At 73.8% G+C, this 228,801-nt stretch carries 191 protein-coding genes, 1 tRNA gene and 5 pseudogenes (2 of these 197 only partly in view); 89 read left to right on the plus strand and 108 right to left on the minus strand.

All coding sequences use genetic code 11. From position 1 onward, the window contains the following. On the minus strand, positions 1-980 hold the 5' portion of the coding sequence (locus tag ACH4EB_RS12660) for a site-2 protease family protein (RefSeq protein ID WP_398347414.1). The gene continues 331 nt to the left of window position 1, outside the view; the window shows 980 of its 1,311 coding nt (coding positions 1-980); the start codon lies at positions 978-980; its stop codon lies beyond the left edge, outside the window. A 565-nt stretch (positions 981-1,545) separates the two neighbouring features. On the opposite strand from ACH4EB_RS12660, the gene ACH4EB_RS12665 reads away from it, so the two are divergent. Together ACH4EB_RS12665 and ACH4EB_RS12670 are read left to right on the plus strand one after the other, a co-directional pair. Beyond that, on the plus strand, positions 1,546-2,466 hold the full coding sequence (locus ACH4EB_RS12665) for a RecB family exonuclease (RefSeq protein ID WP_398347619.1): 921 nt from the start codon (positions 1,546-1,548) through the stop codon (positions 2,464-2,466). Positions 2,467-2,479: 13 nt separating this feature from the next. After that, positions 2,480-3,151, plus strand: coding sequence for a response regulator (locus tag ACH4EB_RS12670; protein WP_398347415.1), 672 nt, complete (start codon positions 2,480-2,482; stop codon positions 3,149-3,151). 142 nt (positions 3,152-3,293) lie between these two features. Here ACH4EB_RS12670 and ACH4EB_RS12675 read toward each other — a convergent pair whose 3' ends face one another. From ACH4EB_RS12675 to metH, 4 genes are all read right to left on the minus strand, one after another. Then, positions 3,294-4,883 carry an ABC transporter substrate-binding protein gene (locus ACH4EB_RS12675; RefSeq protein WP_398347416.1) on the minus strand — a complete coding sequence of 530 codons (1,590 nt, stop codon included), beginning with the start codon at positions 4,881-4,883 and terminating at the stop codon, positions 3,294-3,296. A 166-nt stretch (positions 4,884-5,049) separates the two neighbouring features. Beyond that, the gene (locus tag ACH4EB_RS12680; RefSeq protein ID WP_398347418.1) at positions 5,050-6,660 is read right to left on the minus strand and encodes an ABC transporter substrate-binding protein; all 1,611 of its coding nucleotides are present in this window, start codon (positions 6,658-6,660) and stop codon (positions 5,050-5,052) included. Positions 6,661-7,034: 374 nt separating this feature from the next. Beyond that, positions 7,035-7,736: an HAD family hydrolase gene (locus ACH4EB_RS12685; RefSeq protein ID WP_398347419.1), complete on the minus strand. Its 702-nt coding sequence runs from the start codon at positions 7,734-7,736 to the stop codon at positions 7,035-7,037. A 161-nt stretch (positions 7,737-7,897) separates the two neighbouring features. Then, entirely contained in the window at positions 7,898-11,407 is a 3,510-nt protein-coding gene (metH, locus tag ACH4EB_RS12690) for a methionine synthase (protein WP_398347420.1), read from the minus strand. A 337-nt stretch (positions 11,408-11,744) separates the two neighbouring features. On the opposite strand from metH, the gene ACH4EB_RS12695 reads away from it, so the two are divergent. The 4 genes from ACH4EB_RS12695 to ACH4EB_RS12710 all read left to right on the plus strand — a co-directional run bounded on the left by ACH4EB_RS12695 (position 11,745) and on the right by ACH4EB_RS12710 (position 16,728). Then, positions 11,745-12,518 carry an IclR family transcriptional regulator gene (locus tag ACH4EB_RS12695; protein WP_365842931.1) on the plus strand — a complete coding sequence of 258 codons (774 nt, stop codon included), beginning with the start codon at positions 11,745-11,747 and terminating at the stop codon, positions 12,516-12,518. A 226-nt stretch (positions 12,519-12,744) separates the two neighbouring features. After that, positions 12,745-13,533 (plus strand): MIP/aquaporin family protein, encoded by a 789-nt coding sequence (locus tag ACH4EB_RS12700; RefSeq protein ID WP_398347421.1) that lies wholly within the window; start codon positions 12,745-12,747, stop codon positions 13,531-13,533. A 40-nt stretch (positions 13,534-13,573) separates the two neighbouring features. Then, positions 13,574-15,115: a glycerol kinase GlpK gene (gene glpK, locus ACH4EB_RS12705; protein ID WP_398347422.1), complete on the plus strand. Its 1,542-nt coding sequence runs from the start codon at positions 13,574-13,576 to the stop codon at positions 15,113-15,115. A gap of 2 nt (positions 15,116-15,117) precedes the next feature. Next, a complete protein-coding gene (locus ACH4EB_RS12710; RefSeq protein ID WP_398347423.1) occupies positions 15,118-16,728 on the plus strand; it encodes an FAD-dependent oxidoreductase in 1,611 nt (536 codons plus the stop codon). A gap of 126 nt (positions 16,729-16,854) precedes the next feature. On the opposite strand, the gene ACH4EB_RS12715 is transcribed toward ACH4EB_RS12710, so the two are convergent. Further along, positions 16,855-18,348, minus strand: a complete 1,494-nt coding sequence (locus tag ACH4EB_RS12715) for a GMC family oxidoreductase (protein WP_398347424.1) — start codon at positions 18,346-18,348, stop codon at positions 16,855-16,857. Positions 18,349-18,729: 381 nt separating this feature from the next. Between ACH4EB_RS12715 and ACH4EB_RS12720 the strand changes: the two genes are divergently transcribed. The 5 genes from ACH4EB_RS12720 to ACH4EB_RS12740 all read left to right on the plus strand — a co-directional run bounded on the left by ACH4EB_RS12720 (position 18,730) and on the right by ACH4EB_RS12740 (position 23,932). Further along, positions 18,730-19,317 carry a 1,2-dihydroxy-3-keto-5-methylthiopentene dioxygenase gene (locus ACH4EB_RS12720; RefSeq protein WP_398347426.1) on the plus strand — a complete coding sequence of 196 codons (588 nt, stop codon included), beginning with the start codon at positions 18,730-18,732 and terminating at the stop codon, positions 19,315-19,317. 26 nt (positions 19,318-19,343) lie between these two features. After that, positions 19,344-20,720, plus strand: a complete 1,377-nt coding sequence (mtnC, locus tag ACH4EB_RS12725; RefSeq protein ID WP_398347620.1) for an acireductone synthase — start codon at positions 19,344-19,346, stop codon at positions 20,718-20,720. 267 nt (positions 20,721-20,987) lie between these two features. Further along, on the plus strand, positions 20,988-21,743 hold the full coding sequence (locus ACH4EB_RS12730; RefSeq protein ID WP_398347427.1) for a nucleoside phosphorylase: 756 nt from the start codon (positions 20,988-20,990) through the stop codon (positions 21,741-21,743). Continuing rightward, positions 21,740-23,089: an amidohydrolase gene (locus tag ACH4EB_RS12735; RefSeq protein ID WP_398347428.1), complete on the plus strand. Its 1,350-nt coding sequence runs from the start codon at positions 21,740-21,742 to the stop codon at positions 23,087-23,089. The genes ACH4EB_RS12730 and ACH4EB_RS12735 overlap by 4 nt, the downstream gene beginning before the upstream one ends. A 171-nt stretch (positions 23,090-23,260) precedes the next feature. Next, positions 23,261-23,932, plus strand: coding sequence for a FadR/GntR family transcriptional regulator (locus ACH4EB_RS12740; RefSeq protein ID WP_398347429.1), 672 nt, complete (start codon positions 23,261-23,263; stop codon positions 23,930-23,932). A gap of 78 nt (positions 23,933-24,010) precedes the next feature. Here the strand turns inward: ACH4EB_RS12740 and ACH4EB_RS12745 are convergent, their stop codons facing one another. From ACH4EB_RS12745 to ACH4EB_RS12775, 7 genes are all read right to left on the minus strand, one after another. After that, positions 24,011-24,877 carry an amidohydrolase family protein gene (locus tag ACH4EB_RS12745; protein ID WP_398347430.1) on the minus strand — a complete coding sequence of 289 codons (867 nt, stop codon included), beginning with the start codon at positions 24,875-24,877 and terminating at the stop codon, positions 24,011-24,013. Next, the gene (locus ACH4EB_RS12750) at positions 24,874-25,890 is read right to left on the minus strand and encodes an aldo/keto reductase (RefSeq protein WP_398347431.1); all 1,017 of its coding nucleotides are present in this window, start codon (positions 25,888-25,890) and stop codon (positions 24,874-24,876) included. Before ACH4EB_RS12750 ends, ACH4EB_RS12745 begins: the two co-directional genes overlap by 4 nt. Before the next feature lie 10 nt (positions 25,891-25,900). Then, complete coding sequence (locus tag ACH4EB_RS12755; protein ID WP_398347432.1) at positions 25,901-26,935, minus strand: ABC transporter permease; 1,035 nt, start codon at positions 26,933-26,935, stop codon at positions 25,901-25,903. Beyond that, a complete protein-coding gene (locus tag ACH4EB_RS12760; RefSeq protein WP_398347433.1) occupies positions 26,932-28,605 on the minus strand; it encodes a sugar ABC transporter ATP-binding protein in 1,674 nt (557 codons plus the stop codon). The genes ACH4EB_RS12755 and ACH4EB_RS12760 overlap by 4 nt, the downstream gene beginning before the upstream one ends. Then, positions 28,602-29,630, minus strand: coding sequence for a sugar ABC transporter substrate-binding protein (locus ACH4EB_RS12765; protein ID WP_398347434.1), 1,029 nt, complete (start codon positions 29,628-29,630; stop codon positions 28,602-28,604). The genes ACH4EB_RS12760 and ACH4EB_RS12765 overlap by 4 nt, the downstream gene beginning before the upstream one ends. A gap of 101 nt (positions 29,631-29,731) precedes the next feature. Continuing rightward, positions 29,732-30,484, minus strand: a complete 753-nt coding sequence (locus tag ACH4EB_RS12770; protein ID WP_398347435.1) for an SDR family NAD(P)-dependent oxidoreductase — start codon at positions 30,482-30,484, stop codon at positions 29,732-29,734. Positions 30,485-30,606: 122 nt separating this feature from the next. Then, a complete protein-coding gene (locus ACH4EB_RS12775; protein ID WP_398347436.1) occupies positions 30,607-32,058 on the minus strand; it encodes an enolase C-terminal domain-like protein in 1,452 nt (483 codons plus the stop codon). A 328-nt stretch (positions 32,059-32,386) separates the two neighbouring features. On the opposite strand from ACH4EB_RS12775, the gene ACH4EB_RS12780 reads away from it, so the two are divergent. Continuing rightward, positions 32,387-33,607, plus strand: coding sequence for a PAC2 family protein (locus ACH4EB_RS12780; RefSeq protein ID WP_398347437.1), 1,221 nt, complete (start codon positions 32,387-32,389; stop codon positions 33,605-33,607). Positions 33,608-33,887: 280 nt separating this feature from the next. Here ACH4EB_RS12780 and mshC read toward each other — a convergent pair whose 3' ends face one another. The 4 genes from mshC to ACH4EB_RS12800 form a co-directional block, all read right to left on the minus strand. Continuing rightward, on the minus strand, positions 33,888-35,117 hold the full coding sequence (gene mshC, locus ACH4EB_RS12785; RefSeq protein ID WP_398347438.1) for a cysteine--1-D-myo-inosityl 2-amino-2-deoxy-alpha-D-glucopyranoside ligase: 1,230 nt from the start codon (positions 35,115-35,117) through the stop codon (positions 33,888-33,890). Between the two features lie 177 nt (positions 35,118-35,294). After that, the gene (locus tag ACH4EB_RS12790) at positions 35,295-36,104 is read right to left on the minus strand and encodes an SCO1664 family protein (protein WP_398347621.1); all 810 of its coding nucleotides are present in this window, start codon (positions 36,102-36,104) and stop codon (positions 35,295-35,297) included. 131 nt (positions 36,105-36,235) lie between these two features. Further along, positions 36,236-36,826, minus strand: a complete 591-nt coding sequence (locus ACH4EB_RS12795; RefSeq protein WP_398347439.1) for a DUF3090 domain-containing protein — start codon at positions 36,824-36,826, stop codon at positions 36,236-36,238. A 129-nt stretch (positions 36,827-36,955) separates the two neighbouring features. Beyond that, positions 36,956-37,654, minus strand: coding sequence for a histidine phosphatase family protein (locus ACH4EB_RS12800; RefSeq protein ID WP_398347440.1), 699 nt, complete (start codon positions 37,652-37,654; stop codon positions 36,956-36,958). A gap of 238 nt (positions 37,655-37,892) precedes the next feature. Here ACH4EB_RS12800 and corA point away from each other — a divergent pair, with 238 nt between their 5' ends. After that, positions 37,893-38,885 carry a magnesium/cobalt transporter CorA gene (gene corA / locus ACH4EB_RS12805; protein WP_398347622.1) on the plus strand — a complete coding sequence of 331 codons (993 nt, stop codon included), beginning with the start codon at positions 37,893-37,895 and terminating at the stop codon, positions 38,883-38,885. A 75-nt stretch (positions 38,886-38,960) separates the two neighbouring features. Here corA and ACH4EB_RS12810 read toward each other — a convergent pair. Both ACH4EB_RS12810 and ACH4EB_RS12815 read right to left on the minus strand, forming a co-directional pair. Then, positions 38,961-39,406 (minus strand): annotated as a pseudogene (locus ACH4EB_RS12810) (hypothetical protein). A 343-nt stretch (positions 39,407-39,749) separates the two neighbouring features. Next, complete coding sequence (locus tag ACH4EB_RS12815) at positions 39,750-40,805, minus strand: LLM class F420-dependent oxidoreductase (RefSeq protein WP_398347441.1); 1,056 nt, start codon at positions 40,803-40,805, stop codon at positions 39,750-39,752. Between the two features lie 197 nt (positions 40,806-41,002). On the opposite strand from ACH4EB_RS12815, the gene ACH4EB_RS12820 reads away from it, so the two are divergent. Both ACH4EB_RS12820 and ACH4EB_RS12825 read left to right on the plus strand, forming a co-directional pair. Further along, positions 41,003-41,986 carry an aldo/keto reductase gene (locus ACH4EB_RS12820; RefSeq protein ID WP_398347442.1) on the plus strand — a complete coding sequence of 328 codons (984 nt, stop codon included), beginning with the start codon at positions 41,003-41,005 and terminating at the stop codon, positions 41,984-41,986. Next, the gene (locus ACH4EB_RS12825) at positions 41,983-44,763 is read left to right on the plus strand and encodes a helix-hairpin-helix domain-containing protein (RefSeq protein ID WP_398347443.1); all 2,781 of its coding nucleotides are present in this window, start codon (positions 41,983-41,985) and stop codon (positions 44,761-44,763) included. The genes ACH4EB_RS12820 and ACH4EB_RS12825 overlap by 4 nt, the downstream gene beginning before the upstream one ends. Positions 44,764-44,853: 90 nt before the next feature. Here the strand turns inward: ACH4EB_RS12825 and ACH4EB_RS12830 are convergent, their stop codons facing one another. Continuing rightward, positions 44,854-45,561 carry a hypothetical protein gene (locus tag ACH4EB_RS12830; protein ID WP_398347444.1) on the minus strand — a complete coding sequence of 236 codons (708 nt, stop codon included), beginning with the start codon at positions 45,559-45,561 and terminating at the stop codon, positions 44,854-44,856. A 47-nt stretch (positions 45,562-45,608) separates the two neighbouring features. Here ACH4EB_RS12830 and ACH4EB_RS12835 point away from each other — a divergent pair, with 47 nt between their 5' ends. After that, positions 45,609-45,797, plus strand: a complete 189-nt coding sequence (locus ACH4EB_RS12835) for a DUF5703 family protein (protein WP_398347445.1) — start codon at positions 45,609-45,611, stop codon at positions 45,795-45,797. 299 nt (positions 45,798-46,096) lie between these two features. Here the strand turns inward: ACH4EB_RS12835 and ACH4EB_RS12840 are convergent, their stop codons facing one another. From ACH4EB_RS12840 to ACH4EB_RS12850, 3 genes are all read right to left on the minus strand, one after another. Then, on the minus strand, positions 46,097-46,948 hold the full coding sequence (locus ACH4EB_RS12840; protein ID WP_398347446.1) for a chaplin family protein: 852 nt from the start codon (positions 46,946-46,948) through the stop codon (positions 46,097-46,099). Positions 46,949-47,093: 145 nt separating this feature from the next. Next, positions 47,094-47,327, minus strand: coding sequence for a chaplin (locus ACH4EB_RS12845; protein ID WP_361154179.1), 234 nt, complete (start codon positions 47,325-47,327; stop codon positions 47,094-47,096). 189 nt (positions 47,328-47,516) lie between these two features. Further along, positions 47,517-48,842 carry a M20/M25/M40 family metallo-hydrolase gene (locus ACH4EB_RS12850; RefSeq protein ID WP_398347447.1) on the minus strand — a complete coding sequence of 442 codons (1,326 nt, stop codon included), beginning with the start codon at positions 48,840-48,842 and terminating at the stop codon, positions 47,517-47,519. Between the two features lie 236 nt (positions 48,843-49,078). Here ACH4EB_RS12850 and ACH4EB_RS12855 point away from each other — a divergent pair. The 4 genes from ACH4EB_RS12855 to ACH4EB_RS12870 all read left to right on the plus strand — a co-directional run bounded on the left by ACH4EB_RS12855 (position 49,079) and on the right by ACH4EB_RS12870 (position 51,945). Next, positions 49,079-49,166, plus strand: a tRNA-Leu gene (locus ACH4EB_RS12855). Positions 49,167-49,685: 519 nt separating this feature from the next. After that, the gene (locus tag ACH4EB_RS12860) at positions 49,686-50,126 is read left to right on the plus strand and encodes an XRE family transcriptional regulator (RefSeq protein WP_398347448.1); all 441 of its coding nucleotides are present in this window, start codon (positions 49,686-49,688) and stop codon (positions 50,124-50,126) included. An 8-nt stretch (positions 50,127-50,134) separates the two neighbouring features. Then, on the plus strand, positions 50,135-50,698 hold the full coding sequence (locus ACH4EB_RS12865; RefSeq protein WP_398347449.1) for a toxin: 564 nt from the start codon (positions 50,135-50,137) through the stop codon (positions 50,696-50,698). Next, the gene (locus ACH4EB_RS12870; RefSeq protein WP_398347450.1) at positions 50,695-51,945 is read left to right on the plus strand and encodes an MAB_1171c family putative transporter; all 1,251 of its coding nucleotides are present in this window, start codon (positions 50,695-50,697) and stop codon (positions 51,943-51,945) included. Before ACH4EB_RS12865 ends, ACH4EB_RS12870 begins: the two co-directional genes overlap by 4 nt. Before the next feature lie 16 nt (positions 51,946-51,961). On the opposite strand, the gene ACH4EB_RS12875 is transcribed toward ACH4EB_RS12870, so the two are convergent. The 5 genes from ACH4EB_RS12875 to ACH4EB_RS12895 all read right to left on the minus strand — a co-directional run bounded on the left by ACH4EB_RS12875 (position 51,962) and on the right by ACH4EB_RS12895 (position 57,676). After that, a complete protein-coding gene (locus ACH4EB_RS12875; RefSeq protein WP_398347451.1) occupies positions 51,962-52,813 on the minus strand; it encodes an SMP-30/gluconolactonase/LRE family protein in 852 nt (283 codons plus the stop codon). 74 nt (positions 52,814-52,887) lie between these two features. Continuing rightward, entirely contained in the window at positions 52,888-53,922 is a 1,035-nt protein-coding gene (locus ACH4EB_RS12880) for a DUF1611 domain-containing protein (protein WP_398347452.1), read from the minus strand. 49 nt (positions 53,923-53,971) lie between these two features. Beyond that, the gene (locus tag ACH4EB_RS12885; protein WP_398347453.1) at positions 53,972-55,453 is read right to left on the minus strand and encodes an aldehyde dehydrogenase family protein; all 1,482 of its coding nucleotides are present in this window, start codon (positions 55,451-55,453) and stop codon (positions 53,972-53,974) included. 1 nt (position 55,454) lies between these two features. Next, positions 55,455-56,555 (minus strand): phenazine biosynthesis protein, encoded by a 1,101-nt coding sequence (locus ACH4EB_RS12890; protein ID WP_398347454.1) that lies wholly within the window; start codon positions 56,553-56,555, stop codon positions 55,455-55,457. 296 nt (positions 56,556-56,851) lie between these two features. After that, the gene (locus tag ACH4EB_RS12895) at positions 56,852-57,676 is read right to left on the minus strand and encodes a class I SAM-dependent methyltransferase (protein ID WP_398347623.1); all 825 of its coding nucleotides are present in this window, start codon (positions 57,674-57,676) and stop codon (positions 56,852-56,854) included. A 231-nt stretch (positions 57,677-57,907) separates the two neighbouring features. On the opposite strand from ACH4EB_RS12895, the gene ACH4EB_RS12900 reads away from it, so the two are divergent. Beyond that, positions 57,908-59,185, plus strand: coding sequence for a DegT/DnrJ/EryC1/StrS family aminotransferase (locus ACH4EB_RS12900; protein WP_398347455.1), 1,278 nt, complete (start codon positions 57,908-57,910; stop codon positions 59,183-59,185). A 115-nt stretch (positions 59,186-59,300) separates the two neighbouring features. On the opposite strand, the gene ACH4EB_RS12905 is transcribed toward ACH4EB_RS12900, so the two are convergent. Then, complete coding sequence (locus ACH4EB_RS12905) at positions 59,301-59,804, minus strand: DUF6314 family protein (protein ID WP_398347456.1); 504 nt, start codon at positions 59,802-59,804, stop codon at positions 59,301-59,303. Positions 59,805-59,952: 148 nt separating this feature from the next. Between ACH4EB_RS12905 and ACH4EB_RS12910 the strand changes: the two genes are divergently transcribed. Beyond that, a complete protein-coding gene (locus tag ACH4EB_RS12910) occupies positions 59,953-60,672 on the plus strand; it encodes an HAD family hydrolase (RefSeq protein WP_398347457.1) in 720 nt (239 codons plus the stop codon). Positions 60,673-60,752: 80 nt separating this feature from the next. Here the strand turns inward: ACH4EB_RS12910 and ACH4EB_RS12915 are convergent, their stop codons facing one another. Both ACH4EB_RS12915 and ACH4EB_RS12920 read right to left on the minus strand, forming a co-directional pair. After that, a complete protein-coding gene (locus ACH4EB_RS12915; protein ID WP_398347458.1) occupies positions 60,753-62,372 on the minus strand; it encodes an ABC-F family ATP-binding cassette domain-containing protein in 1,620 nt (539 codons plus the stop codon). Between the two features lie 508 nt (positions 62,373-62,880). After that, positions 62,881-64,260, minus strand: coding sequence for a cytochrome P450 (locus tag ACH4EB_RS12920; protein WP_398347459.1), 1,380 nt, complete (start codon positions 64,258-64,260; stop codon positions 62,881-62,883). Positions 64,261-64,294: 34 nt separating this feature from the next. Between ACH4EB_RS12920 and ACH4EB_RS12925 the strand changes: the two genes are divergently transcribed. Both ACH4EB_RS12925 and ACH4EB_RS12930 read left to right on the plus strand, forming a co-directional pair. After that, positions 64,295-64,696, plus strand: coding sequence for a (2Fe-2S) ferredoxin domain-containing protein (locus ACH4EB_RS12925; protein WP_398347460.1), 402 nt, complete (start codon positions 64,295-64,297; stop codon positions 64,694-64,696). 413 nt (positions 64,697-65,109) lie between these two features. Then, positions 65,110-66,006, plus strand: a complete 897-nt coding sequence (locus ACH4EB_RS12930; protein ID WP_398347461.1) for a phosphotransferase family protein — start codon at positions 65,110-65,112, stop codon at positions 66,004-66,006. A gap of 5 nt (positions 66,007-66,011) precedes the next feature. Here the strand turns inward: ACH4EB_RS12930 and ACH4EB_RS12935 are convergent, their stop codons facing one another. The 4 genes from ACH4EB_RS12935 to ACH4EB_RS12950 form a co-directional block, all read right to left on the minus strand. Then, positions 66,012-67,967 (minus strand): primary-amine oxidase, encoded by a 1,956-nt coding sequence (locus ACH4EB_RS12935; RefSeq protein WP_398347462.1) that lies wholly within the window; start codon positions 67,965-67,967, stop codon positions 66,012-66,014. Positions 67,968-67,969: 2 nt separating this feature from the next. After that, on the minus strand, positions 67,970-69,562 hold the full coding sequence (locus ACH4EB_RS12940; RefSeq protein ID WP_398347463.1) for an APC family permease: 1,593 nt from the start codon (positions 69,560-69,562) through the stop codon (positions 67,970-67,972). Positions 69,563-69,771: 209 nt separating this feature from the next. Then, positions 69,772-70,722, minus strand: a complete 951-nt coding sequence (locus tag ACH4EB_RS12945) for a hypothetical protein (protein WP_398347464.1) — start codon at positions 70,720-70,722, stop codon at positions 69,772-69,774. 255 nt (positions 70,723-70,977) lie between these two features. Further along, positions 70,978-72,642, minus strand: a complete 1,665-nt coding sequence (locus ACH4EB_RS12950; RefSeq protein WP_398347465.1) for an FAD-binding dehydrogenase — start codon at positions 72,640-72,642, stop codon at positions 70,978-70,980. A gap of 287 nt (positions 72,643-72,929) precedes the next feature. Here ACH4EB_RS12950 and ACH4EB_RS12955 point away from each other — a divergent pair, with 287 nt between their 5' ends. The 7 genes from ACH4EB_RS12955 to ACH4EB_RS12985 all read left to right on the plus strand — a co-directional run bounded on the left by ACH4EB_RS12955 (position 72,930) and on the right by ACH4EB_RS12985 (position 78,789). After that, positions 72,930-73,862 carry an MBL fold metallo-hydrolase gene (locus tag ACH4EB_RS12955; RefSeq protein ID WP_398347466.1) on the plus strand — a complete coding sequence of 311 codons (933 nt, stop codon included), beginning with the start codon at positions 72,930-72,932 and terminating at the stop codon, positions 73,860-73,862. Between the two features lie 104 nt (positions 73,863-73,966). After that, positions 73,967-74,185: a hypothetical protein gene (locus ACH4EB_RS12960; RefSeq protein WP_398347467.1), complete on the plus strand. Its 219-nt coding sequence runs from the start codon at positions 73,967-73,969 to the stop codon at positions 74,183-74,185. A 303-nt stretch (positions 74,186-74,488) separates the two neighbouring features. Then, positions 74,489-75,253, plus strand: a complete 765-nt coding sequence (locus tag ACH4EB_RS12965) for a glucose 1-dehydrogenase (protein ID WP_398347468.1) — start codon at positions 74,489-74,491, stop codon at positions 75,251-75,253. A gap of 201 nt (positions 75,254-75,454) precedes the next feature. After that, a complete protein-coding gene (locus ACH4EB_RS12970; RefSeq protein WP_398347469.1) occupies positions 75,455-75,865 on the plus strand; it encodes a YidH family protein in 411 nt (136 codons plus the stop codon). Between the two features lie 3 nt (positions 75,866-75,868). Continuing rightward, on the plus strand, positions 75,869-76,255 hold the full coding sequence (locus tag ACH4EB_RS12975; RefSeq protein ID WP_398347470.1) for a DUF202 domain-containing protein: 387 nt from the start codon (positions 75,869-75,871) through the stop codon (positions 76,253-76,255). Positions 76,256-76,494: 239 nt separating this feature from the next. Then, entirely contained in the window at positions 76,495-77,565 is a 1,071-nt protein-coding gene (locus ACH4EB_RS12980; RefSeq protein WP_398347471.1) for a phosphotransferase family protein, read from the plus strand. Positions 77,566-77,574: 9 nt separating this feature from the next. After that, positions 77,575-78,789: an acyl-CoA dehydrogenase family protein gene (locus ACH4EB_RS12985; RefSeq protein ID WP_398347472.1), complete on the plus strand. Its 1,215-nt coding sequence runs from the start codon at positions 77,575-77,577 to the stop codon at positions 78,787-78,789. A gap of 58 nt (positions 78,790-78,847) precedes the next feature. On the opposite strand, the gene ACH4EB_RS12990 is transcribed toward ACH4EB_RS12985, so the two are convergent. The 3 genes from ACH4EB_RS12990 to ACH4EB_RS13000 form a co-directional block, all read right to left on the minus strand. Continuing rightward, entirely contained in the window at positions 78,848-79,444 is a 597-nt protein-coding gene (locus ACH4EB_RS12990) for a TetR/AcrR family transcriptional regulator (RefSeq protein ID WP_398347473.1), read from the minus strand. Between the two features lie 136 nt (positions 79,445-79,580). After that, positions 79,581-81,236 (minus strand): class I adenylate-forming enzyme family protein, encoded by a 1,656-nt coding sequence (locus tag ACH4EB_RS12995; protein ID WP_398347474.1) that lies wholly within the window; start codon positions 81,234-81,236, stop codon positions 79,581-79,583. Further along, positions 81,233-82,027 (minus strand): SDR family oxidoreductase, encoded by a 795-nt coding sequence (locus tag ACH4EB_RS13000; protein ID WP_398347475.1) that lies wholly within the window; start codon positions 82,025-82,027, stop codon positions 81,233-81,235. Before ACH4EB_RS13000 ends, ACH4EB_RS12995 begins: the two co-directional genes overlap by 4 nt. 195 nt (positions 82,028-82,222) lie before the next feature. Between ACH4EB_RS13000 and ACH4EB_RS13005 the strand changes: the two genes are divergently transcribed. From ACH4EB_RS13005 to ACH4EB_RS13040, 8 genes and pseudogenes are all read left to right on the plus strand, one after another. Further along, a complete protein-coding gene (locus ACH4EB_RS13005) occupies positions 82,223-83,530 on the plus strand; it encodes an exo-beta-N-acetylmuramidase NamZ domain-containing protein (RefSeq protein ID WP_398347476.1) in 1,308 nt (435 codons plus the stop codon). A gap of 132 nt (positions 83,531-83,662) precedes the next feature. Then, on the plus strand, positions 83,663-84,682 hold the full coding sequence (locus ACH4EB_RS13010) for a methyltransferase (RefSeq protein ID WP_398347477.1): 1,020 nt from the start codon (positions 83,663-83,665) through the stop codon (positions 84,680-84,682). 190 nt (positions 84,683-84,872) lie between these two features. Then, the gene (locus tag ACH4EB_RS13015) at positions 84,873-86,183 is read left to right on the plus strand and encodes an MFS transporter (protein ID WP_398347625.1); all 1,311 of its coding nucleotides are present in this window, start codon (positions 84,873-84,875) and stop codon (positions 86,181-86,183) included. A 181-nt stretch (positions 86,184-86,364) separates the two neighbouring features. Next, a complete protein-coding gene (locus tag ACH4EB_RS13020) occupies positions 86,365-87,684 on the plus strand; it encodes a serine-threonine protein kinase (protein ID WP_398347626.1) in 1,320 nt (439 codons plus the stop codon). A gap of 445 nt (positions 87,685-88,129) precedes the next feature. Continuing rightward, complete coding sequence (locus ACH4EB_RS13025; RefSeq protein WP_398347478.1) at positions 88,130-88,747, plus strand: hypothetical protein; 618 nt, start codon at positions 88,130-88,132, stop codon at positions 88,745-88,747. Between the two features lie 93 nt (positions 88,748-88,840). Then, positions 88,841-89,617: pseudogene (locus ACH4EB_RS13030) on the plus strand (3-keto-5-aminohexanoate cleavage protein); the annotation flags it as partial. 223 nt (positions 89,618-89,840) lie between these two features. Next, positions 89,841-91,233: pseudogene (locus tag ACH4EB_RS13035) on the plus strand (OFA family MFS transporter). Between the two features lie 199 nt (positions 91,234-91,432). Then, positions 91,433-92,875 carry an amidase gene (locus tag ACH4EB_RS13040; RefSeq protein WP_398347479.1) on the plus strand — a complete coding sequence of 481 codons (1,443 nt, stop codon included), beginning with the start codon at positions 91,433-91,435 and terminating at the stop codon, positions 92,873-92,875. Between the two features lie 204 nt (positions 92,876-93,079). Here ACH4EB_RS13040 and soxR read toward each other — a convergent pair whose 3' ends face one another. From soxR to ACH4EB_RS13060, 4 genes are all read right to left on the minus strand, one after another. Next, positions 93,080-93,721 (minus strand): redox-sensitive transcriptional activator SoxR, encoded by a 642-nt coding sequence (soxR, locus tag ACH4EB_RS13045; protein WP_398347480.1) that lies wholly within the window; start codon positions 93,719-93,721, stop codon positions 93,080-93,082. A gap of 300 nt (positions 93,722-94,021) precedes the next feature. Further along, positions 94,022-94,483: a MaoC family dehydratase gene (locus ACH4EB_RS13050; RefSeq protein WP_398347481.1), complete on the minus strand. Its 462-nt coding sequence runs from the start codon at positions 94,481-94,483 to the stop codon at positions 94,022-94,024. Positions 94,484-94,667: 184 nt separating this feature from the next. Continuing rightward, the gene (locus ACH4EB_RS13055; RefSeq protein ID WP_398347482.1) at positions 94,668-95,294 is read right to left on the minus strand and encodes a TetR/AcrR family transcriptional regulator; all 627 of its coding nucleotides are present in this window, start codon (positions 95,292-95,294) and stop codon (positions 94,668-94,670) included. A 104-nt stretch (positions 95,295-95,398) separates the two neighbouring features. Further along, entirely contained in the window at positions 95,399-96,550 is a 1,152-nt protein-coding gene (locus tag ACH4EB_RS13060) for an acyl-CoA dehydrogenase family protein (RefSeq protein ID WP_398347483.1), read from the minus strand. A gap of 106 nt (positions 96,551-96,656) precedes the next feature. Between ACH4EB_RS13060 and ACH4EB_RS13065 the strand changes: the two genes are divergently transcribed. Together ACH4EB_RS13065 and ACH4EB_RS13070 are read left to right on the plus strand one after the other, a co-directional pair. Continuing rightward, positions 96,657-97,304, plus strand: a complete 648-nt coding sequence (locus ACH4EB_RS13065; RefSeq protein ID WP_398347484.1) for a TetR/AcrR family transcriptional regulator — start codon at positions 96,657-96,659, stop codon at positions 97,302-97,304. Between the two features lie 84 nt (positions 97,305-97,388). Further along, positions 97,389-98,438: an urea transporter gene (locus ACH4EB_RS13070; RefSeq protein WP_398347485.1), complete on the plus strand. Its 1,050-nt coding sequence runs from the start codon at positions 97,389-97,391 to the stop codon at positions 98,436-98,438. Between the two features lie 152 nt (positions 98,439-98,590). Here ACH4EB_RS13070 and ACH4EB_RS13075 read toward each other — a convergent pair whose 3' ends face one another. The 6 genes from ACH4EB_RS13075 to ACH4EB_RS13100 all read right to left on the minus strand — a co-directional run bounded on the left by ACH4EB_RS13075 (position 98,591) and on the right by ACH4EB_RS13100 (position 105,591). Then, a complete protein-coding gene (locus ACH4EB_RS13075) occupies positions 98,591-99,103 on the minus strand; it encodes a hypothetical protein (protein ID WP_398347486.1) in 513 nt (170 codons plus the stop codon). Between the two features lie 57 nt (positions 99,104-99,160). After that, entirely contained in the window at positions 99,161-100,246 is a 1,086-nt protein-coding gene (locus ACH4EB_RS13080; RefSeq protein ID WP_398347487.1) for a Zn-dependent alcohol dehydrogenase, read from the minus strand. Between the two features lie 105 nt (positions 100,247-100,351). After that, positions 100,352-101,770 carry an aldehyde dehydrogenase family protein gene (locus ACH4EB_RS13085; protein WP_398347488.1) on the minus strand — a complete coding sequence of 473 codons (1,419 nt, stop codon included), beginning with the start codon at positions 101,768-101,770 and terminating at the stop codon, positions 100,352-100,354. Between the two features lie 193 nt (positions 101,771-101,963). Continuing rightward, positions 101,964-102,734: a class I SAM-dependent methyltransferase gene (locus ACH4EB_RS13090; RefSeq protein WP_398347489.1), complete on the minus strand. Its 771-nt coding sequence runs from the start codon at positions 102,732-102,734 to the stop codon at positions 101,964-101,966. A 31-nt stretch (positions 102,735-102,765) separates the two neighbouring features. Then, positions 102,766-104,094, minus strand: a complete 1,329-nt coding sequence (locus ACH4EB_RS13095; RefSeq protein ID WP_398347490.1) for an MFS transporter — start codon at positions 104,092-104,094, stop codon at positions 102,766-102,768. A 3-nt stretch (positions 104,095-104,097) separates the two neighbouring features. After that, on the minus strand, positions 104,098-105,591 hold the full coding sequence (locus ACH4EB_RS13100) for a CitMHS family transporter (RefSeq protein ID WP_398347491.1): 1,494 nt from the start codon (positions 105,589-105,591) through the stop codon (positions 104,098-104,100). Between the two features lie 286 nt (positions 105,592-105,877). Here ACH4EB_RS13100 and hmgA point away from each other — a divergent pair, with 286 nt between their 5' ends. Next, a complete protein-coding gene (gene hmgA, locus ACH4EB_RS13105; protein ID WP_398347492.1) occupies positions 105,878-107,203 on the plus strand; it encodes a homogentisate 1,2-dioxygenase in 1,326 nt (441 codons plus the stop codon). 77 nt (positions 107,204-107,280) lie between these two features. Then, a complete protein-coding gene (locus ACH4EB_RS13110; protein WP_398347493.1) occupies positions 107,281-108,030 on the plus strand; it encodes a GntR family transcriptional regulator in 750 nt (249 codons plus the stop codon). A 76-nt stretch (positions 108,031-108,106) separates the two neighbouring features. Here ACH4EB_RS13110 and ACH4EB_RS13115 read toward each other — a convergent pair whose 3' ends face one another. Then, entirely contained in the window at positions 108,107-108,418 is a 312-nt protein-coding gene (locus tag ACH4EB_RS13115) for a hypothetical protein (RefSeq protein WP_398347494.1), read from the minus strand. A gap of 144 nt (positions 108,419-108,562) precedes the next feature. Further along, complete coding sequence (locus tag ACH4EB_RS13120; protein WP_398347495.1) at positions 108,563-109,924, minus strand: MFS transporter; 1,362 nt, start codon at positions 109,922-109,924, stop codon at positions 108,563-108,565. A gap of 167 nt (positions 109,925-110,091) precedes the next feature. Between ACH4EB_RS13120 and ACH4EB_RS13125 the strand changes: the two genes are divergently transcribed. After that, entirely contained in the window at positions 110,092-111,366 is a 1,275-nt protein-coding gene (locus ACH4EB_RS13125; RefSeq protein ID WP_398347496.1) for a type ISP restriction/modification enzyme, read from the plus strand. A 58-nt stretch (positions 111,367-111,424) separates the two neighbouring features. Further along, complete coding sequence (locus tag ACH4EB_RS13130) at positions 111,425-112,627, plus strand: CaiB/BaiF CoA transferase family protein (RefSeq protein WP_398347497.1); 1,203 nt, start codon at positions 111,425-111,427, stop codon at positions 112,625-112,627. A gap of 32 nt (positions 112,628-112,659) precedes the next feature. On the opposite strand, the gene ACH4EB_RS13135 is transcribed toward ACH4EB_RS13130, so the two are convergent. Continuing rightward, positions 112,660-112,923 (minus strand): hypothetical protein, encoded by a 264-nt coding sequence (locus ACH4EB_RS13135; RefSeq protein ID WP_365843115.1) that lies wholly within the window; start codon positions 112,921-112,923, stop codon positions 112,660-112,662. A gap of 481 nt (positions 112,924-113,404) precedes the next feature. On the opposite strand from ACH4EB_RS13135, the gene ACH4EB_RS13140 reads away from it, so the two are divergent. Beyond that, entirely contained in the window at positions 113,405-114,868 is a 1,464-nt protein-coding gene (locus ACH4EB_RS13140; protein WP_398347498.1) for a serine/threonine-protein kinase, read from the plus strand. A gap of 92 nt (positions 114,869-114,960) precedes the next feature. On the opposite strand, the gene ACH4EB_RS13145 is transcribed toward ACH4EB_RS13140, so the two are convergent. Then, positions 114,961-115,767, minus strand: a complete 807-nt coding sequence (locus ACH4EB_RS13145) for an SGNH/GDSL hydrolase family protein (protein WP_398347499.1) — start codon at positions 115,765-115,767, stop codon at positions 114,961-114,963. Positions 115,768-116,224: 457 nt separating this feature from the next. Between ACH4EB_RS13145 and ACH4EB_RS13150 the strand changes: the two genes are divergently transcribed. From ACH4EB_RS13150 to ACH4EB_RS13175, 6 genes are all read left to right on the plus strand, one after another. Beyond that, a complete protein-coding gene (locus ACH4EB_RS13150) occupies positions 116,225-116,731 on the plus strand; it encodes a hypothetical protein (RefSeq protein ID WP_398347500.1) in 507 nt (168 codons plus the stop codon). 1 nt (position 116,732) lies between these two features. Further along, positions 116,733-117,827, plus strand: a complete 1,095-nt coding sequence (locus ACH4EB_RS13155; RefSeq protein ID WP_398347501.1) for a GNAT family N-acetyltransferase — start codon at positions 116,733-116,735, stop codon at positions 117,825-117,827. A 387-nt stretch (positions 117,828-118,214) separates the two neighbouring features. Then, complete coding sequence (locus tag ACH4EB_RS13160) at positions 118,215-119,030, plus strand: glycosyltransferase family 2 protein (RefSeq protein WP_398347502.1); 816 nt, start codon at positions 118,215-118,217, stop codon at positions 119,028-119,030. Further along, positions 119,027-120,205 (plus strand): glycosyltransferase family 2 protein, encoded by a 1,179-nt coding sequence (locus ACH4EB_RS13165; RefSeq protein WP_398347503.1) that lies wholly within the window; start codon positions 119,027-119,029, stop codon positions 120,203-120,205. Before ACH4EB_RS13160 ends, ACH4EB_RS13165 begins: the two co-directional genes overlap by 4 nt. Further along, entirely contained in the window at positions 120,202-121,014 is an 813-nt protein-coding gene (locus ACH4EB_RS13170; RefSeq protein ID WP_398347504.1) for a polysaccharide deacetylase family protein, read from the plus strand. The genes ACH4EB_RS13165 and ACH4EB_RS13170 overlap by 4 nt, the downstream gene beginning before the upstream one ends. Beyond that, positions 121,007-124,873 carry a lipopolysaccharide biosynthesis protein gene (locus tag ACH4EB_RS13175; protein ID WP_398347505.1) on the plus strand — a complete coding sequence of 1,289 codons (3,867 nt, stop codon included), beginning with the start codon at positions 121,007-121,009 and terminating at the stop codon, positions 124,871-124,873. Before ACH4EB_RS13170 ends, ACH4EB_RS13175 begins: the two co-directional genes overlap by 8 nt. A gap of 19 nt (positions 124,874-124,892) precedes the next feature. Here ACH4EB_RS13175 and ACH4EB_RS13180 read toward each other — a convergent pair whose 3' ends face one another. Continuing rightward, the gene (locus ACH4EB_RS13180; RefSeq protein ID WP_398347506.1) at positions 124,893-126,251 is read right to left on the minus strand and encodes a xylan 1,4-beta-xylosidase; all 1,359 of its coding nucleotides are present in this window, start codon (positions 126,249-126,251) and stop codon (positions 124,893-124,895) included. A gap of 262 nt (positions 126,252-126,513) precedes the next feature. On the opposite strand from ACH4EB_RS13180, the gene ACH4EB_RS13185 reads away from it, so the two are divergent. After that, positions 126,514-127,626: a DUF5925 domain-containing protein gene (locus ACH4EB_RS13185; protein ID WP_398347507.1), complete on the plus strand. Its 1,113-nt coding sequence runs from the start codon at positions 126,514-126,516 to the stop codon at positions 127,624-127,626. Positions 127,627-127,789: 163 nt separating this feature from the next. Here the strand turns inward: ACH4EB_RS13185 and ddaH are convergent, their stop codons facing one another. The 3 genes from ddaH to ACH4EB_RS13200 are packed head-to-tail and all read right to left on the minus strand — an operon-like array spanning position 127,790 to position 129,386. After that, on the minus strand, positions 127,790-128,566 hold the full coding sequence (gene ddaH / locus ACH4EB_RS13190; RefSeq protein WP_398347508.1) for a dimethylargininase: 777 nt from the start codon (positions 128,564-128,566) through the stop codon (positions 127,790-127,792). Further along, entirely contained in the window at positions 128,563-128,991 is a 429-nt protein-coding gene (locus ACH4EB_RS13195) for a VOC family protein (protein WP_398347510.1), read from the minus strand. Before ACH4EB_RS13195 ends, ddaH begins: the two co-directional genes overlap by 4 nt. Beyond that, positions 128,988-129,386, minus strand: a complete 399-nt coding sequence (locus tag ACH4EB_RS13200) for a GntR family transcriptional regulator (RefSeq protein ID WP_398347511.1) — start codon at positions 129,384-129,386, stop codon at positions 128,988-128,990. The genes ACH4EB_RS13195 and ACH4EB_RS13200 overlap by 4 nt, the downstream gene beginning before the upstream one ends. 313 nt (positions 129,387-129,699) lie before the next feature. Here ACH4EB_RS13200 and ACH4EB_RS13205 point away from each other — a divergent pair, with 313 nt between their 5' ends. Then, entirely contained in the window at positions 129,700-130,629 is a 930-nt protein-coding gene (locus ACH4EB_RS13205; RefSeq protein WP_398347512.1) for a GNAT family N-acetyltransferase, read from the plus strand. 25 nt (positions 130,630-130,654) lie between these two features. Here the strand turns inward: ACH4EB_RS13205 and ACH4EB_RS13210 are convergent, their stop codons facing one another. The 5 genes from ACH4EB_RS13210 to ACH4EB_RS13230 all read right to left on the minus strand — a co-directional run bounded on the left by ACH4EB_RS13210 (position 130,655) and on the right by ACH4EB_RS13230 (position 137,274). Beyond that, a complete protein-coding gene (locus ACH4EB_RS13210; protein ID WP_398347513.1) occupies positions 130,655-130,816 on the minus strand; it encodes a hypothetical protein in 162 nt (53 codons plus the stop codon). Between the two features lie 83 nt (positions 130,817-130,899). Further along, positions 130,900-132,177 carry a type III PLP-dependent enzyme gene (locus ACH4EB_RS13215; protein WP_398347514.1) on the minus strand — a complete coding sequence of 426 codons (1,278 nt, stop codon included), beginning with the start codon at positions 132,175-132,177 and terminating at the stop codon, positions 130,900-130,902. Further along, positions 132,174-133,949 (minus strand): IucA/IucC family protein, encoded by a 1,776-nt coding sequence (locus ACH4EB_RS13220; protein ID WP_398347515.1) that lies wholly within the window; start codon positions 133,947-133,949, stop codon positions 132,174-132,176. Before ACH4EB_RS13220 ends, ACH4EB_RS13215 begins: the two co-directional genes overlap by 4 nt. Before the next feature lie 77 nt (positions 133,950-134,026). Beyond that, positions 134,027-135,922: an IucA/IucC family protein gene (locus ACH4EB_RS13225; protein ID WP_398347627.1), complete on the minus strand. Its 1,896-nt coding sequence runs from the start codon at positions 135,920-135,922 to the stop codon at positions 134,027-134,029. Between the two features lie 74 nt (positions 135,923-135,996). Next, a complete protein-coding gene (locus tag ACH4EB_RS13230; protein ID WP_398347516.1) occupies positions 135,997-137,274 on the minus strand; it encodes an acetyl-CoA carboxylase biotin carboxylase subunit family protein in 1,278 nt (425 codons plus the stop codon). A gap of 313 nt (positions 137,275-137,587) precedes the next feature. On the opposite strand from ACH4EB_RS13230, the gene ACH4EB_RS13235 reads away from it, so the two are divergent. Continuing rightward, positions 137,588-138,616 carry a lytic polysaccharide monooxygenase gene (locus ACH4EB_RS13235; protein WP_398347517.1) on the plus strand — a complete coding sequence of 343 codons (1,029 nt, stop codon included), beginning with the start codon at positions 137,588-137,590 and terminating at the stop codon, positions 138,614-138,616. A 404-nt stretch (positions 138,617-139,020) separates the two neighbouring features. Beyond that, positions 139,021-139,677 carry a pyridoxamine 5'-phosphate oxidase family protein gene (locus tag ACH4EB_RS13240; protein ID WP_398347518.1) on the plus strand — a complete coding sequence of 219 codons (657 nt, stop codon included), beginning with the start codon at positions 139,021-139,023 and terminating at the stop codon, positions 139,675-139,677. Here ACH4EB_RS13240 and ACH4EB_RS13245 read toward each other — a convergent pair. Both ACH4EB_RS13245 and ACH4EB_RS13250 read right to left on the minus strand, forming a co-directional pair. After that, positions 139,641-140,750 (minus strand): DNA polymerase thumb domain-containing protein, encoded by a 1,110-nt coding sequence (locus tag ACH4EB_RS13245; RefSeq protein WP_398347519.1) that lies wholly within the window; start codon positions 140,748-140,750, stop codon positions 139,641-139,643. The two genes, ACH4EB_RS13240 and ACH4EB_RS13245, sit on opposite strands and share 37 nt — an antisense overlap. Beyond that, positions 140,747-144,511, minus strand: coding sequence for a DNA polymerase III subunit alpha (locus ACH4EB_RS13250; protein ID WP_398347520.1), 3,765 nt, complete (start codon positions 144,509-144,511; stop codon positions 140,747-140,749). Before ACH4EB_RS13250 ends, ACH4EB_RS13245 begins: the two co-directional genes overlap by 4 nt. Before the next feature lie 234 nt (positions 144,512-144,745). Here ACH4EB_RS13250 and ACH4EB_RS13255 point away from each other — a divergent pair, with 234 nt between their 5' ends. After that, complete coding sequence (locus ACH4EB_RS13255; RefSeq protein ID WP_398347521.1) at positions 144,746-145,834, plus strand: ABC transporter permease; 1,089 nt, start codon at positions 144,746-144,748, stop codon at positions 145,832-145,834. A 66-nt stretch (positions 145,835-145,900) separates the two neighbouring features. On the opposite strand, the gene ACH4EB_RS13260 is transcribed toward ACH4EB_RS13255, so the two are convergent. Further along, positions 145,901-146,665, minus strand: a complete 765-nt coding sequence (locus ACH4EB_RS13260) for an SDR family NAD(P)-dependent oxidoreductase (RefSeq protein WP_398347522.1) — start codon at positions 146,663-146,665, stop codon at positions 145,901-145,903. Positions 146,666-146,793: 128 nt separating this feature from the next. Here ACH4EB_RS13260 and ACH4EB_RS13265 point away from each other — a divergent pair, with 128 nt between their 5' ends. Then, a complete protein-coding gene (locus ACH4EB_RS13265; protein WP_398347523.1) occupies positions 146,794-147,468 on the plus strand; it encodes a TetR family transcriptional regulator in 675 nt (224 codons plus the stop codon). Positions 147,469-147,599: 131 nt separating this feature from the next. Here ACH4EB_RS13265 and htpG read toward each other — a convergent pair whose 3' ends face one another. Further along, on the minus strand, positions 147,600-149,528 hold the full coding sequence (gene htpG / locus ACH4EB_RS13270; protein WP_398347524.1) for a molecular chaperone HtpG: 1,929 nt from the start codon (positions 149,526-149,528) through the stop codon (positions 147,600-147,602). Positions 149,529-150,022: 494 nt separating this feature from the next. On the opposite strand from htpG, the gene ACH4EB_RS13275 reads away from it, so the two are divergent. Continuing rightward, positions 150,023-150,448 (plus strand): subtilase-type protease inhibitor, encoded by a 426-nt coding sequence (locus ACH4EB_RS13275; protein WP_398347525.1) that lies wholly within the window; start codon positions 150,023-150,025, stop codon positions 150,446-150,448. A gap of 813 nt (positions 150,449-151,261) precedes the next feature. Here ACH4EB_RS13275 and ACH4EB_RS13280 read toward each other — a convergent pair. From ACH4EB_RS13280 to ACH4EB_RS13295, 4 genes are all read right to left on the minus strand, one after another. Next, positions 151,262-152,326, minus strand: a complete 1,065-nt coding sequence (locus tag ACH4EB_RS13280; RefSeq protein ID WP_398347526.1) for a S1 family peptidase — start codon at positions 152,324-152,326, stop codon at positions 151,262-151,264. 447 nt (positions 152,327-152,773) lie between these two features. Then, positions 152,774-153,778 (minus strand): slipin family protein, encoded by a 1,005-nt coding sequence (locus ACH4EB_RS13285; RefSeq protein ID WP_398347527.1) that lies wholly within the window; start codon positions 153,776-153,778, stop codon positions 152,774-152,776. Between the two features lie 219 nt (positions 153,779-153,997). After that, entirely contained in the window at positions 153,998-154,924 is a 927-nt protein-coding gene (locus tag ACH4EB_RS13290) for a S1 family peptidase (protein ID WP_398347528.1), read from the minus strand. Between the two features lie 254 nt (positions 154,925-155,178). Next, a complete protein-coding gene (locus ACH4EB_RS13295; RefSeq protein ID WP_398347530.1) occupies positions 155,179-155,979 on the minus strand; it encodes a DUF1684 domain-containing protein in 801 nt (266 codons plus the stop codon). A 546-nt stretch (positions 155,980-156,525) separates the two neighbouring features. Here ACH4EB_RS13295 and ACH4EB_RS13300 point away from each other — a divergent pair. Then, a complete protein-coding gene (locus ACH4EB_RS13300; RefSeq protein ID WP_398347531.1) occupies positions 156,526-156,981 on the plus strand; it encodes a cell division protein SepF in 456 nt (151 codons plus the stop codon). A gap of 69 nt (positions 156,982-157,050) precedes the next feature. Here the strand turns inward: ACH4EB_RS13300 and ACH4EB_RS13305 are convergent, their stop codons facing one another. Together ACH4EB_RS13305 and ACH4EB_RS13310 are read right to left on the minus strand one after the other, a co-directional pair. After that, entirely contained in the window at positions 157,051-158,247 is a 1,197-nt protein-coding gene (locus ACH4EB_RS13305) for an acyl-CoA dehydrogenase family protein (RefSeq protein ID WP_398347533.1), read from the minus strand. A gap of 225 nt (positions 158,248-158,472) precedes the next feature. Then, entirely contained in the window at positions 158,473-160,092 is a 1,620-nt protein-coding gene (locus tag ACH4EB_RS13310) for an MFS transporter (protein WP_398347534.1), read from the minus strand. Between the two features lie 212 nt (positions 160,093-160,304). Between ACH4EB_RS13310 and ACH4EB_RS13315 the strand changes: the two genes are divergently transcribed. Then, positions 160,305-161,483, plus strand: a complete 1,179-nt coding sequence (locus ACH4EB_RS13315; protein WP_398347535.1) for a hypothetical protein — start codon at positions 160,305-160,307, stop codon at positions 161,481-161,483. 265 nt (positions 161,484-161,748) lie between these two features. Beyond that, complete coding sequence (locus ACH4EB_RS13320) at positions 161,749-162,771, plus strand: phosphatase PAP2 family protein (RefSeq protein ID WP_398347536.1); 1,023 nt, start codon at positions 161,749-161,751, stop codon at positions 162,769-162,771. Between the two features lie 112 nt (positions 162,772-162,883). Here the strand turns inward: ACH4EB_RS13320 and ACH4EB_RS13325 are convergent, their stop codons facing one another. Further along, the gene (locus tag ACH4EB_RS13325; RefSeq protein ID WP_398347537.1) at positions 162,884-163,099 is read right to left on the minus strand and encodes an I78 family peptidase inhibitor; all 216 of its coding nucleotides are present in this window, start codon (positions 163,097-163,099) and stop codon (positions 162,884-162,886) included. Between the two features lie 400 nt (positions 163,100-163,499). On the opposite strand from ACH4EB_RS13325, the gene ACH4EB_RS13330 reads away from it, so the two are divergent. From ACH4EB_RS13330 to ctaD, 11 genes are all read left to right on the plus strand, one after another. Next, on the plus strand, positions 163,500-163,820 hold the full coding sequence (locus tag ACH4EB_RS13330) for a gas vesicle protein (RefSeq protein WP_398347538.1): 321 nt from the start codon (positions 163,500-163,502) through the stop codon (positions 163,818-163,820). Beyond that, on the plus strand, positions 163,817-164,248 hold the full coding sequence (locus ACH4EB_RS13335) for a gas vesicle structural protein GvpA (RefSeq protein ID WP_398347539.1): 432 nt from the start codon (positions 163,817-163,819) through the stop codon (positions 164,246-164,248). The genes ACH4EB_RS13330 and ACH4EB_RS13335 overlap by 4 nt, the downstream gene beginning before the upstream one ends. After that, positions 164,245-164,985, plus strand: coding sequence for a GvpL/GvpF family gas vesicle protein (locus tag ACH4EB_RS13340; protein WP_398347540.1), 741 nt, complete (start codon positions 164,245-164,247; stop codon positions 164,983-164,985). The genes ACH4EB_RS13335 and ACH4EB_RS13340 overlap by 4 nt, the downstream gene beginning before the upstream one ends. 3 nt (positions 164,986-164,988) lie before the next feature. Further along, positions 164,989-165,234, plus strand: coding sequence for a gas vesicle protein GvpG (locus tag ACH4EB_RS13345; RefSeq protein ID WP_398347542.1), 246 nt, complete (start codon positions 164,989-164,991; stop codon positions 165,232-165,234). A 170-nt stretch (positions 165,235-165,404) separates the two neighbouring features. Beyond that, a complete protein-coding gene (locus ACH4EB_RS13350) occupies positions 165,405-166,073 on the plus strand; it encodes a DNA primase (protein WP_398347543.1) in 669 nt (222 codons plus the stop codon). Then, positions 166,066-167,259 carry an SRPBCC family protein gene (locus ACH4EB_RS13355; protein WP_398347545.1) on the plus strand — a complete coding sequence of 398 codons (1,194 nt, stop codon included), beginning with the start codon at positions 166,066-166,068 and terminating at the stop codon, positions 167,257-167,259. Before ACH4EB_RS13350 ends, ACH4EB_RS13355 begins: the two co-directional genes overlap by 8 nt. Beyond that, positions 167,256-167,576, plus strand: a complete 321-nt coding sequence (locus ACH4EB_RS13360) for a gas vesicle protein (RefSeq protein ID WP_398347546.1) — start codon at positions 167,256-167,258, stop codon at positions 167,574-167,576. The genes ACH4EB_RS13355 and ACH4EB_RS13360 overlap by 4 nt, the downstream gene beginning before the upstream one ends. Then, positions 167,573-168,400 carry a GvpL/GvpF family gas vesicle protein gene (locus tag ACH4EB_RS13365; protein ID WP_398347547.1) on the plus strand — a complete coding sequence of 276 codons (828 nt, stop codon included), beginning with the start codon at positions 167,573-167,575 and terminating at the stop codon, positions 168,398-168,400. The genes ACH4EB_RS13360 and ACH4EB_RS13365 overlap by 4 nt, the downstream gene beginning before the upstream one ends. Then, positions 168,397-168,618 carry a gas vesicle protein gene (locus ACH4EB_RS13370; protein ID WP_398347548.1) on the plus strand — a complete coding sequence of 74 codons (222 nt, stop codon included), beginning with the start codon at positions 168,397-168,399 and terminating at the stop codon, positions 168,616-168,618. Before ACH4EB_RS13365 ends, ACH4EB_RS13370 begins: the two co-directional genes overlap by 4 nt. Positions 168,619-168,649: 31 nt before the next feature. Then, positions 168,650-168,925: a gas vesicle protein K gene (locus ACH4EB_RS13375; protein ID WP_031008978.1), complete on the plus strand. Its 276-nt coding sequence runs from the start codon at positions 168,650-168,652 to the stop codon at positions 168,923-168,925. A 178-nt stretch (positions 168,926-169,103) separates the two neighbouring features. Then, positions 169,104-170,840 (plus strand): cytochrome c oxidase subunit I, encoded by a 1,737-nt coding sequence (gene ctaD, locus ACH4EB_RS13380; protein ID WP_398347549.1) that lies wholly within the window; start codon positions 169,104-169,106, stop codon positions 170,838-170,840. Here ctaD and ACH4EB_RS13385 read toward each other — a convergent pair. From ACH4EB_RS13385 to ACH4EB_RS13405, 5 genes are all read right to left on the minus strand, one after another. Continuing rightward, a complete protein-coding gene (locus ACH4EB_RS13385; protein WP_398347550.1) occupies positions 170,743-171,765 on the minus strand; it encodes a helix-turn-helix transcriptional regulator in 1,023 nt (340 codons plus the stop codon). The genes ctaD and ACH4EB_RS13385 overlap by 98 nt on opposite strands. A gap of 51 nt (positions 171,766-171,816) precedes the next feature. Beyond that, complete coding sequence (locus tag ACH4EB_RS13390) at positions 171,817-171,987, minus strand: hydrophobic protein (protein WP_398347551.1); 171 nt, start codon at positions 171,985-171,987, stop codon at positions 171,817-171,819. 71 nt (positions 171,988-172,058) lie between these two features. Further along, positions 172,059-173,066, minus strand: coding sequence for a hypothetical protein (locus ACH4EB_RS13395; protein WP_398347552.1), 1,008 nt, complete (start codon positions 173,064-173,066; stop codon positions 172,059-172,061). Between the two features lie 501 nt (positions 173,067-173,567). Next, entirely contained in the window at positions 173,568-174,899 is a 1,332-nt protein-coding gene (locus tag ACH4EB_RS13400; protein WP_398347553.1) for an ABC transporter substrate-binding protein, read from the minus strand. Next, the gene (locus ACH4EB_RS13405) at positions 174,877-175,431 is read right to left on the minus strand and encodes a hypothetical protein (protein WP_398347554.1); all 555 of its coding nucleotides are present in this window, start codon (positions 175,429-175,431) and stop codon (positions 174,877-174,879) included. Before ACH4EB_RS13405 ends, ACH4EB_RS13400 begins: the two co-directional genes overlap by 23 nt. Positions 175,432-175,544: 113 nt before the next feature. Between ACH4EB_RS13405 and ACH4EB_RS13410 the strand changes: the two genes are divergently transcribed. From ACH4EB_RS13410 to ACH4EB_RS13420, 3 genes are all read left to right on the plus strand, one after another. After that, positions 175,545-176,054, plus strand: coding sequence for a hypothetical protein (locus ACH4EB_RS13410; RefSeq protein ID WP_398347555.1), 510 nt, complete (start codon positions 175,545-175,547; stop codon positions 176,052-176,054). After that, positions 176,051-178,762 carry an ATP-binding cassette domain-containing protein gene (locus ACH4EB_RS13415; RefSeq protein ID WP_398347556.1) on the plus strand — a complete coding sequence of 904 codons (2,712 nt, stop codon included), beginning with the start codon at positions 176,051-176,053 and terminating at the stop codon, positions 178,760-178,762. The genes ACH4EB_RS13410 and ACH4EB_RS13415 overlap by 4 nt, the downstream gene beginning before the upstream one ends. A 73-nt stretch (positions 178,763-178,835) precedes the next feature. Beyond that, the gene (locus tag ACH4EB_RS13420) at positions 178,836-179,543 is read left to right on the plus strand and encodes an ATP-binding cassette domain-containing protein (RefSeq protein ID WP_398347557.1); all 708 of its coding nucleotides are present in this window, start codon (positions 178,836-178,838) and stop codon (positions 179,541-179,543) included. On the opposite strand, the gene ACH4EB_RS13425 is transcribed toward ACH4EB_RS13420, so the two are convergent. Together ACH4EB_RS13425 and ACH4EB_RS13430 are read right to left on the minus strand one after the other, a co-directional pair. Then, positions 179,512-179,982 carry a transglycosylase family protein gene (locus ACH4EB_RS13425; protein ID WP_398347558.1) on the minus strand — a complete coding sequence of 157 codons (471 nt, stop codon included), beginning with the start codon at positions 179,980-179,982 and terminating at the stop codon, positions 179,512-179,514. The two genes, ACH4EB_RS13420 and ACH4EB_RS13425, sit on opposite strands and share 32 nt — an antisense overlap. A 160-nt stretch (positions 179,983-180,142) precedes the next feature. Then, entirely contained in the window at positions 180,143-180,796 is a 654-nt protein-coding gene (locus ACH4EB_RS13430; protein ID WP_398347559.1) for a transglycosylase family protein, read from the minus strand. A 606-nt stretch (positions 180,797-181,402) separates the two neighbouring features. On the opposite strand from ACH4EB_RS13430, the gene ACH4EB_RS13435 reads away from it, so the two are divergent. Then, positions 181,403-182,212, plus strand: coding sequence for a hypothetical protein (locus ACH4EB_RS13435; RefSeq protein WP_398347628.1), 810 nt, complete (start codon positions 181,403-181,405; stop codon positions 182,210-182,212). A gap of 247 nt (positions 182,213-182,459) precedes the next feature. After that, positions 182,460-182,858, plus strand: coding sequence for a hypothetical protein (locus ACH4EB_RS13440; RefSeq protein ID WP_398347560.1), 399 nt, complete (start codon positions 182,460-182,462; stop codon positions 182,856-182,858). A gap of 89 nt (positions 182,859-182,947) precedes the next feature. Here ACH4EB_RS13440 and der read toward each other — a convergent pair whose 3' ends face one another. The 6 genes from der to ACH4EB_RS13470 form a co-directional block, all read right to left on the minus strand. Beyond that, entirely contained in the window at positions 182,948-184,408 is a 1,461-nt protein-coding gene (gene der / locus ACH4EB_RS13445; protein WP_398347561.1) for a ribosome biogenesis GTPase Der, read from the minus strand. A 65-nt stretch (positions 184,409-184,473) separates the two neighbouring features. Then, positions 184,474-185,061, minus strand: a complete 588-nt coding sequence (locus ACH4EB_RS13450) for a lysophospholipid acyltransferase family protein (protein ID WP_398347629.1) — start codon at positions 185,059-185,061, stop codon at positions 184,474-184,476. Between the two features lie 83 nt (positions 185,062-185,144). Beyond that, on the minus strand, positions 185,145-185,858 hold the full coding sequence (gene cmk / locus ACH4EB_RS13455; RefSeq protein WP_398347562.1) for a (d)CMP kinase: 714 nt from the start codon (positions 185,856-185,858) through the stop codon (positions 185,145-185,147). Positions 185,859-186,004: 146 nt separating this feature from the next. Next, a complete protein-coding gene (locus ACH4EB_RS13460; protein ID WP_398347563.1) occupies positions 186,005-187,090 on the minus strand; it encodes a prephenate dehydrogenase in 1,086 nt (361 codons plus the stop codon). Then, complete coding sequence (gene aroH / locus ACH4EB_RS13465) at positions 187,087-187,449, minus strand: chorismate mutase (protein WP_398347564.1); 363 nt, start codon at positions 187,447-187,449, stop codon at positions 187,087-187,089. The genes ACH4EB_RS13460 and aroH overlap by 4 nt, the downstream gene beginning before the upstream one ends. A 181-nt stretch (positions 187,450-187,630) precedes the next feature. Next, positions 187,631-188,083 carry a YidB family protein gene (locus ACH4EB_RS13470; protein WP_398347565.1) on the minus strand — a complete coding sequence of 151 codons (453 nt, stop codon included), beginning with the start codon at positions 188,081-188,083 and terminating at the stop codon, positions 187,631-187,633. 141 nt (positions 188,084-188,224) lie between these two features. Between ACH4EB_RS13470 and ACH4EB_RS13475 the strand changes: the two genes are divergently transcribed. After that, positions 188,225-188,953, plus strand: coding sequence for a DNA polymerase beta superfamily protein (locus ACH4EB_RS13475; RefSeq protein WP_398347566.1), 729 nt, complete (start codon positions 188,225-188,227; stop codon positions 188,951-188,953). On the opposite strand, the pseudogene ACH4EB_RS13480 reads toward ACH4EB_RS13475, so the two are convergent. The 11 genes and pseudogenes from ACH4EB_RS13480 to ACH4EB_RS13530 all read right to left on the minus strand — a co-directional run bounded on the left by ACH4EB_RS13480 (position 188,906) and on the right by ACH4EB_RS13530 (position 201,732). Further along, positions 188,906-189,543, minus strand: a pseudogene (locus ACH4EB_RS13480) (DNA polymerase beta superfamily protein). The gene ACH4EB_RS13475 and the pseudogene ACH4EB_RS13480 overlap by 48 nt on opposite strands. A 4-nt stretch (positions 189,544-189,547) precedes the next feature. Continuing rightward, positions 189,548-190,386, minus strand: a pseudogene (locus tag ACH4EB_RS13485) (ADP-ribosylglycohydrolase family protein); the annotation flags it as partial. A gap of 109 nt (positions 190,387-190,495) precedes the next feature. Next, positions 190,496-191,668 (minus strand): pseudouridine synthase, encoded by a 1,173-nt coding sequence (locus ACH4EB_RS13490; RefSeq protein WP_398347567.1) that lies wholly within the window; start codon positions 191,666-191,668, stop codon positions 190,496-190,498. Beyond that, the gene (scpB, locus tag ACH4EB_RS13495; RefSeq protein ID WP_398347568.1) at positions 191,668-192,327 is read right to left on the minus strand and encodes an SMC-Scp complex subunit ScpB; all 660 of its coding nucleotides are present in this window, start codon (positions 192,325-192,327) and stop codon (positions 191,668-191,670) included. Before scpB ends, ACH4EB_RS13490 begins: the two co-directional genes overlap by 1 nt. Continuing rightward, complete coding sequence (locus ACH4EB_RS13500) at positions 192,324-193,196, minus strand: segregation and condensation protein A (protein WP_398347569.1); 873 nt, start codon at positions 193,194-193,196, stop codon at positions 192,324-192,326. The genes scpB and ACH4EB_RS13500 overlap by 4 nt, the downstream gene beginning before the upstream one ends. A gap of 325 nt (positions 193,197-193,521) precedes the next feature. Then, positions 193,522-194,103, minus strand: a complete 582-nt coding sequence (locus ACH4EB_RS13505; protein WP_398347570.1) for a hypothetical protein — start codon at positions 194,101-194,103, stop codon at positions 193,522-193,524. Beyond that, the gene (locus ACH4EB_RS13510; protein ID WP_398347571.1) at positions 194,100-195,116 is read right to left on the minus strand and encodes a ParA family protein; all 1,017 of its coding nucleotides are present in this window, start codon (positions 195,114-195,116) and stop codon (positions 194,100-194,102) included. Before ACH4EB_RS13510 ends, ACH4EB_RS13505 begins: the two co-directional genes overlap by 4 nt. A 489-nt stretch (positions 195,117-195,605) precedes the next feature. Continuing rightward, positions 195,606-196,721 carry an alanine dehydrogenase gene (gene ald / locus ACH4EB_RS13515; protein WP_398347630.1) on the minus strand — a complete coding sequence of 372 codons (1,116 nt, stop codon included), beginning with the start codon at positions 196,719-196,721 and terminating at the stop codon, positions 195,606-195,608. A 167-nt stretch (positions 196,722-196,888) separates the two neighbouring features. Then, entirely contained in the window at positions 196,889-199,117 is a 2,229-nt protein-coding gene (locus tag ACH4EB_RS13520; protein ID WP_398347572.1) for a tetratricopeptide repeat protein, read from the minus strand. A 183-nt stretch (positions 199,118-199,300) separates the two neighbouring features. Next, positions 199,301-199,927, minus strand: a complete 627-nt coding sequence (locus tag ACH4EB_RS13525; protein ID WP_398347573.1) for an NUDIX domain-containing protein — start codon at positions 199,925-199,927, stop codon at positions 199,301-199,303. A gap of 125 nt (positions 199,928-200,052) precedes the next feature. Then, the gene (locus ACH4EB_RS13530) at positions 200,053-201,732 is read right to left on the minus strand and encodes a CTP synthase (RefSeq protein ID WP_398347574.1); all 1,680 of its coding nucleotides are present in this window, start codon (positions 201,730-201,732) and stop codon (positions 200,053-200,055) included. Positions 201,733-202,168: 436 nt separating this feature from the next. Between ACH4EB_RS13530 and ACH4EB_RS13535 the strand changes: the two genes are divergently transcribed. Then, a complete protein-coding gene (locus ACH4EB_RS13535) occupies positions 202,169-203,980 on the plus strand; it encodes a glycoside hydrolase family 15 protein (protein WP_398347575.1) in 1,812 nt (603 codons plus the stop codon). 67 nt (positions 203,981-204,047) lie between these two features. Here the strand turns inward: ACH4EB_RS13535 and ACH4EB_RS13540 are convergent, their stop codons facing one another. Both ACH4EB_RS13540 and ACH4EB_RS13545 read right to left on the minus strand, forming a co-directional pair. Beyond that, a complete protein-coding gene (locus ACH4EB_RS13540; protein WP_398347576.1) occupies positions 204,048-205,214 on the minus strand; it encodes a beta-1,3-glucanase family protein in 1,167 nt (388 codons plus the stop codon). After that, complete coding sequence (locus ACH4EB_RS13545; protein WP_398347577.1) at positions 205,211-206,176, minus strand: glycoside hydrolase family 16 protein; 966 nt, start codon at positions 206,174-206,176, stop codon at positions 205,211-205,213. Before ACH4EB_RS13545 ends, ACH4EB_RS13540 begins: the two co-directional genes overlap by 4 nt. A 175-nt stretch (positions 206,177-206,351) precedes the next feature. Between ACH4EB_RS13545 and ACH4EB_RS13550 the strand changes: the two genes are divergently transcribed. Together ACH4EB_RS13550 and ACH4EB_RS13555 are read left to right on the plus strand one after the other, a co-directional pair. Beyond that, the gene (locus ACH4EB_RS13550; protein WP_398347578.1) at positions 206,352-207,398 is read left to right on the plus strand and encodes a LacI family DNA-binding transcriptional regulator; all 1,047 of its coding nucleotides are present in this window, start codon (positions 206,352-206,354) and stop codon (positions 207,396-207,398) included. Between the two features lie 90 nt (positions 207,399-207,488). Then, positions 207,489-209,114, plus strand: coding sequence for a PucR family transcriptional regulator (locus ACH4EB_RS13555; RefSeq protein ID WP_398347579.1), 1,626 nt, complete (start codon positions 207,489-207,491; stop codon positions 209,112-209,114). A 266-nt stretch (positions 209,115-209,380) separates the two neighbouring features. Here ACH4EB_RS13555 and ACH4EB_RS13560 read toward each other — a convergent pair whose 3' ends face one another. From ACH4EB_RS13560 to recN, 3 genes are all read right to left on the minus strand, one after another. Then, entirely contained in the window at positions 209,381-210,523 is a 1,143-nt protein-coding gene (locus tag ACH4EB_RS13560) for a glycosyltransferase family 4 protein (protein ID WP_398347580.1), read from the minus strand. Positions 210,524-210,789: 266 nt separating this feature from the next. After that, complete coding sequence (locus ACH4EB_RS13565) at positions 210,790-211,572, minus strand: hypothetical protein (RefSeq protein ID WP_398347581.1); 783 nt, start codon at positions 211,570-211,572, stop codon at positions 210,790-210,792. Positions 211,573-211,890: 318 nt separating this feature from the next. Then, positions 211,891-213,618 (minus strand): DNA repair protein RecN, encoded by a 1,728-nt coding sequence (gene recN / locus ACH4EB_RS13570; RefSeq protein ID WP_398347631.1) that lies wholly within the window; start codon positions 213,616-213,618, stop codon positions 211,891-211,893. A gap of 561 nt (positions 213,619-214,179) precedes the next feature. Between recN and ACH4EB_RS13575 the strand changes: the two genes are divergently transcribed. Further along, positions 214,180-215,595 carry an ABC transporter permease gene (locus ACH4EB_RS13575; RefSeq protein ID WP_398347582.1) on the plus strand — a complete coding sequence of 472 codons (1,416 nt, stop codon included), beginning with the start codon at positions 214,180-214,182 and terminating at the stop codon, positions 215,593-215,595. 122 nt (positions 215,596-215,717) lie between these two features. Further along, positions 215,718-217,367 (plus strand): S41 family peptidase, encoded by a 1,650-nt coding sequence (locus ACH4EB_RS13580; protein WP_398347583.1) that lies wholly within the window; start codon positions 215,718-215,720, stop codon positions 217,365-217,367. 490 nt (positions 217,368-217,857) lie between these two features. Here the strand turns inward: ACH4EB_RS13580 and ACH4EB_RS13585 are convergent, their stop codons facing one another. From ACH4EB_RS13585 to ACH4EB_RS13595, 3 genes are read right to left on the minus strand one after another with little or no spacing between them, the layout of a single operon-like run. Further along, the gene (locus ACH4EB_RS13585) at positions 217,858-218,838 is read right to left on the minus strand and encodes an NAD kinase (protein ID WP_398347584.1); all 981 of its coding nucleotides are present in this window, start codon (positions 218,836-218,838) and stop codon (positions 217,858-217,860) included. Next, positions 218,835-219,650 carry a TlyA family RNA methyltransferase gene (locus ACH4EB_RS13590; protein WP_398347585.1) on the minus strand — a complete coding sequence of 272 codons (816 nt, stop codon included), beginning with the start codon at positions 219,648-219,650 and terminating at the stop codon, positions 218,835-218,837. The genes ACH4EB_RS13585 and ACH4EB_RS13590 overlap by 4 nt, the downstream gene beginning before the upstream one ends. 7 nt (positions 219,651-219,657) lie before the next feature. Continuing rightward, complete coding sequence (locus ACH4EB_RS13595; RefSeq protein WP_398347586.1) at positions 219,658-220,047, minus strand: hypothetical protein; 390 nt, start codon at positions 220,045-220,047, stop codon at positions 219,658-219,660. 76 nt (positions 220,048-220,123) lie between these two features. Between ACH4EB_RS13595 and ACH4EB_RS13600 the strand changes: the two genes are divergently transcribed. Beyond that, complete coding sequence (locus tag ACH4EB_RS13600; protein ID WP_398347587.1) at positions 220,124-220,471, plus strand: sterol-binding protein; 348 nt, start codon at positions 220,124-220,126, stop codon at positions 220,469-220,471. A gap of 36 nt (positions 220,472-220,507) precedes the next feature. On the opposite strand, the gene ACH4EB_RS13605 is transcribed toward ACH4EB_RS13600, so the two are convergent. From ACH4EB_RS13605 to ACH4EB_RS13615, 3 genes are all read right to left on the minus strand, one after another. Then, on the minus strand, positions 220,508-221,341 hold the full coding sequence (locus ACH4EB_RS13605) for an ABC transporter ATP-binding protein (RefSeq protein ID WP_398347588.1): 834 nt from the start codon (positions 221,339-221,341) through the stop codon (positions 220,508-220,510). Between the two features lie 104 nt (positions 221,342-221,445). Beyond that, the gene (locus ACH4EB_RS13610) at positions 221,446-222,534 is read right to left on the minus strand and encodes a FecCD family ABC transporter permease (protein ID WP_398347589.1); all 1,089 of its coding nucleotides are present in this window, start codon (positions 222,532-222,534) and stop codon (positions 221,446-221,448) included. Further along, complete coding sequence (locus ACH4EB_RS13615; RefSeq protein ID WP_398347590.1) at positions 222,531-223,574, minus strand: FecCD family ABC transporter permease; 1,044 nt, start codon at positions 223,572-223,574, stop codon at positions 222,531-222,533. The genes ACH4EB_RS13610 and ACH4EB_RS13615 overlap by 4 nt, the downstream gene beginning before the upstream one ends. 184 nt (positions 223,575-223,758) lie before the next feature. Between ACH4EB_RS13615 and ACH4EB_RS13620 the strand changes: the two genes are divergently transcribed. Beyond that, complete coding sequence (locus tag ACH4EB_RS13620; protein ID WP_398347591.1) at positions 223,759-224,784, plus strand: ABC transporter substrate-binding protein; 1,026 nt, start codon at positions 223,759-223,761, stop codon at positions 224,782-224,784. Positions 224,785-224,895: 111 nt separating this feature from the next. Continuing rightward, positions 224,896-225,786, plus strand: a complete 891-nt coding sequence (locus tag ACH4EB_RS13625) for a siderophore-interacting protein (protein WP_398347592.1) — start codon at positions 224,896-224,898, stop codon at positions 225,784-225,786. Positions 225,787-225,941: 155 nt separating this feature from the next. Here the strand turns inward: ACH4EB_RS13625 and ACH4EB_RS13630 are convergent, their stop codons facing one another. Continuing rightward, positions 225,942-226,970 carry an HAD-IIA family hydrolase gene (locus tag ACH4EB_RS13630; RefSeq protein WP_398347593.1) on the minus strand — a complete coding sequence of 343 codons (1,029 nt, stop codon included), beginning with the start codon at positions 226,968-226,970 and terminating at the stop codon, positions 225,942-225,944. A gap of 142 nt (positions 226,971-227,112) precedes the next feature. Here ACH4EB_RS13630 and ACH4EB_RS13635 point away from each other — a divergent pair, with 142 nt between their 5' ends. Together ACH4EB_RS13635 and ACH4EB_RS13640 are read left to right on the plus strand one after the other, a co-directional pair. Further along, the gene (locus tag ACH4EB_RS13635) at positions 227,113-228,372 is read left to right on the plus strand and encodes a DUF1015 family protein (protein WP_398347595.1); all 1,260 of its coding nucleotides are present in this window, start codon (positions 227,113-227,115) and stop codon (positions 228,370-228,372) included. 270 nt (positions 228,373-228,642) lie between these two features. After that, a protein-coding gene (locus tag ACH4EB_RS13640) for a pyridoxal phosphate-dependent decarboxylase family protein (protein ID WP_398347596.1) crosses the window boundary here: on the plus strand, positions 228,643-228,801 show its 5' portion. It continues 1,428 nt past the right edge of the window; only the first 159 of its 1,587 coding nucleotides appear in the window; the start codon lies at positions 228,643-228,645; the stop codon falls past the right edge of the window.

Here is a 228,801-nt window from a genome sequence, read left to right on the forward strand (position 1 = left end):
GACAGCGGCGTGTCGGCCTCCACCGGGACGGCGCGCCGGGTCAGGGTGCGGGCCTGGAGATCCGGCAGGCGTTCGCGCAGGCGCGCCATCCGCAGGCTGTTGCCCGCGCCGGTCCAGATGATCGCGGCGAGGATCGCGGCGAGCAGCGCGTCGGTGATCGAGTCGGCACCGCCGAGGTCGGTGGGGGCGTTGCCCAGGGCGCCGGTGTGGGTGAGCAGCGGCAGGCCGATCAGGACGGCCATGGCGAGCGCGCGGCCGACCCAGGCGGCGGCGACGGTGCCGGTCATCGGCCTGCCGGTGATCTTCCACACGACGGCGCGGAGCATCCGGCCGCCGTCGAGCGGGAGGCCGGGCAGCAGGTTGAAGACGGCGACGATGAGGTTGGAGATCATCAGTCCGGCGAGCAGGACGCCGGGTACGGTGCCGGGCTCGACCACCTTCATCCCGCCGTAGAAGACGCCCGCGAGGACGAGGGAGAGCAGCGGGCCCACGAAGGCGAGGACGAACTCGCGGCCGGGCGTCTCGGACTCCTTCTCGATCTCGGAGACGCCTCCGAAGAACTGGAGCTGGATGCGGCGCACCGGAAGCTTGAAGCGCAGCGCGGCGATGGTGTGCGCCAGCTCGTGGACGAGCACCGACGCGTAGAAGGCGACGGCGAAGAAGAGCGAGACGAGGTAGCGGGCGGCGCCCAGCTCCGGCAGGACCCGTTCGAGCTGGCCGCCGAAGACCCAGGTGATCAGGGCGGCGACGAGGAACCAGCTCGGCGCCACGTAGACCGGTACGCCGAAGGGGCGGCCCATGAGGATGCCGCCGCCGGTGCGCCTGCCCCGGCCGTCCTTGGCCGGGCGCTGCTGGGAGGGGCGGCCCCCGGACGGCCTCGTGCGGCCGGCGGCGCGGGCCGGGTCGGACGGTCCGGGCGGGTTGGGCGGTTGGGGGTGCGCGGACTCCTCAGGGTCCTGCGGCTTCCCGCTCTCGTCCACGGCGTCCCCTCGTCGGTTGCGGCCTTCGCTCCGGTCCGTTTCGGATTCTGTCCGGTACGGCATGTCGATCATGCCGGGCGAAGGGGTCTGGCGTCGATGGTATGCGGAGCGCTTCGCGCCACCCCGCCTCGGTCTCCCATTGTGATCCCTCGGTTGCGGGAGCTGTCAGTGGCGGGCCGTAGGGTCGGGTGTCATGGGAACGAGCACCGAAGAGGCCGGGCCGGACGCCGCGGACGGCGGTCACGGCGGACAGGGCGGGGCGACCGGCGAGCCCCGGGCCGCCGGGGCGCCCGGTGAGGCCCCGGCGGCCGGACCGGCGGGCGTGGCCGGGGAGGCGGGCGTGGCCCGGGAGGCCGGTGGAGCTGTGACGTCCGCCGCAGTTTTGCTGCCCGCGACGGCGACTGCCGAGGGTCCCGGAGCCCCGGCGGACACCGGGACGGCCCCGGCGACGACGGCGACAGGGACGACGGCGACAGCGACGGTTTCGGCAACGACAGCAACGCCAGCAACGCCAGCGACGACAGCAACGCCAGACACTGCCGCCGAAGCCCGCACCGCTGTCACCATCCCCACCGAGCCCGACGCCCCCGCTCCCCTGCCCGCTTCCCCCCTCCCCGCCGCTCGCCCCGTGGCGCTCTCCCCGTCGCGGGCGAGCGACTTCATGCAGTGCCCCCTGCTGTACCGCTTCCGTGTGATCGACAAGCTGCCGGAGAAGCCGAGCCCCGCGGCGACCCGCGGCACGGTGGTGCACGCGGTGCTGGAGCGCCTCTTCGACGCCCCGGCGGCGCAGCGTACGGCGGGCGGCGCGCGCTCGATGGTGCCGGGCGAGTGGGAGAAGCTGCTGGCGAAGCGGCCGGAGCTGGCCGGGCTGTTCGAGGACGACCCGTCGGGTGAGCGGCTGGCGGCGTGGCTGGCGGACGCCGAGGCGCTGGTGGAGCGGTGGTTCTCGCTGGAGGACCCGACGCGCCTGGAGCCCGCCGACCGCGAGCTGTATGTGGAGACGGTGCTGGACTCCGGGCTGCGGCTGCGCGGCTTCATCGACCGGGTGGACGTGGCGCCGACGGGTGAGGTGCGGCTCGTCGACTACAAGACCGGCAAGGCTCCCCGCCCGGAGTACGCGGACGGTCCGCTGTTCCAGATGAAGTTCTACGCGCTGGTGATGTGGCGGCTGCGCGGCCGGGTGCCGCGGCGGCTGCAGCTCGTGTACCTGGGCAGTGGTGACGTGCTGACGTACGACCCGACCGAGGCGGACCTGCGGGGTGTGGAGCGCAAGCTGCTGGCCCTGTGGGACGCCATCCAGCGGGCGACGGAGACCGGTGACTGGCGGCCGCGCCGTACGAAGCTGTGCGGGTGGTGCGACCACCAGGCGGTGTGCCCGGAGTTCGGCGGTACTCCCCCACCGTATCCGCTGCCGGTCCCGGAGCCCGGCCGGGCTCTCCCCATGGCGGCGTCCGGGGAGGGGCAGGGCAGAATGGGCCTGGTCTAACGAAGGAGTTCCTGTGGCAATCCGCGTCCTGCTGGTCGACGACCAGCCGCTGCTGCGTACCGGTTTCCGGATGATTCTGGAGGCCGAGCAGGATCTCGCGGTCGTCGGCGAGGCCGGGGACGGTCTGCAGGCGCTGGAGCAGGTGCGGGCGTTGCAGCCCGACGTGGTGCTGATGGACATCCGGATGCCGCGGATGGACGGGGTCGAGGCGACCCGGCAGATCACCGGCCCGGCGAAGGACGGCCCGGCGAAGGTGCTGGTGCTGACCACCTTCGACCTGGACGAGTACGTGGTCGAGGCGCTGCGCGCGGGGGCCAGCGGCTTCCTGTTGAAGGACGCGCCGGCCCAGGAGCTGGTGCAGGCGATCCGGGTGGTGGCGGCGGGCGAGGCGATGCTGGCGCCGAGCATCACGCGCCGGCTGCTGGACAAGTACGCCGGTCATCTGCCGACGGGTGAGGAGCCGGTGCCGGACACGCTGCACACTCTCACCGAGCGTGAGGTGGAGGTGCTGAAGCTGGTGGCGCGGGGCCTGTCGAACGCGGAGATCGCCGCGGACCTGTTCGTGAGCGAGACGACGGTCAAGACGCACGTCGGGCATGTGCTGACGAAGCTGGGGCTGCGGGACCGGGTGCAGGCCGCGGTGTACGCGTACGAGAGCGGCCTGGTGCGGCCCGGCGCGCAGTAGGCGTCGGCGCCGAAGCCCCGGCCGGAGGCCTGCCACCGGCCAAGCGCACGGCGGCGGGGTGTCCGACGGGACGGTACGGGGGCGGCCCGCCCCGCTCCCACGAGGGGCGGTGGCGGGCCGTCGCCGTACGGGTGCGGGCGGGTCAGCCCTTCTTGAGTTCCCAGAAGCGGAAGACCGTGGAGGCGTCCAGGGTCCACTGGAGGCCGTCGATGTTGTCGCGGGCGACGGCGTACTGCTTGCCCTGCCACACCGGGATGACCGGCAGGTCCTCGGCGACGATGTCCTGCACCTCGCGGAAGGCGGTCTTGGTCGCCTGCCGGTCGGGCTGGCCGGCGGTGCCGGGCAGCAGCTTCCCGGTGATCCGCTTGGCGTCGTAGTTGTTGCGCAGGACGTTGTCCTTGCCGAAGAACGGCTGGGTGAAGTTGTCGGGGTCCGGGTAGTCGGGCACCCAGCCCTTGACGTAGGCGCCGTACTTCCCGGCTTCCACGCCCTTCTCGAACTCCTCGATGGGCACGCTCTGGACCCGGGCGTCGAAGAGGCCGCTGGCGTTGAGCTGCTGGGCGATCTCCTGGAAGGCCGGGACGGTGCCGGGGCCGTAGCGGTCGGGGGTGGCCCAGAGGGTGAGCGGCACCTTCTTGTTGTTGTAGCCGGCCTCGCGCAGGGCGGCGGCGGCCTTGTCGGCCTGCGGCCGGTCGCCGTAGTTGGCGAAGAAGGCCGAGTTGTGGCCGGTGATGCCCGCGGGGACGATCGAGTACAGCGGTTCGGCGGTGCGCTTGTAGACGTCCCGGACGAGCGTGGAACGGTCCAGCAGGTACGCGACGGCCTTGCGGACGCCGAGCTTGCCGGCCACCGGGTCGCGCATGTTGAAGACCAGGTGCATGACCTCGGCGCTGTTGCCCTCGACGACCTGGACGCCGCGCTTGTGGCGGTCGGACGCCTGGTCCAGCGAGGCGATGTCCTTCATGGCCAGGCCGCGGTAGGCGACGTCGATGGAGCCGTCCTGCACGGCCTTCTTCAGCTTGTCCTGGCTGGTGAAGAACTTCATGGTCATGCCGGAGTTCTTGACCTTGGCGGGGCCCTTGTAGGAGCCGTTGACGCCGAAGACGGCTTCGGAGGAGGCGTCGTACTCGTTCAGGGTGTAGACCCCGGAGCCGACGGCCTTGTCGTCGGTGCGCAGCTTGTCGGGCGCGTACTCGCGGTGGTCGACGATGGAGCCGGCACCGGAGGCGATCTTCATGGGGAAGGTCGCGTCGGGGGCCTTGAGGCGGAAGACGACGGTCCGGTCGTCGGGGGCCTCGACCTTGTCCAGGCCGGCGAACATCACGGCCGGGCCGCGCTTGTCGTCGATACGCTTGATCCGGTCGAAGGAGAACTTGACGTCCTCGGAGGTCAGGCTGTTGCCGTTGCTGAACTTCAGCCCGTCCTTGAGGGTGCACTTGTAGACGGTGCTGCCGCCCTCGACGAAGCCGCAGGAGTCGGCGGCCTCGGGCTGGGGCGTGGTGCTGCCCCTGGGGAAGCTCAGCAACGACTGGAAGACGTTGCTGAACAGCAGCCAGGAGACCGGGTCGTAACCGGCGGCGGGGTCGGTGGAGACGATCTTGTCGGTCATGCCCATCGCCACGGGTTCCCCGGCCCCGGCGTCCCCGCCCTCGCCGGTTCCGCAGCCGCTGAGCAGGGCGGCGACGAGCCCGGCCCCCAGCGGTGCGGCGAGCCACTGGTCGCGTTTCCTCACGTGCGTGTTCCTCACAGTCGTCCAGGCGGTTCAGCGGTGTGTTCCGCGCCGGCGGGTGCCGGTGTCGGTGTGCCGGCGGAGTGCCGTCATCGGTTGTGGGTGGTGCGCGCCGTCCAGAGGGTGCGGCAGCCGGCCGGCGCGCGGTGGCGCCGGCCGGAGGTCGTCGTCAGTTGCTGCTCACGCCGCGGGCCAGTTCCCAGATCTGCAGAGCGGAGGAGGAGTTCAGGGCCCACTCGGCGCCGGTGATGTCGTCGCGGGCGGCGACGTACTGCTTGCCCTGCCACAGCGGCAGTACGGGGACCTCGTCCGCGATGATGTCCTGGGCCTGCTTGAAGCCCTCGGCGGCGGAGTTGCGGTCGGTCTGCTGCCGGGTGGTGGGGATGAGCTGGGATTCGATCTTGTTGTTGCGGTACGGGGAGTTGAGGAAGTTCCCCTTGCCGATGAACGGCGCGATGTAGTTGTCCGCGTCGGGGAGGTCGGCGAACCAGCCCATGCCGTAGACGGCGTACTTGCCCTCGGACTGCTCCTTGCGGAACTGCTGCCAGTTCTCGATGCCCTTGATCTGGACGTCGAACAGGCCGCTCTTGTTGAGCTGGCTCTGCAGTTCCTTGAATTCCTTGGCGGTGCTGGAGCCGTAGTGGTTGGCGGTGTAGGTGAGGGTGAGCTTGACCGGGGTGTTGATGTGCGCCTGCTGGAGGATCTTGCGGGCGGCGGGGACGCTCGGGTTGCCGTACTTGGTGAAGAACGAGTTGATGTGGCCGGTGAGGCCCTTGGGCACCAGGGAGTACAGCGGATCGCCGGCGTAGGAGTACACGTCGCGTACCAGCGCGGAGCGGTTGACGAGCTGGGCCATGGCCTGCCGGACGGCCTTGTCGGAGACCGACGGGTCGTCGGTGTTGAAGGCCAGGTAGCGGATCTCGGAGCCGGGTACGGCCGTCAGGGTGACGTGTTCGTCCCGGGCGTTCTCCAGGCCCTTGATCTGGTCGGGGGCCAGGCTGCGGTTCATCAGGTCGAGGTCGCCCTTGCGCAGGGCCTTCTCCATGCCGTCGGAGTCCTGGAAGAACTTCATCTCGACGGCGGAGTTCTTCACCTCGATCCCGCCCTTGTAGTCGGGGTTCTTGGTGAAGACGGCCTTGCTGATGCGCTGTCCGCTGTGCTCGACCTTGACGGTGTACGGGCCGGAGCCGGAGACCTCGAAGCCCTTGTAGAGGCTCTTGGCCGGGTACACCTCGCTGTCGACGATGGCCGCGGCGGGGGTGGCGAGTTTCTGCGGGAAGGTGGCGTCCGGCTTCTTGAGGTGGAAGACCACCTCGGAATCGCTGGGGGTCTCCACCTTGTCGACGTTGTCCACCAGGGAGATGGGGCCGCGGTCGTACTTGATGCCCAGCATCCGGTCGATGGAGAACTTCACGTCCTTGGACGTGAGGGCGTGCCCGTTGGAGAACTTCAGACCGTCGCGGAGCGTGCAGCGGTACTGCTCGTTCTGGGTGTCCCGGAATCCGCAGGACTCGGCGGCCTCGGGCACCGGCGCGGTGCCGGTCCGGGGCAGGCGCATGAGGGTCTGCAGGGTTCCGCGCAGCACGTTCCACGCGTCGACGTCGTACGCCTGCGCGGGGTCGAGCGGGGCGGGCGCGTCCTTGGTGGCCTCCAGTTGGGCGGTGGTGCCGACCTTGATCGGGTTGCCGCCTTCGCCGGAGCCGTCCGAACTGCCGCAGGCGGCGAGTGTGGGGACGAGCAGACCGGCCAGAGCCGGCAGCACCAAGGTCTTGCGATTCATCGTCGGCAGGTTTCCTTATCAGCGCAGAGGTGTTGCTCGCGTTGACATTAGTAGGGACTGCCAGGGCCTCCGGGACACAACAGAGTTGAACGGATATCACGCCCGGATAACGGCCACCTGATGATCGATATCCGGACGGTGGAACGAACCGTACGTGCCTCCACCAATCCGGACACTTGCCCCCAGGGAAACCCGGCGAAAGCCCCCCCGGGACGACCTCGACCCGCACTGTCGACGGGTCCACGCGTGAGAAACGTCACTTCCCCTTCGGGGCGATCATCCGGATGAATTCGGCCGCCGCATTCGTCACGGAAAATGAGCGGACCACTCCTTACAGTTTCTTTCGATTTCGGGCGACACGCTCAGTGCACGGTTCACCGGCCGTCCGTGATGAGGGACCGGAGAAATGGGAGATCCACTTCTTCCAGCGATCCGACCACGGTACGGCCCTGACCGGGGCCGATCGGAGTCACCGACGGCACGGCGACGACCTGGCAGCCGGCCGCCTCCCCCGCCGTCACGCCGGTGACCGTGTCCTCCACCACGGCGCAGCGCCGGGGGTCCACGCCGAGCCGGGCGGCGGCGGTCAGATAGGGGTCCGGGTGCGGCTTCGTACGGGGCAGGTCGTCGCCGGCCAGCGTCAGGCGGAAGTGCTCCGGGCCCAGGGAGTGCAGCATCCGGTCGATGACGGTGCGGTGCGAGGCGGAGACCAGGGCGGTGGGCACGCCGTGCGCGGACAGTTCCGCGAGCAGCCGGCGGGCGCCGGGCATCAGCGGCACGCCGCGGGCGATGCGCTCGGCGAACCGGGCGTTGAGCAGCACGGTCAGATCGTCCAGCCCGATGTCGGCGCCGGTCACGTCGATCAGGTACGCGGCGCTGCGGGTCATCGGCCCCCCGACGACGACCTGGCGGTGGTGGTCGTCCAGTACGTGGCCCAGTTCGGCGAAGACCTGGGCCTCCGCCTCCCACCAGAAGCCCTCGGTGTCGACGAGGGTGCCGTCCAGGTCGAGGAAGACGGCCTGCAGGGTGGCGCCGTCGGCCGTACGGGTACCTACCGCGGGGATGCTGCTCGTCATCCGTGCACCTCCGTAGTCGCGCGTCCCCGAAGGGACGAAAGGGCCGGTCGCCTTCCCCGCGCGGGGAAGGCGACCGGCCACTACCGGACCGACCAGTGTACGACTGTGCGGGGAGACGCGCGGTGCCCGCGGAAACTTCCGTGGCCTTCCCGGTCCCGGTGCTACCGGGCGTTGAAGTACTTCGCCTCCGGGTGGTGGATGACGATCGCGTCGGTGGACTGCTCGGGGTGGAGCTGGAACTCCTCGGAGAGCTGGACGCCGATCCGCTCCGGCCGCAGCAGGTCGGCGATCTTGGCGCGGTCCTCCAGGTCGGGGCAGGCCCCGTAGCCCAGCGAGAAGCGGGCGCCGCGGTACTTCAGCGCGAACATGTCCTCGACGTCCGCGGGGTCCTCACCGCCGAAGCCCAGCTCGGCGCGGACCCGGGCGTGCCAGTACTCGGCGAGCGCCTCGGCGAGCTGGACGGACAGGCCGTGCAGCTCCAGATAGTCGCGGTAGGAGTCGGAGGCGAACAGCTCCGCGGTGGCCTCGCCGATCTTCGAGCCGACGGTGACGACCTGGAGGCCGACCACGTCCCGCTCGCCGGACTCCTCCGGGCGGAAGAAGTCGGCGAGGCACAGGCGCCGGCCGCGGCGCTGGCGCGGGAAGGTGAAGCGGGTGCGCTCGGTGCCGTCCTCGTTGAGCAGGATCAGGTCGTCGCCCTTGGAGTAGCAGGGGAAGTACCCGTGGACGACGGCGGCTTCCAGGAGGTTCTCGGTCTGGAGCTTGTCCAGCCAGCCGCGCAGCCGGGGCCGCCCCTCGGTCTCGGCCAGTTCCTCGTACGACGGGCCGTCACCCGTACGGGTCTGCTTGAGGCCCCACTGCCCCTTGAACAGCGCGCCCTCGTCCAGCCAGGACGCGTAGTCGGCGAGCTGGATGCCCTTGACGACGCGGGAGCCCCAGAAGGGCGGGGTGGGTACGGGGTTGTCGGTGGCCACGTCGGAGCGGACGGTGCCCTCCTCCGGCTCCGGCTCCTTGGTCTCGATGTCGCGCTTGGGGACCCGGCGCTGCTTGAGTTCGGGCAGGGTGGCGCCGGGCACGCCGCGTTTGACGGCGATCAGGGCGTCCATCAGGCGCAGGCCCTCGAAGGCGTCGCGGGCGTAGCGGACCTCGCCCTCGTAGATCTCGTGCAGGTCCTGTTCGACGTAGGCGCGGGTCAGGGCGGCGCCGCCGAGGATGACGGGGAAGTCGGCCGCCATCTTGCGCTGGTTGAGCTCCTCCAGGTTCTCCTTCATGATCACCGTGGACTTGACCAGCAGTCCCGACATGCCGATGACGTCGGCGCGGTGTTCCTCGGCGGCTTCCAGGATGGCCGACACCGGCTGCTTGATGCCGAGGTTGACGACGTTGTAGCCGTTGTTGGACAGGATGATGTCGACGAGGTTCTTGCCGATGTCGTGCACGTCGCCGCGGACGGTCGCCAGGACGATGGTGCCCTTGCCCTCGGAGTCGGACTTCTCCATGTGCGGCTCCAGGTAGGCCACCGCGGTCTTCATGACCTCGGCGGACTGGAGCACGAACGGGAGCTGCATCTGGCCGGAGCCGAACAGTTCGCCGACCACCTTCATGCCTTCGAGCAGGGTGTCGTTGACGATGTCCAGGGCCGGGCGCTCGGCGAGCGCCGCGTCCAGGTCGGCCGCCAGGCCGTTCTTCTCCCCGTCGATGATGCGGCGCCGCAGGCGCTCCTCCAGGGGCAGCGCGAGCAGTTCCTCGGCCTTGCCGGCCTTGAGGGACTTGGCGGTGGCGCCCTCGAACAGTTCCAGGAGCTTCTGGAGCGGGTCGTAGCCCTCTTCGCGCCGGTCGTAGATCAGGTCGAGGGCGACCTTGACCTGCTCCTCCTCCAGGCGCGCGATGGGCAGGATCTTGGAGGCGTGCACGATCGCCGAGTCCAGACCGGCCTTGACGCACTCGTCGAGGAAGACGGAGTTGAGCACGATGCGGGCGGCCGGGTTGAGGCCGAAGGAGATGTTGGACAGGCCCAGCGTGGTCTGTACGTCGGGGTGGCGCCGCTTCAGCTCGCGGATCGCCTCGATGGTGTTGACGCCGTCCTTGCGGGACTCCTCCTGACCGGTGCAGATGGTGAAGGTCAGGGTGTCGATGAGGATGTCCGACTCGCGGATGCCCCAGTTGGACGTCAGATCGTCGATGATCCGCTCGGCGATGGCGACCTTGTGCTCGACGGTACGGGCCTGGCCCTCCTCGTCGATGGTCAGCGCCATCAGGGCGGCGCCGTGCTCCCGGGCCAGCGCGGCGACCTTGGCGAACCGCGACTCGGGGCCGTCGCCGTCCTCGTAGTTGACGGAGTTGATGACCGCGCGGCCGCCGAGCTTCTCCAGGCCCGCCTGAATCACCGGTACCTCGGTGGAGTCCAGCACGATGGGCAGGGTGGAGGCGGTGGCGAAGCGGCCGGCCAGCTCCCGCATGTCGGCGACGCCGTCCCGGCCGACGTAGTCCACGCACAGGTCGAGCAGGTGGGCGCCCTCGCGGATCTGGTCGCGGGCCATCTCCACGCAGTCGTCCCAGCGGCCGTCGAGCATGGCCTCGCGGAACTTCTTGGAACCGTTGGCGTTGGTGCGCTCGCCGATGGCCAGGTACGAGGTGTCCTGGCGGAACGGGACGGTCTGGTAGAGGGAGGCGGCGCCGGGCTCGGGGCGCGGGCTGCGCTCGGTGGGGGCCAGGCCCCGTACCCGCTCGACGACCTGGCGCAGGTGCTCGGGGGTGGTGCCGCAGCAGCCGCCGACGAGCGAGAGCCCGTACTCGCCGACGAAGGTCTCCTGGGCGTCGGCCAGTTCGGCCGGGCTCAGCGGGTAGTGGGCGCCGTCCTTGCCGAGGACGGGCAGGCCGGCGTTGGGCATGCACGACAGCGGGACGCGGGCGTTGCGGGCGAGGTAGCGCAGGTGCTCGCTCATCTCGGCGGGGCCGGTGGCGCAGTTCAGGCCGATCATGTCGATGCCGAGCGGCTCCAGCGCGGTCAGCGCGGCGCCGATCTCGGAGCCGAGCAGCATGGTGCCGGTGGTCTCGACGGTCACCGAGCAGATCACCGGCAGGTCGGTGCCGGTGGCTTCCAGGGCGCGGCGGGCGCCGAGGACGGCGGCCTTGGTCTGGAGCAGGTCCTGGGTGGTCTCCACCAGGAGCGCGTCGGCGCCGCCGGCGATCATGCCTTCGGCGTTGCGCTGGTAGGCGTCGCGCAGGGTGGCGTAGTCGACGTGGCCGAGGGTGGGCAGCTTGGTGCCGGGGCCCATGGAGCCGAGTACCCAGCGCTGCTGTCCGGTCGAGGCGGTGAACGCGTCGGCGGCCTCGCGGGCGATGCGGGCGCCCGACTCGGACAGTTCGTAGACCCGCTCGGGGATGTCGTATTCGGCGAGTGCGGCGTGGTTGGCGCCGAAGGTGTTGGTCTCGACGCAGTCGACACCGACCGCGAAGTACTCCTCGTGGACCGAACGGACGATGTCCGGACGGGTGATGTTCAGGATCTCGTTGCAGCCTTCGAGCTGCTGGAAGTCCTCCATCGACGGGTCCTGGGCCTGGAGCATCGTGCCCATCGCCCCGTCGGCCACCACCACGCGGGAGGCGAGTGCCTCGCGCAGTGCCGTGGTGCGGGAGGTGCTGGTGGACGATGGCGTGTACGAGGCCATGGAGGTGCTCCCCTGGTTGCGACGGCTGTCGGCTTTGCGTCTTCCGGTAGAAGGCGCACCCGGTCAGGGTAGCGGGCGTGGCTGCCGGTGGCCCGGGTGTCCCAGGGCGTGGACGTTCCCGGGCCGCTCCGGGAGGCGCGGCGGGCCGGGGCCGGGCGGGTGCCGGGCGGGCGGCGGTGCCGGATCACGTCAAGATCATTGACGGGGTCGGCCGACTGCCACAGGGTCGGCATTCACCGATATCGTTCAGCATTGCCGAACCGCTCTTCCGGGCCGACCGGCACTGCCGTACACCGCACCATGTCACCCGCTTCACCGCTTCACCGGAGGTTGCCCGATGGCACGGAACATCCAGTCGCTGGAACGTGCCGCCGCGATGCTGCGGCTGCTGGCCGGCGGTGAGCGGCGGCTGGGCCTCTCCGACATCTCCTCGGCGCTGGGCCTGGCCAAGGGCACCGCGCACGGCATTCTGCGCACCCTCCAGCAGGAGGGCTTCGTCGAGCAGGACCCGGCGTCGGGCCGCTACCAGCTCGGCGCGGAGCTGCTGCGCCTGGGCAACAGCTATCTGGACGTGCACGAGCTGCGCGCCCGCGCGCTCGTGTGGACGGACGACCTGGCGCGGTCCAGCGGCGAGAGCGTCTACCTGGGGGTGCTGCACCAGCAGGGCGTGCTGATCGTGCACCACGTCTTCCGGCCCGACGACAGCCGCCAGGTGCTGGAGGTCGGCGCGATGCACCCGCTGCACAGCACGGCGCTGGGCAAGGTGCTGACGGCGTACGACCCGGTGGCGCACAGTGAGGCGGCGGAGGCCGAGCGGCAGGCGTTCACACCGCGCACGGTGACCGCGCTGGAGGAGCTGGAGGGTGTGCTGGACCTCACCCGGGCGCGGGGCTGGGCGGCCGACGTGGAGGAGACCTGGGAGGGCGTGGCGTCGGTGGCCGCGCCCATCCACGACCGGCGGCGGATGCCGGTCGGAGCGGTGGGGGTGACCGGTGCGGTGGAGCGGGTCTGCCGGGACGGCGAGCCGGGTGAGCTGCGGCCGGAAATCGTCGCCGCTGTGAGGGATTGCGCACGCGCGGTCTCCCGAGATCTCGGCGCCGGGCGATTCTGACCGCTTATGCCCCATATATCCACCTAAGTTTTCAGTCACGGACCCCTTGACGGGGTGCTGGGTGTGAAGAAAACTGCCGTTCGTCGGTCGGCATTGTCGAACACCAAACGACAATATTGGTTATGGTGGACAGCGCCGGAGGCCGACCAACGCCCTCTCGGAGGGCGCGGACCTCGGAGGGACCCGGGGTCCGCCTTCCCCTGGACGAAGGACAAAGGAGTCGCGGGTGTCCAGCTCCGACATCTTCATCAGCGAGACCATCGGTACCGCTGTTCTGATCCTGCTGGGCGGTGGCGTCTGTGCCGCCGTCACGCTCAAGCGCTCTAAGGCGTACAACGCGGGATGGGTGGCCATCGCCTTCGGGTGGGGCTTCGCCGTACTGACCGGCGCGTACATCGCGTCGAAGTCCGGCGCGCACCTCAACCCGGCGGTCACCGTGGGACTGGCCGTCAAGGGCGGCACGCCGTGGGGCGACGTACCGGTGTACTTCGCCGCCCAACTGCTCGGCGCCATGATCGGCGCGGTGCTCGTGTGGCTGGCGTACTACGGCCACTTCCGGGCCCACCTGACCGACCCGGAGATCGTGGGCGAGCGGAGCGGGCAGGAAGGCATGGTCGACAAGGCGGCGGCCCCCAAGGCCGGCCCGGTTCTCGGTGTCTTCTCCACCGGACCCGAGATCCGCAACGCGGTGCAGAACCTGACCACGGAGGTCATCGCCACCATCGTGCTCGTGCTGGCGATCCTCACGCAGGGCCTCAGCGACGACGGCAAGGGTGTCGGCGTCATCGGCGCGCTGCTGACCGCGTTCGTGGTCGTCGGCATCGGTCTGTCGCTGGGCGGCCCGACCGGCTACGCGATCAACCCGGTTCGCGACCTCGGTCCGCGTATCGTCCATGCGCTGCTTCCGCTGCCGAACAAGGGCGGATCGGACTGGGGCTACGCCTGGATCCCGGTCGCCGGTCCGCTGATCGGTGGCGCGATCGCCGGTGGTATCTACAACCTCGCGTTCGCCTGAGCCGCGCCGCCCGACAGAAGATTCTTGGAGCACACACACCATGAGCGACAACCACAGCACCGCCTCGCACGGCCACGGCCCATTCATCGCGGCCATCGACCAGGGCACCACGTCCAGCCGCTGCATCGTGTTCGACAAGGACGGCCGGATCGTTTCGGTCGACCAGAAGGAGCACGAACAGATTTTCCCCAAGCCGGGGTGGGTCGAGCACGACGCCAAGGAGATCTGGGCGAACGTCCAGCAGGTCGTGGCCGGTGCCGTCGACAAGGCCGGGATCACCGCCAAGGACGTCAAGGCGATCGGCATCACCAATCAGCGCGAGACCACGCTGATGTGGGACAAGAACACCGGTGAGCCGGTGCACAACGCCATCGTCTGGCAGGACACCCGCACCGACGGGCTCTGCCGCGAGCTGGGCCGCAACGTCGGCAAGGACCGCTTCCGCCGCGAGACCGGGCTGCCGCTGGCCTCCTACTTCGCCGCCCCGAAGATCCGCTGGCTGCTGGACAACGTCGAGGGCCTGCGCGAGCGCGCGGAAGCCGGCGACATCCTCTTCGGCACCATGGACTCCTGGGTCATCTGGAACCTGACCGGCGGCGCCGAGGGCGGTGTGCACGTCACCGACGTCACCAACGCCTCGCGCACCCTGCTGATGAACCTGCGCAAGCTGGAGTGGGACCAGAAGATCCTGCACTCCATCGACATCCCGGCGGCGGTGCTGCCGGAGATCCGCTCGTCGGCCGAGGTGTACGGCACCGCCGCCGGGGGCGCGCTGGCCGGCGTGCCGGTCGCCTCGGCACTGGGCGACCAGCAGGCCGCGCTGTTCGGCCAGACCTGCTACGACAAGGGCGAGGCCAAGTCCACGTACGGCACCGGCACGTTCATGCTGATGAACACCGGTGACGAGCCCGTGAACTCCTACAACGGGCTGCTGACCACGGTCGGCTACCGCATCGGCGACGAGCCGCCGGTGTACGCCCTGGAGGGCTCGATCGCCGTCACCGGTTCGCTGGTGCAGTGGATGCGCGACCAGATGGGCCTGATCAACTCGGCCGCCGAGATCGAGACGCTGGCCAGCACCGTCGAGGACAACGGCGGCGCGTACTTCGTCCCGGCGTTCTCCGGCCTGTTCGCCCCCTACTGGCGCTCGGACGCGCGCGGTGTGATCGCGGGCCTGACCCGCTACGTCACCAAGGCGCACATCGCCCGCGCCGTCCTTGAGGCCACCGCCTGGCAGACCCGCGAGATCACCGACGCCATGACCAAGGACTCCGGCGTCGACCTGACCGCGCTGAAGGTCGACGGCGGAATGACCTCCAACAACCTGCTGATGCAGACCATCTCGGACTTCCTGGACGCCCCCGTGGTGCGCCCGATGGTGGCCGAGACGACCTGCCTCGGCGCCGCCTACGCCGCCGGACTGGCCGTCGGCTTCTGGCCGGACACCGACGCGCTGCGCGCCAACTGGCGCCGGGCCGCCGAGTGGACCCCCCGCATGGACGCGGAGACCCGCGACCGCGAGTACAAGAGCTGGCTCAAGGCCGTCGAGCGGACCATGGGCTGGATCGAGGACGAGGAGTAATCATGAGCACCCTGCAGAGCGTCCCGGCACTCGGGACGCACCCGGCCGACGGTTCGACCCAGAGCCGCGCCGAGACCCGGGAGCAGCTTTCCAAGGCGACGTACGACCTCCTGGTGATCGGCGGCGGCATCCTGGGCATCTCCACTGCCTGGCACGCCGCGCAGTCGGGGCTGCGGGTTGCGCTGGTGGACGCCGGCGACTTCGCCGGCGCCACCTCCTCCGCCTCCTCCAAGCTGCTGCACGGCGGTCTGCGCTACCTGCAGACCGGCGCGGTCAAGCTGGTGGCGGAGAACCACTTCGAGCGCCGTGCGGTCTCGCGTGAGGTGGCCCCCCACCTCGCCAACCCGCTGACCTTCTACCTGCCGGTCTACAAGGGCGGCCCGCACGGCGCGGCCAAGCTGGGCGCGGGTGTCTTCGCGTACTCGGCGCTGTCCGCCTTCGGTGACGGTGTCGGTCACGTCATCAGCCCGTCCAAGGCCCAGCGCGACGTGCCGGAGCTGCGCACGGACAACCTGAAGGCCGTGGCCGTGTACGGCGACGACCAGATGAACGACGCCCGGATGGCCCTGATGACGGTCCGCGCGGCCGTCGAGGCCGGCGCCACGGTCCTCAACCACGCCGAGGTCACCGGGCTGCGCTTCACGCAGGGCCGGGTCACCGGCGCCGAGCTGAAGGACGGCACCGACGGCACCGAGTTCGGTGTCAACGCGCGCCTGGTCCTGAACGCGACCGGCCCGTGGGTCGACCACCTGCGCAAGATGGAGAACCCGAACGCGGCGCCCTCCATCCGCCTGTCCAAGGGCGCGCACCTGGTCCTCAAGCGCACCTCCCCCTGGAAGGCCGCGCTGGCGACCCCGATCGACAAGTACCGCATCACCTTCGCCCTCCCCTGGGAGGACATGCTGCTGCTCGGTACCACCGACGAGGAGTTCGAGGGCGACCCGGCGGACGTCCGCGTCACCGAGAAGGACACCGCGCAGATCCTGGACGAGGCGGCGTTCTCCGTCCGCGACCAGCAGCTCTCGCGTGACCTGATCACGTACTCCTTCGCCGGTCTGCGGGTGCTGCCGGGCGGCCCCGGCGACACCTCCAAGGCCAAGCGGGAGACCGTCGTCACCGAGGGCGCGGGCGGCATGCTGTCGGTCGCGGGCGGCAAGTGGACGACGTTCCGCCACATCGGCCGTACGGTCATGAACAAGCTGGCGGCGCTGCCCGGCCAGCCGCTGGCCGAGGACATGGAGCCGATCGCGCACCTGCCGAAGAAGCTGCCGCTGCCGGGCATCGCCAACCCGAACGCGGTCGCCCACCGGCTGCTCGTCGACGGCTCGGCCCCCGGCCCGCGCATGGCGCCGGAGACCGCCCGTCACCTGGCCACCCACTACGGTTCGCTGTCCTTCGACATCGCCCGGCTGGCCAACGAGGACGCGGCCCTCGCCGAGCGCATCCACCCGGACGCCCCGGAGATCTGGGCGCAGGTCGTCTACGCCCGCGACCACGAGTGGGCGGAGACGGTCGACGACGTACTGCGCCGCCGTACCACGCTGACCATCCGCGGCCTGGACACGGAGGACGTCCGCACCCGGACCAAGGCGATACTGGAGCAGCGCGGCTGACGTACCGTCACACGCTGCTGTCCTGAGGGCGGCTCCCGGTCCGGGAGCCGCCCTTCGGCGTGCCCGGGGTGGCGTGCGGGCCCGGGCCCGGCGGCGGGCGCCCGGCCGGGGTCCGGACCCGGGCTCTCACCGCCGTACGCAGTGTTCGGCGACGGCCATGGTGGTGAGGTTGGTGTTGGCGGCGGGCAGCGTCGGCAGCACGGAGGCGTCGATGACGTGCAGGGCTTCGACGCCGTGCACGGCGCCCGTCGCGGAGACCACCGCGCCGGGGTCCCCGGCCGGACCCATCCGGCAGGTCCCTGCGGCGTGCTGGTAGCCGCTGACCGTCCGCCGCAGCGCTTGTGCCAGTTCGCCGTCGGAGGTGACGGCGGGACCCGGCGCCCGCTCCGCGCGGAGCAGCCCGGCCAGCGGCGCGGTACGGGCGAGGGCGCGCGCCAGCCGCATGCCCGTCACCATGCGGCGGGTGTCCTCCGGTTCGCGCAGGAAGCCGACATCGATGCGCGGGGCGTCCCGCGGGTCGGCGGAGCGCAGCCGCAGCCGGCCGCGGGAGGACGGCCGCAGCAGGGCCACCCACAGGGTGAGCACGGTCGTCCCGTCCTCGTCCGTCTCGGGGCCCGAGGGGAAGACCTGGAGGTCGGCCGGGCCGTCGCCGCCGCTGAGGTCACAGGTCAAGAAGGTTTGCAGCACCGGGTCGCGAGGGCCGGGCGGCGGACTGCCGGTGGCGTACGCGAGGGTGACGGCGGGGTGGTCGCACAGGTTCTCCCCCACGCCGGGCAGGTCGGCCGTCACGGGGATGCCCAGGTCGCGCAGGTGACCGGCCGGGCCGATGCCGGAGCGCAGCAGGATCGGCGGGCTGCCGTAGACGCCGGCGGCCAGCACGACCCGGCGGGCGGGCAGCACCGTACGGTCCGCGTCGGCGAGCCGCACCCCCACCGCCCGGCCGTCGCGCAGCACGACCCGGTCGACGAGGACGTCGCCGCGCACGGTGAGGTTGCCGCGCTCGCGCGCTCCGGCGAGGTAGGTGAGGGCGGTGCTCTGCCGGACGCCGCCGACCCGGTTGACCGGGACCGGGCCGACGCCGCGTGCGCCGGGGGCGTTGTGGTCGGTGACGGGCGGGTGTCCGAGGGCGGTGCAGGCGTCGTGGAAGGCGCGCTGCCACCGGTTGGTCTCCTCCTTCCCGTACCGCCGTACGGGTACCGGCCCGTCCGTGCCGTGCCAGGGCGGCCCGAGGTCCAGGTCGTGTTCGACGCGGCGCAGGCTGGGCAGGAAGTCCGCGAACGACCAGCCGTCGTTGCCTCGCGCGGCCCAGTCGTCGTGGTCCCGCGGGTGCCCGCGCAGCGCGATCGCGGAGTTGATCGCCGAGGAGCCGCCGACGAGCTTGCCGCGCGGCAGTTCCACGGCCCGGCCGAGGGCGCCCGGCTCGCTGACGTACCCCCAGTCGTGGCTGTGGGTGGCGGCGGGGCTGGTGGCGACGTCGTCGGGCAGGCCGTCGGGCGAGCTGCCCAGGTCGGGCCCGGCTTCCAGCAGCAGGACGGACCGTGCGGGGTCCTCGCTCAGCCGGGCGGCCAGTACGCCTCCGGCCGAGCCCGCGCCGACGATGATCACATCCCATGCGTCCATGACCCGCTGCCCCGTTTCCACCGTTTCCACTGTTTCGACCGTTTCCACCGTTTCCACCGTCTCGACGTGTCGCTGCCCGGACCGCCGGCCGGCGCCGGAGTCCGGCCCTCTGAGGTACCCGGTGCGCGGAGATCACACACGTACGGGACGGGGCACGGGGCACGGCCGGACGGGGGGCGGCCGGACGAGGCACGGCGGGGCAGGCACAGCCGGACGGGGCACGACAGGACGAGACACGGCCGGACGGGGGCGCGGACAGGCTCGAATCCTTCGGGTCCGGCTCCGGCCGGCCGCACTAGCATCGCCAGGCAGGGCCCCGGCCGGTCCCTCCGGCTCCCGGCCCGTGTTTCTCCGGACCCGTCACCGACCTTGGAGACACCCATGACCTTGCTGACCACCTGGCCGGAGAGCGGGCCGGGGACCGTGCTGCGGCGCACGGCCGAGCCCGCGGAGATCGCCGCGGCGCTGGCGCCGATCGGGGTGCGGTACGAGCGGTGGCCGGTCCGCGCGGACGTGGCGCCGGACGCGGAGCCCGCGGCCGTCCTCGCGGCGTACCGCGCGGAGATCGGCGCCCTGACCGTCGAGGAGGGGTTCAGGACGGTGGACGTGGCGTCACTGCACCCCGGCGACGACCCCGCGTGGCCGCGGAAGGCGCGGGCGGCGCGGCAGAAGTTCCTCGCGGAGCACATCCACGAGGACGACGACGAGGTGCGCTTCTTCGTCGCCGGGTCCGGCGTGTTCTACCTGCACGCGGGCGGCGAGGTGCACGCGGTGCTGTGCGAGGAGGGCGATCTGCTGGGCGTGCCGCGGGGCACCACCCACTGGTTCGACATGGGCACCCGGCCGTCGTTCACCGCCCTCCGCTTCTTCCACGAGGAGGACGGCTGGGTCGCCACGTTCACGGGCGACGACATCGCCCTGCGGTTCCCGGACTTCGACACGCTCACGGCGGAACGGGACGCGGCGTGACCCACACCTTCGACGTGGACCACGTGGTGCTCGACATCGAGGGCACCACGAGCGCGACCGGCTTCGTCGTCGGTGAGCTGTATCCGTACGCGCGCAAGCGGTTGGGGCGGCTGCTGACCGAGCGGGCGGCCGAACCGGAGGTACGGCGGGCCGTCGACCAGGTACGGGCGATGCTGGGCGAGCCGGCCGCCGACGCGGCGCGGATCGAGCGGACGCTCGGCGCGTGGCTGGACGAGGACCGCAAGGCCACGCCCCTGAAGGCGCTCCAGGGGGTCGTGTGGGCCGAGGGTTTCGCGAGCGGGGAGCTGGTCTCGCACTTCTACCCGGACGTGGTGCCCCGGCTGCGCGCGTGGCACGCGGCGGGCGTGCGGCTGCACGTGTACTCGTCGGGGTCGGTGACGGCGCAGCGGGCGTGGTTCGGGCACAGCCCGCAGGGGGATCTGCGGCCGCTGGCCGAGAAGTACTACGACACGGAGAACGCCGGGCCCAAGCTGGTGGCCGCGTCGTACGAGGCGATCGCCGCGGACCTGGGGGCCGCGCCGCGGCGGGTGCTGTTCCTGTCCGACCGGCCCGGAGAGCTGGACGCGGCAGGGGCGGCCGGGTGGCGCACGGCCGGGGTGCGGCGGCCCGGTGAGCCGTACTACGAGAGCGGGGTGGGCGATCATCCGGAGGTGGCCTCCTTCGCGGAGCTGGAGATCCGTACGGGCGGCGGAGCGGAGGCAGGAGAGGGGGCAGGGGTGGCGGCCGGGCGCAGTGCCCGGAAGACCGTCGGTGCCAAGGAGGCCGTCGGTGCCGAGGAGGTGCGGCGGGCCGGGGCGCGGCTGGCCCGCGAGGCCGCACGGTTCGCCTCGTTCGGCTGGATGCGCGGCACCTCCGGCAACCTGTCGGTCGTGCTGGCGCGCGATCCGCTGCGGCTGGCGGTGACCGCGAGCGGGCGGGACAAGGGCGAGCTGACCGCGGACGACGTGGTGCTGGTGGACGGCCGGGGCGCCCCCGTCGCGGGCACGGCGGCCGGGGCCGGGAGGCCGTCGGCGGAAGCCGGGCTGCACGCGCGGGTGGTGCGACTGACCGGGGCGGGCGCGGTCGTGCACGTCCACACGGTCGCCGCCGTGGCGATGGGGCGGCGGCGGCCCGGCGGGATCGTCCTGCGGGACGTGGAGATGCTCAAGGGCCTCGGCCTGCCCGCGGAGGGGGCGTCGGTGCGGCTGCCGGTCATCGCCAACAGCCAGGACATGAATGGCCTCGGGGACCGTCTGGAGGAGGCGAGGGAGCCGCGGATGCCCGCCGTGGTCGTGGCGGGTCACGGCCTGTACGTGTGGGGCACGGACCTCCTTCAGGCCCGGCACCACGCCGAAGTCGTCCAGTGGCTGCTGGAGTTGGAGCTGGCGTCGGGCCGGGGCTGAACGGGCGGGCCCGGTGGCGGGCCGGCAGCCCCCGGCCGCAGGGGCGCGGCCGGCTCGTGCGCTCGCGAACGCGCTACGGGCGGGACCGGGACCACGTTGCGGGCGCGCCGGAGCGGGGCCGTAGGTTGGGGGGCGCGGCGCGCGGTCCCGGCCGGGCCATCCGGTCCCGGGCCGTGGCGCCGGGCCGCGCACCCCGCCGGCCGTGCCCGTCGTCCCGTCGGCGCCGTCCCCTCCCGCGGGCCGCGCCCGAGCCACTGGAGCCGTCCCGTGACACCGGACCTGTCCCCCCTCGCCCGCCTGCCGCGCGGCGGGCTGCCGCCCCGGGCCGTCGTGGTCGGCGACCCGGCCCGCGCGGCCGCCGTCGCCGAGCTGCTCGACGACGCCGCGGAGATCGCGTACCACCGCGAGTACCGGACGTTCACCGGTGACTGGAAGGGCATGCCGGTGGTCGTCGCCTCGCACGGCGTGGGCGGGCCCGGCGCGGTGCTGCTCTTCCAGGAGCTGGCCGACGCGGGCGTACGGACCTTCGTGCGCCTCGGTACGGCGGGGGCGATCCGGCCGGGGATCGGCGACGGCGACCTGGTGATCGCCGAGGCGGCGGTCCGGGACGACGGGGTGACGCAGCAGCTCGTGCCGCCGGAGTACCCGGCGGTGGCCGCGCCGGAGGCGGTGCTGGCGCTCGCCGGGGCGGCGGCGCGGGCCGGGGCGCCGTACCACCGCGGGGTGGTGTGGACCCGCGCGGCGTTCCAGCCGGGTCTGCTGCCGCTGCCGGTGGCCGCGTACACCGCGGCGGGCGTGGCGGCGATCGAGATGGAGGTGTCCGCGCTGCTGGTGACCGCCGGTCTGCGCGGGCTGACGGCCGGCGCGGTGCTGGTGATCGACGGGGCGAACGCGGACGAACTGGTCGACGAGGCGGCCACCGGCGGGTACGACCCGCACCGGGACGCCGTCGCGGAGGGTGTGGCGCGCGGCGGTGTCGTCGCGCTGGAGGCCCTGCGGACGCTGGCGGAGGAGGCCCGGTGAGCGCCGTACGGGACGCGGACGCGGCGGGCGGACACGCCGCCGCGGCACCGGTGGACCTGCTGGTGCACGGCGGTACGGTGCTCACCGTCGACGCGGCGGGCACCGTGCTGGCCGACGGCGCGGTGGCCGTACGGGGCGGGGAGATCGTCGCGGTCGGCCCGGCCGGCGAGCTGCGCGCCGCCCACCGCACGGCCGAGGAGATCGACGCCGCCGGCTGCCTGGTCCTGCCCGGGTTCGTCAACACCCACACCCACCTGGCGATGACGCTGCTGCGCGGCCTCGCCGACGACCTGGACCTCCAGGGGTTCCTGGGGCGGGTGGTGCCACGCGAGAACGCGCTGCTGTCCCCGGAAGCGGTGTCCGCGGGCCTGCGGCTGGCCATCGCCGAGAGCGTACGGGGCGGGGTGACCACCGCCCTGGACATGTACTGGTTCCACGAGGCGGCCGAACGCGCGGCCCGGGACGCGGGCTGGCGGCTGCTGTCCGGCCCGACGTTCATGGACGTACCGGGGCCGCCCGACCGGATGCCGTACGGGAACCGCATGGAGTGGGCGCGCCGGCACCTCGACGGCCGCGGCACCGCCCCCGGCACCCGCCCGGTGGTCTTCGCGCACAGCGCCTACACCCTGGGCGCCGAGCAGCTCACGGACATCGCGGCGCTGGCCGAGGAGCACGGCGCGCTGCTGCACCTGCACGCCGCGGAGAACGCCGCCGAGGTGGCGACGGTCCGCGAGCGGCACGGCAAGCGGCCCGTCGAGCTGCTGGAGTCGCTGGGGCTGCTGGGGCCGGACACGCTGCTCGCGCACGCGGTCGAGCTGACCGACACCGAGATCGCCGCGCTGGCCGCGACCGGTACGGGCGTCGCGCACTGCCCGGTCTCCAACCTCAAGCTGGGCTGCGGCATCGCCCGGGTCCCTGAGCTGCTGCGGCAGGGCGTACGGGTCGGGCTCGGCACGGACGGCTCGGTAAGCTCCAACTCCCTCGACATGGTGGGCGCGTTGGGAATGGCGGCCCTGGTGCACAAGGCGGGCGGCGACCCCACGGCGGTCGGCGCCGAGCAGGCCGTGCGCATGGCGACGATCGAGGGCGCACGCGCTCTGGGGCTGGGCGGGCAGCTCGGTTCGCTGGAGGTGGGCAAGCGCGCGGACCTGGCCGTACTCGACCTGGGCGGTACGCATCTGGCGCCCCGGCACGACCCGTGGTCGACGCTGGCGTACTCGGCGCGGGCCGGGGATGTGCGGGACACCGTCGTCGACGGCCGGGTGCTGATGCGGGACCGCCGGCTGACGACACTGGACGAGGCGGCCGTGATCGCCGATGTGGAGGCGCTCGTCCGGACCGGGTGAGTCCGGATTCGTGCGTGATACCCCGTGCGCCGCCCGGGAGTTCGGCCGCCCGAAGCTCCTGCCGAGCGGGGTGCCCGGGCTCCCGGGGCGGCGCATCCGTGGCCATAATGGCCCGCAGACATCGGATGTCTGCGGGCGTCCGGCGGCGGTGCGAGCGGGGAGGCTGCGGGCATGGCGGTCACGGACGAGGCCATAGAGAAGATCAAGGCGATGATCGTCTCCGGTGCGCTGCGGCCGGGCGACCGGCTGCCCAGGGAGAGCGAACTCGCCGCGGACCTGGGCCTGTCCCGCAACTCGCTGCGTGAGGCGGTACGGGCCCTTTCGCTGATCCGCATCCTGGACGTACGCCAGGGCGACGGCACCTACGTCACCAGCCTGGACCCCCAGCTCCTCCTGGAGGCGCTGAGCTTCGTGGTGGACTTCCACCGCGACGACACGGTCCTGGAGTTCCTCGCCGTACGCCGGATCCTGGAGCCGGCCGCCACCTCGATGGCGGCCGGCCGCATCGCCCCGGCCGAACTGGACGGCCTGGAGAGCCAGTTGTCCGCCCTCGGCCCGCACCCGTCGGTGGAGGACCTGGTCGCCTGCGACCTGGAGTTCCACCGGCGGATCGTGGCCGCCGCCGGCAACTCGGTGCTGTGCTCCCTGCTCGACGGCCTGTCGGGGCCGACGACCCGGGCCCGCGTCTGGCGCGGACTGACCCAGAAGGACGCGGTGAGCCGCACCCTCACCGAGCACCGGGCGATCCTCGGCGCCCTCCGCGACCGCGACGCGGAGGCGGCGCGGTCCTGGGCGACGGTGCACATCGCCAGCGTGGAGCAGTGGCTGCGCTCGACGCTGTGAGGGAGCGGTCGACGCCCTCCCCGGCGCCCCCGGTCGGCCCGCGGACACCGCGCCCTGCCCGTCGCGTACGGACCGCCGCTACAGGCCGTACACCCGCACCGCGTTCCCCCCGAAGACCGCCGCCCGCTCGTCCGGTGCGAGAGGGGCGGTCGCCGCTTCGGCCAGCGTGACGACGTCCTCGTAGGGGGCGGCCAGGGTGCAGACGGGCCAGTCGGAGCCGAAGAGGACGCGCTGCGGGCCGAAGACGTCGAGGACGTGCCGGGCGTACGGGGTGATGTCGGCGGGCCGCCAGGTCGGCCAGTCGGCCTCGGTGACCAGGCCGGAGAGTTTGCAGACGGTGTTCGGCAGTCGGGCCAGGGCGGCCAGGCCGTCCGCCCACGGCTGCCACATCCTGGCGGCGATCGGGGGCTTGGCGGCGTGGTCGAGGACGAGGCGGAGGCCGGGGAGCGCGCGGGCGGCGGCGGTCGCGGCGGGCAACTGGCGCGGGGTGACCAGCAGGTCGTAGACGAGGCCGGCGTCCGCGACGGCGGCCAGTCCGCGCCGTACGGCGGGCCGGGCCAGCCAGTCGGGGTCGGGTTCGTCCTGCACCTGGTGGCGGAGGCCGGCCAGGTGCGGTGGCATCGCCGCCAGGAGGTCCGGCAGCCCGGGGTCGGTGAGGTCGGCCCAGCCGACGACGCCCCGCACGGCGGGTGAGCGGGCCGCGAGCGCGAGGAGTTCGGCGGTCTCGGCGCCGGAGGCCGAGGACTGGACCAGGACGGTGCCGTCGAAGCCGTGGGCGACGAGGTGCGGTGTCAGGTCGTCGAGGGTGTACGTACGGCGGATCGGGTCGGCCCGGGCGCCGTCCATCCAGGGCTGCGGGCGCCGGGCCAGGTCCCACAGGTGGTGGTGGGCGTCGACGCGGACGGTCGCGGGCGGGCTCCCGGCCCCGTCGGCGTGGCCGGTCACGGGTGGGCGCCGGGGGCGGCGGTGGGGAGCGGCAGGCCGGGGTCGAGGAGTCCGCGGTCGGTGAGCGCGTGCCAGAGGGCGTCGGGGATGTCGTGGGTGAAGAGTTCGGCGTTCTCCCGGGCCTCCCCCGGTGACGCGGCGCCGACCAGGACTCCGGCGACGGCGGGGTGGCCGAAGGGGAAGCGCAGGGCCGCGGCCTTGAGCGGAACGCCGAATTCCGCGCAGACGTCGCGCAGTTGCCGCGCCCGGTCCACCAACGCGGCGGGTGCGCGCACGTAGTCGTACGGGGCGCCCGGCGACGGGTCGGCCAGCAGGCCGGAGTTGTAGACACCGCCGACGACGACCGAGGTGCCGCGGCGCACACAGACCGGCAGCAGGTCATCGAAGGCGGAGCGGTCGAGCAGGGTCCAGCGCCCGGCGCACAGCACCACGTCCACGTCGAGGTCGGCGACGAACCGGGCCAGCGGGCCGCTGCGGTTCATACCGAACCCGATGGCGCCGACCACACCCTGTGCGCGCAGTTCGGCGAGGGCGGGGAAGCCGGTCGCGTACACCTCCGCGGCCCGGCCTTCCACGTCGTGCAGGTAGACGATGTCGACGGCGGGGACGCCGAGCCGTTCCAGGGAGGCGTCGAGGGTGCGGCGGATGCCGTCGCGGGTGAGGTCCCGGACGCGGGCGCGCGCCGGGGTGTCGGTGTAGCCCTGGCCGTCCACCGCCTCACCCGGCGCGAGCGGCCGCAGCCGCAGGCCGACCTTGGTGGACAGGACGCAGGTGGCGCGGTCGCGGCCGGCCAGCGCGCGGCCGAGGCGTTCCTCGGACAGGCCGAGCCCGTAGTGCGGCGCGGTGTCGAAGTGGCGGACGCCGGTGTCGAGGGCGGCGCGCACGGTCTGCTGGGCGCGGTCCTCGGTGAGGGGCCGGTAGAGGTTGCCGAGCGGCGCGCAGCCCAGCCCCAGGGGCGGTACGGTCACGCCCGTACGGCCCAACTGCCGCTCCCCGTGCGGTACGTACGGCATCCCGGCCTCCTCAGTCCTGCTTCTCGCCGCCGGTGAAGCGGGAGATGACCAGCGCGATGATGATGATCAGGCCGTTGAGGAACTGGGTCCACAACGGTGGCACCCCGCCCAGCGTCATGACGTTGATGACGAGCTGAAGGGTCAGGACGCCGGTGAGCGCGCCGAACAGGGTGCCGCGGCCGCCCTTGAGGCTGATGCCGCCGATGACGGCGGCGGCGAAGACCTGGAAGATCCAGCCGTTGCCCTGGCTGGCGGAGACGGCCCCGTAGTGTCCGGTGTACAGGATTCCGGCGAAGGCGGCCAGCAGGCCGCCGACGGCGAGCACGGCCCAGGTGATCCGGTCGACGCGCAGGCCGGCCGAGCGCGCGGCCTCCGGGTTGCCGCCGATCGCGTACAGCGCGCGGCCGTGCCGCAGACAGCCGAGGGCCGCGCCGCCGAGCGCGAACAGCGCCGGGCAGATCCAGACGGCGGCCGGGACGCCCAGCCAGACGGCCTTGCCCAGGTAGGCGAAGGACTCCGGGACGTCGCCGATCGAGCGGCCTTCGGAGAGGCCCAGGTGCAGACCGCGCAGCATGGTCAGCATCCCGAGGGTGGCGATGAAGCCGTTGACGCGCAGCTTCAGCACGAGGAACCCGTTGGCCGCGCCGATCGCGGCGCCCACGGCCAGGCACAGCGGTACGGCGGTCCACGCGGGCAGGAGTCCCAGGCCCTCGAAGCGCCCGCCGTGCGCGGGTGTCACCAGCCACAGGGCGGCCACCGGTGCCAGGCCGATGGTCGACTCCAGCGAGAGGTCCATCCGGCCGCTGATCAGGATCAGTGCCTCGCCGAGCACCAGCAGGCCGAGTTCGGTGGACTGCTGGACGACGCCGATCAGGTTGTCCCGGGTGAGGAAGGCGGGCGAGACGATGAACCCGGCGACGCCGAGCACGAAGATCACCGGAACCAGGGACAGGTCCCGCCAGCGGGTCGGCACGGGGTGCGGGCGGCGGCCGACGGCGAGCGCGTCCGCCCGGCCGGCGGGCCGCTGCTGTGCGGTGTCGGTCATGGCCTGGGGTCTCCTTCCGGGTCGGCCGGGGCGGGCGCGTCGACGGGGCCGTGGGGGTCGACAGGGCCATGGAAAGCGTCAGAGCGGTGGGAACCGGCAGGGCCATGGGGACCGGCAGGGCCATGGGGACCGGCGGCTCCGCCCCCGGCTCCCACCCCCTCCAGCGCCGCCACCAGCTCCCCCTCCCGCCAGCCCCGCGCGAACCGGGCGACCACCCGCCCGCGGAACACCGCCAGCACCCGGTCGCAGACCCGCAGGTCGGCCGGCTCGTCGGAGACGATCACCACGCCGCTGCCCGCCGCCGCGACCTCCCGTACGACGCCCAACAGCGCCTCCTTGGACTTCACGTCGACCCCGTTGGTGGGCCGGACCGCGACCAGCACGGCCGGATCGCGGGCCAGGGCCCGGGCGACGACGACCTTCTGCTGGTTGCCTCCGGAGAGCCCGGACACCGGCTGGCCGGGCCCGGTCGTCCGGATGTCCAGGGCGGCGATCATGCGCCGGGCGACGGCGCGGACCCGGGAGGGCAGTACGGTGCCGAGCGGGCCGAGCCGGTCGGTGACGGCCAGCGTCACGTTCTCGGCGACGCTGCGGCCGGGGACCAGCCCGTCGCGGTGGCGGTCCTCCGGCACGTATCCGATGCCCGCCCCGATCGCGTGCCGCACGCTGCCGGTCCGCACGGGCCGCCCGCACACCTCGATCCGCCCGTGGTCCGGCGCCCGTACCCCGGCCAGCGTCTCGCCCATGGCGGTGGTGCCGCCGGCCGCCGCCCCGGCCAGCCCGACCACCTCACCCGCCCGTACGGTCAGGTCCAGGGGCGCGAACGTGCCGCGCAGGGCGAGCCCTTCGGCGCGCAGCACCACGTCGCCCACCGGCGGCCGGCCGGCGCGCGCCGGACCGGCCGGGGCCGCCCGCCCGCCCGTCATCGCCGCCACCAGCTCGTCCTCGGCCAGCCCGGCCACGGGGGCGGTGAGCACCGGGCGGGCGTCGCGCAGGACGGTGACGGTGTCGCACAGGTCGTGGACCTCGTGCAGGTGGTGCGAGATGAACAGGAACGCGACACCGGCCGCGCGCAGAGCGCGCAGCTTGGCGAAGAGGCGGGCGATGCCGCCCGCGTCGAGCCGGGCGGTGGGCTCGTCGAGGATGACCAGGCGGGCGCCGCCGGACAGCGCGCGGGCGATCTCGACGAACTGCCGCTGTTCGACGCCGAGGTCCTTCATGCGGGCCGCGGGGTCGACGTCGACGCCGTACTCGGCCAGCAGCTCGGCGGTCCGTGCGCGCAGCGCCCGCCACCGGATGACGTGCCCGTCCGGGAACCGGTTGAGGTGGAGGTTCTCCGCGACGGTCAGCTCCGGGACCGTCATCGGCCGCTGGTGGACACAGGCGGCCCTGCGCCGCCAGGCGGCGGTGTCGCCCCAGCGGGGCGCCGGGACGCCGTCGAAGCTGACCTGCCCGGCGTCCGGCCGGGTCAGGCCGGTGAGCACGGACACCAGGGTGGACTTGCCGGCGCCGTTGCGGCCGACGAGGGCGTGCGCCTCGCCGCGCCGTACGGTCAGGGTGGCGCCGTCGAGGGCGAGGGTCGGCCCGTAGCGCTTGACGATGCCTTCGGCGTGGACGGCGGGCGGGGCCTGCGCCGCGTGGTCCGGTACGTTGTCCACGGTCGCCGTCACCCCCGCTCCGGCGCCGTCCGGTTGGCCCACAGCTTCGGGTCGTCGACGTTGGCGCGGGTCACGAGCGGGGCCGGGAGCTGGTCCTCCAGGCCGTTCGAAATCTTCACGATCGTCGAGCCGTGGCCGGTGGGGCCGGGCCGGAACGCCCTGCCCGCCAGGCCCGCACGGGCGTAGTACAGCGCGTACTTCGCGTAGAGGTCGGCCGGCTGGGAGAGCGTGGCGTCGATCGTCCCCGCGCGGATCGCGGCGAGTTCGTCGGGGATGCCGTCGTTGGAGACGATGGTGAGGTGTCCGGCGGTGCCGGCCGGTTTCAGCAGGCCCTTCTGTTCGAGGAGGGCCAGGGTGGGACGGAGGAACGCGCCGCCGGCCTGGAGGTAGATCCCGGCGGTGTCCGGGTGCTGGGCCAGCAGGCTCTGCAGCTTGGCGGAGGCGACCTCGCCCTTCCAGTCGGTGGGCAGCTCGTGCACGGTGATCCCGGGATACTTCCGCTTCATGCAGGCCGCGAACGCCTCGGAGCGGTCGCGTCCGTTGACGGAGCTGAGGTCGCCCTGCAACTCGGCGACCCGGCCCCGGCCGCCCAGCTTCCGCCCCAGGTAGTCGCAGGACTTCTGCCCGTACGCGCGGTTGTCGGCCCGGACGACCATGTAGACCGCGCCCTCGTCCGGCCGGGTGTCGACGCTGACCACGGGGATCTTCTTCGCCGCGAGGCGGTGCAGTTCGGCGGTGATGGCGCCGGTGTCCTGCGGGGCGATCACGACCGCCTCGGCGCCCTGCCCGGTCAGGACCTGCACGTTGGAGACGACCTTGGCGATGTCGTTCTGCGAGTTGGACAGCGGCAGCGCCCTGACCTTGCCGGTGGCCAGCTCCCGCTCCAGGTGGTCCTGGTAGGAGTTCCAGAAGTCGGTGTCCGTACGCGGCAGGTCGATGCCGATCAGGCCCCGGGCGTCGCTGCCGCGGTTGCAGCCGGTGAGCGCGGCGGCGAGCAGTACGCCACAGGCCGCCGCGCCGGTCGTACGCAGTCTCATGGTCCCGTCCTTGGTCGAGGTGTCCGGCGGCGCCGCCCGCTCCCGTACGGCCCCGGGCTGCCCTGCCCGTACGGCTCCTGGCTGCCCGCCGCCCGTACGGCTCAGGTGGCGGGCCGCAGGCGCAGGCCCTGCATTCCGCCGTCGACCGCGAGGGAGGTGCCGGTGATGCCGGAGGCCGCCGGGGACGCCAAGTGGGCGATGGCGGCGGCCACTTCGTCCGCGGTGACCATGCGGCCGGAAGGCTGCCGGGCGTTGAGCGCGGCCCGCTCGGCGACCGGGTCCGGCGCCTGGTCCAGCAGCCGACCGACCCACGGGGTGTCCGCCGTGCCGGGGTTGACGCAGTTGACGCGGACGCCCTCGCGGACGTGGTCGGCGGCCATGGCGAGAGTGAGGGAGAGCACCGCTCCCTTGCTGGCGCTGTACAGGGCGCGCCGCGGCAGTCCGGCGGTGGCGGCGACGGAGCAGGTGTGGGTGATCGACGCCCGGCCGGGGTGGGCGGCGGCCGCCCGCCGCAGGTACGGCAGGGCGGCCCGCGCGGTGCGCACCAGCCCCAGGACGTTGACGTCGAGGACGTGCCGCCACTCCTCGTCGGCGTGGTCCTCGACCGTGCCGACGGCGCCGATGCCCGCGTTGCCGACGAGGGTGTCCAGTGCTCCGCCCAGCGCGTCCACGGCCGCCGCGACGGCTGTCCGTACGACGGCGTCGTCGGTCACGTCGGCCGTGACGGGCAAGGTGCCGGGCGGCGCGCCGGCCGGGTCGCGGTCCAGTACGGCGACCCGGGCGCCGCGGCGCAGCAGCAAGGCGGCGGTGGCGGCGCCGATGCCGGAGGCACCGCCGGTGACGATCGCCGCCATACCCGCGAAGTCGCGTGCCTCCGGGGGGCGTGGGACTTCCGGAGATCCGGGAGCTTCGGAAGGCTCGGGGACTTCCGGCGGCTCGGGGATTCCCGGAGGCTCGGGGACTTCCGGTGCGGTGCTCATGCCGTGACCTCCTGTCCGGCCGCCGGGTCCGGCCCGTCCGTGGCGTACGGCCCGGCGGGTGCGTCCGGCGCGTCCGGCGCGCACCGGCCGCCGTCCTGGCCACCGTCGGCGCCGTACGGCCCGCCCGCCGCGTTCGGTCCTCCGCCGGGCCCGGACCGCCACACCGGCCCGTCCGGGAAGCGGTACGCGGCGACCGAGGCGGGCTTCATGCGGGCGGAGAAGCCGGGCGCGGCGGGAGCCCGGTAGCGGCCGCCCTCGACGACGGCCGGGTCGGTGAAGTGCTCGTGGAGGTGGCCGACGTACTCGATCACCCGGTCCTCGCGGCTCCCGGACACCGCCACGTAGTCGAACATCGCCAGGTGCTGCACCAGCTCGCACAGCCCGACCCCGCCCGCGTGCGGGCACACCGGCACGCCGTACTTGGCGGCCAGCAGCAGGATCGCCAGGTTCTCGTTGACCCCCGCCACCCTGGCCGCGTCGATCTGCACGAAGTCCACCGCGCCGGCCTGGAGCAACTGCTTGAAGACGACGCGGTTGGCGGCGTGCTCCCCGGTGGCGACCTTGACCGGCTGGCCGGAGCGCACCGCGGCGTGCCCGAGGATGTCGTCGGGGCTGGTCGGCTCCTCGATCCAGTACGGCCGGTACGGCGCGAGCGCGGTCATCCAGCGCACCGCGTCGGCCACGTCCCAGCGCTGGTTGGCGTCGACCGCGATGCGTACCGCGGGCCCCACGGCCTCCCGGGCCAGCCGCAGCCGCCGCAGGTCGTCACCGAGGTCGGCGCCCACCTTGAGCTTGATCTGCCCGAACCCGTCGGCCACCGCCTCCCGGGCCAGCCGGACGAGCGTGGCGTCGTCGTGCCCCAGCCAGCCGGGCGAGGTGGTGTACGCCGGGTACCCCTCGGCCTCCAGCCGGGCGGCGCGCTCGGCGCGGCCCGGCTCGGCGGCGCGCAGGATCGCCAGGGCCTCGTCCGGGGTGAGCGCGTCGGAGAGGTAGCGGAAGTCGACGAGGGAGACCAGCTCCTCGGGCGACATGGCGGCCAGGAACGCCCACACCGGCAGGCCGGCGCGGGTGGCGGCCAGGTCCCAGGCGGCGTTGAGCAGCGCCCCGGCCGCCATGTGCGTCACGCCCTTCTCCGGTCCGAGCCAGCGCAACTGCGAATCCTGGGTCAGGTCGCGGTGCAGGGCGGCCAGGCCGGCGGCGGTGACGGGGGCCGGGCGGCCGGTGACGTACGGGGCGAGGGCGCGGATCGCGTCGGCGGCGAGGCCGTTGCCCCGGCCGATGGTGAAGCACAGGCCGTGACCCCGGCCGCCGTCGGCGGTGTGCAGGACGACGTAGGCGGCGGAGTAGTCGGGGTCCGGGTGCATGGCGTCCGAGCCCTGGTGGCGCCGCGAGGTGGGGAAGCGGACGTCGTGGACCTCGACCCCGGTGACGGGTGCGGTGACGGCCATGCGTACGCCTCCAGCGAGGGGTGCGGACGAACATCGGACCTTTGCCGGACCTCCGATGTATAGCGCCGCTGCCGCGCCACCGTCCAGAGGGCGCGGGGAAGTTGCCCACCACGGTCCGAACCCGGACGCGGGGCGGGGTCCGGCCGGTTTCGGACGGGGAAAGGCGGCCGAGGCGGACGGAATCCGAACACGTCGGATGTATGCACACTCGTTCGTGCACAGGGGCTGCGTCGGGGTCCGGCGGACGCCGTAGGCTGGGGGCGCACGCAATGGAACTGCTGCCGGTGACCGTCCCGAGGAGGCGGCGCCGGTCGGAAGGAGGCGCTGGGTGATCGAGCTCGACGGAGTTCCCGAGCTGATCGACCCGGTCATGGTGGCCGCGTTCGAGGGCTGGAACGACGCCGGCGACGCCGCCTCCGCCGCGGTCGCGCATCTGGACCGGGAGTGGAAGGGGGAGGTGTTCGCCGCGCTGGACGCGGAGGACTACTACGACTTCCAGGTCAACCGTCCGACCGTCTGGCTGGACGGCGGCGTCCGCAAGATCACGTGGCCCACGACGCGGCTCTCCGTCGTGCGGATCGCCGACGCGAACGGCAAGGGCAAGCCGCGCGACCTGGTTCTGGTGCGCGGCATCGAACCCAGCATGCGCTGGCGCTCGTTCTGCAACGAGATCCTGGGCTTCGCCCACGAGTTGGGCGTGGAGATGCTGGTGGTGCTGGGCGCGCTGCTCGGCGACACCCCGCACACCCGGCCGGTGCCGGTCAGCGGTGTCACCTCCGACCCGGACCTGGCCCGCACGATGGACCTGGAGGAGACCCGCTACGAAGGCCCGACGGGCATCGTCGGCATCCTCCAGGAGGCGTGCACCCACGCGGGTGTCCCGGCGGTCAGCCTGTGGGCGGCGGTGCCGCACTACGTCTCGCAGCCGCCGAACCCGAAGGCGACCCTCGCGCTCCTCAACCGCCTGGAGGATCTGCTCGATCTGCGCATCCCGCTGGGCGAACTGAGCGAGGACGCGCGCGCCTGGCAGCTCGGCGTGGACCAGTTGGCGGCCGAGGACAGCGAGGTCGCCGAGTACGTCCAGTCGCTGGAGGAGGCGCGGGACACCGCCGACCTGCCGGAGGCGTCGGGCGAGGCCATCGCCCGGGAGTTCGAGCGCTATCTGCGGCGCCGGGACCCGCAGGCCGGGCCCGGCCTGGCGACCGAGGGCGGGATCGCCGACGGCCGCGACGGCTCGTACCTGCGTGACACGGCGAGCGATCGCACCCGCCCGCCGAAACCGGCGCACGTGGAGCCGAAGGAGTCCAAGGAGTCCAAGGAGCCGAAGGAGCCGAAGGAGCCCAGGGATTCCACGGAGGCCGCGGAGGCCCGGGAACCCGCGGAACCCACGGAGAGCATGGGGTCCAAGGGACCCGGGGGACCCAAGGAGTCCGGTGGCTCCGGAGCCGCCGGGACGCCGGGCCGACCGTCACGGGAGACCGGCGAGCCCGGTGGTTCGGCGGACGCCAGGAGCGCGGAGGACGGTTCCCCGGACGACTCCGAGGAATGACCCCGGGGGCAGCGCCGGGGCCCGCGACCGGTGGAGCGGGCGCGGGCCCGTGGAGAACGTCCGGTTCCGGGCGTCTCCTACAGGCCGTCTCCGCGCCGGGCGGGGGCGGGGCCAGCCGGGCAGCCGCCGTCGCGAGGGACACCCGCCGCGCCGGCATCTCTTCACCAACGAATCGGGGCGCTCCCTCATGAGAGGGAACGCCCCGGAGGGATGAGAGGCGACGGACCGTCTCGCGCGCGGCCCGTCAGGCGGACCGTTTCACCCGCGGCCCGTCAGAAGGTCAGAGCGCCACGCCGAGCAGCGCGTCCACGGCGCGGGACACGAGTCCGGGCGCGCCCTCGTCGCTGCCGCCGTCCGCCTGCTGCGCGGCGGCCCAGCGGTCGACCGCGGCGAGCGCGGCCGGCGAGTCCAGGTCGTCGGCCAGTGCCGTACGGATCTCCGCCAGCAGCGCGTCGGCCGGCGGCCCGTCCGGGCGGGAGACCGCGGCGCGCCAGCGCGCCAGCCGCTCCACGGCCTCTTCCAGGACGGTGTCCGTCCACTCCCAGTCGGCCCGGTAGTGGTGCGCCAGCAGGGCCAGGCGGATCGCCGCCGGGTCCGTGCCGTCGCGCCGCACCTTGGAGACGAAGACCAAGTTCCCCTTGGACTTGGACATCTTCTCGCCGTTCAGGCCGACCATGCCGGCGTGTACGTACGCCTTGGCGAAGGGGTGCTCGCCGGTCAGCGCCTGGGCGTGCGAGGCGCCCATCTCGTGGTGCGGGAAGGCGAGATCGGAGCCGCCGCCCTGCACGTCGAAGCCCATGCCCAGGTGCTCCAGGGCGATGGCGACGCACTCGATGTGCCAGCCCGGCCGGCCGCGGCCGAGCGAAGCGCCGTCCCAGCTCGGCTCGCCGTCGCGGGCGGCCATCCACAGCATCGGGTCGAGCGGGTTCTTCTTGCCGGGGCGCTCCGGGTCGCCGCCGCGCTCGGCGGACAGCACCCGCATCGCCTCGGCGTCGAGCCGGGAGACCTCGCCGAAGTGCCGGTCGGCCTCGACGGAGAAGTAGATGTCGCCTTCGAGTTCGTAGGCCGCGCCGTTGTCGCGCAGCCGCTCGACCATCGGGACGATCCACGGTATGGCCTCGACGGCGCCGACGTACTCGCGCGGCGGGAGCATCCGCAGGGCCGTCATGTCCTCGCGGAACAGGGCGGTCTCGCGCTCGGCGAGCGCGGTCCAGTCGTCGCCGGTGGCCAGTGCCCGCTCCAGGAGGGGGTCGTCGACGTCGGTGACGTTCTGCACGTAGTGCACCTGGCGCTTCGTGTCGAGCCACACGCGCTGAACCAGGTCGAACGCGTTGTAGGTCGCCGCGTGCCCCATGTGGGTGGCGTCGTACGGCGTGATGCCGCAGACGTAGATACGGGCGACGGGACCAGGGGCGAGGGTCACCCGTCCGCCGGTCGCGGTGTCGTGGATCCTCAGGTCGCGGCCCTGGCCAGGCAGGGCGGGGACCTCAGAAGCGGGCCATGCATGCATGTCTTGAGCGTAACCGGATGCATGTTCCGCATACGAACCGGACCTCGGATCTTGGCCGAGAAGGCACTCTTGTGCCGAGGGGCGATCTGTGCTTTCCGGGCCGCCGCCGGAGCCCGGGCAGGGCCACGGGGCTGCCGCTTCGCACCGCGGCGGGCCCTCCGGGCGCCCGGCCGGCGCTCAGACCGGCGGCCAGGGAATCGGCGGCCAGTCGCCGCCCGGCCGCGGGTGCACTCCGGTACGCAGCAGGTCCGCCACACGGGCGCGCAGCGCCGCCAGCTCGGCGCCGGTGATCAGCGCGGCCAGCCGGGCGGCGAGCGGAGCGCCCGCCTCCAGGGCCGTGCCGAGCCGCCCCAGCACCTCGCGCGCCTCCCCGGTCAGCGGCTCCCCCGCCCAGCCCCACAGGAGCGTGCGCAGCTTGTCCTCGGCGTTGAAGGTCACGCCGTGGTCGATGGCGTACAGCCGGCCGCCCTCGGCGGGCAGCAAATGGCCGCCCTTGCGGTCGCCGTTGTTGATGACGGCGTCCAGGACCGCCAGACGCCGCAGCCGCTCGTCGTCGGCGTGTACCAGAAGTGCCGTACGGCCTTCGCCGACCTCGGCGAAACCCACCGGTTTCCAGCCGGGCCCCGGCTCCTCCCCCTCGACCAGCGCCAGCAGCTCCGCGCCCTCGGGCGCCGCCTCGATCCACTCCTGGACCATGCCCTGCCCATAGGGGCCGTCGCGCAGCACGGTGGTGGGGACCAGGCCCCAGCCGGTGGCGCGGGACAGTTCGTACGCGGCGACCTCGCGCTGGGCGAGCGTACCGTCGGGGAAGTCCCACAGCGGGCGCTCGCCGGCGACGGGCTTGTAGACGCAGGTGCCGCTGACGCCCTCGTGGGTGACCGTGCAGTACAGGACGGCGTTGGACGCCTCGCGGACCTGTCCGCGTACGGTCAGCTCGCCGTGCGTGAGGGCGTCGGCGGTCAGCCGCCCGTCGGCCGGGGCGGTTATGCCGCCGCTCCCGCCGCTCCTCGCCCGCTCACCGCCGTTCGCCTGCCCGTCCGGGCCGCCGTCCGCCCGGCCGGCCGGCACCCGGCCGTCCGGGCTGCCGCCGGCTGCCACCGTCGTCTCCTCCCCCGGCGTCACGCGTCCCGCCGGTATCCGTTCTGGCGCGGGCACACGTGTCCCTCCGGGTCGAGCGGCAGGCTGCACAGCGGGCAGGGCGGGCGCCCCGCGTTGACGACTTCCAGGGCCCGCTTGGCGAAGGAGCGGGCCATCGTGCCGGTGAGGCGCACCCGCAGCATCGGCGGGCCGTTCTCGTCGTCCTGGAGCAGCCGCTCCTCGGCCTCGGCGAGGTCCTCGTCCGTGTCGGCCTCCAGCTCGACCAGCGCCTGGGCCTCGATGATCATGCGCTGTTCGTCGCCGTCCCAGGCGAGCGCCATCGTGCCGACCCGGAACTCCTCCTCGACCGGTGACTCCAGCGGAGCGGTGTCGGTCGTCTCGGCGGGAGCCACCGCGGGCACGGGCGCGTTGCCGCCGCTGCGGCGCACCACTTCGTCCAGCAGCTCGTCGATACGCTCGGCGAGCGCGGCGACCTGGGTCTTCTCCAGGGCGACACTGGTGGTACGGCCGGCCGCCGTCGCCTGGAGGAAGAAGCTACGGCGGCCAGGCAGCCCGACCGTACCGGCCACGAAGCGGTCCGGCGCGTCGTAGAAGAACACCTGACGGGACAACGTCCTGCTCCGTTTGCTCGACTGCGGGGTCTGTGAGGTCGCTGCGGTTCCTGTGGGTGTGGCTTCCGGGTACGGAACGCAGGAGGTGTGGCAGGCAGCGCCGTCGCACCACCCTACTGCGCCCGCTGATCACGGCCCGCCCGCGCCACCGCCGACGGCCGCGTCCCGCTCGTCGGCCGCCGTGCTGCCGTCCGCCCGTGGCGCCAGCCCGCCGAAGTCGCCGGTGTCGCCGAGGCGTACGACGTAGGGCCGCAGCCGGGTGTAGCGGATCGCGGTCAGCGAACAGGGCTCGACCGAAATCCGCTGGAAGAGGTCGAAGTGCAGACCGAGGGCGTCGGCGACGAGCGACTTGATGATGTCGCCGTGCGAGCACATCGCGTAGACCGCTTCGGGGCCGTGCGCGGCCTCGATCCGGGCGTTCCAGTCCCGCACCGCGTCCACGGCGCGGGCCTGCATGGCCCGCATGGACTCCCCGCCGGGGAAGGCGGCGGCGGACGGGTGCTGCTGGACGACCTCCATCAGCGGCTCGTCGTTGAGTTCGGCCAGTTTGCGGCCCGACCAGTCGCCGTAGTCGCACTCGTTGACGCGGTCCTCGGTGTGCAGCGGCAGGCCGGGCCGGGCGTCCAGGAGCGGCCGCAGGGTCTCCAGGCAGCGCTCCAGCGGGCTGCTCACGGCGGCGGCGAGCGGCAGGTCCGCGAGGCGGCCGGGGAGCGCGGCGGCCTGGGCGGCGCCCCGCTCGTCGAGCGTCACTCCGGGCGTCCGCCCGGCGAGCAGACCGGACGTGTTGGCGGTGGAGCGGCCGTGCCGCACCAGGATCAGCGTGGGCATGGCAGCCAGCCTACGTTCCCGGGGCGGCGGCACGGGGCGCGGGGCCGCGGGCGGGCTGCGGAACCGTGGGGCCGTGGGCCGGTCGCGGAACGGGACATGGGGCCGTGGGCCGGGCGCGGCCCCCGGTGCCGTCGCGGTACGCGCGGTCCGGCGGCCAGGGACCGTGCCCGTACGGCACCGGGTACGGGCGGCCGGCCCGTACCCGGGCTCCTGGCCCCACAGGGCGCGGCGGGTGACAATTCCCCGTGTGATCGTCGACTGCGCCATCTACCAGGACGGCCGCCGCACCGAAGGGCCCACGGACTTCTCCGACGCCCTCGAAGCGGCGCGCGCCGAAGGTCACTCGTTCCTGTGGCTCGGGCTGCACGAGCCCACCCAGGAGGAGTTCGACCATGTCAGCAAGGAGTTCGGGCTGCACCCACTCGCCGTGGAGGACGCTCTCAAGGCCCACCAGCGGCCGAAGCTGGAGGTGTACGACGACTCGCTGTTCGTGGTGCTCAAACCGATCTCCTACGACGACGCGGCGGGCTCCATCTCCGCCAGCGAGCTGATGATCTTCCTCGGCGACTCCTTCGTCGTGGTCGTCCGGCACGGCGCGGCCAGCCCGCTCGCCGCCGTACGCCGGCGCCTGGAGCACGAGCCGGACGTCCTGCGGCACGGCCCCACCGCGGTGCTGTACGCGGTCGGTGACGCGGTCGTCGACCACTACATCGAGGTGGCGGCGGAACTCCAGGTGGACCTGGAGGAGTTGGAGGCGGAGGTGTTCGCGCCGTCCCGGTCGGACACCAACAACACCGCCGCCGCGATCTACGCGTTCAAACGCGAGGTGCTGGAGTTCCGGCGGGCCACCAACCCGCTGGTGGAGCCGATGCTGCGGCTGCAGAACCCCGGGGTGCCCTTCGTGCACGACGAGGCCCGGCCGTTCTTCCGGGACGTCGGCGACCACCTCACCCGCGCCAACGAGTCCGTCGAGGGCCTGGACCGGCTGCTGTCGGACATCCTCAGCGCCCACCTGGCGCAGATGGGCGTGCGCCAGAACGACGACATGCGCAAGATTTCCGCCTGGGCGGCCCTGGCGGCCGTACCGACGCTGATCGCGGGCGTCTACGGCATGAACTTCGAGCACATGCCCGAGCTGAAGTGGTCCTGGGGCTACTACGGCATCCTGCTCGTGATGGTGGCCATCGAACTGTCCCTGTACCGCCTCTTCAAACGCCGCGGCTGGCTGTGAGCACCCGCGCGCGCCGGCCGGAGAGCGCCGACGCGCGCCGGGCCGCGGAGTCGGCCCCTCCGGCGCCGACGTGCCTCAGACGGGTTCGGGCGCCGAGGCGGCCGGGCCGCCCAGCGCGTCGCGCCGCTCCGGGAGGCGGAGCGCGACCATCCGGCGCCATCCGGCGAGTCGTTCATGGGCGTACACCGCGCGGATGCCGTCGGCCAGGAGGGCGGCCTTCGGCCACGGCCGCACTCAGGATGCGCCCCATGTGGGCCGCACGGCCAGGCTGACGTCCCGGTAGACCTCGGTCTCGACACGTGCCGCGGCCCACAGGGTGCGCCGGATCGCGCGGCCGTGGCCCCGCTCCGCCGGCCGGGGCGGCCTGGGGGCCCAGCGCGCGGCGACGCGGGCATCAGGGCGGCGATCCGGCCGTTCTCCCAGCCGCCCTGCGCCTCGCCGCCGGCCGCGATGGAGCAGAACAGCCGGTAGGACTCGTCGTGGTCGAGGATCTCCTGGAACAGACTTCTGGCCGAGAGCACCGGGCCACCACCGATACACCGCGCCCGCAGAAGAAAAGTGACGGTGCGGTACGGGGACGGCGGCAACCACCGCGTCGGCATCTCATCCGAACAGGTGACACACCGGACAGCCGGAGGACGGGCCGGCGGCCGGACGGAGCACCGCCGCGTAACCACGCGGACCGTCCCGGCGTTGTGCGGGTGACGGCCGTGGCGGGGAAGACCCCCGAGCCCCCACCACGGCCGCAGGCTTGCCGCCGGGCCGGCCGCCGGCCCGGCGCCCCCGCCGCACGGGCCGCCCGTACGCCCCCCGTGCTCTTACGCCCTTGTCCTTACGTCCTTACGTCCTAACGTCCTAACGTCCTTACGCGAGCCCCGCGCGCTCCAGGGCCTCGGTGCCCGCCCGCAGCGAGGCGATGCGCTCCTCCAGCGTGAAACCGGCGGGCGCGAGGGTCAGCGTGGTCACCCCGGCCGCCGCGTACGCCTGCATCCGGTCCGCGATGCGCTCGACGGAGCCCAGCAGCGTGGTCTGGTCGATCAGCTTCTGCGGGATCGCGGCCGCCGCGCCCTCCTTGTCGCCGGACAGGTACTTGTCCTGGATCTCGGCGGCCTCCTTCTCGTACCCCATGCGCTGGGCGAGCTGGTTGTAGAAGTTCTGCTTGCGGCTGCCCATACCGCCCACGTACAGCGCCGTGTAGGGGCGGAAGGTGTCGGCGAGCGCGCTGACGTCCTGGTCGGCGCCGACGGCCAGCGGCAGCGTCGGGCAGATGTCGAAGCCCTCCAGGGTCCTGCCCGCCTTCTCCCGGCCCGCCCGGATGTGGGTGATCGCGGTCTCCTCCAGGTGGTCGGCGGAGGGGAAGATCAACAGCGCGCCGTCGGCGATCTCACCGGTCTGGGTGAGGTTCTTGGGGCCGATCGCGGCGATGTAGAGCGGGATGTGCTCGCGCTGCGGGTGCACGGTCAGCTTCAGCGGCTTGCCGGGGCCGCCGGGCAGCGGCAGCGTCCAGTGCTGCCCCTCGTAGGACAGCCGCTCGCGCGTCATCGCCTTGCGGACGATCTCCACGTACTCCCGGGTGCGGGCCAGCGGCTTGTCGAACTTCACGCCGTACCAGCCCTCGGAGACCTGCGGTCCGGAGACGCCCAGGCCCAGCCGGAAGCGGCCGCCGGACAGCGAGTCGAGGGTGGCGGCCGTCATCGCGGTCATCGCGGGCGTACGGGCCGGAATCTGGAAGATCGCCGAGCCGACGTCGATGCGCTCGGTCCGCGAGGCGACCCAGGAGAGCACGGTGGGGGCGTCGGAGCCGTACGCCTCGGCCGCCCAGCACACCGCGTAGCCGAGCCGGTCGGCCTCCTGCGCGACGGCCAGGTTGTCCGCGTCCATCCCGGCGCCCCAGTAGCCGAGGTTGATCCCGAGCTTCATACCGCTCCCCTTACTGATCAGTAACGTCGGTGTTCCGGGGACTCTAGCGCGGGGTGGCGCCGGACGTCACCGGCCGGTGCGCCGCCGGCCGGCGGCGCACCGGGCCCACCGCGTTGTCCACAGGCGGCGGCGCACCGGCCGGGCGGTTGTCCACAGGGTCCCGTGGCCCGGGCGACGGGCCAGTAATCTCAAGGCTCATGGAGCAAAGGCACCTCGGCCGTACGGGCCTGCGCGTGTCCCGTCTCGGCCTCGGCACCCTGACCTGGGCCAGGGACACCGACGAGCACGACGCCGCCGAGCAGCTCAAGGCGTTCTGGGAAGCCGGCGGCACCCTCGTGGACACGGCGGACGTGTACGCGGACGGCGGCGCCGAATACCTGCTGGGGCGGCTCTGCGAGGGGCTGGTGCCGCGCCGGGACCTGGTCATCGCGACGAAGGCGGGCAGCGTCTTGGACGCGGACCGCCGCGCCGACGGCTCCCGCCGCCATCTGCTGGAGGCTTTGGACGCCTCGCTGGAACGTCTCGGCACCGACTACGTGGACCTCTGGCAACTGCACGCCTTCGATCCGCACACCCCGCTCGAAGAGACCCTCCAGGCGCTCGACATCGCCGTCGCCACCGGCCGCGCGCGCTATGTCGGCGTCTCGAACTTCTCCGGCTGGCAGTTGGCCAAGGCCGCGACCTGGCAGCTCTCCGCGCCGACCATCCGGACGCGCCTGGCCGGCACCCAGATGGAGTACTCCCTCCTCCAACGCGGCATCGAGCGGGAGGTGCTGCCCGCCGCGCGCGACCTCGGCGTCGGCCTGCTGCCCTCGTCGCCGCTGGGCCGCGGGGTGCTCACCGGCAAGTACCGGCACGCCACCCCGGCCGACTCGCGCGGCGCATCGGAGCGGCTCGCGCCGTTCGTCGCCCCGTACCTGGACGACACGGCGGGCCGCATCGTCGAGGCGGTCACCACGGCCGCCGACGGGCTCGCCGTCACCGCGTTGCAGGTGGCTCTGGCGTGGGTACGCGACCGGCCCGGAGTCACCGCCCCGGTCATCGGCGCCCGCACGGCGCAGCAGCTCAGAGCGGCATTGTCAGTGGAGACCCTTAGTCTTCCTGACGAGATCTGCCGGGCCCTGAATGACATCTCGGCCCCGGTGCACCACTACCCCGACCACGACTGGAGCACGCTGTGAGTACCGACCGCCTCTCCGACGAGGCCGCGCCCGAGCCCACCGCGCCCGGCCCGGAGACCGCTCCCGAGGAGACCGCCCCGCCGGTCACCCCGGACGCAGCCGGGACGGCCGGTGACACGGACGGTGTGGCTGGGGGCGCGGTGGAGGCCGTGGGCGCTCCAGAGGCCGAGGACCCCCGGAAGGCAGGGGCTTCGGGTGAGCCGGTGACGGAGTCGGAGTCGGACGATTCGGTGGCGGTACGTACCGACGCGGACGAGTCGACAGCGGACGCGACCGGACCGGCAGCGGACGCGAACGAGGACGCGGACGCGGGCGCGGACGAGCCGACAGCGGACGCGCCCACCAGTGCGGACGCCGCCACCCCGGACAACGCCGCCGTCCCGGACAGCACCGCCACGTCGAACAACGCCACCGCTCCGGACAGCACCGCCACCCCGGCCGGCCCCACGTCCCCGGACAGCACCGCCACCCCGGCCCCCGCCCCCGCCCCCGCCCCCGCCCCCGCCGGGCAGAGTGGCGCGCCCAGTGCTGCCGCGCTGGCGGCGGCGGTGCGGGCCGTGGAGAGCGGTGAGCGGTCGGCGGACTCGTTCTTCACCGAGCGGTCGCCCCGGTCGGGCGGCGGCACCGCCGCGACGGCGGGCGCCCGGAAGCCCCAGGGCGGCGCACCGGCCCCGGCGGCGGGCACCCCTCAGCAGCGCGGCGGGCCGATGGAGCCCCCGCCGCAGCCCGCCGGGCCCGGCCAGGGCAGCGCGCCTGGTCACACCCGCCCGGCCCCGGGCGGTGACAGCGGCAGCCGCCCCGTCCCCGCGGCCCACACGGCGGCCCATCCGGCCACGCCGGCCGGCCTGGCCCCCGACCTGGCCCCCGACCTGGCCCCCGGCCTGGACGGCGTACGGCAGGTGCTGGCGGCGGGCGGCGCGCCGGAGGCGCTGGCCGCGAAGGCCGCCGAAACGCTCGGCGAGCGCGCGGCGGAGGCGCTGCGCGAGGACCCGTGGCAGTTGCTCTCCGTACCGGGCGTCCGCCCCGAGCAGGCCGACGGCTTCGCGCGGGCGCTGCTCGGCCCGGCCTGCGGGCCGGACGACGCCCGGCGCGCGCAGGCCCTGGTCGGCTGGCTGCTGGAGCAGGCCGCCCTGGCGGGGCACTCCGCGCTGGAGGCACCCGCGCTGCGCGCCGCGCTCGCCCAGCGCTCCGTGCCGGACCCGGACGAGGCCCTTCAGACGGCCATCGCCGAAGGGACCGTGCTGGTCTTCCAGGACGCCGTCGAAACGCCCGGCGGAGCCCGTCCGGCGGCCGACGCCGAGGACGAGGAGCAGCCGGTCCGGGTCCTGCTCGGACTCGACCGGTTCGCCATGGCCGAGGAGAGCGTCGCGGACGGCCTGGCACGGCTGCTCAACACCTTCGAGGAGCCCACCGACGCGGACGGCGATCAGCCGGCCGCGAGCAGCGCCCCGGAGCGGGACGGCCCCGCCGAGCAGGCCGACGGCTCCGCGCCGGCGGAAGACGTTCCCGTACGGCAGCCCTCCGCCGCCGCGTGGGAAGCCGCCGCCGCGGCCGCCCCCTCCCCCTCCGCCGCGGAGCTGATCCGCGCCGCGGCCCGCAGCGGCCTGGTCGCGCACACCGGCGCCGAGGCCGCCCGCGCCGAGCCCGCCGCGCTGATCGCCGCGGCCCGCGCGCTCGGCCTGCGGGCGTGCGGCGCCACCCACACCCCGGACGGCCGCGCCCGCCTGTCCCGGCATCTCGCCGAGGCGACCGACGCGTACACCGGCCTCGCCACGGCTGCTGCGCCCGGCGACGCCGCCGAGGCCGCCGTCACGCTCTCCGGGCTGCTGGCCGGCCGCGAAGGCCCTGGCCGGGACGCGGACGGCGCGCTCGCCCTGGACCTGCTCGTCGTCCTGGACGCGCCCCAACTGGACCTCGAAGCCGCCGCGCTGCTCGTGGAGTCGCTGACCGACGGCGCCCGGCTGGTGCTCAGCGGCGACCCCGGCATGCTGTGGTCGGCCGGTCCCGGCCGGCTGTTCGCGGACGTGCTGGCCGCCCGCTGCTGCCCTCAGGTCGCCTCCCGCACCCCGGACTTCGGGCCGGTCGGCGAACTGGTCTCGGGCATCGGCGTCGGCGAGCTGCTCCAGGTCGAGGCGCCCGGCAAGGAAGTGGTGATCGTCCCGGCGCGCGATCCGGGCGAGGCGGTGCACCGCACCGTCCAGCTCGTCGCCGACTCGGTGCCCCGGGCGATCGGCGTGCCCGCCGAGCAGACACAGGTCGTCACGGCCGGCCACGGCGGCGCCGCGGGCACCCGCGCGCTGAACGCTGCCCTCAAGGAGCGGCTCAACCCCGGCCCCGGCCGGTTCGGCGGCTTCGACCCGGGCGACCGCGTCGCCTATTCGCCCGTCCCCGGCCGTACGGTCACCGGCCGGGTCACCGGTGCCGACGCGGCCGGACTGCACCTGGACTGCGCCGGCTCCCCCGTGGTCGTTCCCCGGGAGCGGGTGAGTCCGGACACGGTCCGCCACGGCTGGGCCGTCACCGCCCACCAGGCGGTCGGCTCTCGCTGGCCGGCCGTGGTGGCCGTGCTGCCGGGCGACGCCGCCAAGGGGCTGACCCGCTCCTGGGTCTACACCGCCTTCAGCCGCGCGGAGCGCCATCTGTCCGTCGTGCAGGGCGTGGACCAGGCGCTGCCGCGCGCGGTCGCGGAGATTCCCGCGAAGGAACGCACCACCCGCCTGCGGACGCTGCTCCAGCAGCAGACGGTCCAGGCCACAGCGGACGCCCTGGCCGGCTGAGGGCCTGGGACGCCCGGTGCCGGGGCGGCGCGTCGGTAGGCGCCGCCCCGGCACCGTCCCACGTCCGCCCGGCGGGGTGTCCGTACGCCGTCACCGCTCCCCGTCGAGCGGCTCCAGTACGTCGTCGTCATCGGTGTCGGCGCCGAGGTCCTCGTCGAAGACGGAGCTGACGTCGAAGCGGCACACCACCCGCTGCGGATCGGTCTGGTCGAACGGCGCGGACAGCCACTCCCCCGGCTCGGGCGTCTCGTCGGCGGCGACGACCCACAGGGTGGAGTCGCCCTCCTCCAGGCCGAACTCCTTGTGCCGGGTGGCGATCTCGTCCGGTTCGAACTCCCCGAAGAGCACGCCCAGCGCCGCGTGCACGCTGCTGCCGACCACGCCGGCCACCGATCCCGTACCGCCGTTGAGCGCCCTGGCCTCCGCCGCGGCGTCGGCGGCCGACTCCGGGTCGAGGTCGGCGATCCGCTGGGCCTGCGACAGCAGCCGCTGTGGTTCGACCACCGCGTAGTCGCGCCGGATCAGCACGCTCAGCGCGCTGGGTTCCTCCGGGCCCGCGTAGGCGGGCAGCGTGTCGCTCCCGGGGATCTCGAAGGGGGTGACCTCGTCATAGGTGTCGTACAGCAGCTCGTCGTACGCCTCAGCCGCCGCGGCGAGTTCGTCGAACGCGGCGTAGACGGCGGGGTCGTCCTGGCCCGAGCGGTGTTCGACCGCGTCGAGGTGACGGTCCAGCGCGGCTTTGACCGCCTCGGCGGCGGCACGTACCTCGGCAGCGGAAGGCTGCGCAGCATCAGACATAGTGCAGACGCTATCCGTACCGGGGCGGGTCCCGCACAATAGATGCGATGCCGGAATACGAATTCTGCGATGTGTATGTGCCGCGAGGGGTCTCCCGCAAGGCCGCCACACGCCTGCTGACCGACCATGCCGAGTACGGACACTGGGAGTTGGACCGCCTTCGCCTCAACCCTGACGGCAGCCGCCGGGTGCGGCTGCGCCGCCGTATCATCCGTCAGGTCCGGGCGACCTGGTGAGCGTGGAGCGGCCGCCGCGGCACGGGCCGGGCCGCAGGACCGCCCCGGGGCTCCCCGGCCGCGTACGGACCCGGGTCCGGCAGGCCCGTGACCGGTGGCCCGGTGACCGACAGCCACGAACAGGACAGTTTCGAACAGGACAGTCCCGGATACGACAGAGCGGGCCCCGCCGGCGCGGGGCCCGCTCTGTCGTACCGGTCTGCGGACGCGGCCGGACCGGCGGATGACCGGTCACCTCCGCCGGGGACCGCGGTACGCCCGGCCGCCGGGCCGGTCGCGGGCGAACACCCGCGGACGGTTCAGGCCCGTGCGGAACGCGCGCGTCGGTAGAGCACCGCACCGCCGATCAGCAGACCCGCGCTCGCCGGCAGCGCGATGCCGAGCGCTCCCGCACCGGTCTGGGCGAGGTGCTCCGTCCCCTGGGGCGGGGTGACGATCCGCATCCGCGGCGCCGACTCCTCCTTCTGCCCGGCGGCCTGCGGTGTCCGCTCCTGCACGGCGCCCGCCGTGTCCGTCGTGTGCGGCCGCTGCCCCGGGACCGCACCCGCCGGCTCGCCCGCGCGGTCCTCGGCCGGGGAGGCGCCGCCGCCCGGGGCCCGCGGGGTCGCGTGGCCGCCGGACGGCCGCGGGTCCTGCCCGGGCCGGGTGTCCGGCGTCGAGCGGTGGTCGGTGCCGGTTCCGGTGCCGTCCCCGGTCCTGCTGCTGCCCTGGTCGGCGCAGCCGTTGGCGTTGACGGCGTTGCCGATGCCGACGACCGACACCGAGTTGCCGCAGGCGTTGACGGGCGCGTGGACCGGCGCCTGGATGGTGTTGCCCGAGCCGACGCCGGGCGATCCCTGCGCCGAGCCCTGCGCGCCGGCCCCACCGCCGTGCCGGCTGCTGCCGTGCCCCCGGTCGCCACGGGAGCCGCCGCCGTTGTCGCAGCGATTTCCCATGGCGGGATTCAGCAGCCCGACGACGTTCGCGGAATTCCCGCAGGCTTGCACCGGGACGTCCACGGGAACTTGGGCGGCATTACCGGCCAACACCCCGGGGGAATGCGCCGCATTCCCCTGGGCACCGGAATCCGCGTGCGCGTAGCTGCCCGCGACGGCCAGTACGCCGCCCGCTGCCGCCACCGTGATCAGGCCCTTTTTCGCGACCTGTCGCATAGGTTCGCTCTCCCCTGCCTCTGACCTTCCGAATGGCCCGCGGCACATCACACGTCCGCGGGCCGGAACAACCGTCGGCTCCGGAGTGCATGGCGCGCACTCCGGAGCCGACCGGGATTACAGCCTTACGGGTCCAGGCACAGCGTCAGTCGTTGACGCAGGTGTTGCCAAAGGCAGGGTTCAACAGCCCGATGATGTCAATCGTGTTGCCGCACAGGTTGATCGGCACGTGGATCGGCACCTGGAGGGTGTTGCCCGAAATGACGCCCGGGGAGTTCAGGGCAGCGCCCTGCGTCCCCGCGTCGGCGACGGCGATGCCCGCGCCAGCGAGCACCAGACCGCCGGTGGCAGCCGCGGCAGCGACGACCTTCTTGATCATTATTCCTCCTTGTTGGCAATGCGGTCCCAGCCGCGGACCGCACTCTCTGCAACGAGGAGAAGGTGATGAAGCTACGAGCCTATGACGCCATTCACCCGTTCCGGCTACATGCGTACGCCTGGCCGATTGGCCGGCCCGCGTACCACGTCAGGGCCCGAATTCCCGCGCCGCTAAGCGCGATTTCGCCGCTCAGCTCTGCTCGATGAACCGGTCGAGTACACGCGTACCGAACTTCAGTCCGTCGACCGGCACCCGCTCGTCCACGCCGTGGAACATCCCGGCGAAGTCCAGCTCCGGCGGCAGCTTGAGCGGCGCGAAGCCGAAGCACCGGATACCGAGGTCGTCGAAGGACTTCGCGTCCGTACCACCGGAGAGCATGTACGGAACGGCCCGGGCGATCGGGTCCTCGGCCTTCAGCGCCGACTGCATGGCCGCCACCAGAGGACCGTCGAAACCGGTCTCCAGTGCCTTGTCGGCATGAATGTCCTCGCGCTTGACCCGCGGGCCGAGAATGCGGTCCAGATCGGCGAGGAATTCCTCCTCGTGGCCGGGCAGGAACCGGCCGTCGACGGCCGCGGTCGCCTGCCCCGGGATGACGTTGACCTTGTAGCCGGCCCCCAGTTGGGTCGGGGCCGCGGTGTTCTGCAACGTGGCACCGATGATCTTCGCGATGCCGCCCAGCTTGGCGAGCGTCTCCTCCATGTCCTCCGGGTCCAGCTCGGTGCCCAGGGCGTCCGACAGCTCGTCGAGGAAGGACCGTACGGTCTTGGTGACCCGCACCGGGAACTTGTGCCGGCCCAGCCGCCCGACCGCCTCGCACAGCTCGGTGATCGCGTTGTCGCTGTTGGTCATGGAGCCGTGGCCGGCCGTGCCGTCCACGGTCAGCCGCATCCAGTGCATGCCCTTCTGGGCCGTTTCGACCAGATACAGCCGCAGGTTCTCGTTGACGGTGAAGGAGAAGCCGCCGACCTCGCCGATGGCCTCCGTCACCCCCTCGAAGAGCCCGGGGTGCTTGTCGACGAGGTGCCGGGCGCCGTACACGCCGCCCGCCTCCTCGTCGGCGAGGAAGGCGAGCACGATGTCGCGGGGCGGCCTGCGGCCGGAGCGCAGACGGTCGCGGACGACCGCGAGCGTCATCGCGTCCATGTCCTTCATGTCGACCGCGCCGCGGCCCCACACGCAGCCGTCCGCGATCTCCCCGGAGAACGGGTGGTGGGTCCAGTCCTCCGCGTTGGCGGGCACCACGTCGGTGTGCCCATGGATCAGCAGCGCGGGCCGCGACGGGTCCGTGCCCTCGATGCGGGCCACCGTCGAGGCGCGGCCCTTGTGCGACTCGATGATCCGCGGTTCCAGTCCGACCTCGGCGAGCTTCTCCGCCACGTACTCGGCGGCGGCGCGCTCACCGGGGCCGGAATGGTCGCCGTAGTTGCTCGTGTCGATCCTGATCAGGTCCCGGCACAGATCGACGACCTCGTCCTCGCCGGTGACCGTACGGGCCGGCTGCGACTCGCTCACACTGCCTCCTCATGGTTCACGGCCGCGCGCCGTCCTCCTGGTGGGGCACGGACCGCGGCGGGGGTCCACCGCCATCCTCCCCCTCGGCGGCGCTGCGCCCAAGGCCGCAATACTCCCGACATGTGCTGGTCACAGGCGCACCCCTGGCACCGGACGGCCGTGATCGACCACCCCTGAACGTTTGCTATTGTTTTCCATGTCGGAACGGCCCAGCGGGCCGCACCGGCAGACACCTGGTCCGGGTGGCGGAATGGCAGACGCGCTAGCTTGAGGTGCTAGTGCCCTTTATCGGGCGTGGGGGTTCAAGTCCCCCCTCGGACACCAGCAAGAAACCCCAGCTCGCCTGGGGTTTTTCTGCGTTTCCGGGGCGTGCGGTGCGGGTCGTCACGCGATCGGGCGGGTGCGCGGGGCCGGTGTCCGTGCCCGGTGTCCGTGCCCGGTGTTCCGGACGCACCGCGTAGGTGGACCTGTCGCCCTACAGATTCGACCGGCCGTTCGTGAGGGACTCCGGTGCGTACCGCGCCGCGTTCTCCGTCGGGGCCGCGGCTCTCGGCCGTCGGCCCGAAGCGACGGCGGCCCGGGCGGGTGCGCGTGAGGGGCCGGCCGCGCCGTCGACGAACAGCGACTCATCGCGCCGGCGCCGCGCGACCGTGGCAACCGGTCGCCGTCGCGACGAGCTCTCCCTCATGCGGACACCCCCGTCGTCCGCGTGAGTGGACATCGGAACTGCTCTGTTCATCTCCGCTAACGCGATCCCGACGGTAAGTGCACGCAAGAGTCCTGTCAACTAGGATGAGTTGGCACTCCCAGGCAGCTCACCCGGCGCACTACGAAGGAGCCCTGATGTCGTCACTGGCCGGGAAGGTCGACAAGCTGTTCACCACCATCCGCGCGAACGGCCGTGAGTACACCTACGAGGAAGTCGCCCGCGGGTGCAGCGAACTGAGCGGCGGCACGTTCTCCAAGACCTACGTCTGGCAGCTCCGCACCGGCCAGCGCACCAACCCCACCAAGCGCCACCTGGAGGCGCTCGCGGCGTTCTTCCGGGTGCCGGTGGCCTACTTCTTCGACGACGGCACCGCCGACCGCGTCGACTCCCAGCTCGCCCTCGCCTCCGCGATGGGCAACGCGGAGGTCCGCGACATCGCGCTGCGCGCCATGAGCATGGACGACTCCGGCCGCAAGTCCCTGGCCCGCATCATCCGCGAGGTCAGCATGATGCACGGCACCACCGGCGCGCCCCGCGGCCGGCAGCCGAGCCGTTCGGCCGACGGCGAGGAGTAGTGCTCCGGATGCCTTTCCCCTGGCGTGACCGCCACGGCAGCGGGTCTTCCGGGATGAAGGCCATGCGCCGGCAGTGCCGGGAAAAGCTGGCGTCGTTCGGGCTTCCCGCCTCCTACGACCTCCCGCACCTGTGCGACCACCTGGCCCGGGTACGGGGCCGGGAGATCCAGTTGGTGGCCATGCCGATGGAGACCTCGGGGCCGTGCGGCCTGTGGCTGTCCTTCCCCGGCACGGACTACGTCGTCTACGAGGCGCTCACCAGCCGCCACCATCAGGAACACATCATCGCCCACGAACTGGCCCACATGATCTGCGGCCATCACGGCGTCGGCGTCCCCGGCACCGACCCCGGCACCCTGCTCTTCCCCGACCTCGACCCGTCCCTCGTACAGGACCTGCTGTACCGCGAGGGCTACTCGGACGCCCAGGAACAGGAAGCGGAGGTCATGGCCTTTCTCCTCGGGGAGGCGCTGCGCGCCGGTCCGCGCGGGGGCACGGCGGCGCCGGACCCCGACAGCGCCCTGGGCCGCATCCACGGATCGCTGAACTGGCGCCGTGAGGACGGTTCATGACCGGCATCACCCACATCCGGTACCCGATCGCCGCGCTCGCCTGCTGGATCGCGTTCGCCTACACCCTCGTACCGCTGCTGCGCGGTCACCGCCGCAACGCGGGGCTGACGGCACTGTGCGTCTCCTTCGGGTGCCAGGGGATGTACCTGTCGATGTCCACCCCCGTCCGCTGGACGGGCACCCTGTTCGGCACCATCACCTGGTACAACGTGTCGGTCCAGCTCTGGATCATCGCGGTGCTCGCCAGCCAGCAGATCCTGCTGATCCACTGGATCCACCCGAGGGCCGAGGCGCGGGTACGGGCCAGGCGGCGTCTGCTGCTGCTCGCCGTCGTCCCGGTGACGATGGTGGTGCTGTTCTTCCTGGCGACCCTCCAGGGCCCGCCGCGCAACGTCTTCAAACACCCCGGCGACCAGCCGTTCTTCGTCGCCTACCAGGCCGCTTACCTCACCGCGTTCGTGGTCGGCAAGGTCCTGGTGGCCCGCGCCTGCTGGCACTTCGCCAAGCTCACCGACCACGCGTGGGTGCGGCGCGGGCTGCGCATCGCGGCGGCCGGAGCCGCCATCGAGCTGGTCTATCCGGCCGGGCGGTACGCCGACGTGTTCCTGGCGCAGTACGGCTGGAACCCGCTGCGCTGGTCCGACGTGTCCCGTACGACGCTGACGGTCGGCATGGTCCTCAACATCGTCGGCTGGACCGCGCCGCTGTGGGGGCCGCGGGTCTCCGCCGCCCGGAGCTGGCTGGCCGACTACCGCAGTTACCGGCTGCTGCGCCCGCTGTGGCTGGCCCTGCACCAGGCCCATCCGGAGATCTCCCTGCCGTCCAGCACCGGCAGTGACCTGTCGGCCCTGTACGACCTGCGGTTCCATCTGCACCGCCGGGTGATCGAGATCCGGGACGGGTGTCTGGCGCTGCGCGGGCACCACGGTGATCCGGGCGCGGTGCCGGCGCCCGGGCGGGGGGCCGGGGAGCGCCCCGCGGAGGTGGAGGCGGCGCACATCGCGGCGGCACTGGCGGCCGGGCCCCGGGGGCCCGGGCCCGTACCGGACGGCCGGGCGACGGACGCCCCGGACGACCTGTCGGTGGACGGTCCGGCCGGCACCGCGCGGAAGCGTCCGGACACGGACGGGGCGCCGGTGCCCATGGCGGCGGGCGGGCCGGACTTCTCCGCCGACGTGGCGTGGCTGGTGCAGGTGTCCCGCGCGTTCGCGCGGGTCCGGCCCGCGGCGGCACGGGCCGGACAGTAGCCCCGTACGGGCGCGGTCACCCGGCGAACGGCACGCCTTCCAGCCCCTGGGCGACGCCGGGCACGACGAAGAGGTTCCCGGCCTCCGGCTCGACGTCCCCGAGGTCGCGGCGGGCCGAGGTGACGTAGAGGTCGGTCAGGTCGGGGCCGCCGAAGCCGCAGGAGGTGGTCAGCGAGGCGGGCAGGGTGATCTCGCGGTCCAGCCGCCCGTCCGGGGTGTAGCGGCGGACCGCTCCGCCGCGGAAGAGGGCCACCCAGACGCCGCCGTCGGTGTCGGTGCACATGCCGTCCGGCAGGCCCTCGGTGCCGGTGATGTCGGTGAGCACGCGGCGGTTGGCCGCCTTGCCGGTGTCGAGGTCGTAGTCGAAGACGTCGATCCGGCGGGTGCGGGTGTCCACGTAGTACATCCGGGTCGCGTCGGGGCTCCATGTGATGCCGTTGCTCAGCTCGATGCCGGTCGCGGCGGTGTGCGCGGTGCCGTCGGCGTCGATGCGCGCCAGCCAGCCCGGGGAGGTCTCGCCGGCGATGGTGCCCACCCACAGGCGGCCTTGGGCGTCGATGCCCGCGTCGTTGCCGCGCACGCCCTCCTGCGACCACTCGGTGAGCCACCGCCGCGCCCCGTCCGGTCCGGCCACCGCGACGCCGTCGCGCAGGCTCAGCACCAGGCCGCCGCCCGCCCGGGGCAGCGCCGCCGCCACCGGCTGGCCGACGGCGGTGACCGTGTCGCCGCCGTCGGCCGGGCGGTAGCGGTGCACCGCGCCCTCGTTCATGTCGACCCACAGCAGGGTGCCGGTGGCGGCGTCCCAGGCGGGGCATTCGGCAAAGTGCGCCCGTACGGTCAGGGCCACTTCAACACTCACAGCGCACATTCTCCTCGTCACGGGAACATCGGGGCTCCGCTGGGATACAGACTCTTACGCGTCCGGGCCCGGAGCGGGCCGGTTCACGGGGTCAGTACGGGGCCGAGCGCGTCCATCAGTTCCGCCGTGCCGTCGCCGTCGAGGACGTCGACGACCGGCAGGCCCAGCGGGCGCAGGCTCGCCACGTTGTCCCGGCCGCGGGTGGCGACGGCGACGACGGGGGCTCCGCCCAGCTCCTCCACCATACGGATCTCGCTGCGCGGGTCGCCCACCGGCAGGTGCTCCCAGTGGTAACGGTGGGTGCGGCGCGGGTCGTGCACGAAGACGACGGCGTCGGGCTGCGAGCCCTGGAGGATCGCGGTGGCCAGGCCGCCGAAGGCGGGGTGCAGCACGGACGCCTGGCCCTTGATGACCAGCAGGTCGTGCCGGGGGTCCGCCCGCTGCACCAGGTGCTCGACGAGCCCGGCCGCCTGGAAGACGGGGGCACGGTCGATGATCGCGCCCTCCGTGCAGCCGGCGAGCAGACAGGTCTGGCCGGTGCCGACGTACCCGGAGTCGATGCCGCGCGCCCGGGCCTCCCGGTGCAGTTGGAGGGCGACGGTCCGCTTTCCGACCACGCAGTCGCTGCCCGCCACGTGGACGAGGGCGGCGCGCGAGCGCTTGAGGCGGCCCGAGTACTTCGGCAGTTCGTCGTACGGGCGCCGGACATCGACCAGTTGCTGCCCGTTCGCGGTCTTGTCGGCGAATTCCGTGTGCCGGAGCTGGAGGTGGAGACAGGAGATGACGTGCAGGCCGTTGCGTACGGCGGTGGCGATCTGCTCCCACCAGAACTCCGGCAGGTCGCCCGGCGGGCGCGGCGCGTGCCGTACCTCGCCGTCCACGACCGCCACGTGGTCGGACTCGGTCATCGCCACGACCAGCGCCTCCGGCCCGTACGGCAGGGCCTCCTCCAGCGAGGAGACGACCGGGACGCCGGTCCCGGGCACCATGGACTCCGTGGTGCCGGACGGGTGCAGGCGGTCCACGACCGCCACCGTGTCGAGGACGGTGCTGTGCCGCAGCACCCCTTGCGCGGTCTTGCCTTCGAGACGCGCGAACACCCCGTCGGCGAAGAGCACGGCGCGGAGCGGAAGCCGAGAAAACCCGGAAAAGACCATGTGCGGAACCCTACCCACCGGATCTTTCCCGTGGAACGCCGGAACCCGCCCCGGCCGCCGCTCCCCCGGCCCCGCCCGCGAAGGTCTTCGACTCCATCAGGAACTCGGCGAGCGAGCCGTCGTGCGGCAGCCCGGGGCGGGTCCAGTGGGTGGGGACGTCGCCCTGGTGGACGTTGCGGACGAGCGGGCTCGCGAGGCACGCGCGTACCAGGCCCGCGTCCTGGCTCAGCACCGTGAGGGACAGGGTCCGGCCGAACGCGGCCGGGCGCAGGTCCGGCCGCCAGGGCGCGACGGTCGCGTACGGGAAGGGCAGTTCGGTGCCGAAACGCGGGTCGCGCGGGCTGTCGAGGGCGACGACGACCGGCCGGAGGACGGCGCTGCCGTCGCCCAGGTCGGCGAGGAACCGTTCGGCGGGGTCCGTGCCCGGGGCGGCCGCCAGGTGCGTGCCGACGCTGTCGTGCACCTGTTGCGCGAGGCGCCGGGCCTCGGCCAGCGGCCGTACGGGCAGCGCCGCTTCGGGGTGGTCGGCGGGCAGCGGCGGCAGGCGCGCGAGCCGTTCGGCGAGGGCCTCGGCGAGGCCGTACGGGTCGTCCTCGCACAGGACGGCGCTGGCGTTGAGGCACTGCACGCCGGCGTCGGCGGCGATGGAGTCGGCGATGGTGTCCAGGTGGTCGCGCCAGGGCACGTCCCGGGTGATCAGGATCTTGGAGCGGCCGGGGCCCTGGGCGAGCACCCGCCGGCTGTCGGCGTAGCGGGCGACGACGCCGTCACCGCCGTAGACCAGACCGAGGTCGGCCTGCTCGACGAGGGCTTCCGCGTGCTCGTGGGTGGTCGGCAGCAGCGCCGTGTACGCGGGTGCCAGGCCGGCCTCGCGCAGGGCGCGGATCAGTCGCCGCGGGGTGAACGGGTCGCGCTGGGAGGGGCGTACGGCGACGCGGTGGCCGAGGGCGAGGGCACCCAACCACTCCACATGGGTGGCCGGGTGGTTGCCGGGCGCCAGGACGCCGAGGACGTCGCCCTTGCGGACCCATACCGCCGTCGCGCCGGTGGCCGGCAGGTCGTCGAGGAGCCGTGCGCCGGCCGGGCGTTGGGCGGCGAGGGTGTCGGCCGCGGCCCGGCCGGTCCGGGCCGCCCGGTCGAGGGTGCGGCGGGCGACGGACACCGGCAGCCCGGAGACCAGGGCCTGGCGGCGGCAGTACGCGTCCGGGGTCTCGCCGTCCAGGATCGCGGTGGCGAACAGCTCCCCCGCGCGGGCGAGGGCCGCGAGGCGTTCCCCGGCGGGCTGTTCCGGCGCGGCGCGCATCTCGTTGATCACCTGGCGGATCAGCAGGGGCGGCGCGAGGGAGAGTTCGCCCGCCGGGCTGCCGGTGGCGTCGGTGAAGGTGGCGCGACTGGCGGAGCGGTACGGGCCCGAGGGGCGTTCGACGGCGATGTCGGTGCCGGCGTCGGGGCCGGCGTCGGGGCCGGTGGCCGATTCCGGGTGGCCGGGCACGTCAGTACACCCCCTCGACGATCTTCGTGCCGCCGCCGTCGGTGAACGGCTGGATGTCGGCCACCCCGTCACCCGCGAAGCCCGGCACCGGCGCGACGCGGACCGCGGTGTCCCGTTCGAGTACGCGCGGCAGCAGCACCTCCGGGCTGAGCTGGCGCATGCACACCCGCCCGCGCTCGCCGTACGCCACCTCGCGGGACAGGTCGCCGGGGTCGAGCAGGGACAGGTGCACGTACGGGTGGAAGCTCTGGAAGACACAGGGTTCGGTGTCGTCGGGCACGGCCGGGCGCTGGGGTGCCGCGCCCATCATCGTGTTCCCGTACAGGCCGCTGAAGGCCGCTTCGGGGAAGACCTCGGAGGACAGCAGCCGGAGTGTCTCGGGGTCGATGGAGGTGCTGCCCCACAGGATGCCGCGCACCTTGTCGCGGACCAGTCCGGCGAGCCGCGGGCGTTCGGCGATCGCCTCCAGGAGGGGCGGGGTCGCGTACAGCAGGGAGATGTGCTGCGAGGTGAGCACCCACTCGGCCTGGTCGAGGATGTGGTCGACGTAGTGCCGGGCGATGTCGGACTGACCGTCCTGGAGGCACCGCCGTACCCAGCGCGGGTCGAGGTCGACCGGGAAGAACACCGCGTCGCGCAGCCGGGCGAGGCCGCGCAGCGCGTCGGCGACGACGTGCGGGCCGGTGGGGCCGAGGAAGAGGAGGTTGCCGTCGCCGGAGGGGAAGCCGTGCTCGTCGAGGACCTCGGACCACCAGCGGGTGTTGCGTTCCCACTGGCCGAGGTCGACGATCCGCTTGGGCGCGCCGGTGGTGCCGCCGCTCTCCCAGACGGAGGGCTGCCTGCCGAGGCCGCGCAGCCCCGCGGGCATCAGGTCCTCGACCGGTACGTCCCGCCACTCGGCGCTGACGTCGGGGAAGCGGTCGAGGTCGGCGAGGGTGGTGATGTCCTTGCGCGGGTCGAAGGGCAGCGACGCGGCGCGCTCCACCCAGAACCGGGAGCCGGTGGCGGGGTCGAAGTGCCATTCCATGGCCGCGGCCACGACGGCGTCGGCGGAGGGCAGTTCGTGCCAGGGCGTGCCGAGTACGGCATCCACGTCGCGCATCTGGTTCACCTCTCTGCTGGCTGGGTGCCTTCGGGCGGCGGGCGGTTCGGGGCGGGGGCCGCCCCGGACCGGGTCCGTCCGGTGAATCCACCGGATCATGGGATGTTTGATCGGGGCAATGCGGCCCCGGGCATTCCGGCTTGAAGCGGACGGGGGCTGGCCAAAACCGTATCCTCGCTGCTGATCGCTGGATGACCGGGCACGCCGGGCCCCGGCCCGGGGGTTCCGCTTTCTCCGCCCGCGGGGCCGGGACCGTCGTAGCTCCCTGCCCGCGGGGCCGGGACCCGTCGTACGGCTCAGGGGCTGGTGGCCCGCAGCGCGAACATCAGGGGGACGCGCGGTTCCTGCGGGGGCAGCCGCCACCAGCCGTTGTCCGCCTGCTCCATCGTCGCGAAGCGCTTCCAGGGCAGCAGGTCCGTCTCCCGCAGCAGGTCGACGGTCAGCCCGGCGCCGACGAGCGCGGTGACGGTCTCCCCGAGGCCGTGCCGCCACTCGTAACTGGTCGTCGCGCCCGCCACCGGCGGCCCGTCCGTGTACGTGTGCGGCGCGTCGCTGCGGATCGCGCCCCGGCCCTCCAGGTAGTCGTGGGCCAGCAGCAACCCCGCGCCCTCCGGGGCGCGGCCGGGATCGGGTGCGGCGCCCAGGGAGTTGAGCAGCGGGTGGAACTCGACCACGTACAGCATGCCGCCCGGCCGCAGCAGCCCGGCGACCACCTCGGCCCACCGGGGCAGGTCCGGCAGGTAGCAGAGCGCGCCCTTGCCCGTGTACACCACGTCGAAGCGGCGGCCGCCCAGCGCTTCGGCGGCCCGGTGCACATCGGCCTGGACGAACTCGATGTCCCGTCCGCCGTCGGCCGCCAGACGGCGCGCCTGGGCCAGGGCCGCGCCGGAGAAGTCCAGGCCGACGGTGTGCGCGGCGCCCCGCTCGGCGAACGCCTGTGTCTCGGTGCCGAGATGGCACTGGAGGTGCAGGACGTCGCGTCCCTCCAGGGGCCCGAGGTCCGCCCACTCGAAGGGGGCGAACCAGTCGTCGGCGGTCCGTGAGCCGTCCAGACCGTAGAAGGCGCTGGCCACGTGCACCGGGGTACGGGCGTCCCAGTTCTCCTGATTGGCCCGCAGCATGGCGTCGGTCGTGGGGGCACTGGCCCGGTCGGGCGGGCTGTCCTGGTCGGGCGTGCTGTCCTGTGTAGTCACGACGGCGTCCCTACCCGGCGGCCCGCGGGCGGATGCCACGGCGGGGCCGCCGGGGCGCAGGTGCACGGCCGGGCGCCCGGCCGGATGCCCGGCCGTGGCCGCCGCCGGTCAGGTGCGCGGCGGCGGCGTGCGTCCGTTCCGGTGAGGAGGTGGTGTGCGGTGTATCCACCGAAGAGTTTCGACATCGGCTGGCCGGATCTCGCGTACGCGATGGCGGCCTGCGGGCGGGGCGGGGACGCCGGACGGTGGGCGGCCACCGTGGAACGGCGGTTCGGGGACGGCGGTACGGACGGAAGCGCGCACGCGGCGCAGGACGGTACGGACGGGAGCACGCACGCGCCGTCAGGCGGCGCGGACCGGTGTCTGGCGACGCTGTCGGTGCGCAGCGCGCTGGATCTGGCGCTGAGCGCCGCCGCGCTGCCACGCGGCAGTGAGGTGCTGATGTCCGCCGTCACGATCCCCGACATGTGGCGGATCGTGACGGAACACGGGCTGGTGCCGGTCCCGGTGGATCTCGACGCGGGCACCCTGCTGCCCACCGCCGCGCAGTGGGAAGCCGCCGCCACCCCGCGGACGAAGGCCGTCGTCGTCGCCCACCTCCTGGGCACCCAGGCGCCGCTGGGCCCCCTGCCGGAACTCGCCGCGCGGCATGGCTGGCTGCTGGTCGAGGACTGCGCCCAGGCGTACAGCGGCCCGGACTTCCGGGGCAGCCCCGGCGCGGACATGTCCCTGTTCAGTTTCGGCCCGATCAAGACCGCCACCGCGCTGGGCGGCGCGGTGGCGGTCGTACGCGATCCCGGTCTGCTGGCGTCGATGCGCGCGCTGCACCGGGAGTGGCCGCTACAGGGTCAGGGCGACCAGGCCCGGCGGGTCGCCAAGTACGCCCTGCTGGCGCTGCTCACGACGCGGCCGGTGTACACCGGTGCGGTGGCCGCCGCCGGAGCGCTGGGTCGCGGCCGCACGAGCGGGCTCCAGGACGCGGTGGGCGCGTTCGCCGGCAAGGACCTTCTGCCCGCGATCCGGCACCGGCCCGGCTCCGCGCTGCTCGCCCTGCTGGACCGGCGGCTGCGCGCCGCGGGCACCGCGCGGGCGGTGGCGCGGCGGGCGGCGACGGCCCGGCGGCTGATGGCGCGGCTGCCCGATCCGGCGCCGGTGTACGGCGCGAGCGCGCCCGTGCACACGTACTGGCTGTGCGCCGTACCCACCCCGGACCCGGCCGCGACGACCGCCCGTCTACGGTCCGCCGGCTTCGACGCGGCACGGCCGACCACACTGGGCGCCGTACCGGCACCGCCCGGCCACCGGCAGGGCGCGCGAACCGCGGCGCACCTCGTACGGCATGCCGTATGCCTGCCACTGCGCCCCGGCATGCCGGAGCGCGCGCTGGACCGGATGGCGGCCGTACTCGATCCGGAGGACTGGGGCACGGCCCCGTGAGGTGCTTCACGGACGCCGCGCCAAGAACAGTGCGGGCCCACCGGCCCCTTCCGGCACGGACTCCCGACGCTCGGCGGCCGGCCCGGATGCGGTGATCCGCTGTCGGTGGGAGCGCTCACCGCCCCGGGTGAACCGTTTTTCGGTATACCGAGTAAAGCACCTGGGACTTGGCCGGGCCGCCCACCTGCCAGCGCAGGTGCCACTCCTCCGGCGAGACGACGGTGAATTCGGCGTCGTAGAGGTCGGCGGCGCAGGGGTGGCGGGCGGTCCAGTGGCCGGTGCGCAGGTCGAGGTCGTGGAAGGGACGGCCGTCGGCGAAGGTGACGACGGCGGTGCCGTCCGGGCGGGGGCACAGCCGCAGGGTGCGGGTGGCCGGGGTGGTGGTGCCGTTCCAGGTCAGTTCGCCCTCCTCGACGTGCAGCAGCACGCCGGGGGCGCCCTCGGAGCCCTCCCGGGTCTCGGGCCGGAAGTGCGCCGTACCGTGGAAGGTCCCTCGCGTACCGGTACGGGCGTCCAGCACCGTGCGGTCGATCGTCCAGCGGCCGGCCAGGTAGGCCGCGGTGTCCGGGACCGCGTACGGGCCGCCGGGAGCGGTCGCGGCGGCGGGCTCTGTGGGCATGGCGCCATTGTCGCCGGTGCCGGTGCGCCCGCGGCGGCCGGGCCGGTGCGCGGGGAAACGCGGTGCGTACGCGCGTCCCCGGTCAGTAGGGTGCCGTGGGGCCGGGAACGCCTCCCGACCGGGACGGCGAGGAACACGAGGAGACGGTGTGAGCGCAGTGGGCGGCGGATCCGGGACGCGCCGGGCGCGGCAGGTGCTGGTCTTCGATGCCGACGACACGTTGTGGGAGAACAACGTGATCTTCGAGCGGGTCATCGAGGAGTTCCTGACCTGGCTGGACCACCCGGAGCTGGGCCGGGACGGCGTACGGGCCCTGCTGGACGAGATCGAGGCCGCCAACGCCCTGGTGCACGGCTACGGCAGCAAGGTGTTCCTGCGCAGCCTCGGCGAGTGTGTGCGGCGGGTGCGGCTGCGGGAGGCCAGTGCGGCGGAGCTGGCGCGGATCGCGGGCTGGGCGCGGGCCTTCGAGGCGGACGAGGTGGAGCTGATCCCCGGGGTGGCCGAGACCCTGGCGGAGCTGGCCGGGCGGCACGAGCTGCTGATGCTGACGAAGGGCGACGCCCGGGAGCAGCGTGCGAAGGTGGCGGCGTCCCGGCTGGCCCACCACTTCCGCGGGGTGCACATCGTGCCGGAGAAGAACGCCGGCACGTACCAGGAGCTGGTCCGGACGTGTGCGCTGACGCCGGCGGACACCTGGATGGTCGGCAACTCCCCCAAGTCGGACATCCTGCCGGCCCGGGAGGCGGGCCTGAACGCGGTGTTCATCCCGAACGCCCACACCTGGGTGCTGGAGCACGGCGTGCTCGACCCGGCCGACGACCAGGTGCTCCACCTGGAGACGTTCGCCGAGCTGCTGCGGCACTTCTGAGCCGTGTGGACGGCCGACGGGGTCGGGGACGGCCCGGGCGGCGCGCGGCGTTGGGTGGTTCCGCGCGCCGCCCGGGGTGATCACATCGGGTCGGCCTCCTTCAGTTCGCCGTCCAGGGCGAGCCAGCGGGTGATGCCGATCTCGCGGAGGAACGTCACGTCGTGGCTGACCACGATCAGGGCGCCCCGGTAGGACTCCAGCGCCGTGACGAGCCGGCGTACCGAGGCCATGTCCAGGTTGTTCGTCGGCTCGTCCAGCATGAGGAGCTGGGGCGCCGGCTCGGCCAGCATCAGCGCCGCGAGGGTCGCGCGGAACCGCTCGCCGCCGGAGAGCGTGCCGGCCTGCTGGTCGGCGCGGGCGCCCTTGAACAGGAAGCGCGCCAGGCGGGCGCGGACCCGGTTGACGGTGGCGTCCGGGGCGAACCGGGCGACGTTCTCGGCGACGGTCAGCCCGTCGTCGAGGACGTCCAGCCGCTGCGGCAGGAAGCGGTGCGGCACATGGATCTCCGCCGTGCCCTCCTCGGGCGGGATCTCGCCCGCCAGCGTCCGCAGCAGGGTGGTCTTGCCGGAGCCGTTGCGGCCGGTCAGCGCCACCCGTTCCGGGCCGCGCAGCTCGATGTCCGCGGACGCGCCGTAGCGGACGCGCAGTCCCCGCAGGGTCAGCACGCCGCGGCCCGGCGGCACCTCGGTGTGCGGCAGGTCGACGCGGATCTCGTCGTCGTCCCGTACGGCTTCGGCGGCCTCGTCCAGCCGCTCCTTGGCCTCCTTGAGCTTCTCGGTGTGCATGATGCGGTGCTTGCCGGACGAGACCTCGGCGGCGGCCTTGCGGCCGTTCATGATGATCTTCGGCTCGCGCTTCTGGGCGTACATCTTCTTGGCGTACCGGTTCCGGCGCGCCAGTTTCACGTGCGCGTCGGCCAGTTCGCGTTTCTGGCGGGCCACATCGGCCTCGGCGACCCGCACCATGCGCTCGGCCGCCTCCTGCTCGGTGGCGAGGACGTGTTCGTACGCGGTGAAGTTGCCGCCGTACCAGTGGACCTCGCCGTCGCGCAGATCGGCGATCCGGTCCATGAGGTCGAGCAGTTCACGGTCGTGGCTGACCACGATCAGGACGCCGGGCCGGCCCGCCACCGCCGCGTACAGCCTGCGGCGGGCGTCCAGGTCGAGGTTGTTGGTCGGCTCGTCCAGCAGCAGCACGTCGGGGCGGCGCAGCAGCAGCGCGGCCAGCCGCAGCAGGACGGACTCGCCGCCGGACACCTCGCCGATGGTGCGGTCGAGGCCGATGGAGTGCAGGCCGAGCTGGTCGAGGGTGGCGCGGGCGCGCTCCTCCACGTCCCAGTCGTCGCCCACCGCGGCGAAGTTGGCCTCGTCGGCGTCTCCGTTCTCGATGGCGTGCAGGGCGGCGCGGGTCTCGGCGATGCCGAGGGCCGCGTCGACCCGCAGCCCGGTGTCCAGGGCGACGTTCTGCGGCAGGTAGCCGACCTCGCCGGCCACTTTGACGGTCCCCTCGGTCGGCTGGAGCCGGCCGGCGATGAGCTTCAACAGGGTGGACTTGCCCGTTCCGTTGAGACCGATCAGGCCGGTGCGCCCGGGTCCGACGGTCAACTGGAAGTCCTCCAGAACGGGGGTGCCGTCGGGCCAGGTGAAGCCGAGGCCGGAGCAGGTGACGGAGGCTGCGGCGGAGGGGGAAGAGGCGGTCATACGGGTCTCCTCGATGCGCGTGAAGGTACGGGTGACAGCGCGGGAGACACCACGGGAGGGTCCACGAGAGCCGGGGGGGGGCGGCACCGAGCGGTGAGCCGGGGCGGCGGGCGGGCCGGAGAAGCGGGTCGCCGAGGTCGTGGACAGGGGCGCACGGCGGGTGCCGGGCACGCTCTTCGCGTGCGGTCGCACCTCGCGCCGTGGGCGCGGTGTCTCAGAACCTCAGACGAGCAACGGCCTTCTCCTGTCGGGCGGCAATGGGACCGAGAAGAACGGTACGGGGGCGGCAGCGAAAACGCAAACGCTATTTTCGTTGCGTTTGGCGACGCTCCTGACGGCCCTCCCGTGCCGCTCGCTCCTGGCCCGGTCTCCAGACGCCCGCCCCGGCCCGGCCCGGCTCGTCCCCCGGTCCGGCTCGTCCCCCGGCCCGGCCCGGCTCGTCCCACGGTCCGGCTCGTCCCCCGGCCCGGCCCGGCTCGTCCTGCCCCCGGCCCCGTCCCGCCCCCGCTCAGCTCACGGCGCGCAGCCGCACCCGCGCCGGTCCCGCCGCCTGGAGGGTGATGCCCGCGGTGAGCGGCACCTCGTGGTCCACCGCCGTCAACTCGTACGTACGCAGCAGGACCGCCGCGGCCAGCACGGACTCCAGCATCGAGAAGTGCTGCCCGATGCACGCCCGGGGGCCGCCGCCGAAGGGGAACCACGCGTAGCGGTGGCGCGCGGCCTCGCGCTCCGGTGTGAACCGCAGCGGGTCGAAGCGCTCCGGGTCCTCCCACAGGTCCGGGTGCCGGTGGGTCACCCAGGGCGAGACGATCACGTCCGCGCCGGCCGGGATCCGGTGCCCGCCGATCCCGGTGGCGGCGACACCGCGCCGGCTGACCACCGGCGCCGCCGGGTACAGCCGCATGGCCTCCTTGAGGGCCCGCGTCAGCCGCGGCAGCCGTTCCAGGTCGGTGGCCTCCGGGGCACGCCCCGCCAGTACGGTGTCGATCTCCTCCCGTACCAGCGCCTGTTCCCCGGGGTGCCGGGCGAGCAGGTGAAGGGTGAAGGCCAGGGAGGTCGCGGTCGTCTCGTGGCCGGCCAGCAGGAAGACCAGCACCTGTTCGCGGATCTCGGTGGCGTCCAGCCCGCCGTCCTCCGCGGTGCCCGCGCGGGTCAGCAGCGAGAGGAGGTCCACGCCGTCACCGTCGTCGGGCGCCCCGCCGGCCCGCCGTCCGGCGGCGATGCGGTCGCACACCGCGTGCAGCTCGGCCGTCGCGGCGGCGGCCTTGCGGTTGGCGGGTGTGGGCCAGTGGCGCGGCGGGTTGCGGGGCGAGAAGCCGCGCCGCACCACGTACTTGTTGATCACCGGGAAGCAACGGTGCACGGTGGCGACCGCGGCCTCCACGTCCGTGCCGAACAGAATGCGGGACACCGTGCGCAGCGCGAGCCGGTTCATCTCGGCCACCAGGTCGACGGTGCCGCCGGGCGGGGTCCGCCAGCGGTCGGCGACGGCCTGCGCCTCGGACGCCACGGCCGCCGCGTAGCCGTCCACCCGGCGTTTGGTGAACAGCGGCTGCACGATCCGCCGTTGCCGCAGATAGTCGGCATCCTGGCTGGTCAGCAGGCCGTTGCCGAACGACTGCCGGACCTCTTCGTAGAACGGGTGGTCCTTGCGGAAGTTCGCGGCCCCGGACGCCAGGACCTGCTGGCTGCCCTCGGGCGAGAACACTCCGTAGAAGACGCTGCGCAGGCCGGGCGGGCCGGCCACGAAGCGGACCACGTCGCCGTGTTCGCGCCGGGCGCGCGCGAACGTGTCGAGCGTGGACCGCCGCAGGTCGAACAGCGAGCCCAGAAACGGGACGCCCTTGGGCCCCGGAATCGTCGGGCCGGTTCGTATGGTGAGGGTCATGAGGGCGATACCTACCCCGCGTAGCATGGGGCAAATGATCAATAAGCGTTCCGGCCGCGCGCCCGCCGAAACCCCCTGCCGCGTGACCGTCTGCCGCGGATGCTGCTGCGGCGACCCGCGCAAGGTCCCGGGCGTGGACCACGCGGCGCAGATACCGCGACTGCGGGCCGCGCTGGCGGGCGAAGCCGAGGTCCGCGCCTCCGAGTGCCTGGACGTCTGCGATCAGGCCAACGTCATCGTGGTCCAGCCGTCCCGCGCGGGCCGGGCGGCGGGCGGACGCCCGGTGTGGCTGGGCCTGGTCAACGACGACGCGGCACTGGACGATGTGGCCGCCTGGATACGCGCCGGCGGCCCCGGCCTGGCGGAGCCGCCGGGGGTGCTGGACCTGTACGCGTTCACCGTGTCGCGACGGGTGCGGGAGGCTCTGGAGGGCTGAGCGCGGGCGCCTGTTCCGGGGCCGGTCCGGGGCCGGACTCGGCCCGCGGGCTTCGTCCCTGCCGCCCTTGGGTAAACCCCCGCTGGGGGAACGAACGCGTTCGATTCGCCCCGTAGGCGCGCAGCCTGCCTCGGCCCCGATTCCGCCCGAGCGCTTCGCCCACCCCACCCCTGGGTAAACCCCCGCTGGGGGAACGACTGCGTTCGATTCGCCCCGTAAGCGCGCAGCCGCCCTCGGCCCACCACCGGCCCGAGGGCTTCGTCCCCGCCGCCCCTGGGTAAACCCCCGTCGGGGGGACGATCACGTTCGATTCGCCCTGTAGGGCCCCCGGATACGACCGTTGCCGGGCCGACCGCCCGGACACGGCGGAACACGGCGGCGCCCGGCCGGTGTCCTGCGGCATGATGGCGATCATGATGGAGGAACGCCTGCCCGATGCGGCAGAGGTGGCCCGGCTGGCCCAGGAGGTCGTGCCCGGCGTGGGCGCCGCGGACGTCCGGCCCATCGGTGAAGGCGGCGACCACGCGTCCTGGTGGGTGGGCCCGGAGCATGTGGCGCGGTGTGCGCTGGGCTCGGGTGGGTCGGAGCGGCTGCGCCGGGAGGTCGCGCTGCGCGAGCTGATCGGCGGGCGGACCGGCGTTCCGGTGCCCGTGAGCGTGGCGAGCGGGGACTGGGCCCGGGGGCGCGCGTTCACCCTCGACACCCGGCTGGACGGGGTGTCCGCCGAGCGGCGCCAGGTCCCGGCGGCGGGCGAAGCCGATCTCGCGCGGCTGCTCGTCCAGCTCGCGCAGGTGCCCGTGGCGGACGCCGAGGCGCTGGGCGTACCGCCGGAGGCCCCGCGCAACATGCCCGGTCTGCTGCGCCGGGCCTCGGCGGCGGCGGAAACCGTGGCGGCGCGCGGCGAGTTCGACGGCGCGTGGCTGCCACGGCTGCGCGTGCCAGGGGCGGAAGCCGCGACGGCTCCCGGCACCCTGGTGCACAACGACCTCAAGGGCGAGCACCTGCTCGTGACCGAGGACGGGTGGATCGGCGGCGTGCTGGACTGGACGGACGCGGTGACCGGCGACTCCGCCGAGGACGTCGCCGGGCTCGCGATCTCGGTCGGTGCCGTGGCCGCCGTACGGATCGCGACGGCCGCCGGATTCGGCCCCGGTGCGTGCGCCCGAGCGCTGCAACTGGCCCGCTGCGACACGCTGACGCTCCTCTCCGACCGGCTCCGCGGCCTGGACGACAGCCCCCTGCCGCTGCTGCGCACGCAGTTGCGGCGGGCCTGGGAGCCGACTGACCTGGACGGGCCGGGAGGCGCCTGATCCGCTTACGCCCCCTGGCCGTGGCAGTGCCCACCCCCGCCGCTCTCGCGCGGCAGGTCCAGCGTCGGGTTCCGGTCGAAGAACCCGGCCGGCCGCAGCGTGAAGCCGCAGCGGTCGACCGGCATGACCGGCCAGTCCTCCAGGCGCGGCAGGTGCGTCGGCCCGAAGCAGTGCCAGAGCGTGAGGGCGGTGTTCTCCAGGGACTCGCCGGGGCGTGACCACTCGGGGACACCCGCGCCGCCGGGGTGCTGGTTGGGGTGGTCGCCGTCCGGGTAGCGCCGGTCGGCCGCGCTGCGGGTGATCCACAGGTGCTTGGTGGCGTAGGCGACCCGCGCGGCGACCGGGGACCCGGGCTGGGCGAGCAGGGCGGGGCCGGACACCTGCGGGGTCAGGGTGTACGCGACCGGCTGCCCGGCCCGGTTGCGGGCGCGGGGGTTGGTGATCCGCCAGCGGCGCCCGGCGGCCGGGTCGGCCGACCGTCCGGCTTCGCCGGAGTCGGTGACGGGCGTGGCACGGGTGGTGAAGGCGTTGCCGTTGGGATTGTCCGGTCCCATGGGCAGCCGGACGATGTCGACCTCCTCGACCGTGTTCGCGTGGCCGTCCACCGCCGGGTCCAGCCGGGCACAGAACAGGTGCTGGTGGTACGGCGCCTGGAGGCCGGGGGCGACCTCGGTGGCGTACGGGGAGACCGTGCCCGGCTCGGACGCCGCGGTCTGCACCAGTCCGGTGGACTTGACCTCGAACTCGATGCCGCCGTCCTGGTACAGGTACCAGTAGAAGCCGTAGTCGTAGTTGCCGAGCGTGGCGATGTACGAGACGACTAGGCGGCGGGAGCGGCGGCTCTCGGCGGTGAAGCCGTCGAACATGTCGGTGTGCTTCCACAGGAGTCCGTGGTCCTCCTCGTGGACGCAGATGGCGTTGGGCAGCGTCTGCGGGGTGCCGTGGTCGTCGGGGACGACGGCGTCCACGTACACGATCTCGCCGAGGCAGTCGCAGCCCAGCCGCAGCGCGTTGGCGTTGCGGCCGAGGGTGTACTCGCCGACGTCCAGGTAGCAGATCCAGTTGCGGTCCGCGCCCGGGTCGGCGTACGGGACGGCCATCTCGGCGAGCGAGGCGCGGTGCAGTACGGGGCGTACGCGGTCGCCGTCGCGGTAGGACAGCTCGTGCAGGACCAGGCCCTCGCGGGCGTTGAAGTCCAGCCGCAGCGACCAGTTCTGCCAGGTGAGGCGGTGGCCGTCCAGGGCGAAGGAGGGGCCGTCGGGCTGGCTGATCTCCAGCGCCCTGAGATCGGTGCGCGCGGGGCCGTGGAACTCGGCCGCGTAGCGCCCGCATTCGGCGGGCACCGGCGGCGCCCCGGTGTCGACGAGCCGGACGACCCGCCGTTCGGTCAGGTCCACGTCGGCGACCAGGCCGCCGACGGGGTGTGCGAACGGGTTGTCGGCCGCGTCGCAGCGCAGGAACGTCAGTGAGCGCAGCATCCGGCGCCCGGTCTCCTCGGCCCGGCCGAAGTTGCCGGCGGCCAACGGCGCGCAGACGGCGAGCGAGGTGTCGGTGATGCCGCGCTCGGCCATCGCCTTGCGCCAGCCCGGGTCGGCCTTGACGATCGCGTCGCAGCGCTCGTACTCCTCGAAGAGGATGGGCGGTTGGCCGTCCGCCGCGGGGTCCAGCGGGCGGTGGGCGAGCAGGACGCGGGCGGTGACGTCGACGACCGCCTCGGCACCGGCGCCGGTCGCGGTGTCCAGGAGCGTCACCCGCACCCGGCGGACGACCGGGTCGCCGGGGCGGTGGGCTTCCACGGTGTGCCGGTCCGGTTCGTCCGGCAGCACCAGCGGGAAGCGGGTGGTGTCGCCCACCAGTCCCTCGCCGCACAGGACGTCACGGGCCGCGGTGATCTCGTCGGCGGTCAGTGGGTCCAGGGGGTGCGGGGCGGGCGGGTGCGGTTCCGTCGGGCTGTGTGCCATCGTCAGCTCTCCTCACGCGGGGTCGTCGACAGGGACGGCACGCTCGCCGCCTTCTCCAGTTGGAACGCCTCGTTGCCCAGGCCGATACGGGCGTGGACCCGCGGGCGCCGGGCCCGCAGGACGCGGCCGTACCCGAGCCCGACGAGGGCCGCCAGGCCGATGACGCCGGGCAGCACCCAGCTCGGTGCCGAGCCCTTCTCGGCGCCGACCAGGACGCCGAAGTCCTTGACCGCGTAGACCAGTACGGTCAGCAGCGCCAGCGCGGCCAGCCCGGCGGCCAGCAGCCGCCCGGCCTGCGCCCGGCCCGCTCCGCGCCGTAGGAAGAACGCGATGACCGCGACGGACGCGGTGGCCATCAGCACGATCACGCCGAGCGCGCCCACGTTGCCGCCCCAGGTGAACAGCTTCAGCACGGGGGTGGCGGGGTCGCCGTCCGGCGTGCGGTCGGTGAGCGCGAAGGCGCCCACGACGAGCAGCGAGATGACGGATTGGAGCAGCGAGCCGAGCGCGGGCGCGCCGCTGGTCCTGGCGGTACGGCCGAGCGCGGCGGGCAGCAGGCCCTCGCGGCCCATCGCGAAGGCGTAACGGGCCACCACGTTGTGGAAGCTGAGCATCGAGGCGAAGATGCCGGTCACGAAGAAGAGGTGCAGGAGGTCGGTGAAGGTACCGCCCAGCCGGGGGCCGGTGAGGGCGAAGAGCAGGCCGGGGCCCTCCTTCCCCGCGGTGGCCACGACGTGGTCCGGGCCGGTGGCGACGCCGATCAGCCAGGAGCTGAGCGCGAAGAAGACCGCGACGAAGCCGACGGCGAGGAACATCACCCGCGCCACGACCGTCTGCGGCCGGCTGGTCTCCTCGGCGTAGACGGGGGCCTGCTCGAAGCCGACGAACGCGGCGACGGCGAAGCACAGCGCGGTGCCCAGGCCCGCGCCGCCGAGGGTGGCCGGGTCGAAGGCGTGCAGCGACAGGCCCTGCGGGCCCGGGGCGGCGGCGAAGGCGATGTCGAGGACGGTGATCAGCACGACCTCGACGGCGAGCAGCACCCCCAGCACCTTGGCGTTCAGGTCGATCTTCAGCGCGCCGAGCACGCCGATGAGGACGACGCCGAGCAGCGCGGGCACCCACCAGGAGACGGTGATGCCCAGGTGCTTGCCGAGCAGTGCGGTCACCTCGAAGCCGAAGATCCCGTAGATGCCGAACTGCAGGGCGCTGTAGGCGGCGAGCGCGACGAAGGACGCTCCGGCGCCCGCCGTGCCGCCGAGGCCGCGCGCGATGTACGCGTAGAAGGCACCCGCGTTGTGCACATGCCGGCTCATCTCCGCGTAGCCGACGCTGAACAGCGCCATCACCACGCCCAGCACGACGAACAGCAGCGGCTGCCCGACGATGCCCATGACCTGGTACGTGGTGACCATGACACCGGCCACGACCATCAGGGGCGCGCTGGCGGCCAGGACGGACAGCAGCAGGCCGGGCGTTCCGATGCGGCCGGCGCGCAGGGCCCGCTCCTGGCCCTTGAAGGTACTGATCTCCCCGGAGCCGCCCGGTCTGCCCGTACGTCCCGGATTGCCCTTGTTTCCCGTACTGCTCGTCAGCATGGCGCGGAGGTGTCCTTTCCGTGGAGCGCGGAGGCGGGGGTGCGCGTCGTGCGGGGTGCGGGTGATGCGTGATGGTGCGTACGGCTGTGGCGCGTGGTGCGTGATGGTGCGTACGGCCGTCGTGCGTGGTGCCGCGTACGGTCGTGGTGCGTGGTGCCGGGTCGTGCTGCGTACGTGGTGCGGACGCCGGGCGGGGCCGGGCGCCGGGGTCAGGCGGTGCTGAAGGCCGTGGCGCGGGCCGCCTTGAAGACCTTGCGGGCGTCCCGGTCGGGGTAGGACCAGGGGGCGGCGGTGACGTGCGGGCCGATGCGGTGGAAGAGGGCGGCGGCCTCCGCCATCCGCCCCTCGTGGTACTTGGCGTGGGCGAGGAAGTTGAGGTCCACCTTGCGGCGCGGGTGGCCCTCGCCCTCCCACTCCAGCCACCAGTCGAAGGCCGCCTTCATGACCTGGCGGGCGCGGCGGGTGGACCAGTGGCCGGAAGCGGCCGGGTCCGCCGGTTCGAGGCCGGCGGCGGCCAGCGCGCGGTAGCGCTCCGCGTGCGCGACGACGGGCAGGATCGCCAGCGGCGAGTCGGCGGGGGCCTGTTCGGCGGCCCAGTACGCGAAGTCGTAGACCTGGTGCAGCGGGTCGTCGGCGCCGTTCTGCTGCTCGGCCAGGCAGGCGGCCATCAGGTGGTGGGCGTGGTGGTGGTCCGGGTGCCGGGCCCGCACCTGGTCGAAGGCGTACTCGCAGGCGTCGGGGGTGCCGCTGCGACGGGCGAGGATCAGCAGGCCCAGCCACGGCGTCGGGTCGCGGGGCGCCATCGCGGCGGCGAGCCGGCAGGCCTCGCGCGCGGCGTCCGCGCTGCTCCTGCCGCGCAGCGCCTGGAAGACGAGGGCGCAGGCCAGCAGGGTGGCGGCGTCGGCGCTGTCCGGTTCGGCGAGCCGCCAGTCGCCGGCCCAGGCCGCGCTGGCCGGGCCCTCGGCGAGCACCACCAGCCGGTGGCCCCGCAGATCCCAGTCCGTTCCGGTGTCGGCCAGCAGTGTCCGCACCCGGATCCAGCGGCCGTGCGCCAGGGCGTCGACGGAGGCGGCGAGCTGGACGTCGTCCAGGGCCGGGTCGAGGACCGGCGCGTCCTTGCGGCGGGACCGGCCCAGCGGTGGGGGTGGCGGCGGGGTCACGGGCAGGAACACTCCACGACGCGCTTCACCTCCGGACGCGCCGCGTCCCGGGCGCGTAGGTGCGGGATCGGTGCACTGATCGACACCGTATGGTCACGCACAGCAAAGCGGCAGGCGCAGCTTCACGTCAAGGCTGTACGGAGAATGGCCGGAATGCCAACTCCCTTGCTTCTCCTCCCACTTGCCGACCAGGGGGCGGGGCCGCCGCAGCCGGCCGCCGGGCGTCACCGGCGGGTGCGCGCCCGGCCGCCGCCGTCAGCCCACCGCCTCGGCCGCCGCCCGTCCCGCCGTACGCCCCGAGAAGATGCAGCCGCCCAGGAAGGTGCCCTCCAGGGACCGGTAGCCGTGCACGCCACCGCCCCCGAAGCCCGCCGCCTCCCCGGCCGCGTACACGCCCGGCAGGGGCTCGCCGCCCTCGGTCAGCACCCGCGAGGACAGGTCCGTCTCCAGGCCGCCGAGCGTCTTGCGGGTGAGGATGCTCAGCCGTACGGCGATCAGCGGGCCGGCCCCGGGGTCCAGCAGCCGGTGCGGGGACGCGGTGCGGATCAGCCGGTCGCCGAGGTACTTGCGCGCTCCGCGCAGGGCGGTGACCTGGAGGTCCTTGGTGAAGGAGTGGGTCATCTCGCGGTCGCGCGCGACGATCTCGCGGCGCAGTGCGGCCTCGTCGAGCAGGGGCTCCTTGGTGAGTTGGTTCATCCTCCGTACGAGGCCGCCGAGCGAGCGCTCGACGATGAAATCCGCCCCCCGGTCCATGAACGCCCGGACCGGGCCCGGGGCGCCGGGCAGCGCCCGTTGCAGCACGTCCCGTACGCTCCGGCCGGTCAGGTCGGGGTTCTGCTCGGAGCCGGAGAGGGTGAACTCCTTCTCGATGATCTTCCGGGTGAGCACGAACCACGTGTGGTCGTACCCGGTCCGCATGATGTGTTCGAGGGTGCCGAGCGTGTCGAAGCCGGGGAAGAGCGGCACCGGCAGCCGCTTGCCGCGCGCGTCCAGCCACAGCGGCGACGGGCCGGACAGGATGCGGATGCCGTGCCGGGGCCAGATCGGGTTCCAGTTGTCGATGCCTTCGGTGTAGTGCCACATGCGGTCCCGGTTGACGATCCGGCCGCCGGCCGCCTCGGTGACGCCCAGCATCAGGCCGTCCACATGGGCGGGCACCCCGGACAGCATCCGCTCCGGCGGCCTGCCCAGCCGCTCGGGCCAGTTGGCGCGCACCAGGTCGTGGTTGCCGCCGAGGCCGCCCGAGGTGACGATCACCGCCTGTGCCCGCAGCTCGAAGGCGCCGGCCACCGCACGGGTGCTGGGCGTGCCGCGCTCGGCGTCCGACGGTTCCAGCACCTCGCCGCTGACGGTGTCGACCACGCCCGCGCTGCGCGTCAGTGCGGTGACACGGTGCCGGAAGCGCAGCTCCACCAGGCCGCGCGCGACGCCGGCCCGCACCCGCCGCTCGAACGGCTCGACCAGGCCGGGCCCGGTGCCCCAGGTGATGTGGAAGCGGGGTACGGAGTTGCCGTGCCCGGTGGCCGCGTAGCCGCCGCGCTCGGCCCAGCCGACGACCGGGAAGAACCGTACGCCCTGCCGGTGCAGCCAGGGGCGCTTCTCCCCCGCCGCGAAGTCGACGTACGCCTCGGCCCACCTGCGCGGCCAGTGGTCCTCGGGGCGGTCGAAGGCCGCCGTGCCGAGCCAGTCCTGCCAGGCCAGCTCGTGGCTGTCGCGGATGCGCAGCCGCCGCTGCTCGGGCGAGCCGACGAGGAAGAGGCCGCCGAAGGACCAGTGCGCCTGGCCGCCGAGGCCGCTCGCCGGCTCCTGGTCCAGGAGGATCACCTTGCGCCCCGCCTCGGCCAGCTCGGCGGTGGCCGCGAGGCCCGCCAGACCCGCTCCGATCACGATCACATCAGCGTCGTAGGCGTCGTAGGCCATGTCTGCCCGTCTTTTCCCTCGCCGCGGCGCCGGAGGACCCGGCCGCCGTCGTGGCTACCGATCCTCAGCGCGGGCGCGCAGCACGTCAACCGCGGAATCCGGTGTCACGCGTACGGGCGCCTGGGCGCAGCCCTTGACCGGCATGCTCATGACCCGTGCATCCCGCGACCTGTGCAGATACCTTCTGACCAGGAGAAACAAGGCCCGGCACCCCTTCCTCTTCGCGGCCCCGCCGCGATACCTCTTCGTAAGGAACCCGCACGATCCACCGAAGAGCGAGGGATGCCATGAACCCCGCACACAGCACCGGCCCCGCACCCGCGCAGGACGCCGCGGCCGGGGCGCGCGAAGACGCCTGGTACGTCGACGACCGCTGCACGAACTGCGACGTCGCCCGGCAGCTCGCCCCCGATCTGATCGTCGAGTCCGGCGGCCGCTCCGAGATCGTCCGGCAGCCGCGCGACACCGCGGAGGAACAGCGGCTGCACGCCGCCGCGTTCGCGTGCCACACCCGCTCCATCCGCCACCCCACCCGCCGGCTCGACCCGGCCCTCGACCCCTATCCGCTCCGGCTCGGCACCACCGACGTCCTGCTGTGCGGACACAACTCCCAGCACACCGCCGGGGCCAACTCCTACCTCCTGCACCGCCCCGGCGGCACGCTGATGATGGTGGACACACCCCGCTGGAACGAGCCGCTGGCCGCCCGGTACGAGGCCCTCGGCCCCATCACCGACGTCCTGCTCACCCACCGGGACCACGTGGCGCACGGCCGCCGGTACGCGGACCGCTTCGGCGCACGGCTGTGGATCCACGAAGGCGACCTGGACTCCGTGCCCGACGCCGACCACGTCCTGCGCGGCACCCGGCCCACGGAGATCGCCGGGGGCGTGCTCGCCCACCCGCTGCCCGGCCACACCGAGGGCAGCGTGCTCTACGTCGCCGACGAGCGGTACTGCTTCAGCGGGGACAGCTTCTACTGGTCGCGCACGACCGGCGACATCGAGGTGGCGGACACCGTCACCTGGTACTCCATCGAGGAACTGGCCGCCTCCCTGGCCCGCACCGCCGCCGGGCTGCGCTTCGAGTGGCTGCTGCCCGGCCACGGCGGACGCAAGCGGCTGCCCGCCGACGAGATGGCCGCCCGGATGCGGGGGCTGACCGCCCGCACACGGGAGTTGCGGCCGCGGCCGGTCGATTTCACGGCGGTGCGGTGGTGAGGGGGGAGCCGGTGCCGGGATGAGGCGCGGCCGGGGAGCGCGGGAACGGTCCTGCGCCGTCTGGCGCTCCCACCGTTGACAATGCGCAGCATTACAGTGGCCGCATGGCAAGGACGTCAGGGGCCGGGACCCGGGGGAAGCCGCTGCGCGTGGCGGAGGAACTCTTCGCGGCGCAGGGCGTCGACGGCGCCCGGTCCCGGGACATCGCGCGGCTGGCCGGGCAGCGCAACCCCTCGGCCGTGCGGTACCGCTCCGGGTCATGGGCCGGGCCGCTGGACGCCGCGCCGGCCGGGCGCCTGGCCCGTACGGAGGCCCGGCGCTGACCCTGACCGGCGCGGCGCCGGCCGACCGGGCGCGGCAGTACCTGGACGGCGCCCGTCCGCCGACGTACGAGAAGGTGTTCCGCGCCGACCTCATGGGCACCACGGTGGCGTTCCTGCCGGCTCCCGTGGCCCCGTACCCGTGACCGGGGGCACGTACCCGTGACCGGGGGCACGTGCCCGGTGCCCGACCGCGCCCGTGACGGGGGCCGGAATCCGTAACCGGCCCCCGCGCCCGCACCAGTGACCGGCCCCCGCGCCCGTATCCGTGACCGCAACCACACCCCCCTAGGCAAGGAACCGAACATGCCCGACCTGCACGGCAAGAACATCATCATCACCGGTGGCGCACGCGGGCTGGGAGCCGCTGCCGCCGAGCAGGCGGTCGCGGCCGGCGCGCACGTCGTCCTCACCGACGTCCTGGAGGACGAGGGCCGGGCGACGGCCGAACGGCTCGGTGAGCGCGCCCGGTTCCTCGTGCACGACGTGACGTCACAGGACGACTGGCAGCGGGCCGCCGACTTCACGGCCGAGACGTTCGGCGGCATCGACGGCCTGGTCAACAACGCGGGCATAGCCACCGGGCAGCCGCTGGAGTCGATCTCCGTGGAGTTCTTCCGCGAGGTCCTCGACGTGAACCTCACGGGCGTCTTCATCGGCATGAAGACCGTGATCCCGGCGATGCGCGAGCGCGGTGCCGGGTCGATCGTGAACATCTCGTCGGCGGCGGGCCTCATGGGCCTGGCCCTGACCGGCGGTTACGGCGCCTCCAAGTGGGGCGTGCGCGGCCTGACGAAGATCGGCGCGGTGGAACTGGGCACGGAACGGATCCGGGTGAACTCCGTCCACCCCGGCATGACCCACACCCCCATGACCGCCCGGGCCGGCATCGAGAAGGGCGAGGGCAAGTACCCCAACACGCCGATGGGGCGGGTCGGCGAGGCCGAAGAGATCGCGGGCTCGGTGGTGTTCCTGCTGTCCGACGCGGCCTCCTACGTCACCGGGGCCGAGCTGGCGGTGGACGGCGGCTGGGCCGCCGGGCCGACCGTGCGCTACGTCATGGGGCAGTGACCCGCGCCGCCGGACCCGCGCCGTGCCGGCCCCGGCGGGCTGCTCGTATGGGGCGTGGACAGCCCACCGCGACGGAGCGCGGAAGGAGCGACGGTTGGCGGGCGGCAGGGAAGCACCTTCCCGGCAGACGGACGGCACGGAAGCACCGTCCCGGCAGGCGGGCAAGCGGCCGTCGGAGCGGCGCCGCGTAGGGTTCTGGCCATGATCCTCACCGACAGGCTGCGGTCGATCGGCGCGGGCGTACGGCTGTGGTTCGCGCCGGCGCGCGTCCGCGAGGAAGGCACCACGCCCGACTACCGCTTCTCCCTCGCCAACGAACGCACCTTCCTGGCCTGGCTGCGGACCGGGCTCGCGCTGGTGGGCGGCGGGTTCGCGGTGGACCAGTTCCTGCCCCGGCTGCACGACGCGCTGCGGGTGGCGTTCACGGTGGTCCTGCTGGTGGGCGGCGCGCTGTGCGCGGTGCGCGCGGTCAACCACTGGGTGCGCTGCGAACGGGCGATGCGCCGCGGCGAGGACCTGCCCGCGTCCCGCTTCCCGGCCGTGCTGGCGGTCGCCGTCGGCCTGCTCGCGGCGGCGATGGTCGTACTCGTCGCCGTCGGCTGGACGCGCTGACCGATGGCCGGTTCCCGGCGGCAGGAGGAGCCGCGCACGGACCGGGGCCCGGGAGCGCGACCGGCCCCGGAACCGGGCCCGCGGCCGGCCCGGGACCCCGGGCTCCAGCCCGAGCGCACCCGTCTCGCCTGGCGGCGCACCACCCTGTCCTGCACGCTGGTCGCGATCCTGGCGGGCCGTCAGGTGGTGCGCCACCACGGCCCCGGGCCGGTGGTGATCGTCGCGGGGGTGCTGGTGCCGCTGGTGTGGATCGCGTTCCTGGCCGCGGCCCACCTGCGGATGCGGGCGATGTGCGCCGGCCGGCCGCCGGTCCTGCCCGCCCGTACGGCGCTGGCGCTGGCGGGCTGCGTCTGCGCGCTGGCCGTTCTCGGCGCGGTGATCCTCGTCTGAGAGCCCGCGGCCGGTCGCCACGGATGCGCCCGCCTCGGCTTCCGCTCGCCGCCGGCCCCGGCCGCTCCTGCCGGCCGGGTGACCCACGCCCCACGCACGCCCCCTGGACGCCATACCGACTAGTCGGCATGATCGTAGCGGCCCGCCCGCTCCGGCCGGTCGGCGCACGGCGGCCGGGCGCCGGGCCGGCCCGGCCGTCCGACCGGGACGGCCGCCCCTTCCCCGTACGGAGGAGCACGATGAGCAAGGGCACCCCTCCCCCGCGGCCCCCGGCGCGGCCGGGCCCGCCGGGCCTCGACCTGGAGCGGCTGCGGGACCATCTGGACCGGGAACGCCCCGGATCGGTGCGGGGACCGCTGGAGGCCGAGCTGATCGAGGGCGGCCGGTCCAACCTCACCTACCGGGTCACCGACGGCACCGGCCAGTGGGTGGTCCGCCGCCCGCCGCTCGGCCACGTCCTGGCCACCGCGCACGACATGCGGCGCGAGTTCCGGGTGATCAGCGCGCTGCACCCGACGGCGGTGCCGGTCCCCGAGGCGCTGCTCCTGTGCGAGGACGAGGCGGTCCTCGGGGCGCCGTTCTACGTGATGGAGCTGGTGGCGGGCACGCCGTACCGTACGGCGGAGCAGCTCGCCGCGCTGGGCCCGGAGCGGACCCGTGGGGTGGTGCTCTCGCTCGTCGACACGCTGGTGGCGCTGCACGCCGTGGACCCGGCGGCGGTCGGCCTGGCCGACTTCGGCCGGCCGGACGGCTTCCTGGAGCGGCAGTTGCGCCGCTGGGGCAAGCAGCTCGCGGCGTCGCGCGACCGCGACCTGCCGGGCATCGACGCCCTGCACGAGGCGCTGGGCGCGGCGCTGCCCGCCTCCCCCGCGCCCGCCGTCGTGCACGGCGACTACCGGCTCGACAACGTCCTGGTCGGCGCCGACGACCGGATCACGGCGGTGCTGGACTGGGAGATGTCCACGCTGGGCGATCCGCTGACCGACCTCGGCCTGCTGGTGATGTACAGCGAGCAGGAGGACGTGCCCGGCTCGCCGATCGCCACGACGCGCGGCGCGCCCGGCCATCCGGCGGCGGCCGAGCTGATCGAGCGGTACGCGGCCGGGTCCGGGCGGGACGTGTCCGGCATCGCCTGGTACACGGCGTTCGCCTACTTCAAGCTCGCCGTGATCCTGGAGGGCATCCACTACCGCTTCACGCTCGGGCAGACCGTCGGCGCGGGTTTCGACCGGATCGGCGAGCTGGTGCCGGTCTTCATCGACCGCGGCCGGGCCACCCTCGACACCCTGACGACCGCCAAGGAAGGCTGAGGCACCCTGATGGACTTCGCATTCGACGCCCGCACCGAAGAGCTGCGGGGCAGGCTGCTGGCCTTCATGGACGAGCATGTGCACCCGGCCGAGGAGACGGCCCACGAGCAGCGGGCGGCCCTCGCGTCGCCGTGGGACACCCCGGCGGTGGTGGAGGACCTCAAGGCCGAGGCGCGCAAGCAGGGTCTGTGGAACCTGTTCCTGCCGGACGAGGAGTACGGGGCGGGGCTGACCAATCTCCAGTACGCGCCGCTGGCCGAGATCACCGGCCGCAGCCCGCAACTGGCGCCGACCGCGCTGAACTGCGCGGCGCCGGACACCGGCAACATGGAGGTGCTGGCGCAGTTCGGCTCGGAGGAGCAGAAGAAGCAGTGGCTGCGGCCGCTGCTGGCGGGCGACATCCGGTCGGCGTTCGCGATGACCGAGCCCGACGTGGCCTCCTCGGACGCCACGAACATCGAGACCCGCATCGACCGGGACGGCGACACGTACGTCATCAACGGCCGCAAGTGGTACATCTCCGGCGCCATGAACCCGCTGTGTCAGATCTTCATCGTGATGGGCAAGACCGACCCGGAGGGCGCCGACCCGCGCCGCCAGCAGTCGATGGTGCTGGTGCCCCGCGACACCCCGGGGCTCGAAGTCCGCCGCGCCATGCGGGTGTACGGCTACGAGGACCACTACCACGGCGGTCACGCCGAAGTGGCCTTCCACGACGTCCGCGTACCGGCCGGGAACCTGATCGGCGAGGAGGGCGGCGGCTTCGGCATCGCGCAGGCGCGCCTGGGCCCCGGCCGTATCCACCACTGCATGCGGCTGATCGGCATGGCCGAGCGCGCGATCGAGCTGATGTGCCGCCGCGCGGTGTCCCGTACGGCCTTCGGCAAGCCGCTGGCGCGCCAGGGCGTCGTGCAGCAGTGGATCGCGGACGCGCGGGTGGCCGTCGAGCAGTTGCGGCTGCTGGTGCTCAAGACCGCGTGGCTGATGGACACCGTCGGCAACAAGGGCGCACACACGGAGATCCAGGCCATCAAGATCGCCACGCCGCGTACGGTCGTGGACATCCTCGACCAGGCGGTGCAGTTGCATGGCGCGGGCGGCGTCAGCCAGGACTTTCCGCTGGCGGAGCTGTGGGCGGCGGCCCGCACGCTGCGGCTCGCGGACGGCCCGGACGAGGTGCACCAGCGCTCGCTCGCACGCCGGGAGCTGAAGCGCTACATGTGACGCGGCGCGGGCCGCCGGGCGCGCCGACCGCGACGACGTGCGGGCGCCCGGCCCCCGCTCATGGCCGCAGTGCCCGCAGCAGCAGGTCGGCGAGGTGGTCGGCGACCTGCTGCGGGGTGAGCGGGCCGTCCTCGCGGTACCAGGTGCCGAGGTGGTGCACCGACCCGAAGTGGTAGTCCACGACCAGGTCGGCCGGGGTGGCACCGCTGAACACCCCGGCCCGCTGGCCCTCTTCGACCAGCGCGCGGAACCGTTCGTGGTAGCGCCGCCGCTCGGCCCGTACCTGCTTGTCCTTCTCGGGCGACAGGTGGTGCATCGAGCGGAAGAAGATCTTCGTGTCGTCGAGGTTCTCGATGGTGGTGACCACGACGTCCGCCGCCGCGTCCCGCAGCCGCCGCTCCACGGGCGCGTCGGCGCAGGCGAAGTGGTCCAGCCGCTCCTGCTGGAGCCGCAGCACCCGCCCGTACACCTCGTGCAGCAGATCGTCCTTGGAGCCGAAGTAGTGGTACAGGGCGCCCTTGGTGACGCCGGCGGCCTCGACGATCTCCTGGACGGAGGTGCGGTCGTAGCCCCGCTCGGCGAAGAGCTTGGTGGCGGTGGCCAGCAGCCGCTGCGCCACGGGCTTGGAACTCCCGCCGTCCTTCGTGCCGGCCATCGCCCTCACCTGTCCCTCGTGCGTCGTGCGTTGTCGTGGCGTCATCGTGCGTTGTCGTGCTTCATGGTGCGTTGTCGTGGCGCCGTCGTGCGTTGCCGTGCGTCGTGTCGTCGCCCGGTGCCCGCCGCGGGCGCGGTCAGCCGCGCCCGCGCAGTTCCCGCCTGAGGATCTTGCCACTGGTCGTCTTCGGCAGCTCGGGCAGGATCTCCACCTGCCGGGGACATTTGTACGCGGCCAGCCGTTCCCTGCAATGACCGGCCAGCTCGGCCGGCTCGGCGTGCTGCCCGGGCCGCAGGCTCACATACGCTTTCACCGACTCGCCCCGGTAGGCGTCCGGCACGCCGACCACCGCCGCCTCGCGCACCGCGGGGTGGCCGTACAGGACGTCCTCGACCTCCCGTGGCCACACCTTGAAGCCGGACGCGTTGATCATGTCCTTCTTGCGGTCGACGACGTACAGCCAGCCGTCCCGGTCCATGAAGCCGATGTCGCCGGTGCGCAGTTCACCGTCCGGCAGGGTCTCGGCGGTGGCGTCCGGGCGGCGCCAGTAGCCGGGCACCACCTGGGGGCCGCGCACGGCGATCTCGCCCTGCTCGCCGAACGGCACGTCCCGCCCCTGGCCGTCGATGATCCGTACGACCGTGTCGGGGCCCGGCACGCCGACGGCGAGCGTCCCGGAGGCCGGGTCCACGGGCGCCTCGCGGCCGGGCGGGACGCTGGCGCACGGCGCGGTGCACTCGGTCAGCCCGTAGCCGTTGTGCAGATACGGGCCGAAGGCCGCCCGGAACTTCTCGACCAGCGCGGGCGGCAGCGGCGCGCCGCCCGAGGAGAGCGAGGAGAACGACGCGAAGTGCGCGCGGGAGACTCCGGGCCGGGCCATCAGCGCCATGTACGCGGTGGACGGGCCGACCGTGTAGGCGGGCCGGTGCTCCAGGAAGGCGTCGAGGACCACGCCCGGCTCGAAGCGGTGGGCGAGCGCCAGAGTGCCCGCGTTGGTGAAGCAGGCGGCCAGTTCGCAGACCATGCCGGTGATGTGGAACAGCGGCGCCAGCGCGAAGTACGTGGCGCCGTCGGGCAGCGCCAGGCCGGTGCGCTGCCGCTCGGCGTTGTAGGCGATGTTGCCGTGGGTGTTGGTGGCGCCCTTGGGGGTGCCGCTGGTGCCGGAGGTGTAGCTGATGAGGGCGGTGTCCTCGGCGGCGGGCGGTGTCACGCCGGGCGGCTTGCCCTCGTACGCGCGGGCCGCGGCCAGCAGATCGTCGGCGCCCTCCCGCGGCCCGAGCCGCTCGCCGCGCAGCACGCGTGCGTCGTCCCGCGTCTGGAGGTCCCGTTCACAGGCGGTCAGGGCGATCCGTACGGAGGGGACCGCGCCGGCGGTCGCCCGCAGGAAGGCGTCCCAGGTGTGATCGACGCAGACGAGCGCGGTGACCCCGGCGTCGGTGAGGAGGTGCGTCATCTCGGCCGACTTGTACATGGGGTTGGCGGGCACGACGATGCCGCCCGCCTTCCAGACGCCGAGCAGCGCGAGCGCGAAGTGCGGGGTGTTCTGCAACATGATCGCGGCCCGGTCGCCGGGCCGGAAGCCGTGGGCCGCCAGATGCCCGGCCACGCCGTCGCTGAGCGCGTCGGCCTCGGCGTACGACAGCCGCCCGTCGAAGTAGGCGAAGGCGGTACGGTCCGGGGCGCGGCGGGCGGCGTCCCGGAAGGCGTGCAGGGCGGAGGGGTGCGGGTGCACGGGGGCGCGCTGGGCGTCGGTGAGCTGCGCCAGCCAGGGCTTGTCGGCGTAGGTGGTCATCGGGCCGTCCCCTCGGCTTCCGGCATACGGCTCCCGGCCTGCTCCAGCTTCCGCTGGAGGTGGTTCATCCCGCCCAGCCAGCGCTCGGTGTCGGCCGCCCGCGAGGTGTAGTACCCGCCGACCTCCGGGTGCGGCAGGACCAGGAACCGCTCTTCCGCCATGGCCGCGAAGAGCGCGTCGGCGACGGCGGCGGGCTCGATCGCCGTCGGGGTCAGCACCAGTTCCCCGGCCGCGCCGGTGCACGCGAGCATGTCCGTGCGCACCCCCTGCGGGCAGATGGCGTGCACCGCTATCCCCCGGTGCCGGTACGTCAGCGACAGCCACTCCGCGAAGGCGTACGCGCCGTGCTTGGTGACGCTGTACGGGGCCGCGCCGACCATGGTGAGCAGGCCCGCCGCGGACACGGTGGACACGAAACGGCCCGCGCCGCGCTCCAGCCACTCGGGCAGCAGCGCGCGGGCGGCCCGGACGTGCGCCATGACGTTGACGTCCCAGGCCAGCTCCCAGTCGGCGTCCGGCGCCTCCGGCCCGCCGCCGGTGCCGACCCCGGCGTTGGCGCAGAAGATGTCGACGGTCCCGCCGAGTGCCTCACGGGCCGCCGGTACGACGGTGGAGGCGTCCCCGGGGACGGCGACCGCACCGATCTCCCGCGCGGTCCGCCCGGCCTTCGCCGCGTCCAGGTCGTTGACCGCGACCCGCGCGCCCTCGGCGGCGAAGCGGCGGGCCAGCTCGGCCCCGATGCCACCGCCCGCCCCGGTCACCACGACTGTCCTGTCCCGTACGGCTTCCACCTGCGGTCTCCCTCGGTCGGCCCCTGACTCGACTGCCAGGCAGACTAACCAGTCGGTATGCCGGAGCGAAAGGGCGCGGACCCGCCCCTGAGCCGGACGCGGTGACGGCGCGCGGCACGCCGCCCGGCGCGTTCCCACGGAGGCCGCCGGGCGTTAGCGTGCGCACGACACTGGCCCGATGGCGGAGGTGGACGCATGACCCTGTCCAGACGGAACCTGCTGGCCGCGACGGCGGCCACGAGCGTGACGGGTGCGACGGCGATGACGGGTGAGGCGACCGCGGCGGACCTGGCGTACGACTCCCCGGCCACCCCCGCCACCGGGGCCCGCCCCCGGGTCCGCACCGGCTTCGACCGCCTCGCCGCCGACGGGTACGGCCTGCTGTCCGGCCGACGCGTCGGCATCGTCACCAATCCCACCGGCGTCACTCCGGACGTACGCCACATCGTGGACGTCCTGCACGCCGACGAACGGGTGGACCTGACCGCCGTCTTCGGCCCCGAGCACGGTTTCCGGGGCACGGCCCAGGCCGGCGGCTCGGAGGGCAGCTACAAGGACCCCGCCACCGGCCTGCCCGTCCACGACACGTACGGCAAGAGCGGCCGCGCGCTGGCGGGCGTCTTCACCCGGTCCGGCGTGGACACCGTCGTCTTCGACATCCAGGACGTCGGCGCGCGCTTCTACACCTACATCTGGACGCTGTACGACTGCATGGTCGCCGCCGTCCTCGCGGGCAAACGCTTCGTCGTCCTCGACCGTCCCAACCCGGTGACGGGCCGCGCCGCTTCCGGCCCCGTACTGGACCGGTCCCTGGCGTCCGGGGTCGGCCGCGAACCGATCGCGCTGGCCCACGGCATGACCGTGGCCGAGCTGGCCCTGCTCTTCAACACCGAGTTCGTGCCCCGCGCGGCGGGCCGGCCGGCCGAGCTGGAAACCGTCCTCATGAAGGGCTGGCGGCGCTCGGACTTCTTCGACGCGACCGGCCTCCCCTGGGTCCCGCCCAGCCCCAACATGCCCACCCCGGACACCGCCCTCGTCTACACGGGCACCTGCCTCTTCGAAGGCACCAACCTCTCCGAGGGCCGCGGCACCACCCGCCCCTTCGAGCTGCTGGGCGCGGACGGCATCGACCGCCACTGGTCCGCCGCCGCCACCGAACTGGCCGCCGCCATCGGCCTCACCGGCGTCCGCTTCCGGGAGGCGTACTTCGCCCCCACCTTCTCCAAGTTCCAGGGCAAGACCATCGGCGGCGTCCAGCTCCACGTCCACGACCGCGCGGCCTTCGACCCGGTCCGCACGGGCATCGCCCTTCTGATCACCGCCAAACAGACCTGGCCCGGCTTCACGTGGCGCCCCGACCACTGGATCGACAAACTGACCGGCACCCCACACGTCCGCACGATGATCGACGCGGGCGCGGGGGTGGACGAGGTGGCCGCGGCCTGGCAGGACGCCCTGGCGCGCTTCCGGAGGGTGCGGCGGGGGTATCTGCGGTACGGGTGACCGGGAGCGGCGGACTTCCCCTCCGTACGGCCGGAGGCGCGTGCCGCGACGGGCGCGATGTGCCCTGGTGGCGCCCGGGGCGTAAGGCCATGGTGGAAACCCGACCACCCGCTCGCGGAAGGACCGCGCCCCATGACCGCCCCCTCTCCATCCCCCTCCCCCGCCGTCCAGCTCACCGAACACGCCCTGGCCTACCTGCACTCCGCCGCACTGCGGGCGGCGGCCCTGCTCGGTGTCGCCGACCACCTGGCCGACGGCCCGCGCACCGCCGAGGAGCTGGCGGCCGCGACCGGCGCCGACGCCGGGCACCTGCGCCGCGCCCTGCGCCTCCTGGCGACACGCGAAGTCTTCCGCGAGGACGACGCGGGCGCCTTCCACCTCACCCCCGCGGCCGACCTCCTCCGCTCGGACGCCCCGTCCTCCATGCGGGACGCCGTCGTCATGCTCACCGACGATCCCTTCTGGCGGCCGGCCGGGCACCTCGCGGACACCGTCCGGTCCGGCCGCACCGTGTTCGACGAGATCTTCGGCGCGCCCTACTTCGGCCACCTGGAGCGTGTACCGGAAGCGGGCACCGTCTTCGACACCGGCATGGCCGGCCTGGCCGAGAGCGAGAACGACCCGATCGCCGCCGCGTACGACTTCCCCGCCACCGGCACGGTCGTGGACGTCGGCGGCGGACGCGGCGGGCTGCTGCGCCAGGTCCTGCTGCGCAACCCCGGCCTGACCGGCGTCCTCCACGACCAGGAGACGGTCCTCCGGCACCACACCCTGGACCTCCCCGACCTCACCGGCCGCTGGCAGACCCATGCAGGCGACTTCTTCGACGCCGTACCGCCCGGCGCCGACGTCTACCTCCTCAAGCGCATCCTGCACGACTGGAACGACGCCGACTGCGTCCGCGTCCTGCGCGCCTGCCGCACCGCCATGACCCGCCCCGGCAGCCGCCTTCTGGCCATCGACGCGGTGCTGCCCCCGGGCAACGAAACCCATCCCGCGAAATCCATGGACGTCCTGATGATGACCTCCCTCAACGGCCGCGAACGCGACGAGCCCGCCTTCCACCGGCTCCTCGCCGCCGCCGGGCTGCGAGTGACCCGGACGATCCCGACGGGCTCGACGCTGTCGATCGTGGAGGGGGTGGTGGGGTGAGAGCGGCGGCATCCCGGGGTGGCGCGGCGTTCACCGCCCGCGCCGGAACGGCGCGCCGCCCACGCCTGCCCGTCTCACTGTCCAAGACGCCCCATGCCATCCATTGACTGGTCCGGGATGACACGTGACAGTGCCGCTCGTGCACAGTGACGCGACTTCAGCAGCCGCCCCGGCGGAGCAGCCCCCGGCCGTGACGGTCCCCGCGCAGGACGAGCGGGCCGCCGCCGCGCCCGCCTCTGCGGAGCGCCTGCGCCGCGTGGCCGTGGCGTCGTTCATCGGGACGGCCATCGAGTTCTACGACTTCTACATCTACGGGACGGCCGCCGCGCTCGTCCTCAACCAGGCGTTCTTTCCCACGCTCGATCCGGTCAACGCCACCCTCGCGTCGTTCTCGACCTATGCGGTGGCGTTCGCGGCGCGGCCCATCGGGTCGGTGGTGTTCGGGCACTTCGGGGACCGGGTGGGGCGGAAGTCCGTGCTGGTGGCCTCGTTGCTGTTGATGGGGTTGTCGACAGCGATGGTGGGGCTGTTGCCCGGGTACGGAACGCTCGGGATCTGGGCGCCGTTGCTGCTGATCCTGTTGCGGTTCCTCCAGGGGATCGGGCTGGGCGGTGAGTGGGGCGGGGCCGCGCTGCTGGCGGTGGAGCACGCGCCGAAGAAGCGGCGCGGGCTGTATGCGGCGTTCCCGCAACTCGGGCCGTCGGTGGGGTTCTTCGCGGCGACGGGCGTGTTCTGGCTGCTGTCCGCCGTGCTGGACGACGGGGCATTCCGCTCGTGGGGCTGGCGAGTGCCGTTCCTGCTGTCGTTCCTGCTGGTCGGGGTGGGACTGTTCGTACGGCTGAAGATCAGTGAGACGCCGGTGTTCGCGAAGGTGATGGACGCGCGGGAGGCGAGCCGGGTGCCCGCGCTGGAGGTGCTGCGCCGGCATCCGCGTGAGCTGCTGCTCGGGGCGGGCGGCATGATCGTCGCGTATGGGCTCTTCTACACGGCGACGACGTACTGCCTGGCGTACGCCACCGGCACGCTCGGCGTCTCCCGCAACACCATGCTCGGCCTCTCCCTCGTCGCCTGCCTCTTCCTCGCGGCCGGCACCTGGCTCGCCGCCACCCGGTCGGACGGCGCGGGACGGCGCCGGCTGGTGCTGACCGGGACGGTGCTCGCGGGCGTCTGGGGGCTGATCCTCTTCCCCCTGCTGGACACCGGGCAGCCGGTGCTGATCGCGGTGGCGGTCGGCGGCGCGCTGTTCTGCATGGGGGTGGTGTACGGCCCGATGGGCGCGTACCTGCCGGAGCTGTTCGGCACGACGGTGCGGTACTCGGGCGCCTCGCTGGCGTACAACCTGGGCGGAGTGCTGGGCGGCGCGGTCTCGCCGCTGGTGGCGACCCGCTTGCAGGCGGCCTTCGGGTCCGGTTCGGTGGGCTGGTACGTGACGGCGATGGCGGTGGTGTCGCTGGTGTGCGTGCTGGCACTGCCGGAGACGCGGGAGCGCGACCTGGGCTGACGGCACCCACCGCACCCCGTGTCGGCGTCCGGCCGTCCGGCGTGGGCGCCGCCTGCCGCGAACGGGCCATGCGTGGCGTATGGCCGGATCCGCCCGCCCGCAGGACGATGCGCTGCACACCGCGGCGCGGCTCGAACTCCGGCCCGGCAGCGTGGTCCGGCGCGCCGCCCAGGGGGTCGTCATGACGGATACCGCAGACAGTTCCGGCGCGCGGGCGGCCGGGGGCATCGGCGTACAGCCGTACTGGGAGCTGACGTTCGACGCCGACGGCGATCCGGACGCCGGACAGCGTGACCGGCTGGTGGCCGGGGCGGCGCAGCAGCGCGTCACCGACCTGCTCGTGTTCGCGCACGGCTGGAACAACGACCGGTCGATGGCCACGCGCCTGTACGGGCGGTTCTTCGCGCCGTTCCCGGCCATGGCGGGCGCCGGGGTACGGCTCGGCTACACCGGCGTGATCTGGCCCGCGATGCGTTTCACGGACGAGCCGATCCCGGACTTCGACCCGGCGGCGGGCCCGCCACAGGCCGCGGCGCCGGCCGGGCCGCCGCTGCTGGACGACGCGTCGCTGCGCGCCCTGGCGCGGGTCTTCCCCGGCCGGGAGCTGACGCTGCGGCGCTTCCAGGAGCTGCTCGCGGAGCGGCCCGCGGCCCGTTCCGCCTTCGACGAGTTCGCGCGCCTCCTACGGGAGCTGGTGGCGGTGCGCGAGAACGACCCCGCGCGGCGGCTGGCCGAGGACGTGGGCACCGGTACGCCCGCGATGCTCACCGACGACCCGTTGGGAGTGTGTGAGATCTTCACGGCGGCGCTGGAGAAGTGCGGCCACCAGGAGCTGTTCGGCGACGGGCTCGGGCGGCTGTGGAACGGGGCCAAGGAGTTCCTGCGGCAGACCGCCTACTACGCGATGAAGCGGCGCGCGGGCGTGGTGGGCCGGCTCGGGCTGGGCCCGGCGCTCGGCAAGCTGGTGACGGGCGCGCCGGGTACGCGGATCCACCTGATCGGGCACAGTTTCGGGGCCCGCCTGGTGTCGTACGGGCTGCACGGGATGCCGCCCGGCGTGACCGGGGTGAAGTCCGTGACACTGCTGCAAGGGGCGTTCTCGCACTACGCGTTCGCCGCCCGGCTGCCGCACGACCCCGACCGCGGCGGGGCGCTGAAGGGGGTGCAGCAGCGGGTGGACGGCCCGGTGGTGGCCTGTTATTCGCGGCACGACTCGGCACTGAGCCACCTGTATCCGCTGGCCTCCAAGCTCTCCGGTGACTCGGCGGGCTTCCTGGGCCTGTTCGACCGGTGGGGCGCGATCGGCCACGACGGCATCCAGGCCGTGGACGGCGCCCGGCGCCTGAAGCTGGGCGCCGCGGTGCCCGGTGCGGGCTGTGTGAGCGTCGACGCGTCCTCGGTCGTCCGCGACGGCCCGCCGCCGGCCGGCGCGCACAGCGACGTCTGTCACGCGGAACTGGCGCGTGTGGTCCTCGCTGCCGGGCGGGTGGTCACCAGGTAGGCCGGGGAGCGCGCGGCACCGCCGTCCGGTTCCCTTCCGTATGGGACCGCACCGGACCGTATGGGACCGCGCCGGACCGTATCGGACCGCACCGGAACGTATCGGACCGCGCCGGGCCGGAAGGAGCCAAGTCGGCCGCCGTACGGATCGATCGGCCGCGGCGCGGGTACCAGCAGTCACCGGCGCATCTCTCACAAGGGCTGCCGGTAGCGCGCCGCGGCCGGAAGGCGGACGACCTTAACTTTCTCAAATCCCCACAGATGTACGGTGGATGATGCACACGAGGCGCGCTGGGCGCCGCGGGGGACACCGGGAGCGAGTGACGCGCCCGGTGCGGCGCGAGTGCCGCCACCACATATCCGCAAGACAGTTCGATGGATCCGGCGGGCGGTCCGCTACGTCCATTCCCTGTCCAGTCGGGTCCTCCCCACGGAGGTGGGATGAATTGGCCGGTTTCAGAGCTCTCGCAGAACAGGTGCGCAACCCCCGTCTCGTCGCCACGCAGCGACGCACGGCGTTGCGCAAGTGCCTGGAACGCTTCGCCCCGTACGGGCACCGCGCGACCTGGCACCATCTGTGCACCAGGGCGGGCATCGCGACCGAGGACCGCGAACCCGACCCGGCGCGGCTGATGGCCGCTCTGGAGGAACTGGAGGAGGCCCGCGCCGTCTGGCTCGGGTACGAGAAGGAGTTCGCGGCGCGCCGGCGCCGCGAGAAGCACGACGGCATCCGGCAGCCCAGCGCGCTCGACGACTGGCACCGGCGCACCTGGGGCGGCTGTGACATCGTGCCGTGCGAGGCGCCCCACCGGCATCCGGCGGCGCCGCTGGCCGCGGTGCTGCGCAGCATGATCCGGGCGATGGAGTCGGGCACGCCGCGGTCCGGCTGCCCGGTCTGCGGGGCGCAGCGCTTCGTGTGGCGCACGGACCTCGAACGTTTTCCGGTGGCCGGACCGGTGTGCCAGGAGTGCGGGGTCGTGGCGCCGCTCTCGGTGCTGACCCGGGAGGCGGTGGCGGGGGCGCGGGAGTCCTCGCGTGAACGGCGGCTGTCCGTGGCGGCCTGAGACACGGCCTCCGGGCGGCCGCGGGGCGGACGCCCCGCCGCCGGAGCCCGCCGCCAGGGCCCGTTGTCAGACCCTGGTGTCATGCTCGGGGGCATGGTGCAGGTATGCCTCAACGGCTCACGGAACGCCGCCGGTTCCGGGGTGGTGCCGATGACCCCGGCGGAGCTGGCCGATGCCGCGGGGAAGGCGGTCGCGGCCGGCGCCCGGGACATCCATGTCCACCCCAGGTCGCCGTGCGGCCGGGAGTCCCTCATGCCCGGCGTGCTGACCCCGGTGCTGGAGGCGATCCGGGCGGTGGTGGACGTGCCGGTGGGGGTCACCACCGGCGCCTGGGCCGAGCCGGACCCGGCGCGCAGGGTGGCCTGCGTACGGGCATGGCCGGTGCTGCCCGATCATGCCTCGGTGAACTGGCACGAGCCGGGCGCCGAGGCGGTCGCCGCCGCCCTGCTGGAGCGCGGGGTCGGCGTCGAGGCGGGCATCTGGTCGGGCACGGACGGCGCGGAGCGCTTCGCGGCCGCACCGCTGGGGCCGCGGGTGCTGCGGGTGCTGGCCGAGGTCATGGACCCGTGCACCGCTTCGGCGCGGCAGACGGCGCGCGGTCTGCTGCGCGCGCTGGACGCGTACGGCGCGCACGGCCGCCCGGTGCTGCTGCACGGCGAGGACGGCGGGGCCTGGCCGGTGCTGCGGCTCGCCGGCGAGCTGGGGCTGGCCACCCGCATCGGTGTCGAGGACACGTTGCTGCTGCCGGACGGTTCGCCCGCCGCCTCCAACGCGGAGCTGGTGCGCGCGGCGCTGCGGGAGCGGGAGGCGGGGGCACGGCCGCCGGGGCGGGAGCCAACTGCGCGGACGCCGGAGCGGGTGCCCGAGGCGCGCACTCCGGAGCGGGAGGCGGAGTCGCGGATACCGGAGCGGACTCCGGAGGCGCCGACACCGGCGGCGCGGCCTCCGGAGCGCGCGGCCAGGAGCGGGGCCGGTGAGGGCGGACCCGGCGCGGCCACCGGGCAGGACCGACCGCAGCCCGGAGACGCCGGCCTGCGCCCCGGAAGCGGCGGCGCCCTTCCCCGGGGTAGGTGAACGATGTACGTTCCGCGTCATGCGCGCGTCCGCCCTCTCCCGTACCGTCGCGCCACCCGGGTGGAGCCGCCGGCTCGTGCCGCCCGCGGCGCTGTCCATCCACCTCGCCATCGGACAGGCGTATGCCTGGAGCGTGTTCAAGTCGCCCTTGGAGTCCTCGCTCGGGCTGTCCGGCACGGCCTCCGCGCTGCCCTTCCAACTGGCCATCGTGATGCTGGGACTGTCCGCCGCCTTCGGCGGCACCCTCGTGGAGCGCAACGGTCCGCGCTGGGCGATGGCCGTCTCGGCCGTCTGCTTCTCCTCCGGTTTCCTGGTCGCGGCGCTCGGCGCGGCCACCCGGCAGTACTGGCTCGTCGTCCTGGGCTACGGCTTCATCGGCGGCATCGGCCTGGGGATCGGCTACATCTCCCCCGTATCGACGCTGCTGAAGTGGTTCCCCGACCGCCCCGGCACGGCCACCGGCATCGCCATCATGGGCTTCGGCGGCGGCGCCCTGATCGCCTCGCCGTGGTCCGCCGGGCTGCTGGCCGCCCTGGGCGCGGACGCCCCCGGCATCGCCCGTACGTTCCTGGTCATGGGGCTGGCGTACGCCGCCTTCATGACGCCCGGCGTGCTGCTCGTACGGGTGCCGCCCGCCGGGCCGGACGCCCCCGGTGCACGCCGGGCGGCGGCCGTGCCCCGCCCGCTGGTCACCACCGCGCAGGTCTCGGCCCGTAACGCGCTGCGCACGCCGCAGTTCTGGTGCCTGTGGGTGGTTCTGTGCACGAATGTCACGGCGGGTATCGGCATCCTGGAGAAGGCCGCGCCGATGGTCTCCGACTTCTTCGCCCGCGGCTCCGCGCCGGTGAGCGCGTCGGCCGCCGCGGGCTTCGTCGGCCTGCTCTCGCTCGCCAACATGCTCGGCCGGATCGTCTGGTCGGCCACCTCCGCCTTGGCGGGCCGCAAGCACGTGTACCGCCTCCATCTGGCGCCGGCGCGCTGATGTACCTGCTGATCGCGCTGGCCGGGGACTCCTCCAAGCCGCTGTTCATCGGGTGCGCGGCGGTCATCCTGTCCTTCTACGGCGGTGGGTTCGCCTCCGTACCGGCCTATCTGAAGGACCTGTTCGGCACGTACCAGGTGGGGCGATCCATGGCCGGCTGCTCACCGCCTGGTCCACCGCGGGCGTCCTGGGGCCGCTGATCGTCAACGCCGTCGCCGACGCGCGCCGCTCCTCCGGGCACACCGGCGCCGAGCTGTACACGACATCCTTCTTCGTCATGATCGGCCTGCTCGTCGTGGGGTTCGCCGCCAACGAGCTGGTGCGGCCCGTACACCCCCGGTACCACGAACCGCCGTCCGCCGGGTCCCGGCCGGCGCACCCCGCGCCGGCGGCCCCCTCGTCCACCGCCCCGAAGGGAGCAGCCCCGTGACCGCCCGGCGCACCGCCCTGCTCGTCCTGGCCTGGCTGTGGGTGGGCCTGCCGTTCGGGTACGGCCTTTACGAACTGGCCCTGAAACTGAGACAACTCTTCACGGGCTGAGTAAGGCAGGCCCCGCGCACCAGGCCCCCGGGCCCCGGGAACACCGGGATCCGGGCCCTCACCACCGGCACACGCGAAGGCGGACGTCCATGGCAGAGCTGCACGACCTGACCGCTCTGGAACAGGCCGCGGGGGTGCGGACCGGCGAGCTGTCCCCCGTCGAGATCACCGAGCACTACCTCGCCCGCGCCGAGCGACTGGACGCCACGCTCGGCGCGTTCCTCACCCGTACCCCCGACATCGCCCGCAAACAGGCGGCCGCCGCGGAGGACGAGGCCACCGCCGCGCGCCGCGAGGGCCGTGCGCTGCCGCCGCTGCACGGCGTGCCCGTACCGGTCAAGGACCTCAACCAGGTCGCCGGTGTGCGCTGCACGATGGGGTCGCGGACGCTGGCCGGCAACGTGGCGCGGATGGACGACCACGTCGTCACCAAGCTGCGCGAGGCAGGCACGATCCTGCTCGGCAAGACCAACACCCCCGAATTCGGCCTCCCCTGCTACACGGAGAACCTCCTCGCGCCGCCCGCCCGCACACCGTGGGACCTGGAGCGTTCGGCGGGCGGTTCGAGCGGCGGGGCGGCCGCCGCGGTGGCCGGCGGGCTGGCGCCCGTGGCGCACGGCAGCGACGGCGGCGGGTCCATCCGCATCCCCGCCTCGGTCTGCGGGCTGTACGGCATCAAGCCGAGTCGTGGTCTGATCAGTTCCGGCCCGCTGCTCCACGACGTGACGGGCCTGGGCACCTCGGGCCCGCTCGCCCGTACGGTCGCGGACGCCGCCGCGCTGCTGGACGCGATGGCCGGCCCGATGCCCGGCGCCCCGTACACGGCCCCCGCGCTGCCCCCGGGCGAGACGTACACCGCGTACGCCGGACGTGACCCGGGGCGGCTGCGCATCGGCTGGCTGGCCGGCGCGCCCTTCCCCGGCATCGAGGTGCACCCGGACTGCCGGGCCGCCGTCCTGGAGACGGCCGCGCTCCTCGCCGACCTCGGCCACGAGGTGGACGAGCTGACGCTGCCCGCCGACGACAGCTCCCGCCACGCCTTCACCCGCGTCTGGTCGGTGATCGCCGCCAACCGCCCGGTGCCGCCGGAGGACGAGGCGGACCTGATGCCGCTGACCCGCTACCTGCGGGAGCGCGGCGCTCAGGTCCCGGCGGTCGAGTACGCACGTGCCCTGTACGCGTTCCGGATGCTCGGGCAGCTCGTCGCCGACGGTGTGATGCCCCGGGACGGCGGCTTCGACGTGCTGCTGACCCCGACGGTCGCCCAGCCGCCGCCGCGCGTCGGCGAGCTGCGCGACGACGCCGACCCGCGGGCCGAGTTCGCCGCCGTCGGCGCCTTCACCCCGTACACGCCGCTGTACAACGCCACCGGCCAGCCCGCGGTGAGCCTCCCGCTGCACTGGAACGCGGCGGGCCTGCCGATCGGCGTCATGCTCGGCGGACGGTACGGGGACGACGCGACGCTCGTCGCGCTCTCCGCGCAGGTGGAGCGGGCCCGGCCGTGGGCGGACCGCAAGCCCGCCGTGTGGTGAGAGCCCGTGTCCCACCCCCGGCCGGGCGCCCGCCGCCCGGCCGCACGGCGGTCACCGCTCCGCCCGGCGGCGCTGCGGTCCGTCCCCCGCCCGCGATGCCGCGGTCCGCATTCCGCTCCGCGCCCCTTCGGTCCGCGCTCCGTCCGGCGGTACGGCGGTCACCGCTCCGCCCGGCGGCGGGGTCGTCGTCCCGGGCGCCGGGCGTCAGGGACCGGTCGTACAGCGCTCGTCCGTGACGGAGTCGGCCGCTCCGGGCACACAGCGGTCCTCCCCGGCCCGCGGCGCGGACGCGCCGTCACGGGCCCGGGAAGCACCGGCGCCGGCACCCGTCCCGGACGCACCGTCCTCCGCCTCGGAGGTGCCGCCGCGCCCCCGGGACGGCCCGCCGACCCGGTCCACGCGCAGCCGCCGGGCACCCGCGCCCTGCTCCCCGAGCTGGTCGTACGGGTTCGACAGGGCGCACTTCTGCAGGGACAGGCAGCCGCAGCCGATGCAGTCCGTCAACCGGTCCCGCAGCTCGACGAGCTGGTTGATGCGCTCCTCCAGCTCCTCGCGCCACACCTCGGAAAGCCGGGCCCAGTCGTCCCGGTTGGGGGTGCGTTCGTCGGGCAGCTCGGCGAGTGCGTCGCGGATGACGGCCAGCGGGATGCCGACCCGCTGGGCGGCGCGCACGAAGGCGACCCTGCGCAGCGCGTCACGGGTGTAACGGCGCTGGTTGCCCGCGGTCCTGGTGCTGCTGATCAGCCCCTTGGACTCGTAGAAGTGCAGGGCGGAGACCGCCGCGCCGCTCCGCGCGGAGAGCTGGCCGACCGTGAGCTCGTGGACCTTGTAAGGAAGCTGAGGCACGGGACAACCCTATCCGTGGGCACACCCGGTGGTCTGCGGGGATACGCCCGGCCCGGGCGGCCGGGCAGGCGCGTACGGTCGGGTGCGTCCGGGTCCTCGGGCGGGCGGACACACGCCTCGCCGCCCGTCCGCCGCACACCGGCGGTGTGCGCAGGGCGGCGGTCTGCCGGCTCCCGATCACGGGCCGGAGCGGACGGTACGCGATCGCGGACAGCACCAATGCGGACAGCGCGCGATCACGGACAGCACCGCAGCGAGCCGCACGCGGTCACGGGCAGAGCCGAAGCAGACAGTCCACGGTCACAGATAAAAGCGGCTGAGCGTCTCCGCGACACAGACCGGCTTCTCGCCGCCCTCCCGCTCGACGGTCACCGTCGTCGCGAGCTGCACGCCGCCGGACACCTCCGTCACCCCCGCGATCCGGGCCGTCGCCCGCAGCCGCGAGCCGACCGGGACGGGGGCCGGGAAACGGACCTTGTCCACGCCGTAGTTGATGCCCATCGTGACGTTGTCGACCCGCAGGAGCTGCGGTACGAGGGCGGGCAGCAGCGCCAGCGTCAGGTAGCCGTGCGCGATGGTGGTGCCGAACGGCCCGGACGCGGCCCGCTCCGGGTCGACGTGGATCCACTGGTGGTCGCCGGTGGCGTCGGCGAACAGATCGATCTGCTTCTGGTCTATCTCCAGCCAGTCACTGGTGCCGAGGTCCTCGCCGACCGCGGCCCGCAGTTCGTCGAGCGAGCCGAACACCCGGGGCTCTGCCATGTCCGTTTGCCTCCTCAGGCTCCGCGGAAGCGGACCTCACCGTCCGCCGACCAAGCGCTTGCTCAGAATGTGCGGCGGGCCCGCCCCTGTCAATGCCCTCCCGGCCCCGGCGCCGCCTCCGTCCCGGCGCCCGCCTCCGCATCGGTCCTGACTCCGCTCGGGCCCCGCCCCCTCCGCGTCCGGCTCACGGCCTCGCGCCGACCATGCGCAGCACGAGGCCCGCGTACAGGTCGCCCACCTCCTCGGGCGTACGGGCGCCCTCGGCCGAGAACCAACGGGCCACGTCCACGCAGAGCGACAGCACCGCGAGCGTGGTGCCCGACACGTCGCCGACCGTGAACTCCCCCGCGTCCACGCCGTCCTGGAGGATGCCGCGCAGTGAACGGTCGGTGCGCCGCCGCAGATCGGCGACGTGCCCGTAGTGCTCCTCGCTCAGCGCCTGGAGCTCGTACTGGATGACCCGTGCGGTGGTGTGGTGCCGGGCGTGCCAGCACGCGAAGGTGCGGACGGCGGCGGAGAGGCGCTCGGTGGGGCCGCCGTCGGTGGCGGCCGCCTCCTCCATGATCCGCAGGGCCTTCTCGTGGCCGACACCGCTGATGCTGAAGAGCAGCTCTTCCTTGGTCTTGTAGTGGATGTAGAGCGCGGCCGGGCTCATGCCGGCCCGGCCCGCGATGTCGCGGGTGGTGGTGGCGTGGTAGCCGCGCTCGGCGAACGCCTGGACGGCGGCACGGACCAGACGGCGGGCCGCTTCCGGGGTCACATCGGCCCAGTCCTCCGCCGAACCGTCCGCCTGCTCCGCCTCCGTGACCATCGCGCACCCCGATCCTCGGTCCGCCCCGGGCCATCCGCGACGGACCGAACACCTTACCCCGCCGGTGAGCAAGCGCTTAGAGCCGGCGGCACGGCACGGCCGCGTCAGAACGCCGAGACCCCGGTGAGCGCGCGCCCGATGACCAGCTTCTGGATCTGACTGGTGCCCTCGTACAGCGTCATCACCCGGGCGTCGCGCAGCAGCTTGCCGACCGGGTACTCGTCGATGTAGCCGTAGCCGCCGAAGACCTGGAGCGCGTTGTTGGCGGCGCGCACCGCCGCCTCGGAGGCGAACAGCTTCGCCTTGGAGGCCTCGGTGGCGAACGGCTCGCCACGGTCGATCAGATCGGCGACCCGCCAGGTCAGCAGGCGCGCGGCGTCCACGTCCACGGCGATGTCGGTGATCAGCTCCTGCACGAGCTGGTGGTGGGCGATGGTCCGGCCGAACTGCTCGCGCTCCGTGGCGTACCCGACGGCGGCGTCCAGTGCGGCCCGCGCGATGCCCACACAACCGGCGGCGACCGACATACGCCCCTTGGCCAGGGCCGACATCGCGACGGAGAAACCTTTCCCCTCCGGGGCCAGCATGGCGTCCGCGGGCACCCGTACGTCCCGCAGGACCAGCTCGGCGGTGGCCTGCCCGCGCAGCCCCAGCTTGCCGTGGATCTCCCGGCGCTCCAGGCCGGGGGTGTCCGTGGGAACGAGGAAGGCACTGATGCCCTGGTGGCCGGGGGCATCGTCGGTCCGCGCGAAGAGCAGCACCACGTCGGCCCAGGTGCCGTTGGTGATGAACATCTTGCCGCCGTTGACGACATACGCGTCGCCGTCCCGGACGGCGCGGGTGGCCAGGCTGCCCGCGTCCGAGCCGGTGCCCGGCTCGGTGAGGCCGAAGCAGCCGACGGCCTCGCCGGAGGTCAGCGGGGGCAGCCACCGCCGCTTCTGCTCCTCGTCGCCCCAGGCCGCGATGGTCTTGGCGACCAGGCCCAGGGACACGGAGACGATGCCGCGCACCGCGGAGTCGCCGCGGCCCAGTTCCTCGGTCACCAGCGCGTAAGCGAGGTGGTCGCCCCCGGAACCGCCGTACGCCTCCGGGATCGTCAGGCCGAGGAAGCCGACCTCGCCGAGTTTCCGCACGATGCCCCGGTCGACCTGTTCGGCCCGGTCCCAGGCGGCGGCGTGCGGGGTGATCTCGCGGTCGGCGAAGTCCTTGGCGAGCTGCCGGGCGGCAGCCTGCTCCTGACTCAACTCCAGGTTCATCACGGCCCCTTGCGAAGGGATGCGGCAGCCGGGCCGCCCGGGACAGCCGGACGAGCCTTTAACTACCACTGCTAGTTTTTGGCTGGCAGCCTCTACTATGTGCGGCATGGCCCGACCCCGCAAGCCCCTCCTGAGCCGGGAGCGCATCGTCACCACCGCGCTCGCGCTCATCGACGCGGAGGGCCTGGCCGCCCTGTCCACCCGGCGGCTGGCCGCCGAACTGGGCGTCAGCGGACCGTCCCTGTACAACCACTTCACGACCAAGGACGAGATCCTGGACGCGGTCGCCGACACGGTGATCGCCGAGGTGGACGTGTCGGCCCTCGGCGCGGGCGCGGACTGGCGCACCGGCCTGCTGGCCTGGGCCCGCTCCTACCGCGCGGCGCTGGCCGCACACCCGAACATCGTGCCGTTCCTCGCCCAGGGCCCCGGCCGCCGCCCGGCCGGCCTGAAGATGGCCGACGCGGCCTTCGGCGGCATGGTGGAGGCCGGCTGGCCACCGGCCCAGGCGACCCGGATCTGCGCCATGGTCCGCTACTTCGTCGCGGGCTCGGCCCTGGGCTCCTTCGCGCGCGGCTTCGTCGACGACCCGAGCGCCTACGACCCGGCCGACTATCCCCACCTGGGCCAGGCGCACCTGCTCGCGGAGCATCAGCAGCGAGTGGACGAAGGAGCCTTCGAGGCGGGCCTGCTGGCGCTGGTCGACGGGCTGGCGCTGCGGCACCCGGATTCCGCCCCGCCACCCCCCAGGTAGCTGTAAGGTACATCCGCCCGGGTGGTCCCGGTGCGGAGCGCGTACGGCCCGACGGCGCGCTCCGGCTGCCCGAGGGGAGACGCCGTGCGAGACCCGATCGCCACGCCACGGGACCGAACCACCCCCTGGACCCGGCACCGCCGGTACCGGCACCTCCGTCACGTCCTGCGCGGCCAGGCCCAGGTCGACTTCCTGCCGAGCGCGGTCACCGGCGCGGTCTTCTCGATCGCGCTGTCCGCCGCGGGCTGGGCGTACGGCCTGTACGGACTCCTCGGCACCGCGACGGGCACGGCCACGGCCCACCTGCTCGGCGTGGACCGCGCGCGGATCGCCGCGGGCCTGGAAGGCTTCAACGCCTGCCTGGTCGCCGTCGGATCGGCGGTCTTCCTCGGCCCCTGGCACCTGTCCACCGCCCTGCTCGCGGTCGGCGGCAGCGTGGTGGTCACGGTCGTCACCGCCGCCGTCGCACGCGTACTGGACACCTGGCGACTGCCGACCCTCACCCTCCCGTTCTGCCTGGTGGCGACCGCCCTGACGACCGGCGCGCCGGGCTTCGCCCACGTCTGGCACCACGCCGCGCCCCCCGCGGCCCTGCCCCGGCCCGCCGGACCGCCCGCCGCCCTGTCCTTCACCGACCTGTGGCACGCGCTCTTCGCCAACGTCGCCCAGATCTTCTTCATGCCCCAGTGGTACGTCGGCGCGCTCTTCCTCGCCGGTATCTTCGCCGCGGGCCGCACGGCGGGCGCGATGGCGGTCGTCGGCAGCCTCACCGGCACCGCCACCGCCTGGGCACTGGGCGCCCCGGCGGCGCAGATCGCCTCCGGCGCGGCGGGCTACAACGCGGTGCTGGTCGCGATGGCACTGTGCGGGGTCTTCCTGCCGGCCGGCCGCCGGACCGCGGCGTACGCGGTGGCCGGAGCAGCCGCCGCGACCGCCCTGACCCCGGCCCTGACCGCCCTCACCGCCCCTTCCGGAGGCCACACCTTCACCTGGCCGTTCGTCCTGACCACGCTCGTCTTCCTGGCGGCGGCGCCGGCGTTCCCGCGGCTACGGAAGACCGGCGAACCGACACCTGCCACCGAGCCGGCCCGGGAGAACCGCCCGGCCGACCCGCCCCTCACCGAAGGCCCCTGACGCGATCGCCCCCTGAACGGTGACCGGCTGGACCTCGTGTACGTCCGCTGTCACCGGTCTGTTCGCCGCGTTCGCTCCGACCGTGGGGAATGACGCGCCGCCGGGACAGTGGCAGTCGGTGGTGTGACCGTGGCCGCGTCGGTGGCGTTTGATCAGTTCTGACCGGGTGCCGTCCTCAAGTAGCGCCGCAGTCCGACGTACTCCAGAGCTGCGTACACCGCCACCACCACCGCTCCGATCAGCAGGAACGCGGTGCCCAGGGGGGTGAGGGGGAGGAGGTGGGAGAGGGTGAGGAGGAGTAGGGCTGCGGAGGAGAGGGTGTTGCCCGCTATGACGGCTGTGGTCGGGCCGATGGGGATGCGGGGGCAGCCGGCGATCAGGGCGAGGGCGGCGGCGCCGCCCGGCATGGCGAGGCCGATCGGGGTGGACCAGGCCGTCGGGATGCCGAGCGGGGCGCTGAGCGGTTTGCCGCCGGCGAGCATGAGGACGCCGAACGCGGCGGTGCTCCAACCGTCGATCCGCAGCACCTTGCGCAGCAGATCCGGGCCGGTCGCCGGGGCGGGCCGGGCCGCGGTGCCGGGCGTGGTGGTCGTGGTGGTCGTACGTGTCTCCTCATGGCGGGGGCCGGTGGCGGAGACGATGCCGTCACCGGGGCGGGGCCTCAATGACCTGCCAGGTCATGGCGGTGCCGACCGCCGCCCCGGTCCGGTGGGCGCGCCGGGTCAGAAGACGACGAGGGCGCGGCCTCCCCTGCCCTCCCGCATCGCCTGGAAGGCGGCGGGGATGTCGTCGAGGGCGATGTGGTCGGTGACCATGCCGGACAGGTCGAGCGCTCCGCTGCGGACGTGTTCGGCGATGCGCGGAAGGTCGGCCGCCGGGTCGCTGTTGCCGTAGACGCAGCCGGACAGCGTACGGCCGAAGTGGAAGAGTTCCAGGGCGGAGAAGGTGACCTGCTGGTCCTGGCCGCCGATCCCGACGACGGTGGTGCGTCCGCCGCGCCGGGTGGACGACCAGGCCGTACGGATGGTCTCCGCCCGTCCCACGCACTCGATCGCGACGTCCGCACCGTGTCCGCCGGTGAGGGCGCGGACACGCTTGGCGGTGGCGTCGGAGGCGACGAGGAACTCGGTGGCGCCCGCGGCGCGCGCCAGTTCCCCCTTCGCCGGGGACACGTCCACGGCCACGATCGGGCCCGCGCCCGCGATCCGCGCGGCCTGGAGGGTGGCCAGGCCCACGCCGCCCGCCCCGAACACCACCACCGACTCCCCCGCCCGTACCCGCGCGCTGTGGTGCACGGCGCCCCATCCGGTCAGCACGGCGCAGCCCAGCAGCGCCGCGTCGGTGAGCGGCACGCCGGCCGGCAGCGGGAGCGCCGCGTGGGCCGGGACGACCGTCTCCTCGGCGAAGACGGCGGTGCCCAGGCCGGGGTAGAGGTCGCTGCCGTCGGCGGCGAGAGTGGCGTACGGGGTGCCCGCCGCCTTCCCGGATTCGGCGCACAGCCAGGGCTCGGCCAGCCCGCAGAAGTGGCAGTCGCCGCAGGCGGGCGCCCAGTTCAGGACGGCCCGGTCGCCCGGGGCGAGGGTGCTGACGCCCTCGCCGACGGCGGTGACGGTGCCCGCCCCCTCGTGTCCGAGGACGGCGGGCGCGGGCTGCCGCAGTGTCCCGTCGGACAGCGACAGGTCGGAGTGGCAGACGCCGGCCGCCGCCAGACGAATCCGTACCTGGCCCGGCCCGGGCCCGGGCAGTTCGATCTCGGCGACCTCCAACGGGGCACCCACGGCGGTCAGTACGGCGGCACGGATGGTCATGGCGGGCGTGACTTCCTCGGTAGGGTCAGGAGGTGCGGCGGGGCCCGGGCGGTACGGCTGCGACGACGGGCCCCGGCCGGTGCGGCTGCGGTGGCCGGCGGTCGCTCAGAGCTGGAGGGACTTGGTCTGGAGGTATTCGCTCAGGCCGTGCGGGCCCAGTTCCCGGCCGATGCCGGACTGCTTGTAGCCGCCGAACGGCGCGAGCGGATTGAAGCGCCCGCCGTTGATGTCGACCTGTCCGGTGTCCAGGCGCCGCGCGAAGGCGACCGCCTCGTCCTCGTCGCCGGCCCAGACCGCGCCGGCCAGGCCGTAGACCGTGCCGTTGGCGATCCGGACGGCTTCGTCCTCGTCCGCGTACGGCAGGACCGCGACGACCGGGCCGAAGATCTCCTCCTGGGCGATGGTCATGCCGGGCGTGACGTCGGCGAAGAGCGTCGGGCGGACGTAGTAGCCCCGCTCGCGCCCCGCGGGGGCGTCCGGGCCGCCCGCGACGACGCGGGCGCCTTCCTCGATGCCGCGCTCGATGTAGCCGCGGACGCGGTCGCGCTGGGCGGCGCTGACGACCGGGCCGAGGCGGCTCGCCTCGTCCAGCGGGTCGCCCGGCACATACTTGGCGATGGCCGCGGCGGCCAGTTCCACGGCCTCGTCGTACCGGTCGGCGGGGACCAGCAGCCGGGTCCAGGCGCTGCACGTCTGGCCGGAGTTGGCCATGACGTTGGCGATGCCGACGCCGACGGCCTTGCCCAGGTCGGCGCTGGGCAGCACCACGTTGGCGGACTTGCCGCCGAGTTCGAGGGCGCAGCGCTTGACGGCGGCACCGGCGATGGCGCCGACCTTCTTGCCGACGGCGGTCGAGCCGGTGAAGGAGACCAGGTCCACGTCCGGGTGCTCGGCCAGCGCCTGTCCGGCGACCGGGCCGCGCCCGGTGACGAGGTTGAAGACACCGGCCGGCACGCCCGCCGCGGCCACGCACTCGGCGAAGAGCTGGGCGCTCAGCGGGGTGTCCTCGGCGGGCTTCAGGACGACCGTGCAGCCCGCGGCGAGCGCCGGGGCCACCTTGGCGACGATCTGGTGCAGGGGGTAGTTCCAGGGGGTGATGGCGCCGACCACGCCGACCGGCTCGTGCAGGACGGTGGAGGTGCCGATCTTCTCCTCGAAGGGGTGGGTGGCGGCCAGTGCGGCGTACGAGCCGGCCACCGCGACCGGGACGGCGGCCTGCACGGCCTTGCTGAACGCCAGCGGCGCGCCGAGTTCGGCGGTGATCGTCTCGGCGATCTCCGCCGCGCGCCCGGCGAGCTGGTCGCGCAGGGCGGTCAGCCGGGCGGCGCGCTCGGCGGGCGCGGTACGGGCCCAGGCGGGCAGCGCGGCGCGGGCGGCCCGTACCGCCACGTCCACGTCCTGCGCGGTGCCGGCGGGGACGGTGGCGATGACCCGTTCGTCGGCCGGGTTGACGACGTCGAGGGTGTCCGGCCCGGCGGCGGGCCGCCAGCTCCCGTCGATGTACATAGCGTCGTGCTGCTTCACGTCGTCGCCCTCCCACACCGGCTGCTGTCCGTGAGTCCCGAAGGTACTCGCCGGGCCAAACTAGCGGCGGTAGTTTTTCGGCGCCAGCCCCCCCTTACCGGCCGGGGGCCACCCTGCCGGGTACGCTCACGGAGCATTTCGGGTCACTTCAGGTTCGTTTGGGCTCGTTCGGGGCCGCTTCGATACCGCCCCCTCAGCACCGAGCCGTCAGCAACGGCTGGAAGTACCCGCCCTCCGCCGGCTCGTGCCACGTGAGCCGCTCGAAGCCCGCGGCCATGACGAAGCCGCTGATCTGGTCCCTGGTCAGGGCCCACGAGGTGGCCCGCCGGCTGCGTACCTCCCAGGTGCCGCCGCGGGGCAGCAGTTGGATGAGGTCGAAGTCGTAGTGTTCGCCGTCGTCGTGCCACTCCCACAGTTGCAGCGTGACGGCCCGGCCGCCGTCCGGTGTCCGGGTGACGCGGGGCGGCAGGACCTCCCGGCGCTCCCGGCGGGCCTCCTCGTACGCGCGCGTCCCGAGCAGGAGCAGCCCGCCGGGCCGCAGCACCCGCCGCATGGCGGCGAGGGCCGTGCGTACGTCGTCCGCGGTGGTCAGGTGGGCCAGCGAGTTGTCGGCGCACACCACCGCGTCGAACCAGGCGTCGCGGAAGGGCAGTCGGCGCATGTCGGCGGCGGCCGTCGGCAGCCGCAGGCCCCGGGCGGCGGCCTCGGTGCCCGCTCGGGCCGCCGCGACCGGGCTCAGGTCCGTCCCCGTGACGGCGTGCCCGGCCGCCGCCAGGCCGATGGCCTGCGTGCCGATGCCGCAGGCGCAGTCGAGGAGGGTGTGCGGCCGGTCGCCGAGCGCGTCCCGCACGTACGCGTCGAGGGCGCGGCCCTGCTGGGCCACCGCCGCGGACCAGTCCGGGTACAACAGGTCGTAGGTGGCGGCCAGTTGGTCGAAGAACCGGGCGAGCGACGGATCCGGCATGGGGTCACGATAGTGCGGCGGGCCGCGGGCTTCACCTGGTATCGCGGCTTCCGCCGTGCCGGGGTCGGCCGGGGGCGCTCGGCGGGGGTGGCGACGGGCGGCCGGCGGCGCCTTGCGAGGCGTCGCCGGCCTGGTCCGGTGGCGGCGGGGCAGCGGCCTGGTGTCCCGGCCGGGCCGCCACGGCCGCCGCGGCCAGCAGGAGGACGCCCAGCATCGCGAAGGGTGCCGCGGCGCCGGCCGGCCCGGCCAGCAGGCCCGCCGTCGCGGGGGCCGCGACCTGGCCGAGCCGGTTGCCGGTCAGGCGCAGGGCGAGCGCCGTGCTGCGGGCCGCCGCCGGAGCGGCCCGGACGACCGTGGTCATGGACAGCGGCTGGCCGACGCCGAGGCAGAAGCCTAGGGCGCCGAGTGTCACGGCCAGGGCCCAGACCGGTGTGGGCACGGCCGGTCCGGCGCAGAGCAGTCCCGCGAGCGCGCAGCTTCCGGCCAGCAGGGCGGTGCGTCCGAGCAGGCGGATCATGGGTGCCAGGACCAGCCGGCAGGCGACCGTGGCCGCCGCCCGCAGGCTGAGCAGCAGGCCGACGGTGGCGGGTGCGACGCCCCGGCCCTCGCCGATGACGGGCAGGTAGGCGGTGAGGATGTCGGTCGCGGAGAGCACCGCGAGGCTCGTGAAGATGCCGGCCGCGACGCCCCGGGTGCGCAGGATGGTCCGTACGGAGGTGCGGGCCGCCGCCGGCGTACGGTCCCGGGCGAGGCGCCCGGCTCCGGCGGCTCCGGCCTGCGCCGGGCGGTGTTCCAGGCGCCACAGGGAAAGGCAGGAGCAAGCGGCGAGGGCGCCCGCGGCCAGCAGCGCGGTGGCGCTGGTGGGGGCCATCGCGCCGTCCTGCCCGGAGACGACCAGCCCGGCGGCGGCCGGGCCGACGAGCTGGCCGAGGGAGGCGCCGATGGTGAAGTGGCCGAAGTCGCGGTCGCGTTCGTCGGGGGCGCTGCGGCGCGCGACGATGGACTGGGCGCCGATGACGAAGCACAGGTGGCCCAGGCCCATCACCCCGCTCCAGGCGGCCATCGCCGGCAGCGAGCCCGCCACGCCGCTCAGCGCGCAGCCGCCGGTGATCAGGGCGACGCCGACGACGAGCAGCGGGGCGCAGCGGCCGTGGTCGGTGCGGCGGCCGAGCGGTACGGCCACCAGCAGCGGCAGCAGCGCGTACACCGCCGTGAGCACGCCGATGGCCCGCTCGTCGGCGCCCAGGGCCAGGGCCCGGTAGGAGACGGCGGGCCGGGCCATGCTCACCGCCGACTGGGCGCAGGTGAAGGACAGGACCAGCCGCAGCAGCCAGCCCCGGCCGGGCGTCCCGGTGCCCATGGGTCAGATGATCCCGTACAGCAGGCCGGCGGCGAGGACGACCAGGGAGGTCAGCACCGCCCATTTCACGGTGAACCGGGTGTGGTCGCCGAACTCCACCTTCGCCATGCCGACGAGGACGTAGACGGCGGGCACGAGCGGGCTGGACATGTGCAGGGCCTGGCCGACGAGCGAGGCGCGGGCGATCTCCAGGGCGCCGACGCCGTGGGCGGCGCCCGCCTCGGCGAGGATCGGCACGATGCCGAAGTAGAAGCCGTCGTTGGACATGAAGTATGTGAGCGGGATGCTCAGGACGCCGGTGACGATGCCCATGTGCGGGCCGAGCGCGTCCGGGATGCCGTCGACGAGCCAGCGGGCCATGTGCTCGACCATGCCGGTGCCGGTGAGAACGCCGGTGAAGACGGCGGCGGCGAAGACCATGCCGGAGACGTTCAGGACGTTCTCGGAGTGGGCGGCGATCCGGGCCTTCTGGTCCGGCATGTGGGGGAAGTTGACGGTGAGCGCGGTGGCGGCGCCGAGCAGGAAGAGCACCGGGATGGGCAGCGTCTGGAGGACGAGGAGGACCAGCAGCGCGACGGTGAGGGCGGCGTTGAACCAGTAGAGCCCGGGGCGCAGGGTGGCGCGGTGCGGGTCGAGGCCCTGGAAGTCCTCGTCGGCACCGGGGGCCACGGCGCCGGTGCCGGTCTGCGGGCGGGCCGTACCGCTGTCGCCGCCGGTCGCCGCCGCGGGGCGGGCCTTGGCCGTACGCGGCGCTGCCGCACGGCGGACGGTCGTACGGACCCGGGCGCCGAAGCCCCCGGCCGCGGCGGCGAGCACCGGCTCGCCCGCCCGCTGCTCGGGCACCGCGCGCCCGGTCGCCGTGCCGGCGCCGTCGAGCGTGAGCAGGCCGAGCCGCCTGCGCTCGCGGCGCCCGAGGACGTACGCGAGCAGGAAGACCGCGACCAGGCCGGTGGCCAGCGCAGGGACCATGGGGACGAAGATGTCGCCGGCGTCCAGCTTGAGCGCGGTGGCGGCGCGGGCGGTCGGGCCGCCCCAGGGGACGGTGTTCATCACGCCGTTGGCAGTGGCGGCGACGCCCGTCATGACCACCAAACTCATCTTCAGGCGACGGTAGAGCGGGTAGAGCGCGGAGACCGTGATCATGAAGGTGGTGGAGCCGTCACCGTCGAGCGAGACGATCGCGGCGAGCAGCGCGGTGCCGACCACGACCCGGACCGGGTCCGCCTTGCAGAACCGCAGGATGCCCCGGACGACCGGGTCGAAGAGTCCGACGTCGATCATCACTCCGAAGTAGATGATGGCGAACATCAGCATCGCGGCGGTCGGCGCCAGGTCGCCCACGCCCTTGAGGACGTACTCGCCCAGGTGCGCCCCCTTGCCCACCAGGACGCAGAACAGCGCGGGGATCAGGATGAGCGCCGCCATCGGCGACATCTTCTTCGTCATGATCAGCACCAGGAAGGTGGCGATCATGACGAATCCGAGGATGGTCAGCATGGGTACCTCACGTTCGCCCTTGAACACCGCCGGGGACGGCGGTCGAGGCGACGGTAGGTGGCCGAAACTTTCGTTAACAAGGTCTTGACGCGCGAGCAATACGAGCAAAACACGAGGCCACCGGAGAGGGTGCGGACCGGTACGGCGGGGACCGGCGGCGGACACGCGCCCGGCCCGTCCGTGGCGCCCGCGCCGGGTGGCCGAGAGTTTCCGTTGACGGGCCGGGTCCGCAATCCTAATGTCCTCCACAGGATTGCTGAATCTCTCTGAGCGGCGGGAGCGCGCGATGACAGGCACGGGCAACGAGCGGGCGAGAAAGACGGCCGAGGGGCTCGCGTACTCCGCGGGCTTCGGCAACGAGCACAGCTCGGAGGCCGTCACCGGCGCCCTCCCGGTGGGCCGCAACTCCCCGCAGCGCGCGCCCCTCGGGCTGTACGCGGAGCAGCTCAGTGGTTCGGCCTTCACCGAGCCGCGCGCCCACAACCGCCGTACGTGGCTCTACCGCGTCCGCCCGTCCGCCGCACACCCCGCGTTCGCGCGGATGGACAACGGCGCGCTCCGCGGCGCCCCCTTCACCGGGACCGAGCCCGACCCCAACCGCCTGCGCTGGAACCCGCTGCCCGCCCCCGAGACCCCCACCGACTTCCTGGCCGGGCTGTGGACCCTGGGCGGCAACGGCGACGCCACCCAGCGCACCGGTATGGCGATCCACCTCTACCACGCCAACGCCGCCATGGAACGCCGGGTGTTCAGCGACGCGGACGGCGAACTGCTGATCGTGCCCGAGCACGGCGGCCTGCTGATCCGCACCGAACTGGGCCTGCTGCGCGCCGAACCGGGGCATGTCGCGCTGATCCCGCGCGGCGTCCGCTTCCGCGTCGAACTGCTCGACGCCACCGCGCGCGGCTACGTCTGCGAGAACTACGGGCAGCCCTTCCAGCTCCCCGACCTCGGTCCGATCGGCGCCAACGGCCTGGCCAACGCCCGGGACTTCCTCGCGCCGACCGCCGCGTACGAGGACGAGGAGGGCCCCTTCGAGGTCGTCAACAAGTTCTGCGGCAACCTCTGGAAGGCGACGTACGACCACTCGCCGCTGGACGTCGTCGCCTGGCACGGCAACCACGTCCCGTACGTCTACGACCTGCGCCGCTTCAACGTCATCGGCTCGATCAGCTACGACCACCCGGACCCCTCGATCTTCACCGTGCTGACCTCGCCTTCCGACACCCCGGGCCTGGCGGGCGTGGACTTCGTGGTCTTCGCGCCGCGCTGGCTGGTCGGCGAGGACACCTTCCGGCCGCCGTACTTCCACCGGAACGTGATGAGCGAGTACATGGGGCTCGTCGAGGGCGCCTACGACGCCAAGGCGGAGGGCTTCGTCCCGGGTGGCGGCTCGCTGCACAACATGATGTCCGCGCACGGCCCCGACCGGGAGACCTTCGACCGGGCGAGCGCGGCCGAGCTGAAGCCGCAGAAGGTCGACGACGGGCTGGCGTTCATGTTCGAGACCCGCTGGCCGGTCACGCTCACCCCGCAGGCCGCGGACGCCGACCACCTGCAGGGCGGCTACGACCGGGTGTGGCAGGGTCTTGAGCGCCACTTCCGCCCCTGAGACCGTGCCCGGGTCCCGGCCGGGGCCCCGGCACCGGCCCTGACCGGCACCCGTCCGGCCCCTGATACGGAGTCGTCGTGACCACCTTCGCCCCCGACTCGCTCGACCTGAACCGCAAGCTGCCGCTGTGGTACCAGGTCTCGCAGTCGCTGCGCGCGTCCATACTCGGCCGCTCCCCCGGCGCTCCGCTGCGCCTGCCGACCGAGGACGCGCTCGCCGCGCACTACGGCGTGAGCGTGCTGACCATGCGCCAGGCGCTCAAGGAGCTGGAGACGGAGGGGCTGATCAGCCGGCACCGCAGGCGCGGTACGTTCATCGAGCCGAGCGCGCGGCGCGGGGCGCCGGTGCGGCTGCTCGGTTCGGTGGACGCGATCGTGGCCCAGCAGTCCGGTATGCGCACCGAGCTGCTGGGGCACGGCCCGGCCACCGTGCCGCCCGAGCTGGCCGAGTACTTCCCCGGCCAGGTGGAGGTGGCCACGTACCGCAGGCTGCGCGGCGACGCGAAGACCGGTGAGCCGACGAACCACGCGGTCAACTTCCTGCACCCGGACGTCGCCGCCCGCCTGGACCCGGCGGACCTGGCGCGCTGGCCGATGACCAAGGTGCTGCGGGACGCGGTGGGCGTCGCCATCAGCCGCATCACGGACACGGTCGAGGCGCGGCTGGCGGACCCGGAGACCGCCCGGCTGCTCCAGGTGCCGCTGCTCAGCCCGATCCTGCACTACACGGGCATCACGTACGACCGGGACGGGCGGGTGGTGGACGTGGCCCGCATCCACTACCGGGGGGACCGGTTCTCCTTCACGGTGACGCTGGACGCGCACTGAGGCGCGCGCCCGACGTCAGCCGCGGACCCGACCGTTCACACGGTGCGGGAGAGCCGCCTGCCGGCCCCTGACGCTGTCACGTCTTTTCGCAGTGGTACCCCTGGACGGCCTTCGCCTTGAAGTCGTGCAAGCCGGAGAAGCTGCCCCCTGTCTTGCGCTTGCAGGCGTAGGTGTCCGCCGACGTCTTGATCTCGAAGGGCAGTTTGAGATATCCGCCCCGGTGGCCGAAGTTGTTCGAGCAGTTGCGCCCGATGACGCCCTCCCCGTCCGGTGTCGCCGAGAGGCAGTTGAACGTGTTGACGCCGTCCTGTGCGTGCGCGGGGGTGGGGGCGGAGAGGCCGAGTGCGAGGGCGGCCGCGGCAGCCGCGACAACCAGTTCTCGTCGCATGATCTTTCCTTTTCACCGGAATTCTGGCCGTTCCAGTGTGGAATGGGCGTATGGCCCGCCGCACTCGGCGACGGCTGTTGGAGTGATGCCGCCGGCTCCGCCGCGCAGTCCGCACGGCGCAGGGCGCCGGGGCCCGTGCGGGCGTCAGATCCGCTCCAGGCTCCGTCCCGTACTGCGCGGCCCCAACAGGGCCACGTCCAGGCACAGCAGCACCATCAGGGCGGCCGAGCCGGTGAAGACGGCGCCCGGGCCCAGGTCCGCCAGCACGGTCAGCGCGACGAACGGCAGGATCACCGAGGTGATCCGGGACAGCGAGTACGCGATGCCGATGGCGCTGCTGCGCAGACCGGTCGGGAAGATCTCGGTCTGGTAGACGTGGAAGGCGTTGGAGAAGACGTTGCTGCACACGGTCAGCGCGAAACCGGCGCCCACGATCAGCCGGCCCGCGTCGGCGAACCCGAAGGCCAGGCCGCACGCCGCCATGCCCAGTGCGGAAGCGATGATCAGCGTCTTGCGCTCGATCCGGTCGATGAGCGGCACGGACAGCGCCGAGCCGAGCGGATAGCCGCAGAAGCTGAGGGCGGCGTAGCTCAGCGACGCGGTGACGGTGTGGCCCTTGGCGGTCAGCACGACCGGCGCCAGCGATCCGAACCCGTAGTAGCCGACGGTCTGCAGGACCTGGAAAATCCACCACATGACCGTACGGCGCCGGTGTTCGCCGCGGAACATCTCGCCCAGCGGGACGCGGCGCTGCGGCACCTCCGCCGCCACCGCGACCGACGGGAGCGTCCCGCCGGTCTCCCGCGCGACGCGCTCCTCGATGTCCGAGACGATCCGCGCCGCCTCCTCGTGCCGGCCGTGCACGGCGAGCCAGCGCGGCGACTCGGGCAGCCGGGCGCGCATGAGCTGGATGAACGCCGCGCCCAGCGCGCCCGCCACCAGCAGCCAGCGCCAGCCCTCGACGCCGAACAGTTCCCGGCCGGCGACCAGGCGGGCGCCGACGAAGGCGGCCACCGGCACGCCGAGGAAGCCGAAGGTGTAGGCCCAGGCGATGTAGCGGCCCCGGACCGCGCGCGGCAGGAACTCGGCGAGGTAGGTGTCCACCAGCACCAGTTCGGCGCCGAGGCCGAGCCCGGCCAGGAAGCGCAGCGCGATCAGCCACGCCACGTCCGGCGCGAAGGCGCCCAGCAGCGAACACAGCGAGTACGCGCCCAGGTTGACCAGGAACATCCGGCGCCGCCCGAACCGGTCCGCGAGCACCGACAGCACATTGGCGCCCACGAACATGCCGAGGAACCCGGCGGCGATCACCCAGGACCTGGCCGTGTGGTCCAGATGCCAGCGCTCGGCGAGCACCGCGGCCAGCACCCCGCCGAGGAAGACCTCGTAGAGGTCGAAGAAGGCGCCGATGCCGACGGTGAGGGTCAGACGGCGGTGCCAGCGGGACGGCGGCAGCCGGTCCAGCCGGGCCCCCGCCCGCGCCCCGGCGAGCTGCGTGGCGGTCATGGCGCTCCTCCCGGCGGACGGCGGCGGCACGGTCGTGCGGTGGCGGCACGGCCGTACGGCCAGGACCGTACCCGTCGGTGATCACTCGCAAAAGACCGCGTCCGGCGGCCGCCGTTACGATGCCCCCAGCGAACCGAGCGCACCGAAGGTCCAGGGAGGGCGGCCGCGTGACGGTGACACAGGCCACGGGGAACGGCGGCGGCAGGCTCGCGGCGGCACCCCGGCTCGATGACCTGATGCCCTGGTCGGCGGCGCCGCTGCGGCTCGGCCGCAACTGGGTCATGGCCCCGGACGCCGCCTCGCTGCGGGCCCGCTGGGCGGCGCTGCACGAGGCGGCGGACGACGCCGCGCGCGAGCGGCTGTTCCGGCCCAGCCGCGCCCGTACGCTGCGGACGGCCGTCCCGCAGTTGCCCGGCCAGCCGACGCCCACCGGCCGGCTCGCGCACACCGGCGGGCCGTGCCCCGATCCGGTGCGCGTCCTGCACGGCCCGTACGACCAGCAGTGGCTGCTGCCCGACCACCGGCTGATCGACAGTGCCCGGCCGGAGGTCTGGCGGGTCGCGGACGGGCGGCAGGTCTTCGTGGTGGAACTGGGGCACGTACCGCAGACGGAAGGGCCGGCGCTGGTCGCCTCCGCGCTGCTGCCGGACGGCCGCTCCCCGGCCGGGCGCCCCGGCCGCATCCGGCCGCTCTACCGGCGGCCCGACGGCTGCGAACCCAATCTCGCTCCCGGCCTGACCGAGCTGCTCGCCCACCGCCTGGGCCGGCCGGTCGGTGCCGCGGAGGTGCTCGCCTGGACGGTGGCGAGCGCCCGGCCCACGCCGTCCGGTGCCGCCGTGCCGCTGACCGCCGACGCCGGGGTGTGGGAGGACGGGGTCGGGCTGGGCGAGCGGCTGCTGTGGCTCCAGACGAGAGGCGCGCGGGGTGACGGAACGGCGTACGGGGCGCGCGCCGGGGACCGCCCTCGGATGCCCGGCGGCCGGCGCCCCTACGTACGGGCCCCGCTGCCCGCCAGCGGGCTGCCCGACGCCCTTTCCTACCTGCCGGACGAGGAGGCGCTGCTCCTGGGGCCGGGCCGGGTCTCCCCCGTGCCGCAGGCCGCCTGGGAGGCCGAGGCGGGCGGTGTGCGCGTGCTGGAGGCGTGGTTCGGGCGCCGTACCGCCGCGGTGGCCGAGCCGGGGAGCCTGGAGGCGGTGCGGCCCGCCGCCTGGCCCCGGGAGTGGACCACCGAACTCCTGGAACTGATCACGGTGCTGGCGCTGGTGGCCGAGCTGCGTCCGGCGCTGGAGGACGTGCACCGGCGGACGGCGGACGGGCCGCGCGTCGAGGCGGCCGAGCTGCGCGCCGCGGGTGTGCTGCCGCCGCCCGCCGCCGCCCGCCGCCCGGCGTCCGTCCTGGACCACCACGAGGAGGGGCCCGAGGGCCAGTTCGCCCTGCTGTGACGCGGCCGTTCCGTGCCGGGCGTTGCCCGGCGCGCGGCGGCGGGTAGGTGCTCCGACCATGGACCACACTCCGCAGCCGCCGCCCCTGGAGGGCATCACCGTCGTCGCCGTCGAGCAGGCCGTGGCCGCGCCGTTCGCCACCCGGCAGCTCGCCGACCTCGGCGCCCGGGTGATCAAGGTCGAGCGGCCGGACGGCGGGGACTTCGCCCGCACCTACGACACCTCCGTACGCGGACTGGCCTCGCACTTCGTGTGGGCCAACCGCGGCAAGGAGTCCCTGGCGCTGGACCTGAAGGACCCGCGCGGCCGCGCGCTGCTGGAGCAACTGGTGGCCGGCGCGGACGTGTTCGTGCAGAACCTGGCACACGGCGCGGCCGCGCGGCTCGGGCTGGACGCGGCGGCGCTGTGCGCCCGGTACCCGCGGCTGGTCGCCGTCGACATCTCCGGCTACGGCCCCGACGGCCCGTACGCGCACAAGCGGGCCTACGACATGCTCGTGCAGTGCGAGGCCGGGCTCGTCTCGCTGACCGGGACGCCGGAGGAGCCGGCGAAGGCCGGGATACCGGCGGCGGACATCGCGGCGGCGATGTACGCCTTCTCCGGCGTGCTGGCCGCGCTGTTGCGCCGCGGCAGGACGGGGCGTGGCGGCCCGGTGGAGGTGGCGATGCTGGACGCGCTGGCCGAGTGGCTGGGGCATCCACTCTATTTCGGGATGTACGGGGGCACGGCACCCGCGCGCACGGGGGTCGCGCACGCCGTCATCGCGCCGTACAACGCCTATCCGACGGCGGACGGGCAGCCGGTGCTGCTGTCGGTGCAGAACGACCGGGAGTGGCAGCGGCTGGCGCGGCAGGTGCTGGAGCGGCCCGAACTGGCCGGGGATCCGGCGTTCGCGACGAATGTGGCGCGTACCCGCAACCGGGACAAGACGGACCGGGTGGTGGGTGAGGCGCTGGCCGGGATGGGGGTCGAGGAGGCCGTCCGGCGGCTGGAGGCGGCGGGGATCGCCTGTGCGCGGCTGAACGGGGTGGCGGAGCTGGCCGGGCATCCGCAGTTCACGGCGCGTGAGCGCTGGCGGGAGGTGGGGTCACCGGTCGGGCCGCTGCACGCGCTGCTCCCGCCGGTCACCCTGCCCGGGAGCGCCGGGCCGGTGATGGGGGATGTCCCGGCCCTCGGCGAACACACCGACGCGCTGCTGAGCGCTCTGGGTCTGACGAGCGAGCGGATCGCAGCGCTGCGCCGGGACGGTGTGGTCGCCTGAGGACCGGGAACGGCACGTCGTCCGGCCGTGCCTCAGCCGTGGCCGCCGAAGAGCGACCGGCGCAGCCGGCGCAGCGGGGCGAACAGCGACACCCTGGCGCCGCGGTTCGTCCTCGTGCGCCCGTGATCACGAGCGGTGAGCTCCTGCATCAACGATGTCGCGCCCTCCGTCTCCCGCTGCGGGACGGCGGGTCCGCCCAGCACCGCGAGATGGCGGTCGAGCCGCGCGCTGGACGCGCCGCTTCCGCAACTGATGGCAGGCACTCGTGGCCTGCTGCGCATTGTTATCTGTTCCATGACACTCCCCACCCGTACGAGGGCACCCGGCCCGGGCAGGGTAACCCTATCTCTCTCCCGCGACACACGCGCGGCCCGGGCAGCGGCATTCACCTCCCGCGCACCGACGTTGACGCCACCTTACGGATCACTGTCAACCCAGGGCGAGTTGGCCGGGTACCGAGGTCACGGGCCTGTCGGAGCCGTCGGCCGGTTCCCGGGCGGCCGCCGGCCGGGCCGCCCGCCCGGCGGCGCCGTGCCGAAGATCACGTACGCCGGCGGGTCCCGGGGCGCGGGTCCGCGGGCCGTACGGCGGCATCGCGGCCGGGCGGGCGGCGCCGGGGCCGGGATGCGGGGGCCGTCCGCAGCGCACCGACCGGCGCCCGGCGCCATCCGCCGCCGGCCTGCCGCCCGGCTGCGGATCCGCGCTCAAGGGGGCGGCAGCAACGCTGGGTTGAGGTACGTTTCCACCGAATCGCTCTCTTGCGAGGGGGGCTCGTCCATGAGCGAGGGTCCTGGCGGTGCGGGAACCGGCGGCCTGCGCGGCGGCGGGAACGGCGGGCGGCTGCTGGCGGGGCGCTACCGGCTGGCCGACAAGCTGGGCCGGGGCGGCATGGGGGTGGTCTGGCGGGCCCGGGACGAGCTGCTGGCCCGCGAGGTCGCCGTCAAGGAGGTACGGGCGCCACGCGAACTGTCGGGCCATGAGGAGCAGTCGCTGTACGCGCGGCTGGAGCGGGAGGGCCGGGCCGCGGCCCGCATCTCGCACCGCAACGTGGTGACCGTCTTCGACGTGGTGTCCGAGGGCGGGCGGCCGTGGATCGTCATGGAGCTGGTGCGCGGGCTGTCGCTGGCCGAGTCCCTGGACGCGGAGGGGCCGATGGCACCGGTCCGGGCCGCGGGCATCGGGGCGCAGGTGCTGGCCGCGCTGCGGGTCGCGCACACGGCGGGCGTGCTGCACCGGGACGTCAAGCCGGCCAACGTCCTGCTGTCCCATGACGGCCGGGTGGTGCTCACCGACTTCGGCATCGCGCGGGTGGCGGGCACCGCCGCGCTCACGCTGACGGGCGAGCTGGTCGGGTCGCCGGAGTTCCTGGCGCCGGAGCGGGTGCTGGACCGGCCGGCGGGTCCGGAGTCGGACCTGTGGTCGCTGGGCGTGACGCTGTACGCGGCGGTGGAGGGGCACTCGCCGTTCCGTCAGGACACTCCGCTGACGACGCTGCGCGCGGTGGTCGACGAGCCGTTGCCGCCGCCCCGCCGCGCGGGCCCGCTGACGCCCGTACTGGAAGGGCTGCTGCGCAAGGACCCGCGGGAGCGCCTGGACGCGGCCGAGGCGCAGGGGATGCTGGAGGCGGTCGCGGGCAGCGGCGCCACCCCCACGGTCGTGGTACCGCCCGGCATACCGCCGATGGTCTCCACCGACCGCACCTCCACCGCGAACGGGTACGGGCCCGCGGCACCGCTGCCCGTGCCGGGCCCGCCGGCCGGAGCGCCGGCCGCGGGCACCACGACGACGACCGCCGCCGGCCAGGAGGCCGAGCGGCGCAGGCGGCGCTCGGTCCGGCTGCTGCTGGTCGGCGTGCTGCTCGCCCTGCTGGCGGCGGGCGGGGTGGCGTACGCGCTGCTGGACGGCGGCGGCACGCCGGGCCGGACACCGGACAGTACGCCGGGCGGCGGCTCCGGGAAGAACACCGGCGACGGCGGACGGGGCACCACGGGCGGCGCCTCTCCGGGGCGGACGGCGTCCGACGGTACGGCGACCGCCACCACGGCCCCGGGCGCCACGACTCCCGGCCGTACGTATCCCGGCACCACCCCGCCCGGACAGACGTACCCCCGTACCACCCCGCCCCGCACCACCCCGGCACCGACGACCGGGCACCCCACCACCACCGGGCCGACCACGCCCGCGCCCACGACCTCGCCGGGCACGGCCACGGGCGGGGCCACGGACGGCGGACCGGGGTGACGGCGCGACGGCGCGACGGCGGCACGCGGGCCGGAGACGGGAAGAAGTCCCGCCCGGGGGCGGGACTTCTCGGCAGGCGTGAGCGGGACGGGTCAGGCGGCGGAGCGGAAGACGGGCAGGTAGCCCTTGGACTGTCCATTGGCGGTGGGGTGGTAGGAGTTCTCCACGGGGAGGGTCACGCTGTGCAGCCAGGGGGCCGAGGAGCAGATCTCGTGCCCGGCGAAGGTGGTGTTGACGTCCGCGAAGGCGAAGCCGTGGTCGGCGGCGCGCTTGGCGGTGACGGCGTTGATGTCGTCGGCGGCGGCGTTGATCGCCGCGCGGGACTTCTCGGAGAGGCCGACGGCGCAGCCGCCGCCGAGCCGGTAGAAGCGGGGGTAGCCCAGGACGACGACCTGGGCGGCGGGCGCCTTGCCGTCGATGGCGTCGTAGACCTGGTCCAGTTTCCCGGGCAGCGTCCGGTTGACGTAGTCGCGTGCCGTGGCGACGCGGCTCAGACAGGCCGCCTCGCCCTGGAGGGCGCAGGTGGTCATGGTGTCGGCGAAGCCCGCGTCGTTGCCGCCGATGGTGATGCTCACCAGGTCCGTGCCGGAGTTCAGCGGGGCGAGTTGCCGGGCCAGCACGTCACCCGTGCGGGCGCCGGAGCAGGCGGTGAAGTGGAAGGACGCGGGGGCGTGGGCGGCAGCCCAGAGGGCCGGGTACGCCTTGGTGCTGCGCTTGCAGGAGCCGCTGCCGCTGTCGTAGCCGCCCGCCCCCACACCCGAGGAGTAGGAGTCGCCGAGGGCCACGTAGTCGGTGGCCTTGGGGCGGGGAGCGGACGTGGCGGCGCTCGCGCCGGAGAGCGCGAGCGCCGAGGTGACGAGGAACGCGGACGCCGTCGCCGCGCATCGGGACAGTCTCATGGAACCTCCCTGAGCAGGATCTCTGCCACTCCTGATGTAGCAGGACCGATCCGTTACGGGAAGTGTTGACACCCATACTCACGATCACGAGTGATTCCGCCGGGTGAGTCGCGGCAGGGGTGTGACGCGTAGATGACATCCCGACAGGAGAGGTGCGGACGCCGGGCTTCCGCACCGCAACGATCAGGCCAGGCCGCCCCCGGCCCAAAGCGCCCCCTCCCGAGGGCCGGGCGGCACCCGCACCGGCCGCGGACCCGCCGCCGGCGCCCGGACCGTCCGGCAACCGCCCGAAGGCGGCCTTCGCCCCTCCCCCGGCACCTTCGCGAACGGGCCGCCCGCGTCGCCAACCACTCGCCGGACATGGCCCGTTCACGCCTTCTTCGCGTCTTGACGGCCGTACGCCCCCTGCGCGACATTGAAGCCCGGCATCAGGCGCTTATGGGGGGCAAAGCTGCCAATGCACATCAAGACCATCAACGGCAACGCGCCGGACGGCGGCAGAGCCGCCGGGGACGGGCCCCCGCAGGGCGGCCCGGAAGGTGACGGGCCGGGCGCCGCGGGGCCCGGCGCGGACGGCCGGCCCGGCGGGCGGCTGCGCGCGGACTCGGCACCCGTACTGGCCGGGGCGGCCGTGGCCGTGGGGGGCGTGGGCGCCTTCCTGGCGCTCGCCGACCTCGCCTCACCGCTGCGCGCGCCCTGCACCCTCTTCTTCCTGGTGCTGGCGCCCGCCACGGCCGTCGCCACCGCGCTGGGCCGGCTCGACCCGCTGAGCAGAGCCGTCGTCGCGGGGGCCGCGGCGGTCGCCGTGGACCTGCTCGTCGCGCAGGCCATGCTCGCGCTGCACCTCTGGTCGGCGCGCGGCGGAGTGGTCGCCGTCGCCGTGCTCAGCGGCATCGTATTCCTAGGGGTCAGCGTGCGGCGCCGGCGCACCGGCGCCCGTGGACGGGGAAGTCGGACGAACTGACGTGGACATCAGCGTGTACCGCCCGGGGGAACTCAACGGCACCGACCGGGCGGCCTGGAGCACCGTGCAGTCCCAGGCCCACCTGCTGGGGACGCCCCAGTTGGCGAATCCTTTCCTCGCACCCGAGTTCGCCCTCGCCGTCGGCCGCTGCCGGCGCGGGGTGCGGATCGCGGTGGTCCGGGAGGACGGCGAACCGGCCGCGTTCCTGCCCTTCCAGCGCTCGCCCCTGGGCGTCGGGCGGGCGATCGGACTGGGCGTCTCCGACGCCCAGGGGCTGGTGCACCGGCCCGGCTTCCAGTGGGACTCCCGGGAACTGCTCCAGGCCTGCGGGCTGTCGGTGCTGGAGTTCGACCACCTGGTGGAGGGCCAGAAGCCCTTCGAGACGGCCCCGATGCACAGCTTCGCCTCCCCCGTCGTCGACGTGGACCAGGGGTTCGAGGCGTACCTGGCGTGGCTGCTGAAGAACTCCCCGAAGTTCTCCCGGCGGACCCTGACCAAGGAACGCAAGCTGGGCCGGGACATCGGCCCGGTACGGTACGTGCACGACGAGCGGGACCCGGCCGTACTGCGCCGGCTGATCGAGTGGAAGTCGGCGCAGTACCGCCGCACGGGCCGCAGCGACCGCTTCGCGCACCCCTGGATCCTCCAGCTCGTGGACCAGCTCTTCCACACCCGCACGCCGTCCTTCGCCGGTCTGCTGTCGGTGCTCTACGCGGGCGAGCAGCCGGTCGCCGCGCACTTCGGCATCCGTTCCGAGCGGGTGCTCTCCTGCTGGTTCCCGGCCTACGACCCGGCGTACGCGAAGTTCTCACCCGGCCTGGTGCTGCATCTGCGGATGGCCGGTGGAGCCGCGGCGGACGGGCTGTCCTATATCGATCTGGGACGCGGCGAAAAAGAATACAAGGACTGCCTGAAGACCCGGGAACTATCGGTGTCCGAAGGGTGGGTGTCCCGGCGTCATCCGGTCGCGCTGTGCCATCGGGCACACCGGGCCCCGGTACGGGCATTGCGCAACACGGTGGTGTCCCGGCCGGAATTGTTCGGGCCGGCTGATCGCCTCCTCAAACGGATGGGCCGAATCCGGTCGGGACGTTGAGGAAGACACCGCTCCATATCCGCCATTGACGCGAAACGGGATGCGAGGTCGAGGTATTGCCATAGAGTCCCAGTCATCAATACCGTCGTCCACCACCCGCACCGGCCTGTCATGCAAGGCGGCTCCAGGGGAGGGGTCAAGCGCCGCGACAGGGCCCGGGGCGGGGCGCGGTAGGGGGGTGCCGTGTCCGATCTTCACATGACGAGAACCACGTCGATCATCGGTACACGAGCCGCGCGGCCGGAAACACGCAAGCCAGCTCGCCCTGTTCGCACGGCGCAAGGATTCATGCCGTCCTGAGCGGGGTGTGAACCCCCCTTTCGAACCGGATACCCATCCGGGCCGCCCGGGGGTGGGCGGCCCACCGGACGAGAGGGAAACACACTCATGAGTTCATTCCTCCGCTCCGCGGAAACGGATCAGCAGCCGTTGTCGCCGGTGCGTGCCGAGGCGCAATACCGTCCTGTTTCCTCACACCTGGCCATAGCTCCGCCGGTCAGCGTGGTGATACCCGCGATGAACGAGGCGGAGAACCTTCCGTACGTCTTCAAGACACTTCCGGAGTGGATACACGAAGTGGTCCTGGTGGACGGGAATTCCACCGACGACACGGTGGCGGTGGCCCGCGGGCTGTGGCCGGACGTCAAGGTCGTCGAACAGCGCGGCAAGGGCAAGGGGGACGCCCTGATCAGCGGGTTCGCCGCCTGCTCCGGGGACATCATCGTGATGGTCGACGCGGACGGTTCGGCGGACGGCGCCGAGATCGTCAGCTATGTCTCCGCGCTGGTGGGGGGCGCGGACTTCGCCAAGGGCTCGCGGTTCGCCAACGGCGGCGGCACCGACGACATGACGCCGGTGCGCAAGCTGGGCAACCGGGTGCTGACCACCGTGGTCAACGCCAAGTTCGGCGCCCGCTACACGGACCTGTGCTACGGCTACAACGCCTTCTGGCGGCACTGCCTGGACCAGATCGCCCTGGACTGCGCCGGCTTCGAGGTCGAGACGCTGATGAACATCCGGGTGGTCAAGGCCGGTCTGAAGGTCCAGGAGATCCCGAGCCACGAGTACAACCGCATCCACGGCGTGAGCAACCTGCGCGCCGTGCGGGACGGGTTCCGGGTGCTGAAGGTGATACTGCGCGAGCGCAGCACCCGCCACCGGCGTCCCGCCCGCCCGGCCATGATCACGGGAGAGGCGTCTTGAGCGTCCGTGTCTCCGTGGTGATCTGCGCGTACACCGAGGACCGCTGGGGCGACATCCTCGCCGCGGCGGCCTCGGTGCACGGCCAGTCCCTGTCGGCCCACGAGACCCTGCTCGTGGTCGACCACAATCCGGCCCTGCGGGAGCGGCTGACCGCTCATTTCTCGTCACCCGGCCGCAGCGGCCCGGTACGTGTCCTGGCCAACGCCGGGCCGCGCGGCCTGTCCGCCGGGCGCAACACCGGCATCGCCGAGTCCACCGGCGAGGTGATCGCCTTCCTCGACGACGACGCGGTGGCCGAGCGCGACTGGCTGCTGCACTTCGCCGAGGGCTACGCCGACCCGCGTGTGCTGGCGGTCGGCGGCCGTACCGAGCCGGTGTGGGCCTCGGGGCGCCGGCCCGCCTGGTTCCCCGAGGAGTTCGACTGGGTGGTGGGCTGCGCGTACCGGGGCCTGTTCCCCGAGAACGGCGGCACCGCGGGCGCGCACACCGTCCGCGTGCGCAACGTCCTGGGTGGCAACGCCTCCTTCCGGCGGGAGGCGTTCGAGGCCGTCGGCGGGTTCGCCACCGGCATCGGCCGGGACGCCGGGAAACGGCCGCTGGGCTGCGAGGAGACCGAACTGTGCATCCGGCTGGCCCGCGCCGTGCCGGACGCGGTGCTGCTGGTCGACGACCGGTCGGTGATCCACCACCGGGTGCCCCGGGGCCGGGAGCGCTTCGCGTACTTCCGGACCCGTACGTACGCGGAAGGGCTGTCCAAGGCGCTGGTGACGCGCAGCGTGGGCGCGCGGGACGGGCTGTCGGCGGAGCGCCGCTACACGACCCGGGTGCTCCCGGCGGGCGTGGCGCGTGGTGTCCGGGACGCGCTGCTACGGCGGCCGGGCGGCGCGGGCCGGGCCGGCGCGATCGTGGCGGGGGCGGCCTCCACCGCGTACGGCTACGCGCTCGGGAGCGTACGGGCGCGGCGCGACCGGCGGACGGTGGGCGCCAGCGGCTTCGTGGTGGTGCCCGTGCCGGACGGGGCGGGCACGGCGGGCGGGGCTTCCGCGGTGAACGGGCCGGGCGGTACGGGCCGGGAGCCCGCGTCCCCGCACGGACCGGCCGAGGCGCCGGCCCCCGCGACGCCCCCGGCGGGCGGCGGGCCCACGCCCCCGGGGAGCGGGAGGGCGGTGGCATGACCGGGCCGTGCGCCGTACCGATCCTGATGTACCACGCGGTGGCGCACGCGCCCGCGCGTGCCACGCTGGACCTGTCCGTCACACCGGAGGCGTTCGCCGAGCAGATGGCGGTGCTGGACGACGGCGGCTTCACCCCGCTGACGACCGCGGGGCTGGCGGCGGCGTGGCGGCGCGGCGGCCCCCTGCCCGAACGGCCGGTGCTGATCACCTTCGACGACGGTTACGAGGGCGTGCACCGGCACGCCCTGCCCGCCCTGGTCCGGTACGGTTTCGCGGCCACCTGCTTCGTCTCCACGGGCTGGCTGCGCGGCCCGTACGACACCGGAGGCGGCCTGGACACCATGCTCGACTGGGACCAGGTGCGCCGACTGGCCGCCGCCGGTGTGGAGATCGGCGGGCACAGCCACACCCACCCGCAGCTCGACCAGCTCTCCGACGACCGCCTGTGGTTCGAGGTCACCCGCTGCAAGCAGCTCGTCGCCGACGAACTGGGCGCGCCGCCGGTCTCGTTCGCCTACCCGTACGGTTACTCCAGCCACCGGGTGCGGCGGGCGGTGCGCGGCGCCGGCTTCCGGCAGTCGCTGGCGGTGGGCAACACCCTGGCAGGACGCTGCCAGGGCCCGTACGCGCTGGCGCGGCTGACGGTGCGGCGCAGCACCGGCACCGAGGAGTTCGCACGGATGGTGGCGGGCCGGGGCGTCGGTCGGCTCTTCGCCCGGGACCGGGTGGCCACCAAGGGGTACGCCGTGATCCGCAGGACCCGTCAGGCCGTCAAGGCAGTGGGGAAGGTGCGCGAAAGCCGTGTCTGACACGACCACCCGGACCGAGGAGCGCACGGATCCGGACTCCGCCGGGGGCGTGCGCCGGCGGCTGTTCGGCGGCCGGATCGCCGGCGGCGGGGGCAGCCCGCTGTTCCGCAACGCCTACGCGCTGATGCTGAACACCGGCATCTCCGGGCTGCTCGGTCTGGGGTTCTGGCTGGTCGCGGCCCGGTACTACACCGAGTCCGCGGTCGGCCAGGGCTCGGCGGCCATCGCCGCGATGAAGCTGCTGGCGGGGCTGACCTCGCTGACGCTGACCGGCGCGCTGGCGCGCTACATCCCGGTCGCCGGCCGCGCCACCGGCCGCCTCGTCTTCCGTACGTACCTGGGCGGTTCGCTGGTCGTCGCGCTCGCCGCCACGGTCTTCCTGCTCACCCTGGACTTCTGGGGGCCGTCGTACCGGTTCCTGCACGGGCCGGTCCACGGGCTGGGGTTCGTCGTCGCGGTCGCCGCCTGGTCGCTGCTCACCCTCCAGGACGGTGTGCTGACCGGGCTGCGCAGCGCGCTGTGGGTGCCGGTCGGCAACCTGGTCTTCTCGGCGGTCAAACTGGCGCTGCTGATCGCGTTCGCCGCCGCGATCCCGCTGGCGGGGGTCTTCGTCTCCTGGGTCGCCGCCATCGGGGTGTCCGTCCTGCCGCTGGGCTGGCTGGTCTTCCGGCGGCTGGTGCCCCGGCACGTGAAGGCCACCGAGCGGACCGCCCGGCCGCCGTCGCTGCGCGAGATGGGCCGCTTCCTGGCCGGCGACTACACCGGATCGCTGTTCTCGCTGGCCGTCGTCTACCTGGTGCCGGTGCTGGTGGCCTCCCAGGTCAGCTCCGCCGACAACGCGTACTTCTACATCACCACCACCATCGGTGGCACGGTCAACCTGCTCGCCATCAACATGGGCGCCTCGCTGACCGTCGAGGGCTCGCACGACCCGGCGCGGCTGGCCGAGAACACCCGGGCCGCGCTGCGCCGGATGGCCCGGATCATGATCCCGGTCTGCCTCTTCCTCTTCGTCTGCGCGCCGTACATCCTCGCCGTCTTCGGCCAGGGGTACGCGGACGCCGCCACTCCGCTGCTGCGCTGGTTCGCGGTGGGCGCCGCGCTGCGCGTCGTGATGGAGGTCTACTTCGCGGTCCTGCGCGCGCAGAGCCGCACCTCCGGACTGGCGTACATGCAGGGCCTGCTGTGCGTCCTGGTTCTCGGCCTGACGGTACTGCTGCTGCCGCGGATGGGGCTGACCGGCGCGGGCGTCGCGGAGATCTCCAGCCTGGCGGTGATCGTCTCGATCGCCTCCGTCAAGCTGTTCCGCATCCTCAAGGGGCATCCCTCCGCCCCGCTGACGCGGGCGCCCGCCGAGGGCCTGGCGCCGGACGGGGACCTGGCGGACCTGGCCGTCAACGGCGACCTGGGGGACGCGCGGGCGCCCGGCGCGGACGCCGCCCTGCCGCCGTCACCGGATCGCGCGCGCGAGGCGGCCGGTGGCCCGTCCGGTACGGCGCCGCACCGGCCCGGCTGGGCGCAGCGGGCGCTGGGGGACGTCGACACGATGCCGCTCGGGCTGCACGTCGGCTTCGAGCACATGGAACGCAGGCCGGACGTCCGGCCGCCGGCGCCGTCCTGGGCGCGGGGCGACGGGGACGGGGACGGCGGCGCGGAGCGGCCGACGGCGCCGGCGCCCGCCGCGCCCGCCGCGCCCACCGCGCCCGCCAAGGTGTTCCGGGCGGAGCCCGCCGGCGGGGCGACGACCGACGAGCCGCGCCCCGCCCCGTCCGGCGCCGGCTCACGCCCCGCACCCCCCGCCTCCGCCACCCCGGCCGGGGCGCGGCCCGCGGCGTCCGTGCCGCTCGGCGACCGGCTCACGGCCCGGCTGAGCGGACGCCCCGACATCGGCGTCTGGGCGCTGCTGGTCGCCGCCCTCGCGCTGTTCTGGCTGCCGCTGCGCGGCATGGGCGACGCCGACCTGGACCGGATGGGCGGTCTCGGCCTGATCAGCGTGCTGCCCGCGGCGACGCTGCTGGGGGCCGTGCTGCTCGTCCTGGCCTTCGCGTCGGCCCTGTGGCTGTCCCGGCCGCGGCGCGCCCTGCTGGCGGCCGTCCTGGTCCTGACCGTGGTGGCCCTGCACGCGCTGCCCGCCGTCCTGGAGGCCGAACCGCGCTTCCCGACGGCCTGGCAGCACCTGGGCTTCCTGGACTACATCGGCCGGACCGGCTCCGCGGTGCCGGACCTGGACGCGCGCTGGAGCTGGCCGGGCTTCTTCGCGGCGGCCCGGTTCCTCGCCGAGGCGTGCGGCGTCACGGACTTCACCGAGGTGCTGCGCTGGTGGCCGCTGACCATCCAGCTCCTGTACCTGGCCCCGGTGCTCCTGCTGCTGAAGTCCGTACGGGCGGGCTGGCGGGCGAAGTGGAGCGCGACGTGGCTGTTCGCGCTGTGCGGCTGGGTCGGCCAGGACTACTTCTCGCCCCAGGGCTTCACGTACCTGCTCTACCTGGTCTTCGTGGCGATCCTGCTGGTGTGGTTCCGCGATCCCCGGGTGCTGGGCGGCAGACGCCGGCCCGGCGAGGCCGAGGTGCTGCCGGCCGGGCGCGGGCAGCGGGTGGCGCTGCTGGCCGTACTGGCCCTGCTGTTCCTGGCGTCCGTGGCGGGCCACCAGCTCACGCCGTTCGTGATGCTGGGCGTGCTGACCTTCCTGGTGCTGGTGCGCCGTACGTCGCTGTACGGGCTGCCGCTGCTGTTCGGCGTCATGGTCGTGGTCTGGGTCGGCTTCCTCGCCGAGCCGTACTGGTCCGGGCACTTCGACGAACTGTTCGGCGGGGTGGGCGGCATCGGCGGCAACGTCTCCTCGTCCGTCACCGGCCGGATCGGCGGCGGCGACAGCACCCACAAGCTGGTGCTGTACGCGCGGGTGGCGCTGGCCGGCGGGGTGCTGGCACTGGCCTGCTGGGGCGTGCTGCGGCGGCGGGCCGCCGGGTTCTCCGAGCGGTCGCTGCTGGTGCTGACCTTCGTGCCGTTCCTCGCCTTCGGCATGCAGTCCTATGGCGGCGAGATGGCGCTGCGGGTGTTCATGTTCGCGCTGCCCGGCGCCTGCGTCCTCGGCGCGCTCGCGCTGTTCCCGCGCGCCGCCGGCACCCGCCGCGGCCTGGGCCCGCTCGCCGCCCTGCTGACGGGCGTGGTGCTGGTGACCGGCTTCCTGGTGGCCCGCTGGGGCAACGAGCCGTTCGAGCGGGTCCGGCCGGGCGAGGTGGCCGCGATGGACTACGTGCACGCGCACGACCGGCCCACCGTACGGGTGCTGTGGCCGACCAACGACACGGTCAACGATGTCACCCCGGCCATGCCGTGGGGCGCGAAGGACATGGAGCGGGTGCAGTACGTCCCCGTCCTGGCCCCGCGCGACCCGGTCCTGACCGACGCGGTCGTCGACGCGCTGCGGGACGCCGGACCGCACTCCTACTTCATGCTCAACCGCGGTCAGGCGGAGTCGCTGCGCCTGGGCTCGGGCTACGCCGCCACGTGGGAGCAGCGGCTGCGCACCGCCCTGGACCAGCGCCCGGAACTGCGCCGCGTGATGAGCAACGAGCACGCGGCGCTGTACGAACTCAGGCAGCAGCCGGCGGGCCCGGTGGCCGAGCCGGACCCCGGCCCGGTGGGCCCGCGCATCACGTGGACGCCGTGGTCGGTCATCGGCGCGCTGGCGGCCGGGGCCCTGATACTGCTGCTGGCGGCCCGCGAGGTGGTGCGGGTGGCGCTGCCGCCGAGTGTGCGCAGGCTCCGGTGGATGCAGGGGTCCTTCTGGTTCACGCTGCCCCTGCTGCTGGTCTTCCTGGTGGCGCTCGTCCAGCGGTTCGTGACGATGTCGTGAGCCGCCGGGCGGCGGGCTCTCAGGAGCGCTTCAGCCACTGGATGCCGTACGCGCCCAGGGTGACGCGCTGCCCGTCCACCGTCGTCCGGACGGGACGGTCCAGGGTGTTGACGACCAGGACGGCCTCGTCGTCGGCGAGGACCCGGAGCGCCGGCCGGGCGGCCGCGGCCACGTCGACGTGCTCGTAGGACGTACCGGGCGGGAACGCGCGGGAGAAGCGGGACAGCAGGTCCATCATGGGCAGCCGGCCGCCGCCGTCGCGCAGCTCGGTGCTGCGCCACAGGCAGCCGGGGCAGTCGGCGCCCTCGTTCTGCGGGTTCCAGTAGAAGCCGCTGGTGGCGCCGCCCTCGGCCATGGAGATCAGCGCGCTCGCCTGGGTGGCGGTGCGGCGCGGCTCGCTCCAGCCGCGCCGGTCGTCGTTGCGGTCGGCGACCTCGACGTACCACTCCGCCCACCACAACGGCAGGCCGGTCGTCTTCCGCAGCCAGCGCCCGACGTCGGCGAACTTGCGGGTGGCGGCGAACGCGTCCGGCACGTACCGGCCGTCCTTGGTGTAACTGGAGCCGTCCACGACGACGAAGTCCGCGCCCGCCTTGTGCGCGTTCCAGTACTCGACGGCGTCGACGGTGCGCTGGTCCAGGCTGCCCCAGGGGCCCTTCACGTCGGAGGGGTGGGCGTCGTCACCGGGCGGGTGGCTGTCCATGACCACGTACGGGCCGCCCACCTGGTTGTCCTTGTCGGCCTTCTTCAGCTCCCGGTAGACCATGTTGTACAGGCGGGTGTAGCCCTCGTGGTCCCAGCGGTTCCTGGCCTCGTCGAAGAAGCCCTTGAGTTCGTTCCAGACGATGAAGTGCCGGATGTCCGGGTAGCGGCGGGCGACCGTGCCGGCCAGCTCGGCGAAGTCCGCGTAGTGCTCCGGGCTCGGCGCCTTCTCCAGCTCGCTCCAGTCCGTCTCGCCCGCCTTGCCGCCCTTCATCCAGTCGGGGGCGCAGCACAGCGTCAGGACGGGCGTGCCGCCGGTGCGGCGGATCAGGTCGACGCGGCTGTCCAGCTCCGTGAAGTCGTAGCTGCCGGGGCTCGGTTCGGGGTTCTGCGCGCCCCAGCCCATGATGTGCTGGTTCTGCGGCATCGGGTCGGCGGACAGCAGCCGGCCGGCGCTGTGCGTGGCGGCCTTGTCGCCGCGGTCCGCGCTGTACTCGGTGTGGGTGAAGCCCCAGCCGACCTGCGCGGCGGGCGGGCCGGCGGCCCGTCCGCCGTTGCCGCCGTCCTCCGGCGGGAAGCCGCACATCGCCAGTGCCATGGCGAGCACCGCCACGCCCAGCGCGAGCAGGGCGGCGGCCCGGGGCCGGTTGCGGATCCCGCGCCCCGCCCCGGTCACTCCGGCACCTCGCGTGTCCGCCGGGCGCGGCGGCCGCGCCGTTTCCGTACCACTGTGCCGGTCCCCACTGTGACGGCCCCCACCGCGACGCTCCCCATGACGTCCCACGACGGGCCAGCCTAGCCAGCTTCAGGGGCCGGACGGCCGGTTTCCCGGTAAGTGCGGGGGCCGGTCCGCCTGCTGGTGGGGTTCCGGGAGGAAGACTCGTTGACAAGGGAAATTCCGTGTACGCGGCGGCCGGTGTTGCCGGATCATGGTGGTCATGTGTGCCGACCGCGTCCAGCCGACCCCCGCCGAGGAGTCCCTCCCGATCCGTCTGAACATGGACGACAGCGATTCGCCGTCCGATGTCGTCGACGCCCTGTTCCTGGGGCGGTTCGCCAGCGGCGAGCAGCCGTACGCGCGCAGCCGCTCGGTCGACCGGGTCAAATCCGGCCTGACGCTGCTGCCGCCCGGCGCCAAGGTGCTGCGCTCGGCCCGCGACGAGGACCGCAGCGCCACCCTCGCCGAGGGCGACGGCTTCACCCTCCTGGTGTCGCGGTGGAACCGCGGCGCGGACGTGACCGTCACGGCCACCACCGACGAACTGGCCCAGAAGGTGCTGGGCCAGTCCGCCGACGGCGCGGAGGACGAGCCGGAACCCCAGCCGGAGAACGTCTCGATGGGGTTCTGGTACCTCTCCCCCCGGCGCGGCCCGCACCGAACGACCCGGCAGATCTCCGCCGGGACGTGGGACGAGATCCGCCCCAACTACACCGCGCCGGTGGCCGAGGCCCTGGAGCGGCTGATGAAGGTGGCACCGGAGGAGATCTCCGGGCGGCTGCTGTTGCTGCACGGCCCGCCCGGTACGGGCAAGACCTCCGCGCTGCGCACCCTGGCCCGCTCCTGGCGCGACTGGTGCCAGGTCGACTGCGTCCTGGACCCGGAGCGCCTCTTCAACGACATCGGCTATCTGATGGACATCGCCATCGGCGAGGACGACGCGGCGGGCAAGGGACGCTGGCGGCTGCTCCTGCTGGAGGACTGCGACGAACTGATCCGCGGCGAGGCCAAGCACACGGCGGGGCAGGCGCTGTCCCGGCTGCTGAACCTGACGGACGGGCTGCTGGGCCAAGGCCGCAACGTGCTGGTCGGCGTGACGACCAACGAGGACCTGGAGCGGATGCACCCCGCGGTGGTACGGCCCGGCCGCTGCCTGGCCCGTATCGAGGTGGGCCCGCTGAACCGGACGGAAGCGGTGCGGTGGCTCGGCAGGGAGGACGGCGTCGGCCGGGAGGGGGCCACCCTGGCGGAGCTGTACGCGCTGCGCCGTGGCACCGGCCCCGCCTCGGTCCCCGCACAGGACTCGGGGGCGGACGCGGGGCTGTACCTGTAGCGGCCCGACCGCGACGGTGGGGCGGGCGGTCGCGGCGGCGGGGCGGTGACGTGGGCGGTCGCGGCGGCGGGCGGCGGGCGCGGCGATACGGGCGGCCCGCGCCCCGGGGCCATGCGGTCGGCTCACGCCCCGAAGACACCCGCGTACGGCTCACGCCCCGGGATCACCCGTACAGCTCGCGCAGCCGTACCGACAGGCACGTCACGCAGCCCTCCAGCTTCTCGAACTCCCCGATCTCCACCGGCACCGGCTCGTAGCCGAGGTCGGCGAACAGGTCGGCGCTGTGGGGCGCGCTCGCGCTCATCAGCAGGCGCCCGCCGCCGAGCAGGACCACATGGGCCCCGGCCTCCTCCGGCACCGCGCGGAAGCGGGGGAAGACGGCGGGGTCGTCGACCAGCGGCGGGTGGCCGATGACGGTGCCGTCCGGCAGTGCGGTGACCGCGGACTTCAGGTGCAGCACCTTGCCGACCGGCACGGGGACCACCCGCGCGCCCAACGGCTCGAACACGGCACGGAGTTGGCGTACGCCTTCGCCGTTGGTGCGGCCGCCGCGTCCCACGTACATCGTGTCGCCCACCTTCAGGACGTCGCCGCCGTCCAGTGTGCCCGGTGCGCGTACGCGGTTGAGCGAGCAGCCCAGCGCGGCGGCCGCCGCCTCGGCCGCGGCCACCTCCGGGCGCCGGGCGCCGGCGCCCGGCCGGGCCAGCAGCGCCACGTTGCGGAAGACGACCATGGTGTCCTCGACGAACACCGCGTCGGGGCAGTCGTCGGCGGGCGCCACCTCCGTGGTCCGCCAGCCGTGCGCCCGCAGCGTACGGACGTACTCCTCCCATTGCAGCAGCGCGCGGTCCGGGTCCGCCGGGCGGCGCTCGATGTGCGTCGTCAGCCCTTCGGCCAGGCGCGGGCCAGGGCGGCGGATGAGCGCCTCCTTGCTGCTCACCCGGAGCCCTTCGGGTACTCCCGCCGGTTCTCCGGGAGTTCCCGCACGAGGCAGAAGGGGTGACCGGCGGGGTCGGCGTAGACGCGAAAGCCCTGCGGGGTCGCGTCGTGGGCGGAGTCGAGCAGGGTGGCGCCCGCGTCGAGCACTTGGCGGTGTGCGGCTTCCAGGTCGTCGACGCCGAGATCCAGGTGGGACTGCTGGGGGTGCGCCGGGTCCGGCCAGCGGGGCGGGCGGTGGTCGGGGGCGCGCTGGAAGGCGAGGACCGTGCCGTCACCGGTGTGCAGGGTGACCCAGTCGTCCTCCGGGGTCCAGCGGGAGTCGGGGCGGTTGATCTCGCCGCCGAGCAGCTCCGCGTAGAAACGGGCGAGCCGCTGGGGGTCGGGGCAGTCCAGGGCGGTGCACTGGACGCGGGCGATGGCGGTCATGCGTCGTCTCCGTAGGTGGCGCGCAGGGCATCCGTGACGGCTGCGAGGGCGGCGGCGTGGTCCAGTCCGAGCCGACGGGCCCGCCGTGCGTAGGAGGCGGCGGCCGCCGCCGCTTCCTTGTCGGCCGCCTCGCCGGCCGCCGCGATGAAGGTGCCGTTGCGTCCCCGTGTCTCGATCACGCCGTCCGTCTCCAGGGCGCGGTAGGCCTTGGCGACGGTGTTGGCGGCCAGCCCGAGCTGTTCGGCGAGGCCGCGTACGGTGGGCAGTTTGCGGCCGACGGGCAGGCCGCCGGCCCGGGCCTGTCCGGCGATCTGGGCGCGGACCTGCTCGAACGGCGCGTCCGCCGCCTCCGGGTCGATGGTCAGCCGCAGGGGCGGCGCTTGCTGGACGGCCACGGTGGCGCTCCTGGTACGGGGGCTGCGAGGGACGCAGGGGGTGGGTCGCCCCCATTGTGCGCCAGCGGCGCCCGCCGTGTCCGCAGGGCCGCCCATGTCGCGGCGCGGCACCGCACCGGCCGCCGCACCGGCCGGAGCGCACGCCGCACCGCCCGCCCCCTGACGCGCCGTTCGCTCCGCCTCCCCCTCGGACCGGTCGTGACCGGCCACCCGTCGCCCTTGGGGAATCACCCCGGCGCATCGTCCTCCCGTCGTCCCCGCCCGCCGCGATATTCGGAGGCGGCGGGCGGGCGGCGGGCGTACCGTCCCGCTGATGACTATCACCGTGCGGCCGTTCCGCCGCTCCGACGCCCGGGACGTCTGCGACGTACGGCGTCGGGTGCTGCCCCAGGAAATCTCGACTCCGCAGTCCATCGCCTGGGACGTCGCCCAGGCGCCCGCCGCCCGGCGGTTGCGGGTGTTCGTCGCCGAAGCCGGCGGCCGGGTCGTCGGCATGGCGAAGGCGAGCGTCCGGCACGACAGCAGCACACCCGGGCAGGGCGTCGCCACGGCGCTGGTGGACCCCGGCTTCCGTGGGCGGGGCGCGGGCAGCGCCCTGCTCGACGCGGCGGAGGACCACCTGGCCGGTGTCGGCACCCGCCACCTCCACGCCTACGCGCACGACGACCCCCGCTCGCTGGCCTTCGCCCAACGCCGCGGCTACCGCCGCCTGCGCCCGGCCCGTTACCTCCGCCTCGACCTCGCCCACGCCGTCCTGCCGCCGCTGTCGGCGCGCCTGCCGCCCGGCACGGAGCTGCGCACCGCCGCCGACCTCGGCGCCGACCCCCGCCCGCTGTTCGAGGCGGACGCCGAGGTCACGGCGGACGAGCCGGACGACCTGACGGTGGACGCGATGACCTACGAGGACTGGCTCGTCCACACCTGGGAGCACCCGGTCATCGACCTGGACCTGACGACGGTGGTGACGGTCGGCGGTGAGATCGCGGCGTTCAGTCTGGCCGGCACGGACGGGCGGGGCCGCTACTCCTCGCAGATGACCGGCAGCCGCCGCGCCCACCGGGGGCGAGGGCTGGCCAAGCTGGCCAAGACCGCCTCCCTGCTCCGGGCCCGCGACGCCGGCTGCACGGAGGCGTTCACGTCCAACGACGCCGAGAACGCCCCCATGCTCGCCATCAACGCCACGCTGGGCTACCGCCCGTTCACCACCGAGTGGCACTGCGTCCGCGCACTGCCGGGCGCCTGACGCTCTTCCGGTGCCCTGCCCGGTGTCAGGCGCCGCCGGGTATGACACCGCCTCCGCCCGGCCCGGCACCGGGGCCGGTCCGGCCGCGCCGCAGGCGGAGGCGGTCGTCCGCCACTTCGGTGTGCCGGCGGGGGGCCGGGTGGTACGGCCCGTCGTCCCCCGGTCGGCCCGGTGCGTCCTGGTTCATGTGCCGAGCATGGCAGGTACCACTGACAACGGCCGGCCGTGGCGCCACCACACCCCCGTGACCAGCCGTTTCGCGCTCGGACGCTACGCCGGGAACCGGGCGCCCGCCGCACGCCGCCCGCGTCCCTCCGGTGCGGTCGCCAGGCCGTCGGTGCCCACGTAGTGGAAGGCCGGCGGCGGGTGCATCAGGAAGTCGTGGTGGGAGATGTTCCAGGCGTAGGCACCGGCCAGCCCGAAGGCGACCCGGTCGCCGACGCGCAGATGGGCCACCGGGGCCCGGCGTGCCAGTACGTCCTTGGGGGTGCACAACTGCCCGGCGAGTGTGACCTCCTGGCCGTGGGCGCCCGGCCGTGGCCAGGGACGGGTCCACTCCTCGACGGGCAGGACGACGAAGGGGTGGTCGTGGCCCTTGGCCACCGGGGTGCGCAGGTGGTGGGTGCCGCCGCGCAGGACGGCGAACGCCTCGCCGTGGCTGTGCTTGACGTCCAGGACCTCGGTCACGTACCAGCCGCAGTACGCGGTCAGCGCCCGGCCCGGCTCGATGCGCAGGGTGAACTCGGGGTAGCGGTCGGCCAGTCCGGCGAGCCCGGCGCCGTACTCCGCCCAGTCGAAGCGGGTGTCGGGGCGGGCGTAGTCGACCGCCATGCCGCCGCCGAGGCCGACCTCGCACAGGGAGTGGCCGTGCCGGGCGGCGAAGTGCCGGGCCCATTCGGTGATCCGGGCGGCAAGGGCGAGTTGGGCGGGCGCTTCCAGGCCGCTGGCCAGGTGGGCGTGGATGCCGCGCAACCGCAGCGGGCCGTCGCAGAGCAACGGCAGGCAGTGTTCCGCGCGCGCCGGGTCGAGGCCGAAGGGCGTGGCCCGGCCGCCCATCGCGAGCGCGGCGCCCGCGGTGGCCCCGGCGCCGAGCGGCAGATTGACGCGCAGGAGCACGTCGGCGGGCCGGCCGGTCTCCCCGGCGAGGGCGGAGAGCATCCGCAGTTCGTGCTCGCTCTCCAGGTGGAAACGCTCGACGCCCAGATCCAGGGCGGCACGCAGTTCCGCCTCGGTCTTCCCCGGCCCGCCGAACGCCAGCGGCAGCGCGGGCACGGCCGCGCGCACATGGGCGGCCTCGCCGGCGGAGGAGACCTCGCAGCCGTCGGTGTACGGGGCCAGGGTTTGCAGCAGGCGCGGGTCCGGGTTGGCCTTGGCCGCGTAGTACAGCTCGACGCCGGGCGGCAGCGCGTCCCGTACGGAGGCGGCGTGGGCGTCGAGGTCGGCCAGGTCGTAGACGTAGGCGGGCAGCGGGCCGTCGAGGGTGCTGCCGGGGCCCGGCCGGCCGGCCACGAGGGTGTCCACCTGGCGCGCGGCCAGTTCGGTGATCATGAGGTGCTCCGGGGGCGGGGGAAGGCGGCCCGGGATCCGGTGCGGGGCGCGGCCGGGCCGCCGGACACCGTACCGTTCGCCGTGCCGGGGCCGACGGGCGAGGTGACACGGAGGTAGCCGGCCTCCCGGTCCGCCGCGCGTCCCCACCGCGTCAGCAGGTTGGCCTTGGCGGGCAGGGGCTCGCCGGCCAGCAGGGCGCGCAGTTCGGCCGGTTCGCCGTGTGCGGCGCTCCGCTCGCGCAGCACTCCGCGTACGGCGCGCCACAGTTCGCCCTCCAGCGCCGGGTGCCGGTCGGCGACGGCGGCGGCCATCTCGGCGAGGTGGTTGACCAGCAGGCAGTACACGACCCGGTCCCAGCCGCGCTGCCGCTCGTACACGAGGGGGCGGGCCACGTCCCGCGGCAGACCGTCGAGGAACGCGGTGTGCGGGCCGGGCAGCAGCTTGGTGCCCTCCAGGTCGCGGAAGAGGACCTGGACGGGCGTGCCGAGGGCGTCGACGCCGAGGACGACGTTCTGGAGGTGGGGTTCGAGGACCACGCCGTGGTCGAAGTAGGCGGCCAGCACGGGCGGTACGAGCAGGGAGAGGTACGTGTCCCACCAGCCCAGTGCCGCCACCGGGCCGGCGCCCCGCAGCAGCTCGCCGAACTGGGCGTCGCTGCACGGGTGCTCGTCGGCGACGGCGGCGGCGAGCAGCGGGGTGGCGCCGGGCCGCAGCCGCGCGTCCAGGCCCTCCCGCACGATGACGCCGAAGCCTTCGGCCAGTTCGCGGTCGCCCACGTCCAGGGTGCGGTAGCCGGGTTCCCGCAGCAGCTCGCAGCCGGGGAAGCGGGCGGTCAGGGCGGTGGCGACGGGCTCCAGGTGGCGGGTGAGGGCGACGGCGCCCCGCAGTTCGTAGTCGGCGTTCTTGCGTACGCAGTTGGTGATGCGGGTGTTGAGGCTGAACTTGAGGAAGTTCCGGCCGTCGTAGAGCGTGCGGACGGATGCGGTGGGCGCGAAGATGTCGCCGCGCTCCCCCAGGTCGTACACGTCACCGCGCCGTACCGCCGCGCGCAGGGCGGGGTGCGCGCGGAGCATGGCGTACTGCCAGGGGTGCGCGGGCAGCAGCCGGTATCCGTCGGGCACCTCGCCCTGCCGGTCCAGGGCCGGCAGCGCGTCGGGCGCGGCGGCCTCCTCACGTACGCGGTCGGCGCGTACGGCCAGGTGGCGCAGCGGGAAGCGGGCCCCGGCCTCGGGCGCGTAGCGGGCCCAGTCGGCGGCGCTGCCGGTACGGGACTTGGGCGTCGGGTGGAAGCGGTGGCCGAACAGCAGCGACTGTTCGGAGCGCAGGTAGCGGGCGTGCGGGTCGGTGGCCCGGCCGGCCGCCCCTCCGGAGGCGGCGGCGTGGCGCAGGGCTGCGGCGACACCCGCGTGGCTGGCCGCGACCTGCGCGCGGAATTCCTCGTTCCGCACGCCCGTGCGCAGCTCCAGCTCACGCTGCGCGCACCCGGCCAGCTCCGCCCAGCCCAGTTCGCGCCAGCCGCCGTCGCACCAGCGCCCGGCCGGGCCGGTGAAGCGGTGCGCGCCGGTCAGCGAGGTGCGGCGCAGGCCGACCCGCAGCAGTTCACCGCAGCGCGGCAGCCGGAGCAGCAGGTGCGCACCGGCCACGGCGGTCTGCCGTTCGGGGCCGCAGATCTCACGCAGCAGACAGTTCAGGAGGGTGTGGGCCACGGGTTCGTCGGCGGTGCGCGGGACGGTGGGAACCGTACCGGCCGTACAGGAGGGGGCGTGGGGCATTGCGGAGGCTCCAACGAGGGGGTGGGGAGAAGGGGGCCCGGAGCGGCGGCGGGCCGGTCACGGCGCGGGGGTGGTGTTCACCGGCCCGGTGCCAGGTAGTTCGGCCCGGTGACGTAGTACTTGTTGATGTCCGACGCCCCGGACCGGCGTTTCGTGAGCAGGCTGCCGGCCGTGACCATGGCTTTGACGGGCAGCCGGTCGGCGTCCAGGACGCGGTGGCGCAGGACGGCCGCGGCGGCCCCGGGCGCGGCCTCCAGCCGGTCGACGGCCTCCGTCAGCCGCGCTCTGAGCTGCCCGAGCAGCACCGGCAGCGGCGCGCGGCCGAGCCGGGCCAGTTCGAAGGCGAGGGCTCCGGCGCACAGGTGGACGGTGATCGTGGCGAAGACGTCCGCGACCGGCGCGTCGCCGCCCACCAGGATGCGCCGGTCGTCGAAGCCGCACAGGTCGGCCGCGTCCCCGCCCAGGACGGCGGCCAGCCGCACGGTGTTCACCCGCGGCCCGTCGTTGTCCTTCAGCAGCAGACGCAGGCGCGGGCGCCCGGCCACCTCGTCCAGGACGAGGGAGGTGTTCTGCTGGTGCGACTCCAGCGCGATGCCGTACGCGAAGAGGGTGGTGTGCCAGTCCAGGAGCAGCGTCAGGTAGGCGTCGAGGAGGGCGTGCAGGTCGCCGCCGTAGAAGCGGCGGGCGAGGTCGTCGGCGACGAGGGAGCCGTCCGGCATCCGGGCGGCGAGTGCGGCCAGCGGCACCACCCGGGCGCCGCGCAGCCCGCTGGACCCGCGCAGGCCGCGCAGACTCCGCGCCCCCTTGAGCCCGTCGGCGCCGCCGCACACCGCCGCCGTGCCGCCGCTGCCTTTCGGGAAGCGGCGCACCAGAGTGGCCAGCAGCTCGTGCCCGGCGTCCAGATGGGTGGTCTCGTCGGCGAGGAGCACGGTCTCGGCGAAGCGCGGGTGCCGGTCGACGACGGTCTCCAGCAGCCGCTGGCCCACCGCTCCGTCCACGAGCGTGCCGGGTTTCATGCCGCGCCGGTTGAGGCGGCCCAGGGTGGCGGTGGCGAGCGGGAGTTTGAGGTGGGTGTACGGGTCGTCGGTGACGGCGACGGTCCGCATGGACAGGGTGGGCCGCACCCGCAGCCAGGCGCGGTCGGCGAGCCGCGCGTCGTCCGCCAGGCCGCGGGCGCGCAGCGCCGCGGCCAGCGGGCCGTCCGCGGTGAGCGGGTGCACGGGCAGGGCGAGGTGGCTGCCGCCCAGCCGGGGCAGCCCCAGGTCTTCAGGGGCGGGCCACCAGGCGGGCAGCGCCGCCGGGTCGCCGTGGACGGCCTCGCGCGGGAGGGCCAGCCAGCGCAGCGCGAAGCCGGGGGCGAACTCCGGCGCGTAGGCGCGGATCTGGGCCTCGTCCAGGCCGATGCGGGCCCGGCCGGTGGGGTAGACGGGGTGGTCGCGGTACGCGGCGAGGGTGTCGTAGTCGAGTGCGCCGCCGGGGCCGCACCAGGCGCGGTCGCCGTCGTACGCACCGGCCGCCGCGCCGGGTCCCGCGCCGTACGCGTGGGCCGTCGCGCCCCGGGCGGCGCCGGCCGCCGCTCCGCCGTTCCCGCCGTACGCGCCGCCGTCCGCGTGCGGGCCGAGCCGGGCGATGACCGTCGCGCGCTCGGCGGCCTGCGTCCGGGCGGTGGCCAGCGCCTGGTGGCACTCGGCGGTGAAGGCGTCGAAGCCCGGCCGGTCCTCGGGCGCCACGGCGGTACGCAGCAGGCCCATGACGCCGTCCACCCCGGCCGCCCGGGTGCCGTCGGCGCGCTCCAGCTCTCCCCTGCGGGCGGCGATCTCGCACTGGAAGCCGTCGGCCTCGACGGGGACCAGGGCCGGCCCGCCCGGGAGGAGCAGCCGCAGCCAGTCCCCGTCCGCGCGGCGTACCGTCCCGGCGCGGCGGCGCAGCCCGTACGCGTCCTCGCGCAGCAGCGCGCTGACCACGCGCCGCATCAGGTCCTCCTCCGCCCCGCCCGCCGGGGCCGCGCCCCGCAGTGTGTCCGGTACGCCGTCTCCCGTCACCGCCGTCACGGCACGATCTCCCAACAGTGGGCGGCCAGGAACTCCCGTACGGCCGCATCGATACGCCCCTCGTCACGGCCGGTCGCCCGCAGCACCCCGAGGAAGTCACGGTTGGTGCGGTACAGCGGGTGCCGCTCGCCCGTCCCGCGTAAGGGCCGGTAGTCGAGGTGGACGCCGTCCGCTTCCCGTACGTGCGCCCCGGGCGCGGCCTTCAGCGTCCCGGCCCGGTCGGCGCACACGTACTCCATGCGCACCCGCGTGCCGCGCCGCACGGCCAGGCCGGCCGGCAGCGGCTCCCCCAGGTGCGTACGGAGGATCAGCTCGAAGAGCGGCAGGTCCAGGGCTTCGGCGAGGGCGAGGTCGCACCGGTCGCCGATGGCCCGGTAGTTGACCTCGACGATCCGGGCCCGGCCGCCCTGGTCCACGTATTCGGTGTGGCAGGCGCCGAAACCGACGCCGAGCGCGCGCAGTTGTGCCAGGACCTGACCGGTGCAGGGGTCGGGCGGTCCGGGGAGCAGGCGCAGCCGCTCCTCGATGAAGTGCGGCGGCGAGACGTCCGTGCGGAACGAGGCCAGGGGGTGCAGTACGCGTCCGTCGCCGAGGGTCTCCAGGGTGTGCAGCGGGCCGTCCAGGTACTCCTCCAGGACCAGCGCGGCGCCGGGCCGTCGCGTCCGGATCTCGTGGCACCGCGCGGCCAGTTCCGCGTCGTCCGCCACCAGGAAGACGTCCTCGCCGGCGACCCCTTCGCGCGGTTTGAGCACGCAGGGGTACGGGACACCGTGCCCGGCCGGGTCGTCGTCCGGTGCCAGTTCGGCGGATCCGACGGTGTCCAGTCCGGCGGCGGCCAGGCCGCGCCGCAGTTCGGCCTTGTTCTTCGTGCGGAGGGCGGCGCGCCAGTCCTTGCCGGGCAGCCCGAAGTAGTCGGCGGCCAGGGCGGCCTGGGCCTGGAGGTGGTCACTGTTGGTGAAGACCGCGGCGGGCGCACCGGCCCGGGCCTTCCGTACGGCGGTTCGCGCGATCACCGCGCGGAAGTCCCGCACGTCGCACGGTACGATCTCCGGCCGGCCGGGCAGCGCGCCCGCCGACGTCCCGCCCCCGCGCCGTACGCGCGCGTACCGCTCGTACGCCTCCTGGTGGGCGTCCGGCTGGTCGGTCAGCAGCGTCACGGCGAGGCCGAGGCGGGCCGCGGCCGGCAGGAAGCCTTCCGTGACGGAGTCGGTGGGGTTGCGGGCGAGGAGGATCAGGCCCGCGCAGGCGTCGTTCGGGGTTGCGGCCTCGTTCACATGCGGAACATTAGGTTAGGCATACCTAACCTTGTCAACTCACGCTGTCCCACCGCCGCATCACCCCTTCCCGCCCCCTCACCAGCGCCTCCCCGCCCCCGTGTTCCGCTCCGGCGCCCCCGCTCCGAGCCCCCGGAGCCCTCGGGGCTTAATCCCCCCTCAGGTCTCCCTTAAGAGGGCCATAAAGATCGCCGCGAACCGGCTTTCGGCCCGAAACCCGCTGCTCAGCGGGGCTAGCGTGCTGATCGCACCGCCCGGGCCGAGCGCCCTGGCCGGTGCCGCTCCCCCTGATCCGACGAAGGAGACCCCCACGATGACCGCTCGCCGCAAGGCAGCCGGGATCGCGCTGACCGGCATCGCCCCGCTCGCGCTCACCGCGCTCACCGCGACCCCGGCCGTCGCCCACGGCTCGATGACCGACCCGGTCAGCCGGATCTCCGCCTGCTTCGCCGAGGGCCCCGAGCACCCGAAGTCCGCGGCCTGCAAGGCGATGGTCGCGGCCGGCGGCACCCAGGCCCTGTACGACTGGAACGGCGTACGGGACGGCAACGCGGGCGGCCGGTCCAAGGAGCGCATCCCGGACGGCAAGCTGTGCAGCGCCAACAGCCCCGAATACAAGGGCCTGGACCTGGCGCGGGCCGACTGGCCGTCCACGAGGCTGAAGGCGGGCGACCACACGTTCCGTTACAAGGCGACCGCCCCGCACCGCGGCTCCTTCGAGCTGTACCTCACCAAGGACGGCTACGACCCCGCCGAGCCGCTCAAGTGGTCCGACCTGGAGGCCAAGCCGTTCGTCAAGGTCACCGACCCGAAGCTGACGGGTGGCGACTACGTCTTCGGCGGCAAGGTGCCCGCCAGGTCCGGCCGCCACCTGATCTACAGCGTCTGGCAGCGCTCGGACAGCCCCGAGGCGTTCTACACGTGTTCCGACGTCGTCTTCGGCAAGGGCGGCGGTACGGGCAAGGGCGCGGCGTCGGCCCCGTCGGCCGCCGCGCCGAGCGACCAGCGGATCGCCGCGGACGCGGACAAGTCGTCCATGGACCACCCGCACCACGGCGCCCACGGCGGCGGCACGGCGGCCGGTGACGACGCCAAGGCGCCGGGCGACGGCGCCGCGGGCAACGCGGCGCGCCCCAACGGCGGCACGGCCGAGGAGGTGGACACCAAGAAGGCGGGCGCCGGACAGGCCGGTGCCCGGCAGGCAGCCGGCAGCCACCTCGCGGAGACCGGCGGCGACAGCTCGACCGCACCGATCGCCGTCGGCGGCGCGGCCGTCCTGGCGCTGGGGGCCTCGGTGCTGTTCGCGAGTACGCGCCGCAAGGCGGCCCGGCAGCGCGGCTGACCCCTCCGCCCCGCCCCCCACAGACCGCCCGCGGGGTCATCTCCCACTGGCCCCGCGGGGCACCCCCGCACAATCCCCGCACGCCCCCCACACACACCGGCGCCGCCGCTCCCTTTCCTTCACCTCAGGGAGCGGCGGCGTCACGCGCGCCCCGCTGCCGCGCCGCACTCCCCTGTGGTGCGGCGTGGCAGCACGGCAGGCGCGCCGGGACGCGGGGTGACCCACGTCGTGTCATCTCTCAGCGACCGGCGGCACCGCGGAGCTTCCCGTTCCGGCGGAGGAATCCCGGAAATCTTCGGCCGGGCCCCGCGGCAGGTGTACGGGGGCCGCCCCGCGGCGGTCCGTTGTCAGTGGGGTCCCGTACAGTCACAGGAAGTTGACCTTGCCGAACGAGGGGGAGCACCGTGACGACCAGGGAGTGGGCCGAGGGCGTGGAGGCCCGGCAGGTCGCGGAGGTCGCGTCCGAGCGCGAGCTGCGGGAGCTGATCGGCGAGCCGAGCGACCACGCGCTGTACAAGGTGCGCGATCGGCTGCACGACCTGGACCGGCAGTGGCTGGCGAGTTCGCCGTTCTGTTATGTCGCCACGTCGGACGCCGAAGGCCGGTGCGACGTCTCGCCCAAGGGCGACCCGGCCGGGTTCACGACGGTGCTGGACGACACGACGATCGCGATACCGGACCGCCCGGGCAACAAGCGCGTGGACGGCTTTCGCAACATCCTCGCCAACCCGCAGGTCGGGCTGAACTACATCCTCCCGGGCCGCGGTGACACCCTGCGCATCAACGGCCGCGCCCGGATCCTGCGCGACGCCCCGTTCTTCGACACCATGGTCGTCAAGGGCAACCGCCCGCGGCTGGTGCTGCTCGTCGAGATCGACGAGGTCTTCTACCACTGCTCCAAGGCCTTCCTGCGCTCCCGGCTCTGGCAGCCGGAGAGCTGGCGGCCCGACGCGCTGCCCTCACGGGCCCGCATGGTCAAGGGGGTCGAGGTCCCCGGCATCCCGCTGGAGCACCTGGAGGAGCACTACGGCCCGCGGTACGCGGAGCGGCTGTACGGCTGAGCGAGCTTCGCCGCGGGCCGGGCCGCCGCCTCGCCGAAGCGCTCCCGCGCCCGGTCCACGGCGGCCTCGATGCGACGCGCCTTGTCCTCGGCCGGGTCGAACGTGAGCTGCCGGGTGGCGAGTTCGGCGCGGCACAGATCCTCCGCCCGCAGCGCGACGGACCGTACGCGGGCCCGTTGCAGCCCGAGCGCCGCGTGCAGCGCGTACGCCGCCTCCGTCAGCGCGGGCCCGTGCGCGGTCGGTTCGGGCAGCCGCCGGGTGCGCGTCGTCGTGGAGCGGTCGGCGTAGCGCACGGTGAGGGTGAGCGCGCGGGCCGCCCGGCCGCTGCCGCGCAGCCGGGCACCGAGGTCGTCCGCGAGCGAGAGCAGCGCGCGCCGCCGCCGGTCCGGGTCCAGCTCGTCGTGCGCGAAGCGGTGTTCGGCGCCGGCCGAGCGCGCGGCGGCGTTCGGGGTGACCGGGCTCGGGTCGATCCCGCGGGCCTTGTCGTACACCGCCCGGCCGGCCTTCGCGCCGAGGATGCGCTGCAGGGTGGCGGGCGGCGCGGCGGCGATCCGGCCGACGCTGTCCAGCCCGTACGCGCACAGGGCGCGCGCGGTCGACGGCCCGACACCGTGCAGCGCGGCGGCCGGTTTGCGGTCGAGGAAATCCGCGACGGCGTCCCCGGGGACCCGGCGCACCTCACCGGGCGCGGCGCCCTGCGCCGCCATCCGAGCCAGCAGCGGGTTGCCGGCGATACCGATCGTGCACCGCACGCCGTACCAGGCCAGCGCCCGCAGCCGGATCAGCTCGGCGATGCCCGCGGCGTCCCGTTCGAAGTAGCGCAGCGCGCCGCGTACGTCGGCCAGCGCGGCGTCCGGCGGCAGCGCCTCGATCACCGGCGTGAACTGGCCGAGCAGCCGCAGGAGGCGGCCGTACGTCGCCTCGTCGAGCGGAGCGCCCGCGCCTTCGCCGGCCGCGCCCCCGCCCCCTGTGCCGCCGCCGTCCCCGCTCCCGTCCCCGGCGGCGCGGAACCGTACGTACAGCATCTCGGGCGGGGCCCCGGCCCCGGCGGCCGCCCCGCCCCGGCCGGTCATCCCGCGCTCCCCGGGCTGGCGTGCCACAGCTTGCGCCCGGTGCCGGCGCCTTCGCCCGCCGGGCGGAGGTCGGCCCAGGGGTGCAGCTCGTAGCCGGTCTCCAGCCGGATGGTACGGCCGGCGGCGGCCGGTTCCGCGCCCGGCCGTGGTTCCGCGCCCGGGCCCGCCCAGGTCGCCTCGGCGGCGGCCGAGCCCGCGCGGCCCGGCTCGCTGTGCACCCGGCGCGGCACCGGCTGCGGCACCGCCTGCGGGCCGGGCCCGCCGTCCGCCGCCCCGGCCGGGTCCGCCACCGCCCGGCCGTCTTCCGCGAGGCGCGCGGTGACCGCCTCCAGGCCGCCCTGGCGGCGCAGTTCGGCCAGCTCGGCCAGGTTCCAGGCGGCGGCGCCGACCACGCTGAAGCTGCGCGGCCCGCGCCGCTGGACCGTGCCGCGTACGAGCAGCAGCCAGGAGTGGAAGACCGTGTGGGCGCAGGCCTCGTGGGAATCGTCGAAGAAGGCGCAGTCGACCAGGCCCGTGCTGTCGTCGAGGGTGGTGAAGATGACCCGGCGGCCGGAGCGGATCGGCGGGGTCTGGGTGGCCGCCTTGGCCCCGGCGACCAGCACCGTCTCCCCGTTCTCGGCGTTCTCGGCGTCCCGCAGCCGCTTGGCCGGCAGCACCCCCAGCTCCGCGAGGAACTCCCGGTGGTCGCTCATCAGGTGCCGGGTGGTGTCCATGCCGAGGACGCCCAGCTCGGCGCTGAGCCGTTCGACGTCGCTCAGGTCGGGCAGCCCGGCCGGTTCGACCGCCTCGACGGGTGCGCCGGCGTCGTCCCCGGCGTCCAGGGGCAACTGGCCCGCGGCCACGCCCCGCTGTCCGCCGTGCAGTTCGGCCAGGTGCAGCAGCAGGTCGCGCCGGTTGGCGCCGAAGGCGTCCAGCGCGCCCACGCGGGCGAGGCGTTCGGCCACCGGGCGGCTGGGGCGGGCCCGCTGCCACAGGTCGGGGAGCGAGGAGTAGGGCTGCCCCTCCTCGATGCGCCGGGCCTCGGCCTCGCTCATGCCGTGCACGTCGGCCAGGGCGAGCCGCAGCCCCCAGACCGCCCGGCCGGTCCCGGCCTGCGGCTCCGGGCCGTGGTCCCCCGGCCGCCCCGGGCCGGGCGTGCCGGACACACCCTCCGCACTGGACACCAGTTCGATTCGATGGGTGACCGCCGACCGGTTCACATCCAACGGCAGCACCGGCACCCCGCGCCGCCGCGCGTCGGCCAGCAGCAGCCGCTTCGGGTACATCCCCGGGTCGTGGGTGAGCAGCCCGGCGTAGAAGGCCGCCGGATGGTGGGCCTTGAGCCAGGCGGACTGGTACGTCGGCACCGCGAAGGCGACCGCGTGCGCCTTGCAGAAGCCGTACGAACCGAACGCCTCCACGATCTCCCAGGTACGTTCGACCACCTCGGGCGTGTACCCCCGGCGGCCGGCCCGCTCCGCGAACCAGACTCGCACCTGCCCCTGGACCTCCGGCTTCGACAGCGCGCGCCGCTTCTCGTCGGCCTCGCCCCGGCCGCAGCCGGTCATGATCCGCAGGATCTCGATGATCTGCTCGTGGAAGACGACCACGCCGTAGGTCTCGCGCAGCGGCTCCACCAGGTCCGGGTGCGGGTAGCGGGCGGGTCTGCGGCCGTGCCGGGCCTCGATGAAGGGCCGCACCATGTCGGCCGAGACCGGCCCCGGGCGGAACAGCGAGATGTCGACCACCAGGTCGTGGAAGGTGGCGGGCTGGAGCCGGCCGACCAGGTCGCGCTGGCCCGGCGACTCGATCTGGAAGCAGCCGAGCGTCTCGGTGGAGCGGATCAGGCTGTACGTGGCGGGGTCGCCCGGCGGCACCTGCGCCGGGTCGTCGAGGTCGACGGTGCGGCCGGTGGCCCGCCCGATCTCGGCGGTCGCGTGGGCCATCGCGGACTGCATCCGTACGCCCAGCACGTCCAGCTTGAGCAACCCCATCTCCTCCACGTCCTCCTTGTCGAACTGCGACATCGGCAGCGGGGAGCCGCCCTCGCCGTCGCGGTGGGGGATCTCGCCGCGGGTCGGCACGACGGGGGTGCGGTCCAGCAGCGAGGCGTCCGAGAGCAGCACTCCGCACGGGTGCATGGCGATACCGCGCGGCAGCGCGTCCAGCGCCTCGACCAGGTCCCACATCGGCCCGTACCGGTCCGCGTCCACGCCGCGCAGCTCCGGCAGCTCGGCGAGGGCGGCGCGGGCGTCGCGCGCCCGGATGTGCGGGAAGGCCTTGGCCAGCCGGTCCACCTCGGCCGGAGCCATGCCCAGCGCGGCGCCCACGTCCCGTACGGCGTGCCGGACCCGGTAGGTCTCGGGCATGGCGACGGTGGCGACCCGCTCGGTGCCGAACCGGTCGAAGATCGCGCGGTAGACCTCCAGCCGGCGCGCGGACTCCACGTCGATGTCGATGTCGGGCAGCACCGCGCGGCGCTTGGACAGGAAGCGCTCCATCAGCAGTCGCTGTGCGACCGGGTCGGCGTGCGCGATGCCCAGCAGGTGGTTGACCAGCGAGCCCGCGCCCGAGCCGCGCGCGGTGACCCGGATGCCCAGGTCCCGGGTGTCCTCGACGACCTGGGCGACGGTCAGGAAGTACGAGGCGAAGCCGTGGTGTTCGATGATGTCCAGTTCGTGGTCCATCCGCTCCCAGTAGGCGCGGCGGCGGTCGTAGCCGCGCAGCACCATCCCGGCGGCGCAGCGGGAGCGCAGCACCCGTCCGGCCGTGCGGCGCGCGGCGCCGACCAGGCGGGGTTCGGGGAAGTGGACGGTGCCCAGCCCGATGTCGTCCTCGGGGTCGACCCGGCACCGCGCGGCCGTCTCCTCGGTCATCTCCAGCAGCCGTCGCGCGGTGTCGCGCCCGAGGCCGGCCGCCTCGGCGATCCGCCCGGCGGCGCGGGCCATCGCGCCCGCGTCCTTGAGCCAGCGCTCGCCGCTGTCCCGGGCCTCGGGGCGGTGCCGGTCCACCGGAACCAGGCGGCGGGCGGAGTCCAGGACGTCGGCGACCGGGCCCTGGCCGGGGTCGGCGTAGCGGACGGCGTTGGTCAGTACGGCCCGGATGCCGTGTTCGACGGCGAAGCCGAGGGTACGGGCGGCGAGCCGCAGCGAGCCGGGGCCGGTGCCGGTACGGCCGTGGTCGACGACCTCCAGGCGCAGCGCGTCACCGAACAGTTCGCGCCAGGGGGCGAGGAGCCGGGCGGCGCGGTCGGGGCGCCCGGCGGCCAGCGCGCGGCCGGCGTCGGAGTCCGGGCCGAGCAGCACGGTGACCGCGTCCGGCGCCCCGGCGCGCACCGCTTCGGTGAGGGCGGCCCAGGTCAGTACGGGCCGTGCGGGGTCGCCCGGCAGGGTGGCGGCGTGCGCGGCCGAGACCAGGCGGCACAGCATGGCCCACCCGGCCGCGCCGTCCCGGGCGAGGAAGACGGCGCGGGCCGCCGACTCGTCGATGAAGGCGCCGCCGCGCACCGGGCCGCGCCGCCGGGCCGTCCCCGGGGCGGCGCCCGGCGCCGGGCGGCCGTTCTCGGGCGCGGCCACCGCCAGTTCGGTGCCGAACAGCGGGCGGACGCCGGCCGAGGCCGCGGCCTTGGCGAAGCGGACGGCTCCGGCGAGGCCGTCCCGGTCGGTGAGCGCGAGGGCGTCCATGCCGCGTTCGGCGGCGCGCTCGGCGAGCCGCTCCGGGTGGGCGGCGCCGTACCGCAGGGAGAAACCCGAGGCGGTGTGCAGATGCGTGAACCGTGGCATCCGCGCCTCCTACCGCTCGTGCACCCCCTGACCGTTTCCGCGATCCCCCGTCGCGGTTCCACCATAACGCTTTTCTCGAACAACCGTACGAAAATCGAACAGCGCCCACCCCTGGCACTCCTCGCCCCGATCAGCCCGCCCGGCCTGCGAAGATCCGTAATGGGCCGGAAGATATGGGGCAAAAGGTCTGAGAACGAAAGACCTACTCGGCACGACAGGGTGAGGGAGTGGCACATGGCCACGGCGGACGACGGCACCCGCGGGACCCGCGGGACCCGGGACGAAGACACCCGGGACACCAGCTTCCTCGGGGAGGTGAAAGACGCGATCTCGGCCCGGGCCGCCCTGCTGATGATCGGCGTACTGGCCCTGACGGCCCTGTTCATCGCGTCGTACGCGGGCGCCTTCCACTCCCCCAAGCCGAAGGACGTACCGCTCGCGGTCGTCGCGCCCCAGCAGATGAGCGGACAGCTCGTCGAACGGCTCGACAAGCTGCCGGGCTCCCCCCTCGACCCGCGCGCGGCCTCCTCCGAGGCGGACGCCGCGCGGCAGATCAAGGAGCGGGACATCGACGGCGCGCTGATCGTCGACCCGCGCGGCAGCACCGACAAGCTGCTGGTGGCCAGTGGCTCCGGGGCCTCGCTCTCCCAGGCCGTCGAACAGGTGGTCACCCAGGCCGAGAAGGCCCAGAAGCGCACCGTACAGGTCCAGGACATCGCCCCCGCCGACCAGGACGACACCCGCGGCCTGTCCTCGTTCTACCTGGTGGTCGGCTGGTGCGTGGGCGGCTACCTGTGCGCCGCGATCCTCGCGATCAGCTTCGGCGCCCGCCCCACCAACCCCAAGCGGGCGGTCATCCGGCTGGGCGCGCTCGCCGTCTACTCGGTCCTCACCGGCCTGGCCGGAGCCGTCGTCATCGGCCCCATCCTGGGGGCGATGCCGGGCAGCCTGTTCGGACTGTGGGGCCTGGGCGCGCTGATCGTGTTCGCGGTGGGCGCCACCACCTTCGCCTTCCAGGCGATCGCCGGAATCATCGGCATCGGCCTGACCATCCTCGTGGTGGTGATCGCCGGCAACCCCAGTGCGGGCGGCGCCTACCCCTACCCCCTGCTGCCCGGCTTCTGGCGCGCCATCGGCCCCGCGCTGCCGCCGGGCGCGGGCACCTGGGTGGCCCGCTCCATCGCGTACTTCCACGGCAACGCGGTGACCGGCCCGCTGCTGGTGCTGGCCGCCTGGGCCGTCGCCGGCACCGTGCTGACACTCGCCTTCGCCGCCCGCGCCAAGGGCCGGGCGGCGATCAACCGCAGCGAGGTACGGCAGTGAGAGCCTGACCACGACGGCGGCGCCCGTCCCGGCACGGGTGGTGCCGGGCGGGCGCCGCCGCGCGTCTCACATGTGCGTACCGCCGTCGATGCGTATCTCCGTGCCGGTGACGAACGCGCCGTCCTCGGAGGCGAGCATCGCGATGACGCCCGCGACCGTCTCCGGTGGCGCGAAGCCCTCGCCGATGGCCGGCATCAGCTTCCCGAACAGGCTCATGTCGGCGTCCGCCGGCAGGCCCGGGTCGTCGGTCATGCCGGAGCGCACCGACCCCGGCGCCACGCACACCGCGCGCAGCCCCTGCTTGGCGTACTCGCTCGCGATGGCGTGCGTCATGGACTGGATGCCGCCCTTGCTGGCCGCGTACGCCGCCATGTAGGGGTGCGCGAACGCGGCGGAGGTGGAGGAGAAGTTGACCACCACCGGCGCCCGGCCGCGCAGCAGCGCGGGCAGCGCCTCGCGGATCATCAGGAAGGTGCCGGTCAGGTTGACCGCGATGATCCGGTTGAAGGCGTCCAGGCTGGTCTCGTGGGTGTGCGAGGCACGCAGGATGCCCGCGGCGTTGACCAGGACGTCCAGCCCGCCGAGTTCCGCGACGGCGGCGGCGACGCCCGCGCGCGCCGCGGCCTCGTCCGCGATGTCCAGGACCGCGGTGCTCAGCCGGCCGCCGCGGCCGTCCGCCGCGGCCCGCTCCGCGGTGGCCTTCAGCCCCGCTTCGCTGATGTCGGCGGCCACCACCCGGCCGCCTTCGGCCAGGACCCGGTGGACGGTGGCCTGCCCGATGCCCGATCCGGCCCCGGTGATCAGGACGCGGCGTCCGTCGAAGCGTTCCATGTGGCGTACTCCTGCCCTCGGTGTCCGCGTCCGCCGCGGACGACACCGGGCACCGTACGCCTGGGTGGCACGATGTGCCACTCCAGCGTGATGTGCCGCTACGTCGTACGGAGACGTAAGCTCGCCCCATGCCCACCGCACCGCGCCCCACCGCACCGGCACCCGCGCCGCCCGCCGCTCCCTCCCTCACCGAGCGGCGCAAGGCCGAGACCCAACTGGAGATCGCCCGCGCCGCGGCGGCCCTGTTCGCCGAGCGCGGCCGCGCCGTCACCGCCGACGACATCGCCCGCGCCGCCGGCGTCGCCCCGCGCACCTTCTACCGCTACTTCCGCACCAAGGAGGACGCGGTCGCGCCGCTGCTCGCCGTCGGCGTACGGCAGTGGCTCGCGGACCTGCGCCGGCTGGCCGCGGAGGCGGACGACCGGCCCGTCCGCGACGTACTGGAGCAGGCGGCGCGGCAGGCGCTGACGCCGTCCGACGAGCGGGCCGCCGAGGCGCTGCGCTGGACGCGCGGGCTGCTGCGGGTGATGCGGGACGACCCGGCGCTGCGCGCGGTCTGGCACCGGGTGCACCATGACTCCGAGGAGGGGCTGATCCCCGTCCTCGCCGGGATGACGGACGGCGGCCCGGCGGAGGTGCGGCTCGCGGCGGCGGCCGCGAACACGGCGATGCGGGTCGCGGTGGAGACCTGGGCGGCGGACGACGCGTCCGAAGCGCGCGCGGACGATCCGGCCGAGTTGGTGGTGCGGGGGATGCGCGCGCTGACGGCCGGCCTGCCCGGGCTGGACCGGCGCCGGACATGACACCGCCCGCCCGACCGGTCCCGGACGCGCCGCCGCCCGCCCGCCGGCGCCGGACATGACACCGCCGGGCCCATGACGGACCCGGCGGCAGTCGTACGGGGCGGGCCTGTCACCCGCCCCCGTCAGGGCACTTACAGCGCGCGCTCCAGGCGCTCCGCCACCAGCTTGGTGAAGCGCGCCGGGTCGCTCAGCTCGCCGCCCTCGGCGAGCAACGCCATGCCGTGCAGCAGCTCGGCCGTACCGGCGAGGTCCGCGTCGTCGGGACGCTCCGCGTGCGCCTTGCGCAGCCCCTCGACCAGCGGGTGACCGGGGTTGAGCTCCAGGATGCGCTTGGCCTCGGGCAGTTCCTGGCCCATGGCGCGGTACATGTTCCGCAGCGCCGGGGTCACGTCGTCGGTGTCCGAGACGACACAGGCCGGGGAGACGGTCAGCCGGGAGGACAGTCGTACCTCCTTGACCTCCTCGCCGAGCCGCTCCGTCATCCAGGACAGCAGCCCCGCGAAGTCCTCCTGCCGCTTGACCCGCTCGGCCTTGTCCTCCTCGGACTCCTCCTTCGCGAGGTCCGCCTCGCCCTTGGCGATCGACCGCAGTTCCTTGCCCTCGAACTCGGGGACGGTCTCGACCCACACCTCGTCGACCGGGTCGGTCAGCAGCAGCACCTCATAGCCCTTGTCCCGGAAGGCCTCCATGTGCGGCGAGTTCTCGATGGCGGTACGGGACTCGCCGGTCATGAAGTAGATGTGCTCCTGACCCTCCTTCATGCGCTCGACGTACTGCTGGAGGGTGGCCGGCTGCTCCGCGTCGTGGGTGGTGGCGAACGAGGCGATACGCAGGATGGCGTCGCGGTTCTCGTGGTCGCTGAGCAGGCCCTCCTTGACGACCCGGCCGAACTCGCCCCAGAAGGTGGCGTAGTTCTCCGGGCGCTGCGTCATCATCTCCTTGACGGTGGACAGCACCTTCTTCACCAGCCTGCGGTGCATGAGCTGGATCTGGCGGTCCTGCTGGAGGATCTCGCGGGAGACGTTGAGCGAGAGGTCCTGGGCGTCCACGACACCCTTGACGAAGCGCAGGTACTCCGGCAGCAGCGCTTCGCAGTGGTCCATGATGAAGACGCGCTTGACGTAGAGCTGCACACCGCGCCGGTGCTCGCGCGCGAACAGGTCCTGGGGCGCGCGGGAGGGCAGGAACAGCAGCGCCTGGTACTCGAACGTGCCTTCCGCCTGCATCCGGAGGGTTTCCAGCGGGTCGGACCAGTCGTGGCTGATGTGCTTGTACAGCTCGTGGTACTCCTCGTCGCTCACCTCGTCCCGGGAGCGCGCCCACAGCGCCTTCATCGAGTTGAGCGTCTCGGGCTCGGCGGCCTTGGCGCCCTCGCCCTCGGCGTCCTCCTCCTGCTGCTCGGCCGGGGCCTCGGGGGCCATCCGGACCGGCCAGGTGATGAAGTCGGAGTACCGCTTGACGATCTCCCTGATCTTCCAGCGGGAGGTGTAGTCGAAGAGCTGGTCCTCCTGGTCCACCGGCTTGAGCCGCAGGGTGACCGCGGTGCCCTGCGGCGCGTCCTCGACCGGCTCGACGGTGTACGTGCCCTCGCCGGTCGACGACCAGCGGGTGCCCTCGCTCTGCCCCGCGCGACGGGTGACCAGCGTGACCTCGTCGGCCACCATGAACGCGGCGTAGAAGCCGACGCCGAACTGGCCGATGAGCCCCTCCGCGGTGGCCGCGTCCTTGGCCTGCTTCAGCTCCTTGAGGAACGTGGCGGTGCCGGAGTTGGCGATCGTCCCGATGAGCTGGACCACCTCGTCGTGCGACATGCCGATGCCGTTGTCGCGGACGGTCAGCGTCCGGGCCTCGCCATCGGTCTCGATCGCGATGTGGAGGTCGGAGACATCGGCGTCGAGCGACTCGTCGCGCAGTGCTTCGAGGCGCAGCTTGTCCAGCGCGTCGGAGGCGTTGGAGATCAGCTCGCGCAGAAAAACGTCCTTGTTCGAGTAGATCGAGTGGATCATCATCTGCAGGAGCTGGCGTGCTTCTACCTGGAACTCGAACGTCTCGGTCGGCATATGTGTCAATTCCTTCTCGTGTCACCAGGTGACGGGCTTCCCCAGAACTGTAGATGAGCCGGTCAGGCCGTATGCGCGCTTCCGCGCACGACCGTACGGACCGACCGCACGGACGACCGTACGGGCGGCGGCGCGGACGACGACCGCCGCCCCCTCCCGCCCCGCCGCGCCCCCCTCTCCGCGCACCGTCGGCAGCCGCACTTCGGCCATTAGCGGCGAACCCCCACGAGTCTCCTGAACCCCCGCACACAACGGGAGTTGGCCGCTTTTCGCCGCACCCACGGCCCGGCCGGAACCCCGCGCCCCGGTTGTTCCCGCTGACCGCGCGGCATAGCACACATCACGTACCGAAACGCCCGTCGCATCACTTCGCGCCACCACACAGCGTTTTCAACCAACGACTGGAAGTCACCGATCGATGTGCTTTCCTGATGCGCCTCGGTCAGACTCCTCGTGTCCGGCATTCGAGACGACAACCGAAGGAGAGTTCGAAAATGCGGTACATCACTGGGGGGATCGCGCTCGGCGCGGCGCTCGTGCTCGGCGGCCTGGCCACCACGGCCCAGGCGCAGCCCGCGACGCCGAAGAGCCTGTACGCACCCTCGGAGTTGGTCCTCACCGTGGGGTACGGGGACAACGCCGCTACGGCCTCCATCCAGCGCGCGGTGTCGCTGAGCTGTAGCTCGTCCGGAACCGGTACGCACCCGATGGCGCGTGCCGCATGCACCCAGCTCCGCACCGCGAACGGGAACTTCGACGCGATCACCAAGTCCGCGTCGGACCGTATGTGCACCAAGGAGTGGAACCCCGTCACAGTCACCGCCAACGGTGTCTGGCAGGGCCGCCGCGTCGCCTACGAGCACACCTTCGCCAACCCCTGCACCATGGAGGGCGGCAAGGGCCTGGTCTTCGAGTTCTGACCGGGCGGTGACCCGCTGAACGGCGCGGCCGTCGGCACCTCGCGGCCGCACCACCGGCCGGCCCCCGGGCATCCGCAGGGATGCCCGGGGGCCGCTGCCGTTCCGGTACGGGGCCCCGACGGACCGCCGGCGCGCCGCGGGCGGCCATCCGGCCCGCGCCCGGCGGACGCCCGCCGCCCCCGCACCCCCACGGCCCGCGCTGCCGCCCCGCCCCCTCCACGGGACGGCAGCGCGTGGGCCCTCGCGCCGCTCCGCCGGAACGGCACGGCGCGCGCTCCCCGGCACTCGCCGGATTCTTTTCGGCCACGGGGCTGATGCATCATTAGAGCCAGCCGCACCGGGCTTGGCAAATCCGTTCCGGCGGGTGAACGGGAAAAGCCGGGAGGGGAATTCGGGAAGGGGCTCCCGACTTCCTGAAGTCGTCGCGACCCACCCCGGTGAAACGGCCCCATACCGGACATTTGGCGGCCACTTTCCCGAAAAGCGGCACGCCTGAGAGGTGTCTCACACCTCCTTCGATTGGGCTGGTCACATGACATTCTCGTCAACCTTTCAACGGCGCGTGGCCCTTCGTGAAAACGATTCCCTGGGGGCCCGGACCCTCACCCGGAGGGGAGCCACCACCAGCCCACCGCACTCCGCCCGCCCGGCATCCACCGGCCCGGCGGTATTTACACAGGCTCCTTTCCTAATTCTTTTGCGTGCCGTCTCCACGCGGAAAACGGCAAACGGCCCCCGGCGGCAATTGCGTCCGGGGGCCGTTCCACTACGGAATGACCGTGCTCAGGGCGTCGGTGTGGGCGCCGGCCTGGATCAGCCGATCTCCGCGCCGACCGCCTTCAGGGCAGCCGGGACCGGCTGGAAGTAGGTCTCGCCGCCCGAGGAGCAGTTGCCGCTGCCGCCCGAGGTCAGGCCGAGGGCCGACTCACCGTCGTAGAGCGCGCCACCGCTGTCACCGGGCTCGGCGCAGACATCGGTCTGGATCAGCCCTTCGACCGTGCCCTCCTGGTAGTTGACGCTCGCGTTGAGCGCCTTGACCGTGCCGTCGTGCACCTGAGTGGTGCTGCCGCTGCGCGTGACCTTCTGGCCGACGGTCGCCTCGGCGGCCTTGGTGATCTTCTGCGGGCTGCCGCTGTAGGTGTTCACCTCGCTCGGGTGCGCGGTGTCCGCGGTGTACTTGGCGATCGCGTAGTCACTGCCCGGGAACTTGGAGTCCTCGGTGGCGGCGATCTCCTGGCCGCCCTGCTTGTCCGACCACGACTTCACGGCGTTGCCGCAGTGCCCGGCGGTCAGGAAGTAGGGCTGGCCGCCCTTGACGACGTTGAAGCCGAGCGAGCAGCGCGAACTGCTCCCCCAGATCGCGTCACCGCCGGCGATGAACGGGGTGAACTCGCCCTTGCTGTGCCGCAGCGTGGCCTTGCTGCCGAGGCCCTTGACGACCTTGCTCAGTTTGTCGAGCTTCGCGCCCGAGACCGTACGGTCGGCGGTGACGACGATCTTGTTGCTGCGCGGGTCCATCGCCCAGGCCGTGCCGGGGATGGTGGCCTGCCGCTTGAGCGTCAGCCGGGCCGCGTCGAGCTGGGCGAGGCTGTGCCGGACCATTCTGGCCTCGGCACCCTTGGCCCGTACGGCGGCGGCCGCCTTCCGGTCGACGACGTTGACGACCAGCTTCTTGGCCGCCGCGTCGTAGTACGAACCGGCCGCGTGGCCGTTGAGCTGGGACGCGAGTGCGGTGGCCGCGGCGGGCGTCAACTGCTTCGCGGCCGGGCCGTCCGCCGCGTTGGCGTTGGCCAGGGTGAGCGTCGCGGTGGTCGCGAGGGCCAGCGCGCCCGCGCCGGCCAGCACTGCGCGCCGCTGAGAATTCCGTCGGTGCTTCAACTCACAGCCTTCCGTGGGGGGATGGGCCGCGGTGTGTGGGGGGCCGCGGGCCCGAAGGGTGTTGAGGAACAGACACGGAACGGGAAATACCTGCGCAGCCTGCCGCAGGAAGTCGCGTCCATGCCAATGCGCGATTTCGAGTATTCCGATTAACGCTGCTCGCGCACAAGACCGAGATCCGGTCTGGCGAACGGGGCGCGGCCGACCGGCCGTTCGCCTCGCGTTCCGATATCCGCGCACGTCGTTTCCCTGTGCGGACACCAAACGAACACTTTGGAGTGGCCGGGAACGGGCCTCAGGTACGGTCTATACCTGTCCGAAAACCGATGCTCCAGGCCGGACTTCACCCACCGGAGCCGGTCCGCCCCGCGGAAGATTCAGCCCGGCGAGGGACGTCTTTCGCACACCAGGACAGTCTTTCCGCCTCCGGGAATCACCGCTCCCGTGTCAGGGAAGCTGCTCAGCCTCCGGCAACTCCTCCAGCACGGCAGCCGCTTCGGCACCCGGCGCGGTTCCGGTCAGCGGGCGGGGCTCCGGTGCGGACGCCGGCCCGGACTCCGGTGCCGCTTCCCGCGCCGCCCCGGCTCCGGGCGCGGTACCCGCCGTCCCGGCTCCGGGCGCGGTCTCCGGCCGGGCTTCCGGCGCGGCGGCGGGCCCCCGCCGCTCGTACGCCTCCGTCTGCGCCTGCGCCTGGAGGCCGGAGCGTTCCAGGAAGCGCAGCAGCTCCACCGGGAACGGCAGCACGAGCGTCGAGTTCTTCTCGGCGGCGACCGCCACCACCGTCTGCAGGAGCCGCAGTTGCAACGCGGCGGGCTGGTCGGACATCGCCTGGGCCGCCTCGGCCAGCTTCTTGGACGCCTGGAGTTCGGCGTCGGCGTTGATGACCCGGGCCCGCCGGTCGCGGGTGGCCTCCGCCTGGCGCGCCATCGACCGCTTCATGGTCTCCGGCAGCGACACGTCCTTGATCTCCACCCGGTCGATCTGCACGCCCCAGCCCAGCGCCGGACTGTCGATCATCACTTCCAGTCCCTGGTTGAGCTTCTCCCGGTTGGAGAGCAGGTCGTCGAGGTCGCTCTTGCCGATGATGGAGCGCAGCGAGGTCTGGGCGACCTGGGACACCGCGAAACGGTAGTCCTCGACCTTGACCACCGCGTCGGCGGCGTCCACCACCTTGAAGTAGACCACCGCGTCCACCCGGACCGTCACGTTGTCGTGCGTGATGCCCTCCTGCGCGGGCACCGGCATCGTGACGATCTGCATGTTGACCTTCCGCATCCGGTCGACCAACGGGACGATCATGGTGAAGCCCGGCTGTCGCGCGGCCGACGTCAGTTTGCCCAGCCGCAGCACGACCCCGCGTTCGTACTGCTTGACCACCCGCGCCGCCGCCGCCACGTACACCGCGCCCACCGAGACCAGCGCGACCCCGGCCGTCACCAGTTCCTCGACCATCACGGCCCCCTGCCGTATGCGCCTTTGTCCGAGTCCGTGCGTCCGCACCACGGTATGACCGGTCCCGGCAGTGGTCGAGGGTGCGCGTCGGCCTCGCCCGGAGGCCGCGGACGGGCCCCCGCCCGCGGGTGCGGACGAGGGCCCGGGTGCTGCCGGCTGCGTGGTGGGGCGAGCGGGGCCGTCCGGGCGCGGTACGCCGGGACCGGACGGCCTCGGGTGTCAGTAGATGCTGACCCCGTACGCGCTGATCGCTTCGGTGACCGGCTGGAAGTACGTGGTGCCGCCGGAGGAGCAGTTGCCGCTGCCGCCGGAGGTCAGGCCGAGCGCGGTGCTGCCGGCGTACAGGGGGCCGCCGCTGTCGCCGGGCTCGGCGCACACGGTGGTCTTGATCATGCCGTAGACGACGTCGCCGTTGCCGTAGTTGACGGTGGCGTTCAGACCGGTGACCTTGCCGCTGTGGGTGCCGGTGGTCGAGCCGCGGCGGGTGACCGTCTGGCCGACGGTCGCGTTGCCGGCCCGGGAGATGTCCTGGCCGCCGACCGTGCCCTCGTGCGGGACACTGGTGTTGCTGTACCGGACCAGGCCGTAGTCGTTGACGGGGAAGCTGGAGCCGGCGGTCGGGCCGATGCTCGTGCTGTGCGAGGAGTTGGTGTACCAGGGCGGATTGCCCTCGGTGCAGTGGCCCGCCGTGAGCAGGTAGTACGTACTGCCCTTCTTGACGTTGAAGCCGAGGGAGCAGCGCCAGCTCGTCGCGTAGATGGCGTCGCCGCCGGAGATCAGCTTGCGCAGCACGCCGGGTATGCGTTCCACCTTCAGCGCACCGGCGTTGGTGCCCGCGGCCTGCTTGATCCTGTCGAGCTGGGCCGGGGTCACCCGGCTGTCGGCCTGGACGACGACCTTGCCGGTCCTGTGGTCGACGACCCAGGCGGTGCCCGCGACGTCCGCGGCGCGTACGGCGTCGCTCACGGCGGCGAGCTGGGACGCGCTGAACGTGGTGGGCGGGGCGGGCGTGGTGGGCGGGGCGGGTTCGCCCGCGTGGGCGGTCGGCAGGGCCATGGCGCCGATCGCGGCCAGACCGGACGCGACGGCGATCAGCCGGCTGCGTCTCGCGATGCCGCTGCGGGGGGTAGTGCGCTCGTACCTCACTGCTACCTCCGAGGGGATCGGTGGACCCGCCTGTGGGCAGGTCCGTGTGACGCCGCCCGGTGGGTACGCGGGACTCCGCACGTCCCTTCGACGCGTACCCCGGACAGCGCTGCTCGGGAGTTTCGGGGGCCCGGCCCGCCCGCGCAAGGGTGCCTTTCGGACGCGCGGTCGGCACCCGTACACACAGCCGCCCCGGCAGCACCAACGGGCGCTGCCGGGGCGGCTGTCGACCCCCTCGGTCAGGCTGGGGCGGCTCAGCGCGTGATGCGGTTCCGCTCGCCCGCGCGCAGCGCGATGGGCAGCGTGTTGCCGGGCGGCGGGAAGGGGCAGACGAAGTGGTCGGCGAAGGCGCAGGGCGGCAGCAGGGTGCGGTTGAGGTCCACCGGCACGGTGCCGTCGTCCGCCGGGGCCGGCGTCCGCAGGAAGCGGAAGCGGTAACTGTCCGTGCCGCTGGTGGCGTCGGCGAGGACGGCCCACAGCGTGCCGTCGGCCTCGACGGCGACCTGGAGGGTGTGCTCGTCGCCGTCGAGGGTGAAGGCCAGTTCACCGGCGAGGCCGAGGCCACGCTCCCGCCCGTCGGCGTTGGGGACCCGTACCGTGCGCGCCGCGCCGTAGGGCCGGAACAGCCCGGGCCGCACCCAGCGCCCGTCGTAGGGGAAGACGTCGATCCCGCCGAAGGTGCGCCGGGCCTCGGAGGCGGGGTCGAAGACCCGTACGGCCCACTCCCCCTCGCGGCGCAGCACCGGCAGTCGCCGGCCGTCGTGCGCCACCCGGGCCGTCGCGGGGGCGCCGTCCGCGCCGAGCCGTACGGTGCCGTCCAGTGGGGCCCCGTCGACGGTCAGCCCGTCGGCGGCGGCCGCGCGCAGGAGCACCGCGTCGCCGTCCGCGCTCCAGTGGCCCGGTACGCCGTCGAGGTGGCCGTCGGGGAAGCCGGCGAGCCAGTGTGTGGCGGTCAGCGCGAGCGGGCCGTACGGCAGGGCGATCTCGGCGGCGCGCTGTTCGTGCCAGGCCTGCCACTGCTGCTCGGCCTGGCTGCTGGTGCTGGTGGTGCTCATGCGGTCAGTCCTTCCCTACGGTACGTACCGGATCCGGCGGCCCCCGATGAGAGCGCGACCTCGTGCCCGCGTATTCCGTCCGCAGGACGCCGTGCCCTTGGAGCAGCGGCCCCGCCCGGTCAGCGAACGCGCACCGCCGCACGGCCCCGGCGGTGCAGATTGTCGACAAAGCGCGGTACGCGTACTGCCGGGCCGGCGGCCGTCCCGGTCAACGCCGCGCCTCGCCCCTGCGGCCGGCCGGGTTCACCTGACCCCCCGTACGGGGCGGAACGGGACGCTGCCCGCACACGGGCGGTTCACATTCCGTCCGGTTTGGATGCAAGGACGATCGGGTACCGGTCGGCCACTGGACGTTCCGACACTCGATGTGACAGCCTTCACACGGTCAGTTCCCGCGACTCTCCCCAGTTCTGACGCCATGCCACCCTCTTTGCACCAGATGTGTCACGAACCCCCCGTGCGGCGGCTATCCACTTGGCAGAGCATCCGCATCATGGACGACGATAGAGGTGCGGACACACAGACCGCGGGTGAGAGGAGGCGTCAATGGGATCGGTACGCAAGGCAAGCGCCTGGCTGGGCCTCGTCGACGACAACGATGACGAGCGCTACTACGACGACGACTACGCCGAGGGGTCCGAGCCCGGCAGCACCGGGAACAACAACCCCTGGGTGACCGACCCGCGCGTCCAGGTCGCCGATGAGAACGCCCAGGACCAGGGCACCCGCATCGCCACCGTCACCCCGGAGGGCTTCGGGGACGCCCGCGGCATCGGGGAACTCTTCCGGGACGGCATCCCCGTCATCGTCAACCTGACCGCGATGGAGTCCTCCGACGCCAAGCGGGTGGTGGACTTCGCGGCCGGGCTGACCTTCGGGCTGCGCGGCTCCATCGAGCGGGTCGCCACGCGCGTCTTCCTGCTCACCCCGGCCGACTACCGGATCCTCAACGGTGAGCCCGGCCGGCGCCGCGTCGAGGGCGGCTTCTTCAACCAGAGCTGACGTACGGGCCGACGCGTCGTTCCGGCCGGGGCCGGGGCGGCCGACGCCCCCGGCCCCGGCCGGTACCGCTCACCGGAACGCGTCGAGGCCGGTGAGCGCCTTGCCCAGCACGAGCTGGTGCATCTCGACGGTGCCCTCGTAGGTGAGCACCGATTCCAGGTTCGTCGCGTGCCGCATGACCGGATACTCCAGCGAGATCCCGTTCGCACCGAGAATCGTGCGCGATGTACGGCAGATCTCGATCGCTTCCCGAACGTTGTTGAGCTTGCCGAAACTGATCTGTTCCGGCCGCAGCCGTCCCGCGTCGAAGCGCCGCCCCAGATGATGGGCGAGCAGCACGCCCTTGTGCAGTTCCACGGCCATGTCGGCCAGCTTCGCCTGGGTGATCTGGAAGCCACCGATGGGCCTGCCGAACTGTTCACGGGTACGGGAGTAGTCCAGCGCCGCCTCGAAACTGGCCCGCGCCGCGCCCATCGCGCCCCAGACGATGCCGTACCGGGCGTGGCCCAGGCAGCGCAGCGGGCCGCCCAGCCCCTTGGCCCCGGGGAGCATCGCGTCGGCGGGCAGCCGCACCTCGTCCAGGACCAGTTCGCTGGTGACCGAGGCCCGCAGCGACCACTTGTGCCGGATCTCGGGCGCGGAGAAGCCGGGGGTGCCGGCCGGCACGAGGAAGCCGCGGATGCCCTCGTCGGTCTGCGCCCAGACCACGGCGACGCCGGCCACCGATCCGTTGGTGATCCACATCTTGCGGCCGGTCAGCACCCAGTCGCCGCCGTCCCGCCTGGCGTGGGTGCGCATGTCGCCCGGGTCGGAGCCGTGGTCCGGCTCGGTCAGGCCGAAGCAGCCGATGATCTCGCCGGACGCCATGTCCGGCAGCCAGCGCTGCTTCTGCTCCTCGGAGCCGAAGCGCCGGATCGCGTACATGGCGAGCGAACCCTGGACGGAGACCAGGGAGCGGATGCCGGAGTCGGCCGCCTCCAGCTCCAGGCAGGCCAGGCCGTACTGGACGTGTGAGGCGCCCGCGCAGCCGTAGCCGGTCAGCGCCATGCCGAGGGCGCCGAGGGAGCCCAGTTCGCGGGCCAGATCCCGGATGCCGGGCAGCTCGCCGCGCTCGTACCAGTCGGCGATGTGCGGCAGGATCCGGTCGCCGGCCCACCGGCGGACGGTGGCGCGTACCGCCCGGTCCTCGTCGGAGAGCAGGTCGTCGAGGCCCAGCGGGTCGGCCGCGTCGAAGGGCGGGAGCTGCGGGGACGGGGGTGCGGACATGGCGGGGCCTCCGGTAGCTGCGCGCGCACAAAAACTAGCGGTGTTAGTTATCCGGGTCCGACGTTACGACCGGCCGTGGCGCGGCGGCAAGAGCCTCCGCCGTGGCCGGCGCCCCCGGCCCCATCCGGGACGCGAGACCCCACGCGGCAGCCCGTCTCCTCCGCGAAGCCCCCGCTCGGCCCCGTACTCCCTCGGCCCCCACCTGTGCCCCGCTCCCCCGCTCCGCTACCGGCCGGAGTTCGCGTGCGCCGGGTCCTGGCCGCAGTGCGCGCCGTCCCCGTCGGCCCGGTCCCCCGCGTCCGCGGCCCGCCGCGGCAGCCGCAGTGCGATCGCCGCGCCGACCAGCAGCAGCGCGGCGCTGGAGACGAGCGTGACGTGCAGTCCATGGACGAAGGAGCCCTGCGCGGCGTCGCGCAGCACCGACTTCGCCGTGTCGCCGAGCGAGGAGGCGACCTTGTACGCCTCGCCCAGCGAGTGCGCGGCCGAGGCGGACGCCCGCTCCGGGACCCCGTCCACGTGGGCCAGCCCCGGCGCGTAGGCGGCGTTCATGACGCTGCCGAGCAGGGCCACGCCGATGCCGGCGCCGAGCTGGTAGGAGGTCTCGCCGATGGCCGCCGCGCCGCCCGCCTGGTCGGCGGGCGCCTCGCTGAGCATCGACTCGTAGGCGCCGAAGAGCGTGCTCTGGAAGCCGAAGCCGAGCAGGACGAAGCCCAGGACGAGCAGCCAGGGGCGGTCCGTCTCGTCCATCGCGGTCAGACAGAGCACGGCCGCCGCGGTGAGCACGAAGCCCAGCGAGACCATCACCTTGGGCCCGACGGCCTGGAGGACCTTCGAGCCGGTCAGCCCGGCGGCCATCGCGGCGAAGACCAGGGGCAGCATCCGCAGCCCGGTCTCCAGGGGGCTCAGGCCGAGGACGAGCTGGAGGTACTGCACTGCTATGAGCTGCAGCCCGACGAGGGCGAGCATCGCCAGCACGATGCAGCCCACGGAGGTGCCGAAGGCCGGGCGGGCGAACAGCCGCATGTCGATGAGCGGGTGCTCGCGCTTGCGCTGGCGCCGTACGAAGACGATGAGCAGCAGGGCGCCGACGAGGAGGGAGCCCAGGGTGGTCGGGCCCACCAGGGCCTCGCCGCTGCCGATGCGCTTGACGCCGAGGACGACGCCGAGCACGCCGAGCGCCGCGACGACGGCGCCGACGGTGTCCCAGGGCCCGTTGCGCTCGCCCCGGGACTCCGGCAGCAGCCAGCGTCCTATCAGGGCCATGACCGCCATCATCGGGATGTTGATGAGGAAGACCGAACCCCACCAGAAGTTCTCGACGAGGAAGCCGCCGAGGACCGGTCCGACGGCGGCGCCGACTGCGGCCACCGCGCTCCACACACCGATGGCGACCGCCCGCTCGCGCCGGTCGGGGAAGACCTGGCGCAGGATCGACAGCGTCGCCGGCATGATCATCGCGCCGCCGATGCCGAGCAGTGCACGGGCGATCATCAGCGTCTGCGGGTTGGGGGCCAGGGCGGCGGCGGCCGAGGCCGCGCCGAACAGGCCGTATCCCAGGAGCAGGATGCGGCGGCGGCCCACCTTGTCGCCGAGCGTGCCGAAGAGGATGAGCAGGGACGCCGCGATCAGCGGATAGATGTCCACGATCCACAGCAGTTCCACCGGCCCGGGGCGCAGGTCCTCGGTGACCGACGGCACCGCCACGTACAGGATGGTGGTGTCCAGCGCGACGAACAGCAGGCTGACGCAGAGCACGACCAGAACGGTCCAGCGGCCCGCGCCGCTGCCTCCATGCCGGGGAACACCCGCCGTCCGCTCGCTGCCGGACGTGGTCGTCCCGGACATTCGCGTACCTCCTGTCATGCTCTCGCTGCCGCGTGCCGGGGCGCGGGAAGCGCTCCGGCGGAACCGGCGGGCGGGCGAGTTGAGACGTCAGACTACGCGAGTCGCGTGACGTGACGCGTGGCTCACCCCACGATGAGACGCTCATCGCAGGGTCCGGCGGTTCCCATACCCGCTGACGGACGACGGACTCCGGCCACGGGATAATCCACCGGATGAACGATCTTGCGCCCTTCCGTGTTCCGGAGCGGACCGGCACCGGCCGGGGAGGCCGGGTGCGCTCCGCGCTGCGCCGGGCCGCCCCCGCCCTGCTGGTGTACGCCGCGATCCGGGCGCTGGGGCTCGGCACGCTGGCCGTCTGGTCCGCCGCCCACGGCAAGAGCTGGCACACCCTGCTCACCGCCCGCTGGGACGCGCTCTGGTACACCCGGGTCGCCGAGCAGGGGTACGGCTACAGCGTCCGGCTTGCCGACGGGGACGTGCACTCCAATCTGGCGTTCTTCCCGCTGCTGCCGTGGCTGGAGCGGGGGCTGTCCGCGGTGCTGCCGCTGTCCGCCGCCGACGCCGGTCTGGTGGTGTCCTGGCTCGCGTCGCTCGCCGCCGCCTGGGCGCTGTACCTGACCGGTGAACGGCTGCACGGTCCGCGGGCCGGGGTGGCGCTGGCCGCGCTGTGGGCGGCGCTGCCGGTGGGGATCGTGCAGTCGATGGCGTACTCGGAGTCGCTGTTCACCGCGCTCGCGGCGTGGGGGGTGTACTGCGTGCTGACCGGCCGGTGGGTGGCCGCCGGGGTGCTGGCCTCGCTGGCGGGGCTGACCCGGCCGGTGGGGGCCGCGGTGGTCGCGGCCGTGTGGATCACCGCGGCGGTGACGCTGTGGCGGGACCGACCGCCGGGCGGCGGCCCGCGCTGGGGCCGGCACCGGCGGATGCTGCTGGGCGTGCTGCTGGCGCCGCTGGGCTGGTGCGGCTATTTCCTCTGGGTGGGCGCCCGGGAGGGCGGGCTCACCGCTTACCTGGACGTCCAGGGCGGCTGGGGCAACGGGTTCGACGGCGGCGTGGCCTTCGCCTCGTTCCTGTGGGACCTCGGATTTCCGGCGGGCCTCGGACTGCTGGCCGGTGTCGCGCTGGTCGGGTGGCTCTACGTGCTGGGCGCGCGCCGGGGACAGCCGCTGCCGCTGCTCGTCTACGGCGGCGTCGTCCTGCTGCTGGCCCTGACGGCCAAGGGGTACTTCGGGTCCAAGCCCCGGCTGATGATGCCGGCCTATCCGCTGCTGCTGCCGCTCGCCGCCGGGCTGGCGCGGTGGCGTCCGGCGCCGGCCTGGACGGTGACGGCCCTGGTCAGCGCGGGGTCGGCGGTGTACGGAGCGTTCTGGCTGAACGGATCGGGCCCGCCGTGAACGGAGGATTCCCCTCCGTGAGTGCCTCTCCGGGGAAACGGACCGCGACGCCTGCACGAATCGGCGATAAAATCCGCCGACGAATTGGAAAGGGCCCTCTCGGTACGGCCTCCGGCACCCCTCCCGGAGCTAATCCGGCGGCCGCTGAATTCCCCCCGAAAACCCATGGCCAAAGTCGCGTTTGAGACAGATTGCACATCACATCGTCATTACAAAGCTCACAGTTTGACCAAGCGCCGACATCACACGCGGTAACGTCGATTGAGTGCGTACCGATGACAAGCTCGACCAGATGGAGGAGCACCCGCCCGACCGCCCGCCGTCACGCATGACCCGGACCCGCTGGTGGCTGTTCGGGGGCACGCTCGCGGTGTACGTGGCGATCGTGGCCGGTGTGCTCGCCACCTCATGGCTGGTCACCTTCGACTGGCAGGCCATGCTGTTCCGGCCGTACAAGCAGTGGCCGGAGATCCATGCCTTCCTCGACTACTTCGTGGTCCTGGGCCAGCGCGGCCCCACCGCGGTCGCCGTGGCGGCCTGGCTGGGCTGGCGCTGCTGGCGGACGAAGAACCTCCACCCGCTGCTGGTGCTGGGCACCTCCCTGCTGCTGCTCAACATCACCGCGGGCGCCGCCAAGCTGGGCATGGGCCGGCTCGGCCCCCACTACGCGACCACCATCGGCGCCAACGAGATGTGGCTGGGCGGCGATATATTTCCTTCGGGTCACACCGCGAACGCCGTCGTCACCTGGGGCGTCCTGGCCTATCTGGCGACCACGCCGCTGCGCCGCCGCGCACTGTCGGTGATCGCCGCGCTCGGCGCCCTGGGCGTCGGCATGACCACCGTCTACCTCGGTACCCACTGGGTCAGCGATGTGCTGCTCGGCTGGGCCGCCGGGCTGCTGGTGCTGCTCGCGCTGCCCTGGTTCGAGCCCGCGGTGGAGTGGGCCGAGGCCCGGCTGACGACGCTGTGGCTGCGGCTGCGCACTCGCCGGCTGCCGGCGCCCGCGCCGCTCGCCCCGGCGCCCGCCCACTCCGCGCTGTCCGCGCCGCGCCCCGCGCCCGAGGAAGAGGTGCTGGTCCGGGACGCGCTGGGCACCGCGCGCACCGGCACCGCCACCCGTACCGCGGACGCCCGTCCGTTCCACCCGCCGCGGCCGCACACGGCCCGCTCGGAGCGCACCCCGGTCACCCCGACCGGGAGCCGGCGCCCGCCGCACGCCGACCGGGCGCCGCGCACCGCGCCGCTGGCCCCGGCCCCGGTCCGCGGCCGCACCGGCGGCACCTGACCGCCACCACACCCGCGGGGACGGTACGCACAGCCTCTCCCCCGCGCGGCCGACGGCCCCGGCCGCTCCTCCTGGAGCGCCGGGGCCGTCGCCTTGTCACGGGGGCGTCGCCTCAGCCCTTCCAGCTCCGGGTCACGGCGCCGTCCTCGACCTCGAAGTTCAGGCGGCCCCCCAGGTACTCCATGGTGATGATCGAGCCCGGCGCCAGGGACCGGACCGTGGTCCAGCCGCGTTCGCGCGCGCGTTCCTCGGCGGCCTCCCGCGCCAGCCCGACATAGGTCTCGGGGTCGTCGTCGGGTTCGCGGGGGAGCTTCGGTACGGGTGCCATGGCAGCCACCGTAGGCGTACCGCGGGGCAGGCGGAAGGGCCGGGGTGCCACACGCGCGTACCCGCCCGGTCCCCCCTTGGTCACACTTCTGTCACAGCATGACGGCGTGTGTTTGCCGCCGATTCCCTCACCCGTACGAGCCGGGCACTGCACCAACCGGGTGGGAATCGAAGACGACCTGATTTCAGCCTTGATCGCCGGTGTGCGGCCACCGCCGGACGCTCCGGGAGCGACCGGAATTAATTCCCCGTCAGCAGCCGTCCATTCCTTCTTTTTTCCGTTGTCCGACACCCGCGAAATGGGCCGACGGCACGCTGCCACAGCATATTTCGCACGCATCGGTGCCGGTGGACGGGTTTGGGTCCACCGCCCCGCGGTACTCGCTGATGCCGAGGAGCCCATGGGAGACAACACAGCGAACACACCGGACAAGAGCAACAACCACCGAGCGGCGTCCGCCCGCCCCAGCGCACCGGAACTCCTGCGGTCGGCCCGGGAACAGCTCTCCGAGCTGACGGGACTGACCCCCGAGACGGTGTCCCGGTTCGAGAGGACCGAGGAGGGCTGGGTGCTGGAGACCGAGGTGCTGGAGCTCGCCCGGGTACCCGAGACGATGAGCCTCATGGCGTTGTACGAGGTCACTCTCGACCCGGACGGAATGCTCACCGGCTATCGGCGCGTCAGCCGCTACGAGCGTGCGAGAGGAAAACCGCGATCATGACCGTTGTCCCGGCACAACAGCAGTCCGGGGGCGGGGGCGGCACCAGTGGCCTCTACGACGTACTGGAGCTGATCCTCGACCGCGGCCTGGTGATCGACGCGTTCGTCCGCGTCTCACTGGTCGGTATCGAGATTCTCAAGATCGATGTCCGTGTGGTGGTGGCCAGCGTCGACACCTACCTGCGTTTCGCCGAGGCCTGCAACCGCCTCGACCTGGAGACCGGCGCCAACAAGAGCCCCGGCCTGCCCGACGTCGTCGGCCAGGTCACCGAGTCCGGCGCCAAGGGCAAGTCCAAGGGCGCGCTCTCCGGCGCGGCCGAGACCTTCGCCGACGCGATCGGCCAGGGGCGGGACAAGGCCGAGAGCGACGGCGAACCGCAGCGCAGGACGCGGCGCACCACCTCCCGTAAGAAGGAGGAGAGCGAGTGAGCACGTACGTCTACGGGATCGCCCGCGCCGACCACCCGACGCCCGAGAAGGAGATCCTGGGCATCGGCGACCCGCCGCGGCCGGTCCGCGTCGTCCGCCAGGGCGAGCTGGCGGCGATCGTCAGCGACTGCCCCGACAAGCTGCGGCCCAAGCGCCGCGACCTCCTCGCCCACCAGCACGTCCTGACCGAGGCCGGGGCGGACGGAGCGGTGCTGCCGCTGCGCTTCGGCTCGCTCTCCGACAACGACGAAGCGGTCCAGAGCGTCCTGGCCGAGCACGCCGAGCACTACCAGGCGCAGCTCGACGACCTCAACGGACGGGTCGAGTACAACCTCAAGGCCGCCCACCGCGAAGAGGACGTGCTGCGGCGGGTGCTGACGGAGGAGCCCGAGATCCGCGCCCTCAACGAGGCCAACCAGGCCGCCGGCGGCGGCGCGTACCAGGAGAAGCTGCGCCTCGGCGAACTGGTCGCCAACGCCGTACGGGCCCGCGAGGTCGCCGACGCGCACACCGTGGAAGCGGCGCTCACGCCGAAGGCGGAGCAGTCCTGCCCCGGGCCCGAGGGCTCCGGCTGGCTGGTGAACCTGTCGTTCCTGATGCGGCGCGAGGACGCGGCCGCGTTCCTGGACGCCGCCGACCAGCTCGGCGCCGACCACCCGCACCTGGAGCTGCTGGTCAACGGGCCGCTGCCGCCGTACAGCTTCGTCCGCCCGCTAGAGTCCGCCGCCGCGGAGTGACCGATGGGCCTGATCAAGGAACTGCTGCTGCTCCCGGCCGCTCCCGTACGCGGGACCGGCTGGGTGCTGCGGCAGGTCCTCACCGAGGCCGAGCGGCAGTACTACGACCCGGCCGTGGTCCAGCGCGAACTGCGCGAACTGGCGGAGCAACTGGACAACGGGCAGATCGACGAGGCCGAGTTCGACCGGCGCGAGGACGCGCTGCTGGACCGGCTGGAGGAGCTGCGGCAGCGGCAGGCCGGGGCGTAGCGGCCCCCGCGCCGCTCCGCACGGGGCGGCACCCCACGGCGCCCCCGCGGCGCTCTCCACGACGCGAGGACACCCGGACAGTACGAGATCCCCGGAAGCACCGCGCACGACGCCCTAGCCGGGAACGGGACGGCGGACGAGCGCGACCCGACACGGAGGAGATCCCCGACATGAAGAACCGGCCGGCACTGGTGCTGGCCGTCGCCGGAGGCTATCTGCTCGGCCGCACCAAGAAGGCCAAGCTCGCCATCGGTATCGGCAGCATGGTCCTGGGCAAGCGCCTGAATCTGAGCCCGCAGCAACTGGTCTCCCTGGTCAACGACCAGATAGCCGCCAACCCGCAGCTCAAGGAGTTGCGCGAACAGCTACGCGGCGACCTCAAGGGTGTGGGCAAGGCGGCGACCGGCGCGCTGGTCACCAAGCGCCTCGACTCCCTGGCGGACAGCCTGCACGAGCGGACCCTGAACGTACGCGACCAGCTCGACGCGGGCGCGGCCGGCGGCAAGGCCGCGGACACCGTACGCGGCGTGGCCGGCGGCGGACGGGACGACGAGGAAGCCTCCGACGACGGCGAGGAAGAGACGTCGGGAAGCCGCGGCAGCGGCTCGCGGAAGTCCGGGGGCGAGGGACGCGGCGCCACCAAGAAGCAGAGCGCGCGCTCCTCCAAGTCCCCGGCGTCCCCGGCCAAGTCCGGCGCCGCATCCGGTGCCAAGTCCGCGCCCGGCAAGCGCAAGCGGCCCGCGAAGCAGGCGGCCGCCGCACCGAAGAAGACCGCCTCGGCCGCGAAGAAGACGGCCCGCTCCACCACCCGGCGGAGCGGAGGTGAGGACCGTGGCTGAGACGAGGTCCGGCGGCCCGATGGCCGCCGTCAAGGACACCGTGGCCGGCAACCCGGCCGTCGACCGCCTCAAGGAGGAAGCCGTCTCGTTCGCCGCCGCGCAGGCCCAGCGCCTGCTGGTGGCCACCGGGAAGCGGCTCGGCGAGGCCACCACCCGGCTCACGGACGTGGCCGAGGGGCGCAGCGACAGCCTGGTCGGCCCGGTGCTCAAGGACACCCTCAAGGGCGCGGTCAAGGACACCGCCAAGAACTCCGTCAAGGGCGCCTTCAAGAAGCTCACCGGCGGGCGCAAGGGCGGTGGCGGCAAGGGCAAGTACGTGACGATCAGCGAGGACGTCGACGTCGGCGTGCCGGTCCGCGAGGCGTACAACCAGTGGACGCAGTTCCAGGAGTTCAGCACCTTCGCCAAGGGGGTGCAGGGGGTGGAGTCCGCGGACGCCACCGACTCCAACTGGCGCGCCAAGATCTTCTGGTCGACCCGGAGCTGGCAGGCGCACACCACCGAGCAGGTCCCGGACGAGCGCATCAGTTGGACCGCCGAGGGCGCCAAGGGCACGCTCAAGGGCGTCGTCACCTTCCACGAGCTGGCCGCCAGCCTGACCCGGGTGCTGCTGGTCATCGAGTACCACCCGAAGGGCCTGTTCGAGAAGACCGGCAACATCTGGCGGGCGCAGGGCCGCCGCGCACGGCTCGACCTCAAGAACTTCCGCCGCTTCGTGATGATGCGGGGCGAGGCGACCGGCGAGTGGCGCGGCGAGATCCGGGACGGCGAGGTCGTGGTCGGCCACGACGAGGCCCTGGAGCGCGAGGAGGAGGGCCGCGGGGAGCGGGACACCGAGGGCGCGGCCAAGCCGTCCGAGGACGCGTACGAGGAGGAGTCCGGCGACTCCTCGGACTCCCACGGCGAGGAGCCGGAAACCGAGGACGCGTACGAGGACGACGAGGCGGACACCGAGGCGGACGACGAGGACGCGGACGGCGCCGACGCCGGGTACGAGGACGAGCCGGAGGACGAGCCCGAGGACGCCTACGACGACGAGGACACCGGCGACGCCGAGGACGACACCGACGAGGAGGACGCCGAGGACACGTACGACGACGAGGAACCGGTGGACGAGGACGACGCCGAGGACGCCGAGGACGCCGAGGACGCCGAGGACGAGCGCGAACCGGAGCCGGCCCGATGAGTTCCCAGGTCCCGTCCCCCTACGGATCCAACGGCGGCGCCAACCTCGCCGACATCCTCGAACGCGTCCTGGACAAGGGCGTGGTCATCGCCGGGGACATCCGCATCAACCTGCTCGACATCGAACTGCTCACGATCAAGCTGCGGCTGATCGTGGCCTCGGTCGAGCGGGCGGAGGAGATGGGCATCGACTGGTGGCGCGACGACCCGTCGCTGTCCTCCGGTGCCCGGCGCCGCGAACTCGCCCGGGAGAACGAGCGGCTGCGCGAGCGGATCGCCGCCCTGGAGGAGCAGGAGACGCGAGAGGAGATCACTTGAGTACGCACGGCGCCGAGCTGATGTACACCTACGCCGTGGCCCGGGCCGGCTGCCGACCGCCGGACGGCCTGCTCGGCGTCGCGGACGCACCCGTGGAGACCGTCACGGAGGGCGCGCTGGCCGCCCTGGTCTCCCGGGTGCCGGCCGCCGACTTCGAGGAGGAGGCGCTCCGCGCCCACCTGGAGGACATGGCGTGGCTGGAACGGACCGCCCGGGCACATCGCAGCGTGGTGGACACCGCGGCCGCGGAGTTCTGTGTGCTGCCGCTGCGCCTGGTGACGGTCCACCGCGACACGCGCGGGGTCCGGCAGGTGCTCGCGCAGCGCGCCGAGGAGTTCCTGAGCGCGCTGGTGAGCCTGGACGGCCGGATGGAGTGGGGCGTCAAGGCGTACGTCGAGGACGCCGGGACCGCCAAGCCGGCCGTGCCCGCGGGCGGTTCGGCCCGCCAGGCGCCCGCGGACAGCTCGGGCCGGGACTTCCTGCGCCGGCGGCTCGCCCACCGGCAGGCCCAGGAGCAGAACCAGCGGCGCGCCGACGAGCTGGCCCGCGCCGCCCACGAGGCGCTGGACAAGTTCGCCGAGCGCAGCCGGCTGCACCGTCCGCAGGACGCCCGGCTCTCCGGGGTCAGCGGCCGCAACGTGCTCAACGGCGCCTATCTGATCCCCCGCGAGCAGGCCGGGGCGTTCGCGGGCCTGGTCGGTGAGCTGGCGGACCGCAGCCCGGGCGTGCGGATCGAGCTGACCGGGCCGTGGGCACCGTACTCCTTCGCCCAGCCGCCGCAGGCCCCGGAGGCGGGCCGGGCCACCGGGGCCGGTGCCCCATGACATCGCCCGTGGCCGGCCCGCAGCCGGACAACCCGCTGGCCGAACGGCAGATCGCCCTGGTCGACCTGCTGGACCGGCTGCTGGCGGGCGGCGCGGTGATCGCGGGGGACCTCACCCTGCGCATCGCCGAGGTGGATCTCGTCCGGATCGACCTGCGGGCCCTGATCAGCTCGGTCAACGCCAACATTCCCTCGCCGTTCGAGGAGTTGGAGTCATGAGGTCCGAGGCAGCCGAGGAGGAGGTGGCGCCGTGAGCCGGCGTGTCGAACTGGACGAGGACACCGTGGAGCGCGACCTGGTGCGGCTCGTGCTGACGGTGGTGGAACTGCTGCACCAGCTCATGGAGCGGCAGGCGTTGCGCCGCGTGGACCAGGGCGATCTGTCGGAGGATCAGGAGGAGCGGATCGGCCTGACACTGATGCTGCTGGAGCGGCGGATGGGTGAGCTGTGCGAGCGGTACGGCATCGGGAAGGACGAACTCAACCTCGACCTCGGGCCGTTGGGCCCGCTGCTGCCCCGGGAGTGAGCGCCGTGCCGCCCCGCGCGGCCCGCCGCAATGATCCGGCCGGGCTGCGCACGCCCCCTCGCGCGACCGGGCCCGGACGGCCATCATGGCTGAGCCTGAGCACGTCCCCCAACGACTTCCGGTATGCACCGGCGCCTCCGGCTGCTTCCGGTGCTTCTTGGCGAACGAGGTGGCGCAGATGGGTACGGACACCCTGGAGGCCGGCCCGCAACCGGTGCGGGCGCGGCGGCCCGGCGCGGTGGTGGTGGACTGGCTGACCACCACCGACCACAAGAAGATCGGCCATCTCTATCTGATCACCGCGTTCGGCTTCTTCCTGGTCGGCGGGTTGCTGGCGCTGCTGATGCGGGCCGAACTGGCCCGGCCCGGGCTCCAGATCCTGACGAACGAGGAGTTCAACCAGGCGTTCACGCTGCACGGCACGATCATGCTGCTGCTGTTCGCCACCCCGGCCTTCGCGGGCTTCGCCAACGAGATCATGCCGTTGCAGATCGGCTCGCCCGACGTGGCCTTCCCGCGGCTGAACATGCTCTCGTACTGGCTGTTCCTCTTCGGCGGGCTGATCGTGCTGGGCAGCCTGCTGACGCCGACGGGCGGCGCGAACTTCGGCTGGACCGCCTACGCCCCGCTCAGCTCGATGGTCCGCTCCCCCGGTATCGGCGCCGACATGTGGATCATGGGGCTGGCGCTGTCCGGCTTCGGCACCATCCTCGGCTCGGTCAACTTCATCACCACCATCATCGGGATGCGCGCGCCGGGCATGACGATGTTCCGGATGCCGGTCTTCACCTGGAACGTGCTGTTCACCTCGATCCTGGTGCTGATCGCCTTCCCGGTGCTGGCGGCCTCGCTGCTGGTGCTGGAGGCGGACCGGCGCTTCGGCTCGATGGTCTTCGACGCCGAGTGGGGCGGCGCACTGCTGTGGCAGCACCTGTTCTGGTTTTTCGGGCATCCCGAGGTCTACATCATCGCGCTGCCGTTCTTCGGCATCATCACCGAGATCATTCCGGTCTTCTCGCGGAAGCCCATCTTCGGCTACGTGATGCTGATCGGCGCGACGATGGCGATCACCGGGCTGTCGGTCGTGGTGTGGGCGCACCACATGTTCGCGACGGGCGCGGTGCTGCTGCCGTTCTTCTCGTTCATGTCATTCCTGATCGCCGTGCCGACGGGCGTGAAGTTCTTCAACTGGATCGGCACGATGTGGCGCGGCTCGCTGTCCTTCGAGACGCCGATGCTGTGGGCCGTCGGATTCCTGGTGAGCTTCCTGTTCGGCGGGCTGACCGGGGTCATCCTGGCGTCGCCGCCACTGGACTTCCACGTCACCGACACGTACTTCGTCGTGGCCCACTTCCACTACGTCGTCTTCGGCACGGTCGTGTTCGCGATGTTCGCCGGCTTCTACTTCTGGTGGCCGAAGTTCACCGGGAAGCTGCTCGACGAGCGGCTGGGCAAGGTGCACTTCTGGACACTGTTCACCGGCTTCCACACCACCTTCCTCGTCCAGCACTGGCTGGGTGTGGAGGGGATGCCGCGCCGGATCGCCGACTACCTGGCGGCCGACGGCTTCACCGCGCTCAACACCCTCTCGACCGTCGGCGCCTTCCTGCTCGGCCTGTCCACCCTGCCGTTCCTCTACAACGTCTGGAAAACGACGAAGTACGGCACGAAGGTGGCGACGGACGACCCGTGGGGCTACGGCCGCTCCCTGGAGTGGGCGACCTCCTGTCCCCCGCCCCGCCACAACTTCCTGACCATTCCGCGCATCCGCTCGGAGTCGCCCGCCTTCGACCTGCACCACCCGGACATCGCGCGGCTCAGCCCGCCGGACGCCCCGGGGCCGCGGGAGGATCCGGAGGAGCCGGGGCGGCCTTCGAAGGAGCCGGATGCAGCGCCCGGGTCAGCCGGTCCCTGATCTCCCGGATCCGGTCCGTCAGCTCCGGCGGCTCGCGCACCTCGAAGTCGAAGCCCATCAGGACGACGTGGATCACCAGGACGTCCAGGCGGTGCGCGCCGGTGTGCAGCAGGCAGCGGTGCGCGTCGAGCGGTTCCAGGACACCGTCGGACGGGGTGATCTGCTGGGCGGCCTCCTCGGCGGAGGCGTGCAGCACCAGGGTGGCCCGCTCGGCGTACGCGTGCGTGGACACGCCCCGCGAGACGTACGCGGCGAGGTCGTCGGCCGGGGCCGGGCGCGGGGTGAAGCGCGGGCCGTGCGGCGGGGCGGGGGTGATGCGGTCGGCGCGGAACGTCCGCCAGTCCCCGCGGTCCACGTCCCAGGCGACGAGGTACCAGCGGCGCTGCGCGGACACCAGGCGGTGCGGCTCGACGGTGCGGCGGCCGGTCGTGCCGTCGTGGCCGACGTAGTCGAAGCGCAGCCGTTCGCTGTCCCGGCAGGCATGGGCCAGTTCGGTGAGGACGGCGGCGTCGACCCGGGGCCCCGGGCGGCCGAGCATGGGGACGGTGAAGGCGTTGAGGGCGCCGACGCGGCGCCGCAGCCGGTGGGGCAGTACCTGTTCCAGCTTGGCCAGGGCCCGTACGGAGGTCTCCTCGATGCCTTCGACGCCGCCGGCCGCGGCGGTGCGCAGCCCGACGGCGACTGCCACCGCCTCCTCGTCGTCGAGGAGCAGCGGTGGCAGTTCGGCGCCCGCGCCCAGTCGATAGCCCCCGGCGGTGCCGGGGGCCGAGTGGACGGGGTAACCCAGTTCGCGCAGGCGGTCGATGTCGCGGCGGACGGTGCGCGGAGTCACGCCGAGCCGGTCGGCGAGATCCGCGCCCGTCCACTCGCGGTGCGCCTGCAGAAGCGAGAGCAGGCGCAGAAGTCGTGCCGAGGTCTCCAACATGCCGGGCAGTCTGGCAGGGCATGCGGACGGCTACGGACCGGATCTATCGGGTCACCACCGGTACCAGCGTGTGCGACCACCGCCCGCACTCGTCGAACGGAACAGGAAGCCGAGCAGCCATACGACGAGAACCGCGATGGCCACCCACCACAGGGCCTTGAGCGCGAAACCCGCGCCGAACAGGATCACGGCCAGAAGCAGTACCAGAAGAACAGGAACCATGTGTATCGCACCTCCGCTGCTCCGAGTGCCCCAGGTGTGCGGTGTTATGCGTCCTGCCTGACGGGGTCCGGTCAAGTTCGGACCGGGGCCGTCCCGTCCGCTCCGCCGCCCGTGACCCGGACCGTCAGGTCGTTGTCCCGGGTGTAGGACGGGCCGATGCTCAGCCGGCCCGACGGGCAGCCGACGGCCAGCGCCGGGTGGGTGACGACTTCCTTCTTCTCCGGTACGTCGTCGAGCAGCCGGGCGATCCGGACCGGCTCGGCCTCCTCGTCCGCGCGCAGCCACAGGTCCCAGCGCTCGCTGCCCCCCTCCCAGCGCTCGGCGAGCTGGGCGTAGGGCAGGGTGAAGGCGAATTCGGGGCCGTCGCCGGTGAGCGGGACGGTGATGCGGCAGACCGCGCCGTCCGCCCCCGGAGCGCCGCGGCGGGTCGTGGCCTCGGCGCGGGCGCCCGGTCCGAGGGCGGCACCGTAGAGGCGGCCCGCCACCGTCACGCCGCCGGCGTCGACGAGGACGCCCCCGACCTCGGCGTGCGGTCCGCGCAGCCAGCTCCGCAGCGCGAGGCTGCCGGATCTGGTCGTGTACGGGATGCGTACGCCGAGCCGGCCGACCCCGGCGAGCGGGCGGCGGTCCACCAGCGAGCGCAGGTCGTTGACGCCGGGCAGCAGCCGCTGCGGGCCGCGGCCGTCGCCGAGGTCGGCGTAGGCGTTCCAGCGGCCCTCGGGGAGCGCGACGGTGCTGGGCAGGACGGCGCGCAGCCGGCCGGAACCGTTCGGGCCGAGCGGCAGCCGCAGCTCCTCGTCGGCGGTGCCGTCGCGCGGGCTGAGGACGAGCGCCGCGCTCCAGACCGGCCTGGTGCCCTGCGGGGCCGTGATGTCGAAGGTCAGGCCGCCGGCGGAGTCGGCGATGCAGTCCGCGCGCAGCGGCTGCGCGGCTCCGTACGGCGTGCGGACACCGCGGCCGGCGGCCATGGCGTCCGGGCCGGCGGGGGCCGTGGTGGTGGCTTCGGCCCGCACGGGAGCGACCGCTTCGGGACCGGCCGTCCCGGCGCCCGTCACGGGCAGTTGCGTCGACGCGTTCATACCCTCCGCACCCCTCTCACAGCGGCCTGCGCCGCGTCCTTGGTTGCGTACGCCCCGTGCTCCGGGCGGGAACGCGCCGGCCGGGCGCCGGTCCGGACGGTCCCGCCGGTGCCGTGGGCGTGGTGAATCAGGAATGAGCTGTGCATCCGTCCCCGTATTCCGTCCCCGTATCCCTTGGTCACCGCGGACGAGTACCGTCGTCCACCCCGTCGAACGGTTGGACCGTGTTCCCGGGTTCCGGGTTGGGGCGTTTGGCCAACTTGTTCCGAAAGAGTTAGGACATCGGTAGCGGCGTCTGGGAACTTTCCCGAACCGTTGATCGTCGGTTCTGTGCCGTGCTGTGCTGTGCTGTGCTGTATCGCCACAAGCTATGCCGTCCCGGGGCGTCCCGTCACCAGGTATGCGGCCACCGGCTCGGCCCGGCGGCACCGGCCGGGGCGGACTGCCGGGCGCGACGGCCTGCCGGCCCGGTGGCGGCGGCCGGGCTCCGGGCACCGTCGCTCAGGGCCGGTACGGAAGCTGGGGGACGGTGAAGCAGGTGGTGTCCATGTCGCCCTGGGTGATCCAGCCGCCCCGGCCGCCGTGTGCCGAGTCGCGCCAGCGGGCGACCGACAGGCAGGTGCGGTCGGTGGCCGGGGGCTCGGGCCGGGGCCGGAACGCGGCGGGGAGCAGCAGCCCCCGGGCGGTGTAGGGCGCGCCCTGCCCGACGAAGCGCGCCACGCACGCGCGGGTGAGCCGGTCCCCGCAGGAGCGTGCCGCGTCGGCGAACCACATCGCCGCCGCCCACCCCTCCAGTTGCCACTGCGACAGCGGCTTCCCCTTGGCGTACCGGGCCATCCCGGCGCGGAAGTCCCGAACCGCCGCGCCGCCCGGCCCGCTCCCCGGATCGTCGTAGTTGCGGCTGGCGCCGGTGGCCCAGAGGGCATTGCGGCAGCCCGGGGAGTCCTTGTAGTCCTTGGCGACCGCGTCCGACCAGTTCTGTACGTTCGTGACCTTCGCGGTCGGCCGGACACCTGCCGCGTCCATCGCCTCGCACAGTTGCGCATTGCCGTGCGTGTCCATCGCGTCGAAGACCAGATCGGCGCCCCGGTCGCGCAGCCCGGCGGCGACCGCGGGGAAGTTGGGCAGCGCGAAGTCCACCTGCTCGCTGGTCACGTCGTACCCCTCGGCCTCCAGACCGCGCACGATCAGCCGGGCGTACGCGGCCGACGCCGCCTGGTTGTAGGAGACCACGGCGGCGGTGCGGGCCCGCTGGACGCGCTTGAAGTAGCGGTAGACCTCCGTGCCGCCGTACAGCGTCCCGCCCCAGCCCGCCGCCCGGCCGTCCCGCGGCGCCTGGCTGCCGTAGATCCCGTACAGGTGGGGGTACGTGTCGTACGCGGCGCCGACCGGCTGCCCCCCGATGTCGGGGACGCCCGCGGCGGAGACCCGGGGCGCGCCCGCGTAGTCCAGCGCGGTGGTCGCGACCAGGGCGAACACCTTGTCCTCGGTGAGAAGCTTCCGCACGCACTCGTTGTTGCCGACCCCGCTGCCGCCGTCGTCGCAGGTGACGGCGCGCACCGGCCGGCCGTTGACGCCGCCCCGGGCGTTGAGCGCCTCGAAGTGGGCGAGCGCGCCGTCCCGGGGGCCGGTGAACGCCTCGCCGCCCACCGGGCTCGTCGTGCTGGTGATGATCCCGACGACGATCGGCTCCGGTGCCCGGCCGGTGGCGGGCGCGGTGCCGCGGTGTTCGAAGTCGCTCTCGGGCAGTCTGCTGCCGCAGGCCGACGTCAGCGCGAGCAGCAGCGCCGCGGCGGCGGCCCCGGCCGCCTCAGCAGCCCGGCGCGTCCGCATTGCCGCTCATGCCCACCAGCGCGCACAGCGTCTTGAGCGACACCTTCCACACCTTGTCCTGCTGGACGGCGGCGCCCTTGGCGTTCGGCAGCGCGGTGGCGCCCTTGAGGGTGAGGCTGTACGTCACGTCGGCCGCGGTCGCCGAGGTGAACCGTACGGCGGACACCCGCGCCGCGACCTGCTGCCCCCGCTGGTCGCCGTTGAACGCTTCCAGCAGCAATTGGAGGTCCTCGCCGTCCTGGAGGTACTTCGCCTTCTCGGCGTTGGACAGCTTCGGGTCGAAGAACTTCCGCCAGTTCTCCTTGATCTGCCGCTCGGCGGCGGCCGGATCGGCCGGTTCGCCACCCGTGGACGACGGCGAACCGGCGGTCGCCGCCCCCGTGCGGGAGCCCTCCGGGCCGGAGGACGCCCCGCTGGGCGCGCGCTGCCCGCTGTCCTCGGCGTCACCGCAACCCGCCGCTCCGGCCGTCATCAGCAGCACCGCTGCCGCCAGCGCCGGGGCCCGCCGCGCACGCCCCCCACGGACCGTCATGTACACCACCGCCTGTCGTCGCGACCGCCCGGAGCCGGTCTGGCACAAGCCTTCTAGGTGCTGTCTCCACAGGGCATAGTGCAGGCATTCACCGAAAGCCGCGAGGGGGCGTGATGCGCGACGCGCGAACACGGTTCGGGGCGCGGCCGGCCCTGTGGGGCGGCTGGGCGGCGCTGGCGGGCGGGGCGGTGCTGTGCGCGGTCGGCTGGTACGGCGTCTCGGGCGAGCGGTTCGCCGAGCGTCAGATCCCGTTCCTGGCGTCCTGCTCGATCCCGGGCGCCGCCCTGATCATCGCGGGTGCCGTGCTGGTGGCGCGGGGTGACCAGGGCCTGGCGGCGGCGCGCGTCGAGGAGTTGTACGGGCTGCTGGTGACGTACGGGGACGACGGGACACCGCCGGACGCCTCCGGGGCGCCTGTCGCGCGGCAGGCCGGGGCGGACGCCGCCGGGCCGCTCCTCACCGTCCCCGGCGGAACGCTCCTGCACCGGCCCGACTGCCCCCTCGTGACCGGGCGTCCGGACGCCCGGCCCGCCGACGACGGGGCCCCGGCAGCGGACGGCCCACCGCCCGCGCCGTGCCCCGTCTGCGAGCCGGACGCCCCGCGCACCGGCGCCCGGCGGTGAGCTCGCTCTCGTACGACCTCACCCTGGCGGGGCTCGCGGTGGGCAGCGCCGCCGCGCTCACCGGCATCGGACTGATCGTCACCTACCGGGCCACCGGCGTGCTGAACTTCGCGCACGGCGCCGTCGCCATGGTGTGCGCCCACGTCCTGCGGCAACTGGCGGTCGGCTGGAACTGGCCGCTGCCGCTCGCCGCCGCCGTCACCCTCCTCGTCGTCGCCCCGGGCATCGGGCTCGTCCTGGACCGCGCCGTCTTCCGCCCGCTGTCCGTGCGGGGCGCCGGCCCGGCCCGCACCCTGGTCGCCTCCCTCGGCGTCTTCGTCCTCCTGGTCGGCGGCGCGGGACTGGCGTGGGGCCCGGGGGCGCGCGCGGACGCGCCCGCGCTGCTGCCCGACGACCCCTGGGTGCAGCTCGGCACGGCCGTCGCCCTGGCCGCCGGGGTCGCCGCCGTCACCCGCTGGACCCGCTTCGGACGCGCACTGCGCGCCGTCGTCGACAACCGCCCGCTCGCCGTCCTCGGCGGCATCGACGCCGACCGGGTCGCCGCCGCGGGCTGGGCCTTCGGGTCCTGCACCGCCGGGCTGACGGGCGTGCTGCTGGCCCCGCTGCTGCGGCTGGACCCGTACGGGCTGCCGCTGCTCGTCATGGAGGTGATGGCGGTCGCGGTGGCGGCCGGGCTGCGCAGCCTGCCGGTGGCGGTGGCGGTGGCCCTGGCGATCGGTGTCGCGCAGAGCCAGCTCACCCGGCTGCACCCGGGCGGCAGCCTGGAACCGCTCGTCCAGGCCGTCGGCGCCAACCTGTTCGTCGTGGCCCTGCTCGCCGCCGCCCCGGCCCTGCGCGGCCTCGGCGTCCCCCGCGCCCCGGACGCGCCCCACGGCACCACGCCGGCCCTGCGCACCGGCCGGCTGCCGGACCACGACGGCCGCGCCTGGCTGGTCTGCGGCATCCTCTTCCTGCTGCCCCTGGGCTTCGCGGGCGGCGATCTGCGCACCGCCGTCCAGGTACCGGCGCTCGCCGTGGTGCTGCTCTCCTTGGTCGTCGTCACCGGGCGCGGCGGCCAGATCTCCCTCGGCCAGGCCGCGTACGCCGGGCTGGGCGCCCTGTTCACCGCGCTGCTCGCGGCCGGCCGCTTCCCCGGCCTGCCGGCCGTCCCCGGGCTCCCCGCCCTGCTGCTGGCCGTCCTGCTGACCGCGCCGCTCGGCCTGCTCACCGGCCGGCCCGCGCTGCGGCGGCACGGCCTCGCGACGGCCCTGGCCACCCTCGCCTTCGGCGTCGCCGTCAGCCGGTTCGTCTTCGCCCAGCCGTACGCCACCGCCGGGCTCGCCCTCGACCGCCCCGCCGGTTTCGCCGACGACCGCGCGTACTACGTCCTCGAACTGGCCCTGCTCGGCCTCGCACTGCTCGCCGTGGCGGCGCTGCGCCGCGGCCGTACCGGGCGCGCGCTGGCCGCGATGCGCGACCACGAGCCGGGGGCGGCCGCCGCCGGGGTCCCCGTACCGGCCCTGAAACTGGCGGCCTTCGCGGCGGGCGCCGCCCTGGCCGCGCTGGGCGGCGGCATGCTCGGCATGGCGCTGCGCGCCTTCGATCCGGCGTCCTACGACCCGGTGCGCGGCCTGTTGTGGTTCGCGGCCGCCCTCGTCCTGGGCGCCGACAGCCTGCTGGGGGCGCCCGCCGCGGCGGTGCTGCTGGTCGGCCTGGACTCGGGGGCCGAAGGCGGCGCGGCGGCCGCGGTGATCGGCGTACTCGCCGTGCTCGCCGGACGGCTCCCGGACGGCCCGTACGCCGCCGCCCGCGCCGCCGCCGCCCGCCTGACCGGCACCGTCGAGCCACGGCTGACTCCTCTGGGCGAGCGGATACGGGGGCGGCTGGCGCCGGTGCGCACGCCGGCGGACCGTATGGCCGAAGGGCGCGTCCCCGAATCCCGCGCCCCGGCCCCGCCCCCGCGCTCACCCGGGCCCGCCCTCCGCAAGCCGCTGCCCCCTCCCCCGCCTGCCGCTCCCGTACCCCCCGTTTCCCACCGCCCCGCCGGCCGTCTCACCGCCCGTGCCCTCCAGGCCCGATACGACGGCTTCACCGTCCTGGACGGTGTCGACCTGGCCGTGGCGCCGGGCCGGATCACCGCGCTCATCGGGCCCAACGGCGCGGGCAAGAGCACCCTGTTCCACTGTCTGTGCGGCACCCTGCGCCCCGCCGCGGGCCGGGTGCTGCTCGACGGGGCCGACATCACCCACCGCCCCGCGCACGTCCGGGCCCGCCTCGGACTGGCCCGGACCTTCCAGCAGCTCGCCGTGTTCGAGGGGATGACAGTGGCCGAGAACGTCCGGGTCGGCGCCGAGCGGAGCGGCGTCGCGGACCCGGCCGCCGCCACCGGCCGGGCGCTGGAGCTGCTCTCCCTCGGCGGGCCGCTGCGCGCCACGCCCGTCGCCGGGCTGGACACCGGCACCCTGCGCCGCGTCGAGCTGGCCCGCGCCCTCGCCGGCCGCCCGCGCACCCTCCTGCTGGACGAGCCCGCCGCGGGCCTGGACGGCGCCGAGGTGGCCGCGCTGGCCGCCGTGCTGCGCGCCGTGGCGGCCGACGGCACGGCCCTGCTCGTCGTCGAGCACGACCTCGACCTGGTCGCCGGGCTGGCCGACACGGTCTACGCGATGGCGGCGGGCCGGATCGTGACCCGGGGCCCCGCCCGGCGCGTCCTGGCGGAGCCGCGGCCGTGACCGGGCGGCGGCGTACGGGGCGCGGGGCGCGGCGGAGCGGGACGGCGACCACGACGGCGACGGCGGCGGTGGCATGAGCGTCGAGACGGCCCTGTGCGCGGCCCGCGTCCGGTACGGCTCCCTGGAGGCCCTGCACGGCGTCGACCTGGCCGTGCCCCGCGCCCGCGTCACCGTGCTCCTGGGCCGCAACGGTTCCGGCCGCACCACGGTCCTGCGCGCCCTCGCGGGAACCGTGCCGCTCACCGCCGGACGCGTGCTGTGGCGCGGAACGGACGTCACCCGGCTGCCCGCGCACGCCCGCGCGCGCCGCGGGCTGACCCTGGTGCCCGACCGCGGCGCCGTGTTCGGCACGCTCACCGTCGGCGAGCAGCTCGAACTCGCCGCGCCGGACGGTGCCGCCGGACCGGCCCTGGCGGCCTACCCGGAGCTGCGCGCGCTGCTCGGCCGCCGCGCGGGCACCCTCTCCGGCGGCGAGCAGCGGATGCTCGCCGTGGCCCGCGCGCTGGCCGGGGCCGCCCGGCTGCTCCTCCTCGACGAGCCGACCCAGGGCATGTCACCGGCCGCCACGGCACGGACGCACGCGCTGCTCGGCGACCTCGCGGCCGCCGGGCGCACCGTCCTCGTCGCCGAGCAGGCGCTGCCGCCCGCCCTGCGCCGCGCCGCCACGGTCGCGTACGTCCTGCGGCGCGGCACCGTCGCCTTCGCCGGCGAACCGGCCGAGGCGGCCGCGGCGGCCCGCCTCACCGGGCTCACCAGCCCGGGCCCACCGCCCAGCCGGTGAGCCCGGACAGCGCCCGGTCCCGCTTGCCGAGCCCGTACCGCTTGGCGCAGTACGGCCAGGCCGACCAGCCCTGCGTGCGCCGCACCCGTTCGGCGACGGCGATCTGCTCCTTACGGGTGGCGAGGTCGGCACGCGGCGCGTAGGCCAGACCGCCGTACTGCTTCCAGGTCGACTGCCGGAACTGCAGTCCGCCGTAGAACGCGTTGCCGGTGTTCTTGCGCCAGTCACCGCCGCTCTCGCACTCGGCGATGCAGTTCCACGGACCCTTGCTGAGCGAGCAGCCCGCCGGGGACGGCAGGGTGCGTGCCGCATCCCGCGCCTGCGCGCCGCCGGGCACGCACAGCAGGACGACAGCCGGGACGAGGGACAGGACGACCGCTCTGCGACGGCCGGTGTTCGCGAGACGCTTGGGCATCAGCGCCCGAAAAGAATGGGACATCGGGTCACGCTAAACAGGGGCGGGCGGGTACCGGCGCCGCCGCGCCGGGCAGCGCGACGCCCCACCCGGTCGGTGGACGGCCGGGTGGGGCGTTCGGCGGACGGGCGCCGGGGCGGGGCCGTCCGGCCGGCCCGCGCGTGCCGCGCGGCGGCCCCGTGGCTCAGACCGTGAGCCGCTGCCCCGGGATGATCAGGTTCGGGTTGCCGCCGACGACGGCCCGGTTGGCGACGTAGAGCTGACGCCAGCTCACGTGGTGCGCGGCGGCGATCCGGCTGAGCGTGTCGCCCTGCCGCACCGTGTATCCGCCGCCGGCCCGCGCCCTGCCGCGGTCGGCGTGTGTGCCGCGTGCCTTCTTGCCGGCCTTGGCGCCCACATCCCGGCGTACGTCCTTCTGCACGTACCGCTTGCCGCCGCTCTGGCCGGAGCGGAACGCCTTCGGCGCCTTGGGCGCGCTCCCGTACGCACCGGCACGGGCGGCGCAGGTCGGCCAGGCGCCCCAGCCCTGCGACGCCTGGACCCGGGAGGCCACGGCGATCTGCTGGGCCCGGCTGGCCCCGGCGGCCGTCGGCGCGTAGGCCGTGCCGCCGTGCGCGCGCCAGGTGCTGTTGGTGAACTGCAGACCGCCCGAGAAGCCGTTGCCGGTGTTGATGTGCCAGTTGCCGCCGCTCTCGCAGCGGGCGATGCGGTCCCACACTCCGCCGTCCGCCGCCTGCGCCGGTCCGGCGGTGGCGGCCACCAGCGCGAGCGGGGCCACCAGGGCCGCCCCGGCGAGCGCGGCGATGTCACGGCGTATGACGCCCTTCGAAAAAGGCATGGAATCCCTCTCCACGACCCCGGGAGTCCCCCTGGTGACGCGGCGCGGACGCGTCTTGCGTCCCCGGACCGCGGCACCCCGCCCGCCGCGGGGTGGTGCCGGTCGTGCTCGGTGGTGCTGCGTACGGTGCATCCGGTGCCACCCGGCTCGGCTGGTGTGCCGGGTCCGGTGTGGCGGGCCGGCCGTGGTGCGGGCCGGCGGACGGTGCGGACGGCGGGCGTCCCCGGGTGGTGCTCGGTGCACACGGCCGGTGAATGTAGGGAGGCTCACGCGCTGTTATCAACCGCGCTGCCGTCCTGCCTGGCCAGTCGGGCGTTACCGGAGGTATCAGCCAAAACAGGCCACCCACTTGATTCCTCGATTTCCGCATTTGTCACCCCGGCGACCAAATGATCTGTGACCCACCTCACCACCCCAACTTCCTTGTCCGCTGCACGAGTTGACATGGAGTGAGGGCTTCCGGCGGATATCTCACACTCCGCTTCGAACGGTTCGATTCCGTACCCGGCCGCGCGTGACTCCTGCCACAGATCGCCCGTTGTCCTGGTACGAGCCGGGGACCCCCCGGCAGCCCGCGCAACGATCGAGGAGCCATCCGTGCCGCGCATGCTCGACGTCAGTGACGACGTTCGCGCCGAGATCGGTGACGAAGAAGCCGACCGCCTGCTGGCCGGTGGCAACGCCCCCGGCAACTACGACTGCACCTCCTGCCGCACCCCCGGCGACAGCGAGCAGGAGCGGACCAGCACCGTCCTGTTCGTGGGCGAGGAGACCGCGGTGCTCGCCTTCGCCCACGCGTCGTGCATCCCCTCGCAGGTCGTGCCGGTCTCCGAGGAGCAGCTCCAGGGCGCCGTGCGCTCCATCACCGGCGAGGACGGCCACGCCGAGCCGCCCGCGGGGCCGCCGCCCGCCACCCCGTTCGCCGCCCTCCCCGGCGAGCACCGGCAGGCGACACTCGGTGTCACCTGCGGCCTGGTCCTGGTCGAGGACGACCTGCGGCCGGCGCTGGTCGTCGAGCCCGCCGGTCCCATCGCCCGCCCCGGCTCCACCGAGCCGGGCGACATGTTCCTCCCGCTGCTCCTGGAGCACGGCTTCGCCCCGGTGGCGGACATGGCCGTCCTGCCCGCCCCCAACCCGGGCTGGTCGGTGCTGCTGGCCGCCGGGCAACTGCACGCCATCCTCCAGCCGGGCGGCGACGGCGGCCAGACCAGTTCCTGGTGGCAGGCGCACCAGCCGCTGCCCGTCTCGGACGGCTGGCGCTCCGCCGCCGCCAAGGCGCAGACCGTCCTGGTGTACGCGGCCCCGGTGGGCGCCGTCGGTCACCAGCCGCGGGAGGACCTGATGCGCGAGGCCATGGAGAAGGCCGCCGCCGAGGGCAAGCTGGTGGCCGCCTCGATGCCCCTGGCGGGCACCTGACCCCCGCGCAGCCGGTGCCCGGCCCCCGCCGGGCCCCTCTCCCCACCACCTCCCGGCCGCTTCGCGCCCCGCTCACTCCGGGCGGCGCGGGGCGGCCTACCCGTACCGGGCGGGGCCGGGGCGGTGCAGCGGACAGCCCCGGGGAGCCGGTTCCGCGGGCGGGTCGTGAGCCGGTCGCACTCCCCTCCGATCAGCCGATTCTTCGCAGAGCCCGCATCCCGGGAGCATCCGGGTCGTTGGCACAGACGTGCACCCATACGACCCCTCCTCCCGCGTCCCGTATCCCTACCAGATCCCCGGCATGCGCCCGTCGCACGACGCGACCACGGCGACCATGGCGGCCCCCCACGCCGCCCCCGCCTCGGCCACGCCGATCTACGACGCGCTGTACGCCGAGTACCGCCGTTCCTTCCGGGCGCTCCCGGGGGACCGGAGCGGCGAGGAAGGGCTGAGCGCCGAGGCGATGCGGAGCATCTGGGGCCGTACGACCAGCGCGACCGGCCACCTCCCGTCGGCCGGCCACTGGGAGCCGGTCTCCCGCCAGCCGTACCACGGCCACCCGCACCACGCGGGCGGCCACCACCGGGGCCACTTCCCCCCGGCGCTGCCGCCGGCGCCCCGCGAGTACCGACCGCACGGCCACTGACCGGCCCCTACGCCCGCGCGTACGCGAACGGTGGCGGGGCGGACCCTCAAGGGCCGCCCCGCCACCGTCATCCGTCGCCGAAGCGGCGGCTACTTCTTCTTGCTGCGCTTCTCGCGCACCCGTACGGAGATGTGGATCGGCGTCCCCTCGAAGCCGAACTCCTCACGCAGCCGGCGCTCGACGAAGCGGCGGTAGCCGGCCTCCAGGAAGCCGGAGGCGAAGAGCACGAAGCGCGGCGGCTTGGTGCCCGCCTGGGTGCCGAAGAGGATGCGCGGCTGCTTGCCGCCCCGGATCGGGTGCGGGTGGGCGGCGACGATCTCCCCGAGGAAGGCGTTCAGCCGGCCGGTGGGCACGCGGGTCTCCCAGCCCTCCAGCGCGGTCTCGATCGCCGGGACGAGCTTGTCCATGTGCCGACCGGTGCGCGCCGAGACATTGACCCGCATCGCCCACGGGATCTGCACGAGGTCCCGCTCGATCTCCCGCTCCAGGTAGAAGCGGCGCTCCTCGTCGAGCTGGTCCCACTTGTTGTACGCGATGACCAGCGCGCGGCCCGCCTCCACGGCCATGGTGATGATCCGCTGGTCCTGGACGCTGATGGACTCGCTCGCGTCGATCAGGACGACCGCGACCTCGGCCTTCTCCACGGCGGCCGCGGTACGCAGCGAGGCGTAGTAGTCCGCGCCCTCCTGGAGGTGGACGCGCTTGCGGATGCCCGCGGTGTCCACGAACTTCCAGGTCTTGCCGCCCAGCTCGATCAGCTCGTCGACCGGGTCGCGGGTGGTGCCCGCGACCTCGTTGACGACCACCCGCTCCTCGCCGGCGACCTTGTTCAGCAGGGAGGACTTGCCGACGTTCGGGCGGCCGATCAGCGCGATCCGGCGCGGCCCGCCGAGCGGGGCGCCGAAGGTCTGCTCGGGCGCCTCGGGCAGCGCGTCGAGGGCGGCGTCCAGCATGTCGCCGGTGCCGCGGCCGTGCAGCGCGGAGACCGGGTGCGGCTCACCGAGGCCCAGCGACCACAGCATGGCCGCGTCCGCCTCGCCGGACGGCCCGTCCACCTTGTTGGCGACCAGCACGACGGGCTTGCCGGCCCGGCGCAGCAGCTTGACGACGGCCTCGTCGGTGTCGGTGGCGCCGACCTTGGCGTCCACGACGAAGACCACCGCGTCGGCGGCCTCGATCGCGAACTCGGCCTGCATCGCCACGGAGGCGTCGATGCCCAGTACGTCCTGCTCCCAGCCGCCGGTGTCGACGACCTTGAAGCGGCGGCCGTTCCAGTCGGCCTCGTAGGTGACCCGGTCCCGGGTGACGCCGGGCTTGTCCTCGACGACCGCCTCGCGGCGGCCGATCATGCGGTTCACCAGGGTCGACTTGCCGACATTGGGGCGGCCGACGACGGCGAGGACGGGCAGCGGGCCGTGCCCGGCCGCGGCGATGTCGCCCTCGACCTCCTCCGGGTCGAAGCCCTCCTGCGCGGCGAGCTCCATGAACTCCGTGTACTCGGCGTCACCAAGCGCACCGTGCTCGTCGCCGGTGGGGGTCTGGTCGTTCATGAAGTCCGTTCCTCGTTCTCCGTCATCGGTGCCCGCTCGTCCGCGGGCCGCCGTTCAAGTCTCGTTCAGTGCCCGGTCAGGCGCCTGGCCTGGGCAAGGTGAGCGGTCAGCCGCTCCTGTATGCGCGTCGTCGCCGCGTCCAGCGCCGTACGGGTACGCCGTCCGCTGCCGTCACCCGCCGCGAACGCCGCGCCGAAGACGACGTCCACGCGGCTGCGCAGCGGCGGCACCGCCTTTATCGCCCGGCTGCGGCGCTCCGCGCTGCCCAGCACGGCCACCGGCACCACGGGCGCGCCGGAGCGCACCGCGAAGTACGCCAGGCCCGCGCGCAGCGAGGCGAAGTCGCCCTCGCCCCGGGTGCCCTCGGGGAAGATCCCCAGCACACCGTCGTTCGCCAGCACGGCCAGCGCGTCGGTGACGGCCTTGCGGTCGGTGCCCGAGCGGTCCACCTTGACCTGGCCGATGCCGCGCAGGAACGGGTCCAGCGGGCCGACGAACGCTTCCTTCTTGATCAGGAAGTGCACCGGCCGCGGCGCGGTGCCCATCAGCATCGGGCCGTCCAGGCCGTGTGCGTGGTTGACCGCGAGGATCACCGGCCCGGTGGTCGGCACCCGCCAGGCGCCCAGCACCCGCGGCTTCCACAGCCCGTACATCAGGCCGATGCCGATCCGCCGCCCGACCGCCGCGCCGGCCGCGCTGGGCAGCCGGTCGCCGGCCGCGGCCCGTCCGCCGCGCGTCACCGCGCCGCCTTCGCGGCCATCGCCGCCTCGGTCAGGGTGACCACGCACTCGATGACCTGCTCCAGCGTGAGGTCGGTGGTGTCGACCTCGACCGCGTCGGCCGCCTTGGCCAGCGGCGAGGTCTTGCGGCTGGAGTCGGCCGCGTCCCGCTTGACCAGGGCCTCGCGGGTGGCCGCCAGGTCGGCGGCCTCCTTGCCGGTCAGCTCACCGCTGCGGCGGGCCGCGCGGGCCTCCGGCGACGCGGTGAGGAAGATCTTCAGGTCGGCGTCGGGCAGCACTGTGCTGCCGATGTCCCGGCCCTCGACGACGATGCCCGCCGGGGCCCCGGCGGCGATCTCGCGCTGCAACTCGGTGATCCGGGTCCGTACCTCGGGGACGGCGCTGACGGCGCTGACGGCCGAGGTGACCTCCTGGGTGCGGATCGGACCGGCGGCGTCCAGGCCGTCCACGGTGATCGTCGGTGCGGCCGGGTCGGTGCCGGAGACGATCGTGGGCTTGGCCGAGGCGTCCGCCACGGCCACGGCGTCGTGCACGTCGAGGCCGTTGCTCAGCATCCACCACGTGATCGCGCGGTACTGGGCACCGGTGTCCAGGTAGCCGAGCCCCAGCTTGGCGGCGACGGCCTTGGAGGTGCTGGACTTGCCCGTGCCTGCGGGGCCGTCGATGGCGACAATCACTGCAGCCGGGGCGGTCCGGGCGGGGGTTTCCACGGTGTCGGGCACCTTCCTCGATCACGGGGCGGGACGGGGGCCGCTGCTCGGGGCCCCGCACAAGGTTACTGGCTGGCAGCGGCGCCCCGTGCAGCCCGTCGCCCCGGCCGCCGGAGCCCGGCCCCCACCCCGGGCCCCGGACCCGGCTACTGGCGGATCGACCAGCCCCGCTCGCGCAGCTCCGCCGCCAGTATCGGCGCCGCCTGCGGTTCGACCATGAGCTGGATGAAGCCCGCCTGCTGACCGGTGGCGTGCTCGATGCGTACGTCCTCGATGTTGACCGCGGCCCGGCCGGCGTCCGAGAAGACGCGGGCCAGCTCGCCGGGCTGGTCACCGATGTGCACCGCGACGATCTCGTACGCGGCCGGGGCGGCGCCGTGCTTGCCCGGCACCCGCTCGCGGCCCGCGTTGCCGCGCAGCAGCACGTCCTCGACGCCGCGCGCGCCCTCGGCCCGCTCGTCCTCGTCGGCCGCCTCCAGCGCGCGCAGCGCCCGTACGGTCTGCTCCAGGTCGGCCGAGACCTCGCTGAGCACATCGGCGACCGGCCCCGGGTTGGCGGAGAGGATGTCCATCCACATCCGGGGCGCGGACGCGGCGATCCGCGTCACGTCCCTGATCCCCTGGCCGCACAGCCGTACGGCGGTCTCGTCCGCGCCCTGGAGGCGGGCGGCGACCAGGCTGGAGACGAGCTGCGGCGTGTGCGAGACCAGGGCCACGGCCCGGTCGTGGGCGTCCGCCTCCATGACCACGGGCACCGCGCGGCACAGCGCGACCAGCTCCAGCGCCAGGTTGAGCACCTCGGTGTCGCCGCCCTCGGACGGGGTCAGGACCCAGGGCCGCCCCTCGAAGAGGTCGGCGGTCGCGGCGAGCGGTCCGGAGCGCTCCTTGCCCGCCATCGGGTGGGTGCCGAGGTACGCCGACAGGTCGCAGCCCATCGCCTCCAGATCACGGCGCGGGCCGCCCTTGACGCTGGCGACGTCGAGGTAGGCACGGGCGGCGCCGCGCCGGATCGCCGCGGCCAGCGTCGGCGCGACATGGGCGGGCGGTACGGCCACCACGGCCAGGTCGACCGGGCCCGGCGGCTCCTCGGCGGTGCCCGCGCCGAGCGCGGCGGCGGTCTCGGCCTGCGCCGGGTCGTGGTCGGCCAGGTACACCTGGACGCCGCGGGCGTGCAGCGCGAGAGCGACGGAGGTACCGATCAGGCCGGTGCCGACGACGAGCGCGGTCCTCACTGGGCGATGTCCTTCCGCAGGGCCCCGGCGGCACCGAGGTAGACGTGCGCGACCTCGGCCTTGGTGCGGTCGGTCTCGACGTGCGCGAGGACGCGCACCACGCGCGGCATGGCGCCGGCGACGTCCAGTTCCTGCGCGCAGATCAGCGGGACGTCGGTGATGCCGAGCCTGCGGGCGGCGGCCGCGGGAAAGTCGCTGTGCAGATCGGGGGTGGCGGTGAACCACACACTGATCAGGTCGTCCGGGACCAGGCCGTTGCGCTCCAGGACGGCCGTCAGCAGCGCGGACACCTGCTCGTGCAGATGCCCGGCTTCGTCCCGCTCCAGTTGCACGGCCCCGCGTACCGCTCGTACCGCCACGTCACCGCTCCCCAGAAATCCGTGTACGGCGCCCGGCACGCGCCCCGCGCCGGCCGCCGTCTTCCTCCCCGTCAGCCTAGCCAGGTCCGGGGCCGCGGCACGACGCCGGCCGGTCCGCGAGACACGGACCGGCCGGGTACGAGACACGTGACCGCGTTTCGTGCGGTACCGCAGAACCTCTCTAGCGCCGTCCGGCGATCCGGTGGCGGCGGGCGACGAGGTCCTGGAGGGCGGGGTCCTGCGGTATCCGGCCGTCGGGGGTCAGCCGGTCCACGGCCTGCGGCAGGGTGTGCGCGAGCTGCTGTGCCGCCTCCTGGGCGCTGACACCGTGCTCCTCGGCGATCCGCTCCAGCGTCTCGCCGGGCAGCGCCTGGGCGACCTGCTCGGGGGTGACCGGTTCGTTGGCGCCGCGCCCCACCCAGGAGTGCGCCTGCCGTCCCAGCTCCCCCTGGAGGAGCTTGCCGAGCACGAGCTGTATGCCACCGCCCTGGCCTCCGGGGCCGCCGCCGTGTCCATGGGGCCCGGTGCCGCCGAGCGCCCCCAGCAGCGATCCGACGAGGTTTCCTGCCGCGCCGCCCCGGCTGCCACCGGGCAGCCCGCCCATCAGTCTCCCGAGGTCTGGTGATCCCGTCATGTCCGTGCCCTTCCGCGAATTGCCGGCAATGTCGATGAGGCCCGCGCGACGAGTGACTTCTTTCCAACGTACCGATGCGCGGGGTTTCCGCCACCCGAAACCGGCTGGCGCCGACCGCTCCCACCAGCCACAATGCCGCTCATGCCGTCCTCAGCCGCAGGCCACGCCCTGGTCACCGGTCACACCGTCTACGCCTGCGTGACGGGCTCGCGCGCCTTCGGCCTGGCCACCGACGCCAGCGACACCGACCGGCGCGGGGTCTACCTCGCGCCCACCCCGCTGTTCTGGCGTTTCGACAAGCCGCCCACGCATGTGGAGGGGCCGCGCGAGGAGGAGTTCTCCTGGGAGCTGGAGCGCTTCTGCGACCTGGCGCTGCGCGCCAACCCGAACATCCTGGAGTGCCTGCACTCCCCCCTCGTCGAGCACGCCGACGCCACCGGCCGCGAACTGCTCGCGCTGCGCGGCGCGTTCCTCTCCCGCCAGGTGCACCGCACCTTCGTCGGCTACGCGGCCGGCCAGCTCAAGAAGCTGGAGGCGGACGTACGGCAGTACGGGGCGCCCCGCTGGAAACACGCGATGCACCTGCTGCGGCTGCTGCGCACCGCCCGTGACCTGCTGCGTACGGGCGTCCTGACGCCGGACGTCGGCGCGGCGCGCGAGGAACTGCTCGCGGTCAAGCGCGGCGAGGTCCCCTGGAGCGAGGTCGAGCGCCGGACGGCCGTACTGGCCGAGCAGGCCACGGCCGCCGAGCCGGGCTCCCCGCTGCCGCCGGAGCCCGACCGCCGCCGCGTCGAGGACTTCCTCCACCGCACCCGACGCGCGTCAGCGCTCCGCTGTGCGGAGCCGGGCGCGTACGACGAGGTCGTGTAGCGCGTCGTGGCCGCCGGGGCGTCCGGCAGCGCGGAGGCCGACTGCGCCGCGTCCAGCCGGCCGTGCAGCTCCGCCCCGTCCGCCCGCAGCCGCGCCGCGTCCACCAGCTCGGCGACGGGCCCGTGCTCCGCCTCGGCCTTCTCGAAGAGGCGCCACCGGGTGTTCGCGAAACCCCGGTAGGGGTGGGCGTGGTGACGGGTGAGGACGGCGGGCGCCGGCGCCACCGGTTCCTCGTGCACCGCGCTCGTGCGCACCACCAGGGGCGAGAGGAGCTGCTCCGGTACGCAACCGTTGCGCCGCAGCATCAGCCGCGCGCACTTGCGCAGGTCGTGGGTGACGAGGTCCAGCTCGACGCCGTCCCGGTCCGCCGTCCAGGAGCGGGTCTCGTCCGGCTCCCGCAGCCCGACCAGGGCCGCGGTGGGCAGCAGGTGCGCCCCGCGCAGGCCCACGTCGGAGTCGCGGGCCGGGAAGCCGTACAGATGCGCGCCGGAGACCGCCGCGAAGACCAGCGGGTCGCCTTCGCCGTCGGTCACCGCGCCGAGGCCGAGATCCGGCAGCCCGGCCGCCCGCAGCGCCGCGCCGTCCGGCATGCCGTCAGCCGTCCCACTCCGTCCCCCGTGCCAGGAGCTGGTCGCGGTACTCGATCCGGCCCGCCCACTCCGCGGGCCACGCCCCGGCGCCCAGGTGGGCGCCCGCGAACGCGCCGGCCAGGCAGGCGATCGAGTCGGAGTCGCCGGAGGAGCAGGCGGCCCGGCGCAGCGCGGTCAGCGGCTCGTCCGGGAAGAGCAGGAAGCACAACAGGCCGGTGGCGAGCGCCTCTTCGGCGATCCAGCCGGCGCCGGTGGCCCGGCACGGATCGGCATCGGGGGCGGGCGCGCGCAGCGCCGCGTCCAGCCGGTCCAGCGCGCCGAGGCAGTCGTCCCAGCCGCGGGTGGCGAAGTGCTCCGGGGACGGGTCCTGGGCGTGCCGCCACAGGTCGCCGAGCCAGTCGGCGCGGTAGACGGTGCGGCTCCCGACCGCGCGCAGCAGGCCGGTCAGCTCGTCCGGCCGGGCACCCTCCGCGAGCAGACGCACGGCGTACGCCGTCAGGTCGCCGGCGGCGAGGGCGGTCGGGTGCCCGTGCGTGAGCGCGGACTGGAGCTGCGCGGCGCCGGAGCGCTGCTCGCGGCTCGGTCCCGGCGCCGGCCCCACGGGCGCCACCCGCATGTTCGCGCCGCGGCCCTTGGAGCCGGTGCGGCCGGCCTCGGTCCACGGGCGGGTCTCGTCGCCGAGCAGGCGGCAGGCGGTGCGGCGGTGTTGCCGGACGCCCGGTCATGGTCCGGGGAGCGCCACCACGCGACGAAGGTGCGCCGTACGGGCGGGAGCAGGTGCGCGGCGTCCAGCCCGCCGGTGCCGCCCGCGGCCGCGACGGCCGTGCGCAGACCGTGCCCGATGAGCGGTCCGGTCGCGGCGGACGCCATGAAAGAACCACCCCTCAATCGTCATGGTGACGATTGAGGGGTGGTTCCGCCGCCCCGCAAGATCGGAGCGCGCTGCCGGGGCCTAGAGATCGACCTCGCGCATCAACATGCCGACCTCGGTGTTCGTCATCCGCCGCAGCCAGCCGGACTTCTGGTCGCCCAGCGAGATCGGCCCGAAAGCCGTCCGCACCAGCTTGTCCACCGGGAAGCCCGCCTCGGCCAGCATCCGGCGCACGATGTGCTTGCGGCCCTCGTGGAGGGTCACCTCGACCAGGTAGTTCTTGCCGGTGTTCTCCACGACCCGGAAGTGGTCGGCGCGCGCGTAGCCGTCCTCTAGCTGGATGCCGTCCTTGAGCTGCTTGCCCAGGTCACGCGGCAGCGGACCCTGGATCGCGGCCAGGTAGGTCTTCTTCACGCCGTACCGGGGGTGGGTCAGCCGGTGGGCCAGCTCGCCGTGGTTGGTGAGCAGGATGATGCCCTCGGTCTCCGTGTCCAGCCGGCCCACGTGGAACAGCCGCGTCTCGCGGTTGGTCACGTAGTCGCCCAGGCACTGCCGCCCGTCCGGGTCCTCCATCGTCGAGACGACACCGGCCGGCTTGTTCAGCGCGAAGAAGAGGTACGACTGCGTGGCGACCGTCAGGCCGTCCACCTTGACCTCGTCCTTCTCCGGGTCGACCCGCACACCCTGCTCGGTGACGATCTGCCCGTTGACCTCGACCCGCGCCTGGTCGATCAGCTCCTCGCACGCCCGGCGCGAGCCCATGCCCGCACGGGCCAGCACCTTCTGCAGACGCTCGCCCTCCTGGTCACCGAACGTCTTCGGCGTCTTGATCGGCGGCTTGCTGTGGCGGGCGCGGTTGCGCTCCTCCACCTGCGCGTCGTACTCGCGGGGGCGGGCGGGGGCCTGGCCGCGGCCACGCTGCTGCTGGCCCTTGGCGCCGGGCTTGCCGCCGCTCTTCGGGCTCGTACGGGGGCCGCCCTTGGCGCCGCCGCGGGCGGCCGCGCCGCGGCCCCTGCGCTCGTCACCGCGGTCCGGGGCACCGCCACGGCCGCCGGAGCCGCCCTGGCCCCCACGGCCGCCGGAACCACCCCGGCCCGCGCCGTCGCCGCGGCCCTGTCCGCCGTCGCCCACGTCGTAGCGGCGCTCCTCGGGACGGGGCCGGCCGGCGCGCTGCTGCTTCTCGTCCTTCTTGTTGCCCGCACCCCGGTAGTTGCCCCTACCGGTGTCCCTGTTGTTCCTGCCGCTGCTTCGCATCAATGATCCGTCTGAGAGTCGCCGCTGTCGTCTACGTCGAACGACGGAACACCTTCCCGGGAATCGCCCTCGACCGCCTCCGCCTCCGGGAGGAAGGGAGCGAGCTCCGGAAGCTCGTCCAGGCCGCGCAGGCCCATCCGCTCCAGAAAGTAGTTCGTCGTCCTGTACAGGATCGCACCTGTTTCAGGTTCCGTCCCCGTCTCCTCCACCAGACCGCGCTGGAGAAGGGTGCGCATCACACCGTCACAGTTCACACCGCGTACGGCCGAGACCCGGGAACGGCTGACCGGCTGACGGTACGCGACCACGGCCAGAGTCTCCAATGCGGCCTGCGTCAGCCGGGCCTGTCGGCCGTCCAGCACGAAGCTCTCCACGGCGTCCGCGTACGCGGGCCGGGTGTAGAAACGCCAGCCCCCGGCCACCAGCCGCAGGTCGAAACCGCGCCCCTGCCGGGTGTAGTCCTCCGCCAGCTCCCGCAGCGCCAGCGCCACCTCCCGGCGGGGCCGCTCCAGCACCCTGGCCAGGTGCTCCTCGGTCGCGGGCTCGTCCACGACCATCAGTACCGCCTCCAGCGCGGGCCGCAACTCCAGGTCCGCGACGCCGAGCGCCCCGGCCGGGGCGCCCTCGTCCGCGTCCCCGTACGCCTCCGCCTCGCTCACAGCGTGTCCCTCTCCGCCTCGTCCGCCCGGGCCCGCGGCCCCGGCTCCCGGTCGAACTCGTCCGTCACGACCGGCTCGGTCTCCGCCCCGCCCGTCCACCGGACCGTCAGCGCCCCCAGAGCCTGGTCCTGGTCCAGCTCCACCACCCGCTCCCGGTACAGCTCCAGCAGCGCGAGGAAGCGGGCGACGACGGTGAGCGTGTCCGGCGCGTCCCCGGCCAGCTCGGCGAACCCGGCCGTACCGGCCACCCGCAACCGCGCCACCAGCACCTCCGCCTGCTCCCTGACGCTGACCAGCGGCGCGTGGACGTGATCGACGTACACCTGCGGCCGGGCCCTGGGCTGCATCGCCTTCACCGCGAGCCGCGCGAACCCCTCGGCGCCGATGCTGAGGGCGACCTCGGGCAGCAGCTCCGCGTGGTGCGGCTCCAGGCCGACCGTACGGGGGTAGCGGCGCCCCTCGTCCGCCAGGCGCTCGCCGAAGATACCGGCGATGCGCTTGTACGCGCGGTACTGGAGCAGCCGCGCGAACAACAGGTCACGCGCCTCCAGCAGCGCGAGGTCCGCCTCGTCCTCCACCTCGGCCGCGGGCAGCAGCCGCGCCGCCTTCAGATCGAGCAGCGTCGCCGCGACGACCAGGAACTCCGTCGTCTGGTCCAGGTCCCAGTCCGGCCCCATGGCCCGGATGTACGCCATGAACTCGTCCGTCACCCGGGACAGGGCGACCTCGGTGACGTCCATCTTGTGCTTGGAGATCAACTGGAGCAGCAGGTCGAACGGCCCCTCGAAGTTCTCCAGCCGAACGGTGAACGTACCGTCACCGGCCTCACCGTCCTCGACGGACGGGGCGTGGTCTTCGGTGGTGGGCATCGTGGTCCAGATCGGGGGTGGCGGGTCCCCAAAGCGTAGCCGCCACGGGGGCGGCCGAATTTCTGTACGCGCCCCCGGGGGCGCGTTTTGCGCTTACGGTCCGGTGGTGGAGGGCTCGGGGCCCCGCAGGGATCACTCTCCCCCGGCCGAAGGCTGGGGAGAGTTGGCCCCCTGCGCGCCCCCGCCCCACGACGAAACCAATGGCGATCCGCACGACAGCGCAAACCCTCGCGCGAAGCGCGAAACGCCCACCCACACGGGGGCGCACCCGCGACGAGAGGCCCAGCCCCCTGAGGCCATCGTTTCGGCCCCCACCGGGAACGCGTCAGCGCCCCCGCAACCGCCGAACCAAAATGCTCGCGTCACCACGCGACTCCAGGTCCGCCAGGACCACCGCCACCGCTTCGCGGACGATCCGGCCGCGGTCGACCGCGAGGCCGTGCTCGCCGCGCAGGACGAGACGGGCGTGTTCGAGGTCCATCAGCTCCTCGGCGGAGACATAGACCGTGATCTTCTCGTCGTGCCGTTCGCGGCCGCTGGGCCGCCGGTTCGCACCGCGGCCGCGGCGGCGGGAGGACGCGGCCTGCCGGTCCGCGGCCGGCTGCGCCTCCGTGTCCTGCCGGCGGCGCCCCTTCGGGGCATCCGCCTCCGTGCCACGGCCGCCGTGCTCGGCCGGCGCCGAGCCGTCGGTGCCGGTCTCCGGTGCGGGCCCGGGCCCGGACTCGGACCGCCGCTGCCGCGGGGTCGTTTCCTCGCCGGCCACCGGCTCGGACTCGCCGCCGGGCGCGGGCACACGCGGCGTCTCCCCGTTGCCCGGCGGGACCCCATTGGCCTTGCGGGGCGCCGGGGACTGCAGCCCCGACCCCCCGGTCGTGCGGAACAATTCGTCGGCTCCGGGCAGACTCACTCGGCGTGACACCGGGCGAGCACCTCCCTGGCGAGCTGACGGTAGGCGGCGGCACCGACGGAGTTGGACGCGTACGTGGTGATCGGCTCACCCGCGACGGTGGTCTCGGGGAAGCGCACCGTACGGCCGATGACGGTGTGGTAGACGTGGTCGTCGAAGGCTTCCACGACGCGCGCGAGGACCTCGCGGCTGTGCACGGTCCGCGAGTCGTACATCGTCGCCAGGATGCCGTCGAGTTCCAGGTCGGGGTTGAGCCGTTCCTGGACCTTCTCGATCGTCTCGGTGAGCAGCGCCACACCGCGCAGCGCGAAGAACTCGCACTCCAGCGGGACGATGACCTTGTGAGCGGCGGTCAGCGCGTTGACGGTGAGCAGGCCGAGGGAGGGCTGGCAGTCGATGACGATGTAGTCGTAGTCGGCCATCAGCGGCTTCAGCGCGCGCTGCAGTGTCGACTCGCGCGCGACCTCGCTGACGAGCTGGACCTCGGCGGCTGACAAATCGATATTGCTGGGCAGCAGGTCCATGTTCGGGACCGCGGTCTTCAGCAGCACCTCGTCGGCCGACATGCCCCGCTCCATGAGCAGGTTGTAGACCGTCAGGTCCAGTTCCATCGGGTTGACCCCGAGCCCGACGGACAGCGCGCCCTGCGGGTCGAAGTCGACGAGCAGCACCCGTCGGCCGTATTCGGCGAGCGCGGCACCCAGGTTGATGGTCGAGGTGGTCTTTCCCACCCCGCCTTTCTGGTTGCACATCGCGATGATTTTGGCGGGGCCGTGGTCCGTCAACGGTCCTGGAATCGGGAAGTAGGGAAGGGGGCGCCCGGTCGGGCCGACGCGTTCGCGGCGCTGACGGGCGGCGTCCGGCGCGAGCGTGGCCGCGTATTCGGGGTCCGGTTCGTACTCCGCGTCCGGGTCGTAGAAGTGCCCCTCGGGCAGGTCGTCGTAGTCGGCGAGCCGGGCGGGATCTGAGCCGCCCCGGTCGCCGGCCATGGCGTTCACGTGATGGCCGTCCATGCTCTGGTGGGCTGTCGTCGTGGTGCTCTGTTGGGTCGCGAAGGTGTGGACAGCGACGGAGCCGACAGCCTGGAGCCCCGAGGGACCCTGGCCCCGTGCAACCGCTCCTGGTCGACCACCTCCGGGAGTAAATGTCGACTCATTCACAAGTCGTCTTACCTCCTTGGATGTGACCAGGAAACTTATCGATAGGTCAGCGTGGCACTATGCCGACGGTTGGCGACTCTATGGCGTGTCGGGCGTTCGCAGCAACACAATCCGCCGGACCCGGCCCGATGTGTCGGCAATCGAACATGCTGATGTCAAGGGTGCAAGCCGCACAAGCCCAAGGTTTCGAGGGTGTGCGAATCGGTTAAAGGGTTACGTTCTCGGCGAGTTGGGGTCCACCCGTGCGCATCGGGACGTGCGGCGTGTCGGTGAACGGCCGCGGCCGGGCCTTGTGGACAAGGCCCGGCCGGCAGTACGTCATTGACGCGCGCTATTGACGCCTCAGCCGAGCAGCGCCGCCAGGTCGGTGGCCTCCAGGCCGTGCGCCTCGGCGACGGGGCCGTAGACGACCTTGCCGTCGTGGGTGTTCAGACCCTTGGCGAGGGCGGCGTCGCGGCGCAGCGCCTCGACCCAGCCGTTGTTCGCCAGCGACACGATGTACGGCAGCGTGGCGTTGGTCAGCGCGTACGTGGAGGTGCTGGGCACCGCGCCCGGCATGTTGGCCACGCAGTAGAAGACCGAGTCGTGGACCTGGAAGGTCGGCTCGGCGTGGGTGGTGGGCCGGGAGTCCTCGAAGCAGCCGCCCTGGTCGATGGCGATGTCGACAAGGACACTTCCGGGCTTCATCTTGGCGACCAGCTCGTTGGTGACCAGCTTCGGGGCCTTGGCGCCCGGGATGAGGACCGCGCCGACGACGAGGTCGGCCTCGACGACGGCCTTCTCCAGCTCGTAGGCGTTGGAGACGATCGTCTGCACCTTGGTGCCGAAGATCCGGTCGGCCTCGCGCAGCTTGTTGATGTCCTTGTCGAGCAGGGTGACGTGGAAGCCGAGGCCCACGGCGATCTGCACGGCGTTCCAGCCGGAGACGCCGCCGCCGATGACGACCGCCTTGCCCGCGGCCACGCCCGGCACGCCGCCCGGCAGCACGCCGCGGCCGCCGGCCTGGCGCATCAGGTGGTAGGCGCCGACCTGCGGGGCGATGCGGCCCGCGACCTCGGACATCGGGGCGAGCAGCGGGAGCTGGCGGCCCGCGGTCTCCACCGTCTCGTAGGCGATGGCGGTGGTGCCGGACTCCAGGAGGGCGTCGGTGCACTCGCGGGAGGCGGCCAGGTGCAGGTAGGTGAAGAGGGTCTGGTCCTTGCGGAGGCGGTGGTACTCCTCCGCGATCGGCTCCTTGACCTTCAGCAGCAGGTCCGCGGCGGCCCAGACCTCGTCGGCGGTGTCGAGCAGCTCGGCGCCGGCCGAGACGTACTCCTCGTTCGGGATGGCGGAGCCGAGGCCGGCGTCCTTCTCGATGACGACCTGGTGGCCGTGGCGGACCAGCTCGTGCACACCGGCGGGCGTGATCGCCACCCGGAACTCGTTGTTCTTGACCTCGCGGGGGATGCCGACCTTCACGTCGATCACGGTCCTTGTAAGAGAGCTTGCAGGGGAAAAATCCATGCATGGGAAACATGCCGGGACTGACCGCGGCGTCCGCGGCCTGGCCAGTCTATTTAAGGATTCTGAGTTGTCTAGCCTTGCAAAGCATCAATTACTGAGAGGAGCACCACCGATTTCGTAGGTCACTGTGGGTGATCTGAGAGGAGTCGTTCCCCCAGACCCCGGTGCAGCCTTGCGGCCGCTGGGTCGCCGAGCCGATCGAGGGTGTCCGCGATCCGCAGTTGCAGCGCCGCCTCCAGCCGTCCGTCCCGGGCCTCGGCGGCCAGGGAGAGGGCCGCGGTGCAGGTCCGCAGCGACTCCTCGGGCCGCCCCGCGTACTCCTGCACCCGCGCCGCCTCGCCGAGCGCGCGGGCCTGACCCGCCACGTCCCCCAGCCTGCGATACGCCCCGTAGGCGGCCCGCCACTCCTTGAGCGCCTCGCCCCAGCGCGCCGCATAGGTGTGCACCGCGCCGATCCGGCCGTGCAGCCGCGCACCGTCCGCGTTCTCGCCCCGGGTCAGGCGCAGCTCCAGCGCCCGCCCGTACCAGTCGGCGGCCCGCTGCCAGTCCCCCAGCTCCGTGTACGTGCCTCCCAGCGACTCCAGCGCCCGTACCGTCGCGATCGGGTCCCTGACCTCGCGCGCCGCGGTCAGCGCGCCCCGGTAGCGGGCCATCGCGTCCGCGGTCCGCCCGGCCTGCGCGTCCAGGTCGCCGAGGTTGAGCAACGCCGCCGCCCGCTCCCGCGAGAGGCCGCGCCGTTCGGCGACCTCCAGGACCAGACCGTGCAGGCCGTAGAGGTCGGGGGCGGCGGCCTCGGCGCCCTGGTGGGCGATCAGGGTGCGTACGATCGCGGCCATCAGCCGCCGGTCCAGGGTGTCCAGCTCGCCCTCCTCGACGGCGATGCGGGCCGCCTCCAGAAGGGCGGGCCGCCGGCTGCGCAGCCAGGCGGCGGCCGAGGCGGCGGAGGCGAAGCGCAGCGAGCGCGGCAGACCGGCCACCTTCTGGCGGGCCGGTGACCCGGAGGGTTCGCCGAGCGCCCGGCAGGACTGGAGCAGCCGTACGGTGCGTTCCAGCATCCGGGCCCTGGCGAGCTGGATCTCGGCGGGCCGCTCCTTCTCGTGCAGCGCGGCGCGGACGAGCCGGACCAGGCAGCCGGGCATCCGGTACTGCGCCTGGAGACCGGCGCTCCCGGCGGCCGGGACCCCGGGGCCCGGCAAAGGCGGCTCCGCGCCCTCCACCGGCCTCAGCAGCCCCCGGGCGGCGAAGTCCTGGAGAGCCGACTCGGCCGCGGCGACCGAACAGCCCGCGAGGGCGGAGGCGATGTGCGCGTCCACCAGTCCGGCCGGGGCGAGGGTGATCAGCCGCAGGGTGCGGGCGGCGACCGGCGGCAGGGTGTCGTAGACGAGGCGGAAGGCGCGGGCCAGGGGGCGGCCGCCGGCCGGTTCGCCGGCCGGCTCCGGTACGTCCCGCAGCGCCTGGAGGAGGTCGGCGACGGAGTTCTTGGGGTGCCCGGCGAGCCAGCCGCCCACCAGGACGAGCGCGGCGGGACGGCCGCCGCACTCCTCGGCGACGGCGTCGGCGGAGCGCGGGTCGACGGTGATGCGGATGGGGCCCGCGTACCGGCTGAGCAGTTCGACGGCGGACGCGTTGTCCAGGCCGCCCAGGGTGCAGGGCCGTACGTCCGTGATGCCGGTCAGCGGGCCCTCGGAGACCGCGACGACGAGGCAGCCGGCGGCGTCCGGCAGCAGCGGCTCGACCTGCTCGGCGCCGGCCGCGTCGTCCAGCAGGAGCAGGGTGCGGCGCTCGGCGAGGGCGGCGCGCAGCGCCTCGGTCAGCTCGTCCTCGGCGGCACCGGGCTTGACCGGGGCGCCGAGTGCGGTGAGCAGGTCGCGGGCGACGAGGTCGAGGGGTACGGGGCCGCCGCCCGGGGTGGTCAGGGTGGCGCGCAGTACTCCGTCGGGGTAGTCGTCGGCGAGTTGCCGGGCCAGTTCGGCGGCGAGGGCACTACGGCCGGAGCCGGGGCGCCCGGCGATCAGCAGGACGCGGCTGCGGGCGCCCCGGCGGCCGGAGAGGGTGTCCAGGCCGGTGCGGGCGATGTCGGCACGCAGCGCCTTCAGCTCGCGGCGACGGCCGATGAAGCCGCCGGCCGCGGTGGCGGCGGGCGGAACGGTCCGGCGGGCGGCGGGCCCGCGGCCGCCGGAGCCGACCGCGGCGGTGTGCCGCGCCGGATCCCGGCCCGGGGCGGCGCGGCCGGTGGCGGATTCCGTGGTCGTGCCGTCCGGGTCCGGTCCCGGCCGCTGCCGTGCCGCCGTCGCGGGTCCGCCCGCCTTCCCCGGCGGGACGTGTCCCCCGCCCACCGCCTGATCCGCCACGGGTCACGCTCCCGTCCACCTGCGCTTACGAGCCCGCCGCGGTCGCGTACGGGCACGCCGTCGAGCGTAGTTCACGACCCGTCACACGCCTGGTGGAGCGCGACGGTTGAGTCACTCGTCCGGATCAGCACATCATCGGACCGGCGGGCCGTGGGGGCGGCGTGGGGATCGGCGCGGCGGCGCTCAGGCCTCGAACGGGCGGGCCGGCCACGGCGCGTCGGCCGGGCGCAGTGCGTCCAGGCCCTCCCCCGCGCGGGCGGCGGCCAGCGCGAGCACGCCGACCACCAGGCAGTTGTTGTGCAGGTCGCCGGCGAGCGCGCCGTGTACCAGCTCGGCGACCGGCACCCGCGCCAGCTCCATGTCGGCCTCCTCCTCGGAGACCTCGAAGCGCTCGCCCTCCGCCTCGGACAGGTCGCGGGCCAGGAAGATCCGTACGGCTTCGTCGCAGCCGCCGGGGGTGGTGTAGACGTCCGTGAGCACCCGCCAGTCCTCGGCCTTGACGTGCGCTTCCTCGTACAGCTCGCGCTGGACGGCGCTCAGCGGATTCTCGCCGGGGACGTCGAGCAGTCCGGCCGGGATCTCCCAGAGCTTGTGCCGCACCGGGTGGCGGTACTGGCGCAGGACCAGCACCCGGTCCTCCTCGTCGAGCGCGAGGACGGCCACCGAGCCGGGGTGGACCTGGTAGTCGCGGGTGGCCGTGGAGCCGTCCGGCATGACGACCTCGTCCGTACGCATGCTGGTCTTCTTGCCGGTGAACGGCGTCGCGGTCGCGGTGACCCGCCACGCTTCCGGGCTGTCCTGGATGGCCATGTACGTCCTTCCGCAAAGCAGTCGACCGGGGCACCCGGCCGTGAAAGGCCAGGTACCCCGGTCAACCGTACCCAACGGCGGCCGGTCCCCCGCGCGCGCTGCGAGGGGGACCGGCCGCCCGCGGATCAGCCCTTGGCGCCCTTCTTGGCGCCGGCCGCCGCGCCGGTCTTGCGCTCGACGGCCGCCTTCACCAGGCCCGCGAAGAGCGGGTGCGGGCGGGTCGGACGGGAGCGCAGCTCCGGGTGCGCCTGGGTGGCGACCAGGTAGGGGTGCACCTCGCGCGGGTACTCGACGTACTCCACCAGCTTGTTGTCCGGGGAGGTGCCGGAGAAGAGCAGGCCGGCCTTCTTCTCCAGCTCGCCGCGGTAGGCGTTGTTGACCTCGTAGCGGTGGCGGTGGCGCTCCTCGACGTACGGCTGGTCGTCGTAGACCTCGCGCACGATCGAGCCCTCGGCCAGCTTGGCCGGGTACATGCCCAGCCGCATGGTGCCGCCCATGTCGCCCTCGCCGGCGACGATGTCCATCTGCTCGGCCATGGTGGAGATGACCGGGTCGGCGGCGGCCGGGTCGAACTCGGTGGAGTTCGCGCCCTCGATGCCGGCCAGGTTGCGGGCCGCCTCGATGACCACGCACTGCAGGCCCAGGCACAGGCCCAGCAGCGGCAGCTTGTTCTCGCGGGCGTAGGTGATGGCACCGACCTTGCCGTCCACACCGCGGTCGCCGAAGCCACCGGGGACGCAGACCGCGTCGCAGTCGGCGAGCTGCTGCTTGGCCCCGGCCGGGGTCTTGCAGTCGTCGGAGGTGACCCACTTGATCTTGACGCGGGCCTTGTTGGCGAAGCCGCCGGCGCGCAGCGCCTCGGTGACCGACAGGTAGGCGTCCGGCAGGTCGATGTACTTGCCGACCAGCGCGACCTTCACCTCGTGGTCGGGGTTGTGCACCCGGTCCAGCAGGTCGGCCCAGACGGTCCAGTCCACGTCGCGGAAGGGCAGGTCCAGCTTGCGCACGACGTACGCGTCCAGGCCCTCGGCGTGCACGACCTTGGGGATGTCGTAGATGGACGGGGCGTCCGGGCAGGCGATGACGGCGGCCTCGTCCACGTCGCACATCAGCGAGATCTTGCGCTTGATGGCGGTGGGCACCTCGCGGTCGGCGCGCAGCACGATGGCGTCCGGCTGGATGCCGATGTTGCGCAGCGCCGCGACCGAGTGCTGGGTCGGCTTGGTCTTCAGCTCGCCGGAGGGGCCGATGTAGGGCAGCAGCGAGATGTGCACGACGAAGACGTTGTCCCGGCCGACCTCGTGGCGGACCTGGCGGACGGTCTCCAGGAACGGCAGCGACTCGATGTCGCCGACGGTGCCGCCGACCTCGGTGATGACGACGTCGACGTCGTCGTGCGCCAGCCGGCGGATGCGGTGCTTGATCTCGTTGGTGATGTGCGGGATGACCTGCACGGTGTCGCCCAGGTACTCACCGCGTCGCTCCTTGGCGATCACGGTGTTGTAGACCTGGCCGGTGGTGACGTTCGCGGAGCCGTCGAGGTCGACGTCCAGGAAGCGCTCGTAGTGGCCGATGTCCAGGTCGGTCTCGGCTCCGTCGTTGGTGACGAAGACCTCACCGTGCTGGAACGGGTTCATCGTGCCGGGGTCGACGTTCAGGTACGGGTCGAGCTTTTGCATCGTGACCCGCAGGCCCCGCGCCTTGAGCAGCGCGCCCAGGCTGGAGGCGGTGAGGCCCTTGCCGAGCGAGGAGGCGACGCCCCCGGTGACGAAGAGGTGCTTGGTCGTCGAGGATTTGGGCGGCATGGCCAAGAGGGGGCTCCCGTGGTCGCGTGGTGAAGAGGTGCGAATCAGCCACGCCCTGCGGTTGTCAGGGGTGCCGTCGCTGCGGTCGGGGGTGCCATGTGACTTGCGCCGGGCCCACCGGTCCACGGGGTACCAGGCTATCAGCGACCGGGCATGGTCGCGCCCGGCGACGCTCGCGGCGCACACATACGGCCGTCTCCCGCGGGGCGCGCGGCACCGCGCGTGACCCAGGCCACCCGTTCGGCGCAGTGCCGTCTTCCCGCAGCGGCGAGCGGATCACTGCCGTGCGTCGTATCCTGCTCGGACACTCGCCAGGAGCCGTCCGGCAAGGCACCACCCCCGCCCGATTTCCGGACTCGCCGCTCGGCAGAGTTTCATGGGCAGGACGGACAAGATCACACGTCCCATGGGGGGCGTCACTCCAGTTCGACGGGAGATGCACGTGGCCGGGCGCATCGAGGACTACGCACTCATCGGCGATATGCAGACCGCCGCTCTTGTGTGCCGGGACGGCACGGTGGATTGGCTGTGCCTGCCCCGCTTCGACTCACCCGCGGTCTTCGCAGGACTGCTGGGCACGGAAGAGAACGGTTTCTGGCGGCTGGGGCCCGCGCACAGCCCCGAAGGCGGGCCGCTGCCCGCCGACCGCCGCCGCTACCGGGGCGACTCGCTCGTCCTGGAGTCCGAGTGGGACACCCCGCGCGGCACCGTTCGGGTCATCGACTTCATGCCGCCGCGCGAGGACGCGACACCGCAGCTCATCCGTATCGTGGAGGGCGTCAGCGGGCGGGTGCCGATGCGCTCGGCGCTGCGCATGCGGTTCTCGTACGGCTGGGTCGTGCCGTGGGTCCACAAGGTCGACGAGCGCACCGTCGCCGTCGCCGGGCCCGACTCGGTGTGGCTGGACACGGAGGCCGAGACCTACGGCCGGGACCTGACGACGTACGCGGACTTCACGGTCGGCCCGGGCGAGCGGATCGCCTTCACCATCAGTTGGCAGCCCTCGCACAGCCGCCCGCCGGGCGTGCCGGAGCCGGAGGCGGCGCTGGAGGCGACCGAGGACTTCTGGCGGGAGTGGGTCGACCACTGCACGTACCACGGCCCGTACCGGGACGCGGTGGTCCGCTCGCTGATCACGCTCAAGGCCCTCACCTACGCGCCGACCGGCGGGATCGTCGCGGCGCCCACCACCTCGCTGCCCGAGGACATCGGCGGCTCGCGCAACTGGGACTACCGCTTCACCTGGCTGCGCGACGCGGCGATCACCCTGTCCTCGCTGCTGCGCACCGGCTACCGGGAGGAGGCCCGCGCCTGGCGCGAGTGGCTGCTGCGCGCGGTGGCCGGCGACCCGGAGAACCTCCAGATCATGTACGGGATCGCGGGCGAGCGGGAGCTGGGCGAGAACGAGCTGACCTGGCTGACCGGGTACGAGAACTCGCAGCCGGTGCGGGTCGGCAACGGCGCCGCCGGGCAGCTCCAGCTCGACGTGTACGGCGAGGTCACCGAGGCGCTGCACCTGGCGCACAACACCGGCCTGGCCCGCAACGACTACGCCTCGCTGCTCCAGCTCAAGCTGATCCAGTGGGTGGAGAAGCACTGGGACGAGCCGGACGAGGGCATCTGGGAGGTGCGCGGCCCGCGCCGGCACTTCGTGCACTCCAAGGTGATGACCTGGGTCGCGGTGGACCGCACGATCAAGCTGATCGAGTCGGGTGACGTGGACGGCCCGCTGGACCGCTGGCGGCAACTGCGCGAGACGATCCACCGGGAGGTGTGCGAGAAGGGGTACGACAAGGAGCGCAACACCTTCACGCAGTCCTACGGCTCCAAGGAGCTGGACGCCTCGCTGCTGCTGATCCCGCAGATGGGCTTCCTGCCGCCGGACGACAAGCGGGTGATCGGCACCATCGAGGCCATCCAGCGGGAGCTGGGCACCGAGGACGGCTTCATCCTGCGCTACCCGACCTCGGGCGACGACGCGGGCGTGGACGGTCTGGAGGGCGACGAGGGCGCGTTCCTGGCGTGCTCGTTCTGGCTGGCCGACGACCTGGCGATGATCGGGCGGGTCGAGGAGGCCCGGATCCTGTTCGAGAAGCTGCTCGCGCTCCGCAACGACCTGGGCCTGCTGGCCGAGGAGTGGGACTCCCGGCTCCAGCGGCAGGTGGGCAATTTCCCGCAGGCGTTCAGCCACGTTCCGCTGATCGACACGGCACTGCGGCTGACGGCCAGCGGGGCGTACGGCGGGTAGGCGGTCAACGGCGGGCGAGGGGTCACGGCACGGGCCGTGACCCCTCGTTCGCGTTGTCCGCGTGGGGCTAGAAGGGCGTCAGCGTGAGGGTCATCTCACGGGGCGCGCCGTCCTCGATGTACGGGGCGAAGTTGCCCACGTCGTCGAAGGCGAAGCCGTACGCCTTGCCGTCGGCGGACTCGGCGTGCAGGACGCGTGCGTAGTGGTTGGCGAGCTGGCCCTTGTAGAAGGTGCCCGGGTCGGTGGTGGGCTGGGCCGCGTGGTCGGCGAGGGTGGCGCGGTTGAGGGCGGCGCCGAGCACCGCGGCGACCGGGCCGCGCAGTCCGTCGTTGGGGGCCTGCAGAGCGCCGTGGCAGAAGAGGACGTCGCGGGTGGAGGGCTTGGCGATGGAGAACTGGGCGGGCCCCCGGAACGTGAACTGGCCGCCGCCGACCCGGCCGGTGAAGGTGCCCGCGTTGGTGGTGACCTTCAAATCCTTGGACGTGTACGCGTTCCAGGCGCGGTCGATGTAGGGCGCGAGGTAGTTCCGGTCGAACAGCCCACCGTCCAGGCCGTGGCTGGGGGCGATGACGCGCTTGTCGCCGACGACGAGCTTGCCGAAGCCCGGGGTGCGGCCGATCTCGGAGAAGACGCGGGCGCGGCCGCCGGCCTTGAGCGTCCCGGTCGTCTGGTCCCTGGCGCCGGCGAGGCGGATGGCCATCGGGACGCTGAACATGTCGACCATCGTGGTGTTGCAGTGCATGCCCGCCTGGTCGTACGTGAACTCCGCGCAGTCGTGCACGATCGGGTAGTTGGGGTCGCCGGACACCCAGCCCGCGGGGTAGGCCAGCGCGGGCCTGCCGTTGCCGTCCCGTACGGCCTTGAGCTTGAGTTTGCTGCCGAGCGCCGCGTAGATGCGGCCGGACATCCGCGGGATCCGCAGGGTGGTGGTGCCGTTCGCGGCGAGCGGCATGGCGTAGTCGGTGAAGCCGTCCGGCCGGTTGTCGCCGAGGGCTATGGGCTTGAGTTCACCTTGTGGAGTGACGCGTACCTGCTGACCGCCGGCGTTGCCGACGATGTAGATCCAGACGGCCGAGTTGGCGTAGCGGCCGGTGCGGTTGACGATGTGCAGCGGCAGTCCGGCCGCGGCGGCACCGGCCGGCGCGGCACCGGCGGTACGGGCGAGCACGCCCGCGCCGGCTCCGGCGGCGGCGGTCGCGGCGAGGCCGCCGATCAGGGTGCGTCGGGAGATCATGCGGTGGCTCCTTGCTGTACGGAGACGGACACGTGGTCCACCAGGAGGGATGCTCCGGGGCGGGTCGCGGCGGTGGGGGTGGCGCGGCCCGCGACGGCGTCCGGGAAGGCACCGCCCATCGCGAGGTTGAGCAGGATGAAGTGGCCGTGGTGGGTGGCCCGGGCCCAGGTGCCGGCGTCCATCTCGGCGGAGCTGACGGTGTGGAAGCGCTGGCCGTCGACGGACCAGTGCAGGTATTCGGTGGGGCGGCTGCGGTCCAGTTCCAGGGCGTAGGTGTGGAATCCGGCCTGGCAGGTGGCACCGGGGCAGACGCGGGAATTGCCCTTGCCCTGCGACTCGTTGCAGGGGCCGCCGGGGTTGACGCCGCAGTGCAGCACGCCCCAGACGCGGTTGGCGCCGTTGACGTTCTCCATGATGTCGAACTCGCCGATGCCGGGCCAGTTCCAGTAGTTGCCGCGGAACTGGGCGCCGAGCGTCCAGAACGCCGGCCAGTAGCCGAGGGCCGCGTCGCCGGAGATGTCGGGCATTCTGACGCGCGCCTCGATCCGCAGCTTGCCGCCCGCCGGGGCGGCGAAGTCGGTGCGGCGGGTCTCGATGCGGCCGGAGGTCCAGGTGGCGCCGTTCTTGCGGGCAGTGATCTTCAGGTGGCCGGCGCCGTCGAGTTGCAGGTTCTCGGGACGGTCGGTGTAGGTCTGGTGTTCGCCGGTGCCCCAGTTGGCGGGGCCGCCCGGGTAGCTCGTACCGGTGTCGGTGATCCAGTCGGCGGCGGACGGGCGGGAGCCCGCCGGGCCGTTGAAGTCGGTGCGCCAGACCTCCGCGAACGCGGCCGCCGGTTCGCCGGCCGAAGCGGCGGGCAGGGCGGGTGGCCAGGCGAGGACGAGGGCGAAGGCGGCGCCGAGCGTGCCGAGCAGTACCGCGGTTCTGGCCCGGTTCCGCTTCCGTACGGGTATTTTCGCGTTCATGACATGCGCTCCTCGGGCAACGTGAGGGCAGTGAGGAGTTCCGTGTGCACACGCGGCCTGAGAAGATTGAGAGCGCTCTCATGCCGTGTAGGGGCACACAGTGCCGAGTTCCCGCCGGGCCGTCAAGGCTTGGCGTGGACCAATGAGTTGGCCCATTTTCGACTCCGGGGGTTGAATGGTGCGTACATCGAGTGCTGGGCGTCCGACGCTGGAGGAGGTCGCCGTACGGGCCGGCGTCTCGCGCGCCACGGTCTCCCGCGTGGTCAACGGCGGCGCCGGGGTCCGCGGCGAGGTGCGGGAACGGGTCCGACGCGCGGTCGCCGACCTGGGCTACGTACCGAACAGCGCGGCCCGCTCCCTGGTGACCCGCCGCACCGGCGCGGTCGCCGTGGTGATCGCCGAGCCGGAGTCCCGGGTCTTCGCCGACCCGTTCTTCGGCCGCCAACTGCGCGGCATCAGCCGCGAGTTGTCGGCCGCCGACCTCCAGTTGCTGCTCCTCCTCCAGGAGACCCGCGCCGACTGCGACCGCGTCGGCCGCTACCTGTCCGCCGGGCACGCCGACGGCGTACTGATGTTCTCGCTGCACCGCGACGACCCGCTGCCCGCGATGGCCGAGGCGTCCGGCCTGCCCACGGTCTACGGCGGCCGCCCCGGCTGGGCGGGCGCCGGTCACGCGCCGCGCCCGCTGTACGTCGACACCGACAACCGCGACGGCGCCCGGCAGGCCGTACGCCACCTCCGGGACCGCGGCCGCCGCCGGATCGCCGTGATCACCGGACCGCTCGACCAGACCTCCGCCCAGGACCGCCTGGACGGCTACCACGACGCGCTGGCCCCCGACCCGCCCGACCCCCGGCTGATCGCCGACGGCGGCTTCACCGCCCGGGGCGGCGAACGCGCCATGGCGGAGCTGCTGGCCGCCGCACCGGACCTGGACGGCGTCTTCGTCTGTTCCGACCTGATGGCCTCCGGCGCGCTGCGGACCCTGCGGGCGCACGGCCGCCGGGTGCCCGAGGACGTGGGCGTGGTGGGGTACGACGACCTGGACCCCGCGGCGTGGACGGACCCGCCGCTGACCACGGTCCGCCAGGACGTGGAGGAGATGGGCCGCCTGATGGCACGGCTGCTGCTGCGGCGGCTGGCGCCGGCCCCGAGGGCTGCCGGGGACGGGCCGGCTCCCGTCGTCACACCGGCGAGGCTGGTGGTCAGGGAATCGGGGTGAGGGCCCGACCGACACGGCGGCCCGGCCCGCCAGGGAGGCGCCCCCGTCCCGGTACGTCCGGATAGCGGACTGCGGGTAGCGTTCCACGCCATGGGGCCGGAAGCGAAGATCGAAGCGGTGATCACGGTACGCCGGGCACTGGAGCTGCCCGCGCTACGGCGCGGACTGCCCGAGGTGCTGGCCGGCGAGGACCGTCTCGACCGCGCCGTCCGCTGGGTGCACGCGGGCGAGGTGCCGCACATCGCCTCACTGCTCAAGGGCGGCGAGCTGCTGCTGACCACCGGCCTCGGCCTGGGCACCCGCCCCTCCGAGCAGCGCGCCTTCGTCCGCGAGCTGGCCGACCGGGAGATCGCCGCCCTCGTGGTGGAGCTGGGCTCCCGCTTCGAGGCGCTGCCGTCCGCCGTCGTCGACAGCGCACGGGCCTGCGGACTGCCGCTGGTGCAGTTGCACCGCGAGGTCCCGTACGTCGCCGTCACCGAGGAGATCCACACCGAGCTGGTCAACAGCCACTACCTGCTGCTGCGGCAGGCCGACGAACTCCTGCGGAGCTGTACGGACGTCCTGCTGCGCGGCGGTGGCGCCCCCGAGGTGCTGCGGCGGCTGGCCGCCTTCACCGGCAACCCGCTCTGCCTGGAGGCCCCCGACGGCAGCCCCCTGTACGCCGCGGGCCCGGACGACGGCGGCGCCGCGGACGCCGACCCCCTCCAGGCGTGGGAGGGGCTGCGGGCGACCGGCCTGCGGGTGGACGTGCCCGGCGGCGGACCCGGCCCCGACGCCGTCCGCGCCCGCCTGGTCCTGCTGCCCGTCAACGCGCCCGTCGCCCCGGTGCACCGGATCGCCGCCGAGCGCGCCGCCGACCTGCTCGCCGTCGTACTGCTCCAGTCCCGGCAGGAAGAAGTGCTGGCCGCGCGCGGGCGCGGTGACTTCCTGGCCGACCTGGCGGAGGGCCGGATCACCGCGGGCGAGGCCCCGGCGCAGGCCCGTCTGCTGGGGTTCCGGCCGGCCGGCGAACCGATCCTTCCCGTGGTCATGCGGCTGCCCTCCCACCTGCCCACGCCGGGCAGTTGGGCGGTGCTGGCCCGCGCCCTGCGCGAGGAACTGGCCGCACTGGGCGTGCCCGTCCTGCTCGGCGTACGGCCCGTCGAGGGCCGGGTACCGCTGCTCGTGGCGCTGCGCACGGGCCAGGACCGGACGGCCGTCGCCGGCCGGGTCGCCGAGGCGCTCCGCGCGGGGGTCGTACGGGCCGGGGCGGACTCCCCGACGGCGCGGCGCCCGGTGGTCGTGGTCGGCGCGGCGGGCGACTGGCCGGCCGCCGGCCCCGGGCTGCGGCACGCCACGGAGGCGGCCGCCGCCGCACAGGGCCTGCCCGAACAGCCCTGGCACGACGCGCGCCGGCTGGACATCGAACTGCTGCTGTGGCGGATGCGCGAACACGGCGAACAGGGCGTCCTGACGGACTTCGTGGACCGGGCCATCGGTCCGCTGCTCGTCCACGACCGGTCCGCCCGCCAGCCCCTGCTGCCGACGCTGGAGGCGTACCTGGCCAGTGCGGGCCGCAAGGCGGAGACGGCCCGCGACCTGAACGTCAACCGGCAGACGCTGTACGACCGGCTGGCCCGCATCGCCCACCTGCTGGGCACGGACCTGGACGACCCGCAGACCGTCCTCGGCCTGCGACTGGCCCTACGGGCCAGGAGGCATACGGACCGGGGGTGAGGGGTGTCCGGGGCGGGGAAGAGGGGGGTCCGGGGGCGGGAGAGAGGTTGGTCTGTACCGGGGGGGGAGAGGGTTCGCTCCGTGGTGGGCGTGAGGGGCCGTTCCGTATGGGCGCGGTCAGGCCCTTAGCCGCCCCTGTCCGGTCCTGGCCCCGGTGTCCGTCCGGTCCTGACCCTGGTGTCTGACCGGTCCTGGCCCCGGTCCCGGTCTGGTCCTGTTCCGGGTCCCGGCCCCTGTCCGGTCCTGGCCGGGCCGGTTCGGGGTGCTCAGCGCTCCCGTCGCAGCATCAGCTCGTCGTAGACGCTGAGCACCTGCGCGACCGTGGCGTCCTCGGTCGGCCAGCCCGCGGCCTGCGCACGGCCGGCGGCGGCGAGGGCGTCCCGGCGGGCGGGATCGGCCAGCAGGTCCAGGACGGTACGGGCGAGAGCCGCTGCATCGCCGCTCGGCACCAGTTCGGCCGCGTGCCCCACCAGTTCGCGGGTGCCGCCGACGTCGGTGGCGACCAGCGGGACGCCGGCCCGCAGCGCCTCCTGGGCGATCAGCGAACGGGCCTCCCATCGGCTGGGCAGCACCAGCAGGTCGGCGGCGGCGAGGAGTTCGGGCACGTCCTCACGGCGGCCGAGCAGGCGTACCGGCAGGTTCTCGGCGTCGATACGCCGCTGGAGCGCCTCGCGCTGCCCGCCCTCCCCCGCCACCGCGACCATCGGCTGCGGGTCCAGGGCGCACCAGGCGTGCGCCGCGTCCAACAGGAGGTCGTGGCCCTGGTGCGCCTCCAGGCGGCCGACGACGAGGATCAAGGGGCGGTCCACCGCGCCCAGTTCGGCACGCTGCTTGTGGGCGGGGCGGTCCTCCGCCGTGAGTGGTTGGCCGCCCGGCCGGGGGGCCGGGATCGCGACGGGGGCCAGCCGCGCGTCACGGGCGCCGCGTTCGCGTGCCCGGTCCACCAGGTCCGAGCACGCGCCCAGGACAACCGCGGCGGCCCGCGCCACCCGCCGTTCCAGCAGGCGGACCAAGCGGGCCCGCGCCCCGTCCGTATGCGCTTTGGTGTGCCAGGTGACCACGAGGGGCACACCGCGGCTCCGCGGGCCCTGTAGGGCCAACGCGGCGCGCAGGCCCGCCCGCAGGCCGTGCGCGTGCACAAGGTCGGCGTCCCCGCAGGCGGCCCGCAGGGACGTCACACTCGCCGGGTCGGCCCGCGGGTGCACCGGCACGAACCGCGCGCCCGCGTCCGTGTAGTCGTACGTGTCCTCGGCGGCGGGCGGGGCGCACACGGTCACCCGGACCCCGCGCGCCACCAGCCCGGCGGCCAGCGAACGGACGTGGGCGGCACTGCCCGCGCTGCCCCGGCCCAGCACCTGGACCGTGCGCAGCGGCGACTGCCCGTGCGACGGGGCCGGGGTGCTGGTCACGTGGCAGGTGCTCCTGGGGTCGGTGGCGGGACCGGGCGGCGCGCCACGGGTCCGGCTCCGCCCGGGACAGGCGCCGGTACGGTGGCGCGATCGCGCGGCTGTACGCGCTGCGTCCCCAGGATGCCAGCCCGCGCTGTGAATCCGGGACCGCCGACGAGCCGTTCCAAAGGCACACATCGCCCATACACTCACCTGACCACCCATATGGGCGACAATCCGGCCACTCCTGTGGCCCAGTGGCAGTGACCTGGCGCGCGGTCCGGCCGTTACGCGCCGACGGTCGCGGCCGCCCGGCTGATCCGGTCACCGGCCGTCGCGACCGCGACCAGAGCGGCGGCGTGCGCGGCCAGCCCCGCGCGGCCGTACCCGGCGGCGATGGCGAGGCCGACGCCGGCGCCCAGAGCGTGCGCGCCCGCGTCGCCGAGCATGGTGCGCTCCCCCAGGTCGTCCGCGAGGACGGCCGCCGCGGCACCCATCGGCGCGGCGGCCAGGGCCCCGGCCGGGCCGCGCCGCAGCAGCCCCGGCGCCGACGCGGCGAGCGTGGCCACCGCCGCCCGGCCCGGCCGTACATCCACCAGGTTCACGGCGTGCGCGGCGCCCGCGATCACCACCCCCGTGAGCACCTTGTCCAGCGGCCGGTCCTTGAGCAGCGCACCGGCGGCCAGCCCGGCCGCGCCGATCCCGAACAGCTTCACCGCGCCACTGGTCACCTCCCCGTCGCGCAGGGCCGACAGGTGGGCACGGAAGCCGCGCCGGGGGTCGCCCGCCCCGGCGAGGTCGTCGTACGTACCGCAGGCACCGGCCGCCAGGACGGCCAGCGCCGCCGCCGTGCGGGTACGGGCGGGCAGCCCCGGCGCGGTCGCGGCCGCGAGCGCGGTGCCCACCGCGGTGGCGGGCCCGCTGTACAGGTCGACCGTGCGGCCGGCGTGATTCGTCCGCTCCCAGTGCCCGCGCCCGCCGGGCGGCCGGCACCGGAACCGCCCGTACACGAGTCGGGTGACGCCTGCCGCGGCAGCGAACGGCAGACCCTTGCGCAACGTTCCGATCATGATCAGCAGCGTAGAGCCGGGCGGGTGCGCGCCGTACCGGGGCCCGACGCCTCCGTACGGCTGCCGGTTTTCCCGGCACCGGCTGCCGGTTCCCCGGCCGCGCTACGGTTCCGGCTTCCGGCTTCCGGCTTCCGGCTTCCGGCTTCCGGCTTCCGGCTTCCGGCTTCCGGCTTCCGGCTTCCGGCTTCCGGCGCCAGGATTCCGGCTTCCGGCGCCAGGATTCCGGCGCCAGGATTCCGGGGCCTGGGGCCATGGGCCGGGGGTCTGAGGTCAGGGGCCCGAGGTCGGGAGTGTGGGGCCCGGCTGTAGGCCCTTGGCTCAGCGTCCCGCGCGGGCGGTTGCCAGGAGTTCCTCCGCATGGGCCCGCGCCGTCTCGGAGTCCTCCTGGCCGGCGAGCATCCGGGAGAGTTCGCGTACCCGGTCCTCGCCCTCCAGGACCGTGACACCGCTACGGGTCACCGAGCCGTCGTGGGTCTTCTCCACCAGCAGTTGCCGGTCGGCGAAGGCCGCGACCTGCGGGAGGTGGGTGACGACCACGACCTGGGCCGACCGGGCCAGGCGGGCCAGCCGGCGGCCGACCTCCACGGCCGCCTTGCCGCCGACCCCCGCGTCCACCTCGTCGAACAAATAGGTCGGTACGGGGTCGGAACCAGCGAAGACCACCTCGACCGCGAGCATCACCCGGGAGAGTTCACCGCCCGAGGCGCCCTTGGCGATGGGGCGGGGCGGCGTGCCGGGGTGCGGGGCGAGCAGAAGCTCCACCTCGTCGGCGCCGGTGGGCCCGTAGGCCACCGTACGGCCGCCGACCTCGACGCCGTCGTTCTCGTCGGCGGTCTCGGTCTGGCTGATCTGAACGCTCACCCTGGCGTGCGGCATGGCCAGCTCGGCGAGTTCGGCCGTCACCGCGTCGGCGAATCGCTTCGCCGACGCCTCCCGGGCGTCGGTCAACGCCTGCGCCAGCTCGCCCAGTTCCGCGCGCAGCGCGTCGCGCTCCGCCGTCAGTTCGCCGATCCGGTCGTCGTCGCCGTCCAGTTCGGCGAGACGGGCCGCGCCCTCCTCCGCCCAGGCCAGCACGGTGCCGATGTCCTCGCCGTACTTGCGCGTCAGGTGCGTGAGCGCGGCCCGGCGCTCCTCCACGGCGGCCAGCCGCAGCGGGTCGGCGTCCAGACCGTCCGCATAGCTGGCCAATTCGCCCGCCACGTCCGCCAGCAGGATGCCGATCTCGCCCACCCGCTCGGTGAGCGCGGACAGCGCGGGGTCATGGCTGCGTACGACGTCCAGCGCCCGGTGCGCGCCCGCGACCAGGGTGGTGGCGTCGACGGCCTCCAGGTCCTCGGGGTTGCCGGCGAGCGCGGCGTGCGCGGCCGCGGCGGCGGAGGCCAGCGCCTCGGCGTGGCCGAGCCGTTCGGCCTCGGCGGCCAGTTCGGTGTCCTCGTCCGGCTGCGGTTCGGCCGCGGCGATCTCCTCCAGACCGAAGCGCAGCAGGTCGGCCTCCTGCGCACGTTCGCGGGCGCGGGTGGTCAGCTCGCCCAGTTCGGCGGCGACGGCGCGCAGCCGCCGGTACGCGGCGGTGTACTTGGCGAGCGGTACGGACACCGCGTCGCCCGCGTAGCGGTCCAGTGCCTGCCGCTGCCGGGCCGGGCGCAGCAGCCCCTGCTGGTCGGTCTGACCGTGCACGGCGACCAGGTCGTCCGCCAACTCCCCCAGCAGCCCGACCGGGACGGAACGTCCGCCGACGTGGGCGCGCGAGCGGCCCTCGGCCGAGATCGTGCGGCTGATCAGCAGCGTCCCGTCGTCCAGCTCGGCGCCCGCCTCCTCGGCGCGCACCGCGGCCGGTGCCGCTGGACCCACCGCTATGCGGCCCTCCACGACCGCGGACTTGGCTCCGATCCGCACCAGGGCGGGGTCGGCGCGCCCGCCGAGCAGCAGCCCGAGGCTGGTGACGACCATGGTCTTGCCCGCGCCCGTCTCGCCGGTCACCGCCGTGAAACCCGGCGACAGCTCGACGACGGCATCGTCAATGACGCCCAGGGACCTGATCCGCATCTCCTCCAACACGGGTACGACCTTACGAGGTCCCGGGCCCGCCCCGCGACGGCCTCCCCTCGTCCTGCCGCTCCACCCTGCGGAAAACCCCACCCCGGAAACGGTTGGTTTCCTCATGGCGGCACCCCCGCCCCGGCCGTCACGCTGAAGCGAGAACACGATCGGAAGGTGCGCAACATGGCCGGCGGAGCGACAGCGGGAGACGGGGCGGGGCCTGGGGCCCCTGCCCCGGGCGGCCCTGCGGGCGGGACCCTCACGAGCGGCAGCCGGGCTGTCGCGGGACATCCTGCCGCGGGGAGCGCTGCCATGGGGCGTGCCGCCACGGAACGTACTGCTGCGGGCCGGATGGACGGGGGTCCCACGGACGAAAGCCGGAACGGCGCGGGCCGAATGGGCGGGGGCTGGATTGCTGCGGGCCGGACGGGCGAGGGCCCGACGGACGGGGACCCGACGGACGGGGACCCGGCAGGCGGGCGCTGGACCGACGCAGGTCGAATGGGCAAGAACCGGACTGCTGCGGACCGGACAGGCGACGGCTGGAACAGTGGGGGTCGAGCGGGCGTGAGCCGGACAGGCGCGGGTCGGACAGGTGCCGGCCCGGCGGGCGCGGGCCGGGCGCCTGGAGGGCGCGCGACCAGCGGGCTGGCGCGTGCGGCGCTGCGTGGCCACCGGGCTTCCTTCGCCGGGACGGCCGTCGCGGCGCTGTTCGCGGCCACGGTGGTCAGCGCCTCGACGATGCTGCTGGCCGCGACGGGCGCGGCAGCCGCCCCCGCCGCCGCGCGGCGCGCCCTGGCGGCTTCCGACGTCGGCCTCATGGCCACCGGCCTCCTGATCGTCTCGATCTACCTGTCGGTGTTCGTCCTCGCCTCGACGATGGGTACGGCCGTCACCCAGCAGCACCGCGAGTTCGCGATGCTCCGCGCGATCGGCGCCCGGCCGTGGCAGATCCGACGGGCGGTCGCCGCGCAGGCCGTGGCGGCGGCGGTGCCTTCGGCGGTCGCCGGGTTCGCGCTCGGCGGGGTCGTCGCGCGCTGGTGGTTCGCGGGCATGGCGGATCATGGCCTGATTCCGCCCGGCGTCGGCTTCACGTTCGGCTGGGTGGCGCTGCCCGTGTGCCTCGCGGTGGCGACCGTCACCTCGGCGCTCGCGGGGGTGCTCGCCGCGAGCCGGTTCGCCGCGCTGCGTCCCGCGCGCGCCCTGGAGGAGGCCGCCGCGGGCCGCCGCGAGCTGGGGCTGCTGCGGCTGCCGCTGGGGCTGGCCGCGGTCGTGGGCGGGGTGCTCGTCTCCCGGATCCTGGCCGATCGGCCGGAGAAGGCGGGCAGCGGCGCGTTCGTCGTCCTGCTCCTGTTCTGCTTCGGCGTGGGCCTGCTCGGGCCCCGCATCGTCGGACCGGTGGCCTGGCTGGTCGCCCGGTCGGCGGGCCGCCTCGGCAGCGCCGCCGAGCTGGCCATGCTGAATGTGACGACGCAGTCGCGCCGCTTCTCCGCCGCCGTCGTCCCGCTGATCCTGGTCGTCGCGTTCGGCACGACGAAGATCGCGATGCACACCACGGCCTTGCACGAGACGGGTTCGGCCGGTCCGGCGACGTCGGTCTGGATGGACTACGTCGGCACCGGTCTGTACGCGGGCTTCGCCGCCATCGCCGCCGCCAACACCCTCGCCATGATCACGGCCGAACGCCGCCGTGACCTGGCCCTGCTGCGGCTGATCGGCACCCACCCGCGCCGGGTGCGGTCCATGGCCGCCTGGGAGGCGGCCGTCGTGGCGGCCACGGCCCTGCTCCTGGGCGGCGCCATCGCGCTCTGCACGCTCGCCCCGATGCTGCGGGCCGCGTACGGGAACCCGCTGCCGTATCTGCCCTGGACGACTGCCCTCGGGATATCCGGCGGCGTGCTCCTGCTGGCGCTGCTCGCCACCGGCCTGCCGGTCCACGCGGCCCTGCGCCGCCGCGCCACGGAGACCCTCGCGGCGGCGTGACGGAGCCCCGGCCCGGCCCCGGAACGGCAGCCTCCGCAACGTCGACAGCGCCCACCCGGACACCCTCACCCTCACCCATAAGCACCTGAACCACGCCACACAGCGCAACGGGGGACACATCCATGACCGAGCAATCGGCCGACCGATCGGCCGAACAATCATCGGAGCAGCCGACCAAGCAGCCAGCCCAACGGTCAGCCCAGCAGCCGACCGAGCACTCAGCCGAGCAGCCGACCGCCCCGACGCCCCCACCACACCCCACCCCGGTCCCGCCCCCAGCCCCATCACCCCCCTACGCCACCACCGACGCTCCCCGCCACCGCCCCGCCCGGCGGACCGCCCTCCTGCTGGCCGCCACCGCCCTGGCCACCGCCTGGACGCCGCCCACCGGCTCGCGAGCGGCCGGTACGTCCGCCGACACCACAGCGCGGCCCGGGGCAGGGCACGCGGCTTCCGTGGAGGGCGTGTGGCGGATGGAGGGGTACGGCACCCTCGTCACCATCGACGAGCGGCGGCTGCGCACGTACGAGACCACGACCGTGAGCTGCCTCCCCGGTTCCGTCGACGGCGTCCGTACGGGCCCGCCGGGCGCCGGGGGCCGGGTGGAGTTCGCGGTACCGGGCGCCGCACACGTCACGATCGCGCCGCAGGGCGCCGGCGTGGCCCGCCTGAGCATCCAGGACAACGTCGGATACCGCACCCTCCACCGCATCGCCGGACTGCCCGCCCACTGCCGCCGGCACCCGGCGAAGGACCCCCGTACGGTCTTCGACGTCTTCTGGCACACCTACGCCGAGAACTACCCGTTCTTCGCCGCCAGGGGTATCGACTGGGCCGCTGTCCGCGACCGGTACCGCCCGCGCGTCACCGCCCGGACCACCGACGACGAACTCTTCGCCGTGCTGCGCGAGATGATCGAGCCGCTGCACGACGGGCACACCTACCTGACCGCAGGCCCCGGCCGGGTGTACGCGGGATCGCGGCCCGGGACGACCGCCCCCACCCCGGCGTTCCTGAAGCAGGTGGACGCGGCGATCACCGCCGGCCTCGGCCGGGACGCCACCCTGCACCGGTGGGCCGGCGGCGCGCTCTCCTACGCCGACCTCCCGCACCGCCTCGGCTACCTCCGCATCACGTCCTTCACCGGCTACACGAGCCAGGACGCCTATCGGAGCGATGTCACGGAGCTGGACCGCGCGTTGGACGCGGTGTTCACCAGGGCTCGCACGTCCGGCCCGGAGGCCCTGCGCGGCCTCGTCATCGATGTGCGGCTGAACGGCGGCGGCTCGGACCCGCTCGGGCTGCGCGTCGCCTCCCGCCTCACCGGCCACCCGTACCTCGCGTACCGCAAACACACCCGCAACGACCCGGCCGACCCGCGGAAGTTCACCCCTGACCAGCGCATAGGGGTACGCCCGCACGACGGCCCGCGTTACCCGGGCCCGCTCGTGCTGCTGACCGGACGGCTCACGATCAGCGCGGGCGAGACCTTCACGCAGGCGCTGCTCGGCCGTGCACCCGCGCCGGTCCGCATCGGCGAGGACACCCAGGGTGTCTTCTCCGACGTCCTGGACCGCACCCTCCCGAACAACTGGAAGTTCGGCCTCCCCAACGAGGAGTTCCTGACCGCGGGCGGCCGCACATTCGACGGCACGGGCATCCCCCCGACCCTCCGCACCCCGGTCTTCACCCCCGACGACCTGGCGTCCCGGCGCGACCCGGCCCTGTCCCGCGCCCGCACTCTCCTGGCCACCGGCCACCCGACATCATGACGCCGGTCGCAGCGGGCCGCGGGCCGCCCTTCACGTACAGCGCGTTACGGGCCGCCCGCTCCGTCCTGTTCCGGTTGGCCGGTGCGGTCTTCGGCCGGTCCAGGTCGTTGCCCATGGGCATGCTGGCGAGTGCGTTCCGGTGCGTCCTGCCGGTGACAGTGGGCTCACTCCTCCTCGTCCGCGAAGAGGGCGGACGGATGCCGGGGGGGGGCGACAACGCTGCGGCGGACCTGCTCGGTACGCGGTCCGGCGCGCCCGCCCTCGTCCATGGCACGATTCGCGCCGCTCACCGCCATGGCCGCGGCCCTCCGACGGGGCCCGGAGCCGTGTGCCCGCGCCGGGCCCGGGGGAAACCGGCGGCCGGGAGCGCCACTTCGGGCAGACGGCCAGGAGCGCTCGGCAGTCGGCCGGGAGCACCGCTCCCCCGGGCCTTCCGAGGCCGTACGTTTCCGGGAGAACCGGCACACCGTACGGCCCCGACGGCCCGTCGCTACTGCGGTGCCCCCCGCCACCCCGCGACCGGCAGGGCGAACTTGGCCACCAGGCGGTCGGTGAAGGAAGCGTGGTGCAGACGGGCGAGGCGTACCGGCGTCGCGCCGCGGCGGACCTCCACCCGCGCACCCGCGGGCAGTTCGACGCTGCGGCGGCCGTCGCACCACAGCACGCCGTGCGGTGTCTTGGGCTGCACCTCGACGGCCAGCACCGAGTCCGGCGAGGTGACCAGCGGCTTGGCGAACAGCGCATGCGCGCTGATCGGCACCATCAGCAGGGCCTCGACCTCGGGCCAGACCACCGGGCCGCCCGCCGAGAAGGCGTAGGCGGTGGAGCCGGTCGGTGTGGCGCACACCACGCCGTCGCCGCCGAAGCGCGAGACGGGCCGCCCGTCGACCTCCGTGACGACCTCCAGCATCCGCTCCCGCGCCGCCTTCTCCACCGAGGCTTCGTTCAGGGCCCAGTCGGTGTGCGCGACGCTGCCGTTGTTGCGGACCAGGACATCGATGGTCATCCGCTCCTCGACCTCGTAGGAGCGGGTCACGACCCGGTCGACGACCTTGTCCAGGTCGTCCCGTTCGGCCTCCGCCAGGAAGCCGACCCGGCCGAGGTTGACGCCGAGCATCGGCACCCCGGACGTCCGGGCGAAGTCCGCGCCGCGCAGCAGCGTGCCGTCCCCGCCGAGGACCACCAGCAGTTCGCAGCCCTCGGCCGCGCACTGCTCCGACTCGACGCGCACCACGGACGCCGGCAGCGGCAGGTCCGCGGCCTCCTCGGCCAGGACCCGTACGCCGATGCCGCTGCGCAGCAGTCCCTGCACGACGAGTTCGGCGCTGCGGACGGCCGCGGGGCGGCCGGTGTGCGCGAGCAGGAAGACCGTACGCTGCCCGGACGGCTCCGGGCCGGCCGCGGACGGTGCGGTACAGGTGGTGCGCGAGCCGGCTGTCTCAGCCGCTCCGGATGCTTCAGAACTGGTCAACGGGGCCCCTCCGCCACTGCTCGGTCGACGTCCGCCGGGTCGAGTGCGTCCGCCCCGGCGCGCAGCCACAGAAAGTACTCGACATTGCCGGAAGGGCCGGGCAGCGGGCTCGCGGTCACCCCGGCCACGCCCAGCCCCAGCCCGGCGGCCCGCTCGGCGACGCCGCGCACCGCCTCGGCCCGCAGTTCGGCGCTGCGCACCACCCCGCCGCTGCCGAGGCGCTCCTTGCCGACCTCGAACTGCGGCTTGACCATCAGCACCAGGTCGGCGTCGGGCGCCGCGCAGCGGACGAGGGCGGGCAGCACCAAACCCAGCGGGATGAAGGACAGGTCGCCCACGACGAGGTCGACGGGCTCGCCGTCGATCTGCTCCAGCGTCAGTTCGCGCACGTTGGTGCGGTCCTTGACGGTGACCCGGTCGTCGCTCTGCAACGACCAGGCGAGCTGTCCGTATCCGACGTCCGCGGCGACGACATGACCGGCGCCGGCCCGCAGCAGGACGTCCGTGAAACCGCCGGTGGAGGCGCCCGCGTCCAGCGCGCGGCGGCCCGCCACCTTCAGGCCGAGGGGTTCGAACGCGGCGAGGGCCCCGGCCAGCTTGTGGCCGCCCCGCGAGACGTAGTCCGGGTCGTCGGCGTCCTCGCGCACGACCAGGGCCGCGCTGGTCTCCACCTGGGTGGCGGACTTGGTCGCGGTCGTCCCGCCGACGGTCACCCGCCCCGCGGCGATGAGCTGGCCGGCGTGCTCACGGGACCGGGCCAGCTTGCGGCGCACCAGCTCCGCGTCGAGTCGGCGTCGTGCCACTCCTGCCACCTGAGGTTCAGCTCCTGTTGTCGTACGTTGCGGACGGCTGTGGGGACGGGGTCGCGCCGGACGGGCCGGCGGGCCCGGGGCGCCGGTCGAGCGCGGCCAGCGCGTCCCGCAGTCCCCGGTGGACATCCTCGTACACTTCGAGGTGCCCGCTCGCGGCGAGGTGGTCGGCGTCGGCCAGCCGCCGCAGTTGGGTGTCGACGGCGGCGTCCCCGGTGGGCGTGACCACGACACCGAGCGGCCGCGGCCCGGCGGGCTCGGCGCCGTCCCGCTCCGGTCCGTCCGGCCCGGCACCGCCCCGCTCGGATCCGTCCCGGCCGTCCGGGCCACCGGAACCAGGCCCGTCCGGCACCCGCTCGTCCGGTACCTCGCCGGCCGCCGGCTCCTTCGGCTCTTCCATGCCTTGACGCTACCTCGAACCACCCGCCGACCGGGCCACCGCCCACCCGCCCCGTACCGGCGTATCGTCGATCTCGATGGCAACCCTCGAAGACTGCCGCGCCGCCCTCGGCCGGCTCGCCCAGAACCTCTCCGCCGCGGACGGCGACGTCCGCAGCGCGGCCGCGCTCGACCGCTCGCTGAGCTGCTGGATCACCGACCTGGACGTCACCTTCACCGGCCGGCTCGCGCACGGCACCCTGGAAGGCGTCACCAGCGTGCCCGGGCCGCCGCCCGAACGCGCCCAGATCCGCCTGACCATGCGCGGCGACGACCTGGTGGCGATGGTCGACGGCGAGCTGCACTTCGCCAAGGCGTGGGGCAGCGGCCGGATCAAGCTGGAGGCGGGCTTCCGCGACCTGCTGCGCCTGCGGTCGCTGCTCTGACCGTGGCCGCGGACCGGCCCCGCGCGCGTACGCCTCTCAGACCCCGGCCCCGGCGCCCGCTCCGGCCACCGCCCCCGCGGCCGTCCGTACCTTGCGCGCCGCCGGGACCACCAGCGGCGTGCCCGTCTCCGGGTCGTCGATGACCTGGCACTTCAGGCCGAAGACCCGCTCGACGAGGTCGGCCGTGACGACCTCCTCCGGCGCCCCCTCGGCGACGATCTCGCCGCCCCGCATCGCGATCAGGTGGGTGGCGTAGCGCGCGGCGTGGTTGAGGTCGTGCAGGACGGCGACAAGGGTGCGGCCCTGTTCCTCGTGCAGTTCGGCGCAGAGGTCCAGCACCTCGATCTGGTGCTGGATGTCGAGGTAGGTGGTCGGCTCGTCCAGCAGGAGCAGCGGCGTCTGCTGGGCGAGCGCCATCGCGATCCATACGCGCTGTCGCTGTCCGCCGGAGAGTTCGTCGACGTAGCGTTCGGCCAGTTCGCCGACGCCGGTCGCGTCCATCGACTCCCGTACGACCCGCTCGTCCTCGCCCGACCACTGGCGCAGCAGTCCCTGGTGCGGGTAGCGGCCGCGGGCCACCAGGTCCCCGACGGTGATCCCGTCGGGCGCGATGGAGGACTGCGGCAGCAGCCCGAGGGTGCGGGCGACCTTCTTGGCGGGCAGCGAGGAGATGGCCGCGCCGTCCAGCAGCACCGAGCCGGCGGCCGGCTTGAGCATCCGGGACAGCGCGCGCAGCAGCGTGGACTTGCCGCAGGCGTTCGGTCCGACGATGACCGTGAAGGACTGGTCGGGTATGGCCACCGAGAGGTCCTCGGCGATGACCCGCTGATCGTAGGCGAGGGTCACGTTCTCGGCCGTGAGACGGCTCACTGCGTTGCTCCTTGTGGCGGTGTGCGCCGTGGCGGCCTGGGGCGGCCCGGCCGTCGGCGCGGGGGCGGGGGACGGTACGGGCCGCCGCGCGGCGTCCCGCGTGCTCATATCCGGCCCGCCTTGCGCTCGGAGGCCAGCAGCCACAGCAGGTAGCCGCCGCCGAGCACCCCGGTGAGCACGCCCACCGGGAGCTGGTCGGCGCCGAAGACCTGCTGGGAGAGCCAGTCGGCGGTGACCAGGAGGGCGGCCCCCATGAGGGCGGCGGGCAGCAGGTTGGGGCCGGGCGAGCGGGTGAGCCGGCGGGCGAGCTGCGGCGCGGTCAGGGCGAGGAAGGCGATCGGCCCGGCCGCCGCGGTCGCCGCGGCGACCAGCAGCACGGCCGCCGTCAGCAGGACGACACGTACCCGGGTGACGCGGACGCCCAGCGCGTACGCGGCGTCGTCGCCCATCTCCAGCATCCGCAGCGGCCGTCCGTACAGCAGGGCCAGCGGGATGAGGACGGCGCAGGCGACGGCCAGCGGCCGGACCTGGTCCCAGTCCCGGCCGCTGAGGGTGCCGGTCATCCAGGTGACGGCCTGCGTCGCCTCGACGATGTTGGCCTTGGTCATCAGGTACAGGACCATCGCGTAGAGCATCGCGGCGGCGCCGATGCCCACGAGCACGAAGCGGTAGCCGTGGATGCCGCCCTTCCAGGCCAGCAGGAAGATCGCCAGTCCGGTGACGATGCCGCCGACGACCGAGCCGGCGGCCACCGCGAAGGTGCCGCCCTGGAAGAAGACGATGACGAGCAGCGCGCCGACCGTCGAGCCCTGGGAGAAGCCGAGTACGTCGGGGCTGCCGAGCGGGTTGCGGGAGACGGCCTGGAAGACCGCGCCGGCGACCCCGAAGGCGGCGCCGACCAGCAGCCCGACCAGGACCCGCGGCAGCCGCAGGTCGTTGACGATGAACTCCTGCGCGGTGGTGCCGGAACCGGTGAGGGTGGCGAGGACGTCCGCCGGGCTCATCGGGAAGTCTCCGGTGCCGATCAGCAGCACGCTCGCGAACAGGGCCACGGCCGCCAGCAGTACGGCGACGACGAGGGTCCGTACGTCCAGCCGCACGGACAGCCCGCCGGCGGTGCGCACCGCCCGTACGGCCCGGCCGTTCCGCGCGGCTTCGGCCTGGCCGGGGGCGGTCTTGACGGTGGAACTCACAGTTGGGCCATCCTCCGACGCCGTACGAGATAGATGAAGACCGGGCCGCCGACGACGGCCGTCACGATGCCGACCTGAATTTCGCCGGGCCGCGCCACGACGCGCCCCAGGACGTCGGCGCCGAGCAGCAGGACCGGCGAGAGGATCGCGGAGTACGGCAAAATCCACCGCAGGTCGGGGCCGGTGACGGCGCGGACGACGTGCGGGACCATCAGGCCGACGTAGACGATCGGGCCGCAGGCGGCGGTCGCGCCGCCGCACAGCAGGGTGACGGCGATCATCGCCAGCACCCGGGTGCGGGTCAGCCTGGCGCCCAGGGCGCGCGCCTGGTCGTCGCCGAGCGCGATGGCGTTCAGGGGGCGTCCGACGGCGAGTGCCAGCACGGCGCCGGCCAGGAGGAACGGCGCGACCTCCTGAACGGTGGTCGTGGTGGCGGAGGCCAGCGAGCCGACGGTCCAGAAGCGCATGCGTTCCAGCGCCGCGGTGTCCAGGAGGTTGACCGCGTTGATGTAGCCGATCAGTACGGCGGACAGGGCGGTGCCGGCCAGGGCGAGCCGTACGGGGGTGGCGCTGCGGGTGCCGCCGAGCACGTACACGGCGACCGAGACGACCGCGGCGCCGAGGAAGGCGAACCACACGTATCCGGTCAGTGAGGTGATGCCCAGGAAGCTGATGGCGGAGACGACGGCGGCCGAGGCGCCGGCGTTGATGCCGAGCACGCCCGGGTCGGCGAGGGGGTTGCGGGTCAGGGCCTGCATCACCGTGCCGGCCAGCCCCAGGGCCGCGCCGGCCAGCAGGCCGAGGAGGGTGCGCGGCAGGCGTACGTCCCGTACGACCACGTCGGTGTCGTCCCCCGTGTAGTGGAAGAGGGCGTGCCACACCTGGTCGAGGGGTACCTGTTTCGCGCCTACGGCGATTCCCAGGGCGGTGACGACCACCAGCGCTCCGACGGAGGCGACGAGCCCCGCCGAGCGAGTGATCTGCCGCCGCCGCGGCGCCGCGGGGGCGTTTGCTGCTTCGGGGGGACTGTCAACCAACACGGGAGTTAGGTTAGCCTACCCTCACGATCAGACATCAAGTCGTTCCGCAGGGCCTTTTACCGGCCCTTTGCCGTACGCCCTGAAGTCCGACCGAAAACGTACCGAAGACCGTGAACGACCGGCTGAAGTCCCGTCAAGCCCGCCGGCCGTGCCGAGGCCCAGCCCAGAGAGAAGCACATCAGTCATGAGCACCCCCCGCAGCGTATCCCTGTCCCGACGCGGCGTCCTCGCCGCCGGTGGCGCCATCGGCATCGGCGCCCTGCTGGCCGCCTGCGGAGGCGGCAAGGACTCGGGCTCCAAGGGGAACGTCAAGGGCGGTGCCTGGTCCTTCACCGACGACCGCAAGAAGAAGGTCTCCCTGGACCACACGCCGCAGCGCATCGTCGCCTTCACCGGCACCGCGGCCGCGCTGTACGACTTCGGCATCGACCAGCAGGTCGTCGGCGTCTTCGGCCCGACCAAGCTCAAGAACGGCAAGCCCGACCCGCAGGCCGGCGGCATCGACGTGGACCGCGTCACCATCATCGGCAACGCCTACAACCAGTTCGCGGTCGAGAAGTACGCGGGCCTCGACCCCGACCTGCTGATCACCAACATGTACGAGCCGGACGCCCTGTGGTTCGTGCCGGAGGAGAGCAAGGACAAGATCACCAAGCTGGCCGAGTCGGTGGCCATCACCTCGGCCCGGGTCCCGCTGGTGAAGATCATCGAGCGGTACGCCGAGCTGGCGCAGTCCCTCGGTGCCGACCTGAAGGCCAAAAAGGTCACCGACGCCAAGGCCCGCTTCGAGAAGGCCGCGGCCGAGCTGCGCAAGGCCGCCAAGTCCAACCCGGTCCGGGTGCTCGCCTGCTCCGGCAGCGCCGACCTCTTCTACGCCTCCAACCCCGGCATCAACTCCGACATCATGTACTTCAAGTCGCTGGGCGTGGACGTCATCGTCCCCGACAACCTGGACAAGGGCGGCTACTTCGAGAGCCTGAGCTGGGAGAACGCCGACAAGTACCCGGCCGACGTGCTCATGCTCGACAACCGCACCTCCGCCCTCCAGCCCAAGGACCTGGCCACCAAGCCCGCCTGGAACAAGCTGCCCGCCGTCAAGGCCGGCCAGGTCACGGGCTGGTCCAGCGAGCCGCGCTTCTCCTACGCGGGCGCCGCCCCGCTCATCGAAGAACTCACCAAGGCCATCCAGAACGCCAAGAAGGTCGCCTGACACCCGCCGGCCGCCGCACCGGCCGGTGACGGCACCCGTCCCGGCCGGTAACGGCACCCCGCCCCGTCCCCACCGCAGTCACCGAGTCACGGTTCCGGGAGGTTCCTCCGCATGACCACGACCGCCGCACCCGCCACCACCCCGTTCCGCTTCTTCGACGTGCACGTCGTACGCACCCGCCGGCTCGGACCCTCCATGGTCCGGATCACCTTCGGCGGCGAACGGCTCGGCGAACTGGCCTCCGGCGGCCGTGACCAGCGTTTCAAACTGTTCCTCCCGCAGGCCCACCAGTCCGCGCCGGTCTTCACCGACCAGGGCGACGGCTGGTACCCGGCCTGGCGCGCCCAGGACCCGGCCGAGCGGCCGCTGATGCGCTCGTACACCATCCGCGAGCAGCGCCACGAGCCGGCCGAGATCGACGTGGACTTCGCGCTGCACGGCGCGGACGCCCCGGGCGCCATGGCCGGCGGCCCGGCCTCGCGCTGGGCGGCGTCCGCCCTGCCCGGCGACCGCGTCTCGATCCTCGGCCCGGCCGTCGAGGACAACGGCGGTGTCGACTTCCGCCCGCCGCCCGGCACCGACTGGATCCTGCTGACCGGCGACGAGACGGCGCTGCCCGCCGTGGCCGGCATCCTGGCCTGGCTCTCCCCCCACACCCAGGCCAAGGTCTTCCTGTCCGTCGCCCACGCGGCCGACCGCCAGGACCTGCCCACCTTCGCGGACGCGGACATCACCTGGCTGGTGGCCGACGAGCGGCCGGCGGACGGGCAGGACGCGCTGCTCGAAGCGGTCCGGAGCGCCGAGCTGCCCGAGGGCACGCCGTACGCCTGGATCGCGGGCGAGGCGGGCAACGTGAAGCTGCTGCGCCGGCACCTCGTGCGGGAGCGCGGGTTCGACCGCCGGGCCGTGAAGTTCACCGGCTACTGGCGGCGCGGCGCCAGCGAGGAGGACCTGCTCGCGGAGTACGTGGCGGGCACGGCGGCCGCCACCGACGAGGACTGAGAGCCCGCGCCGGGCCGGGCCATGACACCGGCTCCGACCCGGCCGCGCCCCATACCGTGCGCGTACGACGGTCCGTACGCGCACCCCGGGGAGGGGTCCCGCTCACCGAGCGGGGCTCCTCCCCTCTTCGTACGCCGCCCGTCGCGGCGCCCGCCTCACAGCCCGAGCCGCGCCAACGCCTTCGCCGCGTCGGCGTCGCAACCGCCGTCCCCCGCCGCCGTCCAGGCCACCGCGCACAGGGCCCGCAGGCCGTCCAGCGGCGCGCCCTCACCGTCCAGCGCCAGGACGTTGTCGCGTACGGATGCCGTCCAGCCACCGCACCCGAAGCCGCCCGCCGCCTCCTCGGACACCGCCGGCTGCGGGCCGAGCAGGCCGCGCAGGTCCGCGTCGACGTACGTGGGGCGGTGCTGCGGCGGGGCGGCGAGCAGTTCGGCGGCGGTGGTCACACCGGTCAGCACCAGCAGCGAGTCCACGCCGCCGTTGTAGGCGCCCTCGATGTCCGTGTCGAGCCGGTCGCCGATCACCAGCGGCCGCTTCGCGCCGGTACGCAGCACCGTCTCGCGGTGCATGGGCGTCTCCGGCTTGCCCGCCACCTGGGGCGTGCCGCCGGTGGCGGTCCGTACGACCTCCACCAGGGCGCCGTTGCCCGGCGCGATGCCGCGCTCCTTGGGGATCGTCAGGTCCGTGTTCGAGGCGAACCAGGGCACGCCGCGCTGTACGGCGTACGCGGCCTCCGCCAGCCGTTCCCAGTCCAGTTTCGGGTCGAATCCCTGCACCACCGCGGCCGGGTCGTCGTCCGCGGAGTCCACCGGCACCAGCCCGCGCTCGCGCAGCGCCACCCGCAGGCCCTCGCCGCCGACCGCCAGCACCCGCGCGCCTTCGGGCACCTGCCCGGCGATCAGCCGGGCGGCCGCCTGCGCCGAGGTGATGACGTCCGCCGCGGCGGTCGGCAGCCCGTAGCCGGTGAGCTGGCCGGCGACCGCGTCGGGGGTCCGGGAGGCGTTGTTGGTCACGTACGCCAGGTGCATACCGCCGTCCCGGGCCGTGGTGAGCGACGCGACGGCGTGGTCGATCGCCGAGCCGCCGGCGTAGACGACTCCGTCCAGGTCCAGCAGCGCCGTGTCGTACGCCGCCCGCAGTGCCCGCTCGCACCGTCCGGGCTGCTTGCGCACCCGCTCGCTCATGCTGTTTCGCTCCTTGTGCACACAGGTACTCAGATGGGTCCGCGGGCCCCGCGAAACGGAACCCGGCCTACCGATATTTCCGGCAGGGCAACGGTTTCCCCCCGATCATCCCGCACTCCGGAAGGCGGCATAGCATGCCCCAATGACCAGCACCGACGGCCTTCGCCTCCACCCCTTCCGCGGGCTGCGCTACGCCCCGGACCGCGTCAGCAGCCTCACGGCCGTCACCTCTCCGCCGTACGACGTCGTCGTACGGCCGGACGGTGTGCGCCACCTCGAAACGGCCGACCCGTACAACATCGTGCGGCTCATCCTCCCGCAGGCGCCCGACCCCGCCACCCGGCATCTCCAGGCCGCCGAAACGCTGCGCCGCTGGCGCGCGCAGGGCGTCCTGGCGACCGACGACCGGCCCGCCCTCTACGTGTACGAGCAGAGCAAGGGCAGCCTCCTGCAGCGCGGCCTGATCGGCGCGCTCGACCTCGACGGCCCCGTCCTGCCGCACGAGGACGTGATCCCCGAGGTCGTCGAGGACCGCGCCGCGCTGATGCGCGAGGCCGCCGCCAACTTCGAGCCGCTGCTGCTGTCCTACGTCGGCCAGGGCACCGACAACGGCGCCACCGGCGTCATCGAGCGGACCGTGCGCACCACGCCGCTGCTCGCCACCACGACCGAGGACGGCTTCTCCCACCGGCTGTGGGCCGTCACCGCCCCGGCCGACCTGGCCGCCGTCGACGAGGACCTCGCCGTACGGCACGCCCTGATCGCCGACGGGCACCACCGCTGGGCCACCTATCAGCGGCTGCGCGAGGAGCAGCCCGGCGGCGCGGCGAGCCCCTGGGCGAGCGGTCTGGTGCTGCTCGTCGACTCCGCCCGCCACCCGCTCCAGGTGCGCGCCATCCACCGGGTGCTGCCGCACCTGCCGCTGGACGACGCGCTGGCCGGGCTGGGCGACGCCTTCCGCGTCCGGCCGGTGGCCGGCCCGCTCGACACGGCGCTGGCGGCGCTGGACGCGACGCCCGGCAGCGCCTTCCTGCTGACGTCGGGCCCGGAACGGTTCTGCCTGCTGGACCGCCCCGACCCGAAGCTGCTCGACCGGTCGATCCGCCGGGACCGCCCCGCGGCATGGCGGGAGCTGGACGCCACCGTGCTGCACTCGGTCCTGCTGGACGAGGTGTGGCGGATCCGCGACCACCCGTCCGAGATCGGTTATCTGCACAGTGCCGGGGACGCCGTCGAGCAGGCAGCGAAGCACGGCGGTACGGCCGTGCTGCTGCGCCCGGTCCTTGAGCAAACCGTGCGCCAACTCGCGCTGGACGGGGTGACCATGCCGCGTAAATCGACGTCCTTCGGGCCCAAGCCGGCCACCGGCCTGGTACTGCGCGTCCTGGACGAAGAGGTCTGACGCCCGGCCGCGGCGAAGCCTGCCGCCCGGCCGTACGACCCCTTTCCGCCCCCCTCATGGCCCCCTGATGCCCGATGGCGACCCGGCGCGGGTGTCCCGTGCCGATGCCTCGGCACCCCCTTCCCTCCCGCCACACAAGTTAGGTTAGGCTTACCTCATCACGTAAGCGGATGGAGCCGTTCCCCCTGCGCCGACGGTCTCCTGCCCAGGCGCGGGCGTTCCATGCGCATCCCCCCACGTGAGCAAGTCCGCATCAGGGAGGACACGTTCATGAGTCTCCTCGCGCACTCCGCCGAGGACCCGTCGCCCACCGCACGCACCGGGGCGCCGGACAGCCGGTCACAACTGCTCAACGACGGTACCGCCGAGCACTACCGCCGCTCCGTCGCCGAAGGCGTCGACCGCATAGCCGACAAAATATCCCGTACC

The sequence above is a fragment of the Streptomyces sp. NPDC018045 genome (assembly GCF_044327445.1).
Taxonomy (GTDB): domain Bacteria; phylum Actinomycetota; class Actinomycetes; order Streptomycetales; family Streptomycetaceae; genus Streptomyces.

Excerpts from the sequence above, each read along its gene's own strand:
- ACH4EB_RS12680 (WP_398347418.1), bottom strand. The coding sequence starts at position 6,660 with ATGAATCGCAAGACCTTGGTGCTGCCGGCTCTGGCCGGTCTGCTCGTC.
- ACH4EB_RS12685 (WP_398347419.1), bottom strand. The coding sequence starts at position 7,736 with ATGACGAGCAGCATCCCCGCGGTAGGTACCCGTACGGCCGACGGCGCC.
- metH (WP_398347420.1), bottom strand. The coding sequence starts at position 11,407 with ATGGCCTCGTACACGCCATCGTCCACCAGCACCTCCCGCACCACGGCA.
- ACH4EB_RS12695 (WP_365842931.1), top strand. The coding sequence starts at position 11,745 with ATGGCACGGAACATCCAGTCGCTGGAACGTGCCGCCGCGATGCTGCGG.
- glpK (WP_398347422.1), top strand. The coding sequence starts at position 13,574 with ATGAGCGACAACCACAGCACCGCCTCGCACGGCCACGGCCCATTCATC.
- ACH4EB_RS12710 (WP_398347423.1), top strand. The coding sequence starts at position 15,118 with ATGAGCACCCTGCAGAGCGTCCCGGCACTCGGGACGCACCCGGCCGAC.
- ACH4EB_RS12715 (WP_398347424.1), bottom strand. The coding sequence starts at position 18,348 with ATGGACGCATGGGATGTGATCATCGTCGGCGCGGGCTCGGCCGGAGGC.
- ACH4EB_RS12720 (WP_398347426.1), top strand. The coding sequence starts at position 18,730 with ATGACCTTGCTGACCACCTGGCCGGAGAGCGGGCCGGGGACCGTGCTG.
- ACH4EB_RS12740 (WP_398347429.1), top strand. The coding sequence starts at position 23,261 with ATGGCGGTCACGGACGAGGCCATAGAGAAGATCAAGGCGATGATCGTC.
- ACH4EB_RS12750 (WP_398347431.1), bottom strand. The coding sequence starts at position 25,890 with ATGCCGTACGTACCGCACGGGGAGCGGCAGTTGGGCCGTACGGGCGTG.
- ACH4EB_RS12755 (WP_398347432.1), bottom strand. The coding sequence starts at position 26,935 with ATGACCGACACCGCACAGCAGCGGCCCGCCGGCCGGGCGGACGCGCTC.
- ACH4EB_RS12765 (WP_398347434.1), bottom strand. The coding sequence starts at position 29,630 with ATGAGACTGCGTACGACCGGCGCGGCGGCCTGTGGCGTACTGCTCGCC.
- ACH4EB_RS12770 (WP_398347435.1), bottom strand. The coding sequence starts at position 30,484 with ATGGCGGCGATCGTCACCGGCGGTGCCTCCGGCATCGGCGCCGCCACC.
- ACH4EB_RS12775 (WP_398347436.1), bottom strand. The coding sequence starts at position 32,058 with ATGGCCGTCACCGCACCCGTCACCGGGGTCGAGGTCCACGACGTCCGC.
- mshC (WP_398347438.1), bottom strand. The coding sequence starts at position 35,117 with ATGCATGCATGGCCCGCTTCTGAGGTCCCCGCCCTGCCTGGCCAGGGC.
- ACH4EB_RS12800 (WP_398347440.1), bottom strand. The coding sequence starts at position 37,654 with ATGCCCACGCTGATCCTGGTGCGGCACGGCCGCTCCACCGCCAACACG.
- ACH4EB_RS12815 (WP_398347441.1), bottom strand. The coding sequence starts at position 40,805 with ATGAAGCTCGGGATCAACCTCGGCTACTGGGGCGCCGGGATGGACGCG.
- ACH4EB_RS12820 (WP_398347442.1), top strand. The coding sequence starts at position 41,003 with ATGGAGCAAAGGCACCTCGGCCGTACGGGCCTGCGCGTGTCCCGTCTC.
- ACH4EB_RS12830 (WP_398347444.1), bottom strand. The coding sequence starts at position 45,561 with ATGTCTGATGCTGCGCAGCCTTCCGCTGCCGAGGTACGTGCCGCCGCC.
- ACH4EB_RS12835 (WP_398347445.1), top strand. The coding sequence starts at position 45,609 with ATGCCGGAATACGAATTCTGCGATGTGTATGTGCCGCGAGGGGTCTCC.
- ACH4EB_RS12840 (WP_398347446.1), bottom strand. The coding sequence starts at position 46,948 with ATGCGACAGGTCGCGAAAAAGGGCCTGATCACGGTGGCGGCAGCGGGC.
- ACH4EB_RS12845 (WP_361154179.1), bottom strand. The coding sequence starts at position 47,327 with ATGATCAAGAAGGTCGTCGCTGCCGCGGCTGCCACCGGCGGTCTGGTG.
- ACH4EB_RS12860 (WP_398347448.1), top strand. The coding sequence starts at position 49,686 with ATGTCGTCACTGGCCGGGAAGGTCGACAAGCTGTTCACCACCATCCGC.
- ACH4EB_RS12865 (WP_398347449.1), top strand. The coding sequence starts at position 50,135 with ATGCCTTTCCCCTGGCGTGACCGCCACGGCAGCGGGTCTTCCGGGATG.
- ACH4EB_RS12870 (WP_398347450.1), top strand. The coding sequence starts at position 50,695 with ATGACCGGCATCACCCACATCCGGTACCCGATCGCCGCGCTCGCCTGC.
- ACH4EB_RS12875 (WP_398347451.1), bottom strand. The coding sequence starts at position 52,813 with ATGTGCGCTGTGAGTGTTGAAGTGGCCCTGACCGTACGGGCGCACTTT.
- ACH4EB_RS12890 (WP_398347454.1), bottom strand. The coding sequence starts at position 56,555 with ATGCGCGACGTGGATGCCGTACTCGGCACGCCCTGGCACGAACTGCCC.
- ACH4EB_RS12895 (WP_398347623.1), bottom strand. The coding sequence starts at position 57,676 with ATGCTGCGGGCCAATCAGGAGAACTGGGACGCCCGTACCCCGGTGCAC.
- ACH4EB_RS12905 (WP_398347456.1), bottom strand. The coding sequence starts at position 59,804 with ATGCCCACAGAGCCCGCCGCCGCGACCGCTCCCGGCGGCCCGTACGCG.
- ACH4EB_RS12915 (WP_398347458.1), bottom strand. The coding sequence starts at position 62,372 with ATGACCGCCTCTTCCCCCTCCGCCGCAGCCTCCGTCACCTGCTCCGGC.
- ACH4EB_RS12920 (WP_398347459.1), bottom strand. The coding sequence starts at position 64,260 with ATGACCCTCACCATACGAACCGGCCCGACGATTCCGGGGCCCAAGGGC.
- ACH4EB_RS12925 (WP_398347460.1), top strand. The coding sequence starts at position 64,295 with ATGATCAATAAGCGTTCCGGCCGCGCGCCCGCCGAAACCCCCTGCCGC.
- ACH4EB_RS12930 (WP_398347461.1), top strand. The coding sequence starts at position 65,110 with ATGATGGAGGAACGCCTGCCCGATGCGGCAGAGGTGGCCCGGCTGGCC.
- ACH4EB_RS12935 (WP_398347462.1), bottom strand. The coding sequence starts at position 67,967 with ATGGCACACAGCCCGACGGAACCGCACCCGCCCGCCCCGCACCCCCTG.
- ACH4EB_RS12940 (WP_398347463.1), bottom strand. The coding sequence starts at position 69,562 with ATGCTGACGAGCAGTACGGGAAACAAGGGCAATCCGGGACGTACGGGC.
- ACH4EB_RS12950 (WP_398347465.1), bottom strand. The coding sequence starts at position 72,642 with ATGGCCTACGACGCCTACGACGCTGATGTGATCGTGATCGGAGCGGGT.
- ACH4EB_RS12955 (WP_398347466.1), top strand. The coding sequence starts at position 72,930 with ATGAACCCCGCACACAGCACCGGCCCCGCACCCGCGCAGGACGCCGCG.
- ACH4EB_RS12960 (WP_398347467.1), top strand. The coding sequence starts at position 73,967 with ATGGCAAGGACGTCAGGGGCCGGGACCCGGGGGAAGCCGCTGCGCGTG.
- ACH4EB_RS12965 (WP_398347468.1), top strand. The coding sequence starts at position 74,489 with ATGCCCGACCTGCACGGCAAGAACATCATCATCACCGGTGGCGCACGC.
- ACH4EB_RS12970 (WP_398347469.1), top strand. The coding sequence starts at position 75,455 with ATGATCCTCACCGACAGGCTGCGGTCGATCGGCGCGGGCGTACGGCTG.
- ACH4EB_RS12975 (WP_398347470.1), top strand. The coding sequence starts at position 75,869 with ATGGCCGGTTCCCGGCGGCAGGAGGAGCCGCGCACGGACCGGGGCCCG.
- ACH4EB_RS12980 (WP_398347471.1), top strand. The coding sequence starts at position 76,495 with ATGAGCAAGGGCACCCCTCCCCCGCGGCCCCCGGCGCGGCCGGGCCCG.
- ACH4EB_RS12985 (WP_398347472.1), top strand. The coding sequence starts at position 77,575 with ATGGACTTCGCATTCGACGCCCGCACCGAAGAGCTGCGGGGCAGGCTG.
- ACH4EB_RS12990 (WP_398347473.1), bottom strand. The coding sequence starts at position 79,444 with ATGGCCGGCACGAAGGACGGCGGGAGTTCCAAGCCCGTGGCGCAGCGG.
- ACH4EB_RS12995 (WP_398347474.1), bottom strand. The coding sequence starts at position 81,236 with ATGACCACCTACGCCGACAAGCCCTGGCTGGCGCAGCTCACCGACGCC.
- ACH4EB_RS13005 (WP_398347476.1), top strand. The coding sequence starts at position 82,223 with ATGACCCTGTCCAGACGGAACCTGCTGGCCGCGACGGCGGCCACGAGC.
- ACH4EB_RS13010 (WP_398347477.1), top strand. The coding sequence starts at position 83,663 with ATGACCGCCCCCTCTCCATCCCCCTCCCCCGCCGTCCAGCTCACCGAA.
- ACH4EB_RS13020 (WP_398347626.1), top strand. The coding sequence starts at position 86,365 with ATGACGGATACCGCAGACAGTTCCGGCGCGCGGGCGGCCGGGGGCATC.
- ACH4EB_RS13040 (WP_398347479.1), top strand. The coding sequence starts at position 91,433 with ATGGCAGAGCTGCACGACCTGACCGCTCTGGAACAGGCCGCGGGGGTG.
- ACH4EB_RS13050 (WP_398347481.1), bottom strand. The coding sequence starts at position 94,483 with ATGGCAGAGCCCCGGGTGTTCGGCTCGCTCGACGAACTGCGGGCCGCG.
- ACH4EB_RS13055 (WP_398347482.1), bottom strand. The coding sequence starts at position 95,294 with ATGGTCACGGAGGCGGAGCAGGCGGACGGTTCGGCGGAGGACTGGGCC.
- ACH4EB_RS13060 (WP_398347483.1), bottom strand. The coding sequence starts at position 96,550 with ATGAACCTGGAGTTGAGTCAGGAGCAGGCTGCCGCCCGGCAGCTCGCC.
- ACH4EB_RS13065 (WP_398347484.1), top strand. The coding sequence starts at position 96,657 with ATGGCCCGACCCCGCAAGCCCCTCCTGAGCCGGGAGCGCATCGTCACC.
- ACH4EB_RS13080 (WP_398347487.1), bottom strand. The coding sequence starts at position 100,246 with ATGACCATCCGTGCCGCCGTACTGACCGCCGTGGGTGCCCCGTTGGAG.
- ACH4EB_RS13090 (WP_398347489.1), bottom strand. The coding sequence starts at position 102,734 with ATGCCGGATCCGTCGCTCGCCCGGTTCTTCGACCAACTGGCCGCCACC.
- ACH4EB_RS13095 (WP_398347490.1), bottom strand. The coding sequence starts at position 104,094 with ATGGGCACCGGGACGCCCGGCCGGGGCTGGCTGCTGCGGCTGGTCCTG.
- ACH4EB_RS13100 (WP_398347491.1), bottom strand. The coding sequence starts at position 105,591 with ATGCTGACCATCCTCGGATTCGTCATGATCGCCACCTTCCTGGTGCTG.
- hmgA (WP_398347492.1), top strand. The coding sequence starts at position 105,878 with ATGACAGGCACGGGCAACGAGCGGGCGAGAAAGACGGCCGAGGGGCTC.
- ACH4EB_RS13115 (WP_398347494.1), bottom strand. The coding sequence starts at position 108,418 with ATGCGACGAGAACTGGTTGTCGCGGCTGCCGCGGCCGCCCTCGCACTC.
- ACH4EB_RS13120 (WP_398347495.1), bottom strand. The coding sequence starts at position 109,924 with ATGACCGCCACGCAGCTCGCCGGGGCGCGGGCGGGGGCCCGGCTGGAC.
- ACH4EB_RS13130 (WP_398347497.1), top strand. The coding sequence starts at position 111,425 with ATGGACCACACTCCGCAGCCGCCGCCCCTGGAGGGCATCACCGTCGTC.
- ACH4EB_RS13135 (WP_365843115.1), bottom strand. The coding sequence starts at position 112,923 with ATGGAACAGATAACAATGCGCAGCAGGCCACGAGTGCCTGCCATCAGT.
- ACH4EB_RS13140 (WP_398347498.1), top strand. The coding sequence starts at position 113,405 with ATGAGCGAGGGTCCTGGCGGTGCGGGAACCGGCGGCCTGCGCGGCGGC.
- ACH4EB_RS13145 (WP_398347499.1), bottom strand. The coding sequence starts at position 115,767 with ATGAGACTGTCCCGATGCGCGGCGACGGCGTCCGCGTTCCTCGTCACC.
- ACH4EB_RS13150 (WP_398347500.1), top strand. The coding sequence starts at position 116,225 with ATGCACATCAAGACCATCAACGGCAACGCGCCGGACGGCGGCAGAGCC.
- ACH4EB_RS13160 (WP_398347502.1), top strand. The coding sequence starts at position 118,215 with ATGAGTTCATTCCTCCGCTCCGCGGAAACGGATCAGCAGCCGTTGTCG.
- ACH4EB_RS13170 (WP_398347504.1), top strand. The coding sequence starts at position 120,202 with ATGACCGGGCCGTGCGCCGTACCGATCCTGATGTACCACGCGGTGGCG.
- ACH4EB_RS13185 (WP_398347507.1), top strand. The coding sequence starts at position 126,514 with ATGTGTGCCGACCGCGTCCAGCCGACCCCCGCCGAGGAGTCCCTCCCG.
- ACH4EB_RS13195 (WP_398347510.1), bottom strand. The coding sequence starts at position 128,991 with ATGACCGCCATCGCCCGCGTCCAGTGCACCGCCCTGGACTGCCCCGAC.
- ACH4EB_RS13205 (WP_398347512.1), top strand. The coding sequence starts at position 129,700 with ATGACTATCACCGTGCGGCCGTTCCGCCGCTCCGACGCCCGGGACGTC.
- ACH4EB_RS13210 (WP_398347513.1), bottom strand. The coding sequence starts at position 130,816 with ATGAACCAGGACGCACCGGGCCGACCGGGGGACGACGGGCCGTACCAC.
- ACH4EB_RS13215 (WP_398347514.1), bottom strand. The coding sequence starts at position 132,177 with ATGATCACCGAACTGGCCGCGCGCCAGGTGGACACCCTCGTGGCCGGC.
- ACH4EB_RS13220 (WP_398347515.1), bottom strand. The coding sequence starts at position 133,949 with ATGCCCCACGCCCCCTCCTGTACGGCCGGTACGGTTCCCACCGTCCCG.
- ACH4EB_RS13225 (WP_398347627.1), bottom strand. The coding sequence starts at position 135,922 with ATGCGGCGCGTGGTCAGCGCGCTGCTGCGCGAGGACGCGTACGGGCTG.
- ACH4EB_RS13235 (WP_398347517.1), top strand. The coding sequence starts at position 137,588 with ATGACCGCTCGCCGCAAGGCAGCCGGGATCGCGCTGACCGGCATCGCC.
- ACH4EB_RS13245 (WP_398347519.1), bottom strand. The coding sequence starts at position 140,750 with ATGACCGGCCGGGGCGGGGCGGCCGCCGGGGCCGGGGCCCCGCCCGAG.
- ACH4EB_RS13250 (WP_398347520.1), bottom strand. The coding sequence starts at position 144,511 with ATGCCACGGTTCACGCATCTGCACACCGCCTCGGGTTTCTCCCTGCGG.
- ACH4EB_RS13255 (WP_398347521.1), top strand. The coding sequence starts at position 144,746 with ATGGCCACGGCGGACGACGGCACCCGCGGGACCCGCGGGACCCGGGAC.
- ACH4EB_RS13260 (WP_398347522.1), bottom strand. The coding sequence starts at position 146,665 with ATGGAACGCTTCGACGGACGCCGCGTCCTGATCACCGGGGCCGGATCG.
- ACH4EB_RS13265 (WP_398347523.1), top strand. The coding sequence starts at position 146,794 with ATGCCCACCGCACCGCGCCCCACCGCACCGGCACCCGCGCCGCCCGCC.
- htpG (WP_398347524.1), bottom strand. The coding sequence starts at position 149,528 with ATGCCGACCGAGACGTTCGAGTTCCAGGTAGAAGCACGCCAGCTCCTG.
- ACH4EB_RS13275 (WP_398347525.1), top strand. The coding sequence starts at position 150,023 with ATGCGGTACATCACTGGGGGGATCGCGCTCGGCGCGGCGCTCGTGCTC.
- ACH4EB_RS13285 (WP_398347527.1), bottom strand. The coding sequence starts at position 153,778 with ATGGTCGAGGAACTGGTGACGGCCGGGGTCGCGCTGGTCTCGGTGGGC.
- ACH4EB_RS13295 (WP_398347530.1), bottom strand. The coding sequence starts at position 155,979 with ATGAGCACCACCAGCACCAGCAGCCAGGCCGAGCAGCAGTGGCAGGCC.
- ACH4EB_RS13300 (WP_398347531.1), top strand. The coding sequence starts at position 156,526 with ATGGGATCGGTACGCAAGGCAAGCGCCTGGCTGGGCCTCGTCGACGAC.
- ACH4EB_RS13305 (WP_398347533.1), bottom strand. The coding sequence starts at position 158,247 with ATGTCCGCACCCCCGTCCCCGCAGCTCCCGCCCTTCGACGCGGCCGAC.
- ACH4EB_RS13310 (WP_398347534.1), bottom strand. The coding sequence starts at position 160,092 with ATGTCCGGGACGACCACGTCCGGCAGCGAGCGGACGGCGGGTGTTCCC.
- ACH4EB_RS13315 (WP_398347535.1), top strand. The coding sequence starts at position 160,305 with ATGAACGATCTTGCGCCCTTCCGTGTTCCGGAGCGGACCGGCACCGGC.
- ACH4EB_RS13325 (WP_398347537.1), bottom strand. The coding sequence starts at position 163,099 with ATGGCACCCGTACCGAAGCTCCCCCGCGAACCCGACGACGACCCCGAG.
- ACH4EB_RS13330 (WP_398347538.1), top strand. The coding sequence starts at position 163,500 with ATGGGAGACAACACAGCGAACACACCGGACAAGAGCAACAACCACCGA.
- ACH4EB_RS13335 (WP_398347539.1), top strand. The coding sequence starts at position 163,817 with ATGACCGTTGTCCCGGCACAACAGCAGTCCGGGGGCGGGGGCGGCACC.
- ACH4EB_RS13345 (WP_398347542.1), top strand. The coding sequence starts at position 164,989 with ATGGGCCTGATCAAGGAACTGCTGCTGCTCCCGGCCGCTCCCGTACGC.
- ACH4EB_RS13350 (WP_398347543.1), top strand. The coding sequence starts at position 165,405 with ATGAAGAACCGGCCGGCACTGGTGCTGGCCGTCGCCGGAGGCTATCTG.
- ACH4EB_RS13360 (WP_398347546.1), top strand. The coding sequence starts at position 167,256 with ATGAGTTCCCAGGTCCCGTCCCCCTACGGATCCAACGGCGGCGCCAAC.
- ACH4EB_RS13370 (WP_398347548.1), top strand. The coding sequence starts at position 168,397 with ATGACATCGCCCGTGGCCGGCCCGCAGCCGGACAACCCGCTGGCCGAA.
- ctaD (WP_398347549.1), top strand. The coding sequence starts at position 169,104 with ATGGGTACGGACACCCTGGAGGCCGGCCCGCAACCGGTGCGGGCGCGG.
- ACH4EB_RS13385 (WP_398347550.1), bottom strand. The coding sequence starts at position 171,765 with ATGTTGGAGACCTCGGCACGACTTCTGCGCCTGCTCTCGCTTCTGCAG.
- ACH4EB_RS13390 (WP_398347551.1), bottom strand. The coding sequence starts at position 171,987 with ATGGTTCCTGTTCTTCTGGTACTGCTTCTGGCCGTGATCCTGTTCGGC.
- ACH4EB_RS13395 (WP_398347552.1), bottom strand. The coding sequence starts at position 173,066 with ATGAACGCGTCGACGCAACTGCCCGTGACGGGCGCCGGGACGGCCGGT.
- ACH4EB_RS13400 (WP_398347553.1), bottom strand. The coding sequence starts at position 174,899 with ATGCGGACGCGCCGGGCTGCTGAGGCGGCCGGGGCCGCCGCCGCGGCG.
- ACH4EB_RS13405 (WP_398347554.1), bottom strand. The coding sequence starts at position 175,431 with ATGACGGTCCGTGGGGGGCGTGCGCGGCGGGCCCCGGCGCTGGCGGCA.
- ACH4EB_RS13410 (WP_398347555.1), top strand. The coding sequence starts at position 175,545 with ATGCGCGACGCGCGAACACGGTTCGGGGCGCGGCCGGCCCTGTGGGGC.
- ACH4EB_RS13420 (WP_398347557.1), top strand. The coding sequence starts at position 178,836 with ATGAGCGTCGAGACGGCCCTGTGCGCGGCCCGCGTCCGGTACGGCTCC.
- ACH4EB_RS13425 (WP_398347558.1), bottom strand. The coding sequence starts at position 179,982 with ATGTCCCATTCTTTTCGGGCGCTGATGCCCAAGCGTCTCGCGAACACC.
- ACH4EB_RS13430 (WP_398347559.1), bottom strand. The coding sequence starts at position 180,796 with ATGCCTTTTTCGAAGGGCGTCATACGCCGTGACATCGCCGCGCTCGCC.
- ACH4EB_RS13435 (WP_398347628.1), top strand. The coding sequence starts at position 181,403 with ATGCTCGACGTCAGTGACGACGTTCGCGCCGAGATCGGTGACGAAGAA.
- der (WP_398347561.1), bottom strand. The coding sequence starts at position 184,408 with ATGAACGACCAGACCCCCACCGGCGACGAGCACGGTGCGCTTGGTGAC.
- ACH4EB_RS13450 (WP_398347629.1), bottom strand. The coding sequence starts at position 185,061 with ATGTACGGGCTGTGGAAGCCGCGGGTGCTGGGCGCCTGGCGGGTGCCG.
- ACH4EB_RS13470 (WP_398347565.1), bottom strand. The coding sequence starts at position 188,083 with ATGACGGGATCACCAGACCTCGGGAGACTGATGGGCGGGCTGCCCGGT.
- ACH4EB_RS13475 (WP_398347566.1), top strand. The coding sequence starts at position 188,225 with ATGCCGTCCTCAGCCGCAGGCCACGCCCTGGTCACCGGTCACACCGTC.
- ACH4EB_RS13490 (WP_398347567.1), bottom strand. The coding sequence starts at position 191,668 with ATGCGAAGCAGCGGCAGGAACAACAGGGACACCGGTAGGGGCAACTAC.
- ACH4EB_RS13500 (WP_398347569.1), bottom strand. The coding sequence starts at position 193,196 with ATGCCCACCACCGAAGACCACGCCCCGTCCGTCGAGGACGGTGAGGCC.
- ACH4EB_RS13510 (WP_398347571.1), bottom strand. The coding sequence starts at position 195,116 with ATGGACGGCCATCACGTGAACGCCATGGCCGGCGACCGGGGCGGCTCA.
- ACH4EB_RS13525 (WP_398347573.1), bottom strand. The coding sequence starts at position 199,927 with ATGGCCATCCAGGACAGCCCGGAAGCGTGGCGGGTCACCGCGACCGCG.
- ACH4EB_RS13530 (WP_398347574.1), bottom strand. The coding sequence starts at position 201,732 with ATGCCGCCCAAATCCTCGACGACCAAGCACCTCTTCGTCACCGGGGGC.
- ACH4EB_RS13535 (WP_398347575.1), top strand. The coding sequence starts at position 202,169 with ATGCACGTGGCCGGGCGCATCGAGGACTACGCACTCATCGGCGATATG.
- ACH4EB_RS13540 (WP_398347576.1), bottom strand. The coding sequence starts at position 205,214 with ATGATCTCCCGACGCACCCTGATCGGCGGCCTCGCCGCGACCGCCGCC.
- ACH4EB_RS13545 (WP_398347577.1), bottom strand. The coding sequence starts at position 206,176 with ATGAACGCGAAAATACCCGTACGGAAGCGGAACCGGGCCAGAACCGCG.
- ACH4EB_RS13550 (WP_398347578.1), top strand. The coding sequence starts at position 206,352 with ATGGTGCGTACATCGAGTGCTGGGCGTCCGACGCTGGAGGAGGTCGCC.
- ACH4EB_RS13555 (WP_398347579.1), top strand. The coding sequence starts at position 207,489 with ATGGGGCCGGAAGCGAAGATCGAAGCGGTGATCACGGTACGCCGGGCA.
- ACH4EB_RS13565 (WP_398347581.1), bottom strand. The coding sequence starts at position 211,572 with ATGATCGGAACGTTGCGCAAGGGTCTGCCGTTCGCTGCCGCGGCAGGC.
- recN (WP_398347631.1), bottom strand. The coding sequence starts at position 213,618 with ATGCGGATCAGGTCCCTGGGCGTCATTGACGATGCCGTCGTCGAGCTG.
- ACH4EB_RS13580 (WP_398347583.1), top strand. The coding sequence starts at position 215,718 with ATGACCGAGCAATCGGCCGACCGATCGGCCGAACAATCATCGGAGCAG.
- ACH4EB_RS13595 (WP_398347586.1), bottom strand. The coding sequence starts at position 220,047 with ATGGAAGAGCCGAAGGAGCCGGCGGCCGGCGAGGTACCGGACGAGCGG.
- ACH4EB_RS13600 (WP_398347587.1), top strand. The coding sequence starts at position 220,124 with ATGGCAACCCTCGAAGACTGCCGCGCCGCCCTCGGCCGGCTCGCCCAG.
- ACH4EB_RS13620 (WP_398347591.1), top strand. The coding sequence starts at position 223,759 with ATGAGCACCCCCCGCAGCGTATCCCTGTCCCGACGCGGCGTCCTCGCC.
- ACH4EB_RS13625 (WP_398347592.1), top strand. The coding sequence starts at position 224,896 with ATGACCACGACCGCCGCACCCGCCACCACCCCGTTCCGCTTCTTCGAC.
- ACH4EB_RS13630 (WP_398347593.1), bottom strand. The coding sequence starts at position 226,970 with ATGAGCGAGCGGGTGCGCAAGCAGCCCGGACGGTGCGAGCGGGCACTG.
- ACH4EB_RS13635 (WP_398347595.1), top strand. The coding sequence starts at position 227,113 with ATGACCAGCACCGACGGCCTTCGCCTCCACCCCTTCCGCGGGCTGCGC.